The sequence below is a fragment of the Paenibacillus sp. JJ1722 genome (assembly GCF_048282685.1).
GTDB classification, from domain to species: domain Bacteria; phylum Bacillota; class Bacilli; order Paenibacillales; family Paenibacillaceae; genus Paenibacillus; species Paenibacillus polymyxa_B.
Genome location: NZ_CP182500.1, coordinates 397,501 through 628,186, shown reverse-complemented (window position 1 = coordinate 628,186; position 230,686 = coordinate 397,501). Strand labels below are relative to the sequence as shown.

The 230,686-nt window shown below is 45.9% G+C and carries 235 protein-coding genes, 3 tRNA genes, 2 rRNA genes, 1 pseudogene and 3 riboswitches (2 of these 244 running past the window's edge); of the genes and pseudogenes, 74 read left to right on the top strand and 167 right to left on the bottom strand.

The annotated features are described in order from the left end of the window. Positions 1-362: the 5' portion of a helix-turn-helix transcriptional regulator gene (locus ACM1ND_RS02930; protein WP_069079826.1), read on the bottom strand. 592 nt of this gene lie to the left of the window's left edge; 362 of the gene's 954 nt are visible here — the first part of the coding sequence; the start codon lies at positions 360-362; its stop codon lies off the left edge, out of view. Between the two features lie 106 nt (positions 363-468). Here ACM1ND_RS02930 and ACM1ND_RS02925 point away from each other — a divergent pair, with 106 nt between their 5' ends. After that, positions 469-1,008, top strand: coding sequence for a dihydrofolate reductase family protein (locus ACM1ND_RS02925; protein WP_069079825.1), 540 nt, complete (start codon positions 469-471; stop codon positions 1,006-1,008). A gap of 81 nt (positions 1,009-1,089) precedes the next feature. On the opposite strand, the gene ACM1ND_RS02920 is transcribed toward ACM1ND_RS02925, so the two are convergent. From ACM1ND_RS02920 to ACM1ND_RS02910, 3 genes are all read right to left on the bottom strand, one after another. Continuing rightward, complete coding sequence (locus ACM1ND_RS02920) at positions 1,090-2,385, bottom strand: ABC transporter substrate-binding protein (RefSeq protein WP_418027054.1); 1,296 nt, start codon at positions 2,383-2,385, stop codon at positions 1,090-1,092. Between the two features lie 227 nt (positions 2,386-2,612). Next, on the bottom strand, positions 2,613-3,449 hold the full coding sequence (locus tag ACM1ND_RS02915) for a carbohydrate ABC transporter permease (protein ID WP_023986791.1): 837 nt from the start codon (positions 3,447-3,449) through the stop codon (positions 2,613-2,615). Continuing rightward, positions 3,450-4,331: a carbohydrate ABC transporter permease gene (locus ACM1ND_RS02910; protein ID WP_023986790.1), complete on the bottom strand. Its 882-nt coding sequence runs from the start codon at positions 4,329-4,331 to the stop codon at positions 3,450-3,452. A 208-nt stretch (positions 4,332-4,539) separates the two neighbouring features. On the opposite strand from ACM1ND_RS02910, the gene ACM1ND_RS02905 reads away from it, so the two are divergent. Together ACM1ND_RS02905 and ACM1ND_RS02900 are read left to right on the top strand one after the other, a co-directional pair. Next, positions 4,540-6,354, top strand: a complete 1,815-nt coding sequence (locus tag ACM1ND_RS02905) for a sensor histidine kinase (RefSeq protein ID WP_310168958.1) — start codon at positions 4,540-4,542, stop codon at positions 6,352-6,354. A 7-nt stretch (positions 6,355-6,361) separates the two neighbouring features. Then, the gene (locus tag ACM1ND_RS02900) at positions 6,362-8,032 is read left to right on the top strand and encodes a response regulator transcription factor (RefSeq protein ID WP_028541148.1); all 1,671 of its coding nucleotides are present in this window, start codon (positions 6,362-6,364) and stop codon (positions 8,030-8,032) included. Here the strand turns inward: ACM1ND_RS02900 and ACM1ND_RS02895 are convergent. From ACM1ND_RS02895 to ACM1ND_RS02885, 3 genes are all read right to left on the bottom strand, one after another. Beyond that, entirely contained in the window at positions 7,962-8,549 is a 588-nt protein-coding gene (locus tag ACM1ND_RS02895) for a GNAT family N-acetyltransferase (RefSeq protein ID WP_023986787.1), read from the bottom strand. The genes ACM1ND_RS02900 and ACM1ND_RS02895 overlap by 71 nt on opposite strands. Before the next feature lie 112 nt (positions 8,550-8,661). Next, positions 8,662-9,786, bottom strand: coding sequence for an NADH-dependent flavin oxidoreductase (locus tag ACM1ND_RS02890; RefSeq protein ID WP_075153682.1), 1,125 nt, complete (start codon positions 9,784-9,786; stop codon positions 8,662-8,664). Positions 9,787-10,036: 250 nt separating this feature from the next. Next, positions 10,037-10,987: a bile acid:sodium symporter family protein gene (locus ACM1ND_RS02885; RefSeq protein WP_023986785.1), complete on the bottom strand. Its 951-nt coding sequence runs from the start codon at positions 10,985-10,987 to the stop codon at positions 10,037-10,039. Between the two features lie 244 nt (positions 10,988-11,231). Here ACM1ND_RS02885 and ACM1ND_RS02880 point away from each other — a divergent pair, with 244 nt between their 5' ends. Further along, positions 11,232-11,987: a tryptophan-rich sensory protein gene (locus ACM1ND_RS02880; protein ID WP_069079820.1), complete on the top strand. Its 756-nt coding sequence runs from the start codon at positions 11,232-11,234 to the stop codon at positions 11,985-11,987. A 98-nt stretch (positions 11,988-12,085) separates the two neighbouring features. Here the strand turns inward: ACM1ND_RS02880 and ACM1ND_RS02875 are convergent, their stop codons facing one another. After that, a complete protein-coding gene (locus ACM1ND_RS02875; RefSeq protein ID WP_069079819.1) occupies positions 12,086-13,150 on the bottom strand; it encodes an undecaprenyldiphospho-muramoylpentapeptide beta-N-acetylglucosaminyltransferase in 1,065 nt (354 codons plus the stop codon). A 123-nt stretch (positions 13,151-13,273) separates the two neighbouring features. Continuing rightward, positions 13,274-13,654 carry a RidA family protein gene (locus ACM1ND_RS02870; RefSeq protein ID WP_013308546.1) on the bottom strand — a complete coding sequence of 127 codons (381 nt, stop codon included), beginning with the start codon at positions 13,652-13,654 and terminating at the stop codon, positions 13,274-13,276. Positions 13,655-13,915: 261 nt separating this feature from the next. Here ACM1ND_RS02870 and ACM1ND_RS02865 point away from each other — a divergent pair, with 261 nt between their 5' ends. Together ACM1ND_RS02865 and ACM1ND_RS02860 are read left to right on the top strand one after the other, a co-directional pair. After that, positions 13,916-14,443 (top strand): sigma-70 family RNA polymerase sigma factor, encoded by a 528-nt coding sequence (locus tag ACM1ND_RS02865; RefSeq protein ID WP_028541151.1) that lies wholly within the window; start codon positions 13,916-13,918, stop codon positions 14,441-14,443. After that, positions 14,440-15,714 (top strand): DUF4179 domain-containing protein, encoded by a 1,275-nt coding sequence (locus ACM1ND_RS02860; protein ID WP_418027053.1) that lies wholly within the window; start codon positions 14,440-14,442, stop codon positions 15,712-15,714. The genes ACM1ND_RS02865 and ACM1ND_RS02860 overlap by 4 nt, the downstream gene beginning before the upstream one ends. 75 nt (positions 15,715-15,789) lie before the next feature. On the opposite strand, the gene ACM1ND_RS02855 is transcribed toward ACM1ND_RS02860, so the two are convergent. The 8 genes from ACM1ND_RS02855 to ACM1ND_RS02820 form a co-directional block, all read right to left on the bottom strand. Beyond that, the gene (locus ACM1ND_RS02855) at positions 15,790-16,509 is read right to left on the bottom strand and encodes an NAD(P)H-binding protein (RefSeq protein ID WP_418027052.1); all 720 of its coding nucleotides are present in this window, start codon (positions 16,507-16,509) and stop codon (positions 15,790-15,792) included. Positions 16,510-16,555: 46 nt separating this feature from the next. Then, complete coding sequence (locus ACM1ND_RS02850) at positions 16,556-18,001, bottom strand: sensor histidine kinase (RefSeq protein WP_028541154.1); 1,446 nt, start codon at positions 17,999-18,001, stop codon at positions 16,556-16,558. Between the two features lie 172 nt (positions 18,002-18,173). Continuing rightward, positions 18,174-19,676 carry an HD-GYP domain-containing protein gene (locus tag ACM1ND_RS02845; RefSeq protein WP_023986780.1) on the bottom strand — a complete coding sequence of 501 codons (1,503 nt, stop codon included), beginning with the start codon at positions 19,674-19,676 and terminating at the stop codon, positions 18,174-18,176. Positions 19,677-20,461: 785 nt separating this feature from the next. Then, the gene (locus ACM1ND_RS02840; protein WP_023986779.1) at positions 20,462-20,770 is read right to left on the bottom strand and encodes a hypothetical protein; all 309 of its coding nucleotides are present in this window, start codon (positions 20,768-20,770) and stop codon (positions 20,462-20,464) included. 99 nt (positions 20,771-20,869) lie between these two features. Next, positions 20,870-20,992, bottom strand: coding sequence for a hypothetical protein (locus ACM1ND_RS02835; protein WP_023986778.1), 123 nt, complete (start codon positions 20,990-20,992; stop codon positions 20,870-20,872). 339 nt (positions 20,993-21,331) lie between these two features. After that, a complete protein-coding gene (locus tag ACM1ND_RS02830) occupies positions 21,332-21,661 on the bottom strand; it encodes a hypothetical protein (protein WP_023986776.1) in 330 nt (109 codons plus the stop codon). Positions 21,662-21,798: 137 nt separating this feature from the next. After that, positions 21,799-23,451, bottom strand: a complete 1,653-nt coding sequence (locus ACM1ND_RS02825) for a CoA-disulfide reductase (RefSeq protein ID WP_068941217.1) — start codon at positions 23,449-23,451, stop codon at positions 21,799-21,801. A 191-nt stretch (positions 23,452-23,642) separates the two neighbouring features. Beyond that, positions 23,643-24,935, bottom strand: coding sequence for a homocysteine synthase (locus tag ACM1ND_RS02820; RefSeq protein WP_013308539.1), 1,293 nt, complete (start codon positions 24,933-24,935; stop codon positions 23,643-23,645). Between the two features lie 59 nt (positions 24,936-24,994). Here ACM1ND_RS02820 and ACM1ND_RS02815 point away from each other — a divergent pair, with 59 nt between their 5' ends. The 3 genes from ACM1ND_RS02815 (at position 24,995) to ACM1ND_RS02805 (ending at position 26,762) form a co-directional block, all read left to right on the top strand. After that, positions 24,995-25,387 (top strand): hypothetical protein, encoded by a 393-nt coding sequence (locus tag ACM1ND_RS02815; protein ID WP_279835059.1) that lies wholly within the window; start codon positions 24,995-24,997, stop codon positions 25,385-25,387. 106 nt (positions 25,388-25,493) lie between these two features. Beyond that, a complete protein-coding gene (locus tag ACM1ND_RS02810; RefSeq protein ID WP_339201377.1) occupies positions 25,494-25,622 on the top strand; it encodes a hypothetical protein in 129 nt (42 codons plus the stop codon). A gap of 696 nt (positions 25,623-26,318) precedes the next feature. Then, complete coding sequence (locus ACM1ND_RS02805; RefSeq protein WP_049828373.1) at positions 26,319-26,762, top strand: hypothetical protein; 444 nt, start codon at positions 26,319-26,321, stop codon at positions 26,760-26,762. Positions 26,763-26,828: 66 nt separating this feature from the next. Here the strand turns inward: ACM1ND_RS02805 and ACM1ND_RS02800 are convergent, their stop codons facing one another. After that, a complete protein-coding gene (locus ACM1ND_RS02800; protein WP_279835062.1) occupies positions 26,829-27,287 on the bottom strand; it encodes a DUF5301 domain-containing protein in 459 nt (152 codons plus the stop codon). A gap of 262 nt (positions 27,288-27,549) precedes the next feature. Next, positions 27,550-27,915: a hypothetical protein gene (locus ACM1ND_RS02795; RefSeq protein WP_279835063.1), complete on the bottom strand. Its 366-nt coding sequence runs from the start codon at positions 27,913-27,915 to the stop codon at positions 27,550-27,552. A 255-nt stretch (positions 27,916-28,170) separates the two neighbouring features. On the opposite strand from ACM1ND_RS02795, the gene ACM1ND_RS02790 reads away from it, so the two are divergent. From ACM1ND_RS02790 to ACM1ND_RS02780, 3 genes are all read left to right on the top strand, one after another. Continuing rightward, positions 28,171-28,503 (top strand): sigma-70 family RNA polymerase sigma factor, encoded by a 333-nt coding sequence (locus tag ACM1ND_RS02790; RefSeq protein ID WP_279835064.1) that lies wholly within the window; start codon positions 28,171-28,173, stop codon positions 28,501-28,503. Continuing rightward, on the top strand, positions 28,455-28,670 hold the full coding sequence (locus tag ACM1ND_RS02785; protein ID WP_237448909.1) for a helix-turn-helix domain-containing protein: 216 nt from the start codon (positions 28,455-28,457) through the stop codon (positions 28,668-28,670). The genes ACM1ND_RS02790 and ACM1ND_RS02785 overlap by 49 nt, the downstream gene beginning before the upstream one ends. 317 nt (positions 28,671-28,987) lie before the next feature. Beyond that, the gene (locus ACM1ND_RS02780; protein WP_028541163.1) at positions 28,988-29,386 is read left to right on the top strand and encodes a hypothetical protein; all 399 of its coding nucleotides are present in this window, start codon (positions 28,988-28,990) and stop codon (positions 29,384-29,386) included. A 25-nt stretch (positions 29,387-29,411) separates the two neighbouring features. On the opposite strand, the gene ACM1ND_RS02775 is transcribed toward ACM1ND_RS02780, so the two are convergent. The 3 genes from ACM1ND_RS02775 to ACM1ND_RS02765 all read right to left on the bottom strand — a co-directional run bounded on the left by ACM1ND_RS02775 (position 29,412) and on the right by ACM1ND_RS02765 (position 31,767). Then, entirely contained in the window at positions 29,412-29,771 is a 360-nt protein-coding gene (locus ACM1ND_RS02775; protein WP_279835065.1) for a hypothetical protein, read from the bottom strand. Between the two features lie 455 nt (positions 29,772-30,226). Next, positions 30,227-30,487, bottom strand: coding sequence for a recombinase family protein (locus tag ACM1ND_RS02770; protein WP_337194206.1), 261 nt, complete (start codon positions 30,485-30,487; stop codon positions 30,227-30,229). A gap of 650 nt (positions 30,488-31,137) precedes the next feature. Continuing rightward, entirely contained in the window at positions 31,138-31,767 is a 630-nt protein-coding gene (locus ACM1ND_RS02765; RefSeq protein ID WP_418027051.1) for a flavin reductase family protein, read from the bottom strand. A gap of 98 nt (positions 31,768-31,865) precedes the next feature. Here ACM1ND_RS02765 and ACM1ND_RS02760 point away from each other — a divergent pair, with 98 nt between their 5' ends. Next, on the top strand, positions 31,866-32,555 hold the full coding sequence (locus ACM1ND_RS02760; protein WP_023986772.1) for an ArsR/SmtB family transcription factor: 690 nt from the start codon (positions 31,866-31,868) through the stop codon (positions 32,553-32,555). A 23-nt stretch (positions 32,556-32,578) separates the two neighbouring features. Here ACM1ND_RS02760 and ACM1ND_RS02755 read toward each other — a convergent pair whose 3' ends face one another. The 3 genes from ACM1ND_RS02755 to ACM1ND_RS02745 form a co-directional block, all read right to left on the bottom strand. Then, complete coding sequence (locus tag ACM1ND_RS02755; RefSeq protein ID WP_068941412.1) at positions 32,579-33,682, bottom strand: hypothetical protein; 1,104 nt, start codon at positions 33,680-33,682, stop codon at positions 32,579-32,581. Between the two features lie 109 nt (positions 33,683-33,791). Next, positions 33,792-34,385, bottom strand: a complete 594-nt coding sequence (locus ACM1ND_RS02750; protein ID WP_071559396.1) for a dienelactone hydrolase family protein — start codon at positions 34,383-34,385, stop codon at positions 33,792-33,794. Continuing rightward, complete coding sequence (locus tag ACM1ND_RS02745; RefSeq protein WP_418027050.1) at positions 34,369-35,223, bottom strand: aminoglycoside 6-adenylyltransferase; 855 nt, start codon at positions 35,221-35,223, stop codon at positions 34,369-34,371. Before ACM1ND_RS02745 ends, ACM1ND_RS02750 begins: the two co-directional genes overlap by 17 nt. Before the next feature lie 160 nt (positions 35,224-35,383). On the opposite strand from ACM1ND_RS02745, the gene ACM1ND_RS02740 reads away from it, so the two are divergent. From ACM1ND_RS02740 to ACM1ND_RS02730, 3 genes are all read left to right on the top strand, one after another. Continuing rightward, positions 35,384-35,926: a GNAT family N-acetyltransferase gene (locus ACM1ND_RS02740; RefSeq protein ID WP_081365926.1), complete on the top strand. Its 543-nt coding sequence runs from the start codon at positions 35,384-35,386 to the stop codon at positions 35,924-35,926. Between the two features lie 17 nt (positions 35,927-35,943). Then, positions 35,944-36,309, top strand: coding sequence for a cupin domain-containing protein (locus ACM1ND_RS02735; RefSeq protein ID WP_025721907.1), 366 nt, complete (start codon positions 35,944-35,946; stop codon positions 36,307-36,309). Between the two features lie 77 nt (positions 36,310-36,386). Continuing rightward, the gene (locus tag ACM1ND_RS02730) at positions 36,387-37,286 is read left to right on the top strand and encodes an alpha/beta hydrolase family protein (protein ID WP_071559398.1); all 900 of its coding nucleotides are present in this window, start codon (positions 36,387-36,389) and stop codon (positions 37,284-37,286) included. Positions 37,287-37,420: 134 nt separating this feature from the next. Here the strand turns inward: ACM1ND_RS02730 and ACM1ND_RS02725 are convergent, their stop codons facing one another. Both ACM1ND_RS02725 and ACM1ND_RS02720 read right to left on the bottom strand, forming a co-directional pair. Next, on the bottom strand, positions 37,421-38,236 hold the full coding sequence (locus ACM1ND_RS02725) for a DUF2935 domain-containing protein (RefSeq protein WP_023986765.1): 816 nt from the start codon (positions 38,234-38,236) through the stop codon (positions 37,421-37,423). Between the two features lie 196 nt (positions 38,237-38,432). Then, a complete protein-coding gene (locus ACM1ND_RS02720; protein ID WP_081047439.1) occupies positions 38,433-38,726 on the bottom strand; it encodes a hypothetical protein in 294 nt (97 codons plus the stop codon). Between the two features lie 224 nt (positions 38,727-38,950). On the opposite strand from ACM1ND_RS02720, the gene ACM1ND_RS02715 reads away from it, so the two are divergent. Next, the gene (locus tag ACM1ND_RS02715) at positions 38,951-39,913 is read left to right on the top strand and encodes an SPRY domain-containing protein (RefSeq protein ID WP_103744628.1); all 963 of its coding nucleotides are present in this window, start codon (positions 38,951-38,953) and stop codon (positions 39,911-39,913) included. A gap of 129 nt (positions 39,914-40,042) precedes the next feature. Here ACM1ND_RS02715 and ACM1ND_RS02710 read toward each other — a convergent pair whose 3' ends face one another. Then, positions 40,043-41,098 (bottom strand): acyltransferase family protein, encoded by a 1,056-nt coding sequence (locus tag ACM1ND_RS02710; RefSeq protein WP_028541176.1) that lies wholly within the window; start codon positions 41,096-41,098, stop codon positions 40,043-40,045. A 423-nt stretch (positions 41,099-41,521) separates the two neighbouring features. Here ACM1ND_RS02710 and ACM1ND_RS02705 point away from each other — a divergent pair, with 423 nt between their 5' ends. The 3 genes from ACM1ND_RS02705 (at position 41,522) to ACM1ND_RS02695 (ending at position 44,883) form a co-directional block, all read left to right on the top strand. Next, a complete protein-coding gene (locus ACM1ND_RS02705) occupies positions 41,522-42,163 on the top strand; it encodes a hypothetical protein (protein WP_023986760.1) in 642 nt (213 codons plus the stop codon). A 184-nt stretch (positions 42,164-42,347) separates the two neighbouring features. Then, positions 42,348-43,469, top strand: a complete 1,122-nt coding sequence (locus ACM1ND_RS02700) for an SPRY domain-containing protein (protein ID WP_028541177.1) — start codon at positions 42,348-42,350, stop codon at positions 43,467-43,469. A 269-nt stretch (positions 43,470-43,738) separates the two neighbouring features. Next, a protein-coding gene (locus ACM1ND_RS02695; protein WP_418027049.1) for an IS3 family transposase occupies positions 43,739-44,883 on the top strand; the annotation gives its coding sequence in 2 pieces (ribosomal slippage) (positions 43,739-44,012 and positions 44,012-44,883; 1,146 coding nt in all). Positions 44,884-45,034: 151 nt separating this feature from the next. On the opposite strand, the gene ACM1ND_RS02690 is transcribed toward ACM1ND_RS02695, so the two are convergent. The 3 genes from ACM1ND_RS02690 to ACM1ND_RS02680 all read right to left on the bottom strand — a co-directional run bounded on the left by ACM1ND_RS02690 (position 45,035) and on the right by ACM1ND_RS02680 (position 47,274). Then, positions 45,035-45,142 (bottom strand): hypothetical protein, encoded by a 108-nt coding sequence (locus ACM1ND_RS02690; protein ID WP_023986758.1) that lies wholly within the window; start codon positions 45,140-45,142, stop codon positions 45,035-45,037. A 146-nt stretch (positions 45,143-45,288) separates the two neighbouring features. After that, entirely contained in the window at positions 45,289-46,170 is an 882-nt protein-coding gene (locus ACM1ND_RS02685) for a glycosyltransferase family 2 protein (protein ID WP_418027048.1), read from the bottom strand. 453 nt (positions 46,171-46,623) lie between these two features. Further along, on the bottom strand, positions 46,624-47,274 hold the full coding sequence (locus tag ACM1ND_RS02680) for a glycosyltransferase (RefSeq protein WP_209435649.1): 651 nt from the start codon (positions 47,272-47,274) through the stop codon (positions 46,624-46,626). Between the two features lie 291 nt (positions 47,275-47,565). On the opposite strand from ACM1ND_RS02680, the gene ACM1ND_RS02675 reads away from it, so the two are divergent. Then, on the top strand, positions 47,566-48,084 hold the full coding sequence (locus ACM1ND_RS02675; RefSeq protein WP_023986755.1) for a DUF3231 family protein: 519 nt from the start codon (positions 47,566-47,568) through the stop codon (positions 48,082-48,084). A gap of 298 nt (positions 48,085-48,382) precedes the next feature. On the opposite strand, the gene ACM1ND_RS02670 is transcribed toward ACM1ND_RS02675, so the two are convergent. Continuing rightward, a tRNA-Thr gene (locus ACM1ND_RS02670) sits at positions 48,383-48,443 on the bottom strand. A 310-nt stretch (positions 48,444-48,753) separates the two neighbouring features. On the opposite strand from ACM1ND_RS02670, the gene ACM1ND_RS02665 reads away from it, so the two are divergent. Then, positions 48,754-49,572: a MerR family transcriptional regulator gene (locus ACM1ND_RS02665; RefSeq protein WP_076158842.1), complete on the top strand. Its 819-nt coding sequence runs from the start codon at positions 48,754-48,756 to the stop codon at positions 49,570-49,572. A 24-nt stretch (positions 49,573-49,596) separates the two neighbouring features. Continuing rightward, positions 49,597-50,772, top strand: a complete 1,176-nt coding sequence (locus ACM1ND_RS02660; RefSeq protein WP_076158847.1) for an MFS transporter — start codon at positions 49,597-49,599, stop codon at positions 50,770-50,772. Between the two features lie 318 nt (positions 50,773-51,090). Here the strand turns inward: ACM1ND_RS02660 and ACM1ND_RS02655 are convergent, their stop codons facing one another. The 3 genes from ACM1ND_RS02655 to ACM1ND_RS02645 form a co-directional block, all read right to left on the bottom strand. Further along, complete coding sequence (locus ACM1ND_RS02655) at positions 51,091-52,512, bottom strand: transcriptional regulator (RefSeq protein ID WP_071559401.1); 1,422 nt, start codon at positions 52,510-52,512, stop codon at positions 51,091-51,093. Between the two features lie 259 nt (positions 52,513-52,771). Then, a tRNA-Leu gene (locus ACM1ND_RS02650) sits at positions 52,772-52,847 on the bottom strand. A 43-nt stretch (positions 52,848-52,890) separates the two neighbouring features. Beyond that, positions 52,891-53,034, bottom strand: coding sequence for a hypothetical protein (locus ACM1ND_RS02645; protein WP_418027047.1), 144 nt, complete (start codon positions 53,032-53,034; stop codon positions 52,891-52,893). Positions 53,035-53,266: 232 nt separating this feature from the next. Here ACM1ND_RS02645 and ACM1ND_RS02640 point away from each other — a divergent pair, with 232 nt between their 5' ends. Continuing rightward, positions 53,267-54,193, top strand: a complete 927-nt coding sequence (locus tag ACM1ND_RS02640; protein ID WP_418027046.1) for a discoidin domain-containing protein — start codon at positions 53,267-53,269, stop codon at positions 54,191-54,193. A gap of 22 nt (positions 54,194-54,215) precedes the next feature. Here ACM1ND_RS02640 and ACM1ND_RS02635 read toward each other — a convergent pair whose 3' ends face one another. From ACM1ND_RS02635 to ACM1ND_RS02415, 45 genes are all read right to left on the bottom strand, one after another. Further along, complete coding sequence (locus ACM1ND_RS02635) at positions 54,216-54,449, bottom strand: hypothetical protein (protein ID WP_418027045.1); 234 nt, start codon at positions 54,447-54,449, stop codon at positions 54,216-54,218. 178 nt (positions 54,450-54,627) lie between these two features. Beyond that, the gene (locus tag ACM1ND_RS02630) at positions 54,628-56,040 is read right to left on the bottom strand and encodes a tetratricopeptide repeat protein (protein ID WP_418027044.1); all 1,413 of its coding nucleotides are present in this window, start codon (positions 56,038-56,040) and stop codon (positions 54,628-54,630) included. Between the two features lie 207 nt (positions 56,041-56,247). After that, positions 56,248-56,394, bottom strand: a complete 147-nt coding sequence (locus ACM1ND_RS02625; protein ID WP_418027043.1) for a hypothetical protein — start codon at positions 56,392-56,394, stop codon at positions 56,248-56,250. A 189-nt stretch (positions 56,395-56,583) separates the two neighbouring features. Then, the gene (locus tag ACM1ND_RS02620; RefSeq protein WP_418027042.1) at positions 56,584-57,000 is read right to left on the bottom strand and encodes a hypothetical protein; all 417 of its coding nucleotides are present in this window, start codon (positions 56,998-57,000) and stop codon (positions 56,584-56,586) included. Positions 57,001-57,511: 511 nt separating this feature from the next. After that, positions 57,512-57,988 carry an SLATT domain-containing protein gene (locus ACM1ND_RS02615; RefSeq protein WP_418027041.1) on the bottom strand — a complete coding sequence of 159 codons (477 nt, stop codon included), beginning with the start codon at positions 57,986-57,988 and terminating at the stop codon, positions 57,512-57,514. 626 nt (positions 57,989-58,614) lie between these two features. After that, positions 58,615-59,811: a hypothetical protein gene (locus tag ACM1ND_RS02610; protein WP_418027040.1), complete on the bottom strand. Its 1,197-nt coding sequence runs from the start codon at positions 59,809-59,811 to the stop codon at positions 58,615-58,617. A gap of 596 nt (positions 59,812-60,407) precedes the next feature. Next, positions 60,408-61,166: a M15 family metallopeptidase gene (locus tag ACM1ND_RS02605; RefSeq protein WP_418027039.1), complete on the bottom strand. Its 759-nt coding sequence runs from the start codon at positions 61,164-61,166 to the stop codon at positions 60,408-60,410. Next, a complete protein-coding gene (locus ACM1ND_RS02600) occupies positions 61,132-61,599 on the bottom strand; it encodes a phage holin family protein (protein ID WP_418027038.1) in 468 nt (155 codons plus the stop codon). Before ACM1ND_RS02600 ends, ACM1ND_RS02605 begins: the two co-directional genes overlap by 35 nt. 107 nt (positions 61,600-61,706) lie before the next feature. Beyond that, positions 61,707-61,886, bottom strand: coding sequence for a CD1375 family protein (locus tag ACM1ND_RS02595; protein WP_418027037.1), 180 nt, complete (start codon positions 61,884-61,886; stop codon positions 61,707-61,709). Between the two features lie 58 nt (positions 61,887-61,944). Continuing rightward, a complete protein-coding gene (locus ACM1ND_RS02590) occupies positions 61,945-62,331 on the bottom strand; it encodes a hypothetical protein (RefSeq protein WP_418027036.1) in 387 nt (128 codons plus the stop codon). Positions 62,332-62,347: 16 nt separating this feature from the next. Further along, positions 62,348-63,271 (bottom strand): phage tail protein, encoded by a 924-nt coding sequence (locus tag ACM1ND_RS02585; RefSeq protein ID WP_418027035.1) that lies wholly within the window; start codon positions 63,269-63,271, stop codon positions 62,348-62,350. A gap of 14 nt (positions 63,272-63,285) precedes the next feature. Then, positions 63,286-63,675, bottom strand: a complete 390-nt coding sequence (locus ACM1ND_RS02580) for a phage tail protein (RefSeq protein ID WP_418027034.1) — start codon at positions 63,673-63,675, stop codon at positions 63,286-63,288. A 9-nt stretch (positions 63,676-63,684) separates the two neighbouring features. Beyond that, positions 63,685-64,437: a putative phage tail protein gene (locus ACM1ND_RS02575; RefSeq protein WP_418027033.1), complete on the bottom strand. Its 753-nt coding sequence runs from the start codon at positions 64,435-64,437 to the stop codon at positions 63,685-63,687. Next, positions 64,434-65,258, bottom strand: a complete 825-nt coding sequence (locus ACM1ND_RS02570) for a baseplate J/gp47 family protein (RefSeq protein ID WP_418027032.1) — start codon at positions 65,256-65,258, stop codon at positions 64,434-64,436. The genes ACM1ND_RS02575 and ACM1ND_RS02570 overlap by 4 nt, the downstream gene beginning before the upstream one ends. Beyond that, positions 65,255-65,698, bottom strand: coding sequence for a DUF2634 domain-containing protein (locus ACM1ND_RS02565; RefSeq protein ID WP_418027031.1), 444 nt, complete (start codon positions 65,696-65,698; stop codon positions 65,255-65,257). Before ACM1ND_RS02565 ends, ACM1ND_RS02570 begins: the two co-directional genes overlap by 4 nt. Beyond that, complete coding sequence (locus ACM1ND_RS02560; RefSeq protein ID WP_418027030.1) at positions 65,691-66,116, bottom strand: hypothetical protein; 426 nt, start codon at positions 66,114-66,116, stop codon at positions 65,691-65,693. Before ACM1ND_RS02560 ends, ACM1ND_RS02565 begins: the two co-directional genes overlap by 8 nt. A gap of 1 nt (position 66,117) precedes the next feature. After that, positions 66,118-67,095, bottom strand: a complete 978-nt coding sequence (locus ACM1ND_RS02555; protein ID WP_418027029.1) for a hypothetical protein — start codon at positions 67,093-67,095, stop codon at positions 66,118-66,120. A 6-nt stretch (positions 67,096-67,101) separates the two neighbouring features. Beyond that, positions 67,102-67,749: a hypothetical protein gene (locus ACM1ND_RS02550; protein ID WP_418027028.1), complete on the bottom strand. Its 648-nt coding sequence runs from the start codon at positions 67,747-67,749 to the stop codon at positions 67,102-67,104. A gap of 3 nt (positions 67,750-67,752) precedes the next feature. Beyond that, a complete protein-coding gene (locus ACM1ND_RS02545; RefSeq protein ID WP_418027027.1) occupies positions 67,753-71,178 on the bottom strand; it encodes a tail tape measure protein in 3,426 nt (1,141 codons plus the stop codon). A 269-nt stretch (positions 71,179-71,447) separates the two neighbouring features. Next, complete coding sequence (locus ACM1ND_RS02540; protein ID WP_418027026.1) at positions 71,448-71,858, bottom strand: hypothetical protein; 411 nt, start codon at positions 71,856-71,858, stop codon at positions 71,448-71,450. Between the two features lie 144 nt (positions 71,859-72,002). After that, positions 72,003-72,353, bottom strand: a complete 351-nt coding sequence (locus ACM1ND_RS02535) for a hypothetical protein (protein ID WP_418027025.1) — start codon at positions 72,351-72,353, stop codon at positions 72,003-72,005. 218 nt (positions 72,354-72,571) lie between these two features. Further along, positions 72,572-73,015: a phage tail tube protein gene (locus ACM1ND_RS02530; protein ID WP_029517829.1), complete on the bottom strand. Its 444-nt coding sequence runs from the start codon at positions 73,013-73,015 to the stop codon at positions 72,572-72,574. Next, complete coding sequence (locus ACM1ND_RS02525) at positions 73,016-74,371, bottom strand: phage tail sheath subtilisin-like domain-containing protein (protein ID WP_418027024.1); 1,356 nt, start codon at positions 74,369-74,371, stop codon at positions 73,016-73,018. It abuts the gene before it with no gap. Further along, positions 74,352-74,612, bottom strand: a complete 261-nt coding sequence (locus ACM1ND_RS02520) for a hypothetical protein (protein ID WP_418027023.1) — start codon at positions 74,610-74,612, stop codon at positions 74,352-74,354. Before ACM1ND_RS02520 ends, ACM1ND_RS02525 begins: the two co-directional genes overlap by 20 nt. Beyond that, positions 74,609-75,103, bottom strand: a complete 495-nt coding sequence (locus ACM1ND_RS02515) for a hypothetical protein (protein ID WP_418027022.1) — start codon at positions 75,101-75,103, stop codon at positions 74,609-74,611. Before ACM1ND_RS02515 ends, ACM1ND_RS02520 begins: the two co-directional genes overlap by 4 nt. Next, positions 75,103-75,591 (bottom strand): HK97 gp10 family phage protein, encoded by a 489-nt coding sequence (locus ACM1ND_RS02510; RefSeq protein ID WP_418027021.1) that lies wholly within the window; start codon positions 75,589-75,591, stop codon positions 75,103-75,105. Before ACM1ND_RS02510 ends, ACM1ND_RS02515 begins: the two co-directional genes overlap by 1 nt. Next, positions 75,584-75,910, bottom strand: coding sequence for a hypothetical protein (locus ACM1ND_RS02505; RefSeq protein WP_418027020.1), 327 nt, complete (start codon positions 75,908-75,910; stop codon positions 75,584-75,586). Before ACM1ND_RS02505 ends, ACM1ND_RS02510 begins: the two co-directional genes overlap by 8 nt. Next, positions 75,907-76,293, bottom strand: coding sequence for a DUF3199 family protein (locus ACM1ND_RS02500; protein ID WP_254350790.1), 387 nt, complete (start codon positions 76,291-76,293; stop codon positions 75,907-75,909). Before ACM1ND_RS02500 ends, ACM1ND_RS02505 begins: the two co-directional genes overlap by 4 nt. Next, positions 76,262-76,624 carry a Rho termination factor N-terminal domain-containing protein gene (locus ACM1ND_RS02495; RefSeq protein ID WP_254350068.1) on the bottom strand — a complete coding sequence of 121 codons (363 nt, stop codon included), beginning with the start codon at positions 76,622-76,624 and terminating at the stop codon, positions 76,262-76,264. The genes ACM1ND_RS02500 and ACM1ND_RS02495 overlap by 32 nt, the downstream gene beginning before the upstream one ends. Further along, the gene (locus ACM1ND_RS02490) at positions 76,624-77,556 is read right to left on the bottom strand and encodes a major capsid protein (RefSeq protein ID WP_418027019.1); all 933 of its coding nucleotides are present in this window, start codon (positions 77,554-77,556) and stop codon (positions 76,624-76,626) included. Before ACM1ND_RS02490 ends, ACM1ND_RS02495 begins: the two co-directional genes overlap by 1 nt. A 20-nt stretch (positions 77,557-77,576) precedes the next feature. Beyond that, entirely contained in the window at positions 77,577-78,836 is a 1,260-nt protein-coding gene (locus ACM1ND_RS02485; protein ID WP_418027018.1) for an XkdF-like putative serine protease domain-containing protein, read from the bottom strand. Positions 78,837-78,933: 97 nt separating this feature from the next. Beyond that, the gene (locus ACM1ND_RS02480) at positions 78,934-79,500 is read right to left on the bottom strand and encodes a histidine phosphatase family protein (protein ID WP_418027017.1); all 567 of its coding nucleotides are present in this window, start codon (positions 79,498-79,500) and stop codon (positions 78,934-78,936) included. Between the two features lie 4 nt (positions 79,501-79,504). Next, on the bottom strand, positions 79,505-80,563 hold the full coding sequence (locus ACM1ND_RS02475) for a M4 family metallopeptidase (protein WP_418027016.1): 1,059 nt from the start codon (positions 80,561-80,563) through the stop codon (positions 79,505-79,507). Between the two features lie 106 nt (positions 80,564-80,669). Continuing rightward, a complete protein-coding gene (locus ACM1ND_RS02470; RefSeq protein ID WP_418027015.1) occupies positions 80,670-81,542 on the bottom strand; it encodes a phage minor head protein in 873 nt (290 codons plus the stop codon). After that, the gene (locus ACM1ND_RS02465; RefSeq protein ID WP_418027014.1) at positions 81,535-83,028 is read right to left on the bottom strand and encodes a phage portal protein; all 1,494 of its coding nucleotides are present in this window, start codon (positions 83,026-83,028) and stop codon (positions 81,535-81,537) included. Before ACM1ND_RS02465 ends, ACM1ND_RS02470 begins: the two co-directional genes overlap by 8 nt. Then, a complete protein-coding gene (locus ACM1ND_RS02460) occupies positions 83,029-84,717 on the bottom strand; it encodes a DNA packaging protein (RefSeq protein WP_418027013.1) in 1,689 nt (562 codons plus the stop codon). It lies immediately after the preceding gene. Continuing rightward, a complete protein-coding gene (terS, locus tag ACM1ND_RS02455) occupies positions 84,711-85,577 on the bottom strand; it encodes a phage terminase small subunit (protein WP_418027012.1) in 867 nt (288 codons plus the stop codon). The genes ACM1ND_RS02460 and terS overlap by 7 nt, the downstream gene beginning before the upstream one ends. A gap of 93 nt (positions 85,578-85,670) precedes the next feature. Continuing rightward, entirely contained in the window at positions 85,671-86,138 is a 468-nt protein-coding gene (locus ACM1ND_RS02450) for a hypothetical protein (RefSeq protein WP_418027011.1), read from the bottom strand. Positions 86,139-86,229: 91 nt separating this feature from the next. Next, the gene (locus ACM1ND_RS02445) at positions 86,230-86,448 is read right to left on the bottom strand and encodes a hypothetical protein (protein ID WP_418027010.1); all 219 of its coding nucleotides are present in this window, start codon (positions 86,446-86,448) and stop codon (positions 86,230-86,232) included. A 585-nt stretch (positions 86,449-87,033) separates the two neighbouring features. Then, the gene (locus ACM1ND_RS02440) at positions 87,034-88,065 is read right to left on the bottom strand and encodes a DNA cytosine methyltransferase (protein WP_418027009.1); all 1,032 of its coding nucleotides are present in this window, start codon (positions 88,063-88,065) and stop codon (positions 87,034-87,036) included. Beyond that, the gene (locus ACM1ND_RS02435; protein ID WP_418027008.1) at positions 88,062-88,610 is read right to left on the bottom strand and encodes a ParB N-terminal domain-containing protein; all 549 of its coding nucleotides are present in this window, start codon (positions 88,608-88,610) and stop codon (positions 88,062-88,064) included. The genes ACM1ND_RS02440 and ACM1ND_RS02435 overlap by 4 nt, the downstream gene beginning before the upstream one ends. Before the next feature lie 418 nt (positions 88,611-89,028). Further along, complete coding sequence (locus ACM1ND_RS02430) at positions 89,029-89,334, bottom strand: hypothetical protein (RefSeq protein WP_418027007.1); 306 nt, start codon at positions 89,332-89,334, stop codon at positions 89,029-89,031. Positions 89,335-89,878: 544 nt separating this feature from the next. Further along, entirely contained in the window at positions 89,879-90,061 is a 183-nt protein-coding gene (locus ACM1ND_RS02425; protein ID WP_418027006.1) for a hypothetical protein, read from the bottom strand. 106 nt (positions 90,062-90,167) lie between these two features. Then, a complete protein-coding gene (locus ACM1ND_RS02420; RefSeq protein ID WP_418027005.1) occupies positions 90,168-90,797 on the bottom strand; it encodes a DUF4367 domain-containing protein in 630 nt (209 codons plus the stop codon). Between the two features lie 345 nt (positions 90,798-91,142). Continuing rightward, a complete protein-coding gene (locus tag ACM1ND_RS02415) occupies positions 91,143-91,427 on the bottom strand; it encodes a hypothetical protein (protein WP_418027004.1) in 285 nt (94 codons plus the stop codon). A 288-nt stretch (positions 91,428-91,715) separates the two neighbouring features. On the opposite strand from ACM1ND_RS02415, the gene ACM1ND_RS02410 reads away from it, so the two are divergent. Further along, positions 91,716-92,525, top strand: a complete 810-nt coding sequence (locus ACM1ND_RS02410) for a hypothetical protein (RefSeq protein WP_418027003.1) — start codon at positions 91,716-91,718, stop codon at positions 92,523-92,525. Between the two features lie 256 nt (positions 92,526-92,781). On the opposite strand, the gene ACM1ND_RS02405 is transcribed toward ACM1ND_RS02410, so the two are convergent. From ACM1ND_RS02405 to ACM1ND_RS02380, 6 genes are all read right to left on the bottom strand, one after another. Further along, complete coding sequence (locus ACM1ND_RS02405) at positions 92,782-93,264, bottom strand: ArpU family phage packaging/lysis transcriptional regulator (RefSeq protein ID WP_418027002.1); 483 nt, start codon at positions 93,262-93,264, stop codon at positions 92,782-92,784. 92 nt (positions 93,265-93,356) lie between these two features. Continuing rightward, the gene (locus tag ACM1ND_RS02400; RefSeq protein WP_323873213.1) at positions 93,357-93,482 is read right to left on the bottom strand and encodes a hypothetical protein; all 126 of its coding nucleotides are present in this window, start codon (positions 93,480-93,482) and stop codon (positions 93,357-93,359) included. Next, positions 93,479-93,718 (bottom strand): hypothetical protein, encoded by a 240-nt coding sequence (locus tag ACM1ND_RS02395; protein WP_418027001.1) that lies wholly within the window; start codon positions 93,716-93,718, stop codon positions 93,479-93,481. Before ACM1ND_RS02395 ends, ACM1ND_RS02400 begins: the two co-directional genes overlap by 4 nt. Positions 93,719-93,726: 8 nt before the next feature. Continuing rightward, on the bottom strand, positions 93,727-93,927 hold the full coding sequence (locus ACM1ND_RS02390; RefSeq protein ID WP_418027000.1) for a hypothetical protein: 201 nt from the start codon (positions 93,925-93,927) through the stop codon (positions 93,727-93,729). A gap of 5 nt (positions 93,928-93,932) precedes the next feature. Next, entirely contained in the window at positions 93,933-94,223 is a 291-nt protein-coding gene (locus ACM1ND_RS02385; protein WP_418026999.1) for a hypothetical protein, read from the bottom strand. A gap of 36 nt (positions 94,224-94,259) precedes the next feature. After that, positions 94,260-94,496, bottom strand: coding sequence for a hypothetical protein (locus ACM1ND_RS02380; RefSeq protein WP_418026998.1), 237 nt, complete (start codon positions 94,494-94,496; stop codon positions 94,260-94,262). Between the two features lie 185 nt (positions 94,497-94,681). Between ACM1ND_RS02380 and ACM1ND_RS02375 the strand changes: the two genes are divergently transcribed. Beyond that, on the top strand, positions 94,682-94,984 hold the full coding sequence (locus ACM1ND_RS02375; RefSeq protein ID WP_418026997.1) for a hypothetical protein: 303 nt from the start codon (positions 94,682-94,684) through the stop codon (positions 94,982-94,984). Positions 94,985-95,067: 83 nt separating this feature from the next. Here ACM1ND_RS02375 and ACM1ND_RS02370 read toward each other — a convergent pair whose 3' ends face one another. The 16 genes from ACM1ND_RS02370 to ACM1ND_RS02295 all read right to left on the bottom strand — a co-directional run bounded on the left by ACM1ND_RS02370 (position 95,068) and on the right by ACM1ND_RS02295 (position 103,860). After that, the gene (locus ACM1ND_RS02370; RefSeq protein WP_418026996.1) at positions 95,068-96,045 is read right to left on the bottom strand and encodes a hypothetical protein; all 978 of its coding nucleotides are present in this window, start codon (positions 96,043-96,045) and stop codon (positions 95,068-95,070) included. Between the two features lie 3 nt (positions 96,046-96,048). Continuing rightward, complete coding sequence (locus tag ACM1ND_RS02365; RefSeq protein WP_418027973.1) at positions 96,049-96,573, bottom strand: crossover junction endodeoxyribonuclease RuvC; 525 nt, start codon at positions 96,571-96,573, stop codon at positions 96,049-96,051. A gap of 26 nt (positions 96,574-96,599) precedes the next feature. Then, positions 96,600-96,812 (bottom strand): hypothetical protein, encoded by a 213-nt coding sequence (locus ACM1ND_RS02360; protein WP_418026995.1) that lies wholly within the window; start codon positions 96,810-96,812, stop codon positions 96,600-96,602. Then, on the bottom strand, positions 96,812-96,979 hold the full coding sequence (locus ACM1ND_RS02355; protein ID WP_175405276.1) for a DUF6906 family protein: 168 nt from the start codon (positions 96,977-96,979) through the stop codon (positions 96,812-96,814). The genes ACM1ND_RS02360 and ACM1ND_RS02355 overlap by 1 nt, the downstream gene beginning before the upstream one ends. 14 nt (positions 96,980-96,993) lie before the next feature. Continuing rightward, entirely contained in the window at positions 96,994-98,280 is a 1,287-nt protein-coding gene (locus ACM1ND_RS02350) for a replicative DNA helicase (protein ID WP_418026994.1), read from the bottom strand. After that, positions 98,246-99,256, bottom strand: coding sequence for a replication protein (locus ACM1ND_RS02345; protein WP_418026993.1), 1,011 nt, complete (start codon positions 99,254-99,256; stop codon positions 98,246-98,248). The genes ACM1ND_RS02350 and ACM1ND_RS02345 overlap by 35 nt, the downstream gene beginning before the upstream one ends. Positions 99,257-99,327: 71 nt before the next feature. After that, complete coding sequence (locus ACM1ND_RS02340) at positions 99,328-99,531, bottom strand: hypothetical protein (protein WP_341063128.1); 204 nt, start codon at positions 99,529-99,531, stop codon at positions 99,328-99,330. Next, complete coding sequence (recT, locus tag ACM1ND_RS02335; protein WP_418026992.1) at positions 99,528-100,424, bottom strand: recombination protein RecT; 897 nt, start codon at positions 100,422-100,424, stop codon at positions 99,528-99,530. Before recT ends, ACM1ND_RS02340 begins: the two co-directional genes overlap by 4 nt. A gap of 10 nt (positions 100,425-100,434) precedes the next feature. After that, positions 100,435-101,382 carry a YqaJ viral recombinase family protein gene (locus ACM1ND_RS02330; RefSeq protein WP_418026991.1) on the bottom strand — a complete coding sequence of 316 codons (948 nt, stop codon included), beginning with the start codon at positions 101,380-101,382 and terminating at the stop codon, positions 100,435-100,437. 101 nt (positions 101,383-101,483) lie between these two features. Beyond that, positions 101,484-101,729: a hypothetical protein gene (locus ACM1ND_RS02325; RefSeq protein ID WP_075153631.1), complete on the bottom strand. Its 246-nt coding sequence runs from the start codon at positions 101,727-101,729 to the stop codon at positions 101,484-101,486. Further along, the gene (locus tag ACM1ND_RS02320; RefSeq protein ID WP_264216515.1) at positions 101,726-101,977 is read right to left on the bottom strand and encodes a hypothetical protein; all 252 of its coding nucleotides are present in this window, start codon (positions 101,975-101,977) and stop codon (positions 101,726-101,728) included. The genes ACM1ND_RS02325 and ACM1ND_RS02320 overlap by 4 nt, the downstream gene beginning before the upstream one ends. A gap of 230 nt (positions 101,978-102,207) precedes the next feature. After that, a complete protein-coding gene (locus tag ACM1ND_RS02315) occupies positions 102,208-102,459 on the bottom strand; it encodes a hypothetical protein (RefSeq protein WP_414126466.1) in 252 nt (83 codons plus the stop codon). Next, positions 102,456-102,728, bottom strand: a complete 273-nt coding sequence (locus ACM1ND_RS02310) for a hypothetical protein (protein WP_123796696.1) — start codon at positions 102,726-102,728, stop codon at positions 102,456-102,458. Before ACM1ND_RS02310 ends, ACM1ND_RS02315 begins: the two co-directional genes overlap by 4 nt. 9 nt (positions 102,729-102,737) lie before the next feature. Further along, positions 102,738-103,253, bottom strand: coding sequence for a transcriptional regulator (locus ACM1ND_RS02305; protein WP_076159054.1), 516 nt, complete (start codon positions 103,251-103,253; stop codon positions 102,738-102,740). 133 nt (positions 103,254-103,386) lie between these two features. After that, positions 103,387-103,581, bottom strand: coding sequence for a DNA-binding protein (locus ACM1ND_RS02300; RefSeq protein ID WP_418026990.1), 195 nt, complete (start codon positions 103,579-103,581; stop codon positions 103,387-103,389). Continuing rightward, the gene (locus tag ACM1ND_RS02295; protein WP_076159062.1) at positions 103,582-103,860 is read right to left on the bottom strand and encodes a helix-turn-helix domain-containing protein; all 279 of its coding nucleotides are present in this window, start codon (positions 103,858-103,860) and stop codon (positions 103,582-103,584) included. It abuts the gene before it with no gap. A gap of 179 nt (positions 103,861-104,039) precedes the next feature. On the opposite strand from ACM1ND_RS02295, the gene ACM1ND_RS02290 reads away from it, so the two are divergent. Together ACM1ND_RS02290 and ACM1ND_RS02285 are read left to right on the top strand one after the other, a co-directional pair. Then, positions 104,040-104,855 carry a hypothetical protein gene (locus tag ACM1ND_RS02290; RefSeq protein ID WP_418026989.1) on the top strand — a complete coding sequence of 272 codons (816 nt, stop codon included), beginning with the start codon at positions 104,040-104,042 and terminating at the stop codon, positions 104,853-104,855. Between the two features lie 186 nt (positions 104,856-105,041). Beyond that, positions 105,042-105,266 carry a helix-turn-helix transcriptional regulator gene (locus ACM1ND_RS02285; protein WP_418026988.1) on the top strand — a complete coding sequence of 75 codons (225 nt, stop codon included), beginning with the start codon at positions 105,042-105,044 and terminating at the stop codon, positions 105,264-105,266. 231 nt (positions 105,267-105,497) lie between these two features. Here ACM1ND_RS02285 and ACM1ND_RS02280 read toward each other — a convergent pair whose 3' ends face one another. Beyond that, positions 105,498-105,827: a LytTR family transcriptional regulator DNA-binding domain-containing protein gene (locus tag ACM1ND_RS02280; protein WP_418026987.1), complete on the bottom strand. Its 330-nt coding sequence runs from the start codon at positions 105,825-105,827 to the stop codon at positions 105,498-105,500. 153 nt (positions 105,828-105,980) lie between these two features. Here ACM1ND_RS02280 and ACM1ND_RS02275 point away from each other — a divergent pair, with 153 nt between their 5' ends. Together ACM1ND_RS02275 and ACM1ND_RS02270 are read left to right on the top strand one after the other, a co-directional pair. Beyond that, positions 105,981-106,544, top strand: a complete 564-nt coding sequence (locus tag ACM1ND_RS02275; protein ID WP_418026986.1) for a hypothetical protein — start codon at positions 105,981-105,983, stop codon at positions 106,542-106,544. Positions 106,545-106,656: 112 nt separating this feature from the next. Further along, on the top strand, positions 106,657-107,820 hold the full coding sequence (locus ACM1ND_RS02270) for a site-specific integrase (RefSeq protein WP_076317388.1): 1,164 nt from the start codon (positions 106,657-106,659) through the stop codon (positions 107,818-107,820). 93 nt (positions 107,821-107,913) lie between these two features. Here ACM1ND_RS02270 and ACM1ND_RS02265 read toward each other — a convergent pair. Both ACM1ND_RS02265 and ACM1ND_RS02260 read right to left on the bottom strand, forming a co-directional pair. Beyond that, positions 107,914-107,985, bottom strand: a tRNA-Thr gene (locus tag ACM1ND_RS02265). A 73-nt stretch (positions 107,986-108,058) separates the two neighbouring features. After that, positions 108,059-108,406, bottom strand: coding sequence for an MTH1187 family thiamine-binding protein (locus ACM1ND_RS02260; protein ID WP_013308518.1), 348 nt, complete (start codon positions 108,404-108,406; stop codon positions 108,059-108,061). Positions 108,407-108,932: 526 nt separating this feature from the next. On the opposite strand from ACM1ND_RS02260, the gene ACM1ND_RS02255 reads away from it, so the two are divergent. The 3 genes from ACM1ND_RS02255 (at position 108,933) to ACM1ND_RS02245 (ending at position 114,236) form a co-directional block, all read left to right on the top strand. Continuing rightward, positions 108,933-111,266, top strand: coding sequence for a ribonucleoside-diphosphate reductase subunit alpha (locus ACM1ND_RS02255; RefSeq protein ID WP_076159083.1), 2,334 nt, complete (start codon positions 108,933-108,935; stop codon positions 111,264-111,266). A 20-nt stretch (positions 111,267-111,286) separates the two neighbouring features. After that, positions 111,287-112,318 carry a ribonucleotide-diphosphate reductase subunit beta gene (locus ACM1ND_RS02250; RefSeq protein ID WP_023986750.1) on the top strand — a complete coding sequence of 344 codons (1,032 nt, stop codon included), beginning with the start codon at positions 111,287-111,289 and terminating at the stop codon, positions 112,316-112,318. 166 nt (positions 112,319-112,484) lie between these two features. Beyond that, on the top strand, positions 112,485-114,236 hold the full coding sequence (locus ACM1ND_RS02245) for a methyl-accepting chemotaxis protein (RefSeq protein ID WP_053324510.1): 1,752 nt from the start codon (positions 112,485-112,487) through the stop codon (positions 114,234-114,236). Between the two features lie 180 nt (positions 114,237-114,416). On the opposite strand, the gene ACM1ND_RS02240 is transcribed toward ACM1ND_RS02245, so the two are convergent. Both ACM1ND_RS02240 and ACM1ND_RS02235 read right to left on the bottom strand, forming a co-directional pair. Then, positions 114,417-115,223, bottom strand: coding sequence for a patatin-like phospholipase family protein (locus ACM1ND_RS02240; protein WP_053324509.1), 807 nt, complete (start codon positions 115,221-115,223; stop codon positions 114,417-114,419). Positions 115,224-115,338: 115 nt separating this feature from the next. Continuing rightward, entirely contained in the window at positions 115,339-116,019 is a 681-nt protein-coding gene (locus ACM1ND_RS02235) for a DNA-binding protein (protein ID WP_025723692.1), read from the bottom strand. Positions 116,020-116,264: 245 nt separating this feature from the next. Between ACM1ND_RS02235 and ACM1ND_RS02230 the strand changes: the two genes are divergently transcribed. After that, positions 116,265-117,215: a beta-ketoacyl-ACP synthase III gene (locus ACM1ND_RS02230; protein ID WP_025723691.1), complete on the top strand. Its 951-nt coding sequence runs from the start codon at positions 116,265-116,267 to the stop codon at positions 117,213-117,215. 171 nt (positions 117,216-117,386) lie between these two features. On the opposite strand, the gene ACM1ND_RS02225 is transcribed toward ACM1ND_RS02230, so the two are convergent. Then, positions 117,387-118,223, bottom strand: a complete 837-nt coding sequence (locus tag ACM1ND_RS02225) for an HAD hydrolase-like protein (protein ID WP_053324508.1) — start codon at positions 118,221-118,223, stop codon at positions 117,387-117,389. 170 nt (positions 118,224-118,393) lie between these two features. On the opposite strand from ACM1ND_RS02225, the gene ACM1ND_RS02220 reads away from it, so the two are divergent. Next, positions 118,394-118,888, top strand: a complete 495-nt coding sequence (locus ACM1ND_RS02220) for a hypothetical protein (protein WP_023986747.1) — start codon at positions 118,394-118,396, stop codon at positions 118,886-118,888. On the opposite strand, the gene ACM1ND_RS02215 is transcribed toward ACM1ND_RS02220, so the two are convergent. Both ACM1ND_RS02215 and ACM1ND_RS02210 read right to left on the bottom strand, forming a co-directional pair. Then, positions 118,872-120,587, bottom strand: a complete 1,716-nt coding sequence (locus ACM1ND_RS02215) for an NAD(P)H-hydrate dehydratase (RefSeq protein WP_418026985.1) — start codon at positions 120,585-120,587, stop codon at positions 118,872-118,874. The two genes, ACM1ND_RS02220 and ACM1ND_RS02215, sit on opposite strands and share 17 nt — an antisense overlap. Positions 120,588-120,620: 33 nt before the next feature. Beyond that, positions 120,621-121,253 carry an NAD(P)-dependent oxidoreductase gene (locus ACM1ND_RS02210; protein WP_023986745.1) on the bottom strand — a complete coding sequence of 211 codons (633 nt, stop codon included), beginning with the start codon at positions 121,251-121,253 and terminating at the stop codon, positions 120,621-120,623. 273 nt (positions 121,254-121,526) lie between these two features. Here ACM1ND_RS02210 and ACM1ND_RS02205 point away from each other — a divergent pair, with 273 nt between their 5' ends. Beyond that, the gene (locus ACM1ND_RS02205; RefSeq protein ID WP_053324506.1) at positions 121,527-122,492 is read left to right on the top strand and encodes a hypothetical protein; all 966 of its coding nucleotides are present in this window, start codon (positions 121,527-121,529) and stop codon (positions 122,490-122,492) included. A 271-nt stretch (positions 122,493-122,763) separates the two neighbouring features. Further along, positions 122,764-123,720: an ArsR/SmtB family transcription factor gene (locus ACM1ND_RS02200; protein WP_023986743.1), complete on the top strand. Its 957-nt coding sequence runs from the start codon at positions 122,764-122,766 to the stop codon at positions 123,718-123,720. Between the two features lie 119 nt (positions 123,721-123,839). Here the strand turns inward: ACM1ND_RS02200 and ACM1ND_RS02195 are convergent, their stop codons facing one another. The 3 genes from ACM1ND_RS02195 to ACM1ND_RS02185 form a co-directional block, all read right to left on the bottom strand. Beyond that, entirely contained in the window at positions 123,840-124,892 is a 1,053-nt protein-coding gene (locus ACM1ND_RS02195; RefSeq protein WP_053324505.1) for a lactonase family protein, read from the bottom strand. 222 nt (positions 124,893-125,114) lie between these two features. Further along, a complete protein-coding gene (locus tag ACM1ND_RS02190) occupies positions 125,115-126,317 on the bottom strand; it encodes an MFS transporter (protein WP_028541191.1) in 1,203 nt (400 codons plus the stop codon). A gap of 247 nt (positions 126,318-126,564) precedes the next feature. Further along, a complete protein-coding gene (locus ACM1ND_RS02185) occupies positions 126,565-127,326 on the bottom strand; it encodes an AAA family ATPase (RefSeq protein WP_023986740.1) in 762 nt (253 codons plus the stop codon). A gap of 212 nt (positions 127,327-127,538) precedes the next feature. Here ACM1ND_RS02185 and mprF point away from each other — a divergent pair, with 212 nt between their 5' ends. Continuing rightward, positions 127,539-130,181 (top strand): bifunctional lysylphosphatidylglycerol flippase/synthetase MprF, encoded by a 2,643-nt coding sequence (gene mprF / locus ACM1ND_RS02180; protein ID WP_023986739.1) that lies wholly within the window; start codon positions 127,539-127,541, stop codon positions 130,179-130,181. A gap of 106 nt (positions 130,182-130,287) precedes the next feature. Here the strand turns inward: mprF and ACM1ND_RS02175 are convergent, their stop codons facing one another. Further along, positions 130,288-130,914, bottom strand: coding sequence for a nitroreductase family protein (locus ACM1ND_RS02175; RefSeq protein ID WP_023986738.1), 627 nt, complete (start codon positions 130,912-130,914; stop codon positions 130,288-130,290). Between the two features lie 99 nt (positions 130,915-131,013). On the opposite strand from ACM1ND_RS02175, the gene ACM1ND_RS02170 reads away from it, so the two are divergent. From ACM1ND_RS02170 to ACM1ND_RS02160, 3 genes are all read left to right on the top strand, one after another. Further along, entirely contained in the window at positions 131,014-131,166 is a 153-nt protein-coding gene (locus tag ACM1ND_RS02170) for a hypothetical protein (protein ID WP_023986737.1), read from the top strand. Next, a complete protein-coding gene (locus ACM1ND_RS02165; protein WP_053324504.1) occupies positions 131,150-131,626 on the top strand; it encodes a disulfide oxidoreductase in 477 nt (158 codons plus the stop codon). Before ACM1ND_RS02170 ends, ACM1ND_RS02165 begins: the two co-directional genes overlap by 17 nt. A gap of 165 nt (positions 131,627-131,791) precedes the next feature. After that, positions 131,792-132,289: a CcdC family protein gene (locus ACM1ND_RS02160; RefSeq protein WP_023986735.1), complete on the top strand. Its 498-nt coding sequence runs from the start codon at positions 131,792-131,794 to the stop codon at positions 132,287-132,289. A gap of 327 nt (positions 132,290-132,616) precedes the next feature. Here the strand turns inward: ACM1ND_RS02160 and map are convergent, their stop codons facing one another. Continuing rightward, entirely contained in the window at positions 132,617-133,363 is a 747-nt protein-coding gene (map, locus tag ACM1ND_RS02155) for a type I methionyl aminopeptidase (RefSeq protein WP_023986734.1), read from the bottom strand. A 193-nt stretch (positions 133,364-133,556) separates the two neighbouring features. On the opposite strand from map, the gene ACM1ND_RS02150 reads away from it, so the two are divergent. From ACM1ND_RS02150 to ACM1ND_RS02135, 4 genes are all read left to right on the top strand, one after another. Then, complete coding sequence (locus ACM1ND_RS02150) at positions 133,557-134,252, top strand: GntR family transcriptional regulator (RefSeq protein ID WP_071559407.1); 696 nt, start codon at positions 133,557-133,559, stop codon at positions 134,250-134,252. Between the two features lie 132 nt (positions 134,253-134,384). Then, on the top strand, positions 134,385-135,746 hold the full coding sequence (locus tag ACM1ND_RS02145; protein ID WP_023986732.1) for a GntP family permease: 1,362 nt from the start codon (positions 134,385-134,387) through the stop codon (positions 135,744-135,746). Between the two features lie 41 nt (positions 135,747-135,787). After that, complete coding sequence (gntK, locus tag ACM1ND_RS02140; RefSeq protein WP_418026984.1) at positions 135,788-137,335, top strand: gluconokinase; 1,548 nt, start codon at positions 135,788-135,790, stop codon at positions 137,333-137,335. 92 nt (positions 137,336-137,427) lie between these two features. Beyond that, the gene (locus tag ACM1ND_RS02135; protein ID WP_075153617.1) at positions 137,428-137,613 is read left to right on the top strand and encodes a hypothetical protein; all 186 of its coding nucleotides are present in this window, start codon (positions 137,428-137,430) and stop codon (positions 137,611-137,613) included. Between the two features lie 179 nt (positions 137,614-137,792). Here the strand turns inward: ACM1ND_RS02135 and ACM1ND_RS02130 are convergent, their stop codons facing one another. The 3 genes from ACM1ND_RS02130 to ACM1ND_RS02120 form a co-directional block, all read right to left on the bottom strand. Beyond that, a complete protein-coding gene (locus ACM1ND_RS02130) occupies positions 137,793-137,912 on the bottom strand; it encodes a hypothetical protein (protein WP_013369112.1) in 120 nt (39 codons plus the stop codon). Positions 137,913-138,026: 114 nt separating this feature from the next. Then, the gene (locus tag ACM1ND_RS02125) at positions 138,027-138,848 is read right to left on the bottom strand and encodes a serine/threonine protein kinase (protein ID WP_053324501.1); all 822 of its coding nucleotides are present in this window, start codon (positions 138,846-138,848) and stop codon (positions 138,027-138,029) included. Positions 138,849-138,990: 142 nt separating this feature from the next. Beyond that, positions 138,991-139,812: a MerR family transcriptional regulator gene (locus tag ACM1ND_RS02120; protein ID WP_023986729.1), complete on the bottom strand. Its 822-nt coding sequence runs from the start codon at positions 139,810-139,812 to the stop codon at positions 138,991-138,993. A gap of 537 nt (positions 139,813-140,349) precedes the next feature. Here ACM1ND_RS02120 and ACM1ND_RS02115 point away from each other — a divergent pair. Next, complete coding sequence (locus ACM1ND_RS02115) at positions 140,350-141,306, top strand: L-lactate dehydrogenase (protein WP_023986728.1); 957 nt, start codon at positions 140,350-140,352, stop codon at positions 141,304-141,306. Positions 141,307-141,413: 107 nt separating this feature from the next. Here the strand turns inward: ACM1ND_RS02115 and ACM1ND_RS02110 are convergent, their stop codons facing one another. From ACM1ND_RS02110 to ACM1ND_RS02090, 5 genes are read right to left on the bottom strand one after another with little or no spacing between them, the layout of a single operon-like run. After that, positions 141,414-142,142, bottom strand: a complete 729-nt coding sequence (locus ACM1ND_RS02110; protein ID WP_069080457.1) for an ABC transporter permease — start codon at positions 142,140-142,142, stop codon at positions 141,414-141,416. After that, complete coding sequence (locus tag ACM1ND_RS02105) at positions 142,142-142,858, bottom strand: ABC transporter permease (protein WP_023986726.1); 717 nt, start codon at positions 142,856-142,858, stop codon at positions 142,142-142,144. The genes ACM1ND_RS02110 and ACM1ND_RS02105 overlap by 1 nt, the downstream gene beginning before the upstream one ends. Beyond that, a complete protein-coding gene (locus ACM1ND_RS02100) occupies positions 142,855-143,772 on the bottom strand; it encodes an ABC transporter ATP-binding protein (protein WP_023986725.1) in 918 nt (305 codons plus the stop codon). Before ACM1ND_RS02100 ends, ACM1ND_RS02105 begins: the two co-directional genes overlap by 4 nt. Before the next feature lie 59 nt (positions 143,773-143,831). Then, complete coding sequence (locus ACM1ND_RS02095) at positions 143,832-145,262, bottom strand: histidine kinase dimerization/phospho-acceptor domain-containing protein (protein ID WP_418026983.1); 1,431 nt, start codon at positions 145,260-145,262, stop codon at positions 143,832-143,834. Further along, entirely contained in the window at positions 145,262-145,936 is a 675-nt protein-coding gene (locus ACM1ND_RS02090) for a response regulator transcription factor (RefSeq protein ID WP_023986723.1), read from the bottom strand. Before ACM1ND_RS02090 ends, ACM1ND_RS02095 begins: the two co-directional genes overlap by 1 nt. A 151-nt stretch (positions 145,937-146,087) precedes the next feature. On the opposite strand from ACM1ND_RS02090, the gene ACM1ND_RS02085 reads away from it, so the two are divergent. Further along, the gene (locus ACM1ND_RS02085; protein WP_418026982.1) at positions 146,088-147,857 is read left to right on the top strand and encodes an alpha-glycosidase; all 1,770 of its coding nucleotides are present in this window, start codon (positions 146,088-146,090) and stop codon (positions 147,855-147,857) included. A gap of 162 nt (positions 147,858-148,019) precedes the next feature. On the opposite strand, the gene ACM1ND_RS02080 is transcribed toward ACM1ND_RS02085, so the two are convergent. From ACM1ND_RS02080 to ACM1ND_RS02065, 4 genes are all read right to left on the bottom strand, one after another. Next, positions 148,020-148,172 carry a hypothetical protein gene (locus ACM1ND_RS02080; RefSeq protein WP_167348614.1) on the bottom strand — a complete coding sequence of 51 codons (153 nt, stop codon included), beginning with the start codon at positions 148,170-148,172 and terminating at the stop codon, positions 148,020-148,022. A gap of 240 nt (positions 148,173-148,412) precedes the next feature. Then, positions 148,413-149,564 carry a response regulator gene (locus tag ACM1ND_RS02075; protein WP_076159093.1) on the bottom strand — a complete coding sequence of 384 codons (1,152 nt, stop codon included), beginning with the start codon at positions 149,562-149,564 and terminating at the stop codon, positions 148,413-148,415. A 155-nt stretch (positions 149,565-149,719) separates the two neighbouring features. Beyond that, positions 149,720-152,863 (bottom strand): ATP-binding protein, encoded by a 3,144-nt coding sequence (locus tag ACM1ND_RS02070; RefSeq protein WP_068941060.1) that lies wholly within the window; start codon positions 152,861-152,863, stop codon positions 149,720-149,722. 162 nt (positions 152,864-153,025) lie between these two features. Next, positions 153,026-156,388, bottom strand: coding sequence for an S-layer homology domain-containing protein (locus tag ACM1ND_RS02065; RefSeq protein ID WP_418026981.1), 3,363 nt, complete (start codon positions 156,386-156,388; stop codon positions 153,026-153,028). A gap of 275 nt (positions 156,389-156,663) precedes the next feature. Between ACM1ND_RS02065 and ACM1ND_RS02060 the strand changes: the two genes are divergently transcribed. Continuing rightward, positions 156,664-157,644: an aldo/keto reductase gene (locus ACM1ND_RS02060; protein ID WP_023986718.1), complete on the top strand. Its 981-nt coding sequence runs from the start codon at positions 156,664-156,666 to the stop codon at positions 157,642-157,644. Positions 157,645-157,743: 99 nt separating this feature from the next. Continuing rightward, the gene (locus ACM1ND_RS02055) at positions 157,744-158,118 is read left to right on the top strand and encodes a MerR family transcriptional regulator (protein ID WP_023986717.1); all 375 of its coding nucleotides are present in this window, start codon (positions 157,744-157,746) and stop codon (positions 158,116-158,118) included. Here ACM1ND_RS02055 and ACM1ND_RS02050 read toward each other — a convergent pair. Together ACM1ND_RS02050 and ACM1ND_RS02045 are read right to left on the bottom strand one after the other, a co-directional pair. Next, positions 158,115-158,780 (bottom strand): methionine ABC transporter permease, encoded by a 666-nt coding sequence (locus tag ACM1ND_RS02050; RefSeq protein WP_023986716.1) that lies wholly within the window; start codon positions 158,778-158,780, stop codon positions 158,115-158,117. The genes ACM1ND_RS02055 and ACM1ND_RS02050 overlap by 4 nt on opposite strands. Next, positions 158,777-159,799, bottom strand: a complete 1,023-nt coding sequence (locus ACM1ND_RS02045) for a methionine ABC transporter ATP-binding protein (RefSeq protein ID WP_023986715.1) — start codon at positions 159,797-159,799, stop codon at positions 158,777-158,779. The genes ACM1ND_RS02050 and ACM1ND_RS02045 overlap by 4 nt, the downstream gene beginning before the upstream one ends. A 263-nt stretch (positions 159,800-160,062) precedes the next feature. Here ACM1ND_RS02045 and pdaA point away from each other — a divergent pair, with 263 nt between their 5' ends. Together pdaA and ACM1ND_RS02035 are read left to right on the top strand one after the other, a co-directional pair. After that, positions 160,063-160,860, top strand: coding sequence for a delta-lactam-biosynthetic de-N-acetylase (gene pdaA / locus ACM1ND_RS02040; protein WP_023986714.1), 798 nt, complete (start codon positions 160,063-160,065; stop codon positions 160,858-160,860). A 161-nt stretch (positions 160,861-161,021) separates the two neighbouring features. Then, on the top strand, positions 161,022-161,789 hold the full coding sequence (locus ACM1ND_RS02035; RefSeq protein ID WP_075153609.1) for an HAD-IIB family hydrolase: 768 nt from the start codon (positions 161,022-161,024) through the stop codon (positions 161,787-161,789). 71 nt (positions 161,790-161,860) lie between these two features. Here the strand turns inward: ACM1ND_RS02035 and ACM1ND_RS02030 are convergent, their stop codons facing one another. Further along, the gene (locus ACM1ND_RS02030) at positions 161,861-163,558 is read right to left on the bottom strand and encodes a glycoside hydrolase family 13 protein (protein WP_023986712.1); all 1,698 of its coding nucleotides are present in this window, start codon (positions 163,556-163,558) and stop codon (positions 161,861-161,863) included. Positions 163,559-163,830: 272 nt separating this feature from the next. On the opposite strand from ACM1ND_RS02030, the gene ACM1ND_RS02025 reads away from it, so the two are divergent. Further along, complete coding sequence (locus tag ACM1ND_RS02025; RefSeq protein WP_023986711.1) at positions 163,831-164,922, top strand: hypothetical protein; 1,092 nt, start codon at positions 163,831-163,833, stop codon at positions 164,920-164,922. Positions 164,923-165,229: 307 nt separating this feature from the next. Here ACM1ND_RS02025 and ACM1ND_RS02020 read toward each other — a convergent pair whose 3' ends face one another. The 6 genes from ACM1ND_RS02020 to ACM1ND_RS01995 all read right to left on the bottom strand — a co-directional run bounded on the left by ACM1ND_RS02020 (position 165,230) and on the right by ACM1ND_RS01995 (position 172,729). Continuing rightward, positions 165,230-166,018: an SDR family oxidoreductase gene (locus ACM1ND_RS02020; protein ID WP_075153607.1), complete on the bottom strand. Its 789-nt coding sequence runs from the start codon at positions 166,016-166,018 to the stop codon at positions 165,230-165,232. A gap of 18 nt (positions 166,019-166,036) precedes the next feature. Beyond that, entirely contained in the window at positions 166,037-167,194 is a 1,158-nt protein-coding gene (locus tag ACM1ND_RS02015) for an SMP-30/gluconolactonase/LRE family protein (protein ID WP_023986709.1), read from the bottom strand. 31 nt (positions 167,195-167,225) lie between these two features. Further along, positions 167,226-168,239, bottom strand: a complete 1,014-nt coding sequence (locus ACM1ND_RS02010) for a zinc-dependent alcohol dehydrogenase family protein (protein WP_023986708.1) — start codon at positions 168,237-168,239, stop codon at positions 167,226-167,228. 396 nt (positions 168,240-168,635) lie between these two features. Then, the gene (locus ACM1ND_RS02005; RefSeq protein WP_028541210.1) at positions 168,636-169,697 is read right to left on the bottom strand and encodes an EAL domain-containing protein; all 1,062 of its coding nucleotides are present in this window, start codon (positions 169,695-169,697) and stop codon (positions 168,636-168,638) included. Positions 169,698-169,972: 275 nt separating this feature from the next. After that, positions 169,973-172,075, bottom strand: coding sequence for a bifunctional 2',3'-cyclic-nucleotide 2'-phosphodiesterase/3'-nucleotidase (locus tag ACM1ND_RS02000; RefSeq protein WP_418026980.1), 2,103 nt, complete (start codon positions 172,073-172,075; stop codon positions 169,973-169,975). Between the two features lie 219 nt (positions 172,076-172,294). After that, entirely contained in the window at positions 172,295-172,729 is a 435-nt protein-coding gene (locus ACM1ND_RS01995) for a pyridoxamine 5'-phosphate oxidase family protein (protein WP_279835083.1), read from the bottom strand. A 270-nt stretch (positions 172,730-172,999) separates the two neighbouring features. Beyond that, a riboswitch (TPP riboswitch) is annotated at positions 173,000-173,109 on the top strand. Between the two features lie 191 nt (positions 173,110-173,300). Here ACM1ND_RS01995 and ACM1ND_RS01990 point away from each other — a divergent pair. Next, a complete protein-coding gene (locus ACM1ND_RS01990) occupies positions 173,301-174,344 on the top strand; it encodes an ABC transporter substrate-binding protein (protein WP_023986704.1) in 1,044 nt (347 codons plus the stop codon). A 7-nt stretch (positions 174,345-174,351) separates the two neighbouring features. Here the strand turns inward: ACM1ND_RS01990 and ACM1ND_RS01985 are convergent, their stop codons facing one another. Next, a complete protein-coding gene (locus ACM1ND_RS01985) occupies positions 174,352-174,534 on the bottom strand; it encodes a hypothetical protein (RefSeq protein ID WP_144390571.1) in 183 nt (60 codons plus the stop codon). Between the two features lie 242 nt (positions 174,535-174,776). Between ACM1ND_RS01985 and ACM1ND_RS01980 the strand changes: the two genes are divergently transcribed. From ACM1ND_RS01980 to ACM1ND_RS01965, 4 genes are read left to right on the top strand one after another with little or no spacing between them, the layout of a single operon-like run. Further along, on the top strand, positions 174,777-175,070 hold the full coding sequence (locus tag ACM1ND_RS01980) for an MTH1187 family thiamine-binding protein (RefSeq protein ID WP_016818835.1): 294 nt from the start codon (positions 174,777-174,779) through the stop codon (positions 175,068-175,070). Then, positions 175,067-175,843, top strand: coding sequence for an ABC transporter permease (locus ACM1ND_RS01975; protein ID WP_023986702.1), 777 nt, complete (start codon positions 175,067-175,069; stop codon positions 175,841-175,843). The genes ACM1ND_RS01980 and ACM1ND_RS01975 overlap by 4 nt, the downstream gene beginning before the upstream one ends. A 44-nt stretch (positions 175,844-175,887) precedes the next feature. Beyond that, positions 175,888-176,838, top strand: a complete 951-nt coding sequence (locus ACM1ND_RS01970) for an ABC transporter ATP-binding protein (protein ID WP_418026979.1) — start codon at positions 175,888-175,890, stop codon at positions 176,836-176,838. Beyond that, complete coding sequence (locus tag ACM1ND_RS01965) at positions 176,831-177,703, top strand: TatD family hydrolase (protein WP_418026978.1); 873 nt, start codon at positions 176,831-176,833, stop codon at positions 177,701-177,703. The genes ACM1ND_RS01970 and ACM1ND_RS01965 overlap by 8 nt, the downstream gene beginning before the upstream one ends. A gap of 182 nt (positions 177,704-177,885) precedes the next feature. Here ACM1ND_RS01965 and nfsA read toward each other — a convergent pair whose 3' ends face one another. From nfsA to ACM1ND_RS01940, 5 genes are all read right to left on the bottom strand, one after another. Then, positions 177,886-178,629: an oxygen-insensitive NADPH nitroreductase gene (gene nfsA / locus ACM1ND_RS01960; RefSeq protein WP_023986699.1), complete on the bottom strand. Its 744-nt coding sequence runs from the start codon at positions 178,627-178,629 to the stop codon at positions 177,886-177,888. 285 nt (positions 178,630-178,914) lie between these two features. After that, positions 178,915-181,371 (bottom strand): heavy metal translocating P-type ATPase, encoded by a 2,457-nt coding sequence (locus tag ACM1ND_RS01955; RefSeq protein WP_418026977.1) that lies wholly within the window; start codon positions 181,369-181,371, stop codon positions 178,915-178,917. 113 nt (positions 181,372-181,484) lie between these two features. Further along, positions 181,485-181,685 carry a copper ion binding protein gene (locus tag ACM1ND_RS01950; RefSeq protein WP_013308457.1) on the bottom strand — a complete coding sequence of 67 codons (201 nt, stop codon included), beginning with the start codon at positions 181,683-181,685 and terminating at the stop codon, positions 181,485-181,487. Between the two features lie 55 nt (positions 181,686-181,740). Then, positions 181,741-182,091 carry a metal-sensitive transcriptional regulator gene (locus tag ACM1ND_RS01945; protein WP_013308456.1) on the bottom strand — a complete coding sequence of 117 codons (351 nt, stop codon included), beginning with the start codon at positions 182,089-182,091 and terminating at the stop codon, positions 181,741-181,743. A 132-nt stretch (positions 182,092-182,223) separates the two neighbouring features. Next, positions 182,224-183,453 (bottom strand): multidrug effflux MFS transporter, encoded by a 1,230-nt coding sequence (locus ACM1ND_RS01940; RefSeq protein WP_023986696.1) that lies wholly within the window; start codon positions 183,451-183,453, stop codon positions 182,224-182,226. Between the two features lie 202 nt (positions 183,454-183,655). On the opposite strand from ACM1ND_RS01940, the gene ACM1ND_RS01935 reads away from it, so the two are divergent. The 5 genes from ACM1ND_RS01935 to ACM1ND_RS01915 all read left to right on the top strand — a co-directional run bounded on the left by ACM1ND_RS01935 (position 183,656) and on the right by ACM1ND_RS01915 (position 190,615). Continuing rightward, on the top strand, positions 183,656-184,249 hold the full coding sequence (locus ACM1ND_RS01935; protein WP_418026976.1) for a DUF5317 domain-containing protein: 594 nt from the start codon (positions 183,656-183,658) through the stop codon (positions 184,247-184,249). A gap of 282 nt (positions 184,250-184,531) precedes the next feature. Continuing rightward, positions 184,532-186,382 (top strand): diguanylate cyclase, encoded by a 1,851-nt coding sequence (locus tag ACM1ND_RS01930; RefSeq protein WP_418026975.1) that lies wholly within the window; start codon positions 184,532-184,534, stop codon positions 186,380-186,382. Positions 186,383-186,636: 254 nt separating this feature from the next. Further along, positions 186,637-188,355 (top strand): copper resistance CopC/CopD family protein, encoded by a 1,719-nt coding sequence (locus ACM1ND_RS01925; RefSeq protein WP_418026974.1) that lies wholly within the window; start codon positions 186,637-186,639, stop codon positions 188,353-188,355. Between the two features lie 31 nt (positions 188,356-188,386). Beyond that, a complete protein-coding gene (locus tag ACM1ND_RS01920; RefSeq protein ID WP_418026973.1) occupies positions 188,387-189,130 on the top strand; it encodes a YcnI family protein in 744 nt (247 codons plus the stop codon). Between the two features lie 237 nt (positions 189,131-189,367). Next, complete coding sequence (locus ACM1ND_RS01915; protein ID WP_023986691.1) at positions 189,368-190,615, top strand: stalk domain-containing protein; 1,248 nt, start codon at positions 189,368-189,370, stop codon at positions 190,613-190,615. Between the two features lie 98 nt (positions 190,616-190,713). On the opposite strand, the gene ACM1ND_RS01910 is transcribed toward ACM1ND_RS01915, so the two are convergent. Next, a complete protein-coding gene (locus ACM1ND_RS01910; protein ID WP_023986690.1) occupies positions 190,714-191,097 on the bottom strand; it encodes a winged helix-turn-helix transcriptional regulator in 384 nt (127 codons plus the stop codon). A gap of 189 nt (positions 191,098-191,286) precedes the next feature. Between ACM1ND_RS01910 and ACM1ND_RS01905 the strand changes: the two genes are divergently transcribed. Further along, positions 191,287-191,961, top strand: a complete 675-nt coding sequence (locus ACM1ND_RS01905; protein WP_028541224.1) for an NAD(P)H-dependent oxidoreductase — start codon at positions 191,287-191,289, stop codon at positions 191,959-191,961. A gap of 104 nt (positions 191,962-192,065) precedes the next feature. Here the strand turns inward: ACM1ND_RS01905 and ACM1ND_RS01900 are convergent, their stop codons facing one another. Both ACM1ND_RS01900 and ACM1ND_RS01895 read right to left on the bottom strand, forming a co-directional pair. Further along, a complete protein-coding gene (locus tag ACM1ND_RS01900) occupies positions 192,066-192,446 on the bottom strand; it encodes a TIGR02328 family protein (protein ID WP_023986688.1) in 381 nt (126 codons plus the stop codon). Positions 192,447-192,479: 33 nt separating this feature from the next. Further along, positions 192,480-193,736, bottom strand: a complete 1,257-nt coding sequence (locus ACM1ND_RS01895) for a DUF445 domain-containing protein (protein WP_068941032.1) — start codon at positions 193,734-193,736, stop codon at positions 192,480-192,482. A gap of 593 nt (positions 193,737-194,329) precedes the next feature. On the opposite strand from ACM1ND_RS01895, the gene ACM1ND_RS01890 reads away from it, so the two are divergent. The 3 genes from ACM1ND_RS01890 to ACM1ND_RS01880 all read left to right on the top strand — a co-directional run bounded on the left by ACM1ND_RS01890 (position 194,330) and on the right by ACM1ND_RS01880 (position 199,828). After that, positions 194,330-195,211, top strand: a complete 882-nt coding sequence (locus ACM1ND_RS01890) for an AraC family transcriptional regulator (protein WP_028541226.1) — start codon at positions 194,330-194,332, stop codon at positions 195,209-195,211. A 50-nt stretch (positions 195,212-195,261) separates the two neighbouring features. After that, positions 195,262-195,342, top strand: a riboswitch (cyclic di-GMP riboswitch). A 193-nt stretch (positions 195,343-195,535) separates the two neighbouring features. After that, a complete protein-coding gene (locus ACM1ND_RS01885) occupies positions 195,536-199,051 on the top strand; it encodes a collagen binding domain-containing protein (RefSeq protein WP_418026972.1) in 3,516 nt (1,171 codons plus the stop codon). A gap of 111 nt (positions 199,052-199,162) precedes the next feature. Continuing rightward, entirely contained in the window at positions 199,163-199,828 is a 666-nt protein-coding gene (locus tag ACM1ND_RS01880) for a class D sortase (RefSeq protein WP_023986684.1), read from the top strand. Positions 199,829-199,917: 89 nt separating this feature from the next. Here the strand turns inward: ACM1ND_RS01880 and ACM1ND_RS01875 are convergent, their stop codons facing one another. Then, positions 199,918-200,385 (bottom strand): cupin domain-containing protein, encoded by a 468-nt coding sequence (locus ACM1ND_RS01875; RefSeq protein WP_013308442.1) that lies wholly within the window; start codon positions 200,383-200,385, stop codon positions 199,918-199,920. A gap of 327 nt (positions 200,386-200,712) precedes the next feature. Here ACM1ND_RS01875 and ACM1ND_RS01870 point away from each other — a divergent pair, with 327 nt between their 5' ends. The 4 genes from ACM1ND_RS01870 (at position 200,713) to ACM1ND_RS01855 (ending at position 203,718) form a co-directional block, all read left to right on the top strand. Further along, the gene (locus tag ACM1ND_RS01870) at positions 200,713-201,450 is read left to right on the top strand and encodes an amino acid ABC transporter ATP-binding protein (protein WP_418026971.1); all 738 of its coding nucleotides are present in this window, start codon (positions 200,713-200,715) and stop codon (positions 201,448-201,450) included. Between the two features lie 41 nt (positions 201,451-201,491). Beyond that, a complete protein-coding gene (locus ACM1ND_RS01865; protein WP_068941025.1) occupies positions 201,492-202,322 on the top strand; it encodes a transporter substrate-binding domain-containing protein in 831 nt (276 codons plus the stop codon). A 71-nt stretch (positions 202,323-202,393) separates the two neighbouring features. Next, on the top strand, positions 202,394-203,053 hold the full coding sequence (locus tag ACM1ND_RS01860; RefSeq protein ID WP_418026970.1) for an amino acid ABC transporter permease: 660 nt from the start codon (positions 202,394-202,396) through the stop codon (positions 203,051-203,053). A 14-nt stretch (positions 203,054-203,067) separates the two neighbouring features. Beyond that, positions 203,068-203,718: an amino acid ABC transporter permease gene (locus ACM1ND_RS01855; protein WP_071639273.1), complete on the top strand. Its 651-nt coding sequence runs from the start codon at positions 203,068-203,070 to the stop codon at positions 203,716-203,718. 27 nt (positions 203,719-203,745) lie between these two features. Here ACM1ND_RS01855 and ACM1ND_RS01850 read toward each other — a convergent pair whose 3' ends face one another. The 8 genes and pseudogenes from ACM1ND_RS01850 to ACM1ND_RS01815 form a co-directional block, all read right to left on the bottom strand. Continuing rightward, the gene (locus ACM1ND_RS01850; RefSeq protein WP_418026969.1) at positions 203,746-204,501 is read right to left on the bottom strand and encodes a LysR family transcriptional regulator substrate-binding protein; all 756 of its coding nucleotides are present in this window, start codon (positions 204,499-204,501) and stop codon (positions 203,746-203,748) included. Positions 204,502-204,507: 6 nt separating this feature from the next. Then, positions 204,508-204,588 (bottom strand): annotated as a pseudogene (locus ACM1ND_RS01845) (LysR family transcriptional regulator); the annotation flags it as partial. Positions 204,589-204,748: 160 nt separating this feature from the next. Continuing rightward, positions 204,749-206,569 carry an oligopeptide ABC transporter substrate-binding protein gene (opp4A, locus tag ACM1ND_RS01840; protein WP_028541232.1) on the bottom strand — a complete coding sequence of 607 codons (1,821 nt, stop codon included), beginning with the start codon at positions 206,567-206,569 and terminating at the stop codon, positions 204,749-204,751. Between the two features lie 42 nt (positions 206,570-206,611). Then, positions 206,612-207,520 (bottom strand): ABC transporter permease, encoded by a 909-nt coding sequence (locus ACM1ND_RS01835; protein WP_023986676.1) that lies wholly within the window; start codon positions 207,518-207,520, stop codon positions 206,612-206,614. Positions 207,521-207,548: 28 nt separating this feature from the next. After that, complete coding sequence (opp4B, locus tag ACM1ND_RS01830; RefSeq protein ID WP_023986675.1) at positions 207,549-208,517, bottom strand: oligopeptide ABC transporter permease; 969 nt, start codon at positions 208,515-208,517, stop codon at positions 207,549-207,551. A gap of 13 nt (positions 208,518-208,530) precedes the next feature. Next, positions 208,531-209,457, bottom strand: coding sequence for an ABC transporter ATP-binding protein (locus ACM1ND_RS01825; RefSeq protein WP_028541233.1), 927 nt, complete (start codon positions 209,455-209,457; stop codon positions 208,531-208,533). After that, positions 209,435-210,466 (bottom strand): ABC transporter ATP-binding protein, encoded by a 1,032-nt coding sequence (locus tag ACM1ND_RS01820; protein ID WP_028541234.1) that lies wholly within the window; start codon positions 210,464-210,466, stop codon positions 209,435-209,437. The genes ACM1ND_RS01825 and ACM1ND_RS01820 overlap by 23 nt, the downstream gene beginning before the upstream one ends. A 325-nt stretch (positions 210,467-210,791) precedes the next feature. Beyond that, positions 210,792-212,381 (bottom strand): DUF6359 domain-containing protein, encoded by a 1,590-nt coding sequence (locus tag ACM1ND_RS01815; RefSeq protein WP_028541235.1) that lies wholly within the window; start codon positions 212,379-212,381, stop codon positions 210,792-210,794. Between the two features lie 214 nt (positions 212,382-212,595). After that, a riboswitch (glycine riboswitch) is annotated at positions 212,596-212,711 on the top strand. Between the two features lie 211 nt (positions 212,712-212,922). Here ACM1ND_RS01815 and sdaAB point away from each other — a divergent pair. Both sdaAB and sdaAA read left to right on the top strand, forming a co-directional pair. Further along, positions 212,923-213,612: an L-serine ammonia-lyase, iron-sulfur-dependent subunit beta gene (gene sdaAB / locus ACM1ND_RS01810; RefSeq protein WP_013308430.1), complete on the top strand. Its 690-nt coding sequence runs from the start codon at positions 212,923-212,925 to the stop codon at positions 213,610-213,612. Beyond that, positions 213,602-214,501 (top strand): L-serine ammonia-lyase, iron-sulfur-dependent, subunit alpha, encoded by a 900-nt coding sequence (sdaAA, locus tag ACM1ND_RS01805; protein WP_013308429.1) that lies wholly within the window; start codon positions 213,602-213,604, stop codon positions 214,499-214,501. The genes sdaAB and sdaAA overlap by 11 nt, the downstream gene beginning before the upstream one ends. A 70-nt stretch (positions 214,502-214,571) precedes the next feature. On the opposite strand, the gene ACM1ND_RS01800 is transcribed toward sdaAA, so the two are convergent. The 6 genes from ACM1ND_RS01800 to ACM1ND_RS01775 all read right to left on the bottom strand — a co-directional run bounded on the left by ACM1ND_RS01800 (position 214,572) and on the right by ACM1ND_RS01775 (position 221,285). Beyond that, complete coding sequence (locus ACM1ND_RS01800) at positions 214,572-216,908, bottom strand: Ig-like domain-containing protein (RefSeq protein WP_418026968.1); 2,337 nt, start codon at positions 216,906-216,908, stop codon at positions 214,572-214,574. 215 nt (positions 216,909-217,123) lie between these two features. Next, the gene (locus ACM1ND_RS01795) at positions 217,124-218,284 is read right to left on the bottom strand and encodes a serine hydrolase domain-containing protein (protein WP_068941005.1); all 1,161 of its coding nucleotides are present in this window, start codon (positions 218,282-218,284) and stop codon (positions 217,124-217,126) included. A gap of 164 nt (positions 218,285-218,448) precedes the next feature. Then, the gene (locus ACM1ND_RS01790) at positions 218,449-218,910 is read right to left on the bottom strand and encodes a pyridoxamine 5'-phosphate oxidase family protein (protein WP_068941003.1); all 462 of its coding nucleotides are present in this window, start codon (positions 218,908-218,910) and stop codon (positions 218,449-218,451) included. A 71-nt stretch (positions 218,911-218,981) separates the two neighbouring features. Next, positions 218,982-219,206: a non-oxidative hydroxyarylic acid decarboxylases subunit D gene (locus tag ACM1ND_RS01785; protein WP_053324466.1), complete on the bottom strand. Its 225-nt coding sequence runs from the start codon at positions 219,204-219,206 to the stop codon at positions 218,982-218,984. Positions 219,207-219,247: 41 nt separating this feature from the next. Beyond that, complete coding sequence (locus tag ACM1ND_RS01780) at positions 219,248-220,666, bottom strand: non-oxidative hydroxyarylic acid decarboxylases subunit C (RefSeq protein WP_068941001.1); 1,419 nt, start codon at positions 220,664-220,666, stop codon at positions 219,248-219,250. A gap of 28 nt (positions 220,667-220,694) precedes the next feature. After that, positions 220,695-221,285, bottom strand: a complete 591-nt coding sequence (locus ACM1ND_RS01775) for a flavin prenyltransferase UbiX (protein ID WP_023986667.1) — start codon at positions 221,283-221,285, stop codon at positions 220,695-220,697. A gap of 160 nt (positions 221,286-221,445) precedes the next feature. Here ACM1ND_RS01775 and ACM1ND_RS01770 point away from each other — a divergent pair, with 160 nt between their 5' ends. Continuing rightward, complete coding sequence (locus ACM1ND_RS01770) at positions 221,446-222,351, top strand: LysR family transcriptional regulator (protein ID WP_053324464.1); 906 nt, start codon at positions 221,446-221,448, stop codon at positions 222,349-222,351. Between the two features lie 72 nt (positions 222,352-222,423). On the opposite strand, the gene ACM1ND_RS01765 is transcribed toward ACM1ND_RS01770, so the two are convergent. From ACM1ND_RS01765 to ACM1ND_RS01745, 5 genes are all read right to left on the bottom strand, one after another. Continuing rightward, the gene (locus tag ACM1ND_RS01765; RefSeq protein WP_068940999.1) at positions 222,424-223,608 is read right to left on the bottom strand and encodes a response regulator; all 1,185 of its coding nucleotides are present in this window, start codon (positions 223,606-223,608) and stop codon (positions 222,424-222,426) included. Beyond that, positions 223,589-225,385 (bottom strand): histidine kinase, encoded by a 1,797-nt coding sequence (locus tag ACM1ND_RS01760; RefSeq protein WP_418026967.1) that lies wholly within the window; start codon positions 225,383-225,385, stop codon positions 223,589-223,591. Before ACM1ND_RS01760 ends, ACM1ND_RS01765 begins: the two co-directional genes overlap by 20 nt. Before the next feature lie 30 nt (positions 225,386-225,415). Continuing rightward, the gene (locus ACM1ND_RS01755) at positions 225,416-226,249 is read right to left on the bottom strand and encodes a carbohydrate ABC transporter permease (protein ID WP_013308419.1); all 834 of its coding nucleotides are present in this window, start codon (positions 226,247-226,249) and stop codon (positions 225,416-225,418) included. Positions 226,250-226,254: 5 nt separating this feature from the next. After that, positions 226,255-227,145 carry a carbohydrate ABC transporter permease gene (locus ACM1ND_RS01750; RefSeq protein ID WP_418026966.1) on the bottom strand — a complete coding sequence of 297 codons (891 nt, stop codon included), beginning with the start codon at positions 227,143-227,145 and terminating at the stop codon, positions 226,255-226,257. A 228-nt stretch (positions 227,146-227,373) separates the two neighbouring features. Next, the gene (locus ACM1ND_RS01745) at positions 227,374-228,705 is read right to left on the bottom strand and encodes an extracellular solute-binding protein (protein ID WP_418026965.1); all 1,332 of its coding nucleotides are present in this window, start codon (positions 228,703-228,705) and stop codon (positions 227,374-227,376) included. Positions 228,706-228,999: 294 nt separating this feature from the next. Here ACM1ND_RS01745 and ACM1ND_RS01740 point away from each other — a divergent pair, with 294 nt between their 5' ends. Further along, positions 229,000-229,158, top strand: coding sequence for a hypothetical protein (locus ACM1ND_RS01740; RefSeq protein WP_179085475.1), 159 nt, complete (start codon positions 229,000-229,002; stop codon positions 229,156-229,158). A 179-nt stretch (positions 229,159-229,337) separates the two neighbouring features. Here the strand turns inward: ACM1ND_RS01740 and rrf are convergent. Next, positions 229,338-229,454, bottom strand: a 5S ribosomal RNA gene (gene rrf, locus ACM1ND_RS01735). Positions 229,455-229,605: 151 nt separating this feature from the next. Further along, a 23S ribosomal RNA gene (locus ACM1ND_RS01730) occupies positions 229,606-230,686 on the bottom strand (it continues 1,844 nt past the right edge of the window).

The window sequence follows — 230,686 nt, the reverse complement described above, 5'->3', positions numbered from 1 at the left end:
TTTAATTGATCAATACTGTCCTGCACATCCTGTGGAAGCTCGGCATAATAGTGCTCGGATAAATGTCCACGAACCGAGCCAAAAGGGATATCTGGAATGTTCTCCAACAGTTGCAGCATGAGGAAAAGACCCAAGGCCTCGTCACGAGCAAGATGAAGGGGAGGAAGAAGCCGATTGGGAAGTGCCCGATACCCACCATGAGGACCCATTTCGGTATAAAGGGGTAACCCGGTCTGCTGCAAATAGTCGAGATCTCTTTGTATCGTTCTGACGGAGACACCAAAACGTTCAGCCAACTCACGCGCCGTATATTTTTTTCGGGAATCCAGTATCCTCATAAGAGCAATCCTGCGTTCGTTCATAAGGTACCCCTCGATTCAAAAATTAATTTAAAATGAACGTTTAACTACGACATACTATGTCATAAATACATTGTAACATTAGGATATAGAAAGGAGTGAATGAACTATGAAGGATTTGAAATCAAACGCAGTTGTGCTGTATATTGCCATGAGTCTCGATGGGTATATCGCTTTGCCGGACGGTTCGGTGGACTGGCTGTATGATGTTAAAGGGGATGGCGGGGACAATGGATATGCCGACTTTTACGACACCGTTGGTACAGTGCTGATGGGCAGGCTGACGTATGAGGAAGTATTGAAGCTCTCAGATGATTTCCCTTATGCTGGAAAGCCATGCTATGTGTTCACACGAGCATTAACGGAGCAACAGCAGGCGCCACATGTTACATTTACGGACGAAGCTCTGACTGAACTGGTTCCACGTCTACAAGGACAATCGGAAGGTGCGGTATGGCTAGTCGGTGGGGGCCAGTTAGTTCAGGCCTTCTTACAAGCTGGACTGCTGGAGAAAGCTATCATTGCGATCATTCCCAAAGTGCTTGGACAAGGAATACCGTTATTTCCAGAGGGAACGCTACCAAGTACGTTTGAACTCCAAGAAATAGAACGCCGCGGGGATATTGTTCTTCTCCATTACCATATATAATTAATTTTGCAAAAAAGCCTTCATATTTCAGGACCATACAATCTCCCTGAAATAAGAAGGCTTTATCGCGTGCTTTTGTTCTTATTTGGTCTTCAAATTATCCCATGTTTTCTGGAAATCCTCGAATAGCTTCCCGGCATCCGATTTACCTGCCACATAAGCTTGCATCTGACTTCCGAATTCTTGCTGTGCTCCTTCAGGATAGCGGCTAAAGAACCAGCCCAACAGTTTGTTTTCCTTACTGTATTTCACCACTTCCGCACCCAGTTGGCCCATATCAGCCTCTGCCCCTTCGATGCTCTTGAATGCTGGAATAAACTTGAATTCCTTGGTGATATACTTTTTACCCTGCTCGGATGTCACCATCCAGTTTAAGAACTCCTTCGCCTCGGGTTTGACAGTCGAATTTTTATTAACCACCCAGTTGTTGGCGACACCTACAAACAGCTTATCTCCGGCTGTTGCGTCTTCACCAATCGGCATAGGTAAAATACCCAGATTCAGCTTCGGATTAATACCGTCAATTTGGACCTGAGTCCAGTTCCCTTGCTGCATCATGGCAGCCTTTCCAGTGGCAAAGTTCGTTACCTGCGTGTTGTAATCGGTCGTGAGCGGCTTCGAATTGCCATACTTCATTGTCAGATCAAACAGCTTAACCCACTCGGCGAATACAGCGTTGCCCGGCATCTTTGCAGTTCCATCATTCAGTCCCTTAACGAAGGCCGAAGGGTCTGGCTGATTGGCAAATGCCACGTTCAGCAAATGATTGCCTAACACCCAAAACTCCTGATATCCATTAGAAAATGGAGTAATCCCTGCAGCTTGGAGCTTTTGCGCAGCTCCCTCCAGTTCGGACAATGTTTTAGGGGTCTCCGTAATCCCCGCCTTCTTGAACAAATCCTTGTTATAAATAAAGCCGTACCCCTCCAGATTCATCGGCTGGCCATACAGCTTGCCGTCTTTGGTCATCGGCTCTTTGGCGACATCCACCACATCGCCAACCCAAGGCTGGTCAGACAGGTCCTCCAAATATTCCAGCCACGTATCCAGCTCGCGGTAACCTCCTACGTTAAAAATATCCGGCTGCTCCCCGGAGGCGAACTTCGCCTTTAACGCCGCACCATAGTCACTGCCCCCGCCCACGGTCTGAATATCGAGCTTGATGCCTGGATGAGACGCTTCATATTCTGCCTTCATGCGATTCAGCGCTTCTGCAATCTCTACCTTAAACTGAAAAATGTGAATTGTTTTTTCCTTCACTTCCTCTTTGCCTGCGTTTTGTCCGCCACTGCTGTTACAACCTGCCAAAACCAGGGCAAAGGCCGCGAGGAGCAAGATTAGTGCTTGAGCTTTCTTTTTAAAAGTATGCGTTTTCATTTTCATGTTCCTTTCTATTCTAAATTCATATCAGATGAACTCGAAAAATTCATGTAGAAACGGAGCAAACGGAAAACGGAATGGTGCTGAACAAGCGATAGCGCTCGCCTTTGTCTCTAGATTCCCACCTTTATTCGTTTATTCAGGGGAATCTGGAGGCAACAGCGATGGTAAGCACCATCCGTTTGCGGAGTGGCCACCGTGTACATTTTCAGCTCATCCCACACTCAACCTTTGACCGAACCAGCCATAATACCTTGTATAATATATTTTTGCATGGCCAGAAAGAATACGATGACAGGCAAGATGCCCAGCACCAGAGCAGGCAAAGCCAAATCCCACTGCTTCGTGTATTGTCCAAAAAAGGCATAGGTAGCAATCGGAATCGTGCGCAGTTCAGCCTTTTGCAGTACCAGAGAAGGCAGGAGATAATCATTCCAAATCCAGAGCGTATTTAAAATAATAACAGTTACCATCATCGGTAGCATCAACGGATACACAATTCGGAAAAACACTCCGTAAGGCGTACAGCCGTCCACCGTAGCTGCTTCTTCCACCTCGACTGGCACACCTTTGACGAATCCATGAAAGAGAAAGATCGACATTGGAGCTCCGAATCCCAGATAACAGATTACCAGACCACTTATACTGTTCATTAAATCCAGTGTACTTACAACCTTGACCAAAGGAATCATCACCGATTGAAAAGGAATGACCATGGCAGCTACGAACAGGCTGAACAACACCCGATTATAACGCGTCGGACGCCGGACCATTCGGTAAGCAGCCATTGAGCTGATCAGTACGAGCAGTAGATTACTAATTACCGTAACCACGAGTGAATTCCATAAAGCTTCGGGAAAACGCGTGATGCTCCACGCTCTAGCGTAGTTGCTCCATACAAAGGTTTGTGGCCAGGCCGCAGAATCGGTGAGCAGGTCACCAAAGCTTTTGACCGAATTCACGAATAAAAAGTAAAACGGGACGAGGAATAACAATGCGACGAGGATCATCACCATCTCGGTCGCCCATGTTCCAAAGCGGTAGCGCTTGCTTGTTTCCATTTACGCTTCCACCTCCCGACTTTTCGTCAGTCGTACCTGAAGGCTCGTAACCAGAGCAACAATGATAAAGAAAATGAGTGCTTTAGCTGTTCCCAGCCCATAACGATTATTCACAAACGCTTCATTGTAAATATTGAGTGCAACCGACTCTGTGGACCCGAAGGGACCGCCTTTGGTCAGTGACAAATTGAGATCGAACATTTTGAATGACCATGATATCGCCAGGAAAAGACAAACCGTAACGGCAGGCATGATCAAAGGAAGTATAATCGACCGCAAAATTTGCATCCGGCTTGCTCCGTCAATTTCGGCTGCTTCCAGCATATCGCGGGGCACATTGGTCAGGGAAGAGATATAAATAACCATCAAATACCCGGCAGTTTGCCAGATAAACACGATGACAATGCCCCAGAAGGCCGTGATCTCATCTCCCAACCAGGACAGGTTGAAGAAGGACCAGTTCGTGCTCTCTCCGATTGCTGCAAATCCCTTGACGAAAATAAACTGCCAGATAAAGCCCAGCAACAGACCTCCGATCACATTAGGCATAAAAAAGATGGTCCTCAATACATTTTTTGTTTTCAGCGGTTTGGTTAGAAAGTACGCCAGCAGAAAGCCAAAAATATTCGCAGCCACCACTCCTACCACCGTAAAACGGACCGTAAACCAGAACGCTGTCCCAAATTTGTCATCATTCCATAAAATGTGACTGAAATTATCCAGCCCGACCCACTTTGCCTCATTGGCTACCCCATTCCACTCTGTAAAAGAATAGTACATTCCGAGCATAAAAGGGATTACAATAATGATAACGAAAAATAACGTCGACGGCCCTACAAAAATCCATTGCTGGAGCCATTGCGACGACTTGGCGCGATTCAATCCGATCCCCCCCTTTTGTTGTCTGTTGGTGTCTGGAACGCTCCCTTACGGCTTTCTTTCAGCAGCATAATGCTTGGTCCGTACGGATATGCGATTCACATGTTCATTATGTCGAATAAGCGCTCTGGAGAACACGTAGGATCGTGAACCATTAGGGGGGAAAATATTGACCTCTGGCTCGCCTTGAATTGTGAAAGGAGCTCACTGCATGAAATTTCACAGTATTCGTTCCCGCCTGATCTGGTTTTTGCTCATTGCGGTCACTCTGCCGCTGCTGCTGTCGATGACTATGACCTTTGTTCTCACCAAGCAATCCTTGCGGGAGCAGGCCACACAAGAAAATGAACGGCTTATTTTTCAGGGAATTACGAATCTGGATAACTATTTACAGGGACTGAATCGCGCGTCCATCGGAGTCTATAATGACCCTCATTTTCTGCGTAATCTGGCCAAAATCCCGGATGATTACCGGGCCGTCGCTGAAATTTACACCACGCTGCAAACGATGATGAATGCTTCGTCAGGCATTGACCAAGTGTATTTGCATTCTTTTGACGCGGGGCAATCCACGTTGATTACCAGTACAGTCCCGCTACGGGAATTCCGACTGGAGCCCTTTACCGGTTCTATTCATTACGGCCCTTCTGGACTATTCATACAGCCTTCGCACATGAAGCATTTGTACGGCTTTTCGGCGGTCTCCTATGCGGAGCACAGCACAGAGCGGCAGGTATTTACACTTCATCGGGCGATTCGGAACATTCCTGCCTCAGAGACGCTTGGGGTACTCGCTATAGATGTTGATCTGGAGCCGCTGCGCAGTATTTGCCGTCAATTGTATGATGCGGATACAGAGGAGCTGTTTTTGATCGATCGGAACGGAACGATCGTATATAGCGGAAAAGAAGCATCGATTGGAACACACTGGAAGGAATCTGGCCTGCTCAATCGAATTTCTAAAGAAGGCGAGCACGGAGTGATTGAGGATGATACAGCACTGCACGTGTACGGCAAGCTGGATGCCAATCTGTCAGGCTGGACGCTCGTCAAGAAAATTCCACATCGTACGCTGTATTTACGGGCTACCCGCCTGACTCAGATTAATGCGGTCATTACAGGCGCAGCGTTGCTACTTGTCATTGTTGCCACGTTATGGATTTCGATAAAAATCACGGAACCTATTAAGCGACTGACTCGCTACATAAACCAGATTCAGTCCGGTCAACTGGATGTAGACATTCGGGCCATGAGTAACGATGAGATCGGAGTACTGTCGCGCCGTTTCAGACAGATGATGGATACCATCAATAACCTCATTTTGCGGGAATACAAGCTGGAGCTGGCTAACAAGACACATCAATTGAAAGCGCTTCAAGCACAGATTAATCCTCACTTTTTATATAATACGCTACAGTCTATTGGAACCCTGGCCCTACAGCATGAGGTGCCGCGAATTTATTCTCTGCTCTCTTCCCTTGCCAAAATGCTGCGTTATAACATGCGGGACCATACGGTCGTTACACTCAAGGAAGAAGCCGAACATGTAAAACAATATCTTGATTTACAAAAGGAACGCTTCGGTGAGCAATTAGAGGTCACTTACCAGTGGGAAGATGAGGTGCTAAATGATCGGGTGCCAAAAATGATTCTCCAACCGTTGGTGGAAAACTACTTTAAACACGGTGCCGATCCCCGGCTGGGGCCCGGTGAAATTCGCATTACAGGCAGCCGAATCCAGGAAGGCATTGTGAAAATAACAGTGGAAAATAACGGAATTTCCATTCCACAGGCCGATTTGGAGCAGCTCCAGCATATGTTAAAACGTCCGCTGAAAGCCTACGAGGAGCCGGACACTAGCGAGCAGGACTCCATTGGCCTTCGTAATGTTCTATTGCGTATTCAGCTTCACTCGGAGGATGGTTCTAACACCCTGTGTGTAGACAACATTCTGCCTCATGGCGTCCGTTATACACTCGAAATTCGTACTGAAGTCCCTATGGAAATTCATATTAAGGGAGAGTGATCTGTCAATGAAAGTCCTGATTGTAGATGATGAGAAGCATGTACGCCATGCCATACGGATGCTCGTACATTGGGAAGCTTGCGGTGTGAGCGAGGTGATTGAGGCTGAGTCGGGCGATCAGGCGATTGAGGTCATTACCGCCCTTTCCCCACCTGTTGTACTCACGGATATGCGGATGCCCGGCAAGGATGGAGTAGCACTGATGGAGTGGATTCAAGTCAATTCCCCAGCAACCCGAGTCGTGGTGGTCAGTGGCTATGATGATTTTGACTTGGTTCGACAGGTCATCCGCCGGGGAGGCATGGACTATATTCTTAAGCCCGTGGATCCAGTGGAGATTAACGAGGCTCTAAATAAAGCCACTCAAGCCTGGCGGACGGCGGAGCAAGACCGGAACAGGCAAACGATGCAGGCCATGGAGGTCAATCGGATGAGGCCGCACTATGCTGATAAGCTCCTGACTGAAATCGTTTCCGGTATAGCGAATACCCCTCTATCCATTACGCCCTTACGTGAGGAGCTACGTCTTCCTGCAGCTATTCAGATATGTAATGCAGCTGTGATGAGTACCACTCAGCTGGATGCCGATATACTGGACAAATATAAAACGCGCCGTGCGCTTTTGAGCTTTTCCCTCATTAACATCTGTAACGAATTTCTCGGAACTTCTCAAACCGGAGTTGCATTCCGTCATCTGGAGCGTATGGACGAAATTATTCTGCTGTATTGGGGCGAGCCATCTCGTTGGCCGCTGCTCTTGCAGGATATTCACACAGGGATCAAAACGGCTTTGCGGTGTTACATGCACATCGGGGTTGGCTCTTTTGGCTCTTTTGGCGCTTTTCCCATAGCGGCAGCCACTGCCTACCAAGAGGCACGGCAAGCGTTGTGGAAACGGGATGTGTTGCAAACCGCCGACTGGATGCACCAGAGTTCCCAGACACGGCAGAGCATTCGTCTTCCCCAGTTGCCTGAGATGGAAGAGGAACTGCGGCTTAGTGCGCTCAGCTGTAATGCCAATCGTGTGTCGATAGCGGTAGGCCATTGGATAGCAGCCGTAGCCGAGCTGCCTTCGGTGACAGCAGAGCAGCTAGCCAGTTGGAATCAGGAGTTGGACTGGATGCTGGCCCGCTGGCTGAATGACAGACCTGGAGATATCGATGGCGAGGAACTGGCAGATGAGTCCGGCTCCATTCATGCATTGCCGGTCGACAACCGTGGCACGCTTTCCCTGCCCTTATGGCAAAGACAGGTTGAAAACCGACTGCTGGCAGCCGGTCAGGCGCTTACACCAAGCCATAGCCCAAACAACCCGACCATCCGTGATATTGCCCGCTATCTGGATGCACACTATAACGAGGACATTTCTCTACAGGATATGGCGAGCCGCTTTTATCTCAGTCGGGAATATATTTCTCGTAAATTCAAGCAGGAGTACGGGGTTAATCTGTCAGACTATTTGTGTCAGATCAGGATGAGCAAGGCAAAGCTATTGCTGCTAAATGACAAGCTGCGCCTTCATCATATTGCCGGTATGGTCGGGTATCAGGATGAAAAATATTTTGGCAAGGTGTTCAAAAAACTGGAGGGGGTCACGCCTGGCGAATTCAGAAGACGCCATTCTGCAAATCCTCAGCCGTTACCGCATACAGCACGTGATCTTCCCACACACCATTAATCTTCAAATAGTTGAGAGCCAGCCCTTCGCGGCGAAATCCTGCCTTTTCCATCACTCGATTGGAAGGCGTATTTCTTGGCATCACTCCAGCTTGAATACGGTGTAATTCCAACTCGTTCAAGGCGTAGCGTACAATATCCTTCACTGCGGAAGTCGCATAGCCTTGTCCGTGGTATGCAGGATCTACAAAGTAGCCCAGATTGGCATTTTGAAAGGGGCCTCTAGCGACACCCGACAGCTCCATTCTGCCAATCAGCTTATTATTTTCCAGCAAAAAAAGTCCAAACGTATATCCCTGTCCGGCTTGTGCCGCTTCCAAACCGTTGGAAATCAGACGCGCCTGTTCTTCCAGCGTAAAGTAAATTTCAGGTCGTTCTGGTTCGAACGGTTTGAAGAAATCAAAATTTTCACGTCTGATCTCTAATAAACGTTCTGCATCATTTACTTGTAACAGTCGAATCTGTAGCCCCGGATGGGTAGACTTAATCAAAATTACGCCATTAGCTTCATGCAACATTGTCAGTTTCCTTCTTTCTCAGTTATTCCTATATTATTGTGTTCATGGTCATGAGACAGGAAAATACCCCAGGTGCATGAGAGCAGCCTAGGGTATCTCCATCATTCAAAATTTAGTCCGTAACAGGCATCCAGCCTGGAAGGGTCGTCAATACATTCCACAAATAGTCAGGAATGACTAGCTCCTGCTGAGCTTGTTTGGATAATGTCGTGCGAATGGTATCTTCTGTGCCGTTTTGCACCTTCTGAACCCATTGCGGCTCCATCAAAAGCGGACGTCCCAGCGATACAAGCGGTACACCTGTCTCCAGTGCTGCAAGCGCCTCGTCCGGTGTATTCAGCGACCCGACTCCCATAATCGGCACACGGTTACCTACCTTCTCATGGATGAGAACGGTACGTGACCGTTCGTCACTACGGTCACGGAACGAACCACCAAAGAAATGATTTACGGAAATGTGCAGGTAATCCAACCCTTGATCCGCCAGACGGTCTACAAGCACCATCGTATCATCCAGCGTAATGCCTGGCGTGTGTCCTTCCTCAGGAGACAAGCGGTAGCCGAATATGAATGGACGCTTCGCATGCTCTGCGATCACTTTCTTCACTTCGTGAACAATCGCCAGCGGAAAGGCCAAGCGTTTCTCAAGGCTTCCTCCCCATTCATCAGTACGAATGTTGGAATGCGGGGAGAAGAACTGCTGCACCAGGTAACCGTTCGCTCCGTGAAGCTCCACACCATCATAGCCTGCTTCAATCGCGCGGCGAGTCGCTTCGCCATAGGCACGAATGGCGCGGTGGATATCGTCGGATGTCATTTCACGCGGCACAGGCGCGCCTTCTTTTTCCTCGGCTACTGCGCTTGCACTGATCGGCTGTCCATCTGGAATTTGATCCGGTGGACACAGGCGGCCACCATGATAAATTTGCAGGATCGCTTTCGCGCCCTCCTGATGAATCGTATCTGCCAGACGGCGCAGGCTAGGAATCATTTCATCCTTGTCCGCACCAAACTCATTAACAAATCCTTTACCATCTGGAGTTACATACACACAAGCGGTAATAACCGCGCCCACACCACCGGAGCGTTCACGGTAGTATGCCAGTTCCTCGTCACTGACTTCACCATTTTCGTGGGAAGCAAAGTTAGTCATAGGGGCCATGGTAATACGGTTCTTCAACGTAACACCGGATGGCAGGGTAAAAGCTTCAAATAGAGAATTATATTTTGGGTTCATTCGTTCTCTCTCCTTCAGTTTAAATCAGATCAGATAATATAAGGCTGTTAAGCATGAAGCCGAATATGAATTGGATGCAGTTTTCCTTCCATAACGAACTCAAACTACTGTTGCTTACTTAAATACAGTGGTTGTAACAACCACAGTATAATGATCCGCAACTATAAAGTCAAATCTATCCTTTCTGACCTTCCCCAAACTGTTTGAAAAAGCTGAACCGCAGCCACTTGTCACAAGCCACTGACAAAGCTTAATGGTTCCCGGATGTGCTGTTCTTCTCCTCCCGGCGGGAAAACCAGGTCGCGAGCAACGAGCCGGAAATATTATGCCACACGCTAAAAATCGCACTCGGTACAGCAGCAATCGGATTAAAATGAGCTGCTGCCAGCGCAGCGCCCAGTCCGGAATTCTGCATTCCCGTTTCCAGAGTAACAGCTTTACGCTTGGAAAGATTCATACCGAATAGCTTGGCAAACCAATATCCGAGCAGGAACCCGATACCGTTATGCAAAATAACCACACCAAAAATAATCGGACCTGTCTCCAAAATCTTGCCTTTGCTGCCTGCAATCACAATAGCCACGATGAGCATAATCACCAGTGTTGATATGAGCGGCAGCGCCTGGACACTGGCTTCTGCCTGTTTGCGAAATAGCGATTTGACGATAACACCCAACACAATGGGGACAATAACCACGATGAGAATATCCATGATCAGCGACTTCGCATCAATATTCATCCAACGTCCAGCAAGCAGGTTAATCATGGCCGGGGTAGCTAGTGGAGCAATCAGCGTCGATACTGAAGCAATCGACACGCCCAACGCCACATCGCCTTTGGATAAGAGCGTCATTACGTTGGACGCGGTTCCACTCGGGCAACAGCCTACCAAAATGACACCTACCGCAATATCCGGTGGCAGCTGCAATACTAATGCCAATCCAAAGGCCAGAAACGGCATAATCAGATAATGTCCGACCACACCAATAGCCACATCCACTGGACGCCGGAATACTTCACGAAAGTCAGCCGCAGATAAAGTCAGCCCCATCCCGAACATGACAATGCCCAAAAATAACTGTATGTATCCTTTCAACCCTGTAAACGCCGCAGGAAAGAAAAATCCCAAGCATGCAAATAAAAGTACCCAGATGGAAAAGGTTCCTCCTACAAATTTCCCTACTTTCTCCAAGCCATTCATTCTACTTATCTCCTTACTTCTATATAATTTGAATTTGAGGAAATTCAGCTTATATAGTGCTTAAAATTTTCACCATTGTACTACATATGACTGCATATACATACAACTTTTTATGATTTTACCGGGATCAAGAAACTTTTTCCGGTTAGGACATATTCGAAAGCAAAGTGGGTATATTCATAATAGAAGCTTGTGACCAGTCGGTCATTTTTGGATCATCATTCGTTGAGGAGGAGATATCCCTATGTCACGAAGCCATCCGTATAAATGGTGGAATATTATTGCATTTATCGCTGTCGTTCTCGTTAACGTTCTGGCTTCTACACTTCCTATCGGTGGCAGAAGCACTGCTGCTGTATCCAACATGTACCCAACCTTGATCACCCCAGCGGGTTACGCTTTTTCCATCTGGTCGGTCATCTACGTACTGCTCGCCTGCTTTGTCGTGTACCAAGCTACACCTACAGGGCAAGCCAAGACAAGCGTTCAGTCCATCGGTATTTTTTTTATTCTAAGCTGTCTCTTCAATATCATCTGGATTTTCCTCTGGCAGTATGTATACGTAGAGCTGTGCGTCATCGTCATTATTCTATACTTGCTTTCCTTGAGCGTCGTGTATGTACGTACCCGCACGCCGCAGCCAACCCGCGGAGAAATGTGGTTCGTCAAGCTACCGTTCAGCCTGAACCTCGGTTGGGTATCTATTGCTACTATTATCAATATTGCAGTGGCACTGGAAAAGAATGAATGGAGTGGCTGGGGACTCAGCGATACGACATGGGCGATCATTATCCTGCTCATCGGCACCGTATTGGCCATCATGGTCAGCTTCCCTTATCGCGACAGCATTTATCCTCTCGTATTTGTATGGGCCTATGTCGCCATCGCCGTCGAGCATCCGAACAATGAAAATGTACGGCTGGCTGCATTGATCTTGGCGGCAATCATTCTGGTGTACGCGCTATGGCTATTCTTTGCCCGTAATCGAGAACGGGATTAAAGAAAACGAATATGATCTCCTAGCCAGAACAAGCGAGCTTGGGTCTGAATCATCTAGCCCAAGCTCGCTTGCTTTGTTTATTCATTTTAACCATGTGATTAGGTATAGACTTTAATCAAATCTATAAGCTTGCTTGTCGAGTGATCTGCATTCATTTTCTTCATATTGATAATATAATCCGACCTTTTTTCATACAAACCAAGAATCATGTCAACAAATCGTTCAGATTCCAACTCTTCTTCTTCTAAAAACTCACAAAAGCCTTGCGCTTTAAATGATTTGGCATTTAGAATTTGATCTCCCCGGCTGACTGCCTTTGAAAGAGGGATCAATAGCATAGGCTTCCGCAGCGTTAAGAATTCAAAAATGGAATTTGAACCCGCCCTAGAAACAACCATATCTGCCATCGCCATAACATCCGCCAGTTCATCGTTTATGTATTCAAACTGCTTGTAGCCATGCATATGAATGGAATGATTCACTTGGTCTTTACCACAAATATGGACGATTTGAAAATGAACGAGCAAAGCCTCTAAATTCATCCAGACCATCTCATTGATCTTCTTGGAACCTAAACTCCCACCCATGATCAGAATGATCGGCTTATTTCGAGTAAATCCGCAATAGGTCAAACCTTTGGCTGCCTCCCCATCTTTTAGTTCATCTCTCACAATAGCACCTACATACCGGGTATGCTTAGAGCGAAAGTACTGAGTGGCTTCAGGAAAGGTAGTACAAATTTCTGTAGCAAATATGCTGGAAATCTTATTAGCTAATCCAGGGGTAATATCTGATTCATGAATGATTACAGGGACTTTATTCAACCACCCAGCCAATACCACAGGAACCGAAACAAACCCGCCTTTTGAAAAAATAATATCCGGTTTTTCTTTTCTTATAATCCGGTACGCTTGAGAAATCCCCTTCAGCACTTTAAAAGGGTCCTTAAAATTATTCCAATCAAAATATCTGCGCAATTTCCCAGTTGAGATACTGAAATAACACACATCTTCTAGTCCAGAAATCAATTTTCTTTCAATCCCTTGTTCAGAGCCTATGTATTGGACACTCCAATGTTGTTCCAGTAAGTGAGGAATCAAAGCTAGGTTTACTGCTACATGTCCTGAAGAGCCTCCACCAGTGAAAATTATTTTTTTAATCATCTCCACCTCCACTCTATATTCAAAAAAACAAAACACATTAAATTTGAGCAACCGGGTGCCTCTATTTAATAGGGACACCCGGTTGCCATACAAACTTTTTATTTTATGAACGGACCTTTCAGACTATTCGCCCTTCAATGCAATGACTTCAATCTCCACCAGTGCATCCTTAGGCAGACGAGCTACCTCCACCGCACTGCGTGCTGGATAGGGTTGCTCAAAGAAAGAACTGTACACCTCATTGACGCTGACAAAATCGTTCATATCCTTCAGGAATACAGTCGCTTTCACAACCTGGTTCATGTTGCTGCCTGCCGCTTCCAGAATGGCTTGGACGTTGCTCAAGGACAGGCGTGCCTGCTCCTGTACATCCTTACCAAACTCACCTGTTGCCGGATTTAGTCCAAGCTGTCCCGAGGTGTAAATAAACCCGCCTGCCTCTACCGCTTGGCTATAAGGGCCGATAGCACCGGGTGCTTTTTCAGTAGCAATTGTTTTTTTCATATGGGTTGGATTCTCCTTCCTGATACTGGTTCACCGTATTATAGCATGTGAAGTCCAAAGCCACTATTCCGTGCTACGGATTAACGCACTGGGCTTCTTTTAAGCCATCCCTTGCGACGGTGCTATATTTTTTATATCCGCTGTAACCTTTAGCGCCTATGTATCATCTAACTCCTATAACCTGCTACAAAATAAATTCCACAAATCCAGATACAGGTACAATGATCATAGCCAGTATAGACGGGAAAGGAGCACCATCCTTTGAATCTCGAAACAAACTTACACCAAGCAAGGCAGGGGGACCGCAAGGCATTCGTCGCCTTGATGAAACATATGGAATCCGATATGTATGGCATGGCGCGTTCCATTCTTCGCAGCAATGAAGATTGCGCGGACGCGATGCAAGAGGCGATGCTCAAGGCATACCAGTCTCTGGGTGAGCTGCGTGAACCTCGCTATTTTAAAACATGGCTGCTTCGCATCCTCATTAATGAGTGCCATCTCATTATCCGCAAGCAAAAACGGATCGTACCCGTGGCGGAATTTATAAAGGAACCCTCCATTTCGGGCGGATATGAAAAAATCGAACTGCGCGAGGCCATCGACCACTTGGAGGAGTCCATGCGAACTGTGATTTCCCTGCACTATTTGCGGGATATGCCGATCAGAGAAATATCAGAGGTACTGGATGTATCAGAGGGGGCCGTCAAAACACGATTACACCGTGCTCGCAGAACATTAATGGACCTGCTACAAAATCGCGGAGAAAGGAAGGTGACCTTTCAATGAGCCCTTCAGAGTTTGAGAAACAGAATAAAGAGCTGGACCAGAAATTACAATCAGAAAAAGAAAACTTGGAAGCAGACACGGTAATGATTCCCGATTTGGTAAGAGAACGCTTAGATGCATTTTACACACAAATGGAATCGGATGTGGAGCCGTTATCCAAGTCTCCTTCCTCTTCCTTACATGGACCAGTCAAAAGATTTCTTCGGGGAACCGCAATTGTCGCTGCTTCTGCGGCTGCCATTGGCATTATGATCATTGGTAGCGCCTTTGTTTCGCCTACAATGGCAGAATCACTGAAACAGGTTCCCCTTGTAGACAGCGTGTTCAAGCTTGCTGGGGATCTCGGGCTGCAAACCGCTGATCAGAAAGGGTTCGCAACTTCCTCGAATCTCAGTGTTACCCATAGCGGTATTACATTAAAGGTACCACAAATCATATTTGACGGGACACGCTTGGTCGTGGCGTTGGAAAAGAGCGGCGGAGATTCACAACATCAAACCCTATATCCGGCCATCCAAACGCAAGGACAGCCCGAGGAGGACATTCTGGAGAAAGTGGACCTGTTCATCAATGGGACATCGGTCAATAGCAATAATGGTGCCTTTAATTTCATGTATGGCCGCCCAGGCAAAGACAGTAATTCTATGCTGATTGCGTATATGCGTGACCCTGCCAGTGGTAAACCCGCCTTATCGGATCAGTTTGAGCTAGAGGTATATGCAAAGTTAAAAGGTATAGCCGAGCCGTTTCGCATACAAACCACGGTTCACAAAACTAAAATAAATAACAAGATACTTCAGCTGCAAATGAGCAAGTCTAATCCGTATCTTACATTTACGGCAGAAAAGGTAGAAATTACACCCATCACGACCAAGATCACAACGTCGTTCAAAATGCTGACCGATATTGCACATATGCCGGATGATTATACCGTGGAGCGAGAATACAAGTACATCAAAAACGGCCACACGATCCAGTACACCAAAAAGGAATTGGATATGCTTGAGTATGCTATATTCGACGAGCAGGGAAGAGAACTCCAGCTCCTGAGCGGCTCTGGAGTTCCCCTTACCAAAGAACGTGACAGCAAAATGATCACCCTGTTTACTCCTTTTGTAGATACTCCCCAGAAGATCAATTTCAAGCCTTATATATTGCCAACACAACCAGGAGGTAGTGCCCTGCTCGATGCTAATGGCAACTGGACACGCCATTACATTGATGAATTAGAGATTACGATAGATGTGCCGCAACATACAAACCACCAATAAAACACAAATAACGCCGCTGTTGTCCGAATCATTGGGCAACAGCGGCGTTATTGTCATTTTAATCCTGTCGTGGTTTTACACGTTCTCATCAGGAGCTGTTCCTGTAACAGGTTCCTCATCATCGGATGTTAGCTCTGCACCAATGACCCGAATGATGTCGTTCGGATAAATATGTACGCCGCTCGCCTGCGCAAGAGCGATTCGTACCATGGCTCGTGCGATGACCGAAGCCGGGATAGCGCGGTAGGAAGCGAGCTTGCCCGTCATCAGACCGTCCAGCGCTTTCATGACAACAGCGGCAGCGGCTTCGCCCATACGTCGTTCAGGTCTCGCGCCCAAAATCAGCGACGGACGGAACAAATGCAGCGCAGGCAGCCCGATAGCGGCAACCGCCTCTTCAGCCTCACCCTTGGTGCGGTTATAAAACACACGTGAATCTGGATCGGCCCCCATCGCTGAGATAGCTAGCATCTGTACAGCACCAGCCTCTTTGCCCAACTGGGCAGCCAGCACCGGATAGTCCAGATCCACCTGACGAAACTGCTCCTTGGTGCCAGCTTTTTTCATCGTTGTCCCAAGGCAGCAAAAAACATCATCCACCCCTTCGAAGGCGAACGCCGCTTTCTGTGGCTGTTCCCAATCGATGAGCGCCTGTTCCAGCTTGGGATGCTTGATGTCCAACGGACGTCTGCCCATAACCATGACGCGGTTGTATTCCTTTTGCACCAGCAGCTCTCGTACAACATAACCCCCGACAAGCCCTGTTGCACCCACAACGACCGCTTTACGTTCCATGATAGACCTCCTTTGTGCCATAGCGCTCCTGCTCCTACAATAGCGATTAGGTTAATTTAAAGGGTTGTTCGTCCGCCTCCTTGCTTACGGACGGACACATGGGTAGGTACAAGGAAAACGTACTTCCCTTACCCTCCTCACTTTCTAAACGGATAAACCCGCCCAACAAGCGGGAAAAATCACGGCTGATGGACAATCCCAACCCGGTTCCTCCATATTTACGATTAATGGAACCGTTCGCCTGCTGGAATGCCTCAAAAATAACGTGTTGCTGAAGCTTGGAAATACCGATGCCCGTATCTTTTACAGCAAATACAACCCAATCTCCCTCCTGTCCCTTTCGATCCAGATGCTGTGTACTCATTTCTAGCAATACACGTCCTTCATGAGTGAACTTAAAGGCGTTGGATAACAGATTACGCAAAATTTGCTGTACACGTTTAGAATCGGACCGAATTTCATTCGGTATAGGCTCATGCTCCTTTAAGCTGAATTCCAGGTTTTTATCCTTCGCAGTGACTTCAAAATGCATCATCATCACCTGCGCAATCTCACGCACATTGACTGGTTCACTTACGATTTCCATGTGCCCAGCCTCGACCTTGGACAAGTCCAAAATGTCGTTAATCATTTGGAGCAAATCATGCCCCGAGGCATAGATGAGATCGCTGTATTGGTATAACTCGTCCTCATCCAATTCTTTTCCCTGCTCGTTGATAATCTGCGCCAGGTTAATGATGCTGTTAAGAGGTGTACGTAACTCATGCGACATCGTTGCCATAAAATCCGATTTATATTGGGAAGCCATCATCAGTTGCTTGGCACGTTCCTCTAGAATGACCTTTGCCTTCTGCAACTCATCTCGCTGCTCTGATAACAACTCATTCGCCTGCTTAATCTGATGATTCCGCTGTTGTTCCATCTGAAAGTCCCTTAAAATCAGAGCAAATAAAAAACTGAGGACGATGCCGATTGGCAGTGTAAGAGGAACAACCTCCGCTACATAATAGCGCCAGGGAATGACGCCCAGACAGGCAATATTTAACGTATTTACGATATTAACCGCTAAAATGGTCACCGATGCCTTAATAATCAAACGCCAGGTGGAACGGCGCATCCAGTAGTTCAATCCGGCGCACAGGACGCCCAGAATGCTCATATTCAAAAAGCCGACCCACGCCGCCATATGCAGACCGAAGGTAAATCTCGTTAGTCCGATTGCGACCCCAATAATAATAAGCGTATAGGAGCGGGGATACACCAATGCCGCGATAATCAGCGGTACAAAACGCAGATCAAAAATAACCGTTTCACTAAAGTTAAAACCAAAACAAGAGCTGACCCATCCGCCAAATATCACTAGCAGCACCGAGCTGACATATTTGAACCGCGAAGAGGTACGACTCAAACCATATTTATAAATCACGTTCGCCACATAGGCAACGGCAATCAGCATCCCTAAATTCATTAAAAACATCATTGAAAATTGCATGGACTCACACTCCCATAGCGCAAAAAATTGGATGCCAGGCCTATGTTAACCGCGTTTGCCTTTCTTGTACATCATAACATGAAGCCCCATCTTTCGACATAAAAGATGCTTACATTCCTATATAAAAAAGCGAACCTCAATGGCTCGCCCTGTTGTGCTGATATATACAGAGTCAGCTTGTGATGCCTTTGTTCCGGCGCCACTCCTTGACAAATAATTCGGCAAAATAAGGGTCCCATTGGGTTCCCTTTCCCTCTTCCAATATCATAACCGCCTTCTCTTCCTTCATACCTTGCCGATAGGGACGATCAGACGTCATCGCATCATAAGCATCCGCTACAGCAATGATTCGCCCAAATAAGGGGATATCTTCCCCAGCGAGCTGGTCAGGGTATCCCTTGCCATCATAACGTTCATGGTGCGATCGCACACCGGGCAAATAAGGGGCCATAGCATAAGCTGGTTCAACTTGCCGGAGAATACTCTCTCCCATAACCGGGTGCATTTTAATCTGATCAAACTCCTCGTCCGTCAGCTTGCCGTCCTTGAGCAGAACAGCGTCAGCCACGCCGATTTTACCGATATCATGCAGCAAAGCTGTTTTGCGCAGCAAGTCGAGGTCTGTCTCATTCAAACCTCCCTTGCGCCCAATGAGTACGGAGTATTCAGCCACACGCAAAGAATGTCCTGCGGTATAGGCATCTCGCGCATCCAGCGCTGCCGCCAAGGTGGCGAAGTAACTGTCCAATAGCTGACCATTCTTTTCTTCCCGTTCCTTCAGGCCCTCGATCATCATGTTAAAGCCTTCAACCAACTCGGCAAATTCGTCGGAGTACAAGTCGCTGGCATTACTGTTCAGGCGGCCTTCCCTCACTGCATTCATTTTTTCCAGCAGGTGGTGGATCGGCTGTTCGATCTCACGGGTCAACAACCTTCCTCCCAGATAAGCAAAGGCTACACCAAAAATTAAAATCGTACCCGCCCATGCCCAATAGGAACTCGAATCCGTCGCCTCCAAACGTTCCAGGCGAATCTGTGTAGCTAGACAAAATAAAAACAGAGGAAAAGCACCAATGAGCGTCGCGCTTAACTGAAATTTATGCCGAAGCGATAGTAGGACTCGTCCTCGCAGGGACAGGTTTAATCCATATTGCTGATAGGTTCGATCACGGATTTCCTCCAGCAGCGGCTTGATTGCTCTCATTGTCAGGAAAAATTCAACCAGTGCGTGCATCGAAGCAACCAGACAAGCTCCTATACAGGCGATTCCTACATAATACAAGGGAAAGGTAAGTTGTCCAGTATGTATCATCCATAAGGCAATGACGGCTGCCGGGATAGAGAAACCCAACAAATGCGGTCCAACAATACGTAAAACTGACAAATTAGGCAGATGATGAACCCGGATATACACCGCTTCTACATCCTTGAGTGTTTCCTGATTGCCGTAAAAAAAACGATGAACCGGTCTCAAATGCATTCGAAACACTATGGTTTCACAAGCAATCATAATGACGCTGGAAAATGCAATAATTTTAACAAGACCCAGAATTTCATAGTGGGCTACATTTAACGTGGAAAATACAAAAATCATACCTACCAACAATACAGCGATAAACGAACCTATAATATAGTTCAGGATAACATGCTGAATAAAGCGCTTATAGGTCGGCAAATTGCTACCCCTCTTTTCATCCGTACACTCTAAAATATCTTGTGTATTCAATATCGGAGTCCAACCATCAAAAGTTTACCTTCTTGCTCGAGCATTTTACATAAATACGAGGACGGCTTTTAATCTGCAATCTATAGATGGGAAATCATCTTATTCTTAATTAAGAAACTCTCGAGGGAAGAGCATTTTAGCCAACATTTTTTCCAGTCTATAATCAAAAAGCCAAAAATGACTTGTGTTTTATAATCATTCTTGCTATACTATTGGAGTATGTATTAACCCCATAAGATTCCACGCAACAAGCTATTACTCCTAATCACCGTATGGAGCTTCTCCTAATTTTATGTATAACCCTAATGTAGAATTTTGAGCTTTTGCCGAAGATTTTCACATTCACACTGGCGCGGTCATCGGAGCCGCAAGGACGAAAGAGAGGTAGGGCTTTTGTCGTTTGGAAAATGAACAGTGGAATCACACTGCCCCTTATGAACATGCTGACCATATAATGCAAGGTAGCAGGGGTTGAATATATATTTTGCCATCAAACGATGAAGTTTGAGCAGGCCGTGCAGTATATGCAAACTGCACCATCCTCCGGATGATCCCCGGGGGATTTTTCATATACGGAAACCGTATCTATGAACAAAAAAGTGGCCCTGCCGATACATCGGCAGGGCCTATAGCTTGATCAAAAAGGGGTTAATAGGGTCATTATAGTCTCGCTTTCTTAAAACTAAATGATATGCACCTTAAAAACTCATTAATTTTCCAGTTTTATATACCTTCTAATAATTCGTCCAGTATTCTGTACCATCGGGCGGCATCGTTTGCGTAGTGGAACGTCTTGTTTCCGCTTGGGTGCGCCTTTGGGTCGAGGGACGCTCCCACCCTTCCAGTAAAACAACATGCTGGGTACCCGAATTGTTTTCCCAAGTGATGTAGCGCTCCTGTTCCATATGTCGCAAGGCGACTGTAATTTCAGCATCTCGCTTGCCCGTTTTTACGGTCAATTCCGCCATTGTGGGCATGTGGCGATGCTGGGCGAAATAATTATACAAAATACGTAGCAGCTTTCGTTCCAAATCTGGCAACATCGTCTTCCCCCCTACAAAGAACATATGTTCCCATTATAACATATAAAAATGCACCCTCCTACTGGAAGATGCATTCGGGCTTGTATGCCCATGTTGAATTTAGTTTTTTTCCTTCTCCTGACGACCGACAGAGCGCAGCCACCAAGCGATTCCACCCACACTTCCAAGTGCCAGAACCGTTAAGAAAATAATATAGAACAAATGAAATGCACGATCACTCATGGCAATCGCCTCCTTACTTTATGTATACACTTTCCAGCTAAGCCTGTAAACCTCTTTTTAGTCCCACATTCTAAATTTCCCCAAAAACTCGACAATAGATACTTGCTTGAGATCCATCGGTGCATACTAACTAAAAGTGGTTAATACCAAATATGAGACAGACCAAGGAGGTTATCGAATATGAAATTCCTATTGATCGTGATCATCGTCGTGCTGATCGTTGTGTTGCTTATGAGAAGACGCAGATAAGCGGAGACATCCTGCATGGTTAAAAAGGAATACAAAAAGGGCTTTCGGTACATCACCGAAAGCCTTTATCCATCTGAGGTTAAGGCTAAATTACGCCTTGTTCTTCTTGTTATATTTAATAAAAGCAATTACAAGCGCTACAGCAAACAATATTCCGCTGACCACCCATGTTGTCAGAAATGCCATACCCAAACCGACATTAGACCCCATCGTCGGGTGATTCATGGCAGTAAACACTGATCCCTGCATCATAAATATGGTACAGAACAAAACAACGGGCGCTAAAATAATCGTGCTTGCTGTCTTCCGAGTACCAGATACTGCGATCACGCACAGAGCGGAAATCACCAAGATCACCCAATATATAACTGCTTCCCAAATCACTGAAGTGCCCACCTGTTCAACCTCTTTTCTATCCATTCGTATATACCTCTTCTATTGTAACAGACGTCACACAGTGAACCAAGCCATAATTTGATCAGAAAAGGGGTAAACCCTGCGGATAACGTAAATAATGTACAGTAGCGATTCTACATCAAAGACATGAAAGGAAATGTTCACTCACGTTCAGCCATAACCGAATACGTCTTATAGCCACCATCAACGTTCCTCACCCGATAACCGTATTGAGTCAAAATTCGGGCCGCAATATAGCCTCGCAGGCCGACTTGGCAGGATACCGCGATCTCTAGATCACTGGGGATTTCTGCCATTCGCTCTCTAATCTCGGCCAGAGGAATATGAATCGAACCTGGAATGGCCCCTGCCTGTAGCTCCACCGCATCCCTAACATCAATAATAAGACCACCATTGCGGTGAAAATCATCAACTTCATGCCACTGTATCGTTTGGACCAGCCCATCCATGATATTCGAAGCCACGTAACCCGCCATATTCACAGGGTCTTTTGCTGAAGAATAAGGAGGTGCATAAGCAAGTTCAATATCAGCCAGTTCACGGACGTTCAAATGGCCACGAATAGCCGTCGCAATGACATCAATCCTTTTGTCTGCTCCATCAGCTCCAACAGCCTGCGCCCCATAGATCATCCCGTTTTCGGGATTAAAGAGCAGCTTCATAGCAATGGGTGATGCGCCAGGGTAATAGCCGGCATGTGAACCAGGATGAATATGAACAGCCTGATAAGGAACGCCCAGCCGCTGTAATGTTTTTTCATTATTACCTGTAGAAGCTGAAGTCAATGCAAAGGTCTTAATTACGGATGTTCCAAGCGCCCCATCATAAGAAATTGCTTGACCGTTAATATGATCCGCTACCAAACGCCCCTGACGATTGGCTCCCCAGGCTAGCGATACCATCGTTGCAAACCCATGATTGCGGTCTTTGACCTGAATGGCATCCCCCACCGCATAAATGGCCAGATCGCTGGTTTGCAGTTGGGCGTTCACCTGAATAGCGCCGCGAAAACCAAGTTCCAATCCGCTTTGCTTGGCCAACTCATTTTCAGGAACAACACCGATCGCCAGAATAACCATGTCCGTCTGAAGCACACCCCCGGAAGTCAAACGAAGTTGTGTACCCTGCCCTTCAAAAGCCGTGACTCCTTCCTCTAAACGCACCTCCACCCCGTTCAGCCTCATATGCTGTTCTACCCATTTGGCCATTTCAGGGTCCAGCGGATTCAATAATTGTTGCCCCATATCAATAATGGTTACTGCAAGTCCACGCTCCCGCAAATTCTCGGCCATCTCCAGCCCAATAAATCCGGCCCCGATCACCGTGACATGCTTTGGATGCCTTTCATCTACATATGCCTTAATAACGTCCGTGTCATGAATATTTCTTAATGTAAATAAATTCATAGCTTCATGTAATCCAGGAATGTCCGGTATCATCGGTTTGGCTCCCGGCGACAATACCACAATATCGTACGGCTGCTCATCTGTTTCCCCTGTAATCATATCGCGGAAATGGACGAGCTTCTGCTCTCGGTCTATTTGTATCACTTCTTTCAGTACCCGCACATCTATATTAAAACGGTCTCTTATCCCTTGAGGTGTCTGGAGAAACAGCTTCTCCCGCGCATGGATTGCCCCGCCAATATAGTAGGGAAGGCCACAGTTTGCAAAAGAAACATGCTCTCCGCGTTCAAACAGAATAATCTCGTCTTCCTCATTCCATCTACGTAATCTCGCAGCAGCAGAGGCTCCACCTGCTACCCCGCCAATAATAACTATTTTCCTACCCATTTCTTCCCCTCCTCATATACCCTACGGGGTATAATATATACCTATGGGGGTATGTTGTCAATACGAAAAAAAGACGGAGGTTGCCCCCCGCCTGATAAACATTGAACGAATACTGATCTGGGTCGAAAAATCACTTGCGAATGCCACACGAATGCTCTGTCACACTTGGTCTAAGAAGTGTTCGACTACTACTACTGCTGGCTGGCCGCGATCGCCTGCTCCAGATCGTACAATATATCGTCTATCGCTTCTGTCCCGACAGATAGGCGTAACAGCTCTGGTTTGACTCCGGCAGCAACCTGTTCTTCCACATTCAACTGCTGGTGTGTTGTGCTTGCCGGGTGAATAATCAAAGACTTGGAATCACCTACATTCGCCAAATGAGAAAATAGCTTTACATTCGCAATTAGCTTGCTTCCCGCCTGGCTTCCACCTTTAATACCAAAGGTCAGGATTGCTCCTTGTCCTTTCGGCAAATACTTTTGAGCTAATTCATAGGACGGATGGCTCGGCAACCCGGTGTAGCTGACCCACTCCACATCCTTGTGGCCTTCGAGATATTGCGCTACCTTCAAGGCATTTTGACTATGTCTTTCCAACCGCAGATGAAGTGTCTCCAAGCCCTGAAGCAGCAGCCATGAATTAAACGGAGAAATGGCCGCTCCCAAGTCCCGCAGCAATTGGACCCGTGCCTTGATAATATATGCGATAGGTCCCACCGCCTCGGTGTAAACAACTCCGTGGTAGCTCGGGTCCGGCTCAGTCAGTCCTGGGAAACGACCACTCGCTTTCCAGTCAAACTTGCCGCTGTCCACGATCACCCCACCAATAGACGTACCGTGTCCGCCAATAAACTTCGTTGCAGAATGCACGACAATGTCCGCTCCGTATTCAATAGGACGCAACAAGTAAGGACTTGGGAACGTGTTATCCACAATCAGCGGAATACCATATTCGTGCGCAATCGCCGCTACAGCTTCCACATCCAGCACATTGCCCTGTGGGTTGCCAATCGTTTCGGCAAATAATGCCTTCGTCTTATCCGTAATGGCATTACGGAAGTTCTCTGGATCATCCGAATCGACAAAATGTACTTTAATGCCCAATTTCGGCAGTGTTGTAGAAAATAGATTATATGTACCGCCATACAGACTGGAGGCCGACACAATTTCATCCCCAGCTCCCGCAATGTTCAGGATGGAGAAGGAAATCGCCGCCGCTCCCGAAGCCGTTGCCAACGCGCCAGCCCCGCCTTCCAACGCGGCGATCCGTTGCTCGAACACATCCGTGGTCGGATTCATCAGACGCGTATAAATGTTGCCGAATTCTTTCAGCGAGAACAAATCAGCCGCATGCTCCGCATCCCGAAATCCGTATGAAGTGGTCTGATACAACGGAACGGCGCGGGCAAAGGTAGTAGGATCAATTTGTTGTCCGGCATGGACAGCGAGAGTTTCGAATGACAGCTTGCGTTCTTCTGACATGGTTATTTCCTCCCTTGTTATACGTGCTGTATGAATCGTCTCTTCCTGTATGCGTACTCATGGATGATTTTTCAATCATTCTCGCACAAAAAGAACGATTTGGGAAGATAATTCTCATTATTCAGGTAGGATATTATAATTTTATTGAAATATCAGTTTTCTACCAACATACAGCAATTACAGGCAATAAGCTACATATTGATGAATTTGTTTCTGGAATAGATAAAGGATTTTCATATACATGGGGCACCGATCTTCATTTGGTACATGCCAAAGACCGATTTATAAATACAATTGGGTTTGAAGATCATTACAAACGACAAGAATTCAAACTCCTTACCGATTTTGCTCTGGCTGAACTAGCACGTGACTATGAAGAAGCGAAAACTTCTATACTCGAAGTAATTGTTTCCACAAAGGAAAGATACTTCTTACAACCTAATAAAAAATAAATCTTTCCCTATTACCATTTTTGTGGTAAAAGCTGTTATAAAGTATACAAGAGAAATCCTGAATACGATTAGTACAACATTAAAGGCAACATTAAGAAATGATACCGTGAATACCGTGCTATTTACTGGTGGCCGGTCCAATCTAATCGGTCAGAAGGAAGTTAAAGCACATTACAAATTTGCCCGGTTTGTAGAGGATTCGGAAATCGCTAATGTGCTCGGTTTTTACAAATAAGCAAAAGCTATGGTAGCCGCTAGATCAGAGTGAAACAAATGGGCGATAAAGTAAGAATAGAAGTCACTTTCAACACAGACAAACATGCAGACATTTTAGCTGCTATGAAGAAATTTGGAAGCCAGGCTGGTTTCCTTAAATCGCAGCAGTCCACTATTTGAATACAACAGGGGGCAATAATCCCAATGCTATTCTGCCCCCTAACCCAGAGATAAGCAAGACTCCAGCGGAACAATCAGCCAACCGTCTCAAGAAACACGTAGGACTTCCCCCCAGGGATTGGCGGTCAAGCCATTTCCTCAGGACTCGAATAAACAAGGAAAGCCCCTGCAGCTGGCAGGGGCTTTCCTTGTTTGTAAGTTTGGATTTTAGACCAATTGGGCGGTGCCTTTCGGGCTATATTAACACCCATTCCAGCGTCCCCATTAGGCCACAAAAGCTCTGATGGCCTTTTAAGCATCCTTTGAAGCCTTTTCTTTGAAACGATCCCTAGAAGGCCATTCTGTACGTATACATCAAGAAACTTACTACTCTCTGGATGTCCACCCGGCCCAAAATAGAAACCTCCAAATAAAAAGTATTAATGTGTTGTAAAAATGGCTCCTTTTTTTCCCTATATAACGAGAAGCAAATAAAGCGCGCAGCTCTCTAGTCTGATTAGACAAAAAAACTTTAAGTAAAAGGAGCTAATTAATTATGGCATTTACAAAAGAATACACTGCTAATGTTGTTTTGAATTTGGACCAGGTTAGACAACTGCAAAGAGCACAACGAACTGTTTATGATAAGGGCCTTGTAGAGCAGAATACTAATGCTTTGGCCGCTGGGTTGAGTTCTTCGCTTTCTATACTAGGGGCTATATTTTTTAAGTATACTGCACCTAGTTTGGCAGCAGGCATTGCCTCTCTCCTGTTAGGTATGGTCCCTAATGAAAAAGATGCTCTCAAAAGTATGGTTATTAATGGTTACTGGGAGATGGGATATCTTCAAGACTTTTTGGAGGACAATCAAGGGAAATATGATTTGATTGATGTCAAATTTCCATTTATTGAATATGAAACACAGGGGATCAGATTCATTACTGGTAAAGGTGTAGTAACACGAGTGCATTCCACCAGCGGTGGATGGATGCTTATGTAATAGTCAGTTATAGAACAAACGACCGCTTGCCTAGCTAAGACAAGCGGTCGTTTGTTTCTTCAAAATTTATTCGAACAAGTTTTCTATTAGCTTCCCATTATATCCACTGATGATTTCATATGAAACAACATTACTTTTAGGAACGGGCGTGTTGTATTTATAAACCACTAAACTTTTTTCTCCAAAAATGGTTAATCCAACGCTTCTTTCTTGTTTTGATCGTATAGTAATCCAATACAAGCCGGACGAAGGAGCGCTTGAATCAGATTTTTTTAGCTGTACTTTCGAAAGTTCTTCTATGATTTGATGAATTTCTTTAGCATTTGACACAGTTATCTTTTTTTCATTGGCAGAATTGTCCTCTGATTTAATGATTTCAATGGTATCAATTTCTTTCAGATTCACTTGCTCTAAAGCTGCTTCTTTAAAAGAAATAGTCGATTTAGATACAAAAATGCCTCCCACGACGACGATTACTACGAAAAGTATTATGATACTTAGAGCATACTTTTTTTGTATTTTCATAAAGCCCTCCTTATAAATCGAAGTATACATAATGTACCATTAATATAAAAATATTTCCATGGTATTATTGTTGCTGTTTGTAAAAAAGAGAACTGATGATTGTCGAACATCTTTGTATGCAATTTGTCTTCATATATGTCCTATCGACGGTAAAGCCGCCAGACTGTTTTTTAAAAAAATAACAAAAAAACGCTGTGAGCAGGATACTTGGAATAAAATCACTTAGTATAAGCATCGGAACTTCATTAGATTTATGGCCTGCTCACGGAACAGGTTTAAATAATTCGGTGTAATTTGGACCGGATAAAATCCGGCACACTCCCTCAGAATCTTTTCTATTGTCCACGCCTTTCTCGCCCAGTATTAATAATTCTGGCCGCCCTGCTCTTGGGCTTGCCCAAAGCCAGGTATATTGTCTTTTCGCTCCACCGCCGAACCAATAAATGTGTTTACGTATAAAGGCTCGGATCAGGCGCATTTCCTTACGGGCTATTTCCTTCTGTTCCTCTGCTTCTTGTGGGTTGCCTGCACCTTCACCGTTCTTTAAATCATAATTCGCATGACCGACTTCATCAAATGTAGTCAGAGCACATATGGCTTCTTCAATCACAATGGTGAGCGTGAGCACCTACTTTGCTTCCTTTTCCCAGTCGTAAGCAAAAATAGATTCCTTCAGCTCCCCATACGAATTAACAACTCTATACTAGCAGTTGGCTTCGCTATATCGTCTTCTTAAAGGAAATTTCAAATAGTTCCAAAATAATTCAAAATTTTATTATATTCGCTAAAAAAGAAAATTCATTCTATAAATTGGTTGTTATATTAATTTTGAGAACTCCTACCTTATATGTACGTATATGAACATAAGGGAGGAAATTTTTCTATGGATGCTATTGAAGATTACCGACGCGAGTTATATAGAATTGCTTGGAGAATTCAATATCATACAAAACGCAATCGTAAACGTGAAATTTCTTTAGAATTCAAGCCTAATCTCTTTCAATCCTCTTTTTCGGAAGAGTCTGATAACAAAATAATGATACAATCGTATATTAATAGATTAAGGTCTGAGATAGGTAAAAAAGTCATCTATGAAATTTACATAAACGATAAAACAGAAGCCCAAGTTGCCAAGGAACTCCATATTACACAACAGGCGGTGAACAAATGGAAAAAGAAGGCGCTACACGATTTATGTCAGATGATGAGTTTATGAAACTAGTAGAACTTGCCCAAACCAAATCCGATGTAGAGGCAATGAATGCAATTTTTCAATACTTCGATCCAGATATTAAACGATTAAGTGAATTTATCCGTATGCCAAAAGAGGATGCGATCCAGAGTATGAAAACCGAACTTCTTGAGTTTATCATGAAAAAATAAAGAGCCCTTGGCAATAAGCTGCTTCCGGTGCCCTACCGTGAGCAGCTTATTTAGTCTTCTTGATCCAGAAAAAATTTCATATTCAGGTTGTGTAGTTTCAGTCCCTAACTCCTACATAAGTGTAGGGATAATCGAGTAAAGAACATGAATTACAAAAATTCATGACTTCGCAATTTTCACGATTTGGTTGTAATTCACAGCCTTAAATCACCTACATAAGTGAGAGGGAATTGAAGACTGACGTCAAAAAATGTGGAGCCATTTAGATGTCAGCGACTCCATCAATTCTCTCATAAAAATTCGGGAGGTAATAAATTATGGCACAAATTCATTCTCAACACGCAACCTATCTTTCAAAAGATCAATTAAAGGAAATGATCGAACAATATACTGGAAAATCCGCTTCGACATTAGGATATGCAATTGGTGCATTCGGTTATAAACTTTGTTCTAACGCCCTTAAAGCAAAAATCCCACCTGTGATTGTAGCATGGCTGGGGGCAATTACTACTGTTGTAGCTGGTGCAGCCCTTCTTAAGGATATTAGCACCTATACTGAAAGACAGAATTTTGTAGGTTTGTTGCAAAATCTAGTCGATAATCCTAGACAGTACACCCGATTCAAAGTAGTATCGACCATTTGGATGGAATGGCATGAAGGTCCGACAATGGGTTATTACACCTATTATACGACAGTCTCCTATGAAGCAGTCTAAGCAGTAAACATAAAAAAGGGGCGGATCAATTCCGCCCTTTTTTTATAATCTCAGTAAAAGTTACACTACTGTAAATGAGGAAATATAATTCTGCGATTAGAAAAAGCAGCTTATGCATCCATGTTTCTTGTGACAGAAATAAAAACATGATAACTCCGAATGAAATTATAATCATAATCACTTCTACAATTGTATCACTTTTAATCCTGCTTCTCTGATTAGCCTGGTATTTTTCGTACAAAGCTCGACCAATCAAACGAATAGCGTAAGTAGCCATCAACCAATCATAAATAAAATGAGATGGATGATAAACAATACGCAATGTTAAGGTGGCCAAGAAAGCAATCAAAATAAGGACAATTGAATAATAGGGTTTCTTTAGCATAGTTTCAGTTTCTCCCCTTACTTCTTTTACAATTATTATACAGTATGTGTATGAAGATTCCATAAAATAAACATACTTGTAACCACAAGATCGGTTTTATCCGTTTTAATAATTGTATTTCATACTCGGCTACGTATCGGTAGAAGATTCTCTTCGACACGCCCAATTCATTCATGGCCGCGACTCTAGTAAAATCATTGGCTTTCCATTTTTCGTACACCTGAGTAAATATCGAACCCATCTGTTTCTTGGGCCGTACCAAACTCCCCACCTTCCTTTTTAGCAACAGCAATCCCTTCTGCTTGCCTGACACGATTCTTTTTCCGGTCCTCTGTTCGGCTCCCCATGCCAGCATACTAAGAAACTGGTCTTCCAGTAGCTTGCCTATATCACCCAGGGCCTTGAAACGGTGACTATCAAATAAGCTCTCATTCTTATGCATAAAATGTCGGCCTTCAGCTCAGGGGTAATATATTTCCACTCGCACAAAATGCCATTATATCTTGGCCAAGTCGATCAAGTGCATACAGGTATAACAGATCCCCTTCCCGAAGCATCAGCCGCATGGCGTTATATCGTATCCGGTTAAAGTATTTTCCACTTTGCTTGTCTATAAAAGTAAACCGTTCCTCAATGCCCAACTCCCGGAATTTTAGGAGCTGCCGTTCTGGATTTTGGCCTTTGGCCGACACCCGGGCATAAGCCATTTTTACCATGTGATGCATCGTCCTTTCAGTTCCAAAAAAGTGCACCATTAATATAGGAACGTTCCAATAGTGATTTATACACATTTCGGAACATGATGTAGACTGATTTAGAACCGTTCCTAAAAGCATGCTTTTAGGAATCCATTCACAAAGTTTCCGGAAGATATACACGGTTCAAACAAAGTTAATGTAGAAGTATGGGGCGTAGCCGGTTCGTTGCATTCGGACGCGAAATAATGGCTGAACAAATCAAAGAAGCTCCATACCGATGGCGAAGGCTGGAGCTTCTTTAGTTGTTTCTTAGGCTTTTTTATATACAGGCCATGACTATAATATTTTTTTATCTGAGATATTCGGGCTTATACATGCCAAGCCACTCCCCATATTCGCCTTGCTTGGCTCCTTAAAAACGCTTGATAAAGTAGTTGAAGCAGCAGCCGAAGATTGACCGCGCCAATATGCTCCATACCTATTCCCGGTGGTTTTCTCCTGTCTCACGCTCGCTTATAGACGTTTACTATCATACTTATGCCAATAATAATACCAACCAGCTTCCGCACAACGTCCAAAAGCTTCAGATACAAATCAAGAGACACGGCAGCCCCCCCTTTCGGGTAGCTTCGCCGTGTCATTCCCCACCAGTTACCTTGTCCCACTCATTATCGGAAGGTTTTGCCCAAATGCTCACCCAGGCCAAAATAATGACGGAAATTATAGATGAGTGGGCTCCACTTTGTCGGATCAATATGGTTCTCACCGAGGATGATATCCTGATGAACATGCACCTGTATGGCTTGAGTTTCGACGATCGCAAAATAAGAAGAATGGTTAGGGATTCTCACATCCTTCACCTTAGCTTCAATTTGAATAGGGCACTCCCTGATTCGGGCGGGCTCGACCCTATTCGACTCAATCGAAGTTAGTCCGCTGATCTCATACTTATCTTTATGGTACATAAATCCATGTTCCTTCTTTTCCGCTGGAACAGGATTCTTGCCTGTATAAGGGGCTAAACGTTCTACATTTCCCCACATTGAAGGCCCCGGGACGTTGATTACACATTCGGAATGCCGCTCCATATTTTCTAATGCTTTGCCACCTGTTCCAATGCCTAGTACCACACAATCTCCTAATGCCCACGAGGAGGAAATGGGGCTAATATTGGTTGTTCCATCCTCATTCAGCGTATTGAGTAAAATCACAGGGGTTCCGTAATATAAAATGCTAGGATTAATCGTTTTAACGTCTGGGCTATGATTCATCTCATCCATGTGATTTATGTGATTCATTATCTTTTCTCCTTCTATTCAGATCCGCCTCTCTATTGTAAAATATAAATATTTCAACCTTCATCGAAGTATGGATTACAAAGGGGGATAACCGTGCCATGAGCACCAAGTCAAATGTAGCCATGATTGCTTCTCTTGTTAGCGAGCCTTCCCGTGCAGCTATACTCACCGCTTTATTAGACGGCAGGTTCCACACGGCAAGTGAATTGGCCCATATGGCAGGCATCAAACCGCAAACGGCCAGCTTCCATCTGGCTAAAATGACCGAGGCACAAGTCGTTACTGTGGAAAAACAGGGGCGGCACCGTTACTTTGGCATTCAAGACCCCGAAGTTGCCCAGGTGATGGAGTCACTTTTATCCATAGCTCCACCTGTTCCCATTCATTCATTCAAACATGCCTCCGAAAACGAGGCCCTACGGTTGGCAAGAACTTGCTACGATCATGTTGCGGGTCAATTAGGCGTGCAGCTCATGAGTTTTTTCATTCAAAAGGGGATTCTTTCCGAAGATCAGGACGGGCTTCATATCACGGAACAAGGAGAGACTTTCTTCACTGACTTTCAGATTGACCTTACACAAACAAGACACAAGCGCCGCTCCTTCTCACATAAATGCCTGGATTGGAGTGAACGACGCCATCACCTTGCAGGTGCTTTAGGAAATGCTGTTCTGGACAGATTATTCGAATTAAATTGGATCGAGCGTCTGCCTACAACCCGAGCGATACGTGTTACAGCCGATGGTAAAAGAGGTTTTAAAGAGATATTTTCGATAGAGGTCGACTAGATCATCATAGTTCTAATCTTTTCTTAATCCGCGTCGGATTTTATGATTGGAGACAAGGCCAGTTGTTTTCTCGTCATCGGACGGACATAGGCATAATTGTTTTTTGGAGCCTTTCCTTTTGTCACACCTGCTTTATATCTTCCAGCTCCAGCCGGGATGGCGACCAAGGTTCCGTACGTTCTCATCGCACGTTCAATCGGGAAAGATACGGAACGCGTTCCGTCGGTAGATCCGGCAAAATGGACCGCGGCCGCATAATTGTTCAACCGATCATTACTGTCATTCAGCCATACGGAACCTGAATCTCCAGGCCCAGTTCGTCCCTGGGTAAAACGAATGACGGTTTGATCACGGAAAATCTTGATTCCCGAATCGCCTCTCACCCTTTGTTCCACGCCGATAGCCTCCACGACCCCTCTGGCGAAGCCGTTGGTTTTAGCCATTCTTTTAAACGTCATTCCCAGACGGTAGCTCAATAAGTGTCCAGGTACGGTAATGAGGCCACCACTTTGGTTAATCAGATACCTTGGGTTAAGCAGACTGTTTGAATTGGCAATAGCAATGGCGGAGTCCTGAAAGTTAACACCTGTCGTAGTAAGCGGGACAAATTGAAAAGCTCTCCCGATCTGATCCGCCGTTCTGCCCCCATCTGCCGGAGAAGGCTGAATGGTATTGTGAAATTGGTTTGTATTCGTCGGGACTAGAACATGGGCATTACTCAAAATAAACAGTGTATTATTCTTAATGACAATGAGCCCACCGGTCCCTCCCGCAGTGGTGGGAACCGTCGTTCCTACACTGACCGCACCGGGCACAGGGCGCCATCTTTGGCGAGGGTTCGTTTGGGTAGGAGCCGCCGCTTCCCTTTTGAAGGAACCCACACCTAAAATTCGGATAGGTACCGCAGAAGCTCGACTTATATCTTTTGTTACTGCTTGCAATTTGGTTTGCGTCACAGCCGAAAGATTTCTCAAGGTATATAACACAATCGCCGCGCCCTTTGCCGGTCTATTGGGATCAGCATAACCTACGCCAATCCCTGTTACTCCGTTCCGCTTTAGCATCGTTCGCCAAATCCGACTTTTCAATTTGAAGGCTTGATAAAAGGTAGCCAAAGCCACATACATCCCCTTTTCATAGTCAATGATGTATATACATATGACTAATCCGCACATCCTGACTGTGCGTTTCCCCAGAACAATGAAAAAGGTGTGGGCTAGATGAACTGTTCATTGATCAACCTTCCTTGAAGAACTCTACCATTTCTTTAAATGATTGCTGAGCTGAGTGTACGTTATATCGGGGAGAGTACGGGTCACTGAATCCGTGCTGTCCACTGAATTTATGTACCTGGATATTACGGTTGTCTAAAATTGAAATGAGCTCATCCACATTAAATGATGATTCTTCCTGTGGGAAAAAAAGCAATGTTGGACAATGTGGAGCTATTTCTAAATAATTTCGAATACGAGAGCCATAGTATCCTACGATTCCATCAACGTACCTTTCTTTACTACACAGCCAGGCAATCGTTGCCCCTATGCTAAATCCGACGATAAATACCTTTTTATAGCGAGCTCGAATACTTAATAATAAACTTTCGATATGATAGAAAGCGCGGTCAAATCCTATATTATCCATAAAATTGGTGTAGGCAGTTTCCTCTTGCGAATAGTCATAAGGTGTTTCCTTGCCTAGTAAATTTGGACATATGACATCATAACCCTGATCCGATAATAAGCTACAAAAATTTTGTATATGCTGGTTAATCCCATAAATCTCATGCAGCACGACGATTAGGATGTCCGACTTCTTATCTATGCTTATCATATTGCCCCCCTAACCAGGTTTGAATATGGGAAAACAATTCATCCGGATACACATAATTATACTTAGCCGCCACTTCCGAGGATAAACGGTTGAACAACTCCAAGGATACGATCAGTGCTTCCCAACTATGATTGGGTTCGTATTCCCCAAAAGATTTTTTCAAATCAGCAACGACATCTTGATCAGCCCATTCATTTATGAATTTCCCTGCATGCCAAGTATCATATTCCGATCCATGTACAGCTTTTGCATGCCACTCTATCATTTGCAGCAATAATTGTTTACAGTCCGTATCTCTTTGCTTAGCTACCCACAGATCATTGCGCAAAATTTGTTTAGCCACATATAGAGAGGCGAAGCAATACATATTAACAACCTGTAGATAAGCACCTTCAGATATCGGAGGAGTACCCGGGATCGTAGTGGTTTGAGGGATGATTTGGTTTCCATTTCCCGTCTTATCGAGCAGCATCCTAACCCCACGCTGAAATCCTTCAGGAATATGCCCATTTTTGATTATATGATCCAGATCAGAAGTATGACGGAATAGAAAATCAACCTCAGCCCCTTGGTCAAAGAGAACTAGTTTTTCTGGATCTCCTTTTGCCGTTCGAAACATAAAGCTGGTCCAAACCTTGCCAATGTTTAGTAACCATTGATCATTTTGAAGATAGTAATCTGGATTCGTTGAAAAGACGACTACATCCAAGTCAGAAAACTCATCAAAAGGTTTGTCCTCTCTTGCCCGGGACCCAACGATATAAACCGCAATAATTTCCTCATTAGAGATTCCCCATTCGGATATACGCTCCTCAAGCACTTCGTAAGCATTATTCATACGATATATCCTCCTTTTTTAGAAAACATTATATCTAATCCAATAATTACGGTATATATTTTTTAGTTAACATTGATATACACCATTCATCAAATCAATTTCCCAATCTTCAGCCTGTGATATAATTCTTTCAATATTACAGTTTGGAAGGATGGTGCAGATGTCGGAGCAGCGAGTATACATCCGGTTCTCTGAGGAGACGGACGCCGCAGAATTGACAGCAATGTACAAGCGCAATCGGGAATTCTTTGAGGAGTTTTCGCCAAACACCCAAGAGAAGTACTATACGGAGGAGCACCAGCTCCAGACGATTATTAAGAGCAAGGCCGACATGATGGAGGACCGGAAATATTCCTTTGTGGTATGTCACAAGGAGGACGACCAGATTATAGGCAGCATAGACCTATCTTTTGTGGTGAGGGGACCGCTTCAGAGCTGTATGATCGGATACAGCCTAGACCAAGCATATAACGGCAAGGGTTATACGACGGAGGCGGTGAAGCAGGTGGTTCGCTATGCTTTCGATGAGCTAAAGTTTCACCGGATCTTCGGGGAAGCCTCTCCTCGGAATCCAGGATCCATCCGTGTGCTTGAGAAGGCTGGCTTTCACAAAGAAGGCATCTCTCGAAGCAACGTAAAGATCAACGGAAAGTGGGAGGATCACCAGGTTCTGGCGATTATCAATCCATCTGAGGATATCTAGTTTAAAAGGAGGGTATTATGAAGTATCAATCAATCAAACTGAATGAAAAGTTATCTAAGTTTAGTGATCATTGGTCTCCGAAAGTTATTGGTGAAATGAATGACTATCAATTTAAATTGGTGAAAATAGTTGGGGATTTTGTATGGCACGATCATCAAGATACCGACGAGGTCTTTATTGTACTTGAAGGCGAGATGTTCATTGATTTTAGAGATGGACGGGTACAGGTTTCTCAGGGAGAGATGTTTATTGTACCTAAGGGGGTCGAACACAAGCCATTCGCACATCAGGAGTGCCATATCATGCTAGTAGAGCCGAGAGGTGTAGTAAATACTGGAGGAGCAGAGTCAGAATTAACGGCAGTCAATGATATTTGGATTTAAAATGCAATAATGACAAGCATTAATACAGAATAAACATACGTATTTTGTGCTAATTCGAGAAAGGAAAGGTATGGTGGATGATAAGAAACGCAGAATTTAAGAATAGTTATGCAGGATGGCGAGAAGTAGAAATAAAGGATTCCTCCCTAGGCATTACATTTCCCATGATGGTAATGTATCCAGCGGACGAACCCGAACAAATAGAGCGATTGGGTCCATACCAGTTAGAGTTGGCGAGAGAGGCAGATCTATCAGAAGGAAGATTCCCTTTGGTTATCATCTCTCACGGTACTGGCAGTACGCCGCTTGTGTATCGGATTTTGGCGCAGCATTTAGCACGCAATGGTTTTATTGTCGGCATTCCAGAGCATCCATTTAACAATCGAAATGACAATAGTTTGGAAGGAACAGCACAGAATCTTACCTATAGACCTAGACACCTTAATATGGTCACCGACTGGTTTTTCGATAGTATGCTGTTCAAGGACAAATTAATACAGAATGCTGTGTCTCTCATCGGACATTCCATGGGCGGTTACACGGCATTAGCGGCGGCGGGTGGCGTGCCGACTTCTTTGCCTCACGAGACCTCGGACGGAAAGCCCCAGCTTATAGAGGTTACACCAAATTACCGAGTAAAATGTCTCGTTTTACTAGCGCCAGCGTCGGTCTGGTTTCGAGCTGAAGGTAGCTTGCGTGCAGTTAATCTACCTATCTTAATGGTGGATGCAGAGAAGGATCAGTACACTCCTTCTTTACACGCTCGTTTAATATTGGATGGCGTGCCAGATCCTAAGAAGGTACAATACAAAACAGTAAAAAACGCCGGGCATTTCTCCTTTCTGAGTCCTTTCCCGGAATCGATGAGGACTCCGGCCTTTCTCCCATCGCAAGACCCTCCCGGCTTTGATCGCGAACATTTCCATAGGATGCTTAATGCTGACATATTGGATTTTCTATGTACTCATACACGTTAGTTGGATGACAACAGCGGCTGTCTAAGAACTTTATTTTTCAGGTCTTGGTCTGCCGCTGTTTGATTTTTGTTCAGTCTAAAGCTTTATTTCCACTGGATATTTTACAGAAACTGTATTCTTTTTACAGGGCTCTCTCAGTGCATAATTTCTTTCTTATTTACCTTAACACCTGATAAGGATTGATCAAACATATCGAGAATAAAAAGGAACCTCTCCGCTTCACGAAATACATGATCGGCCAATAAAGGATGGATAATGCTTTTTATTCGGCACTCGTCGATTAAATCACGCGCTGTTTTCTTAAAATCACGCAAAGACTTCACAGAGATACGGTTCTCATCAACAAATTGACTCAGGAGTGGAACGGTTTGTGACTGTGGCCGCATATGACTTAGGTCAATCGCTTGAAACATCAGCATATCAAAATCATTACTAAACTCCCTAGCTTGTTCAACCAGTTTACGTTCGGATGGATCAAGTAAATGGCCTATAAATTTTGCATGATCGGCCATAATTTTTAAGAAAAATACATTTTCATCAATAATTGCATCGGGTAATGGTTCGAGCTTTCCTGAATTGAGTTCTCCTAAACGGTTTCTGAAATAATTGGCTTCCCGGCTTATGTGATCTACCAGTAAAGGAAAATTGGTTTGTCCAGGAAGCTTGCATTGTAATATAAGGCCCAATACCATTCTCTTAAATGCCCAAATATTCGTCGCCGCATTCTGAACCTCTGTATTAAACTCTTTGATTGTATAAGGATCTGTCTCGATATTAAATTCATGCGACCTTTTCTCGATATCCTCAAAAATAGTGTAAAACTGATTGGCTTCTGTTTTAAGTTGAGTATCTTCCGCTCTAAAACCTAACCCCAGAAAAAAGGAATGCTCCTTCATGATCCTGGACCAAAATCGTATTTCATCTAATGAGCGTGAAACGAATGCATCCAATCATATCCCTCCTCTATGTGAGCAAAAAAGCACTTACTTAGTCATATGGAATATGCCTTGTCATTATGAATATCGAATCCTACGCCTCATACTAATCTAATTCCGAAGTTGAGCTATTGAGACTCGTAACTCTGTTACCTTATTTATGTACGTGAAATATTTCTCTGTACTAGCTATTGACCGTCGGAGTTATTAATCATTCCGGGCGCTCTCCTGATACTAGGTGTATTCGAAATTCAAGCTGGTCTCGCATAAAAATTTTATCCGCTATCTTAACTGATTCTGGCTTAACCTCCTCTACTACTCCCCCATAATCCTCAAATGCCACACGCAATTCCTCATCAACGGATACAACGTATACATGTGCCTGGACCAAAGCAGCTCCAAACAACTCCATGTCTGTCCTCAATACTTTATATGTGCGTTTCACGATGATCACCTCAAATATTCCATTCGGTGAACCATAATGGATTCCTTCTGCTTTAAACATTTCTGTGTATGTATCCATTGTTTGTTACGAAGCTTAACCGGATGTTTCTTCGAAACCTCCAATCTAATGACTAGTGCCTTTATACTTTCGACGACCTACGTTACCCTAAAAAATTAAATTCCATAATAATACTCATATTTGAATTTATATCATTTAATGTTTGGAAAATTATTCCAATCTAATTCTATAATTCACTTGTTATTACATATATTTAGGAGGAAGTCATGAACAATATTATATTCAAAAAACTAGGAACAATAGTGTTAGCTCTTCTCATTGGAGCTTCGATGTTCTCATTGTTCCCTACCGTTACAAAAGCTGAGACTACAAATGTGACTTGGAAAAACGGGTCTATAGTAACTACTCTTGACGGGGGAGGAACAAGCGATAGAGCGACAGTGGGGAAAACAAATGGGAAATGGTATTGGGAAGTAAAGGTAAACCATGTTGCCTCATTCGTAGGGATAACAGGTGAATCAGACCGACAATATCAAGCTATTTATGGAAATAGTGGTGAAATCATCAATAACATTACCTCACCAGTAAAGATAGGTTACAGTTCTGGTTTTGGAGTTAATACCACTATCGGTATTGCATTGGACTTAGATAACGATAAAATTGTTTGGTACAAGAATGGGGTTTCCCTCGGAGCTAATTCCATTAAACCATCTGAACTTGAGGGGTCCCAGATTTTCCCTGTGATTTTAAGTGGAACTTCTCAGAAAATAGGTTTTGAAGCTAATTTTGGAGCAAGTGATTTTAAATATCCTATTCCTGAAGGATTTTTGCCTTATCAAGAATCGGGTACATCTACAACACCAGACCCGTCTACTACACCAGACCCATCTACAAAGCCTGATCCTTCTACAACACCGGATCCTTCTACAAAGCCTGATCCATCTACTACACCGGATCCGTCGGATACAGATGGGGCCTCCCAACCAACTGGTGACCGCGCTATTCTGACTGTAACCATGGACAATGGATTTGATAAAGAGTTCGATCTGAGTAAAAAAGAACTGAATGCCTTCATCGCGTGGTATGACGCTAAAGATGCTGGTAGAGGTGCTTCTTTCTTTGCCATTGACAAGCACAATAACAACAAAGGTCCATTCAGCAATCGCAAAGACTACGTAATCTTCAACAAAATTCTCACATTTGAAGTAAGCGAATATTCAACTAAATAAACATGACGAAGGACTTCATATCGGCTAATATGCCAATGAAGTCCTTTTTTACCGTTACCCTAATCTCGAAATCACGCCTACATTGCTATACTGGATGATACATTTTTCCTAGACTAAAGCTTTGCAACCCTACACTTGGTCCCCGACCTTGTTTGTACTTAGATCAATATTTTTAGTGTACACTTTGTTATTAATAAGACTAATGATGCTGTTAACTACAATTGAAGTAAGTACCGTTAACAACGTTAGCCACAACAAGATCAAGATAGATACCTTGGGAAAGAAAACAATACTCTGAAAATAATAATAACAAAAAAAGGTGTGAGTTAACCAAATATTCATTGAATTTTTACCTAAGTAAGCGAAAGGTCTGGCTAGTTTTAATTTATTCATTAAATGAATACTAACGAGGATAAGTACAGGAGCTATTATCATATCAATCGTTGTCTTCTCAAATAATTGACTCGTGGTACGAAAGTGAAATAGCACTACAATTATTATAATATCAAAAAGTATGTTATTAAATATGATGGAATTATAAATCTTACTCATCCATGAATACAAATTATATTTAGCAAAGAACAACCCTATCATAAACGGCAACTGCCAATACATAATACTGTAATAATTTCCTTGTGAATATGAATTATAAAAAACAAGACCGGAAATGAGTAGAGTTACCCATGCGTTACGTTGAAAGGCTTGAAAGGTGACCGGAAAAATTAATAGCAGCAGAATATAATCATATAAAAACCACCACTCACCATTATATGAACTGGATAGGGCTATAAAATTCCGCAGAAAATCCATTATTGAATTATTTTGAAATCTATCAGAATTTCCAAAAAAGTATAGACCAGCTGGAATAAAAAGCAAAAAAACAACCCAGTAATTTATCATTATTTTGCTTAATCTTGTAAAGCTCTTCTGCATTAAATGATGTGGATTTTGAACATTGCTCTTATATAAACCATAACCACTTAAAAACAGAAAAATGGATATTGCTATTTGCCCAAAATGTCCTACATAAAATTCCCCTCTTTCATGAAATAAACTAAATAATGAAACATAGTCGTACTTTAATCTGTCAGGAAAAGCAAAAAGATGATGAATCAAAAGGAGTATTACAGCAATACCTTTTGCAATATTTGTTTCTTCAAGTTTTAATTCCTTATCATTGTGCACACAATATCCTCATTTCTAGTTGTACTTGAATAGAGATATATTAGCACAAACAAAAAATATAGAATATTTATTTTTTTTAATACCCTTACACCCTCCATTTTTATACAAAAAAAAGCGGTCTCCAAAAGCCTAGGAACCACGCTGTGCCTGAGTTTGTAAGTTATTGGTGAAGGGATAACCCCCCGCCTTTGCGACATTGCCTAATTTGATAGAATGAGTAATTTATACAATTTTTATCAATTCAGTGCGTCCGATATCACATATTAATGAAAAGCCTCTAGAATAGAAAAAGCCACTGTTTATTATCCTTGTTGTTAAAACTTAAAAGTATTATGTATTCAACATTAATATTCGATAATAAAGGTAACAAGATAAAATGAGCAACTACCTCAACCGATGAGGACACTCACAGGAGAATTCATCATGTTAAAAAAAATTCTATCCATTGCTCTACTTTCTGTAGCTCTAACAGCTTGTGGAAGCAATTTTAAAGAAACAACGACAAGGTCTGGGGCTTCAAGCACGTCCTTTGCTACTGAACAAACAGTAAGCAATGAAAATACTGCTCAGCAAGCTTCTACAAATGAGGTCACAGATAAACAATATTTATTTGCTGAATTCTTGAAAGATGGAACACCCGTGTTAACAGAAGATCAAGCTTCTATGGAACAAACCTCTTATGACTTCATTGCTAAAAACAGTGACTTATTTCCTTCCACAGATAAAAGCAAAGTCATTAATCTAGTAGACAAATCCGTAACAACAAAACACTTAAATAAAAATTTGAACTTATACTTAAACAAATTTGTAAAAATAAGCGGGGATGTAATAGATATAGAAGAAGATAACATTCCTATAGGGACAACGGCTATCGTTTATATTAGTGATGAAAATGATAATACAGTAATGGCAGTTTATCCGGGAGCAAGTGGAGAAATTTTTGAAGGAGACGTTGCTACAGTTATTGGAGTTCCTATCGCTAATTTTTCATATGAAAATGTTTCAGGTGGCTATACGAATACTACACTGTTAGCAGCTTCCTTTCTCGCGAAAGAAAATCAATAAATGTTAATCATGTAAGCCCTTCGGGGCTTTTTCTTTTAAGCAAAAACAGAATTAAACTGTTACGTTTCATTGTTAAAAAGTTATTATTTTACTTATTATTTAATATATGCATTAAAATGTTTAGACGATACATATTGAAACTGCTAAACTCGCATAAATAATACATAAATAAGGAGAGATTATTTTGAAACGAGTTATTTCGTCATTATTGCTACTGGGATTTATTACTCTAATATGTTTTAGTTCCTCGACATACGCTGCTACAAAAAACGTAGTGTGGGAAAAGAGCCAGTCTGTTTCGGCCACCGTAGATTCAAGTGGAACTAAAGCAAGTGTGGGAAAAACCAAAGGAAAATGGTATTGGGAAGTCACAGTAACAGCTCAAGCAAGTACCACAACTGGCATTGGTATCGTCGGTGAAGGTAAGCAATACAATGGACCAGGTGCAGGAGCTCTTCAGAACTGGATGTATTATGCTGCAAACGGAAACACTTTTCCGGGGATCGTTTCTTCTGGAAAGACCTACACATTAAAGGACGTTATTGGTGTGGCTTTGAACATGGATGATGACAAGATAAGCTGGTATAAGAACGGTGTATTCGTTTATACAAGTACCTTTAAACCAAGCGATCTTCCAGGAGAGATTGTGACTCCTTCGATCACAGGTGGTTCAGCTGGCAGCTTTTCGTTTGACACAAATTTTGGTGCGACTCCATTCACGCACAGTATTCCCGAAGGGTTCCTCCCCTACCAACAACCTGAAAATTCATTAACTCTTAATGCAACAGGGAATGAAGAAAATATTCAATTGCAGTGGAATGAAATAACAGGAGTCACTACTTATAAAATTGAAAGAGCACTAGCCCCTGGGGGTCCGTATGAAGAAATTGCCTCAGATATTTCTGGTACTTCTTATACTGATAATAAAGTTGAAGAAAACACTACCTATTATTACGTAGTTTCTGCGAATATCTCCATGGATCAAGTTGTATCCAATGAAGCAAATGCTATTGTAAAGAAATCCACGCCCGATCCGTCTGATCCAACCGAACCAGAACAACCTAGTGGTGACCGTGCCATCTTGATTGTAACGATGGACAATGGATTGGATAAGGAATTCGATCTGAGTAAAAAAGAACTGAATGCCTTTGTCGCTTGGTATGATGCTAAAGATGCCGGTAGAGGTGCTTCTTTCTTTGCCATTGATAAGCATAATAATAACAAAGGTCCATTCAGTATCCGTAAGGACTACGTAATATTCAATAAAATCCTTACATTTGAAGTAAGCGAGTATTCAACGAAATAAACAACAAGAGAGGTAGACTGTCCACTGTGCAGGACTCAAGATGCCTCGCGGCTTAAGTGGATCAGAAACCCACGCAAGGTTGCTTACAATAAGGTGTACAATCGCAGCATGTTTGATATATTTAAAGTGATTAGTGGAATTGTTCAAAAGAAAAAAGCTCTGCCGACCCATAAGGGGACTGACCCCATAACGTGAGACAAATCAAAACACCTTCAAGAGAATCGAACCATGTCGTAAGATATGGAGATAACCTTGGAGGTGTTTTTACGTTGGCAACGAGAGTGAGTTACCCCTTAGAAATAAAGATGAAAGCTATTGAAATGAGATTAGCAAGAGTTCCGGTAAGAGAGGTTATGGAGCAGTTGGGAATACGGAATAAAACACAGCTAAAAACATGGATGAGGTGGTATCGAAAAGGTGAAGTGCATCGTCTGGAGCAGCCTGTGGGTAAACAATACAGCTACGGAAAAGGTCCGGAACACTCTTCGGAGCTCGAAAAAGTAAAAGCGGAGAACCGGTTCCTGAAGCAGCAACTGGACCTGCTAAAAAAGTACAAGGAACTGGAAAGGAGGTGGAACCAGAGGTCGCCGTTGCCTGGATCGAATCCGTTCGAGACGAAGTGACGGTGTCTGAGGCTTGTACATGGCTCGGAATCGCAAGAGCGACCTACTACCGCTGGAAAGCAGCCGTGGAGACAGAGCGTACAGATGCTACGGTGGAGAGAATCCGGCAGCTTTGCATCCGTCATAAATTTCGGTATGGTTACCGAAAAATCACCGCACTCCTTCGGGCAGAGCAAAGAATAAATCACAAACGAGTTCAGCGGATTATGCAGCGTGAGGGGCTACAGTGCCGCGTGAGGATGAAGAAACGAAAGGCCACTGGGCAGCCCGCTCATCCAGCAGAAAATCTGCTGAAGCGGCAATTCCATGCAGAGGCGCCCCTGCAAAAGCTCGTCACGGACATCACCTATTTACCGTTTGGCGGAAAGATGTTGTACTTCTCCAGCATTCTAGACCTGTACAACGGGGAGATTGTGGCTTACAGTATAGCGGACAAGCAAGATACGTCCTTGGTTTTGGATACGCTGAATCAACTTCCAAAACGGACAAGCATGCTGCTCCATAGCGACCAGGGAAGCGTATATACGTCACAAGCTTATCAAGCTGCAGTAAAGGGAAAAGGCATTACCATGAGCATGTCCCGTAAAGGAACGCCCGCTGATAATGCCCCCATCGAATCGTTTCATTCCACACTAAAGTCTGAAACGTTCTACCTTGAAGATCTCATCTGTACAACGACTACAATCGTTGTACAGACCGTTCGAGATTACATCACCTACTATAACTCAATTCGGATTCAAACGAAACTAAATAACCAGTCGCCGGTAGATTTCCGACGACTGGCTGCTTAAACTTGAATGGTGTTTTGATCCCTGTCTCACAAACGGGGGGCAGTCCCTAAGGTTAGCAGAGCTTTTTATCTAATCTAATTTCGGGCAGATTATGAAAGAAAGTCGTTGAACTTGATGGATGGGTCATAATCATATAATTCTATTCACAAAATTAAACCCAACATGATTTAAGGATGATAACCAAGAGGATATAGAGCACCAAAATGGCCGCTGTAGAAGTCCACACACCGCAAACAGCTGCACCTGCACATCCGCTCATAGCTTTAGCCCTCCTTTATTTTGTCGTCATTTTAATATATGTGTAAATATGTTTTATGACCGGGCATTCAGGTAAACATAAAACACCCCATTTACGTATGCCCGCGGAATATTAGGATACTTTCCAATCGCTTGCTGATATCTTTGTTAATATGGGAGATGGGATATACACCGTGAAAAAGCCATGCTTAATAGTTCCTGATTGTAAATCTGATACTTACAGTTTTGATCCAACACCCAATTCGCAAATCCTACAGCTTTAGTGTAGCAATTATAATCATAGGGATTAATTTTAAACTCAAGAATATCCAGCATAATCTGATTCTCTTCATCTGATAATTCCAAACCCAACTGGCTAAACTGTCTTTGTCGAATTCTCCGAGCAGTGGCGTCTTGTATTGCTTTGTGTTGATTGGACACTTGTCCTTTGTGTTGACGATAATACAATAAGTTTATGGGGAGGTTCGCTATTTGTACCTGTGAAGCTAATCGGTTCCACATTTCGTAGTCTTCGGCATGAGGATAATTACTATCATATTGAATGTTTAGCCGATGTATCATGCTATTGCGTATTATTGTGACAGGATGGCAGATACAGCAATGAAATAACAACCATGTTTTAATTTCTTCATGACTGGCCGGATTCACCTTAAGTACTCCTCCACTAGAAGTAGTAAAAGCAGCACCGCATACATCAATTAAAGGATTTTGATCCATAAATGATATTTGCACATCCAATCGATCTGGCGTAGAAATATCATCGCTATCCATACGAACGATATATTCACCAGTTGCCCTATTGAATCCCTCGTTTAAAGTAGCGACCAAACCTTGATTGGTACTATGAAAGATTTTAACCACTCTAGGATCTGTTATCTGTGAAATAAGAAAAGCAGATCCATCTGTTGAGCCATCATCAATAATAATTAATTCAAAATCGGAATAGGTTTGAACTAAAATACTGTGGACTGCTTCCCAAACATAAGCCACAGTATTATAAACTGGCAGTATAACTGAAGCTCGTGGCACAAGAAGTTCCCTCCATTCTACATTTTAAAATAAGAAAATATTATTTTACATAAAAGCGAACTTCCCTATTTTTCTCGAAAACTAGTTCTTCATATATTCATGTTCTAAGTATATGTATTGGAATACGTTTCGAGGCGGCTTCTTGGTAAAAAAGGTCCTAACTAAAAAGAACTTGTAGAACTGACAATATAATTTCCCCTTTTAAAAAGATTATTGAAATAAAATAGGATTATTGTAAATTTTTCATTCATTAACCACCTTACCTCCGGCCTACGCATTACGAGTGCTTCGTAATAGAATCAATAGAACTGGGCTTGTGGGAGAACGTATTTCGGTTCGACATACCGACTGCATTCATAGTTGTATTAACGATTCATTAAACCGATAAAAAAGCTTTTTATACCACCCTTTGGGGTGATTATAGAAAGCTAATCTGCTTTGCAGCTATAGCGCTTAAAATTTTCCAGGGAACTGTTTGACAATGCCTTCTGTCAGGATGTCCGCTAAATGAATCATATGGATCTCGTTTTTGTCGGTTGATGCAATACCCGCTTTCCAATCTCCTTTGATATAGTCAAGAACTAATTCCGTAATCAACTGAAGGTGCGTATACAGCATATCTTGTAGTGTTTTAAACTGCCAGTTCGGATTCGCTGCACTTAAAAATTTGGCGATATCATCGGCGTTTGTACGCCAATCCGCCTCTAGCTTTTTCACATCCGCCTGATTACCCGCTTTAGCAGCCGCTACAATTTTCCCTGCGATTAGAATATGCTCCCTCAGAAGATCAGCCAGCTTATTACCAGCGGCTTCCCCATAATAAGGCTTGATCACATTGCCTATATCTTGCTGGTTCCGTAAAAGCCGGTCCAATACGTCCTTCTGATCTTGAAGATTAGATATGGCGCTGACAATATAGTTCCTCGTCCATATCGTATGGTCGATCCATACCTTCTGCATATCGCCTTTCAGTTGCACCATTTTGGAACTTAGGCAAGTAGAATCCTTCTCCTCCCCTACCTTCGCTTGCGCGACTACTAACGGAGTCATGCTAAAAACGAGCGCCAAGGTTAACGGCAATGCCAACAGCCATTTGTTTTTCAATTCATCTGCTCCTCTGTACTTTTGGAATAAAACAGGCTGTCTTATTATGGTTGAAATATCCGTTTTTAATTCAAAACACAAAAAAAGCCTGCCGGTGATTAGCCAGCAGAGCGACTTTATATACGCTTCAAAACATGAAATCATTAATGCAACAACAACCATTATCTTCATTTTTTCAACATACGTATTTAGCATGCCCAATAGAACTTATTTCATATACACACATTAATTCTTTACTACTGGGAATCATAAATTTGTACATCATTAAAATAAACAAGGAGTGGTTTTATAATGGGTATCCTAAGCGGGAATCCAAAAGACGAGCCCATGCATTACGGAGAAATTTATAGTGTGTGGCAGTTGTCAGCGTTAGCGAAAGGCAGCGTTTCATTTTACCAAGCATGTTTAAACCACGCAGGAGACAAGGAACTCAAAAAAATACTGGATGATCTTATTGATCAAGCTAAACTGGAAATCCAAGAATGCGACGCAATGCTTACTGATAATGGGATTGCCCCAGCTCCTATTTTGCCTGAAAGACCCCCTGTGAAACTTGAGGATATCCCGGTTGGTGCAAGGTTTACTGATCCCGAAATTGCAGCTAAAATCGCATTAGATACCTCTGTGGGATTGACATCTTGCAGCCAAGCTATGGGTCAATCCATTAGAGAAGACATCGGGGCTTTGTTTGCAAAATATCATCTAACTAAGACTGCTTTGGGAGTCCGTATTCTAAAAATGAACAAAGAAAAGGGTTGGCTAATACCTCCTCCTCTTCAATTAAAAAGACCTGAACCAGTTAAAGCCTAAATTTCCTGTACGATTCTTCAACACACCGTTCCTTAGATTGTTTAACAAAAATCCCCGCCGACCAGTTAAGGTTTGCGGGGATTTAATCTTATTTAGAGTATTTACTTAACTTCACCGTTTGATATTTTGAGTAGATGTCTCCTTTGTAAGATATAAGGAGATAACAATCCTAAAGTTAAGGGCGCATGCAATTGTAGTTATAATATGAATTGATTGGGAGAAGAATGCTCCCTCCAACAAAAAAGCACGTCCTCCAAAAAGCTTGGAAGCCATGCTGTGCTTGAGTTTCATTGAATGCTGGTGAAGGGAATTGAACCCCCGGCCTACGCATTACGAGTGCGTTCCGGTACAGTTCAGGATAGATTAATGAATATCTAGAGGATGCCGTGATAAGTGGCATCCTTTTGTTCGCTAAAGGACAGTTAGGCCATAGCTAGTGCTACAATCGGCATGAGAGAAATTTCTCGAATAAATAAAAGCATCTTTTGGAAGTATTTTTCAATAGATAGATTAACTCAATTACTAAGGCTTGAACCAACAAAATCCATAGAGTGGTGACAAGGATGGCAGTCGGTCTTAGCTATAAAAAGGAAAAGCATTCACATCCTTGACTTTCCCCTGCACGGGAAACTGTATACTCACATTATGTTATAGATTGGAGATGATATTTTGTTCAAAATCAGTGCATTTTCCAGGCTAAGCAAGGTCTCCTTAAAAACACTGCGTTATTACGACCAGATTGGCATACTTAAGCCGAGAAAAGTGGATTACGATACGGGCTACCGTTACTATTCCGCAGATCAGCTTCTTGAGCTCAACCGAATCTTAATCTATAAGGAATTGGGTTTTACATTGCCCCAAATTAAACAGCTGCTTCAGGAAGATATTTCATTGGAGAATATTCAAGGCATGTTTAAGCTGAAAAGAAGTGAAATCCAGCATATCATCGATACGGAACAAGCCAAACTCGTCAGGATTGAGGAGCGTATGCAGCTTATAGAAAAAGAGGGGCAATTCGAAACGGGTCAAGAAATCAGAGTCAAGGCAGATGGTGCTCAATCGTTTTTTTATCAGAAAACATGCGGGAAAGAAGAAGACATTCCGGATTTGTTACGTCAATTTGATCAGTTATTAATACCGGAAATTCGTCAATTGATTCAAGGTCCTCAGGTTGTTTTGTGGAAAGAAATCGACGGAAAAGAGGATGAGTTTGAGTTTGAAGTCGGTTATTTTTTAACCTGTGAACTGCGATCATTTCCAGAACCGTTTCGGCTACGGACTCTCCCTCCTGAACCGATGATGGCCACAATGGCTTTTCATTCAAATTCTAATTTTGATTGTGCGGCCTGTGTTCATTTAGCTAAATGGATTGAGAAAAATAACTATAAGATCAAGGAAAACGAATTAGGTAGGGAACTATATTTACCGTTAACTCCAGAACGAGATGCACAATTCATAGAAATACAAATTCCCATTATAAATAGATAACTGAAGAAGGTGGAGTGGGGTAAATTGAAAAATAAACGGATCATCTATGTCCTGGCACTGGCTGTTTTTCTGATTGGAACCATTGAATATATTATTACGGGAGTCATTAAGATGATCGCTGTGGACTTGGGAGTATCTACTTCAGAAGCTGGGTTATTGGTGACTGTGTTTGCTCTCGCCGCGGCCATTGTCGCTCCGATTTTGATTGCATTAACGATCAATGCAGATCGCAAGAAACTACTAATGACCACCCTTGGTGTGTTTATTGCCAGCAACGGACTTATGTTTGTAGATCTTGCTTATGAAACAGTACTATGGATACGAATTATCCAAGGGGCTAGCGGAGGAATCGCTACCGTTGTAGCCATGGCAGTAGCGACACGACTCGTTGAAAAAGAAAAAAGGGGCAATGCCATCGGTATCATTTTGATGGGGCTTAGCAGTTCGCTCGTACTCGGTGTTCCCATGGGCACATTTTTTAGTGAGATGTTTGGATGGAGAGTGCTATTTGTTTTAATCGGATTATTAAGTGTTCTTCCATTACTTATCATCTATAAAAAGGTTCCGGCAATCAAAGAAGAAGAAAAGGTTACCCTCAGAATGCAGCTCTCTATTTTAAGAAATCCAACCATTCTGATGGCCTTGGTTATTACGTTATTTTATGTCGGCGGCTATTCTACACTGTTTACTTATATTACGCCTTTCTTGCAAGCCACGTCCTCTCTTTCCATGACAGAAATTAGCGGTGTTCTGTTCCTGGCGGGCATTTGCAGCTTTGTCGGATCAAGAGTGGGCGGACAATTGGCAGATGCAAAGGGATCGAAATTTACCATTTGTCTCGGGCTCATCTTACAAGGGGCGACTCTTCTTTTATTCGCTCTAGCCGGAGTCAATCTCTTGGTATTAATCTTGGTTTTAATGATTTTTATGTTAGCAACTTGGAGTATTTCCCCGGCCCAGCAACTTTATCTGGTTACTCTGGCGCCTCGAAATCCGGACATTGCTCTTAGCGTAAATACTTCGTTCATCCAATTTGGTTTTGCACTGGGATCTGGATTAGGTGGGCTAGTCATCAGTCGTACATCTGTCCTATATTTGAATTGGCTGGGTTTTGCCGCTGTAAGCATAGCTTTACTTCTTGCCATCTTACTATTTAAAAAAATGAGCAGTAGGACTGGAACCCCTATTGTTACTAAATAAGAAATGGACTGGACACCCACATCCAGTGCAATTTCAAAGATGGTATATATCGTCTTAAAATACAGATCCTAGCTTAATGTAGCTGCAAACAGTTCTATATCCGATTTTGACACTTTATATGTATGATTCATGCTGATCACCTTGATAATTCATTCGGTGAACGATGTAGTAATTCCTTCAACAAAAATCCCCGCCGACCAGTTAAGGTTAGCGGGGATTTGCTTTGCTTACGTTTAAGCACCTCCAATGGTAACGTAAGGCTGAATACTATTGTGGTGGTTAAGGGCTTGATCCGGCACAGTAACAATAAACAAAAAGCTAGCCGCGATGATCAGCAGTACCATTTTTTTTAACATTGGTCATCCACACCTTTTCAATGAAATTTAAAAATGCTGCTTTAGTTTCTGAAACTGCATAATCCCGAAAATGTAAAAACAAACCCATACAGTTTATAAAATTAGTCTCATTATTTAATGTATGATAACTTACCATTGCATACATCAAATGTTTAAAACCATCAATGTAAGAGCCTCGATGTAAATAATAATAAGCTAACTCGTAACCAAACCACGCGATATAATCCGGTATCACCTGTTGGGTATACATATCATCTGATGATGGTTGCTGTTGTGCAAAAGCGTTTATTTCGGCTTCAAATTGTTGAAGTATACCTTCCACATCTATGTTATATTGGTTTGCTGAAATTATAACATTCAACAGTTTTGAGATTTTCTCATTCTCGTTAGTGGCTGATGTCACTGCAATATATTCAACATAATCTTGAAGCACACTTATATCTCCTGACAACAGTTTATATACGTAAGTATTACCTTCTGCCCAACTTTTAAACAAGCTAACCCAGTGTTGAGTGTCGTCGTCAGTCTCTTTGACCCAATCTAGATTAGCGTAGGTGTATGTATAATCTAGAGCTTGTTGATAGTCGCCTTGGGCTTCACAGACACTTGCACACAATAAATCGGCATATGAAATATATACAAACAACGGGCGACTTAGCTTCTTGGCAGACTCATCACGCTCTCGACTCTCTTGTTGATGTTTTAACGAATATTGAGCTTTCGCTTTCTGCTTCATTTTTTTCGCCGCTTCATCTACCTTGTTCCATTTACGCAAAGACCTGTACACATTAGCCAAGTCCTTCAATGCATCAAGCTGGTCTATTTCATCTAGGCGTTCAATAAAAGCTTCAAATATCGTAGCTGCACTGAGATTGCGACTTTGATCGTCTCCAACTTGAATCGTGAATATACGATATTGACAGATGGCTAAACGTTCAGAATGTTGGTACTTCTCCGCTTCAGCTACGCCCTCATAGAGCAGCAATGCAGCCTCATGTCGTCCCTGTGCTAATAGTACTTCTGCTATATCAAATAGTTTAGGCGAATAGAGTACGTTGTCCATAATGCTTCCCACCACTCGACGGATCGCATCCAGCTTGTCCAACTCCGCACAGCGAAACAAAAACGGCTCGATTCGTCTCATATTCGGGGGAGTGTCGATGATGTAGTTTTCTATAAATAAGTCGTAAAAGTAGCCCTCCGGTAAATCCATAGCTTCAGTAATTAGGTCAAGCTGGTTAACAGACATAGACTTATTCCCCGTCACAATAGCACTTACTATTCCCCTATTCATGCCTGCTATATGCCCGAATTGCGTTAGACTCATGCTCTCTTGTTTTAAGTATCTGTCTAATTCTGCTCGTATCGTAGGTGTATGCTTCATGCCATAGCCACCCTTCGCATAAACTTTCCATAATTTTTAAAAACATACTTCATTTTTCACCAAAATTAACCACCTGTCAATATACTATGCAACTAATGTAAGAATTCGATTTTTAGCATGAAACGAAACAAAGAACTAATTATATATAGCATAATAATCCTACTAAAAAGACCTCAGCGTAGAAGATTGTCCAAAATCACAAAAAAGCGCGCCCTCCAAAAGCTTGGAAGCCGCGCTGTGCTTGAGTTTATAGCTATGCTGGTGAAGGGAATTGAACCCCCGGCCTACGCATTACGAGTGCGTTCCGGTACAGTTCCTATAAGTATCAACATACCCCCAAAGTATGTAGTTATCTAATTATGTTCTTCCTAAGGTTCCTCAAATATTTATAAATAATCCGAAGCCGTTAGAAGTTTTGTTAGAAGAAAATAATTGAGGCAACAAGACGGGATAGATGCCTTGCACAGAAAAAATAGCCGCCGGTAAAAATACAACTAATCCTCTCACAAATCCTTTTATCATATGACACCTCCATAGTAAATAAATCTTCTCTATTCTATATGGTGAGGTGTGTCGAAGTATCGCATAGCTTGTCACAAAACAAAAAAAGACCTTTCAGTTCATGGTGTACTTGAGAGAGTAAATTTAAATCTTCTATTAAACTTTATTTTGAATATATAGACATTAATGTTTAGACATCCCTTTTCCTTTTTTGTATGCTTACTAAGCAAATAAAACAAAAAGGGGAATATTCGTGAAAAAACTATTGTCGACCTTGTTTTCTTTATTTTTGCTTCTGAGTTTTGCACAAGTAACACATGCAGCTACTCCAGAATCCATCAGTTTAATACCTGTTATGAAAACTGATACTACCCCTTCAGGTAAAATCAGTTATAGTGCCGCACGCAGTGGTCTGGAAGGATATAGAGCATTTGATGGAAAACCGAACTATAGTACAAATGGAACCTATAGTGCTTGGGGTACAGCGCCTCAAAATGGGTGGCTTGCTTATGAGTTTCCATCTCCGAAAATTGTTACTAAATATGTTCTTTATTACGGAGGCTACACTACTAATAGTCCACCAGATGCTGGCAAGGATATGCCTAATACTTGGACTTTCGAGGGGTCGAATGACGGAAAAAATTGGACCGTTCTTGATAATAAAGCCGAATATATTTTCACCGAAGGAGCTAATGAATTTTCACTTAAAAACAAAGATCAATTTAAAACCTACAGAATAAATATTACTAAAAATAATGGAGCTACTGGCAAGGATGTCAATCTGGCCATTCATGAAATGGAAATGTGGGGTTACGACCCTGCCACTCAAACTCCCGATCCTGTAGATCCAACACCAAACCCAGATCCCACACCAAGTCCTAATCCTGATCCGTCTGAACCTACAGATCCAACTGAACCAACCGAACCATCACAACCAACTGGTGACCGCGCTATTCTGACTGTAACAATGGATAATGGGTTTGACAAAGAATTCGATCTGAGTAAAAAAGAATTGAACGCCTTTATCGCTTGGTACGATGCTAAAGATGCTGGTAGAGGCCCTTCATTCTTTTCCATTGATAAGCACAATAACAACAAAGGACCATTTAGCAGCCGTAAAGACTATGTAATTTTCAATAAAATACTCACATTTGAAGTAAGTGAGTATTCAACTAAATAAACAACAAAGGACTCCATACTGGTTACATACCAGCGGAGTCCTTTTTCACATCTACTCTAAATTCAAACTGATTACGGAAGAAATAAGATCCGTTAATCTTAATCGACTCCGGTGTAATCTTCTCAACCATTCCACCATAGTCCACAATATCTATCAAATCCTCGCCCAACGGCTGTATCACATATACTCTTGCCTGGCTTAATGCAGCAGCAAATAGTTCTAAATCCGATTTTAACACTTTATATGTATGGTTCATGCTGATCACCTCATTTAGCTATTCGGTGGATTGTGTAGAAATCCCTTCAATGTAATAAATCCCCGCCGACCAATTAAGGTTAGCGGGGATTTGTTTTGCATACGTTTAAGCCCCTCCATGCTGTACTTGAGGCTCTATACCATGCGAGTGAATAGGTACAGTAACAATTAACAAAAAACTAGCCGCAACGATCAACAGTGCCATTTTTTTTAACATTGTTCATCCACACCTTTTCAATAAAATTTAAAAAATTTGCTTTGGTTTCAGGAGTCGCATGTTCCCGAAAATGTAAAAACAGCCCCATACAATTTATGAAATAAGTCTCATTATTTAGTGTATGATAACTTACCATTGAATACATCAAATGTTTAAAACCATCATCGTAGAAACTTCGATGTAAATAATAATGAGCCAACTCGTAACCACACCACGCAAAATACTCTGGTACCACTTGTTGAGTATACATATCACTTGATGAGTGTTGCGATAATGATACAATGTCTGTTTCAAATCGTTTAATTATATCACTAACATCGATATCATATCGGTTAGCCGCTATCATAATATTCAGCAGTTGGATGACCCTGTCTTCTTGAGTTGTATCTTCCGCCGTATCAATATATTCAACATAATCTTGTAGCACCTTTGTATCTCCAGATAAAAGCTTATTCACAATAACATTAGCTTTTGCCCAGTGCTTAAACAAGCCAATCCAGTGTTGGGTATCCTCATCGGTCTCCTTAACCCAATCTAAATTAGCGTAGGCATATGTATATTGAAGAGCTTTGTCGTAATCGCCTTGGGCTTCATAGACACTTGCACACAACAGGTCAGCATAGGAAATGTATACAAACAAAGGGCGAGTCAACTTCTTATGCTCGTCACACTCTCGATTTTTCTGTTGATGCTTCAAAGTGTATTGGATTTCCGCTTTAGCTCTCATTTTCCTTGCCATTTCGTCAACCTTGTCCCATTTACGCAAAGACCTGTATACATTCGCCAAATCCTTCAATGCGTCAAGCTGGTCTATTTCATCCAGACGCTCGACAAAAGCTTCAAATACCGCTGCTGCCCTGATGTTACGGCTTTGATCGTCTCCAGTTTTGATCGTGAATATACGATATTGACAGATCGCCAAACGTTCGGAGTGCTGGTATTTCTCCACTTCTGCCACGTTCTCGTAGAGAACTAATGCCGCAGCATGTTGCCCCTGTGTGAATAGGTTTTCCGCAATTTCAAATAGTTTGGGCGAATACAGTAGATTATCCATGATGGCTCCCACCACTCTACGGATCGTATCCAACTTCTCCAATTCCGCACAGCGAAACAAAAATGGCTCGATTCGTCTCATATTCGGGGCAGTGTCGATGATATAGTTTTCTATAAATAAGTCGTAAAAGTGGCCTTCCGGTAACCCCATAGCCTTAGTGATTAGGTCAAGCTGGTTAACAGACATAGGCTTATTTCCTGAAACTATGCTACTTACAATTCCCCGGTTCATGTCTGCCATATGTCCGAATTGCGTTAGACTCAAACCTTCTTGTTGTAGGTATCTGTCTAATTCTGCTCGAATCGTAGGTGTATGCTTCATGCCATAGCCACCCTTCGCATAAATATTCCATAATTTTTAAAAACATACTTCATTTTTCACCAAAATTAACCATCTGTCAATATAATATGCAACTAATGTTTGATATAAACTTTCCGCATAGCTTACACGAATAGAACGATATAAACTAAAAAAGACCCTACCAGCTAAATGCCAGTAGGGTCTTTTTGAAATCTTAAACGTTTAGGATTATTCCTGACTATCAGATCCCGTAGACTTACCGTCCACATAAGCCTCAGCCAGAATGTAAGCAATCACTGCACCGAATGCACCAATAACGCCAGTCACTTGAATAACCGTGTCGTTACTTGTTTCAAATGCAGTAAGCAAACTCATGAGCAGTGCGGCCAGCAAGCCCAAAACTTATGACTGATGTCAAAAGGAAATAAAGTCCTAGACATAAAGTATTAGACTGACGTTGCTTCATTATGCTAACGGGCAGGATGTTTAATGAATAATTAAGTTATATCTTTGGGTTTAATTTATTTTAACATTTACAAAATTCAACCATATGACATTAGTAAGTTATTGATTTTTATGATTTTCTGGCCCAGAGTAAAATTGTTGATATCGCTCCAGAGACATCTTACCATTTTTTTTGATATAGTTTAGTTGCTTCTCAACATTATATCCCACATAATCTCCATAGGTTTTGCCAGAAGGTAAGTGTAGACTTGTAGCATTGTAAGGCATACGGCTTTCAGCTTCTGTAATAATTTCTACACAATCATAAACGCGACTTCTTTTTGCATCTCTAACAGTTGCCTTCCAACCCTGATTGGTTTTAATATCCGCAATTCGCATCCTAGCAACTATTGCTACAATCACTTCTTGGTCATCATTCTCATCTGTTACAAATGCGTCGATAATATGTTTGTTATGAGCAAGATCAAGGACTTGTGTAACGTCTAATTTTTTTGTTTCATTCGATTCGTTCATCATATAATACAACCTTTCATATTCAGATATGAATTGTATCGGAATATTATGGATGTAATGTTAGGATTCCTTAATTATCTCTTCAATGACCTCAATTTTAACTTCATCCAAGGTGTTCGTTTTTTATTCTCACCTATATTCTAATCTAACGCGGGGACATTAGGTGACAAACCAGCGGCAGTCTAGAGATTTATTTTCCTGGCTTAGCCTATGCTTCGTGTTGAAATAAGAGGAAGATTATAACAGAGCTTCATACCTAGGCTACATCCCAGCGGGCCCTTTCTTTATATCTACTCTAAATCCAAACTGCTTACGGAAGAAATAAGATCCGTGGATCCTGATTGAATCCGGTGTGTATTTTTCTATCAATCCACCATAGTCTGCAATCTCGATCATTCCGTCGTTCAGTGGTCTAACAACGCGTACTCGGGACTGTGAAAGAGCTGCTATCAGAAAGTCAGTGTCGGTGGTTAGAACTTTGTATGTATGCTGCATACTTTCGCCTCGAGAAGAATTACTTTTTCTCAGTCTCATCTTCTCCTTCCTTTCCCTTGACTTTTTTATTTCTTGCTTCAGAGTATTCTTCATATATTTGATCGTATGTGTCTTTGAAAGTTTTATAATCACTTAATTGGCAATCACAATTTTCTACCAGATAAAGAGTCATGTCGTTCTCAAGCTTCAAAAGCTTGTTGACATGTACCCTTTCTTGGATACTTCGCTGAAGGTAATCGCTAAACGCATCCCAAGTATTTAAAGCAGTTAACAATGCACTAAGAGCAATTGCTGCATTTTTCCCCCATTCCCCTAAAAAGCTCCAACCCAAAATCACCGTTATCAATGCGGAAACAGTAATTGATATTTTTTTGAATCGCTTAGCATTTTCTTTATGCTTTATTCCTGCATTGGTGCTAGCATCAGTATTCTCTTTTATTAATTCAATTAACTTATCAATTTTGGCCTTTGCTCTCTCGTGTTCTCTCTCTTCCATAATTAATCCACCTAACTATACAAAAACTCTAAGACTGTACTACTTCGTTTATTGACTCTTTCAGAAAAAGGAATATTTCTACTGTTATTTACTCGCACAACATCACTAAGATTGGCAGGAAGCCCCTCCCCCTCACTGTTATCTGAGCGCGAGGGGGATTCTGACTTTAAACTTTTAGAAATTCCTCTCAATGCTTGTAAAGTAGAATTTTTGTCTCGTTTGGGATTAACACTATCACAAGAAGTATCAGAACAGATTGTTAAGGAATCAGGTCTGACCTTGAAATAGACCTTTACAAATTCTGATATATCATCGATTAGATATTCCCTCCCACAGTCATCACATAAAATAGGATCGTCTAATTCATCAGTTGAGTCAAGAACATCATTATCTAGGTAAATTCTATTGCTTATACAGCTTGGATTAAGGCACTCAAAAAAATAAGTTTCTTCTAAAATCCCCTCATCTATAAAACACATAAATACCATAAGAGAATCATCGAGTGAGATATCATTGTCAGAAGAAAATTCGTAAGGACTTAATAAAGATGCTCTTCTCGAATTTTTTTGAAAAGGAATTTATCGAAATTCACCAACAATTCTAGACCTAATTCACGACAATATTCGTTATTTTGGTAGATGCTTGTTAAGTTTTTGTAATACAAATTCTTCCTTCCCCTTTCTGTTATACCTCATCCTGTGATAATAATTTATAATAATGCAATCACTGCGACTCTCAAGCCGCACCAAAACATAGTTGCTACCATCGGGTGGATTAGGCAAAGTATAATGAAGCCCTGCTTCTTGCATTTCCTCCTCCTTAAAAATTAGTTCCTTAAGATGCCAATAAATTTTCGAATTATAAATAGGACTATAATCATCGGTTCTTGATGAAGCTTTTGTCGTAAGTCCTTCTCTAAATGTAAACCTATAAACCCAACCATTTTTAAAATCAGAAATAGTCAAAGCGCTGCTAATCTCTTGATAAATTACAGCCTTGATCTGTTGTATGTAGTCAGATTTGATTTCTGAAAGGCCCATTTGATCCAAAAATTTTGAAATCTTTACGTCTGCTTCAGACGGAGCGTGAGCATTTATTATATCCTCAGCATCTAAACTAAGTTCTTCAAACAACTTAAAAATAGTCTTCTTAGCATCTTTTTCATTAAGAGACGAAAGATTTATATTCAAGGGCTCAAATTTATGCCCAGCCTGAGTTTGTCCATTCAAAATGCGTTTCAGTTCAATTAGAATTTTAGTCGCATTTGAATTTAACAATTCTAACTGTGTAAGATTAAATTTTAATAAAATCATACTGTTAACCAGATCAACTTTAATAGCTACATAAACGTCAACTTCTGGAAAGCGCATTGTACGAATGTCGGCAATTTTCATTAAAAAATTTAAACTTATTAGCTTTCCAGCCTTTTCTTCAATTCTAGTTGTATGTAGGGTGAAATTATCGGTATTAGCTTGTTCAGTAAGTAAGCGGTTGTAACAAAGTTCTGTTCGCTCACTTAAATAGTCCCGTACAGAATCAATAGAAGACTCAGCTGTGAACTTAAAATCATCAAATCTATATACATATTGGTAATTCTTATATGTATAAAAAAGATGTTCAAACAAGAAAGCATCTATTGTTTCATTAGACACACTCCTCTTTTCTGCGTTTATTTCATCTGTAAATAATTTATGTATTGCTATGTATCTTGCATTAATAGTATCGGCTTTTATTTTTTCCTTCCATTCTGGAATAGGATTAGCCTCCAAAAATTTGTTGAAATCCTGTAATTGAATATTTTTAAAAGTAGATACAGTTATCATTATTAAGCCTCCACATTACAACAAATATTACCATAATAATCTACTATTATTGGTTCTTTGGCAACAGGAATATATGTTCCACTGAATCATTAGACCTAAATTACTATAAAATCCACACTTTCTATTAGTATCATCTTGTAATCAGTTCATCATAATCGATTTTGCGTAATCCCTTTAAATGTTGATTTTAGCGATTTGAGAATACAAATACACTAGACCGATATACAGAGTATTTGTATTCTCGAGCACTTAAAACTATACCAACTTAACCTTACCCTGTGTTAAATTCTTTCCAGTCTTTTTGTACTGCGACCTCTACTTCCTCCGATTTAGTGGAGTTCCAACTTAATCAAGCTTGACGGTCAGGTACTTCACGGCCTCGTGAAACTCCTCTGATCCTGCCCCATCGTAATTGCGCTCCACCCATGCGTAAGCATCCCCAGCCAACTGCCTGATTCGGTTGCGCTGTTCCACTGAGAAAGGGGCCTCTTATACTGACTTGAGCTTGCGGTATACTGCTGTGCAAAGAGTCAGCGCCCCGATTGTAACCAAGCCGATAGCGAACAGTATAATGGTTGTAAGATACTGTTCATTGTTCAATCACGCTTTTTATCCCCTTTTCTTTTAAAAATACTGGTTCGATCAAGCAGAGTGACCATTCGGTAAAAGTCATAGCTGCCGTCATTCGCCGTGTCCAGCACTCCTGCAGCCTTGGCATTAATGCAAGCTTGCTCGGCCCACGCTGGAACTTTTGTAAGTTTATTTGCAGATTCCAGTGCAATCACACGTTTCTGTAGCGCATTAAACGCTGCTTTTTCTTCTGCTGTCATCGGTTCATCATCCTCCGCTTTATTAATTTTTGCTATAGCTGCATTAAGTTGCGCCTGACTTGGTCGTCTGCCTGCCCGGAATTGAGCAGTCGTAATTCCAAAGACCATCTGCAGGTGAGGCATATCTTTAAAGCTGCGCCAATCGCCGCCCCATTCAAGGCCAAGCTTTTTAGCTTCTTCAACGACTTCGCTCCAGTCAGGAAGCGAATCCTTATCATCGTCCTTTAAGGTGTCCCAGGACACCGTACGACCGTCACGCAACAGCAGCGCGAAATCAGCCGCAAAACCAAAATTATGATTGCTATATCCGCCCCTTGCTTTGGTGACCACCTGCCCTGGCTTCGTACGCCCTTGAGCATATAAAGCATCCTGCTCCGCATACGTTCGTAATCCTTGCGTAATTAACACCCAGACTCCACGGGCGTAACAGCGGTCTATCAGTTTTTCAAGAGTCATCTTAAAAACCGGATGAAGCCCGCTCAAGCGCTTATCAGATTTTTTCTTTATCTGCTCCAGTGTCATCATTCTTACTATCTCCTCCCTGGTTACCGCCTTTGCTCTTTAGCACCTCAACAGCCTGCCGAATGATCGACGGGACCGGCGCGCCAAGCCTGCCACCATTCTCAACTATCGACAGCAGTTCATTAGCCATATAAAAATAGGCGACTGCATCCCGGAATAGGTGCGAATCGCCTAAGACACCATCAATGAGATGGGATACAGCAACCATTGCAAAGATAAACACTTTTCGTGCGATACCAATAAGACCAATCTTACTTTTTAAACCAGGTCCGGTACCCTTCTTGCCTTCTGCGCCAGCCGCAAATAATCCGGTCACATAATCAATAATGACCAGTGCAAGTAACACCCCCAATACTCCCGACCACCCACCATAAAGATACGTCACCGCACTACTTCCTAAAGCAGTGCTAAACTTAAAAACCTCCCACTTGTCCACTTGCTTCCCCCGTCTCCGTGGTCAGGGCTCCCTGCCTAACCTGTAAAAGTAAAGCCCCCGACCACTCACCGGGGGCAAAGAAATAGCGCATCCGATTGGATACGCCCTTACGCTTCTTGTTCTGTTGTTTGTTCAACTGCTGGAGCCACTTGCGTAGACTCATTAACGCCTAAGTCAGCTTTAACCAAGTCTCGCAATGCTACTGGTACGTCTTCAATTGTACGACGGCCAGCAAGGATAAGATGTACAAGTGTAGTTGCAAAAGCTTTTTTAATCTGTTCATTCATGCTATCACCTCCCCTCATGAGCTCCCATAATACAAAAAAAAGAATCCATTCACGGATTCTACTTAACATCGCCTTGTGACATGACGATCTGGATAAGGCCAGCTATGGCTTCTTTGTTGTCCAAATCAGCCAGTTTAAGCTCTGCTACCTGATCCGTAAGAGGCTTTTCATGTTTTGATCCGCTATTCGATGGATAGGTAAACTCCATTGTCTTAGTATCAGGATTGACTCTATAGCTGGTCGCCTTTTGAAAATCCTCTGTGTACTTATCAAAATCTAGCTTGAGCACATCCACTTGTCCAGGGTCGTAACCTTTCAATTGCGGATAAAACCCCATATCATCTTCTTTGGTCGTTTCGCGTGCTGATTCTGATTCTATCTGTGAGGTCATAAAGATAACTTCGCCGCTTGTTTTTCTCCAGTAAACCTTTGGCCCAATTTTCATACAAACCATCCTCCCTTTATTCAAATGCATACCACTCATAAGCCCAAATCTTAGATGTCGGAGAGCCACCAGCGTAAGCGTCTATTTTGCTACCCTCGACGGTCGCGTTAAACCCTCCGGCTTGTTGACGCAAAGGAGGAACCCATACACTGTTGCCTCTCCAGCCGTAAATGGTGTCTCCGGTCGCGGTGCTGAGATGGGCGAAAGAATCTATGTGCCGGAAGCCGTCCGATTCAGTTAACCTAACTCTTATAAAAACCATAGAAGGCGTGAAAGAAAGACCTCCAACAGAAACCACCATTGATATGGATTGTCCCCAACTACTAGCCTGAGCACTTTGACCGTTGAACGTACCAGACGCAAAGCGTTTTATAGGTGCATTTGTGATTACTGCTGCTATCTGATCGCTACTCATATCAGAACTGGCGCCTCCAAATTTGCCGTTGATCGCGCCTACGATTTTATTTTTAAGATCAACGGCTTGCGTAAAAGCCTGGTCAGCCCGGTTGTATGCTTCATTGGCTCGGTCATTAGCCGTCTTTACCGCAATCGGCGCGGCTGCCTGATCTGTAGCTGTGCTGCTTACCGATGTATTAATCTGCACAATTCCGCGCGCCTGTGTTGATGCGGAAGGCAGATCCGATGCAAGGTGTGTATGTGCCTTGGGAGCCGCGTACTGTTCTGTATACTTCTTGGCATTGCCCTCTGCTGCATTCCATGTCGCTTGCTTGGCGGCTGTAACGTGCAAGTTGGTATCGGCAGCATGTTTGTCCAGTGCTGCCTTGGATGCAATGTCGTTCCCGGCTGGATCGGTTTTGATGCTCTCCAACTGCGCAGCCAAGGCCTGGTCATTTTCATAAAGCGTAGTTATCGGGATGTTGAGTACATCTGCATGACCCTGATCCGTAGTGACAAATCTACGTGGCTGTTTTATGGCCATCTGTCTCACCTCTCTCAGTAGATGTCGTCGATCTCAAAAATAAACTCCATATCCGCATCCTTAATTTTATTGGTCATGGTGCGTATGGCTGTCAATTTGCCCGCTGAATCTACCAGGGCCAACTCATTGATTGTTTTCCCGGCCAATTCAGTTTCAGCCAGTGAACAGATATAGCGGATCGTTGCTGGGGCTATAAATTCGTAACTGGTGATATCTTTTTGGAGCAGCTCCACTTTTAAAGCTTGCTCAGTACCATCCAACGGCAGCGGTTTTCCCTCTGCATCCACGCCACCGCTGCCAAATGCCATCTTAACCACCTTCGTCAGTGTACCACCTTCGGCCCGCGCTCGGGCCATCTGCTCTCTGGTGTAGGCAGTTGTTACCGTTAATACTTGTTCAGCCATTGTTACCTCCTATACAGTTTCTATTTTTTCGGTAGAGCTGAGTAATCGGCTTCCATCGAGTATAACTTTACCATTCAGCAGCCAATAATTTTGCCGGACCTTTACAGTGCCTTCCTGTCGATTCTCTATTGGATGCCGGGTCTTCAGTTCCAACCTATTCTGATATCGTTGGCGCTCACCAGTCCATCCAGACAAGGACGCAGCACCGTTTAATAGCTCCACTCCGTCCAGATACCAAGGACGACCACCAAAGAAACGAACACGAGAACGGAAACGAACGCGGAAATGGATCTGATGCGCATGATGAAAGTCGATATGAATTGAAGGCAAAGCTTTGTTTATGTGGACAGGCCGAATGTATTCGAAGTCTTCCATCAGGCTTTTTACATCAAGTGGGGTATCAATAGCATAGACAAACAGAATAGTCTTTTTTAGAAAGTCCTCTTGTACGTCCAACAGATTACCGTACTTCCTGCCGATTAGCCGCAGCGTGGACAGCGTAAATGGCCGTTTGGCCCAACGTTTACGACGTATAGCTTCACGCCGCTGCTCCAGTGTCCCAATCTGCTCCTGTCGGAAATATATCCACTCCCATATCGGTAGCGCCCAGGTAGCCCGTCGTAAGATAAACTGATTGCCCAGATCGTCAATTGACTTTTCACGCTCATCCACCACCAGCTCCATAACACCAAAATGCCGCTCGGCCATGTCGATCTCATACATGTGCGGCGGCAACATCTGCCTATAACGAAGAGGGATCATGTCAGGGTCACCTCAATTTTCAAAACAGACGTGGTCGGAACCTCAATGTCTTCGGTGGCTCCATTAAGCGTAAGGCTTTCGTAATCCTCCACGCCCTTGATCAGCAAAGCAGCACCAACGTAATTAAATACCAGCTTTGTTCTACCAATGGCGTAGTCGGCTATTCGTTTCCTAATGGGCTCTATCAGTTCCGAAAGCGGAAGAACCGTATTTAGTTTCGCAGCTACTTGCAACGTGAATACTGGAGCAGGATGTACAGCCAGATCATGCCCGGCAATCCGCTTATTTTCCCACATATCCGCCTTAACTTTAGCGGCAAACTCTTCCGTGATCGGCTGTCCTTGAAGGTCAGTGAGATACAGATCGATGCTGTTATCGTGCCGCTCCTTTTCAATGGCAACAGCACCGCCAACGCCCTCCAGCTCCTTTGCCCATGTCTCATAGTCCTTTCGACGCCCGCTGCCTTCCTCAGTAAACGCACGCTCAAGCATTCTCAATCGGTACGTGTCGTCGTCCTCCCCCACCTTCCGAGGCATACCATCCGACCATCCGTGACCATCCAGAAACTCACTATCCGCCCAGACCGGAAATGCCTGAAGGAAGGCGTACGTTAGCAGCTCCTGTTGTTCGGACACTTCCATAGCAATTGGATACCACAGATCATAAAAATACTCTCCCGGATCCGTCGGAGGTGGAGGTAGACCGCGTTCCTGTGCCAGTGTAATTGCCCGGTTAACCCAGCGACGGTAAATATCCTCTGGGGTTTCCTCCAAAATTGCCATCGGTGGCAGTGCCGGCAAATCCGTTAATTTAACATTCACAGTTCAATCGCCTCCTCCAGCTCCGTTTCGCCTGCCAGACCAGTTAATTTAATCCGTAAATGCATGCTCTGGCCGTCTCGCTCCATAGATAGAACCTCTGCTTGAGAGATTTCAGCATGCGCGGTGAGTGCTTCCTCAATATCCCGTTTGATCTCGACATCCTCCCAGTTGGCCCATTCAGACCGTTCCACACCTATTTCCTCATCGTATACAACATACTGAAATCGCTCGGTGTTCAGGACTTTCAGCGCCGTCTGCACCAAGTATTCAGCATACGTGGATGTCTTTTTTGGACGGCCATCATCGGTAGTCGCCATCTGACGTGTGCGATAGTCGATCACATAGGTCCACTTGGTTTCAGATGCTACGGTCTCGGTCAGCTCTACTTCATCCAGCTCGGAAAGGTCCAAATCAGGAAATAGGCTTTCCTCGTCAGCCATTGCCGCCCACATCCTTCCCGTGGACGTAGTACCGCTGTCCGCTCAGCCTGGAGACAATCAGCCGATCTCCGACCTGCAAAGGGCTGGGAATAACCAACTTGCCACGTAATGAGCTGCGTGGGGCCTGTTTGTAAGGCTCCCCTGTCTCGTATACCACCCCGTTAGCCAATACGCCTGTGACACTGCCTTTGACTTCATCGCCCTCCAGATATTCATTAGCTATGAAATCGGCTTTGACTTCCCGGTCTAACAGATAGTCAGCAAAGACTAGCTTGTCCGCTGGATAGGGAGCCGGGTCACCATCCACCTCTATTGACGGGCTTCCGGGCCAACTCAGCAGAGTGGCTCTCTCTGTGTCTCGCGCGTCGATGTGGTCTTTGGTCATTTCCCGCAGCTTCCTGACTGCATCTTGAAGCATACTATTCCCTCCTTTCCAGCTCCAACGTAACTGTGTACGTTCCGTTTTTATAACTACTATCCGCAGTAACGACAATCCATTTAGAGGTATGATCCGTCTTGGTGAGTACGAGCCAGCCAGAGCGCAAGCCGGATAACGTATGGTCCGTGTGCCGAACTGTAATCTTCTTGATCTGTTTGGCAGCAGACAAAACTTTCAGCCGCTGCGTGGCGATGGTCTCCGGCTTTTCGTCCTCACCGACTTCAATGATTTCTTCCATTCGGCCCATCGCCTTCACCGCACCTGCTGCCGTTTTGGTAACAGCGGAAGCGATCTTATCATCCTTCCATTTCTGCGCGGTTACGACTGTATAGGTTTCCTCGATGCTGTATCCTGCTGTGCTGGAGGTCATTTGCTCGGGAACAAAAATAGGGACCTTGGTATTGGTCCCTTCGCGCATCACCTGCAGATAAAAGCTCTTTTCCGTCCTTACAAGGTCTACATAATAACGGTAGCCGCTACGCTCATATGCCTTTTGCAATACGTCGAGGATAATTTCCGAATGGGCCATCGTTCCATAACGCTCGTCCAAATTAAAGCCGAGAGCAGGACAACGGAAGTCAATGCCTGTGCTCTTGATGTATCTTTGCAGCTCCGTTCCAGCTTCACCCTTTAAGTATGGTCGGGTCCCCTTGTTTTTGGACAAGTACCAGCCGATCTCCCGCGCTTCAATTTCCCAGGCGTTTGTGAATTCGTCTTGTTCATATTTGATGATCGGGCCGTGAAAAAATTGGTTCTTGTGATGATATAATGCACCACCAACCTTTTGCGAAAAGCACATCAGCATACCAGCTACCTTAATATTGCTTGCATTGCGAAGCCGCACCGTAGCGCTGCGGGCAATCTCATCGCGGCCAGAGGACCAGGACACTTCCTCTATGCCATCCGTTAGCATCTGCCGGGCGTTCTCCTTGCCATATACAACAGCAAAGCCGTCCATAATGCATCACTTCCCTTTCGCCTTGGAAACCTTGTCTGATATTCGCTTTTTGGAACCGGTATAGTCAAAAGCGCCCCTAGCGTTCGGGTCCTCCTTGGCCTTTTTGCTTTTATCCTTTGCCTTCTTTTTTTTATCATCTTTTTTCTTATCATTTTTTTTGTCCTTTTTGCCCGTAGTATTAGGGCGGCTTTTGGACGATTTGGTAATAACCGTACCTGGCTTGAGAACTTGCTTGGAGTTGGAGTAAGAGACGATTTTAACAGGCTTGTACTCCACAAATGAATAGTTACCGTGAAGATTTCCCTGTCCGTCCTTGTACGTCTGATCCATCCCCTCCAGGAGCATCGTTTGGCTAAACAAATTCTCAAAGTTAAGTACAACTGGTTTACCTTTCCATTGCTCCAGCAGCTTCCACGTTACTTCTGGTGTCTTATACGTGACCGTCTGCTTGCTATCCGTTTCCCAAATTTCTTCCCAATAGCGTGGAAGGATAGCAGAAAAAGAAACCCGTTTCACCTTCGAGATGGGTTTCCCTGTGCGTTCCTGACCAGTTATGACAGTGAAGGTTTCAACTTCATTGCCTCCGGTTATTTGAATCTCTGCCGGTGTGATGGGAAAAGTAAGGCGGATTTTGCCTTGCGATAGTGCCAACATGGCTTACCCTCCAGTCTCCAATACTTTCATCATTTCTTCACCAAACACTTTACGGATCAACGCACGACCTTGAGGGCTGGTGAGCATCTGTGCGAACTCGGCAAAATTACTAATGCCCTTTGCCATCTCTCCGAAATCAATATTGATATTACCTATTGACACAGACTTCGGCGCGGCAGGAGCAGGCTGGGCAAGCGTCTGAGCCATTGGCATCATGCTGGCCGTACCGATCAAACTTGGCCGGCCGACTTGTCCACCGTTAGCATAAGGACGTACACCCATGATTATTCCAGCACGTTCCCAAAGCTCGCGGCCCCGACTGCGGCGGCTGGCTGACAGCGGAATGATCATTTCCGGACCAGCTTCGCCGACCAAGCCGACGTGTGGACGGTTGATATATCCACCTTGAGCATATGGTTTTGGCTTAGGTTTCGGTGTAATTCCACCGCCGCCAGAATTAGCATCTTTTGCTTCCTTCATCTTTTTAAGGACTACTGCAACGGAACTGACGACGGAAGACAACGTGGGGAACTGGCCGCGCATACCAGCAATAAAATGGGACATAAGATCACTTCCCCAGCTATTGCCCTGGCTCGATACGTTTTTAAGTGACAACAGATATTGTGTGGTCTTATCCACGGCCGTTTTTGCAGCAGCGCTGACACTATTAAAACTCTGTTTATTTTTTGTTGCCCCTTTGGCCACCTCATCAGCACTGCTCTTTGTAGCGGTTCCTACAGCCTTGACATCTTTCTGAGCCTTACTACTATCGCCCATCTTCCACACAACGCCCCATGCATTTTTAAGTGCATTAAGGCGTTGCTTGACTTCTGGCTGTTCAGCAACAGTTTTCAGTCCCTCTTTAAGACCCTTATCGACTATACTTTTGCGCACCTCGTCTCCAATTTGCTTGAGATGCTGCTGCTTTTGCGCAGTGAGTCCGTTAATTGTAATCTTGGCTTCCGGCGGTGGACCAGGCTTCTCTTCCTTCTTGTCCCCCGTGAACCAGTTTTTCACGCCAGTCCAGGTATCCTTAGCAGAATTAAAGATTCCAACCGCACCATCCACGACTTTCCGTGTCAATCCACTTTCATCGGCAAATTTCCCGATCTTTTCACCGACGATGTTTCCGATGTATGCACCGGCCATTGTACCGAGTGGTCCAAGGGCAGACCCTAGAGCCCCGCCAATAGCACCACCAGCTACACCACCTACCATAGCACCGCCCTGAGTAGATACGGCCTCGCGCAATCCCTTATCCTTTGATGCTTGGTAGAGGTCATATGCACCGGCTGCTACGCTTGCAACCGTACCAACAATACCACCAACTTTAGCCGCTTTGCCTGCTCCTTTCAGGAAACCTCGCAGACGGCCACCGCCAGATGGCGGACTCGGTGGTGGCGGTGGATTTGGTGGAGCTGGACGACGAATACGATAAGGATTGTCACGCGATCCCCTTGTGCTTGGGTTCGGGTTAGGTGGATTTGGCGGAGTGGGACGGGGGCCATTAATACGTATACGTCGTCTACCGCCACCGCCTCCCGCTCCCCTACGCCCTCCACGACGGTTTCGTCTACGGCGGCGATCTCTGTCTCGGTCGCCACCATCGCCACCACCATCACCTGCCCCGCCGTCTCCGCCATCGGACACAGAACCATTTATATAGACTTTCGTGGCGTTAACAGTCATGGAAGCGACAGAGCGTAAACCGCCAATACGATCATCGACAGGGTTACGGTTTCCACTCAATTGGCGTCTAATACTGCGTCCACCCATCCGCTCCCGTATTCGTGCAGCTCGTTGGGCTGGAGTTTCCTCAGGGGGTGGAGCTGGAGGTTCGGGAGGTTTGCGACGAATCCAATTCCAACCGGCTTTGACTCCTCTGCCTGTGGCATTTGCCCCCGCTTTGCCCTTCTCTCCTACCCATTTTGCTGCGGTGGTTAAGTCATCATTGAATTTCTTAACACCCTGAGCGAAAGACCATAATTTCTTAGCCACCAGTACAGCAGCCAATCCCATCAGAGCAGTGTTTATGGCTCTAAAATGATCTTTATAGAAGCTGGTCGCTCCGGTTATCGCATTGGTTATCCCTGTACCAAGTGCCTGAATATTGTTCTTATTCTGTACCAGCAAGGCGTTAAATTCCTTCATAGCTGGAAGGGCTGCTTGAGCAATATTGGTTCCAATCTCTTGCATCTGCAAGCTCATTTCAGCACGAGTTTGCTTCATTTCCGTCATTGGGTCAGCAGTTTGCTGCTTACGAAGCAAATTATCAGTCGTTCCTCTCATATCTGGAGCCTTTTCAAAAGGCGTTCCATATGTTTTGAGGATCGAATCAGCATTATCTTCTGCTGCGCCAGAACCCAAAGTGACAAGAGACTGCTTTAACTGGTCGCGTGTTTGACTCCTTAAATCTGCTACTAGAGCCATAATGGCTCCCTGTGCTTGCTGCTTGTTCCCTGAACTAATATCGGTAGTAAATGATTGGGCTTGACGTTGTGCCTCATCCTTGCCTGCTCCGCGACTGATAAAGTAATTCGCCATGTCGCCAGTATTCAACGCCTTTACCCCAAACGTCTCTTTGAAAAAGTCCGCAGGCTTATCAAAGTTAAATGCGCCTTCTTTAACTGTCTTAGTAAAGTAGTTTGACATTTGCGCTGAATCGGTGCCGGAACTTGCAAAGTAAGGGCTGTATTCCCAAAACGTATCAAACAGATCCTGCTGCTTGTCACCTACTTCCTTGTAGGCATACATCATGCTATCAGCGACTTGACTATAGGATTCTTTAAAACTGTTCGACGCTTGAGACAACGCCCGCTGTACTTCCTCAGCTCCGGCATCCGGGCGAATGTATTGGATTTTAGCAGACGCACTTACGAAGTCACTCATCTTGGACTTATCCTGAACTAAAGGAGCTGCATCGGCAAGTTGTCGGGTTCCTTCTATACGATCTGGGATAATGGCCTTTCTAACCAAGTCATCTACCGTACTAAGGCTCTGCTGACGAAAGTTTTCTGGCATGTAAGCCGCACTTCGCGCCGCCTCACGGCTGTAGTCGGACACGCCCCCAAACATAGAGTCACTTACACCACTACCGAGCATAATCCCACCTGCCAACGCTGCCAAGGCTGAAATCTTGTCAGATACCTGGTCAACGACTGGACTTATGGAATCCTCAGCACGTAATTTCACATTAGCATCACGAATACTGCGGATATCTGCATCCGCACGATCAGCGGAACGCCGAAGATCATCGGCTCCAGCACGTGCACGACGAAAGATATCGTCCAGGTGGATCTGATTCATACGCCGTACTTCGTCGGACGCACCATTAATCCGTCTGCCTAGATCGTCCGCAGACTCCCTCGCTCGGCGGCTACCGGATACAAAATCATCGAACATACTGCCCGATGCCCGACGAAAATCCATTAAGTCGTCATGCGCTCCTTGAAGCATACGGCGCATATTCCGGACAGCACCGGTTATCATATCTCGTGCCTCAAATGGTACCGTAACTGACGTAGTTGCTATTGTTCCCACCCCCTTCCTGTTTCGACATGGTTATTTCCGATTCAAACGCGCCAGTTCTTCCTCTGCAATCATCGACGCAGCCAGGCAAAAATAATACTGTCGTTCTTGACTTACTTCATAGGGCAAGACGTCAGCAGGTAGCTTCTTTTGGTTAACCCAAAAGTGGGCTACCCAGCTTGCTTCTCCGTCTCGCTTAATGAGTTTTTTGCTTCTTTTAGCAATTCTTCCTTAGTTTCTTGGAAGCTACGTACCGCCTTGCTGAGGATCGCATAATGGTCTGGATTGCTGAACATTCGTGGCGGTAACTCATTCTTGTTTATGCAACTATAAACTTTCAGAAGCTCTATGTTGTTCCAGTCGAAGTCATGCTCCGTCGCCCGCACAATCATAGCGTCGATCTCGTTAAATGTCTCCTTGGGGGAACCATCGTCATTAAATGCCACATCATAACAACGGCGAATATCCATTGTTGTTAGACGACGAACAGACCATTCATCTCCTGCCACTTCCACTTCGATTTGCTCTGGCTTTGCGGTAGCTGTACCAGCAGCCAGGTATTTTTGTAATTTGTCACTCATGTTTAATGCCTCCAGTCATTTGTCTTGTTTAAACAGAAAAATCATGGTTTTCTTTATCAATCAATTCATTTAAAAAGCCTGCAGACCTACTCCTATCGGAGCTTGTCTACAGGCTTAGCAGTAATCTCTTCAATTATTAATCTCTTAGATATTTTTTACATGAATATAGTATTCAATCAGCTCTCCATTTTCAAGTTCAGCTACTACCAAAGCGTCTCCTTTTTTCAATCCAACTACTATACCTCCCGAGCTTAAATAAATTGGATTATTATCCCCCTGATCCCCACTAATCCAAAAATGTTTACCAGATAGAGTTATTTGTTGACCAACTCTAATATCAATATCACTTCTATAAGCACTTGGAGTAATCACATGAGATGCTGTAGATGGGGTAGTTTTGGGACTCGTTGTTACAGCACTATCAGCGAAAGAAGTTGCTCCCAAAGAGAAGCATGCAGCAACAGTTAAGAGTCCAACAAATAGTTTCTTTTTCATCTAACATCATCCTTTCATATTTGGAATACAAACCCATTATATAGAATATATAACCAAATATAAATATCTTTTGAAAAAAATCGTTGGACTTTTGAATATTTTATGAACTACTTCTTGGGTGAAATCAAAAATTGTAAAACTAATATGAGTATTCAAAAATTTTCAAGACTATCTTTTAGAGCTTATTAACCATCTAAAAAAGGAGTTCTAGGCTCCACTTAAGCCATGTAATCCGGAAACTTGTCCACGAAATCAAAATCCGTAGCTGTACCAGACAAGGTAATATCAATACCATTGTTGTCGTCAATTTTCGCGACGAGAATATCTATTTCCTCATGAATATGAATGCCCGTGATTAGGACACGTTCCGTGTTGCCCGTGATACGGTCTTCCAAGGAGCCTGTAATACGAGGAAGGAACATTGTACGACCTGCTTTAAAGTCGTCCAGCAGTCGGTACCGCAATCGCGACTCCAGTTTTGACATGACAATTTTAACTGAAATTTCGTACCCTGTGAGTTGCTTCGTTTTAGCCATGCGCCTTGCTCGAACAATGTCCAAGTTTTCTGGTTTCAGCAGCACTTCCACTTCCTTGACTGTCTGAACATCCTCACCATTATCGTCTTGTAAGGACAAATTACGTCCAATAAGTTCGCGTTCCATCTATTTTTCCACCTCCCAGTCAGTATAGAAAATTTCGATAGCATCAAGCGGTTTGGCGCCGAGCTTGAAATAGGCATAATCGTTCTCGCTTGTCTTATCTGGATTTTCTGAGAAACTGAATTTGTCTGCAATGGCCTTCTGCTGAGCACGAATTTTGAGATATTCCAACACAGCAGCAATAAACATGCTCCGGCCTTCCTTGTCATTATCCAGCTTGGCTTTCCACTTCTTGCCCGCATCATAGATATCATTCATCACCTGGTCAATCGTAGCGGAAACGCGAATTTTCCCGAAATCCTCACGCTCATTTGGCCCGAGCGTGGTCAGTGTGTTGATGGCCTGCTCGATAACGTAGTCGTACCCATCTCGCGTGGCCATAAGCGTACCTTCTGCAAGTCCTTTCAACACTTCGCTATGACTCCAGTCCACTTTTGCCTGCGTCATCGGAACTTTGACCCCTGTAAATGACTTATTGGCAGGCGTACCCGCAACCAATCCAGCCACCCATGCCGCCCATTCGACGGATGTGTAGGTCTTACCGTTGGTGTGTTCACCAGCCAACGAGCAGTTAATGATATAACGGGCATTCATTGCACGGCTACGTGCGTTGTGTGCCTCAATGTCGCCGTCCGTAGCTGCCGGGCCAGCAACAACCAACGTCGCCAGCTTATGACCCTTATCGCGACGATCTAGCAGCCATTGTTTGGCGGCAGCTTGTACAGCCGGATCAGTAGTGGAAAGGTAAATAGTATCAAACGTCAGGCCGTATACCCGGTTAAAGATACGATTCCAGTCGGTAGCTGCCAATGTAGCCGTGCCAGTTGTACCACCATCCAGTTTGGTGTAAGCCACGTCTGCAAGAACAGTTACGCCAGTATCCTTAAAACGGACCATAGCGGACTTTTTAAGAGCTTCCACAGCAGCCGCCTTGTCAGCCACTAGATACGTTTCAGTGTCATACACGCCCTTGGTGTCGCGGATGACGATCTCCTTTTTGGTTTCGTCGATAAGAGCCGGACGCACCATGTATTCGAAATCATTGCCTCGCGTCCCTGGATAACGTGCCTCAATGGTATAGCTGTCAGCAACGGTCACTGATGCAGCCTTCTCTTCCCCGTTGCTAACCCGATAGCCGATAACAGTCGCGCCGCTTTCGGCAGCAAGCTCCAGTACATCAACAAGCTTGCCGGACTCCTTCAAGCGCTCAGAATCATCGGCCATATCTATGGCTTGGTTAGGTGCGCCCCATTCTGCTTGATAAGGAATCAACACACGGCCTGTAGTGGACACGATGCGAGAACGTGCCTTTACTAGCAGTTCTATATAAGCGCTCGCTCTAACCCTCTGAATTGTCATTTAGCGTTTCCTCCTTTGCTTTTTTCACTTGTGGTACTTCTGGTTTAACAGGCGCAGAAGCAGGGGCTTCCTTGACCGGATGCAAATACGCAACCAGTCTTTGCTCCACTTCTGCCCGCGAAAGTAAGACGTCAGCAGCGCAATCAAAAAGAGCGCCCGCAATCTCGTAAGGCTCTGCCTTCAAGACCGCTGCGCTCTCAATCCATTCCTGCTTATTCCGTTTGTTTAAATCCTCAGTCATGCGTCAAATTCCTCCCCGTTGTGACTGATATAAAAATTGTTAATCTTCTGAATTGGGCTGCCATCGTCATTGACCAGTGACTTCGGTACACTGAGCAAATACGAGTACCTAAAGGTAACCTCTACTTGATCGGCCTTTTTCCTAGTTCGTGGCGGTTCGATGACCAGCACAACCCCAAAACGCTTGGATGCTACGTTAAACCGTTGCTGCCGCAAGTAGAGGAACAACGGGTCAAGATCAAGCGGTATAGGCTCCCCCTCGTCCTCTTCAGTAACTCGTTCCTTGTCATAGTGGAATACCAGCCCCACATCCTCAATTATCCTGTCAGCCCCCGGCGTGTGAACCTTGTCCGAAACAATGTCCGTCTCGATGAACACGGCTGGCAATTTAAAGTCACCAGCCAGCCATTTAGACCGATCTCGCAGGATAGACAGATCAGGATACACCCGCCGTACGATCTCAGCCCAGGCTTTTACTCCCACATCTATCATCAGCGCAACATCCTTTCGAGTTCGACTTCCAGGCGGCGCATAATGAGTTGGTTCATCCCGCCTTCCAAATGCTCGACAGCAATATCAAAGTAGTGGCGACCGATGAAACTGCGGGGCTTTGCCATAAACCCGGTTTTGGCAGATGGATCATACACGAAAGAGCCTCCGCCGTTCCAATAGCCTGGAACAAAGTGAGTCTTTTCAATCGTGTAACCATCATTCACAAGTTGGGCATAGGGAAGATTGGAGCCAAGCTCCAACGTGATCGCGTTGCGGTCTACATCCCACTCCCACACGTTGTTATCGTCGCCACGGGAAAAGGACTGCCACATGGCCCCGGTGTCGATCAGATCCTGTCGGTCGATTTCATCGATAATCAGATTGAGCAGCGTTTCCCCGGCTGCCTCTGCGATGTTACGTAAAATGCGTTCCATCCCCTCATCTGCAATGCGCCTAAAACGTCGGGCCAGTCCATCAAAATCATGCACGGTTATTTCCCTTCACCTCACATGTTACAAGCAGTTCACGCCAATAACGGCGCGGAATGGAGTCAATGACCAGGTATCGGCGGCCCAACAGCACCACTTCGTCGCTTAACCGGATGTCGGCTTTCTTCGGCACTCCTATCGTCTTCTTGACGATGTACATAACCGGTTTAGCGTCTGCCTTAGCTTCCGTCTGTGTATTGACGACGAAACATTTCAGATCAGCAACTTTACCGGATTTCCGATCATCGAACAGGTCGTCATCATCCCTTTTGCTCTCTGTCCGATACACAGACAGTGGCGTGTGAAAACGATGGTTCATAACAAATAAGCCGTGATGTTTCCATCATCCGGTCCCGCCTGTTGCTTTTTCACCCACAGAAACAGGATAGCGTCCACATCGGGATTACCCGTTGTCTTGCCTTCTACAGCCTGCCGGGTGTACGTCCAAGCTCCATCACTCTCGGACGCGTAATTACGCGCCACAGATGCAAGATATTCCTCACTGTCTTGTAGGGCTAGTCCCTCAGCCAACTTGACCCAGGCAAGCATAATCTGCTTGTCTACCGGATCGGGGAAGGGAATGGGCAGATAAAGTTCAATACGCACTTGCGCGTCGTCAATGTATTGTTGTAGTAGCTCTGCCGGTGCCTCTTGGATAGGGGTTACTCGACTACGCTGTTGGAGTATTGTTGGCGTCAGCATTTTTACCGTCAGCCCCTTCAGGTTTCGCCGGATCACCTGCAGGTGGCGTATTGTCGGTAGGTTTACCTCCACCGCGTAGCGCAGTGATCAGATCCTGTGTATTCATGTTGCTAAATCCCTTAATCCCAGCAGCCTTAGCCTTATCTTTAAGCTGGATCAACGTAAGGTCTTCCAGCGGAATAACCTTTTCTTCCTTGATATCAAAATCCGAGCGTTCACGAAAATTTTTAATGACAGATTCATTATCAACCAGTACCGGCACCTTTGGTACAAAGCGGATACCATAAAGCATCAAAGAGGTGTTTTCTCCTCGATATGTGATATAGGCCATTAAAATTCCACCCCTTCGACGTATGCAACTGCCCCCGGTTCCTCAAAGATAGAGTCATAATCCGAATGGATAGCGTAGAAACGCTTGTCTGCATAGATGGCCTCTCTGCCCTCGGTAGTTTTACGAATCTGCATGTCATAGGTGTTAACCAACGCAAAGTTATCGTGATAAGTGAACAACACGGCACCCTCTGGCATATGTGCGACTTCGACCACATCGTAAGCATTAATCTTCTTCACACCGCCAGTAATTTGCAACTGAATAGATGCGCTGGTGTCTTTCTCAGCCAGTGCCTGAATACGCTCACTAAATGTGTTTGGGTGCATGAAATATTTGAACACGCCACCTGTACGCAAGCGAGTAGGGATTGCACGCTCGATCTCGAAGAAGACGCCTTTTTTCTTCACATCAGGAAGCGTAGTCCAGTCAATGAAGTTGCCCTTGGTTTTCGCCAACTTGAGCCATCCGTCATTGATGCTGAGGAAAGCATAATCAGGGTCCGTATTCGGCGTAGCAGTATCCCCGTTGAACCCGATATCCTGCATGTTTTCACCGTAATTTCTGGTCATGGCAGCCATGATGATTTCCTCGGCATTCTGACCACGTACACGTTCAGTCTGACGGATAAATTCCTCCGTGATTTCAAACGGCAAGACCACAGGAGCTACAGCGTATGGCACTTGAGGAAAAGTAGGTGCAGCCGTATTGGTAGCCTCCTTATTTTCCACTTTACTGCGCAGGTTACGGCCAGTCACACCGATTTTGTCAAGTGTACCTTTAGAACTGATCTTGTTAACCGTTCGAATCCCCTTTAGAAACTCCGTAGATTCATAAGCCATTTCGGTAAACTTGTCCACCTGCTCATAGTTCAGGGCTGTTTGGTCCAGCGTAGTCGTGATGGTAGACTTAATAATTTGTCCGTTTGTTCTCATATTTGCTTTTCTCCCTTCGATTACAGCAGGCCGCCGAAGCTTACGCCCGCTGACTTCTGAATATCATCTTCTCTAGTACCACCTTGGGCGGAACCACCACGGCTGTTCTTTACGATCTGTACGTCATTCGCCAGCGCCTGCACTTGCTCCGTGATAGGTGCCAGCGCTTTGGTAATAGCGTCAGTCAATGCGTCAGGCTTCGAATCAGCAGGTGGTTCAGTACCAGCAGGCGTATCACTGCCATCCCCTTCTTGTTTCTTCAACTCGGCAATATCTGCGTTCAGTGCTTCCACCTGCTTGGCGATTGGAGCCATGGCAGCTTGCACAGCTTTTGCAATATCTTCTGCGTTCAAATCGTCGTCCTCCTTGGGCTCCGCTTCTTCAGCAGGAGCCGTATTATTTTTAAGTTCAGTAAGTGCAGCAATAGCACTGTCTAAATGCTTCAGGTTGCCGCTTGAAATCTTTTTGCCAGCCTTGGCGATCTGCTCCGGCGGGTTGCCGATGGCTTTAACGATATCCTCCTGAATCAACACGTCTTGGGCAATCTCAACAAAATCTTGTAAAGCCTCTCGGATGATATCCGGGTCCGTTTCCATTCCATCGCCCCAGTGATCCCAACGAAAAAGAACTGAGTTCAAGGCATCCTGCGCTGCCCAAAATTGTCGATCCTTCTTCCGTCGATTAAATGAGTCTGCTACAGCCCCCTTTGCAATCTTCTCACCTGTGAAAAAAGACTTCATGGCATTAAAAAAGCCCGTTGCCTCGTCGTTCGGCTTGGTCGCAGGCTCCTGATGCTTTTTGATTGTTTCAGCGGTACCGGCCATAGAGTAACCAGTCACCTCCCCGTCCTGAATCTTATTCCAAATGTCATCATTGGCCTTGGTCACCAACACCCATGAGCCCTTCTTGATCGTTTCCTCTCCCATTTCAAAATCTACGGGGGCCACATAGCACTCCACAACATCGCCAACGCCTGGATCAAAGTCATGTTGGGTGTCCATGACAGCGCCTTTCGCAATTGCCAGATTGGACATAAAGCCATGAACAGCCTTTTCGATTTCCTCAGCCGTCATAATATCGCCGTGTGTGTCCTCCACATCAGGTTCATACACAACGCCATAAACCAGTTTCTTGGGATCATCGGCCTTGGTGATCAATCGAACTTGCTTCTCGAAATCCGGCTTTTTCGCACTCTTGGTGAAAAAGAACCGCTTTTGATTGGCCCCCTTGTCTACATAGCTAATGTGGGTAATGTTTGCATTTTTTAGTTCTCTCGCCATTTTATTTGTTCACCCCCTCTCAAAAAATTTATTTTGAACAAACAAAAGACCGTTCCAAAATGGAACGATCTCTTTTTTGTTCAAGTAAAAGAAGTGATCAAGTTTGCACTCCCCAAATATGCTCAATTTGAATACTTCCATCCGGCATTATTTTAATGTAGTATACATCTGGGTTTGTCATTGTTAGGAATGTTTCGTAAGCAGATTTATGACCAAATTCTTGTAGCAGTAAAGAAAGTGTCAATCTGTGCGAAACAATGATTTTTACAGACCCATTATTTAAATATGGTTGATCGAGGAATTTTTTGACCCGCAAAGTTACATCAAGATTTGACTCTCCCCCAGGGAATGACATTTCCGGATGCTCAAACTGCTCCTTGATTTTTCTCAAACGTTCCTCATCTGATAAATCACTAGTATCACCGAGATTTCGCTCAACTAATAGTACTTCTTTTTTTATATCTAAATTCAATGTTCTACCTATTTCCTCTGCAGTTTGAAACGCCCTGCAAAAAGGACTAGTTATTAGCTGAATTTCTTGATCAACAATTTTTGTGTTTAAAAAGGAGGCAAGTTGTTTGGCTTGTTGAATACCTTCTTCTGTTAAAGGATCTTTAGCTTCATTCCCCTTTGCTTTACCGTGCCGTACAAAATAAAAAATCATTTTCTTATACCGGTACGAGCGTAGAAACACCAACTTCTTCGAAAGCATTTTTTACAAAAGATACCGTTTCTCGAGGCAATTCACCACGATTTACTAATGTCTCAGCAGATTCTAAAATAGCTTTTAATGCCTCTTTAAAAGTTGCATGTCGATGAATGATTCTTCGGTTATGCCACGCTGTATACCATAAGAAGGCCGCCTTGTCAGTCCCAATCTTCATTGCTGTGAGGTAAAAAGCCTTATTAGGGATACCACTATAATAGTGTACTCCTCCGTCATCATCAGCTAAAGGCAGATTGGGATCAAAATCATTGAAGTGTGCTACTTGTTTATCTCCATTATAAGCTGTTCCTGGTGCCTTCATAGATCGTAGGGCCTTCCCAGGGAAGTTTGGACCAACAATTTCATCGCCAATAAGCCAATCTGCTGTATCTGCGGTCTGGCCCTTTACAAACTGCTGAACAGCAGTACCAATTACATCAGAGAAATGCTCGTTTAATGCTCCTGACTGTCTCTCGTATTTAAGTTGATTAACATGATGTGTTACGGCATGTCCCAATTCATGAGCAACAACATCAATACTTCTGGCAAAATTCTTGAATAAAACACCATCACCATCGCCGAATGCCAATTGCCTAAGTTCGGGAAAGTAAAAAGCGTTATTTAACTCTCCGTCAAAATAATGAACATTAGCTATAACATCCATACCAAGATTATCTATTGAATTCCTTTTTAGCTTACTTTTAAAATATTCAAGAGTCTTACCACAAAAATCATAGGTTATATTTACTACCTCATCATGAACTGGAGGATCTCCTTCTTTACGAATGAGTTTTCGTTTGAATTCATCAGTATTTTCACTATCATATATCAGTCGTTCAGCCACATTTCCGGAGTGTAGCAAATTAGTCACTTGTGTTTTTTTTTTTTCTTTTTCAACCTTTTCCTCAATTTTGATCATCTGAATCAGAGTTTTTTCTGCTTCTTCATTACCTCTTTCTGCCATTTGCTTTAGTACATACCTTGGAATAAAACCTTCTTTATGCTCGCTATGTTCACTCATTCTTTTTCCTCCTTTAGTGAAAATCTGCTTTACAAATTTATATTGTGAGAAAAAAGCCGATTAAAATCAGGTAATTACCTCCAGTTCTATTTATATATCCTTTTATCTATATCTTGGATTCTTCCTTTTTTCTTGAAATAAGAAATTCTTGGTCTATAACAGCCTTCATTGTACAACGACAGTTGACGATCTCCTTCGCTTCACCGTTCGGATCGCCGGGATACATCAGCTTGCTATCACCGACTTTAAAAGGCTCATCCAGCGGTACCACCTGACCATTGGCCTTGCGATGGCTTTTGCGGGTACGTGTGCCGGCAGCAGACCGCCATTTTTTTCCCTTGGCGATCTCTGACTGTTTCCAGCCCTCCAGCTTGCCACCGTTGGCGGCTGCTGTGCTCATGGTTCTGGACACACGTTGCGCCCGTTGCATGCTGAATGGGCCATCTTCCCCGCTGGCCGCTTGAGCACTAACCTCCTGCACAAGCAAAGCCCGCTCCGAAGGTGTAGCTCCTTCCTCAATGGCTTTCCCGAAGCTACGCAGCAACACATCCGTAGAAGCTTTGTTCATGTCTGGTACCAGCTTCTTGAGCTTTTTGGAAAAACGGCCAGCAGCCTTGTTCCCTGTGCTCCATACCTTTTCCTTGTCCAGTGCCATCAGTTCCGTTTCACCGGCCAAATGAAACAGTGGTTCAAAAGCCTCCTGTATGGCTTGCTCGAATAGCTCCGCAAACACATCCGTAGTGTGCAAGGCAATAAGCACCTTACTCAGCTCCCCGATATCGCCAAGGGCATCTTCGCTCAATTCTGATATGGCATCATTAAGCGCCTGTCCCTGTAGCTCAAGGATCTCGGTTATACGATCCTCACCTTGCTTGTACAATTCCTCAAGTACCTTGCGCTCAACGTAGCTCAGCTCAAGACTGTCTAAAAATTCATCGTCGTCAGCTTTGGCAATCAGCGTCCAACAGGACTCACACATGCAAAGCGGCCTCCTTGTCAGCCTGTTTTAACAAGCGTTTGGCAATTGTAGCGATACGATTTTGCATGTCGTCTGTGTCCGTGTCAGGCTCCGACTCAAGCAATGCGGGCTGACTGGATGCAAGTTGTGCAATCGGTGTATCCAGATATTCCTCGCTGTACTTCGTTTCATCGATGGTAGTTCCAAGCACATCTTCAGCGATCGGAATCAGATCCCGCACCAGCATAATGCCCCGGTCAGCGATAAAGTCCAGCATAGCTTTGCGATCAGCCGGGTCTATAATCTTCGGCCCTCTCAACACGGCACGCACTCGGAAAATGTCCATAGCCGGGAACAGGCGCTTATTAAATATCTCTGCCATGATCCACTTACGGTATGGCTCAAAAACTTGTTCTTCTGCAAAGCGTAGAGCTGCATCGGCGGTCGCCCGGTTATAATCTGAACTCTGACCGACCAAGATCGGCGGTAATCGGAAGGCAGACAAGATATCAGTCTTCTTTTCCTTGCCATATTCGAGAAAGAGCGCGTCTTGTTGCAACAGGTCATTGAGCTTGTCCAACTTGATCTGCACCTTTTCAACCTTTTCGTCCATCGGGCCGCCTGTCTCTTCCCCTTTTGCCTCCAAATAGAGAATACCCCCCTGTGAGTCGGAACCTTTCACATTTTTAAGCAACTCCATTGACTGCTTTGTCAGCTTACCGTTGGTAACGGTTAGGAGCATGGAAAGCATACGACCATTGGAGAAGTAGGAAACGTTCAGTTCCTCAGCTTCACGGCTGCCGACCACGCCAGGCGCATTACCAAACCAGCGCGGCTCTCCATAGGGGCCGTCATGACCGATACGAAGCGGGATAATCTGATTTTCCTCCCTACCCTCCTCTGCCTCCGTACCAAATAAGCGAAACCATACGACGGAAGTATTACGTTTCATCGCATATCGCCGGGTGTAAAGCTCCTGTGAAAACTCTTCTACTTGCTTTGTGGAGCTGATACGCCGCTTGCGCTTGATAGTCGCCTTCGTACTTTCCTTCGTACAACGGACATATTTCGGGTTCATCCGGAAAATTGTCGGGAACTCCGAACCTACAGGCCAAGCCACTTCAACATTAGCCATCCCTGTACTTTCCAAGTCTTCGATCAATTGGCTTATGATTTCGTCCGGGGTATCCTCCAGATTGCAAGTTTCGAGAAACTTCTCCGCCTTGTTCCAATCATCCAGAGCGGTTTTATCGTTTTCCCCCGGCAAATACTCCAGGGCAATACCATAACCAGCGATATTGCGTTTGTATGCCTCTATGCATTGCGGTATGATGTTGGAGTTTTTGACCAGCAGCTTGCAGGAAGCAGGGTCATTGCCGAGTGCGAAGGGTAACAGACCGTGAAGATCGTACAGATCGTCAAATAAATCCGGCAATTGAGCGCTGGACGGAATATGACGGTCGTCTGCTTTACTGATCTGAAACCACTGTGCATTTCCCTCACTCATCTATATCCACCCCACTTCCTCGTTGTAATCATCACGGGATTCAGCCCGTTTTTGTTGTTTCTTTGCGTACCAGTCGAACCATCTACCAGCTACCTGCCGTAGTTGCAATGCGATGGCATAGGCCATTATACAGTCATCGTTACAGCCGCTATCGGCTTCGGCTTTGCCGTTGTTATCGATAAAAGTAAGACACTCCTTGTACAACTCCCGACAGTAGATCGGGTAAAGTTGATCCCGTATAGCTTCCTTGAAGTCGCTGACCATCACAGGCCGGGTTACCTTGTTCGTGTTCCACCCCATATCGCCCTTTTTGGCAAAGTAAAGAAGCGGATAATGACACGTATTAAACAACGTATTTAACACTGATTCACCTGTGTTATTGTTCTCCACGCCGAGCAAGGCCATGTTGTAATAACGGCCCAACGTGTCCAGCTTCTTACCGTAAAGGTCGGTATCCCACTTGCCGCGTAGCATGGCGCACATTTCCCCTGTACGTTCTTCCAGAATATACGCAGCGTCATAGTCACCGCCCGTCTTGCCCTTAGCTGTATCAGCACCAATGATGTACCGCTTGCCTTCTTCGGGCGCGACAAAAACGCGCAGCTCGCCTGAGTCTGCACGGATCACTTTCCCTTTTACTTGGTCAACCTCGTATCGCGCTCCCGGTTTGCCCAAAACTTCAAGCAAACTCTGAATGTACTCATTGTCGAATATGCCTTCGCCAGACAAAAGGAAAGCTTCTAACGGCTCGCCTGGGTATTCCTGCCGGAACACGCGCGGATCTCCGTTACAATCGTTTCGGATCGTAAACCGCCGCCATTGGAGCTGTTCGTCGTCCAAATTGTACTTAGCTTTTAGCTCCAATTCTTCGGGAGTAGGCTCAAAGTCCGGCGGTACCGGCTTACGATAGTCTGGCATTTGGAACCAAGCGAAGAACATGGGTGTAAAGTCGTTTTCACCTTCACATGCTGCATCCCACATCTGCTTAAAATCGTCCATGCCGTTGGCGGTAGATTCCACGACGCCCAATGTCCCCGGCTCTTTGGATAAAGCCGCGAATACGGATAACATATGCTTCTTCTTTTTACTCGCTGGCCAGAAAGCCAGCTCCGAAGCATGCAGATAATGAATCGTCTCCGAACGAGCAAGAACCCGGCTCTCTGCTGACTGCACGGTTATCTTGGATTTAAGGCCCGGATTCAGGCGGTGTTCATAGGGTTTCACCGATGGATTTTCAAACGTGAACCTTTTGGTATTGTTCCGTTTACTCATGGGCTTGATAATTTCCGGCACTTTTTCATAGTACAAACGGAACATATCATACAAGTTACCGGATGCGTGCGAGTCCTGAGCGACGATAAAAGCATTCTTAGCCTCTTGCAAAGACGTGAGGTAATAAATAACGGCTTCTGTGACAGTGGAGAATCCCATCTGCCGCGCCTTGAGGATGATGATCCGAACCGCTTTGCCCGCCCTAATCTGCTCGAAAACTTCACGGACAAATTCCCGTTGGGCATCATTGAGCGTGAGCGGCATAATGCGGCCGTCCTTGGTTTTAATTTTGAGCATGCGCCAGCAGAATTGCTCGAAGTCAGCCAGAACTTCTTTCAGTTCAGCCAGCTTTTCAGGGCGCTGCTTTAACCGCCGCTTGGCTCGTTTTCGATGCTCCTTAGCAAGAGTAATTACCATTCGTCGTCATCCCCATCGTCATCATCATCGTTTTCGCCGCCTTCATCGCCTCCTGAACCACCATATCCACGCGTCTTGAATTTCTCCAGTTCCAGCCGTTCACGAGCAATCTCCAGCTTTTCTTCCTCTTGCTGCAAGCTGGCAATAAGGTTAATAACCCGAAGCTTCTTGTCACGGGTTTTAACCAGCGCTTCTTCCTGTTTCAAAATCTTATCCAGCTTGGAAGTAGTGACGGTCGTAATTTCCGTGACCTTCATCCCTTCGGTTACAACGGGAAGATCAATCTGCTTCCCTGTCTTTGGACTAGTGTACGGAACCTTGTCCTTGCGCTGGTGTAACTCCTGTTTGATCTTCTTTTCCTCGTCGGTCAAGCCAGCTTCAAGCTGCTTGACCCGGCGCATGTGTCGCCGTTCTTGGATGGACAGCATAATAAGTTGCTCATTAAGCTGGGCCAAAGGGGAAGTATCAATCTGATCAAACAGTTCCTGTTCGTCTTCCTCCAAGGCATCGAGAAAAATAGTTTCATACATCCCTGTCTTGAGGGCCTTCTTGTTGCGATAGGGACCGCCCGGACCACCACTATTTCCCTTAGCGTTCTGATTTCCAGGGGGAGCACCACCACGATTGCCGACAGCATTTTTGTTCCCTTTAGGCGCTCCTCGTTTGGTAACGTTACTTTTGGATTCATTGGTAACGTTACTATTCAGATCGTCTGCCCATTTGTCCTGTGACTTCCATTTTCGGACCTGAGTCTCGCCAACAGAAAGAGCGACGGCGATGTCTTTTAGCTTCATCGTTCCGTCGCTCTCCAGCCACATCTGTTTTGCCTTGTCCCGCTCGGGACTTCGCTCTCTGGCCATGTTACACAATCACCACCCCCAAGAAAAAAGGATGCCACAATCAAGCAAATTTTTGCTTTCAGGGACATCCTCTTTGTTTAATTTTTATAGTAACTAATTTCCAAGAGCCAAGGCATTAAAGCTCTCCGGGCCAATACGAACTACATCTGTTGGATCGCCTCCTACAGTAATGTTCCTTGCAAAGACTGTATATACTACAAAGCCTGTACCTATTGGAACGTTATAATCCGAAGCAGCAAATGAGTATTCTTGAGGGGTTCCCTCCGTTCCATTAGGAAAAAGAGTTTTAGTACCACTAAAAACCACTGGATCTGTAGGATTAGTTCCTCTAACAATTTTAATTTCTACAAGATTAAAAAGAGCGGTGGGGACTAAATCTAGCCTGAAAGTAATAATCCCATCAAATTGGACACGAATTGGGAAGCTTGCGCTCGCTTGGCTAATATCTAAGCCCACCTGTCCGAATAATTGATAAGCAGCAGATGTAGGAACATTTATGCTGTTAGTAGTACTTGCATTTTGAGATGTCCTTCCATCTAATGTTCGACTGTATAGAGTCATTTAGCTGCCCTCTCCCTTCTAATAAACTAGCAGTAGCTAATTCATTTTATGAGAGGCTTCGCTTAAAAGAAGCGGCTAAAGCAGAAAGATGCTAGAGCTCGTCTCTTTGCAACTTAATATCCAATTCAATCAGACGATCCAAGTCCTGGACCGTCTGCATTTTTATATTTCCAGCCTGTAGGTCTTTGACCCACTGAGCAATGCCAGCCTTAACAATCTTCCGGTATTGCGCCTTGCTTTCAAGGATACCTTCTATGATTTCAATCTCGCGTTGTAATGATGCGTTGTATTGTTCGTCTGCTGTTCCCATTGTCGTATCCCTCGGCTTTCCTATATACTGGAATGCGAGATAGCGGATGATCCGAAAAGCCACGCGTGGCGGGCCGCTATCTCAGCCGGGGGATACCCTGGATGATGAGGGAGACGTTCGAGCGTCTCCCTTTTTAATATTGCCGGTTATAATACGTGTATGGTGTTAGTTGTTCACTGAATGTCACTAGGCCTAACCTCGCTATAGCCTCTTTTACAGTTATATTTTTAAGATCAATCGTAACTTTCTCTTGAGCTAAGGCAACAGGCAACAATATTTGCCTTGGAAATAATCTTTCGAAATAGAATGCTAAATAGTACAAATATTCATCATGTGCTTTAAGACAAATTAGGCTATCTTGATACAAAGGCCTCTTTAACGCACTAAATGAACCCGGACATTCACATTCACAATCAGCAGAACCAGTGGGACCACAAATACAACTATTCCCCTGACAACATGCAGCCCCAGTAGATGCCGAACCACAATCACAACAAGTTAGTTGTCTTGAATACGAAAGCATGAGTTTAAAACCTCCACTTATGATTTTTTATAAACTCATGATATTCACCCAAAAAATTAATGTTACTCAAACCATTGGGAATTGATCTGCTCAGCAATCCGCTGCATCATCAGCGGTGGGACACTCATACCGCAAACGTACTGCGGATCAGCATCCAGAAAATCGTAATCGCTTGGGAAAGTCTGTATACGGATAATGTCAGAAACGGATATCTGCTGTGGCACATCACCCCGAAGGAACACGGACGAACTTGCAATCGTGTTGGCCACTTTCTGATCCTTGAGCAGAATAGTATTAAAGTTGCTCACTTTGCCTTCTTCACGCTCCGTCACATCCCCCATATTAAGATCAGAAGGGCGCTTCTTGTGCCAGCGCTGAAATGTTAGACTGTCCTGGTTGATCAGTCTGCCCTCCCCGCTACGAATATCCTTATACAGCACAGGTGGCTCATTAAACTCCAATCGTAGCGGCGGAAACGGCAGATCCTCCCGGGCCGCGATGAAAAAAACACGCTCCCGCTTTTGAGGGACGCCCATCGTGGCAGAATTGAGAAGGAATAACTGCGGCCTGTAGCCGATCTCACGCAAGCGGGACAGTACCAAGCTGACGAAACCACGCGCTTTGCCGATCAGCATACCCTTTACGTTCTCGGCTACGATAGCCCGTGGCTGAAGCTTGTGCGCTACCTCCAGAAACTCAAAAAACAGGTCGTCAAGTTGCTGTACGGCCTGTCCCTCACGGAAAGCATATTCTCCACCCCATTTATCTTCACGGTCACCTGCAGTTGAAAACACACTGCATGGCGGCGACCCGTCCAACACATCCAGATTAAACAATTCTGCCGACAGCTTACTATCAGGAATAGACTTGAAGTCCTGAATAGGCATTAAGAACGGATACGGTGGGTTATGGTTCTTCCTGTAGATACGCATCATCTGCGGATCGATCTCAACATTGCCCAGCACCTTATAGCCAGCTCGCTTGTATCCCATTGTGGAGCCACCGCCACAGGAGAAGCAAGAAAACACCGTCCGTCCATGCTGCGGCACAGTAGCCAGATCAGACAGCTTCCAATCCCATGCAGGACGGATCATGACTCACTGGCTCCTTTCTCTGTGCGATCAAACACAAAGCCACATCGTGGACACTTGCACTCGAAATTCTCTTCGTCGAACTCGCTCACGTCCAGTTCCTTATTGGTGAAGTCCCCAAGCTGATCTGCTGCAGGTTCAGCAAAGTCTTTCATTAACTGTTCGACCTCATCCTTATCGAAGCCAGAAAGGACCAGATCAGCTCCACTCTGCTCCAGATCGTCAAGCAATCGATAAAGGGCTTCATCATCCCAGTTCCCACTGACCTTGTTAAGCGCCAGATTGAGAAGCTTTTCCTGCTGTTCGTCCAGGTCAACAACACTTACAGTCAACTCCGTATGACCCAGCTCGTTCACCATGATCTTATAGCGTTGATGGCCGCCCACCATGTTCCCGGTGCGTTCGTTCCAGACGATTAGCTCCACATAACCAAATGATTCGATGCTGGCTTTTAGCTTCTCGTATTCTGGATCACCTGGCTGAAGATCAACCCGTGGGTTGTATGCTGCTGCGTTGATTTGTTCGATTGGTAGGACTCTGATTTCCACGATTTGAATCTCCTTTCATTTATCTCCGCACCTTTCTGTTAGTTCATCACGACCAATATAGTGAGAACAAGAGAAGGGAGGAAGCTACATGCTTACGATTCTGTTGAGTGTAACAATACCAGATATCTGTAAGGTCCTAATTGCTTACTACATCTATAAAGCAACTGTAGTAAAAGCCAACAACTCAAGGTAAAACAAAGAGGGCAGACCATGACGGTTTGCCCTGTATTTGTGTTGAGTTGGTTTCTACTATTCCGGTGGGTGGCTAATAGGCTGTCAGAGCGTGTGTATACCCTCTCTCTGCTCTCTGCTGCACTCCTTTCGGCAATCGTCCGTGTGATAGAAAGGAAGCTCAAAACAGCTCACATATTGTCGTATGAGTGCAAAAGAAAAAGCACCGCAATGGGTGCTTTATACTTTATTGTTGGAAAAACACATAATACGGTCTGACCACAAGATTAACTGGCCCGCCACTGTAATTATAAAAGTAGACGTCCCAGCTATTAGAACCATGCACTTCCACCCTTGAGACATGAATCTTGAAAGTTTCCGGGCTATCTGTTTGAAATACATAATTCATTATAACCTGTTCTTCCTTTACTCTAAGTTCCACGATCATCTCATCAATAATTACCCTAGTAACCGGGTCACCTAATTCTGCACCTATTGGTGTTCCAGGAAATCCAAAAATAGCATCATTTTCTGTTTCTGTTTTGTTGGACACAATAACCTTCCTTTCTAGAATCTAACTCACCCATATCTTCTGCTGAATACAATTAATTTATTCAGAAAATCACTGATAATATCACAAAATTCGCTTTACGCACTGTAACTTTGGGCAGTATTGCTTAACTCCATCCCAATTTCCCCAAACACAACCTTTGCATTTCTTCGGCTGTTTTGGTGGTCCTTTCAACGGGAGCAAAATTCCTTTCTTCTGCTTCTTCTTCAAACCAAAAATCCTTTCAAGGCAATAAAAAAAGCCACCCAAATGAGTGACTTGTATCTGCCTATGTATTTAGAGCACCAAATGAACTGATGCGCTTATTTAAAACCCGAAAAAAGAAACAGCGATAGGTTTTATTCCCGCAAGCGGGATGCAAAACGCTGCGCTGTTGCATAAAAGCATTTGTACTTAGTAACTAGAGAGGAGTGATAAGACCATTTTACAAATTGCTAAAAATGGCCGTCAAAGAACAAAAACCGGACAATACTGGAAATTGGGCAATTAAACCATAATAAGCTGGCTATTGCTCACTTTCTCAATACTACTCGTCCCAAACGATTCTTTCACCCAGTTGATCATCATCACCAGACTTCATGATTTCCCAACACACACCACAAAATGAAGCGCCAAGCGTAGTGTGAACTTCTGGATTTGGATTATTGCATATTAAACACTGTCCTTTTACAGGACGCTTTACTTTTCCTGTCTCCACATCATGAAACAAGGACGATCCCTCCTTAACTGATAATGATAGTCTGCGAGGATGAATTGTAAGATGTAACAAAAAAACACAAGCAAATATGCCTGTGCTTTTTTTGTAGCTTATCTTGTTACTCTTGAATTTTTTTTGCAATTTCCATCAATTCGTCAAGGTTTCCGTTAGAAGAAGAAACGGTATAGAAGTGATCTTTCGTAATCAAATGAACAACTTTTCTAGCTTGTCCGTCAACATAAATAGCAGTATGGTCGTTGATTTTAGTCGACTCGACCTTTTCTTCTTTATACGATTCTTTCAAACTATCAATAGTAGCCTGTTCGCCCATTTGGGATTCGGTTTGAATGACCATAATTTCAGTACCATCAGTTCCACGATATGACTGTCTAATGACCAGTCCATTCTCGCCTTTTAAAGCTGTTGTGTTTAATGGTTGCAAACTGTGTTTTTCAGCCGCTGTCGCTTTAAGCGAGGCTTCCTGCGCTAGATTGGGAATATGGATATCTTCTACTGGTACGTCAGATATGTTTATGAGTCCTTCGATATCACCAGAGCTTTCAACTACTGTCTCTGCTGGTGTTTCAGTCGGCGTTTGAACTGTTGAAGTATCAATCGCTTCTGCTTTCGTTTCATCCGGAACCTGTGATGGAACTTCCGCTTCGGCAGCATATGAATTATATACAAATGCACCACTACCTATTACGAGTGCGCCACCTAAAGCCACAGCAACTAATTGTTTTTTCAATTTAAATCCCTCCTAAATTAATATACTCTACCTGAAGTAACGGTGTAAGACTGCTATGTATGTATTTATTGACTAATAAAGCATGTTCAAAAAACAGCTATTATAAATTAGTTAGCTATTTTTTTACATTTGTTTGTCTCCTCTTACATTATAAGTTTTTTATTGTAATATTTCAACAAAACCATGGACAATCCTACCAATATATTAGTGGCACGCTACGGAATTGAACCGCGCAAGGGGTCTGACCAGACTGTTAATGTTTCCGCTGGTTAACTGGTGCCTTGCTGCCTGTACGTGCCGTAAAGCCCCGGAATGATCCGGGGAATGATGCTGAGTGATGCTTAATTACTTGAGCGCCAGAGCTGCTGCCTTAACGTGAGCTGGGATGGTGTATCCGTCCTTTTCCGTCAGGCTGCCATCAGCATGCACGGTTACAGCGAGTTGCTCGTACTCATCGCCACTTGCTGGGATAACCGGATGGCCGTATGCATGTTGGCCTTCAAATTTAATGGCGGTGCCGTACTCGCTCTTGGTCTCTGCTGCTTCCTGCGTGCTTTCGATGTGCAAGATTCTAAACCGATCCAAATATGCGTACCCACCGTTTCTTACTGCGCTTGCTTCTGCAGACATATTCATTTCCTCCTAATATGGTTTTATAGAGAAATCAAAAAAGGCCGGCACATTGGCCGACCTGATCACCGAGGCTCAAAAGCTAAGGTGTGTTCCTTATTTGATTTTCCATGCTATAAATTTACCACATTAAAAGTCCAGTGGCGGGCCACTTCAAGGCCATATTTAGGACAATTATAGGCCACAGAAAACTTTCCCGCGAAAATAGGTTATATTTGTCATTCATGTATGATAGTATTGTATTCAGCTAGCCGGCTACCAATTTTATGTAATCTGGAGGATGAATGAATGAAAAAGCTGTCTGCAACCTTGCTGACACTCATTTTTTTATTGGTATTTTCCATCCCTGTATCCGCAAATCCAGCAGAGTCAGACTCACACGGCTTAGAACCCTTTAAAGATGCTAGTACAAAAAGCGAATCGGAAATTGACAGTTATTTAAAACAAATGGGCTTTACTGACGAAGAATTAGGTTTCACTCCATTGGAATTAAAAAAGGACATTGCGAGTAACGGTGGCACTAAGATAAAAATTGAAGAGTTAGACCCTGAAGTCGTTATTAAAGATGAAAATGGAAAAACAGTTGCACCATCTGATAAAATTTCTACTCAAGATGTCAAAGACGGAATTTTCAAAATGTATGGCTATGCATTTAAACTCGAATCTCCGAACAGTAGAGAAAATGCCTATCATGTTTATGCTTCTTATAACTGGGAAAGAGGTCCTTTGGCTTATTACACTGATACATTGGCAATGGCTTGGCAAAGTAAAGTTACTCCTTATCGTTCTCCATATAGTGTCCATAACTGGAGAAGCGGATCGCACCTTTATCAGTACGAAAACCAACTACAGAAACAACAAATTGAGGGTGACGCCTTCGAGGTAGATGTTTTAGGGTATCCAGATCCGCAAGATGGATTTGCCAGACAAGAAGTAAGAGCTCCTAAATCACTAACTGGCCAAACAGGCGCAGTGGAGATTGCTTATGCTCACAAGACTATTCCTGGTGTGGCATTGGCGATACTTAACTATTTCAGCATAGACTTCTCTGGAGCAGGACAACAAGAGTATCAAGACAGATTCAATTTTACTTACTAAAATAATTCACAAAAAAATAAAGGTACCGGGATAATCTTTGCCCGGTACCTTTAAATAAGTTGGAGGTAATAAAAATGGTCTATCTATATATGCTTGTCAGTCTCATAGTGTTTTATGTCGTGGTTTTCATTCTATCTCTGTTCAATATTCATATAATTAAAGGTGATGAGACTACCTATATTTTACTGGTCCTCATAATCGGAATCCTGCTTCACAACTCTGAAAACAAAAAAAATAGGTAGACGTGCACCAATAATCAGCTATATAACCTCTCTACATATCCCACCTCATATACTTCAACTCTCAAGGCAGCGGCAAGAATATTAAGGGCTTCCGACTTTATACGGCGGAAAGTCCTGTCGCTCAAGCCCAGCTCTCCACAAGCTATAAAATCAAACTCCCCTTCATCATCCAGATAGCTGCGCTGAATAACCTCCCGTTGCATACTGGAAAGCTTACTCATTGCCAGTTCCAGCAGCTTATCCTTTGCATGAAGCTCTGCTTCTTTGTCCACGTTGTAAACAGCGATGTTCTCTGTTTGCTTGCTGATCGCGTTTGTAGATTGATGTTCTCTATATGAATACGCCTGTGTGGTTGCTGCTTCGCGTCGTACAAAACCTATCTGCCGATACTGCCGAACTGTCTCCAGATATTCCTCCACCGCAAGGCGGGTGGCTTTTTCATCGACCGGCAATATGTTAAAAGTCAGTTGTAAGTTATTTTTTCTTCTCTTCCCCATTATCGCATTCCCCTCACCGTGTTATAATTTGGTGAAGGTTTGAAACCACTGACCCCCGCGAGCCCGGCCAAGGTATGCGGGGGTTGTTTGTATTACTCCGGGATGCATGTCCCACAAAACTCCTGCCATTCAGCTTGGCAGTCTTCCAGACTCCATCCGTCTACTAAATCCTCAGGGTAACCATATTCCAACAATAATTGACGATAATCCTTACTCATAGGGTGCTGCTCCTTTCGTAGCTCTTTGGTGCATACTTGCTTGTTGTCGTGTCCTTCAAATCCAATTTCATGAGTTCGTGAATCACACGAGTTTTCGGAATGCCGAGTTGTCTTGCAATACTGGACCGGGTAACCCCTTTGCTGTCCAATTCAAATATCTGTTGGCTTATCTCGTCTGGAAGCAACTTGGATAGTCTCTCGATCAACGCATCTGGCCTTTTTTTTACTTGTGTCATACCTATCATCACTCCCCTAATGCTGATACTTCACCTTTTGCCCACTTTGCAAAGCCTAACAGTGTCATGAGATACCAACCAGAATCGTGTTCTTTCTTGTAGTACAGCTCACCATCTTTACCAACACGATTGCCAATCAAGATTACCGTTCGTTTTTCACCTTTACCGTTGTGGTATGTCTGACCTTCCTTGACTCCGCTTGGACTCATACCATTCACTCTCCTTGGGTAGTAGAATCGATCTGATAGGAATCAGGAAGCTCAACCCTTACAGGCGGTCGATCATATACAGCCAGGGTCAATCCTTTGCGGAAATATTCCAGATAAAAATGAGTTCGTATTATTTGACCTTCGCGTATAAACTCGAACTCTAAATAATCTCCTTTAATGTCAGTTATAGTCCCGTTTACATCTATTTCATCGCCGCCCTCGTCGTTCCCGGAAATACGCGCCCGCATCCAACGTAAATTGGGGTTAAACGCCCACGACTGTACTGCTAATTCCATTTATAATCGTCTCCTTTAGGGCTATGCCCGAATGTTTTAGCATGTCTTACAGAATTTTATAGCCTCCGATACTAACCGCTGTGCATAGTCCACATTCGGCGGCTCTTGATAGAGAACTGCTTGAATGTCTTGTAAATGAAGAAACATGCGCTGCGCCGTCCCAGCCTGCTGGCGCTCCGCTGCTTCAGGATCATGCCCAAGCAACCGAAGGGATTCGTCCAGCTCCACACGTATATCCTTCAACCGTTCTATCGCTGCGTTAACATTTGCCAAGGTTCACACCTCCTTAGTAGCAAAGTCCTCTTAATTTCAAACTTTAGTCATCACTCTTCCAAGATGTTTACCGTAGTCTTAGAGCTTCTTAGTGGTTGTTCCATGTCACTCATCCTTTCAAAATTCTTCTTGAAAAATATGAATCTTTCTATCAAGTCTGCCGTTATTACAAATGAGGTGATATTATGGCGTACAAAAAAATAAAACGCTGGACGAAGATCGTTTTAAAATTACTTTTTATCGTGAATGTAACGGGACTTGTTGTTTTTTTAGGCTATCTAATATTTGATGTGCTTACTGACAAAAAAGCGCTTGTTAGTACTCCCGCTGTTAACTCAATTGCATTAATATTAGGAATGCTTTCACTGCCAGGAATAGTTGTTCAACTAGTATCCCTGCTTAACATCAATGAGAAGAAAACTTTTTCATTGACTACCCAGTGCCCTCATTGCAGACATTTAGTTGAAATGAAAATGAAAGAGGATTAAGATCATACGTTCTGTTTATAGAATGCAGGTGGCCGCCGTAGCCCGTGAGGGTAGGGGCCACCTTGTTTTAATAAAGGAACGGCTTACGCCGCTCCCCCGTTTTTCATTTGCTTGGCAACCATCTTCTTGTAAGCCGTCCATTTGGTAGTGATCTGGCCGCTGGTCAAGCCGATGCTTTTGGCAATCTGCATCCATGTCTTGCCTTCTTTACGACGCTGATGAAGCAATGTAGGGAAATCAAGAGGGATGTCGTCGAAGTTAGGACGGACTTTCAGAATATATTCCTCCAGCTCCTCATTATTGATTACCGGCTCGGAATCTGTGTCAGTATCAGGGTTTGAGTCATCCTCTGGCTTATTGTCGTCCTTAGATTCATCTTCTCCAGCCTGCTCGGACGAATCAGTATTAGCACCTTCTTGCTCTTCCGGCTGATCGTCATTTTGTTGTTCTTCTTGCTGACCGTTTACTGGCTCTTCATCTTCCGGGGGTACCGTATTGACTTGGCCTTTGCGCCATTCATCCCACTTGGCAGCCATTGGCGCGACCCGCTTCCGGTACTCATCCACCATAACCACAAACACGCCCACACCCATACCAATATCAGCAGCTATTTTCAGATAGGTGTCCCCACCGGCCAAGCGCTCTGTAATTTCCAAAAAGTCATACTGCATGTCGTCAAAGCGCGGCGCCAGGCCGCTAAGTATAAAGTCCTGAATAACTTCAAGATCAATTTGCTCTGGATCAGCTTTAACCTCCACTTTCTCAGGAGTAAGCCCAAGATCCATGGAGAGTTGCTCTCCTTCCGGCTTTGCTACGGATACCACACCACCATCATCCACGGTGTATTTCGTGATTGGCTTGCCCGTTCTGGCATTCTTCAAAACTTTGTACGTGACAATCTGTGAATCCAAACCTCCGATAACTTTAAGCTCCAACATGCTTTGAAGCGTATTATATTGGCCGTCCAGCTCAGAAGCTGGGATACTGATTGTAATTTCCGTTTCTTCCGATGATTTGAGATTGATCTTTTTAACCGTACCTTTGAAATTTATATAGCTCATTTTTTAAGCCACTCCCTTAATAAAATTTTGATGATAGGCCCAGCAAAGTGCGATAGCGTCTGACGGATCAAAAAGACGTTCCCTCACGTCCCCGATTTTGTACTTGCCCCGTGGATCATTCTTCTTGTACAGAACAGGAACCGCAATTTCGTCATAGTCGAGGTCGAACAACATCTGCATTTCCATGGCTACTGTTTCTTTATCCGCATTACCTTTGCCAGTTTGCATTTTCAACTCTGAAGGGCGGATGCCCACAATCGGCTTGTCCAAATGCAGGGCAGCCAAGGAAACGGAAGTATACGCCCCGACAAGAGCTAATACACTGTTAGCATTTTTAAAGTGAACTGGACGCTCCAATACAATCAATTCCGGATCTTCCTGCTCGATCAGTCGGAATGTGTCCTGATAGATGGCGTCTAAAACCCCAGGCATTGTAATTGATGAATAGTCCCTTAATCCAAAGTCTATCGGTTCACCATTTCGCATTGTGGCCCAACCAGCAAAATTTGTGCCGTGGTCAATCCCCATAATCTTCAAATTTCTTCCCCCTCATTTCAAGCATCATAGCTGCAAGACGACATACTTCCAGCAATCGGCCAGTTACCAAGAATCAGGCGAAATTCAGCCATTCCTTCGTCCAGCTCGACCTGGTCAATATCAGGCAGTTCCTCGAGTAATTCCGACTCGTCGGGAACTTGTCCAGTGCAAACAAAACGGCGCTTCATGTACTCGTAGACGCTCCACCGCGTCCAGCAAGACGACTGCATCAGGCTCCCCGCCGAATGACACGTTTTTTGATCCCAGACTTGCTGATAAGAACCATTTCCAAATCCGTATCTAGCACCACCAACCAAGTGCTAGGCTTGAGCTTCCAAGCCTTCATTTCTTCTTTCTGGCGGCGGGTCGGCCGCGATGGCCGTGTCTGTTTCCCCATGTCCGTTCCTCCCTTTATGCGATTTGCTGTGTTTCTTTCTCAAATTTGAGTTTCACCACACCAGTAGGACCATTACGTTGTTTTGCGAGGTTGATTTCCAAAATACCTGGGTCCGGTGTGTCAGGATTGTAGTATTCGTCTCTGTACAGCAGCATGATATCGTCAGCAACCGCGCTGATTGCCGCGCTGCCTGATAAGTCCGAAACGAACGGCCTTTTATTCTGTCGGCTCTCCACATCCTGCTTGACCTGTGATAAACCGATCATTGCACAATCGCAATCCTTTGCAGCTTTCCGAAGCTTCTGACATACACGATGCAATCCAGAACCGCTGTTGTCGTTGCGTTCAGCAGGCTCAACCACTTCTTGCAAGTAATCTACGATGACCAAATCAAGTCCTTCTTGCCGCTTCAATCGACGCATTTCGGAACAAATGTACTCCGCAGTCACCCCGCGACTATCGTCGATATGAATTTTTCGTAAAAATTCCATCTGCGTAGAAATGCGCTCAATCTGTTCTAGCTTCAGGTGGCCTGAACGTATCGCCTGCAAGGGAATGCTGCATAGGTTAGCGATCATCCGGTTGTAGATTTGTGCTTTGGACATTTCTAAGCTAAAGTCCGCAACCTTATGTCCCCGCTGGGTAGCCCGCATCTTGATTTCATTTGCCACGGCAGATTTACCCATACTGGTTCGAGCTCCAATGACGATTAGGTTCGTCCGTTGAAATCCCAGCGTCAGCCTATCCAGTGCTGACCAGCCAGTCATAATGCCAAGAGCTCGGGCAGGGTCCTGTGTTTTAAGCACTAAGTCCTCATACCACTGGATGATGTCGTCCACCGTGGTATCTTCCCGCAAAGCTTTCGGCCGGATATCCAGTGAGCGCTGTTCAAATTCATCCAGTAATTCCTCAAAGCCACCTGAAGACAAATCCAAAAATTTATTGCGGTATTCACCAACCAAATCGAGTGCTTTACGACGAGCATCGGTTTCAATGAGCTTCCTGATATTCTGCTCAAGCATCGAAACTGTGACGGCTGAGCTGGCTAATTTAGACAGGTAGGAAACTCCACCTACCTTTTCAAGATGCTTTTCAAACACCGTCACCAATATAGTCATTGATAGTTCCTGTTCAGTCCGGTGTAGTTCTTGTATCATTTTCAGCAGATTGCGATGCCAAGGTTGTGTAAATAAGCTTGGTTCTAGTGTTACGGCGACTTCGTCTACAAGGGAAGGGTCTCGAAAAAAGGAACCTAATATTTCAGCTTCAAGTAACTCCGTATTCAGCAAGTCGTTGCTCATCTGCCTTTCGCATCAAAATCGTAATCGGGTCGTTTTCTTGAATTTCTGCTTCCGCCGGTGAAGCCCGATCCATTCGGCGTTCTACTTCAGGTCCCCCGCGTTTACGGTATCCTTCCAGCGTACCCCGTACATAAGCTAAGCTCTTTTTATTCTGCCGGACTGCTTCGCGCATAGCTTTTAGTAGCCACTCTCCACCGTAATCGTCAAACAAGGCACCAAGGTCCTCGGTTTCAAATTGGGTAACCTTCCCTGCATCCGTAAAGTTGTTTTCGTAAGCACGGTAGATATATCCAAAGGAATAGTCTGAAGGAAGACGACCACCGCCTCCGTTCTCTGAATCTAATTCATGTACAGTATCTAAAGATGTAGTAGTGTTTTTTTTAATAATTGCTTTAAAGATTGTTTTAGAGAGCCGAAATCCCTTGGTATGACAGGAAAAATCACGATTCACAGTTACCTTTTTAGTAACTGGCGAGTTACCTTTTTGGTAACTGAACAGTTGCCTTTTGTGTAACTGAGTTACCTTTTTAGTAACTCGAATCGGTTGCCTTTTAGGTAACTCAGTTACTTTTTTAGTAACTGGTTTGCCGAGATTTGGGGTATGCGTTTCAATGTTAATTTTGATTAAATCGTTCATCGTTTTAGGGTCAAATCGCTCCACCACATCTATAGCCCACATATCATAATGCTTGTTGATCTGGAACACATTCATATGCTCGTCCCAAAACAGCACATGATTTTCAACCAGCTTTTTTAGTTCCTTTTTGATATGTTCCTTACGGACACCACATAGCTCAAAATGTTTAAGCATAGGAATTTTGGCCGATGGCTTCCCGCATCCCCAGCTCAGCGTGAGGACAAAATCAATAATATCCCGCTGCCGCTGAGTAAACTTCCGCCGGATCAGCTCTCGATGTATTTCATGTGATATGCGTATATGTGCGTCCGTAGGCTGAGGATTTACATTGGAATCCACCGGCTTCACCACCTAATCTCTTGCGATTTTTATATAAATACCGTTCGCTTCTTCACACTGCCCAGAATCATTTACACACTCTGCCCCCTGTCATCACGTAAGAATATATAGGGATACTTCGCACGAACCACTGTCCAGCTTGGATAGCCCCGCGCGAAGTATTCTCGCACCTCGCGCTTAAAGGCTACAGGATCGGACTCTTTAATCCGCCAAATGTGTTCACCGATCATGCTGCGTAACAGCGGCTTGCCAGTAATCTCATCTATAGAACTCATTCAAATTCCAGCTCGTCTTGACCCGATCCATCGGCAGGCTGCTTTGGATCAGCGTTATTCGGCTGAGTTGCATCACCCGTCTGAGGTGTTTCATCGTCTTTAGGTTCAGTTGGCATATCAAAAACAAAAGGTTCATCGTTTGGAGTGATATCTTTACGCACCGTTTCATCCTGAGTAACCGCAGAAGCAATCTCCACGCTGATGGGTAGCCACTTCCACCCGGAACGTACAACTGTCTTCTTGCACATTTCGGTATAGTCAGTCACCCAAGGCCCTTTACTGGATGCCTTGGAACGCTTCTTATGTTCCTCAATCTCGCTGATCGGCATGTAATGGATAAAATGACCGCCGTCATTAAACTTGGCAACCATATAAGCGCCAATGATCTTCCCTGACTCGGCAGGTTGAGCGTCCTTACGCAAAAACCAAGGAACGTGCTGCAATTTTTCCTCCAGCCCATATGTCAGCTCAATGAAATCATTTTCATAGACTTCGTGGGCGGCAATAGACTTGATGTTTCCAGACCGTCGTGCTAGATCAATCATGCCCTTGTAGCCAATGATGAATGTGGCTTCTGTACCGTATGGGATGATGTAGCAATGACCGATCAGACCTGGTTCCAGACCAAGCTGCGCGGCTTGCATGACCGCCCCCATGAGTGACGGTATAGAGCATTCCAGTAGCTTCGGATTCGTACGAATCGTCGTCAGGGCAATACGGCTGAGCCGATCAATGCTCATATGCTTCGGCATAGCCTCCGCAATCTGATACTTCATTTTGTCCATATAAGCGGCGATGGTCCGAGAAGGTGTAGGCGCATCGTTTTTTGCCCCAGCCGCCTTGTTTTGAAGCTTTTTCTCAAGTTGTGTTCCGCTAGCTCGTTGTCCTGCCATATTGGCCTCCTTACTTCACCAAGAACCGTCGAGAAGACGTGGTGTTCGCGTATTTTTCAAAGATATGCGGCTGCTCCTGCTTCAAGCGCTTAGTGTCCAGGCGCGTTGTTTGACTGGATTTCCAAGTTACCAAAGGTTCCCCGTTATACGTTGCAACCTCATTTTCACCGATAGCTGCCTTCAGCTCATTTTCCAATCGTTTGACCTGTTCTTCAGCCACTTTCGCGTCTTCTTTGGCAGCAATGAGCTTGTCCACCAGCAATGCCTGATCTTTCCCCAGCGTAATTTCTGTTGCTGGCCGAGAAGCAGGATACAAGCGATTCAGTAGCTCAGTCGAAGCAGCGCTACCGTCTACCATTGGTGGGACCCGCGGAATTACATGCTTGTTCCAAAACTCGTCCTCAATTTGAATAAGGGATTCAATGATACCTTCGTTTCGCTCAACCAGCTTGTATTGAAATTTTTGACCTCCGATCAGAACGGCAAAATACCCGTAATCCACACCAAGTACGGCCATGTAATGTTGGAGCTGAATGGCGTATTCATCAGGAACCTGATCGTCGGCCCATTCGCTCAGCTTATAGGCGCTGGCTGTCTTGCACTCCAGGGTTCCGATACCACGGCCACCCTTATCCATAATGAGCCTATCCACGTTACCAAGCATGAATGGATGATCTGGATGCTGATACATCTTATTGCTGCGTTGCACTCGCAATCCGGTTTGGTTCATAAACTCACGGGCGACTAAATCTTCTAACTGGTTACCCCAGTAAGCTGCTTCGCCTGGTTCGTCTGGTACAATCTGATCGGTTTTCTCCAGAAATACACCAACGGGTGATTTATACCGATTCAACCCGGCCACCGCAGATGCATCAGAACCACCGATACCACGCTTACGCAGTCTCAACCATTCGTCACGTTCAATACCTTTTGTAATAGCAGCTACATTCATAGCCATATACATATCGCTCCCTCTTGTTAGGAACGGTCACCCATGATAAGATGACCGTATTCACATATTTAGTTTTCAAAAGATCAGTGATAGCCCGTTGCCGCGGGCTATTTTTTTATAATGAAAAAGCTAACTCGTTTCGGTACAACTTCGCTATTCGCTATCTTGAGGCCAGTATCAATGATGCTTTTGAACTGCTCTGTGACTTCTCGCTGTCCCACTGTCTTGATTTTCAGCGCAGTATAAAGCCCCACATTTAACGCGATAGCTTCTAAAAACTCATTAACATCCACAGATTCGTCGGTGCTAATTTTTGCAAAAAACTCCACCACTTTTTTATGAGTTGCGTTCATGCCGATTCTCCTTCCATGATTTCATCATGTTCTACGATCTGCCGATACTCGACGATCACTGGTGCATTCTCGATACTGACAATGAGCTCATCATTTTCATCTAAAACATGGAATTCAGAATGGACATTATTTTCATATTCCGTACCGACTTGCTTAATCTCAATGATTTCGCTGCCGCTTAGCTCCGTTCCAATTTCAAAAATCCTTGTTGGATTAGAGACAACGGTCAAACGTTGAATAACTTGCACAAAGTTTCCTCCTTCCGTATGTAATTTCAAGCAGACTGGATTCGAACCAGCAGTCAGGCGCGCTCCGTCGTTTTCCGCCTGATATTCTCACCATCGCGTGTACACGTACCATCGTGTCGCTACTTTGTGATGCGTCAGCCGCATCTTCGGCCCTCGAACGGGAGTAAGGTTATGTTACCGTCCGGTGGCCGAAGACAAGGCCGACATGGCCTGCCCGTTGCCAGCTAGTCCTAAATTGCTGGCAACTGCTCAATCTCACATAGCAATCGTGCAGAATATTCCGAAGGTAGCTCCCTAAGGCTTGCCGCTGCATTGGACCATTGCATATAAACCGCATCGCGTTCGGCCCATATCCGGTTCAGTTGCTCCGGTTCGGGCAATCCCGAAGAAAGAGAAGCAGTTAGCGCGGCTGTATTTTCGCGCAGCGCTCGGGCGGATGTAGCGTAATTCCGAATGATTTTTTCTGCCATTTGCTGCGTCATACGCGCTCACCCTTGCTTTCTGCTTCCATCCGCGCTAAAATAAGCAGCACAAGAGACTTTACACGAGATCTCTTACCGAGTGTCCGCCCTGCCAGGCGGGCATTTTTCTTTTCTGCCTCCGCGAACCGAATCATGCGATTTAAATATTCCACTGCGTTACCCAGCTTTCCAGGAATCATTACATCCGGATTACTTTGAATTAGGCGCAAGTTATGTTTCGAGTTCTTGCCAGCCTGAACAGCTTCAGCAACCAACAAACTTCTGTTCATATACAAACCTCATTTCATATATTTTTTAGCCTTCAAGTCAGCGCGATGTTCTTTCCATGTCGTAAGCCAACTAAAGGAATATTCCTTACATAGCACCGCCGCAAAGTGGGTAAGGGCCGTAATAGCTTCAACCGTCTCCATTAGCAGACGCTTCATATTTTGGCGTTCGGATTCTGTGAGCTGGTCAGCAGTTTTACTAATTGGAACCTCAGCAGATAAAACGAGAACCTCCCGCATTTCCTCTACCGTCTTGAACAGTACACTTGCCCTATGTAGGTCTACATTGTCTAACCAGGGAGCAAAGGCACCGCCTGTAACTTCCCCGGCTGCTGCAATGAAGAGTTGACCGTCGTCGTAATGTTCGGTAGTGCTACGCATCAATTCTTTAGAGGGTTTACGGGAACCATTCGCAATCTTCCCGATCAACGAAGCATCAACGTGAGCCACACGCCCAGCAGCGTTACGCGTCTCACCTTTCTTTTTTAAAAGGTCTTGTAACGCTGGTCCGAATTGTCCGATTGACACGTTCAAATTCTCTCCTTTGTCCGATTTTGATATTTAATGCGGACAGAGGGCTGATGTAGTATTAAGTTGTAAGTTCTTCCCCCATATCCCCTCAACCCGCTGGTGCCGGTACAGCCTGGCGGGTTTCTTCTATTCATATGGATCCTGATTTGTTCTCTCTTAGCCATTCCAAAGGTTCCGGCCAGAGAACTCGTTTGCCGCGAGCACCGCCGATGTTATATACAGGAAAGCCTGGTTCCTCCACCATGTCATAAGCGGCCTGCTTTCGAATTTTCATCCGTCTTGCCATTTCAGGAACCGTGATGATCTCACCAGTGGCTCGGTTCAATTAACCCACCTCTTTCGTTCTATTCAGATGCTCCAAAACTTCTGGAGGAATTTTTTCACTATAAGCCGCTACTTTTAATTCGACAGGTTCAATCCCCAAGACAACTGCAAGAGCATCATTCACTTTATCGCTGGCAGGTGGCTTATCTCCTGAACGAAGTTTTGACAAATAAGAAGCGTCTATCTGTAGGTTAAATGTTTTTTCTATTAAATCCGTAGTTTGACGTAAGCTGAGCCCTTTTTCTTGCATTCCTCTTTTCAAAAGATCTTTGTAAAACACTAAAATCACCTCCATTTACCAAAAAGTGATCCGATCACTTTTTGGTCAACTCTTAACATTGACTATATAGTAAACTAACAGTCACTAAAAAGTCAACGGTATTTTGAATATAGTTCTCATGCTCGTTGAATTTTTAGTCAACGATAAACTATGATTGAATTCAGATAGGAGTTGAATAAATGAGGTATCACGAGTTGCTTTCTAAATATATTGAAGATAGCGGCCTTAGCCTTGGGGAAATTGTATTACGAGCCAAACACTTAGGAGTCAATATAACAAAGTCATATATCAGCAAGTTGAAAAACGGAAATAAGCCACCTGCTTCTGAAGAGGTGACAAGAGTATTGGCTAAAGTAACCAAGGGAAACGAAGAGACATTAATACAAGCTGCATACTATGAAAAGGCTCCTGAAGAACTGAAAAAGGAACTGAAAAAACTTTTCTATTTGGATGCCCTAGCATTTGAAGTATTAAAGACAAAGAAACAGTACGGCGACTTTATTTCAATTGAAGGTGACAAAGAATTCACTAAATTGAAAGAGTATTCTGATCTTTCCTTGCTAATTACAATGATTGCTAATTTATTGCTCGATTTCCGAAAAACAACCCAGTTTAACCTGCAGTGTTATGAAAACGTAAAAGCTTTTATATCTAAAATTGAGCCTAAATATGATCTGGATCTGGATTTGGATATCACGATGTTGCCCAATCATCCCGAAAAAGCCACTTCGATTATTAGTCGTTTGATGTTTGAATATTTCCCCAATATTAAATCATTCGAATCTAACAATGCTGTTTTTGAAATCAATGATAATGGGACCATTGAAATTAATTATGAACCAATTTCATCACCTGATAATGAGCAAGCCGATCTACAGAAAAAGATGAATTTTTTCTATGAACTAGAGAATGATTTAGGACTTGACCTTACTGACCCTGAAGTCCAGAAAAAGCTCAAGCGAGCGGCTAAAATCATCTTCTCCGATGAAGATTGATTCTATTTTTGGCAACAGAACAGCCAAATCTTCTTCTTTAAAATTTAGTTTTTCCTTCAATTTCATTAGTTTGATTTCGTTCATAGATGCCACTTCCGTATCTAATTTTTTTGTCCTTTTTTTAACTAACTAATCGATTAGATAATGACAACCATCTAACCAAAAATAACTCTGCGAGGCAAGATCATGACCATAAAACCTGGTCGTTGCCTGCTGAAGCAAAGATTGCGTGAAATACGAAAAGATCAACAGTGGTTGAGCGAAGTGACTGGGATTACCAAGTCTCAAATCTCCGAGTATGCCAATAATAGGCGGCTGATGTCCCTGACAACCGCTATGACCATTGCAGCGGCAATTGGCTGCCACATTGACGATCTTTATGAGCGTGTCGAATTCAGCAGCACCGAGTGACACTACGTCACTCCGACCAGGTAATAGTTCGCGATATAGCGAACTATTCACATTGATCTTCCCCTACAGGTTCATATAAAGCCACTAATTGTCGAATTATAGGATATTATGTCATACAGCTATTTACAGAATTAACTTTAACATGGTTGGATGTTCGAAGTCTGTCGAAATGTAGAACCAATTGGGCTAAATTAAGGGGAGTTAAACCATGTTTAAGGGGGATTGACAAGCCTATAGTTTTGTTCTTATTCGTACAAAACTACCATCATCGAAGAATACTTTACTGCCATGATTGTCCGTTTCAGTTCGTTTAATTAGATTCTCGTTTACGACGGTTGAGCGATCATATGATTTAAAGCCGTACTTAGCATATGCCTTCGAAATGTCCTTCAGTGTCCTCAAACCTATGTAAGAGCCCGTTGAGGTATGATAGGCAGGACAGTACTCCTTACTCCTAGTTGGCTGCCACAGATCAATATAATTCACATCGTATAGCGAAATTTCGACAAAATCCGAGTCACTCCCGTCACGATCATGAATTTTTACGCACGTTACTATCATGCTGGCTACTCCTGTTGTTTTTAATTTCATGATAGAACAGCATGTAAAAACCTACAAAGTATTGCATGATTAAACCTAAAATTCGATAATAAGTTTTGACAAGATAAAATGAGCAAGTTTCCCAACCGATGGGTCGATAAAAGGAAGATTAAAGTGAAAAGAATTCTATTAACAATTATTATGGCAACAGTAGTTCTCGCAGGGTGTGGCACAGAGGGGGACACGCAAAGTCAAAATAATACAGATGTTAGAGCTGCTTCTGAAGCTGGTTCAAACACATATGTATTCGATATGACAGTAGGAGATTTTACAGAAGCATTCAATGCCGTTGCTAAAAAATATAAATTAGATTACTTACACATATCCGAACTAAAAGAAGATTCTAATATGTTCCAATATAAATTCAATGATAATTTAAGTATGACAGGTACAATTGATTCAACACATAAAATACATGAAGTTATGTTAATAGGTTCTGGAGGTTTCCAAGAGAAAACTGGTGGAAATTTAATGATTGCTATTGTTGCTTTAGTAATGACAACAAACAGTGATTACAGTTATGATGATGCAGAAGATGTCATCAGAGATACAGGCCTTTTAGACAATAATGCAGACCTTCAAGATTTTGAAGGGGCCACTGTTAGAAACAGAGTGAAGTATAGAATTAAGATTAAGAATAATGATATGACTACGTTCGGTATAATAGGAGCGAAGTGAAAATTTCCATACGTATGGAATTTCGGTACAATATAACCTAAAGCCCTTTTCGGGCTTTTCTTTTGGAACAAAAATAGAACATACATTCCCTATTTCAGTTAGGAGGTTCATCATGAGAGGACATATAGCTAAAAAAGGCAAGAAGTATTATATAGTGATCGACTTGGATAAAGACGAAGTGACCAACAAGAGGAAACAGAAGTGGTTATCAGGGTATGATCGAAAAAAAGATGCTGAGAAGGCACTGCCTGGGATTCTAACCGATTTTCAAAAGGGAACCTTTGTAGAGCCCACAAAGAAAACATTCGGCGAGATTATGGAGACTTGGTTGCGCGATAAGAAGACATCAGTAAAGCATGGTACATGGAAATCATATGAATGGCTCGTTAACACTCATATTGTCCCTAATCTAGGAAAAATACAAATGACAAAATTAAAACCACAACATTTTCATGATCTATACCATAGAACTCTGTTACCCAAATTGTCTGTTGGGTCAATAAAGAAAGCCCATGTTTTAATTTTAGATGCATTGAATCGAGCAGTGACTTGGGGGATTATAACTCAAAATGTGGCTTCTTCTGTTGCCCTGCCTCAGGGAAAAAAGAAAAAATTCGAGGTCTGGAATGAACATCAATTAAAAATCTTCCTAGATGCTGCATCTGAAGATCAATACTTTATGGCCTTCGAGCTCGCTGCCTCTACTGGCATGCGTCAAAGTGAGATACTTGCACTACCCCGATCAGAGGTAGATTTACAGAGGAAAACAGCTTCGGTTCGACAAGCATATACCATTTCTGAAATAGGACATGATCTTGATGATACTAAAAATGATAGCAGCGTTCGCTCCATCGCATTGTTTGCTAATACCGCTAAATTTTTGGAAAGTCACTTTAGAAAGCAAGAGCATGAGCAATCCAGAAATAAGCTATATAATGATTCAGGTTTAGTAATTCAAACGAGTGTGGGAACGCCTCTTGGACCCCGCAATCTAATGAGACATTACTATCGTATTTTGGACAGAATTGTAAAGGAACATCCCGATTTCCCTCGGATTCGTTTCCACGATTTGCGACACACTCATGCAACACTACTTCTCAAAGCTGGTATCCATCCAAAGATTGTTCAAGAACGACTTGGACATTCGTCTATCAATGTAACTCTGGATACCTATTCACATGTCCTTCCGAATCTCCAAGAAGCGGTGTTAAAAAACATTGGCGATTCAATAACAGGAGAGAGCATTAGCACTGAAGAACCTACTTTACTAGACTAAAGGTTAGAAGAATGTTAGAAGAATGCTCGCTCCAACAAAAAAGCGCGACCTCCAAAAAGCTTGGAAGCCGCGCTGTGCTTGAGTTTCATAGAATGCTGGTGAAGGGAATTGAACCCCCGGCCTACGCATTACGAGTGCGTTGCTCTACCCCTGAGCTACACCAGCAGGTCAGTGTAACTGACAACAAAAACTATTATACTCTTAGTTACATAAAAATCAATCACTTACATCAACTTTTTCAACTAGGATTTGGATTTAGTTCGGTAACATTTCCTGTCGCGGTGCCCGATAGTTTCTCTGCGACGGAACGGAGCTTTTGGTGGCTGGAGGAAGGCTTGTCACGGCGATCATCAATTTTGACCGAGGTGGAAACACGCTTAGCTCCAGACAGGAATGGCGCTTCGTGCAGCGCAGCAATAGCGGTGAACACATCGTCCAACGAACCTTCAATAATCGTACTCATGGAGGTAAGCTCATAGGTAATTCCTTTTTGCGTCTTCAACACTTTTTGCATCTGGGCAACGTAGTCGCTCAGGCTTGTACTCCCCGTTCCAATCGGGATCACTGTCACTTCTGCAATAGCCATCGCCAAGTTCCTCCTTTTAATTTAAAATCGTCACTTCTTTAAAAATCTAAAACCTCAGTCCGATAGAACGAGCAACCTTATTTCACAAAAAAAGTTCATATGTATGCTGCTTGTTTCTGTAGGAAACATCTTTATCATTCATTGTACCGTTCAAACTGCCTCAATTCAAATACAGCCCGCGACTTCTCTGCATATTTTGATTTTCCATTCCTTTTCCTTTACGTATGGCTTCGAATGTTGCTATAATACTCCTTGCACTTATTTGAAATTTTAAGTTTATACACACAATATGTTGGGTTAAATATTCATAACACGTCTAAATATAGTGATGTAGCCGATAAATCGTACGGGAACCATCTTTTCCCCCTTCATTGGCAGGTGCATCGCTATTTCTATGTTATTGGATTACATACAGCCCCCAAATGCTGTCTGACCATCGCTTTTTTCGCCATTATCTTCTCATCATGATCATTTTCATGCTATTCCCAAGTATGATTCCAAATCAGGAAAGCGAGGAATTAATCCTATGCCACAACTCGTAACCAAACCAAACAATCGCCAGTTGGCTTTTGATGAAATACGCATTTCCGTATATGCCGACCGTGTACTCAGCGGGCTGGACAAGCTGGATAAAGATCGTCTCATTCGCGGTGTAACTAGCAAGCTGCGCCGGGACGAAGTCACGGGGGATGACATCAGCAACGCGTTTGCGATGGCTGCCCTTGAATTGGTTAGTAAGGAAGAACCGGACTGGAAATTTGCCGCTGCACGTGCTTTGCTCACTTCCTTGTATAAAAAAGCTGCTACTCACCGACGTTACAAATCCTATGCGGACGAGCCTTACGGCGCTTTTTATCCGCTGATTACCGATTTGGTCCAAAAAGGAATTTACCGTCAAGAACTGCTCGACTACTATACCAAGGAGCAGATTGATGAGCTGGGCGATTCCATATTGCCGAAAAATGACCTGCTGTTCGATTATATCGGGCTATTAACGCTGTCTGAGCGCTATTTGGCCAATGATTTTGATGGACGCGTAATGGAACTGCCGCAAGAACGCTACATGATCATTGCGATGTACCTGATGCACCAAGAGCCTGCCGACAAGCGTATGGAGCTGGTCAAGGAAGCATACTGGGCGATGAGCAACATGTACATGACGGCAGCTACACCAACCATGTCCAATGCCGGAAAAAAGGTGGCCGGACAGCTCTCCAGCTGCTTTATCGACACCGTAGACGACTCCCTGGAAGGTATTTTCGACTCCAATACGGATGTAGCCCGTCTTAGCAAAATGGGCGGCGGCATCGGCGTGTACCTCGGTAAAGTACGGGCGCGCGGGTCCGATATCCGTGGACATAAAAATACAAGTTCCGGCGTTATTCCGTGGATTCGCCAGTTGAACAATACAGCTGTTAGCGTAGACCAATTGGGTACTCGCAAAGGTGCAATTGCCGTATATCTGGACGTATTCCATAAGGATATCCTCGCGTTCCTTGACCTGAAGCTGAACAACGGTGACGAGCGGATGCGTGCACATGACGTGTTCCACGGCGTATGTCTACCCGATCTGTTCATGGAGCGGGTCGAAGCACGGGGCGAATGGAATCTGTTCTGTCCGCATGAAGTGAAGAAGGTGATGGGCTGGAAAGATGACAAGGGTCGTCCACTGGGCCTGGAAGATTTTTATGATGAAACCTTCGGTTCAGGTACCTTCCGCGAAAAGTATGAGGAGGCGTCACAGCATCCCATTCTCTCTCGTATTACAGTGCCTGCCATCGACATCATGAAGCGCCTGATGAAATCACAACTGGAAACAGGTACACCGTACATGTTCTATCGTGATACGGTAAACCGGGCCAACCCGAACCGCGCCCATGGTATGGTATATTCCTCCAACCTGTGTACGGAAATTATGCAAAACCAATCTGCAACTGTAGTGGAAAAAGAAGAACTGGTCACCAAGGACGGACAAACACGCATTGTTATTTCCAAAATTCCTGGCGACTTTGTTGTTTGCAACCTGAACTCCATCCATCTGGCTCGTGCGGTTCCGGCAGGTGTGCTGGATCGCCTCGTACCGATTCAGGTACGTATGCTGGATAATGTTATTGATATCAACAACATTGAAGTGCTGCAAGCACAATATACGAACAGCCAATATCGCGCTGTCGGTCTGGGTACATTTGGACTGCATCATCTACTCGCACTGGAAGGTATCCGTTGGGAATCCGATGAAGCGGTAACCTATAACGATCATTTGTATGAAAAGATTAACTACCTGGCAGTCAAATCCAGCATGGAGCTAGCGAAAGAAAAAGGCCGTTATGCGAAATTCGAGGGTTCTGACTGGTCTAGCGGGCACTATTTCACTTCCCGTGGCTATACGGACGGTACACGTGAAGGCAAATTTGTCACTACGTCCGAGTGGAGCGGGCTTGCAGAAGAAGTCAAACAAAATGGTGTCCGCAACGCATGGCTGTTCGCCATCGCGCCTAACGGTTCCACGTCTATCATCGCAGGCTCTACCGCCAGCATTGATCCATTGTATGAGTTGCTTTCCTATGAAGAGAAAACAACTTACAAGATCGCTAACCCAGCACCGGACTTGAACGAGAAAACCATCTGGTACTACAAGACAGCTTTCTTGCTGGATCAACACGCTTCGATCAACATGGCTTCTGCACGTCAGCGTCATATTGACCAAGGCCAAAGCTTTAACCTGTATGTACGGCCTGATATTAAAGCAACTGAATTTTTAGAGCTGCACATCCATGCCTGGAAATCAGGTATGAAATCGACCTATTATGTACGCAGCCGCGCACTGACGATTGAAGAATGTGATAGCTGCGCATCCTAAACTAAAGGAGAGAAGCTCTCATGCAGTTACAGAAGATTTTTAACACGGAAGCGCCAAATCGCTCTACCCGTATTATTGAAGGCGAAAGCTCCGGTATTTTGAATTGGAACGATATTCGGATGCCGCATATGTACAAACTGTATAAAGTACTGCTGCTGAACCACTGGATTCCAGATGAAATTCCGATGTCCAAGGACGCGTCCCAGTTCCCTGTGCTGGATGCCGAAGAACAGCGCACCTTCAAAATTAACATCGGCCTGCTGGCTGTGCTGGATTCCATGCAAACGATGTTTGTCGGGGATGTAAAACGCTATTTTACCGATTCCTCGCTGGAAGCTATTTCGGCGATTATCGGGCAGCAGGAAGTGGTGCATAACCAGTCCTACTCCTACGTTCTGTCTTCTTTGGTGTCAGATCAGGAACAGAAGGAAATTTTTGAATACTGGAAAAACGATCCTGTCCTGCTGGAGCGTAACACATTCATCTCGGATATTTACCAGGAGTTCCGCGATGAGCAGAACCCGCAAACCTTTTTCCAAGCGATGGTAGCCGATTTGATTTTGGAGGGCATTTTCTTTTACAGCACATTTGCTTTCTTCTACAATTTGGCCCGTGATCAGAAAATGATGGCAACCAGCCAAATGATCTCGTATATTCAGCGTGATGAAAATCAGCATTGCTACTTCTTTGCCGAAGTGTTCAAGCAGCTATTGTCCGATTTCCCTGAGCTGAACACCAAGGAAAATACGGACTATGTCTATCGTATGATTAACCGCGCTGTGGAGCTGGAAACGAATTGGGCGCATTATACGCTCAAAGAGGTTCGCGGCATCGACTTGAACGAGCTGAGCGATTATATCAAATACATGGCAAATATGCGCCTGAGATTGCTTGGTATGGACAAAGCATACGAAGGCGTAGATGTAAACTGTATGCCTTGGATTAAACCATTCTCAGACGAAGCGCTGAATGCGACAAAAACGGACTTTTTTGAAGCAAAATCACGCAATTATGGCAAGGTCGGAGATGACAACGGATTTGACGATTTGTAAGTCATAAGATACAGCCTTAACTCGGTACTTACCGGGCTAAGGCTTTTTTCATGAGAATTTACGCAAATACGCAAAAAAAATCATGAAACATCTGAATTACTATTCATATTTTCCTATTTGTACACGATATATATGAAGGTGAAAAAAATATAGTAAGGAGCATATTATGAAAAGCAGTGTTAAAAAAAGAATGGGATTACAATCCAAACTCTACTTCATCTTGCTCATTCCTTTAATAGTGATTGGCGTCATTGTTCTGTGGACGACCAATCAATCTATCCAAAATGCTTCTCTATCAACCATGCAGCTAAACAATGAAACGCTGGCAAAGAACACGGCCCAGTTACTGGACAAGTCCGCAGTCAAGAGCTTAAACACTAATTCATCTGAGCAAAGCAGCGAGTATAAGCAGCTTCGGAACGAGTTAAATACGCTCAGGTTGCAAACTGGAATCCTGTACATCTATATGTACAACCGGGTTGGAAATGAGTGGAAAATTACAGTGGATGGAGCCGCATGGGACGACAAAGACTACAGTCCATTCGGAACTCCTGTAAGTTTTACCCTTAAAGAAACGGAAGAGAAATTAAAACAAGGGGAAACGGTAACTACAGATATTACAACGGACCCTGAGTGGGGGACGATGTTTTCCTCCTTTACTCCCATTAAGGATACCGATGGAACCATCATTGGATATTTGGGAATCGACAGATCCCTGTCCTCTGTGACTGAAGTATACGAACATACCTTGCCCGAGGCCTACCGATTAGTTATCCCTGTTATCTCCATCATTCTGATCATCTCAATTGCGGCTATGATGCTGGTAACCCGACGGATACTGCGTCAGGTGAGATTTATTAAAAATACACTGGAGCAAGTAGCCGACGGCAACCTTACGGTTACATCGTCGCAAGTAACATATGATCAGTTAGGCGAAATCAGCAAATTGACGAACAAAATGGTGGAAGCCATGTCGAATATGATTGTGGATATTCAAAGCAGTTCAAGCACACTCCAGCACGCATCGGAGAATATCGTCGTGACAACGGAAGGAACACTCCACCAGACTGAGGAACTGTCCCGTACACTCCAGCAAATTGCCGATGTCTCTATTAACCAAGCGGATCAAGCGGTGGAATCGGTTCAACAATCTGATCGATTAGGACAAACGCTGGATGAAGTCGGAAGCCATGTGCAACAATTTACGGATACGGCCCATCATCTCAATGAGGTTCGTAATCAGGTAGCTAGTGAGCATGAACTGTTATTAGAGAAAGGACGAGAAAGCGCCTTGCGTATCAAGCAGATGCAGCGCATGTCACACGCGTTAACCGAAAAATCCCGCGAGGCGGCTAACATCGGTCAGCAGATACAGGGCATCGTAAAGCAGACGCAGATTTTGTCCTTTAATGCATCTATTGAAGCCTCACGTGCAGGCGAAGCTGGCAAGGGTTTTTCTGTGGTCGCTCATGAAATGGGACAACTTGCCCAGCAATCCGCCATATCGATTCGTGAAATCGATGAAATCTTAAGAAGCTTTGTTGAGCAAATTGAGCAAATGGGTGATCAATTTGATGAAAACATAAAGACCGTCAATGAACAAGAAGTACAAATTTCGGTATGTCTACAGTCTGTTGACAAAGTCACCCAGGTTTCACAGGAAGTTCAGGAGTTAGCTGCACATCTGGCTCAATTGACGGCAGAGATGCAAGAGGTACGTCACAGCGTAGATCAACATTTAAATCACACAGCCAGCGCGGCACAGCAGACTGCCGGAATGACAGAAGATGTATCAGCAAGCGCTCAGAAGCAGGCCCTAACGGTAAAAGAACTATCCGAAGTAGCCCGCAATCTGACCACACTATCAAACAATCTGCAGCGACATGCTGACCAGTTCCGGGTGAAAAACGCTGAATAGTAAAAAAGGGATTACCCATGCATGATGAATTGTGACTCGTAAGATGAACCTTTGAAAAAGCGTTTCTTTTACGGGTCATTTGCGTTTTCAACAGATGAATACAAGATGTGTCTGGAGCGGATCAGTGGCAGATGATCTATGCATGCGTGTCGACTAAGAGGCACTTCTTTTCTTTACATACTAAACATGCATCTGTGCTGATTGCCCATGATTGGCTATTTGCGGCTTCAGTTCATCCATGATGCATTCAGCCGCTTCCTCGCCAGCCTCGACGCATTCAGGCCATTTTGTAAAATCAAACGCCGCAATATGTCCGACTTCAGGGCGAATAACAACGTCTGCTAGCCGGAGACTATTATGCTTTCGTTCGGCGGTCATCAAGCTGTAAGAGCGGTATACAACTTCCACCATATTTCGCGGCGGCTTCTTTTCATGTCCCCGTGCCACATCAACAGCAATTACTAAACAATCTGCTTCCCGACTCATCTCTTCTACAGGCAAATTGTTTAATACCCCTCCGTCGACCAGCATCTTGCCTTCATGCATCACAGGAGCGAATAAGCCAGGAAACGCCATCGTAGCCCGCAGTGCTGTCACCAAATCACCTTGTTCAAAAATGAATTGCTTGCCTTCCAGTAAATCGACAGAAACAGCTTCAAAACGGATAAGAAGATCCTCAATCTTCTGCGTATGCTGTCCATACTGCTGCAGTAGCTCATTCACCACCGTATTCATGCTGTTACCGCCAATTAAACCACGATGGCGTATGCTGATATCCAACAGGCGGTATTTAGGTGTCTTTTTAATACAATCCAATAGAGCATCCGTAGGAACACCCGCCGCATAAAGTCCGCCAACAATGCCGCCCATACTCGTACCGATGATACAATCGACCTGAATCCCGTGTCTTTCGAACGCTCTCAGTACCCCCAAATGAGCAAGTCCTCTGACTGCTCCCCCACCCAAAACCAATCCTACCTTCGGCATATACGCAACCCCTTTACATGTATTTACTGCATGCGTCCAAACACACAAAAGACCCAAAAACTAAACGTAAGGAGGCCAGCTTCCTCTCCTCACAAATGACTCATTCCTGTTATATTCAAAAATGAAAAGCCTCGCTTAGAAAATCGGAAAGCAACCCTTTTTCCTCGTCAGAAAGATCCGAAATGGATTGCAGAAAACGGGAAACCAGCTCCGTAATTTCAAGGCCTAGTTCATCGTTCATCGTTTGTAAGGCCATACCCAACACAGTGCCAACAAACATGGTCATGCCCATTTCCTTGCTTGGCGCTGTAAGGACAATCCGCTGAATCCAGGGACCTCTTTTACCTCCCAGCTTCTTCAAGTACATCAAAAGCAGCCCTATAATATAGGCGCAAAAATTGATTCTGACACTGGCTTCAGGAATTTCAGCCCAAATTTTTCGGACCGCCTCATTGGGACCTGTATTGTTCAAATCCTTGAGCAGTCCCGAGATATTCTCGACGGTTTTTTTCCAATCCACCAGATCCACTAATTCATTCCGGGACTGGTTGAACAAATCCGAAGCTTTATCTGTAGGTACAAATACAACCTGTGAACGTCCGGTTACCTTGGTATTCACCTCATAGCTGCGCGTAATAAACCCGAGCTTTTCAATTTCTTTCAGCATGTCATAGGCCGTCCACTTACTAACCCCTAATGATTTAGCCAAGGCCTCATAATGAATAGGTAGTTTTGTTTTTTGGTACAGTTCCACTAATGTATGCAAAAATTGCAGTCGGCGTTTAGTAAGTGACACGATAGCGTTGTAACCTCCCTGTGTAATTCTCTATGAATTCGTTTTTGGGTTTTTTGTGTCTAAATATTAGCACTGAATACCCATATAAGCAAGCCTCATAATGATTATTGATTCTCACACAGCGGGCTGCTCTTTTACATATTTCCTTTTTAATTGGCTTGTGTTATATTTTTATCCATATCGTTTTTTGGTTTTTTTGGTCTTTACGGTCTTTTGTGTGATTATTTTATTGGAGGGAAACGTTCATGCAATCAGCTCTCAAGCCCAACGGCATTACTATTACGGGTGCAGGATTCTATGTACCGGCATCACTATTCACCAATTTGGAATTAGCCGCATCTCTGGATACATCCGATGAATGGATCACTCAGCGAACAGGTATCCGTCAGCGCTATATCGCAGAAGCATCCGCAGAAACCTCTGATCTTGCCGTCCTGGCTGCAACTCATGCTTTACACCGTGCTCAATTATCATCGGAAGATGTGGATCTTATTGTAGTGGCAACGTCCACCCCTGACTATGCTTTCCCTTCCACGGCCATGTTGGTCAAGCAAAAGCTAGGAAGCCGCGCACCTGCATTCGACTTATCGGCAGCCTGCTCCGGTTTTGTATATGCCCTCTCGATCAGCAGTGACATGATGAAGGCGGGTGCATACCACAACGTCCTGGTGATTGGAGCAGACAAGTTCTCCAAAATCGTAGATTGGCAGGACCGTAATACCGCCGTTTTATTTGGAGATGGAGCAGGTGCTGTTGTCCTTCAATCTCATCCCGGTGCTTTCTCGTCTTTTTCCTTGCTTGGCTCGGAAGAACGTGGAGCAGACATGCTGATCTCCCCCGTCACAGGGCCTATTACAATGCATGGACGAGAGGTTTTCAAGTTTGGGGTGCGCATTCTGGAATCTATGCTGACTAAAGTTATGGAGGAATTAAGATTAAGCATAGATGATATTGCTTTGATCATTCCGCATCAGGCCAATATCCGAATCATTGAACATGCGGCAGTTAAGTTGAAAATTCCACTGGATAAGTTCTTTATAAATATCGAAAAATACGGAAATACGTCAGCTGCTTCTATTCCCATTGCGCTCGCGGAAGCTATGGAACAGCAGCGAATTCAAGCTGGTGATATTGTCGTCCTGGCTGGCTTCGGCGCAGGATTAGCCTGGGGTGTTCAAGTTATTCAGATCGCATAAATTCTTCAGTTCAACAGACAAAAAGGAGTAAACTAAAATGGAGCATTCGCAAACGTAGCGAGTGCTCCATTTTTATGTTTTGAAAGCCAAGCAGAGTTCACCTTTATCCGAGTAGGTGCATACATATAACCTAGAAGTGTGTATTCAAGCACTCCAGACTCATACCTGTTCTTATGATGGAGGTAGCGCGGCTGTTTTCACCTGTTTCGTATAAGAAGGATAGCCTCCCGTATGCTGGAGCATTTCGATTTCACGCAAAATACGCGGCAAGTCAGCGACCGAGTTCATCACGATGTGGGCTCCTGCCCTTTTCAAGCCATATACACTCTGTCTGCGCCGTTCCTCAGCCACTCTGTCGTCCGCTTCATGGCTGGTCGTTTGAGCTGCGGTCGTCACGCTTTCGTTATGGTTCAATACACCAATCGTCCATACACCGGCGTTCCGTCCCTCTTGCATATCGGCTGCTGTATCTCCTACTTTCACAATATCGCTAAGCGGGAATACCTGCAAGCGATGTGCAATTTCATAGATCATCCACGGATAAGGCCTCCCCTGCGAAACTTCACAAGGGGCTACCATACAATCCAACGTATAGGGTGACTGTGCAGGCGTAAACTTGTGACTGAGCATTTCCATCGGACAGGATGCAGTGGCGCCTGACTGAATGCGACGATCCTGCAACTCCTGCAGCGCCCTGTCTATACCGATAGCAGGCTCAGCCCCTTGGATCAAGGAGCGGAGAACAGGGACAAGCTCAAGATAAATATGCTCAATATCCGCTCTGCCAGGATGCGCACCAAAGCACTCCAGCCATTTTTTCCGAACCTCTGAAAGTCCCAGCACATTCGCAATATGATCCCGGATCGGCATTCCTCGCCCATGAGATACCTGTTCTTCAGTTACCTGTATACCTTTCCATCTGAAAATGTCACGCATTCCCTGGGTTAAGCCTCGTCCTCCGGGGTCTAACAATGTACTTTCGAGATTAAAAATAACCGCCTGTATCATGCAATCCCCGCCTTTCCGTACCGCGGCTATCCGCAATCTTTATTTTGCTTAGGAACATGATACACAGTTAACGTAAACTGAAGTGTCGTAAACGGTAAGCGGATTGTAATTGAAAATAAATTCCTTGATTGGTTATGAATACCGAGTGTGATAAGAGGAGGAGTCGCAACATGAGACAGCCTTGGAATGAATTTAATTCCAAAATGCCTTGGCGGATGGAGCTTGGTTGTTATGCGCTGAATAAACTGGCCTGTGGAGGATTGGTTTTTGGTCTCTTATGGGTCTACTGCTATCTGACAGAGGAAATAACAGGAATTCCTCTGACTATAGCAGGCAATAGTGGTGAACTGACCGCGCAGCTGTGGGCCTATGGTTTTGCCCTTCCTGCCGCTCTTGCCGCTGATGCGCTACGCGATCTTTTACCCTGGCTTCGTAAGCCCGAGCAACTCACCCTATACCTCGCTGCAGGATTCAGCGTCTTTCTCCTGCTAGGTTCTTTGATGTCGCCTGCCGGAACGGGCATTTCATGGAGCAACGGCATAGCAGGTGCAGGGATTACACTGCTGTATTATGGAGGAAGGTACTGGCTGAACCGTGAATATGGATTACAGATCATGCTGGCCTTCCTCCTGCCACTGCTGCTATGGCCTATAGGGCTTCAATAATGTCGCCAGCTATCACAGAGGCAGGATGCTGGCGATGACGTGCGGCTGTTTCTCCAGCCGCACCATGCAGATACACGCCAAAGGCTGCTGCCTGCGCAGCATTCAGACCCTGGGCCAGCAAACCTGCGATGATGCCTGTCAGCACATCGCCCGCACCGCCTGTCGCCATCCCAGCATGGCCTGTGGTATTGACGTAGGCTGTTCCGTCAGGACAAGCGATGACGGTACGCGCTCCTTTGAGCACCAGCGTGACCCCACGTGTTCGGGCGTACTCCCGGGCATGGGTGATGCGGTCACGCTGCACCTCTGCTGTCGGTATGCCCAGCAGACGAGCCATTTCACCGGGGTGCGGCGTTAGTACGACCGCCGCACTTCTCGGCTTCCAAGCCTCCAGCTCAGGCCCCGCCGAGGCGAGGATGTTCAAGGCGTCCGCATCAAGCACGAGCGGACCGCCGTATTCTTCCCACAGGCGGCGCAGCCAGCCGGTGTCCCCTGCAAAGCGGCCGAGACCGGGGCCGACGGCCAGCACATCACGTGCCTGCGCGAGCTGTAGCAGCTCGTCTGCGGAGTCGGCATTCCATTCGCCGTCTCCGCCTGCTGCTGCGGCAGCGAGCATCAGTTCCGGCGCGGCGCCAATGACGCGCGGCAACAACGCCTCGGGCACCGCCCACGTGACAAGGCCGCTGCCGATGCGCAGGGCTGCACGTGCGGCCAGCAAGCCCGCGCCGCTCATGCGCAGGCTTCCGGCCGCGACGAGAACATGGCCGTAGGTGCCCTTGTGCCCGTCCGGCACGCGGCTGCGGCTTACATCCACATCCAGTGCAGCGCGCAGCGTGTCACGGGTCAAGAGCCGCAGCTGCACGCCACACTCACGGGCAAGGCCGGGTGGAATACCGATGTAGCGTACCACCACATCGCCTGCAGTCCCGGCGCCCGGATATTGGACGAGCCCACGCTTCAAGTAGGCGAGGCATACGGTGACGCGCGCACGAATGCACGGCTCGTGCAGCGCACCTGTGTCGGCGTCGAGGCCGCTAGGCACGTCTACCGACACGAGCGGCACGCCGCTGGCATTGGCCTCGCGGATCAGCGAGGCGTAGGGTTCGCGCGGCGGGCCTTGCGTGCCCGTGCCCAGCAGGGCATCGACGATGCCGGAGGCGCCGCGCAGATCGAGGGTATCCCGGCCATAGAGGATCACCGGGATACCCAGAGCCGCGATGATGTCGCGCTGCGCAGCCGCTTCACCACGTAGCGTTTCTGGCGGCTCGACGTACACAACGGTGACGCGCAGCCCTGCATCCGTTAGATGGCGGGCTACTACCAGTCCGTCACCACCGTTGTTGCCTTTACCTACGAGGATATACCAGTGTTCTCGTTCCCGTAAGTCATGTCGTCCTTGACTCCACGACTCTGTCCGTATAACACCGCCATGTCCCGGTATATCCCCCGGCCCTGTGTGTGTAACCTCTTCTGCCCACTGCGGCCCTAACACTTCAGCACGCTCAATCCCACGTGTTAAATCAGAAGTGCCTACTGAGAAGCCGCCATTGCTCTTCCCACTTCTCTCGGCACGTAGCTTCAATACCTCGTCAGCTACCGCGCACCCGGCATTTTCCATCAACGTAAGGGCCGGGATACCCAGCCTGTCAATTGTGTACCGATCCAATTGCCGCATTTCTTCGGCGGTCACCATATACATGCTTTTCGCCTCCCATATGGCTATCCCTGCTTATTAATACCCGACTGTAAAACGGGAATTGACAAATTCCCCTTCTACTAACTCATCAATCAGGGCTACCGCATAATCTTCGACCGAGATACGGCTATGGCCTAATTCGTCAACCACCAAATGATCCAAGCCAATACGGAACTGTCCTGTACGTTTTCCCGATTCAATCATTCCGGCAGGACTACAATAGGTCCAGTCTACATCCGCAGCGCGGTACAGCTCCAGTGCATCTGCATGGGCAGCCGCCAGCGGCTTCACTTCCTCCGGAAACTCGGCGGTATCCATGAGGCGTTCACCGTTTTCTGTTTTCAGACTTCCCGCTCCGCCAACGACAAGTATGCGCTCCGCGCCGGAACGCCGGGTTCCTTCCAGCAAAGAACGAGTCGCTTCGAGCAGTTCTTCCTCTTCTCCAAACTTGGGACCGTACGCGCTAATGATAGCATCGTGCCCTTTGGCCACTTCCGTAACGGAATTCGGATTTAGAATATCTGCTTGAACCACCGTCAAGTATTCACTTCGCTCCGTCACACGTTGGGGGTCGCGGACCGCTGCTGTCACTTCATACTTGCGCTTGATTGCTTCCTTTACTAACGCTTGACCAATGGTTCCAGTTGCTCCAAAAATAATAACTTTCATATAAATGTGCCTTCTTCCTGTCTATAATTTACTTACTGTTATTTATCCGTTTTATCTCCAGCTTAAACCCGTGCAAGATATCGATTCGATGTCTCATGATCTTCTGTTGCAATTTTTATATTTTTATCCATACCGAATCTACCCTCCTGCTTGTATCTTGTCTATTTTACCAAAAAATACTTCATATATCCTGGTCAAAGGTATACAAGCCCTTGAAATGCCTGTGTAGTCTGTGCAATAGTGTAGAAAGAACAATGGAAGGAGGGATTGCGGGTGTCCCCGACGGACTTCGCGGCGTTAGCCGCATATATCTCACCCGGTCTGATTGCCTTCCTGCTGGCGTTATCTTTGCTGGTATGGCTGTATATTCACAGTGCAGCCCAGCTTCGAAATTCGCGTCAGCAGCGGCTGGAAGAATTACAGGAATCGCTGCGTATCTATGGACGATTAGCTGGTTGTCTCCAAACCGCTACCCAGAATGGGTTCAATAACAGCGAAAAGCAGTACCAGAACGGACTCATCCACGCTCTTCAGGAAGCCAAAGCTGCTCCCTATTTGACCCCTCACCTTCAAGAGCAGGTTCAAGCATCCCTTCGGGAATGTGATACGTTCCGCAGAGAATTGCTTCTCAAATCACTGGAGCGTGAAATGAACAAACTCATCGAGGAACGGCGTCTGGTTCTGCTGGAATCTCATGCTCCGGGCTGGGGAACAGCATTGTGGAAGCTATTACGTCCAGCAGCTGGTCCGTTGGCGCTGGCAGGAATCGTCTGGTTGGTCTCAAGGCTGGTTGTGGAACTGATAGCCTCCAGCCATGTCGATGTTAGTCTGCCCGACACTGTACAATCTGCCTCATGGCTCATAGGGTGTGCATGGATGAGATTCGTTTCCGGCTTGATCGCCCTACTGTATGTATACCGGCTGATGACCCTGCGCAGGCAAAATGATCTGGACGTGACGGCATCCCATTTTCCAACAAGCCTGTTGTGCATGGTGATCGCCGCTGTCGCTCTGTTTCAATGGATCGGACCGGAAGCGTCTCCCTACATACTGGCTGTGCAGCTTGTGCTGTTCTTGATTGGCTTCCGACTTACCCGAGGCCGCTCGCGCAGTGATCGTCCTTATGTTGGTCACCCCGGCTTGATCAAGGCAGATGCTTCTCAACATCAGGATGTACACGCAGCAGATAAAGATAAAACAGCTGACTCTTCTTTGGCAGAAGAACATATCCGGTCCTAACACCAATGGCACATGACTCTATCCCGTATCCACCCTGCAAATCACATACCATCACAGGACATCCCAACAACAAAGAAAGAGTTCATGGGGTGTCCTGTTTTTTGAACAATTTCCGGCTTTTTGAGGGGTTAGGCTTGTGCCAGTGATCAAGGAAAGGGTATATTGTTTATATAAATGTAAATCATATCGTTTTTTATGTATGATTATTGAAAAAAATCCATATATGTTAAACTACCATCAATTTATGATGTGCGTTAGAATTGGAGGAACTATGCAACTGGACATTTCTGAAAAATCACTTCCCGTATATGAAGCGCTGGCCAGTGAGGTTCGGCTAAACATGATTGTTCTGCTTGCGGAGAAGCCTATGAATATACGTGAGCTGGCGGAAGCGTTGGGGCTCAGCAGTGCGATTATGACGATGCATGTCAAGAAACTGGAGAGAGCGTCCATTATTTCGACCAAAATGCTGCCTGGACGAGGCGGGGTACAGAAAGTGTGCTCACTGGCTACAGACAAAATTGAAATCGCCATGCCACGCTATCAGCAGGATGTACGACAATTCCATCAGACGGAGATTTCTGTCGGACACTTTACAGATTTTGAAATACAGGCGACCTGCGGACTGGCTACCGTCGAAAAGATCATTGGTGAATTCGATGAGCCTCGTTCATTCTTGGACCCTGAGCGCTTCAATTCCAAAATTCTGTGGTTTAGCCAGGGATATATGGATTATAAGGTGCCAAATTTCCTACTGTCCAGCCAAAAAGCTGAGGAACTGGAAATTTCGATGGAACTATCATCCGAGGCCCCTTTTACCAATGATAATTGGCCTTCAGATATCACTTTTTTCCTAAATGATGTGAATTTGGGTACATGGACCAGCCCAGGGGATTTCGGGGATAACCGTGGTAAATACACACCTGCATGGTGGCCTGATTTTATCAATCAATATGGTCTCCTTAAAAGACTTCGCGTTACCTCCGAAGGTACCTTTATGGATGGCAAGCAAATATCCGACGTGACTTTAAGCCAAGTGCTGATTGATCAGAAGCAATGGAAATTCCGCATTGCCATATTGGATGATGCCCAGCATGTTGGAGGGGTTACCCTGTTCGGTACCGGATTCGGTAACTACAATCAGGATATCCTGTTCCGTTTGTACTACAAACATACAGAAAATCATGCCAAAACAGTAGCGGTAGAAGCTGGCGATAGCAGCAAATAGCTTTTAGACCACTTCAAGACCTGAACACGGCGTTTGGCCCATGCCTTTCATGGGAAACAAAGCGCCGTGTTTTATTTTTCATCCACTTATATCGTACTCTTTTGCCACATGCTATCCGATTAGCGAACAGGTTCAATACATACAGGTGAAGGAACCTCCAGCACATATCCCGTTCGGGTCAGCCGTCCATCCTCACTATGGATGGCAAAGGATACGATGTTGTTTCCATCCTGATTCGCTACTACCAGATAACCGGACAAGATGTTGAAGTTACGCGGTGTGCTGCCGAAGGTTTCCACCCATTCAACCACCTTCAGCTTGCCGCTGTCCAGATCGACATGGTATAGCACGATGCTATCATGGCCGCGGTTTGACACATACAAAAAGCGTCCACAGGGCGTAATCCGAATATCGGCTGCTGTATTTTCTACATCTATAATGCCTTCTGGCAGTGTGGACAGGCTTTGCAGCAATGTAAGCTCACCATTACGTTCGTTATAACTAAACACAGCGACTGTATTGTTCAACTCATTGGCGACAAAAGCATATGGACGCGAAGGATGAAAAACCAGATGACGCGGTCCAGAACCGGGTGGCAAATCTGTCTCACGATGGGTCACCAGTTTTCCATCCTCTGTCAAACGGTATACCACAATCTGGTCCAGTCCCAGATCACATACCATGGCATACTGTCCTGAAGGATCTGGAATAATCGAATGCGGATGTGCCGCATCCTGGCGGTCCTGGCGAATACCTGAGCCGGTATGCTGAACTTGCCCCGACATGTCTCCTAATCCTCCTGCTTCCGTCGCAGGGAACACAACGGCATTGCCGCCTGAATAGTTAGAAGCCAGCACATATCGTCCATCGGTTGTTACGGAAACATAGCAAGTATGCGCTCCCTCCGTCCCTTTTCGATCCAAAGGATGTAATTCCCCCGTCTGGGTATTCACCTGATACGCATACAGCTCGCCTCCTTCTGTTTCACTGGCAGCATACAGCTTCGTCCCATCCGGGTGTAGAGCGAGAAAAGAAGGCCTCTCCATTCCTTCCACACCTCCAACAATGCGCAGATCACCATTGGTCACACGCAAAGCACATACATATATTCCTCTTTCCTGACGAGACGCATAAGTTCCTGTATAAAATAACTGCTCATTCCGCTCTTCCATCGGCTCTCATCTCCTTCTAGCTGTTTTTTTACATATTATCTGGCTTTTAGCTCTACTATTTGTCTTGTTGTAAACTCATCATGCATTATTACCCAAGTTTCTGTCGTTTCATTAACGTTTCGCGATGTATGCAAAAAAAATAGCCTCCTTCGGCGCCATCTGCGGTTCACAAGAACGTCACAGTTCACACCAAAAGAGACTAATTTCACGAAAAGAACAACATTAAACCGCTGTGGTTTGCGTATCTCTGCTTTTCCATTTTACAGCCAGACCCAAACTAAGAATGAGAATGGCTGCCCCAAAAATGTATGGCAAATTGATATGCACCTCGAACAATGTACCCGCAAGCGCAGGTCCTAGAATATTACCAATACTCATATAAGCATTGTTCATGCCAGCTGCAACTCCCTGCTCATCCCCCGCCATTTTGGATAAAGCAGTATTAATGGCTGGCCGAAGCAACGACGTAGCGGTAAAGAAGATGAGCGATACCCCGAGTACATAATAAAAGTTGCCAGAGAGCAGCATAAGCACAAGGGAAATCGCCGAAAACAGAAAGGAACCGATGATGACACCTTTTTCGCCAAAACGGTTTAACATCGGACTGATTACCACAGCTTGAATCACGGTTCCGACCAGTGCACCTACGGTAATAATGATAGCAATATCACGCTCATTATAATGAAACTTCCCCGTCACAAAGAAAGGAAACATCGTTTCAAAATGTGTCAGTCCAAAGGTTAACGTGAATATCATAATCAGTAGCATAAAGTAAGGCTTGCGGAAAGAAAGGGCAAACTGTTTAATCACATTGTCCCGTTTGGCCTTGACATTCCGAAACTTCAACTGTTTTTCCAGCGATAAGGTTTCGGGTAGCATAATCAAGGAAATCAGTGCAGCTACGCCCGATACGGCCGCCGAAACATACAAGGGCGTACGAATCGAGATATCTGCCAGCAAACCGCCCACACCAGGACCGATCACAAAGCCAAGAGACATGGCGGCACCCAACAGCCCCATTCCTCTACCGCGATTGTGGACCGTTGTAATGTCAGCAATATAGGCCATCATCGGAGGAATCATAAAGGCTGCCCCTGCACCACCCAGTAAACGGGAGATATACAATGTGGTCAACGATTCCCCAATAGCAAACAATACAGAAGAAGCCGTCATGATTACCAAACCGATAATAATCATTTTTTTACGTCCGTATTTATCGGACCATTCTCCCGCTAGCGGCGAAAACAGGAATTGGGTTAAGCCAAACACAGCAACCAAATAACCACCCGTTTCACCACTGCCTCCCAAGGAGCTCATAAACTTAGGGAGGATCGGAATAATGAGGCCAATTCCCAGCATGGCAATAAACATATTAATCATCAAAATGACCAGCGGTCCCATTTTCAACTGTTGTGAATCTGACATGTTGCGTTTTGTCCTCCTCAGGTTCTTTATTTCGTATACGAAAATCTTATTTTGCAACCATTTCAGCAAAACTCTTCATTATATTAATAGAGCGAGAGACAAATAACAATCATAAAATACTTCCGATAACCCTGAATCTTTCCTTTGACAGGACAGCAAAAAGGAACAACCTGAAATGGCGATGTTGTCCCTCTCATACGAACGACCAGGGTGAATTTCTCGAACGGTCTGGCGGTCCCTACGATCCCTATTGTGGATCTTCGAATAGCTCCTGTATCATCTTTTCCTTGTTATTCAGAAATTGCTTGGTGATGATAAAATGATCGGTTTCCTCCAGTGTCCGGATGTCGATCCCTTCATGTGTCAGATGATACAAGATGGAATCTGGATACGCCATCAAAATGGGGGAATGAGTAGAAATGATAAACTGTGAGCCCTGCTGCACCAGCTCGTGAATCCGTGCAAGCATGGCCATCTGGCGCAAAGGCGATAACGCAGCCTCCGGTTCATCCAAAATATACAATCCTTGTCCTCCAAACCGATGCACAAAGGCAGCAAAAAAAGACTCGCCATGCGACTGCTCATGCAGCGATTTGCCTCCGTAGGAGTTTCGAATAGGTGGGCCTCCACCTTCGCGATCCAGCTCGTCGATATGAGTCGCCACATTATAGTAGCTTTCCGCCCGGAAAAAGAAGCCATCCCTCGGCTTTTCTATCCCTCTCACCAGCCGGATATGCTCATGCAGTGAGGAATGCGTGGCTTGTGTAGAAAAATTAAAATTTTTAGTACCGCCCTCTGGATTAAATCCCCACGCGACCGCGATTGCCTCCATAAGCGTCGATTTACCTACACCGTTTTCTCCAATAATATAGGTAACGGAAGGATGGAATTTAAGTTCATTCCACTGGTGTAAGGCTTTTAAGTTAAACGGATATTGGCTCTTGTCAGCATCTGGAGGCCATATCAGCTCCAGGCGACGTATAAAAAGATTACGATCCCATATACTCATGTCCAGTTCAGCTCCATTGCCAAGCAATTCACTAGGTTTTCCATTATTATATTGGAATTATTTACAGCAATCAAACTGAAACCCCATTTCGTAACCCTTCTGTTGTTATTCAAACGATTATTACAGGTATAATATATAGTAATGTTCATCGGGCATGAAATCTAAGCACTTCATTCCGTGTACATCTCATTCTTTTCCAAGCAGGTGAATCTATGAAATCTAATCACAAACCGATTCAATCCTTTAAAATCGTACAGTTCGTGATGACCGTCTACAGGCAACGATTGACACGTATTCTGCTACCACTGGCTGTACTGGCTTTTATTATATGGGAGGCCGGACGAGAACTAAAAGACTTTAATCTGGCGCGTATGCTTCATGAGCTGCGGCGAATGGATGCCACCTTTCTGATCGAGATTGGCTTGTTCTCACTAGCTGCCGTGGCGGCTATGAGCGCATACGATTACGTAATCAGGCATCATTTCAAGCTTCAGGTCAAGCCTGGAACGACATTTCGCTATGCCTGGATCTCCAATACCTTCAATAATGTCTTTGGTTTTGCAGGCTTTACAGGAGCGGGACTTCGCACAGTGCTGTATAAAAAAAGCGGGGTGCCGTTGGGTGTCATCACCTCTGCGGTCGTATTTCTTTCGCCAGTCGTCATTACCGGACTATCTTTGCTGGCTTGGGGAGCCATTGTCCATCTGTATCCGGTACAGCCTGTACTGGATGCTCATCCGTGGCTTCATTGGGCGCTGTGGGGAATGGCATTGTACCTGCCGCTATTTCTGATCATGCAGCGCTCCAAACGGTACTCCACATGGTTCAACAAGGGAGAAGGACAGCTTTCCTGGTCCACCATCTCCGCTTCCATCAGTGCTTCCCTGCTGGAGTGGCTGTTAGCTGGCCTTACCTTTGCATGGATCGGCTCGCACTTGCTCCATGAACTGCCGATGCATGCTGTGTTCGGCATTTATGTGATAGCCGCGATTGCTGGGTTGATCAGTCTTGCACCCGGAGGGGTCGGGGCATTCGACATCATTGCCCTGCTCGGGCTGCAAATGGCGGGAGCCAACTCAGATCGGGCACTGGCTGTGCTGCTGGTCTTTCGTGTCTTTTATTACATCATCCCGTGGCTCATCGGCTTGGTATTAGCCGCGCTGGAAATGATTCCGCGTAACGAGCGCCTGAATCAGCTAGCTGAGACCGGCTGGGACTACTCCCTTAATGCGTGGCAGAAGGTATGGGGCTGGCCTGGTCAATTCCGGTTTTTGGCAGATCTAGGAGTATGGGCGCTTGGTAAGCTGGTACTCATCTCCGGCGTGGTGCTTCTTTTGTCGGCAGCTACGCCAGGTCTGTTATATCGGCTCCGTTTTGCTGAGCATTTGCTCAGCCTGCCCGTCATGCGCTTGTCGCATGAAATCTCAGTCATCATCGGGATTATGCTTGTCGTCCTGTCCCACGGAATCTCTCTGCGTATTCGCAGAGCATTACGACTGACATTGATACTGCTGCTGGCCGGCGCCATTTTCACCTTCATTAAAGGTCTGGATTTTGAAGAAGCCTTATTCCTACTATTCGTGGCGTTAATGCTATGGATCTCGCGCTCGCGGTTTTATCGGGTCAGTGCACCACTGAATCGGCACAATATTTTAATATGGGGCGGATTATCTCTACTCGTAACTGGGGCTTATTTTATCATTGGGGCAGGCTCCAATACTCCGTTTATGCGCCATTTGCACGCCAAGGTCCATCTGGACTTTTTTATGAACCGCAGCGATTACGGAGTTACTGCCGTGTTTAGTCTGATTTTGGCATGGGTATTCCTGACGGTGTACTTCTTTCTTCGGCCTCAGCGTGGTATCAGCAATCTACCCGACGCGCAGGAGCTGGATAAGCTAAAAGAATTTTTGGAACGACAGGGTGGTAATCTCGTTTCCCACATGCTTTTTCTGGGCGATAAATATCTGTATTGGACCAAAAATGAACAGGTCGTCATTCCCTATGCTCGCAGTCGGGACAAACTGATTGTATTAGGTGACCCACTCGGTCCAAAAGAACGCGTGAGTGAAGCGATTCAGGAATTTCAGCGGTTCGCAGATCGGTATGCGTTAACGGCTGTATTTTATCAGGCATCACCGGAGTATTTGTCCATCTATCACGAGAACGGCTATCGCTTTTTCAAACTGGGCGAGGAAGCACTGGTGCCGCTGGAATCCTTTACACTGACGGGCAAAAGCAATCAAGCGCTACGCAGCGCCAAAAACCGCTTTGACCGCGATGGCTACTCGTTCGAAATCATCCAACCTCCTCTAGAGGCGTCACTGATTGAGGAGATGCGACATGTTTCGAATATTTGGCTGGACGGGCGCAAGGAGAAGGGATATTCACTCGGCTGGTTCAAAGAGCCCTATCTTCAGTTGGCTCCGATTGCATTGCTAAAGGACTCTGAAGGGAAGGTCATCGCTTTCGCTACGATGGCCCCTGCCTATGATCATGGACGGACGGTCTCCATTGACCTGATGCGCCACTTGCCTGACACGCCAAATGGCACGATGGATTATTTATTCACACGGGTCATTGAGTGGGCCAAGGAGAGTGGATATACGACATTTAATCTGGGAATGGCACCGCTGTCCCAGGTAGGGCAAAGTGAAAAGGCATTGCGCGAGGAAAAGCTGGCTCGACTTGTTTTTCAATACGGGGGACATTTTTACGGCTTTCAGGGGCTTCGGCGCTTTAAGGATAAGTTCAAGCCGCAATGGGAGCCGCGTTATCTGGCCTATCCGGCTTCTGTCTTTCTACCGATCCTGACGCTGGAGCTGGTATATCTCGTGTCCAAACGCTCGGACTAAACAAAGGGCTAACCAAAAGGCTTTTGACAGCCTAACACGACGTAAAAAAGGGTGTTCCCCAACCACGAACGGTTGCAGGAACACCCTTTTACATTCACAAATCTTCTTAGAAGCTACCTTTTACAACAACTTCAGACAGTGGAAAACGTCCTGATGGACGTGCTGGTACTTGTGCCTTACCTACGCTAATAAGCAGGGTTGGCAGGTAACGTGCCGGAATATTGAATTGCTCGATCAATTGTGCTGGAATGAAACCGCCCATTGCGCAAGTGTCGTAGCCCAGAGATTTAGCAGCCAGCATAATGTTTTGTGCTGCAAAAGCAGAGTTCAGGATGGCGGCATCGCGAGCTACTTGCGGGTTTTGGTACGCGCCGTTGATTTGACCTACCAATGCGTCACGGATTTCCGCTGGCAGTGCGCCTGCTTCTACCGCTTGATCATAAATGACGGTGTTACGGTTTGCTTCCAAATCACCCAATACAGCAATCGTAACGGAACTTTCCACTACTTGACCCTGATTGTAGGCGATAGGTAGCAATTTTTGCTTGTCCGCTTCGCTTTCGATGACAAGGAATTTCCAATGTTGAAGGTTCCAAGCGGAAGGAGCTTCTATCGCGGCAGTCAAAATAGCCTCCAAATCTTCCTCTGGCAATTTAAAATCCTTAACATAGCTCTTTACCGCGTGTCTTTCACTAATAGTAGATAGAGTTTCATTTTTTGGACTGCTCGACATTCTAGGCACTCTCCTAATTTCTTAATATATATCTAACTTGAATCCTCATTAACTTCCCAAACTACTGCAATTATAAAAATGATAGTGAATGATGTCAATATGTTTAAGTATGACCCTGCACTCAAAATACAGTACAATACGGATAAAGACATGCATATCGGCATATGCCTGCCGATGGGACAAGACACGGGTGAGTTCATTTTGTTCTCATTTGAATTAAAAAAGGAGCGTTACTATGATTGGATCGTTTAAAAAAACGGATATTGCTTTGTTTGCCGCCTGGGTTGTAGCTTGTGTGGCAACTTTGGGCAGTCTGTATCTCAGCGAGATTTTGGGGTATGAGCCTTGTAAGCTGTGCTGGTTTCAGCGCATTCTGATGTATCCCCTGACCCTTCTGCTCGGAATTGCATATTTTCGAGGAGATTCGGGGATACGTCGTTACGTCATGCCGTTGGCTATCATTGGAGGCGCGATTTCGGCCTATCATTTTATCATTCAGCGCATCCATGCAGCCGCCAAAGCAGCTGCGCAAACTTCAACTTCCTGCGGCAGAGTATCCTGTGAACAGGATTACCTGAACTGGTTCGATTTTATCACCATTCCTTTTCTCGCACTGATCGCCTTTATCCTTATTATTGCAGCCATGGGTTATATCATGCGTCAGGAGAAAAAATCAGCTCAAGGAGAGGTACAAGCAAAGGAACTCGCATAAGTATGAAAGAGACCTAATTATAGGACCCGTTACCACCAAGAGGCGTATAATCCGCTTGCCCAAGGAAAGACTGTAACTAAATATATCCATTGCATGTGTGCTATAATGTAAAAGGTTTGCAGTCTGTCCAATAACGCTTATATTCCTTATAGAGGGGGCCAGTCCATGTTTCATATTAGCACCCCATTGCTGCAATATGGCGCAACCTTCGGTATGATCTTAATCGCTATATCGGCTATTTTCATCCGTATGAAGACAGGTCATCGCCCGATTAATGCCAAAAAAATCATCATCCCACCGCTCGGCATGAGCACCGGTTTTATGATGTTTGTGGTGCCGGAAGTACGGGTTCCCTGGCTTTGGGCGCTAGGCGCTTTTCTGGTCGGCTGGTTTATTTTTTCTTACCCGTTGATCCGCAGCACCAAATTTGAATTGCAAGAAGGGCTGGTTTTCGTGCAACGCTCACGTACCTTCTTTTTTATCCTGATCAGCCTGCTGATCATCCGATTGCTGTTGCATGAATTTATTCAGCATTACATTACCATTCCGCAGACAGCAGGGCTATTTTTCATCCTAGCCTTCGGGACCTTGTTACACTGGCGGCTTCGTATGTATTTCCAATATCGTCAGTTCGTTCCGAACGAGGCGGAAGTTCGCATCTGACAAACAGGTTTTTAACATGCATGCTCGCATGTTGCTGTATAGACCAAAAAGACACGTTCTCCTAAAAGGAGCCGTGTCTTTTTGGTCTTTTTGGTCTTTTAGTCTATCAGGTCTACATTATGCATTCCGGGAAAAAGGAGCTACTCGATTGCGTCCCTCTGTCTTCGCAGTGTACAGCATCCGATCTGCCTGAACATGCCTGGGACTGGAACGGACATGCAGCGGATGCTTATAGAAAAAGAGACCGTCCTCTGGACAGCCCCTTTTTCTGTAACATGTCTAGCTCATTCAACCCGTTAGTCTGTATGCTACCGATGGATGCCTGCTTTATTGCTGGGTCAAAATAATCGGACCATCTGCTGTAATGGCCAGCGTATGCTCGTATTGCGCAGACAAGCCGCCGTCCAACGTGCGTGCGGTCCAGCCGTCGGCATCAATTTTACTGCGGTATGTGCCTGTGTTGAGCATCGGCTCAATTGTAATGACCATGCCCTCTTTTAAGCGTGGTCCACGGTGCGGCGGTCCGTAATGTGGAACCTGCGGTTGCTCATGCATCTCTTCCCCGATGCCGTGCCCAATAAATTCGCGTACGACCGAGAAGCCTTCCGCTTCCGCGTAGGTTTGTATCGCATGGGAAATATCTCCGATCCGGTTACCGATAACAGCTTGCTCAATCCCTTTATACAGTGATTCCTTGGTAACATCCAGCAGCTTTTGCGCCTGCTCAGACACATTACCTACCGCATACGACCAAGCGGAATCTGCCAGCCAGCCATTCAGATTCACAACCATGTCGATCGTCACGATGTCCCCGTCCTTCAACGGTGTCTTATTCGGAAAGCCGTGGCAAATCACATCGTTAGGTGAGCCACATGTTGCAAACTGGTAGCCGTTATAGCCCTTTTGCTCCGGTGTTGCGCCATGTTTCTTCATAAAGGATTCTGCGAAAGCGTCGATTTCCAGTGTCGTAATGCCTGGCTTGATCATTTTGGCAATTTCCCGGTGGCAAGCAGCCAAAATGTCTCCAGCTTTTTTCATATTTTCAATTTGTTCTTTGGTTTTAATGATAATCATTAAACGGTCTCCTTCTTTTCCGTGTTCGTTCCACTTTTCACTGCTTCTTTTTTCTGCTTCTATTGTAACGCTAAAAGCAGCGAAATGGAACCGATGTCAACTGACACCGTTTACAAGGATCTTAAACGGGGTATATAATACTCCATAACTTGTATACCAGTATGCAAAATTATTTCCAAGATAGGAGTATCCTATGAAATATCCAACAACCTGGTTACAGGGCGCATCGCTTGGGGAAAGGATTGCTTGTGAACTCCGGCTTCAGATTATACGGGGCATTCAGACGCCAGGTACTGTGCTATCTGAGAATCAGATTGCTGCCGATTTTGGTACCAGTCGTTCTCCGGTGCGTGAAGCCTTGAAGGCACTCTCGGGCGAAGGACTGATCCGTTTGGAGCGCATGGGGGCGGTTGTCGTCGGCATGACACCCGGTGATATGGAGGAGCTATTCGATGTGCGAATGCTGATTGAGCATTTTGTTGTACAAAGGTATGTACATAGTGATAATGCCACATTGGTGACTGTTCTGAATCAGATGATTGACAAAATGGAAGTCGCTCTCAAGTACAGAGATGTTGTTGAATTTTCTCTTCAGGATTTTAATTTTCATGAGGCTCTGGTTCTGGAAGCAGGCCATACCCGTATTCTTCATACCTGGAACGGTATGAGACAGTTAATCCTGACGGTCATGTTAGCTGCGACAGAACAACGATTTGCGTCCAACATCGAAGAATCACAAGTCACGATTCACAAACATCGAACCTTTGCAAACGCTTTAAATCAAGGGAATGCTCAGGAGTTGTCGGGATTTATTGAGGATCATTACCGTGATACCCGCAACGCGGTTAACGACAGCGTCCTGTCTCCCTACAGAAAGACATCGTCCTAGCCGCAACATGCGTGACAAAGAGCCGATGTACCGCGCTTCATGCGTTTCTTGCTGGCGCGGTTCTCTTTTACATTAAAGTTGTCGACAAGTATACATTTAACTACACATATAAGAATAAGGAGGCATACCTTCATGAACACATTATTCGGCTTAAGCCATAACGCGTCCCTGCTCATATGGGCGCTAGTTACCGTCATTCTTTTGATTTTGCTGATTGCCAAATTCAAATGGAATCCCTTCGTTTCACTGCTGCTTTCGTCGGTATTTCTCGGACTGGTTAACGGGATGCCGGGACATGAAGTTACTGCCTCCATTACCAAGGGGCTCGGCAGTACGCTAGGCTCCATCGCCATCGTGATCGGTTTAGGCACCATGCTCGGTAAAATGATGGCAGAATCCGGGGGTGCCGAACGCATCGCGACCACACTGATGGATCGTTTTGGTGAAAAACGCGTTCATTGGGCGATGATGATCGTAGGCTTTATCGTGGGTATTCCAGTATTTTTTGAGGTTGGTATTATTTTATTAATTCCCATCCTGTTCACGGTTGCCCGTAAAATGAATATGTCTCTGCTGAAAATCGGTATTCCAATGCTGGCAGGACTATCGACGGTACACGGCCTTTTACCGCCCCACCCGGCTCCGATGATCGCGATTGAAGCCTTTAACGCCAATATTGGACGCACGATAGGATATGCACTCATCGTGGGCATTCCATCCGCCATTATTGCAGGCCCGGTCTTCGGCGCTTGGATTGGCAAAAGAATCATGGTCAGACCTTCCGAGAGGCTGGACGAGCAGTTCAGAAATACGACGGGACGGTCGTTGCCTCCTTTTTGGATTACTTTGTTCACCATTTTGTTGCCTGTTATTCTAATGCTTAGCGGATCAGTCGCTGAAATCGTAGACCCGGCCAATACACATCCACTCACTATATTTTTTAAATTCATTGGTGATGAGGTTATGGCATTGCTGATTGCGGCTGTGTTCTCTTTTTTCTCGCTAGGCTATGCACGTGGTCTAAAGAAAGAGGACTTGTCCCGTTTTACCAGTGAATGTCTGGCGCCAACAGCATCTATCATCTTAATTATCGGGAGCGGCGGTGCATTTAAAACGGTATTGATCGACAGCGGTGTAGGTCAGGCCATTGCAGCGGTCGCTACAGGAGCCCATATGAATGTGATTGTATTTGCTTTTCTGGTCGCTGCGCTCATTCGTGTAGCCACTGGATCAGCGACAGTCGCGATGACGACAGGCTCCGGTATTGTCGCACCTGTGCTGGCACTTACTCCCGGCGCGAATGTCGAACTGGTCGTCCTTGCTACAGGAGCCGGGTCGCTGATCTTGTCTCATGTGAATGACGCCGGTTTTTGGATGATTAAAGAGTTTTTCAATATGACGGTTCCGCAGACTCTAAAATCATGGACCGTTATGGAAACCATCCTCTCCCTGGTCGCTTTCGGTTTGATTATGCTGCTGAGTGTGTTAATTTAACGATAATGAGCTAATAACGGTAAGTGAAGGGGAGATTGAATATGACAGACACCCGATATATGATCGGCGTCGATATCGGCACAACCAGTACCAAAGCGGTGCTTTTCGAAGAAAACGGCAATATTGCCGCCCAGCACCATGTGGGCTATCCGCTCCATACACCTGAGCCGGATGCGGCAGAACAGGACCCGGAAGATATTTTCAAAGCTGTCGTAACGACGGTGCAAGAGATCATGAAACAAAGCGGAGTGTCAGCCGAGCATGTGCTGTTCGTCTCCTTTAGTTCGGCCATGCACAGTGTACTGGCGGTGGATAAGAACGGCAAACCGCTGACCGCCTCCATCACTTGGGCAGATAACCGTAGCGCCAAATGGGCCGAAGCGCTCAAACATGAATACAACGGACACGACATTTACTTACGTACCGGAACGCCCATTCATCCCATGTCACCGCTAACGAAACTGATGTGGATTACACGGGATTTACCGGATATTGCGGCCCAGACGTATAAATTCATTTCCATTAAGGAGTACGTTTTTGCCCGGTTATTCCACCAATATGTCGTGGACCACTCGATTGCCTCTGCAACCGGACTTATGAATTTGCAGCAGCTGGACTGGGATGAGGAAGCACTGCACCTTGCAGGTGTGACGAAGGAGCAACTATCCGAGCTGGTGCCGACAACTCATGTGCTCAAAGGGCTGGATGAGACCTATGCGCATGACATGGGTCTACTGAAGACGACTCCTTTTGTAATCGGGGCCAGCGACGGTGTCTTGTCCAACCTCGGTGTGAATGCGATCAAACCTGGAGTTGTCGCGGTTACCATCGGCACCAGCGGAGCCATCCGTACCGTAGTTGATAAGCCGCTCACGGATGCCAAAGGGCGCTTTTTCTGTTACGCCTTAACCGAAAAGCTGTGGGTCATCGGAGGCCCGGTGAACAATGGAGGTATAGTCTTCCGCTGGATCCGGGATGAATTTGCAGCCTCCGAGGTGGAAACGGCCAAACGACTGGGACTTGATCCATATCATGTGCTGACCCAAATTGCGGAACAGGTACGTCCTGGCTCCGACGGTCTGCTCTTTCTTCCGTACTTATCCGGTGAACGTGCGCCCCTGTGGGACCCAAATGCTCGCGGCTCCTTCTTCGGTCTGTCCCTGCGTCACAAAAAAGAGCATATGATTCGCGCCGCTCTGGAGGGTGTGCTGTTCAATTTGTATACCGTCATGCTCGCCATGGAAGAAGTCATCGACAGACCGTCAGTCATTCACGCCACTGGTGGATTTGCACGCTCGGAGCTATGGAGACAGCTCATGGCGGATATTTTCGATCAGGAAGTCATTATCCCCGAAAGTCTGGAAAGCTCATGTCTGGGCGCAGCTATTCTGGGCTTGTACGCGCTGGGACGGATTGATTCGCTGGATGCTGTGTCCGGTATGATCGGTACCACTCACCAGCACAAACCTGTAGCAGAACACGTGGATATTTATCGTGATTTACTACCGATTTATATCCGCATTTCACGTAAATTCGAAGAAGAGTTCAAGGATATTGCAGAATTTCAGGCCGAGTCCCTACAATCTTAAATTAGTGGAACCTGTTCTAACGCTGCTGCGTATTACCTTTTTATAAAAACCTGTCTATGTCAGTTGGGCAGGGTAAGAAGGAGGATTAGACGATGCTTAAACAATTACTGCACCGCCTGCTACATTCCACCTCTCATTCTCATAAGCGGCGATACAGCAGCTCAGACCATTATTACGAACGTGAACGTAAACACCATTCTTCTTCAGACGGTTACAAGAATAGCCACAATGGGCACCGATATTACAAAGATAAACGCCGTCATTACTCCAGTTCTTAGCCAATCAACAAGAAGTAGCGACGGAATAGAGCGTACCACAAGAAGCATGCCACAGGCTCCTTCAAACCCTATAAAGCGAAGACCCTTCTCATCTCAAGGGCCTTCGCTTTATTGTTGTGCGCCCTTCGTTATGCAGGGCAACATCTGTGCATTTTACAGGAAATCGGTTATGACCGAAATTACAGAAACAGGGTTTTAGAGATGATCACCAGCAAAATAAACAGAACAAGAATCGCTCCTACAGAGGTCCATGCTCCTACGCCGCAACCCATACCGCCTACTCCACACATATGACTCATTTACAACACTCCCTTCGCTCATTTACAGAATCATTGTATGTAGACCTGGTCAAATGCGTAAGGGGGGCATTCCCCCATTTTTGCGGCGAATGCCTGTTTATTTTTAGGGACTATCTATGGGTTAATCTCAAGCAGCAACAATGCTTCCTCCAGCTCTTGCATAAACTGTCGGCTATTCTCATAACGTGGCCGAATCTGAAAAAGACGCTCCAGCATTTGACGCACAGGTGAACTCAGTTTCAATTCTTCCTGCCAGCTTGCTGGCGGTTGATCCGGCTGAGGCTCGTAACTGCTATACAGCATAAAAAGCATTAAATGTCCGACATCGTACAAATCGCTGTAGACGGCGACATCTTGTCGCTCAGGTGCGCGCTTTTCCAGCGTGGATTCGGTAAATACATCCTCCTGTCGCTCTCCCACCGCCAGAGCAAGACCAAAGTCGATCAGGTAAGGCTTCCCCTCGCGGTGAATCACATTGGGAATGCGGATATCCCGATGGATATAGCCCCGTTCATGCACATGCAGAACTCGCTCCATTAACTCCAAAATGTAGACAACGCATTCCTGTTCTGTAAAGGAACGCTCCTGTTCAAATATAAGCTCCTCCAGCGTCATGCCAGAGATGTATTCCATGACCACAACTATTCCGTTCGAATGCTCGACACTTTCGAGTAGCTTCGGAATATAAGGGTGTTCCATCTGCCGCATAATATGAGCCTCTCGCTGCAATAGCTGAACTGCCTTCGCCCGTTTGCTCGGTCTGGGCAATTTCACCGCCACCTCTTGTCCGCTGTTCCGATCCAAACAGAGATAGGTCAGACCATAGCTCCCCATGCCTAAAAGCGAACAAACATCATAACGTCCGCTCAGCAAGTCACCAGGCTGTTTCGGATAATCCATCCATGATTCATATGCGTTCCGCAACCAAGCAAACATACTTATATCCTTTCCTCTACATGCCGCAGCAACGTTTCTTATGCGGCTTGTTCGTATTCTTGTATTCCGTTATTATACCATCCACGATAAAAGACCATCAGAACCGGGAAGGTCTGATGGTCTTTATCAGAAAAGATGCTGGTTATGCCTCTCTGCGTCTGCGCGGTGTCAGACCAAGCCAGGACAACAACGAACTGCGCGATTTTCGTTGCCTGCCCTGGTAGGTACGCAAATTCGTAATTAACTGCCGGTCCCGTTCCTCATCGATCCTTTCTTTCATCCAGCGTTTTTGGTCCTCCAGTTGGTTAGACAGATTGATATTCTTTTCCACCAAACGGCTGTGCTCTGCTTCCAGCTCCTCCAAACGGCTCCGCATTTCCAACAAAGCGTTTTGCACCATATCCTGCATCTGTGCCAGTTCTTGCGGCTCTACGGACTCCTGCGTTTGTACGGATACAGGTGCTTGTTCCAATCTATACTCAATGGTAGATGCCAAAGTCTGGAACTCCCCCTGCGACTGTAGCTGCATGGGTTCCTCTGACAGTTCCTGAGCATTCATTTCGTCCTGTAACTCTGTCAGTTCAACCGTAGCAGCAGCTTGCGCCTGCATGACCGTCTCTTCCCTGCCCTCAGCCGCCGCCATTATTTCTTCCCAAGTTGCGGTCAGTGACTCAGCATCCGAGATGGGTGGCAAGCGGAATTCTTCATCCTCCATTTGAAAGGGAGCGGTCACTCTCTCAAGCACCACCTGAACCGCCTGCTCCATCGTCATATGCTGTTCACGCAATGCCCTTCGCATCACCTTCAAGCACTCAACATCCTCAGCACTGAACATTCTCGATTGATTCGCGGAACGCTGAAACACATACCCTTGCTCCTCCAGCGCCGCTGCATATTTACGAAGGGTACTCGCCCCGATTCCCAACTGCTTTGCTGCTTCCGTCGTCGATTTGCTTTCTTCCATTTAATCATTACCTCCCCGGATGGTATGGAAAGAAATTAGCTTGTATATGTAGAATTCGCGAAATTCATTGGAAACCCTTTGGCAAAAATGTTCTAATATTGCAGACTGCTAAGAACCTTTGTCATAACGGAATATTTGTAGAAATACAAGAACCGACATTGCAAGAGAATACTTTCGTTTTATGTACCCTTCAGACTCTTTAAAGAGCGTCACATAAATGTCACACTTTCATGATTTCTATGGCACCATTCCTTCCATCAACATGGTCCATGTTATAATTTATACAGCGGTCACCTTAAATATAAATTGAAACGTCCTCTCCTACCTTCCAGTAAAAGTATTGATAATTTACGTTCATTCTACAATTAATCCTAGAAAGACACCTCTATTTACAGTTCATTTTTAATTTTCCAGAATGGAGACAAAAAAATGGATATTTTCAAAAGATCAGCAATATGTTATGTTATGTAACGTAAAATGGATTTCAGGCATAATTTGTAGCATATTAACGTTCGCTGGAACGAGGAGGCAACATAGATGAAGGGGAAGGCAAGGAAAGTAGCTATTGTCGGCGCGGGAATGGTCGGTTCGAGCTGTGCCTACTCAATGGTTAATCAGTCCATTTGTGATGAGATCATGATGATTGACCGCACGTATGATCGGGCTTTGGCCCATGCACTGGATCTGTCCCATTGTATGGATTTTACGTCCACACGTACCAAGGTACGTGCAGGCACGTATGCAGACTGCACGGATATGGACGTTGTGATTATAACGGCTGGAGCCAACCCTAAACCGGGTCAAGACCGCCTATCTGTGCTGGATGACGCAGTGCTTATTACCAGAGAGATTGTAACAGCGATTATGGAGGGTGGTTTCGACGGTATATTCGTCATTGCCGCTAATCCTGTCGACATTGTAACGTATATGGTACAAAGTATATCCGGTCTGCCGCGCAACAAGGTGATCGGCACGGGCACCTCCATTGACTCATCCCGACTCAAGACGTTGCTTTCTGAGGTGTTTTCCATAGATCCGCGCAGCGTACAAGGATATGCGCTTGGCGAGCATGGCGAATCCCAATTCGTTGCCTGGTCACACGTCACGATTGGTGGTAAGCCACTCTTGCACATTTTGCGTCAGCATAAGGAACGATTCAGCCACGTCGATCTGGACGACATTGCCCGTAAAACTCGGGATGCAGGCTGGGAGATCTTCACCCGCAAAGGGGCCACTTATTTTGGTATTGCCAATGCGCTGGCGTACATTACTCGTTCCATTTTAAATGATGATGGTAAAATTATAGCGGTCTCTGCTGTATTGGACGGCGAGTACGGACACACCGATGTCTGCACGGGCGTTCCGGCGATTATCGGCAGCAGAGGAATTCAAGAGGTCATCGAGCTGGAGCTAAGTCCGGAGGAACAAGCGAAGTTCGACGCCTCTTGCCACCTTATCAGCAATAATATTCGTGCCATTTCAGGCCTAGTGTAAACCAATAGAGTAAGCATCTTATTCAGAACACGAACCTGTAGCACAGCAAAAAAAGCTCCTTACCCTAATTTAGGATAAGGAGCTTTTTGCAGTCCTCGTATTCCGCACTATATCTCTTTATAACGAAATACTGTCAGTCCCGCCAACGTAAATACGACAAAGCTACCCATTATAACCATCAACAGTGTGTCAGTTGGCACCATGAACGCCCCAAAGTTGTCTCTTCCACTCGGCATCATCGCCAATAAAGGCTGTGTCCATGGATAGTACGGACCGTAGGTTTGAGAATTGGCGACCAGAATATTTGGCACGGTGAAGACGAAATTCAACGCAAGCGGTGCAGCAAAGCTGGACCACAGGAAGGACACCATCAACTGCAACGCAGCCAGCGGCAGGCAGGCTACCCAGCCGGCGAGCAAACTTTGAGCGATCACGGCCCATGGAATCGGTCCGTTCATACCCTGCACAGCTCCAACACCCAGCAACGCTCCTCCGAACAGTAGCTGGGTCAATCCGACCATAGCCATAATGATGGTCAGCTTGGCCGCATACAGACTCGTGCGGGACAATGGCAATGACATCAGCTGCTTCCAACCGCCGCCCCCATGCTCGAATCGGCAGACCAGAGATGCAAATACGGCGGTCAGCATCGGCATGAACAGCAGCGCATGAACTGTAAGCATGGCAGACAACAACACCTGCCAATTCCCTCCCGGGTTTGCCAGCAAACCAATCAGGACGGCAATCGCCGGGCTGACGAGCGCAAGGAGCCAGACGGGCGATTTCGCCATTTTCATACGTTCAACAGAAAGCAGCCGTACATATCCTCCGAACATTACGCCACATCCTTTCGGCTAAAATGGGCCGCTGTCAGCAGGCTCAGAAGCACACCCGTTCCGCACCCGACGGACGCAAACATCCACGCTTGAGGTGCAACCCATGCGAATTGAGGCCAGGCCAACGGAAACCATTCGGACAGCTGTGAAGCAAACAAGCTGCCGATGCCTAACGTAATGCCCAGTGTTACAGGCAGAGCCTGATTATGGAACGTGACCGTTAACCACAACAATAATACGAGCATAGGCAGCGTGCCGCCTAAAGGCCAAAATCCAAGCCGCAGTAATTCTCCAATCGGCGCCGGCTCTCCTCCGAAGCCGAGTAGCATGCCCAACACCCACGTCCCTACCGTCAGGAGTACACAGGACACACACAGCATCCCGATCGCCAGCGTCAGCTTGGCCATATAGACGCTGAATTTGGAAATCGGCAAGGCCAGTAGCTGCTTCCAGGAATTAGACATATGCTCCACATTCGCCAACATGGAAGCGACCATAGTGGCTCCTAACACCAGCGCAAGGGGGACAAACATAGCGATGTTATCCATCAAGGATTCCCACAAATGGCCCTTGTATCGCGGAATCAGATAGTCATAGCGGAGTCCAAAGTTCAGCGCCTGCATCGCCACCAGCCCAAGGGGACCGAGAAACACCAGGAACCAGATTCCCTTTCTGCGTGCTTTGAGCAGATCCGCCGTGAGCGCCCGCAGCATCATAAGGAAGTTCCTCCTTTGCCCACCACTTGCATGAACATATCCTCCAGCGATTTGCGGCGTTCCTCCACACGGTATACGGCATGCGTATTTTCGACCAATCTTCTGACCAGCAGCGCAACAGCCGCATCATTCATGTTCTCGAAATCCAGCGCCGATCCGTCCTTCACTGAATGGTAGCCCTGCTCACGCGCAATCAACTGGGCTGCTTCCGGTTCCGACACTACGATCCGAATTCCTCCCGCAGATTCCTGACGGAGATTATGAATCGTATTTTGAAAGACCAGCTCTCCTTCACGGATAATACCCACAGTATTCGCCATATGCTCTACCTCGCTCAACAGATGGCTGGATACCAGCACGGTGATCCCCCGTTGCTTGGGCATCGCCTGAATCAATGTGCGCATTTCCTGAATACCCTCCGGGTCCAAACCATTCGTAGGCTCATCCAAAATGAGCACTTCGGGATTCCCAAGCAGGGCTGCTGCAATACCCAGTCTCTGCTTCATGCCCAGGGAGTAGCCTTTGACTGGACGTTTGGCATGCTTGGTCAGTCGGACGACCTCCAACACTTCCGCAATGTTTTGCTTGGGTACATTCAAAATACGGCGAATGGCCTCCAGATTTTCAATTGCGTTCAAATGACCATAATACGAAGGATACTCCACCAACGAGCCGACTTTACGCAAGATATCAAGCTTATGTCTGCGAATATCTTTGCCGAATATACGGATCGTTCCTCGAGTTGGGCGAATAAGTCCAAGCAGCATGCGGATCGTTGTCGTTTTCCCCGCTCCATTGGGACCCAGAAATCCGTAAATATCTCCTCGAGCTATTTTCAGGTCCAGCTGATTAACCGCCGCGCGGCCTTTGTATATTTTGCTGAGACTGTTCGTTTCAATAATGTATTCGTTCAAGTTCCTCACCTCGACACCTATCGTAACGTGCCAAGTTTAAAGCCAAGGGAACTCTGAGTTTAAGTTTTGTTTAAAAAACGAATTCTTGTCCCGGCTGATGAACTGAAAATCTCCCTCTCCAAATTCATTTCGCGAGCCAGCAGTTCTGTAATCGCCAAACCAATCCCTGCCCCTTTTTCACTGGACTGTTGCTCCATACCGGGCCCTTTATCTGTGATAACCAATGCCTCTGTCCCATTATCTTTCTGTACTTGAACACCGATATATCGGCCTGAGGCAGCATGGCGAACTACATTTTGAAAGAGATTGTCCAGCAGACGACGGAAGCCTTGCTCATCGACATTCCACACCATGCTATGTTCGGGCAGGTCGATATCCACTTCAAAGCCCTCCTTTTCCCACACCGGATACCAGCTGGCTACACACTCCCGCACTAGCCGCAGGATATCACGTGGTGTGTTATTCATAGTGTATTTTCCACTAGCTAGCAGATTATAGGTGAGCAGATTGTCGATCAGACTCCCAAGGTCTTTTAGCTTGTTTTCCATCAGTGTAATCGACTGTTTCCCTCTGCTGCTCAGATTTTCACCATCTAGTGTATACAGATGGCTACGCACGACCGTAAGCGGCGTTCGAATATCGTGTGACAGATCCGCGACCAGTCTCTTCCGCAGCTCTTCCTCCTGACGCTCACGTCCCCGACTCTCGGCCAACTGCTCGACCATCTGATTAAATGCTTCCTCCAGCTTGCCGATTTCATCCGGGCGTCCAGTGGTAACAAGAATAGGCAAGCCATCCTCTCCTCGCTGCGACATGGCGGCCTGAAGCTGCAACAGTCTTCGCCGAATGCCTCCAAAAAACAGAAGAGATACGAATATAAAAGTGCCCAGAATCAATACGATAAAAAAGAGATAGTACATCAACATGCTACTATCTGTAGGTGGCTGTTCAAAGAACGAACGAGGCACTTTTAACACCATATAGCCCTGATTCACATCATTCTTGCCCCCGCCAATAAAGGCTACTACCGTAAACGGCCCCTCATAGCTTGCTTGCTTCATAAATTCTATAGCCTGCGCAGCGTTCCATTGTTTTGGCATGTTAGGTTGTGTCGGTAACTCCAACCTTGTTTTACCTGCGGGATCCACCCAAAATATTTGTGAGTTAGGGAACATATCTTGTTGTATTTTGCGCAGATGGGCTGAAATTTTCTCTGGTGTGGCTCCCTTCAAGGCTACAGCTTCGCGATGCCAGCTATTTTCGGTATGGGTAGCAGAGGGATAGTAAGCATTTTTAGGCTTGATATCCGCCCCCCAATTCAAAAACACGCTATATATCAAGGCTGTAGCAGGCAACACAATGGGCAACAGCATCATAGCAACCACAATAATGACCAGATAACGGAACAACAGTGAACTGCGAAACCGACCTCCCTGACCCGGCCTAGAGCTGGGGTGTAGCCTCCTCCAATCCTTGCGCGTCCTGCTCATTATGCTTTCACCCGATATCCTACACCACGGATCGTCTCAATGATGCGGGGTGTCGCAGGATCAATCTCCAGCTTTTCGCGAAGGTGTCGGATGTGGACCATTAAAGTTTTGTCTCCGTCAATATATGGGTCCCCCCACACTGCTTCATACATTTGCTCTTTCGTCATAATCTGGCCCAAATGCCGCAGCAAATAAGCAAAAATGTGATATTGCTTACCTGTCAGAGTAATTTCCTCCCCGGTATCACGGTTCACAATACGGTTATCAGGAGAGAAGACAGAGAGATGCCCCAGTTGTAAGGATTCTTCCGGCACGGTTCCCGATCGGCGCAGCAAAATCTCCATACGTGCTATGAGCTCGTCCGGGTGAAAGGGCTTGGTTACATAATCGTCGGCGAAATCCAGTCCTTGCAGCTTATCGTCAATGGATGTACGGGCAGACAACATGAGAATGGGAAGCTCCGGGTACTCTTTCTTGAGCCGCTTCCCCATGGTGAATCCATCCAGACCGGGTAACATCACATCCAAAATCACGAGTTGGCACGTACGGGCTGCTTCCACAGCCCCCTCCCCGCTGCGAAGCCATACTACAGCGTAATTCCGCTCTTCCAAATACTGATGCGTCCAAGCACCAATATCCTGGTCATCTTCGATGTATAACACATTTGTTTTCATCATGGGCACCTACTTATCGTTTTTCTTTTATGTAATGGGCATTATAGCATTTATGGTACATGACCCACTTAAAAAGGTTAATAACTACCTTATACGACATACGCTTCACATTTTCAAATTTGAATGCTCGTGAAAAAAGGAGGCCTACCCGATGCTGCTGGAAGCGATATACCATCACCCGAAACGCAATTGGGCTTTTGGTTATAATGATGAAACGATATTTCTACGGCTACGTGCGAAGAAAAATGACCTGAATACCGTTCATGCTCTCACCGGAGATAAATACGATTGGGACCGCACCCGACAGCTTGTTCCGATGTCCAAATTCGCTACCGATGGCAGATTTGATTACTATGAATGCAGCGTAAAACCTACTCACCGTCGGCTGAAATATGGATTTTTGCTAGAAGACGGTGAGGAACGTATTTGGATGAACGAGGACGACTTCACCACCCAGGAACCTCAAAACGCAGACAGTCTGTTCCAATATCCGTTTTTGAACCCGATTGATATTCTGAAGCCACCTGCATGGGTGAAGGATGCTGTATTTTATCAGATTTTCCCGGAACGTTTTGCGAACGGTGACCCCTCCATCAGCCCAGAAGGTGCAGAGACATGGGGCGGAACGCCACAAAGAGACAATTTTTTCGGTGGCGATCTACAGGGGATTCTGGATCACCTGGATCACTTGAACGAGCTAGGGATTAACGCCATATATATGACCCCTGTCTTCAAGGCAACGACCAATCATAAATATGATACAGAGAATTATATGGAGGTGGACCCGCATTTCGGGGACAAAAAGACATTAAAAAAACTGGTCGATGCCTGCCACGAACGAGGAATTCGTGTGCTGCTTGATGCGGTATTCAACCATTCAGGGCGTACGTTTAAACCGTTCGTTGACGTGCAGGAAAAAGGCGAAGCCTCGCCTTACAAGGACTGGTTCCATGTACATAGCTTTCCCTTGGAAGTGGTGGATGGCACACCGACGTACGATACATTCGGGCTGGAACCAATGATGCCCAAGCTGAACACCGAACATCCTGAGGTGAAAAAGTACCTGCTGGATGTAGCAAAACATTGGATCGAAGAAATCGGCATCGATGGTTGGCGGTTGGATGTGGCAGACGAGGTGGATCACGCCTTTTGGCGGGAATTCCGTACTACGGTCAAGCAGGCCAATCCGGATGCGTACATTTTGGGTGAAATGTGGAATGAATCATCTGAATGGCTTCAGGGGGACCAATTCGATGCAACGATGAATTATCCGTTCACCTACGCGGTGAATGATTTTTTCGTCAAAAAAGTGACCGATGCCCAAAACTTTGCCTTCGCCATCGGACGACAGCTGGCCCGCTATCCGCAGCAAGCATCCGAGGTTGCCTTCAATCTGCTGGATAGCCACGACACACCACGCCTGCTGACACTGTGCGGGGATGACAAGCGGCTGATGCGACTGGCCGCCCTGTTCCAGTTCACGTACATGGGCGCACCCTGCATCTATTACGGCGATGAGATCGGTCTGGATGGAGATGCCGATCCAGGCTGCCGCAAGTGCATGGAGTGGGACACCGACAAGCAGGACCGCGAGCTGTTCGACTTTTACCGCGAACTGATTGCGCTTCGTAAGGGGCACCCGGTCCTCCGTGATCAGGGAAGCATCACCTTTCTGGAGGCACAGCCAGAGGGCACCTCACTTGCCTACGAGCGCCGCAGCGAGGAAGAGGTGCTGCTCGTGCTGCTCAACCGTTCCGATGAGGAGCACGTTTTTGAACTGGACATTCCTGAGCAGGAATGGCAATTAGCCTTTGGCGAAAGCCAGTGGTCCATAGGAGCGAAGGGGTTGCACGCCAAGCTTCCACCCTACGGATACGCTGTACTGAAGGCAGCACCTGCTCGGTCAGTAAAACCTGCTTAAGAGGACGATGTCAAGACGGGAAGCAAGGCATCCGCCTATATAGGCGGATGCTGATGAAGGTACCTGCCGAATACGGCAAAAAAAGCGAAACCACCGGGAACAAGATGTTTACTTGTTCCTGATGGTCTCTTTACGTCGAATAAGAACTTTTATCCAAGCCGTTTATTTATTTTTAACATCTGTTCTTACTACCCCAACATCCGAAGCATTGATCGAAATGGGGTTACCGCCTTGTCCTGTCTGAGCTGAAGAAGATTGTCTGACGACCACCGAAACTCTTTTATTCTTAAATCCAGTTCGTCTTGTTCTCCCCAATGCAATACCTCCTTAAATATATACGTGAGTTCCTTAAACCTCTCAATTACGACTCAACCGTGAAGAGATATGCTATATGAATATGCCACTGTAGAAAACAGGTAGCGGCGAATATCGGATCATAGAGAAAAGAGGCTCGGTGATTCACACAAAAAAACGAAATTTCCATCCATGCAAAAAACCGCTCCAAGGAGATACCTTGAAGCGGTTTTTTAGCGCTACCTGAGCCAGTACAGCAGTTTACGCAGGTAGCGTCTGTGTTTTCAATTGCACGTACAACTGGTGCGTCACCTGCTGCGGCTCAATACCCAACTCATCTTCCAGTATTCTGACGAAGCTTTCATAATGCTTTTGCGCAGCGATATAATCGCCCAGTTGGGCATAGGCGGTCAGCAGCAGACCGCAGATATCGTCTGAGTACGGCTCCCGTTGCTGGAGGCTGAGTAAGCGCTGAACAGACTGCCGGGTACGACCTGAGCGAAGCTCGTCTCTCGCCAGCTCCGAAGCACATGCCAGATACATACTGCGCAGCTTCTCCCTTTTTGCATACGCCCACGGGTAATCGTACTCCTCCAGATAGTTGCCACGGTATAGAGCCAACAGGCTCTCAATACGCGGCGTACCGCCGCTACCGGATGCAGCCCATTCGGATATTCCCCGCTCGAATAGCTCCACATCTGTAATCCAGCCATTGCGGTTCAAGCGGTAGCGATCCAGATTGTATTCCAGCTTCGTATCTTGCATCCGTTCTTTCAATGCCTTGCGGATTTGGTAAATGGACGTGTGCAGGTGAACAACAGCCTTGTCCAAATGATATTCAGGCCATAGCGCATCCAGCAATTGTTCTTTGCTCACCCATTCCCCTTCATGGTGTAGTAAAAAGGAAAATAGCTCCTGTGACTTTAATGTGCGCCATTTGAAGGGTTTCGCTCCTACGGCTTCCTGTCCATCCTCCAAAATTTCAAGCTTTTGAAAACAACGTACCTTGGGGGATTGCTCTGCTGCAACTCCCAAGCTGGAAGAACGGGGATCAGCCAGCGTGGCTGCAATCCGATCTAACGTTTTGGATAGCCGCCGGGCATGAACGGGCTTTAGCAAATAATCCAGTGCTTGCAGCTCGAACGCTTCAATAGCATATTCCGAGTACGCGGTCACAAAGACGATATGAATATGGGAATCCAGCTGTTGAATCCACTCGGCGGCCTCCAGACCGTTCATCTCTGGCATTCCGATATCTATAAAAACAATATCCGCACGTTCTGCCGCCAGATGATCCAGCCCCGCTTGTGCAGACGTATATTTGCCCATTACCGTTAACCGTCCGTCCGCCTCCAGCAACCGTTCCAAGTAGGTTAATGCCGACCGCTCATCATCAATCAAAATCGCCTTCATTTGTGTCTGTACTCCCTTCCTGCTGCAACCATCCATCATGATGCTCTATTTACATGCTATCTGCTTTATCCTTACAATTTTTAATCCCTTATATTTTATATATCGTATCATCGCGGACGCGACATTAGCTTTTCCGACAAATGTACTGTACTTTTTTATTCATCGGTATTCCGGGGCGAGATCGTTTCCGGCACACGGAAGCTTACCGTCGTCCCTTGCATTGAATTACTTTCAATCCGCAATCCTTCTCCATACATATGGATAAGACGGCGATGGATATTCCGCAGTCCCACGCTGGAAGATACATGATCCTCCGACAACAGCTGTTCCAGTCGCTCGGACGGAATCCCTACGCCGTCATCGGTCACGCTGACTACAAAATCGGTTCCATCCTCCTGCACAACCACTCGCACGGTTCCACCTGTTGCCCGTTGCATCACACCATGTCGTATCGCATTTTCCACGATGGGCTGAATGCTTAATGGCGGGATAAGCGACCGGATGTTCCTTCCTACCTCTACGGTCACCTGCAAACGTTCTTCAAATCGTGCTTTTTCCAGTGCCACATACGATTCTACCAATTCCAGCTCCTTGGATAACGGTACCGTATTCTCCCTGTTCTGAAAATCAAAACTGCCCCGCAAATACTGACTCAGCTCCATGAGCAGCTCCGCTGCTTTATCCGGGTCTACGGCTACGGTCGATACAATAACATTCAATGCATTGTACAGAAAATGCGGCTTGATTTGTGCCTGTAAAAAGGCCATTTCCGAACGCACCGCTTCCTCCGCCGAATGACGCATGTTCAACAGCGTGCGCACACGCGCCTTTAATTCCTCAGCATCAACAGGCTTACGTAGAAAATCATTAGCTCCCGCCATAAAACCCGCGCGGATATCGCCGGGCAGGTCGCGTGCCGTCAGCAGCAACACTGGTAGCTCGGACAGGGAATACCGTTCCCGTATCCGTCGGCACAGCTCAATACCGGACATTTCCGGCATCATCCAATCCGTAATGACTAGGTCAAATCGGGTACGGCCATTCAGCATGTGAAGTGCCTCCTCGGCATGATCCACTGCCACCACGCTACAACCTGTGGTATATAATAGCTCCTCCAGCACCCGAAGATTAACCTCATCATCATCCACAGCCAGCACTTTGTAGGGAACAGTCTGAACTTGCTCTTGGGCATCCTCTTCATGCGGAATCACATTCTGACCCGACGTCACGCCAGGCTGCAATATAACCGCAGACGAAACATCTTTTTGAGCTTCATGTGCCAACGTTCCGGTCTGCGCCAAGGGTAGTGTAAAATAAAAGGTCGAACCCTTGCCCAATCTAGATTCTACCCGGATATGACCACCATGCAACTCCACCAGGCGACGGACTATTCCTAATCCAAGCCCTGTCCCACTGTATCCTTCATCCTCAGCATTCGCCCCTCGGTTAAAAGGTTCAAATATATGCGAAAGATGCTCCTGGGCAATACCGGACCCGGTATCCTTCACACTGATTTCCATTTCGCGGTTCCCCGCTTTGGCAGAGATTACGATTTCGCCTTCCTCCGTAAATTTCACCGCATTACCCAACAAATTGTACAAAATCTGAATCAGCCGATCCTCATCCGCATCCACCTTGGGTAACGAATTGGGCCATTCTTTGACGAATTGCAGCTTTTTCTTACCCACCGTATGACCCAATACCTCCAGCACGGAATTTACAGCTGCCTGTACATTAACAGGCCGGCGATTTAAGGCTAATCTTCCATTTTTCAAATTAGAAAAATCCAGAATATCGTTAATTAAATAAGAAAGTCTGCGTCCTACATTCGCAATCAAGGACAAGTTGTGCTTTTGCGGCTCATTGAATTGTGCCCCGTAACGGTCTAGCATGGATTGAGCGATATTAATAATTCCATGTAGAGGAGTGCGCAACTCATGTGACGTGTTCGCCAGGAATTCGTCCTTTAACCCATCCAGTGTTAGCAACCGTCGTGACAGGTTCTCAACCTCCATAAACGAATGTACAAAACGTTTGGCCAGCAGAAGCGTTTGAGCCAATACGAATATGAGCATTTCATAGGCTGTCACCCCGCGCACATCTCCCCAGCCCAAAATATACACAAAACTAGTCACTACAATCATAAGTATGCTCATAATACTAATGACTAGCAGTGCAGCGTCATCCGTCCGTTGAAGAAGTCCACGAATCAAGATCAGTAATACATATCCCACACTGACTACGCCAAAAAGAAGAATAAACGCTTCAAAGGATGAGAGTATCAGTGTAGGCAACATTAGCCCCATACCTAGCATCAGTGCGGTTGTAATATTATAGAGGCGCAGCACGATCCGATTCATAACAATCTGCGTCGAAAGATGAACATACCGGATCAAAAAATAGTAGAACAGCGTTGAAGAGAACGACTGTATTTTCAGTATCCATTCATAAGGTAAGTCCGGTATTCCCCAGACCAGCAGCTTTTCTCCATGTGTCAGAATGTAAAATAAAGCCGCGATGCAAAAGCATCCTAAGTAAAGCAATGCCTTCTCCTTTTTACGTAAAAGATACAGCATGATAAAAAATACGGTAGGCATAAAAAAACCCGCTATCAGTACGGTGTCCTCTGCCATTGCAACTTCCCGGCTATGCGTAATACTCTCGTAATCCCCAAATAACAATGGGTAAATGATCCCACCGGAGGAATAACTATAATTAGCCACATGCACGGTAATATCTACCGATTGTCCATCTACCGCTGCAAATCCAACATAAGGAGCATTGCCCTGCTTGCCTTTGTCGGCAGAAACAGAGGGAATACCACTAGCTCCTACCTCTGCTCCGTCAATCCATACTCGGCTGGAACTCCGAATGTTTTGCATATAGATGCCGTACAGATTTTCCGCTTTTTCAGGCAACAGGATACGAATATGATAGGTTCCATATCCGGTCGCCTGTCCCTCAGGCATCCACTGATTCCATCTACCAGGCACATCCACAATCTTGGTAGAATATCCCGTTTCCATCCCCAACTCTGAAGAACTCTGATGATTTACCCAATCCTTATCTTGCAATTCATGAAAGGCTGAAGGTTGCACAAGCTGATTGGGGTAAAATTCCCACTCCCCTCCCAGCTGTACAGGGCCTTCCTTTTCGGGGTGCCAATTACGCAAATCAATAACACCGTTGTGAGCTTTCCAATGACTGTTCCCGGATAAAACACCCGACATTAACGGATACACCGGCAACGCAACCGCAAGCAGAAGTATAATAAAAAATAAAACACCCTGTTTTTTCATAAATCCCCCGCTCTTTTCAATATCGTCTATCTTTTAGTATCGGTTATTCTAACCAGCTGTATTAGAAGCCCTGCCCATGCAAAAAGGGACGCCCGCCGCAGACAAAAATCTGTGCGGAATCGTCCCCTTCTATACATCCTTGTACTTCCTGTATTTCCCTTATTAAGGAATCATGCCTTCATCATTACCACCGCCAGGAATCGAGCCTGAATCGTCTCCGTTGCTATCGCTTGGTGGTGTTTCTCGACCGTTGCTGTCACTGCTTCCAGTTCCGCCGCTATCGCTTGGCGGCGTTTCTCCACCACTACTGTCGCCGCTTCCTGTTCCGCTGCTATCGCTTGGCGGCGTTTCTCCACCACTACTGTCGCCGCTTCCTGTTCCGCTGCTATCGCTTGGCGGTGTTGCTCCACCACTACTGTCACTGCTTCCTGTTCCGCTGCTTTGTTGCTGGCTGGCTACAAAATCTTTATACTCCTGAATCGCATCTTCCAGATTCATATAATTTTTCTTAATTTCCGGCATAGGATAATACTGGTCCAGACGATTGAATGCATCCACTACTCTGTGAAAGTAGACCGTCGTAGGATCTGTACCATTTGCTGTGAGCAGATTGTTCGCAATGGTCTTGAGCTCATTGATATCATAATCAGTTACTATCCATTTGGATTGGTAGTTCGCAAACGCTGTAATCAAATCCGTGTTAGCCTGGTCTACCTGCAGCTGTGTGCTATCCGGAGTATTAAGCACAAGGCTTGCCTGATTAATTTGCCCTTGAAGTTCCTCGTTATCTTGTTCGGTATAATGACGGCCGAACGTCTGAACTTCATTATTAGCTAAATTTATGTTGAAACTTAACAACGTAGTATCCACTGCTATTGGTACAGCATACTGGCTCTGTACCTGTTGCAACTCCTCGTATACAGGAACCACGTCTTGCAATTCAAATCTAGGCAGACCTAAGAAAATGGAGGCATGCTCTGATGCAGAAGACAAGGCTTGCTGGGCTTCAGCGCTTAATGCGCCTGAATTTTGCACCAAAATTCCATTGATCGATGCCTGCATTTCAATGATTTCGGCTCTCAATTGTAGTCTTTTCTCGTTATATTTTTCAATATAGGTCCCTTTAGCCTGACTTAATTGATTATAAGAGATCACCAATTGCTCCTCAGGAGTAAACGGCATAATGAGTGCAAAGTTGGCTTGTGCTGTTTGTTGCTCTAAAGACAGCATTTCCGTATTCAAGTAATTACGAGCTACAGGGTTAGACAGCAGTTTTAGATGAATGTCTTGAACCAGCTGCTGCAGTTTTTCCCGAATTGTAGCAGGCACTGGAGCAGTGAATTCCGCAAGTCTTTGACTCAGCTCCATGTTCAAGGTCAATACGTCCTGCTGCGTCATAGCGGTGTGCATCTTCTCTGTATATTCCTGAATGAGGTTGCCCAGTTCAACATTTTGAGAGCCACTCTGATCGTAGATAACCTGCGCTTCTTGTAAAGTATTTTTAAGCACTGAAAAGTCTGCTGCTTGCAATGCCAGAAATGCTTCTGTCGTATCTTTTATTTTTCGTGTCCATTCGTCCAACTGCTCAGTTGTAGCTAATGGGTTCACATATACACTTAATCCTTCCCTCACTAAGGACTTGTAACGCGCTTTGTCAGTTTTCATATTCTCCACACGATCCGTTACATCGAGAAAATGCAGATAGGTATCTCTGAGTTTTACTGATGCATTGTAGACTTCAATTACTCGACGCAAGCTTACTACTTCCCGATCCACAATATTTTGAGGAGCATTCCCTTCCAGCACATTGTTGCCAAATTGAATAGCTTGACTTAGTGATTCATCCCAAAGAGGCGGGAATTCGTCGCCAACCATTCGGTTTTGTTCAAGGGTAGTCGAAGCTACCTGAATCAGTCTAGTTAATTCCTGTGTCCCAATCACTGGTTCTGTGGCTGAGGCTGTGTACACAGAAACATCCTGCTTCAATGTGCTGAGCGCTTGATCTACCTCTGCCTGTGTAGCTGCTGTATTGTTCAGTACCAGCATAGCTTGATTGATTGCTATGGACAGGCTTTCCTTCGCTGCGGCCGTGTAAAGCGCCTGATCTGTTCCACTCTCACCTGCACGCTCCAGTAGTTCTTTGGCTGCATGGACTTCTGTCTCCAGCTGACTGCGGTCTACGCTGATAATGTCACTATCGTGTTTTTTCTTATCTTTGCTATCTGTGTCCGTGACAACCGATCCAGCAGAGGATGAGTTCTTCGTACCATTTACGAGACTAACAGCTTCTTTCATCGCATCATAGTTAATGATAACATCCTGCGGCTGTTTTTGTTCCGGCAGGTTAAGCTGGTTGATTGCAGCTCCCTTAGCCAGCGTAATAAAAGGAACGCCCACATATTGTGATGCATCCAGCAAACCAATACTACCGCTAACCAACAGCTTGCCCAGTCCCTGTTGCAAAGAAACGCGGCTAATCGCGGCATTTCCTTCGGTCACGATCGATGCATCATCTTTCAGCGTCAGGTTGTCAATCTTCGTTGTCCCGGTTGCTGTCAGCTTGGCATCCTTAGAGCCCAGCTCCACACCGGACCATGCCGTATTTTCTAAAATGGCCGATACAGGCTGATTCCCTGTACCTTTGATTTCCAATACCCCTGTGGAGGACATGTTCTTCAAGGTTACCGAGCCATTAACGATCAGGCGCCCCTCAAAAGACACACCCTTGCCGTCAAAAACGCCACCGTCTGCGTTAATTTCCAGCTTATTCACACCTGTCAGTGTACGCAAGTTACGGTTAAGGTTGAATTTCGCCCCTTTTAATACAGCTTTGTTATTTTCACCGAACAAACCTTGCAAAGACCCTTCCAACTGGTAAGGGATATTTCCGATGCGAACGGTATTGCCCTCTGATTTCACTTCTCCTACCGGATGATCCAGCAGGCTGACGAATACTTCTGCACCACTCTCCCGGTTCAATGGATTTTTCAAATCCGTTGCAGAAGCATCCTCTGATAAAAGACCGTAAGAGCGGGCAACCTGAACTGCATTTTGCTGTGCATTCGCTGTGCTGGCATCCTGTAAGTCCATTGCACGTACTAGCGATACGATCAGTTCTTCCTTGGTAATGGCATCCCCCGGACGGAACAGTTCCCCGTTACCTGTCATATACCCGGCTGCACGTACAGCCTCAATATAGGGAGCACCCCATGCATCGGACGATACATCCATAAAAGAAGTTTGCGGCTGATTGTTAACTTCCAACTGGAACAGACTGCACAAAATTTTAGCCGCCTCTGCGCGGGTCAAATTCTTTTGCGCCATAAAATCGCCCTGCTTACCGCCTGTCATCAAACCCAAGGTGCGAGCTTGTGCTACAAATCCAGTTTCGCTTTGCGAATCTGCTGTCGCTGCATAAGCAGTCTGGACGCCGCCCACCCAAGGCAGAGATACGATTGAACCTGAAGCAATACCCAATACCATCGCAGATGCAATCCATTTATTTCGATTTACAAGTTTCAACATTTCCACTCCTAGACGCTATTTATTGGCATATATCCTGTTTTTCCAAAGGCTTTAGTCATGTTTAGTTCTACGATTTATGCAACCAAGGAACTATGCTAAGAAAATTATACGAAACCCCACTGAACCGATTCTGAACAATAAGACCTATATGATGGCATCACGCTACAAAATCGCTTGACTTGGAGTGAACTCCAAATGTAATAATATCCGGTGTAAGTAGCTGGAGTAGACTACATTTGAAGAAAACAATATCTAGGAAAGCGAGGTATAATTAAATGGACTATGTGAAACTTGGAAATACCGGTTTGGATGTATCCCGGCTTTGTCTTGGGTGTATGGGCTTTGGGGTTGCAGAACGGTGGATTCACCCATGGATACTAGATGAAGAGCGCAGTCGTCCAATTATAAAAAATGCCCTGGAGCTAGGTATTAATTTTTTTGATACCGCGAATGTATATTCAGATGGAACTAGCGAAGAAATTGTTGGACGGGCTTTAAAGGATTATGCGAATCGAGATGAAATTGTCCTCGCGACAAAGGTTCATTTCCGTATGCATCAAGGCCCGAATGGTGCGGGACTTTCCCGAAAGGCTATCATGAGTGAAATAGATAAGAGCCTTAAGCGACTGGGGACAGATTATGTGGATCTGTACCAAATCCATCGCTGGGATTACAATACCCCTATTGAAGAGACGATGGAAGCATTACATGATGTTGTGAAGGCCGGGAAGGCAAGATATATTGGTGCTTCTGCCATGTACGCATGGCAGTTTCTGAAGGCGTTACATGTTGCTGAAAAGAATGGATGGACCCGATTTGTATCAATGCAGAATCATTTAAATCTCTTATATCGTGAAGAGGAAAGAGAGATGCTGCCGCTTTGTAAAGAAGAAAAAATCGGTGTGATTCCATACAGCCCGCTTGCAGGTGGAAGATTGACGCGTGATGTGCAGGAAACAACACATCGTTCCGAAACCGATCAGGTTGCGAAATCTAAATACGATGCGACTGCCGATACCGATCGATTGATCGTGGAGCAGGTTGCGGCCATCGCAGAAAAACGTGGAGTTCCTCGCGTTCAAATCGCACTTGCCTGGTTGCTACAGAAAGAACCGGTAACAGCTCCCATTATCGGTGCTACGAAAACGTCTCATCTCGAAGATGCAGTAGCTGCTCTTTCGATTACGTTAACATCTGAAGAAATTGCATTGCTGGAAGAGCCATATGTTCCTCATCCGGTAGTTGGCGCTCAGTAAATATGGATGAAATGAAAGTTTCGAAATAAGAAACAACAAGAACGCCCTATCCATTTACATAGGGCGTTTCTTGATCAGAAATCAGGAGGTGAAGTCTGCATGTTGATCGCAGAAGTAAGCAAAAAATTCGAACTATCTCAGGATACACTCCGCTATTATGAACGCATCGGACTTATTCCGCGTGTGAACCGTAATAAAAGTGGAATCAGGGATTACACGGAAGAAGACTGCAGATGGGTTGAATATATCAAATGCATGCGAGGCGTAGGGCTTCCCATTGAAATTTTGATTGAGTACGTTAGGTTGTTCCAGCAGGGTGATGAAACGATAAATGCTAGAAAAGAACTCCTAATGGAGCAACGTAAGCAGCTCATTGCAAAAATGGCAGATATGAACAACGTATTGGAACGCATGGATTATAAAATTACAAGCTATGAACAGACAATAGGTAAAAAAGAAAAACATCTAATTTAACCCCTACGTGCTTTGCGGGAGAGCAGGTTCCCCAAGGACTGAACACCTTGAACAAACAAGACTAGAATGATGACGGTAATCAGCATAACCAGCGTATCAAAACGTTGATAGCCATACGCGATCGCCAGATCGCCAATTCCGCCTCCACCGACCGCACCAGCCATAGCAGTAGCACCAATCAGACCAATAGATGCTGTCGTTAACGACAAAATCAGAGAACTGAATGCCTCAGGAAGCAAAAAGTATCGAATGACCTGGAATGGAGTCGCCCCCATCGCATCTGCTGCCTCCAGTATCCCCGGATTCACCTCCAACAGCGAGTTTTCGACCAGCCTGCCGATATATGGCGCAATATATACAATCAAGGGGACAATTGCCGCACTGGTCCCAATGGATGTATTCACAATCAGACGGGTTAACGGAATGATCGCAATCAGCAAGATAATAAACGGTAAGGAACGAACAATATTAATGATCGGATTCAAAATATTATGCAGCCATTTGTTCTCCAGAATTCCACCCGGACGAGTGATGACGAGTAAAATACCGATAGGGATACCGATCAGGGCACCAATGAATAATGATATGCTGACCATGAGCACGGATTCATACAAAGCTTCCCACAGTTGATCCCAGGTGATCGTAGTTCCTGTAATCATCATAGACTCTCTACCTCCTGAATATGGACTCCTTTGCTCTTGAGAAAATCAACAGCCTGCTGAACGGCATGCTGTCCGCCGCGCAGTTGGATCGTCATATAGCCAATTGTCGTTTCTTGAATCTCCGTCATGTTGGCAAACAAAATGTTCACGTGGATATCATGCTGCCGAATCAATTCATGAACCACCGGATCAGAAGCAACCTGCCCTATAAATTCCAGCTTGTATATTCGCTGCGATTCTTGCTGTTCGAACGTTTGCAGCACACTCTCGGGTACCGTATCGTGAATGACCGTGCGTACAAAGCTCTGTGTCGTTGGGTGCTGCGGCTGCCCGAATACCTCCAGGACATTGCCCTGCTCGATGATTTCCCCCTTTTCCATTACGGCTACCTTATTGCAAATTCGCTGAATCACCGACATCTCATGGGTGATGATCAAAATGGTGATCTTGTATTCCTTATTGATTTTGCGAAGCAAGTCGAGAATTGACTGTGTGGTCTGCGGATCAAGTGCCGAGGTTGCCTCATCACAGAGCAAAATGGACGGGTTGCTCGCAAGCGCCCGTGCAATCCCTACACGCTGCTTTTGTCCGCCGGAAAGCTCGTTGGGATAGCTATTCGCCTTGTCGGACAATCCTATGAACGCCAAGAGCTCTTTTACACGCCCCTCTATTTCCCGTTTGTTGCGCTTAAGCAGCACCAACGGAATTGCAATGTTGTCGAACACTGTTTTCGATTCCAGCAGATTAAAATGCTGAAAAATCATTCCGATCTTCTTCCTTACCTTCCGAAGCCCAGAGGTCGAGTAGGTATTTAACTGCTCCCCCTCAACAAGAACCTCTCCGCTGGTTACCTTCTCCAGACGATTGACCAAACGGATCAGCGTACTTTTCCCTGCACCACTGAATCCGATAAATCCGAAAATATCTCCTTTATCCACTTTGATATTTATATTTTTTAACGCTTCAATACTTAGACCTTTTCTCACATAGGTTTTGGATACATTCCTAAGTTCAATCATGAGTCCTAACTCCTTCCGTTCTCACAAGTATGTAAGATGTCTCTGAGCTGATTGCTTTTCTTTGGCATGAACGATCGAATTAAATCCGAGTATTCTAGTAAGTTTTATAAAGTATACTACTTCGATTTAATATTCATGTCAATATGTGTTTTGAGTCTGGTTAGTCCATGTCCTTGCATAAATCAGCATGGTATTGCAGATGGTATGAAATATGCCGAAGCATACACACCTTACCCGAACGGGACGGAAGCGGAGGAACATAGATGAAGCGAATATTTACCTTGTGGCTATGCGTTGCAGTTATGGGGATGTTGGCAGTTACGGCGGAACCCGCATGGGCCACTCAGACTGTTGACGGACAGCCTTATCATTTTGGATTTAAAAAAAGTAAGGGAGGGGAGCTGCCTTCTATCGCACAAGAAGGCTTTATGCACCTGATCGAAAGACAAGGTGGCATCTTTCTGGGGGATACGACTAAAAAAGAATTATTTCTCACTTTCGACAACGGCTATGAGAATGGGTATACTCCGAAAGTGCTGGATGTATTGAAGGCCAAAAAGGTCCCAGCCGCCTTCTTTGTGACAGGGCATTTTGTAAAAGACCAGCCTGCTTTGATGCGACGCATGGCAAGTGAGGGTCATATTATCGGAAACCATTCATGGAGCCATCCTGATATGAGCACCATTTCTTCGGCAGAGATCCGGTCTGAGCTGGATCGGGTACGAAATGCATCGGCAGAGCTAACCGGGCAAAAAGAAATGAAATATGTCCGGCCGCCTCGCGGCATTTTTAGTGAAAAAGCATTGGCTTCCTGTCGAGAAGCCGGATATACGAGCGTATTCTGGTCTGTAGCTTACAAGGACTGGGACACAAATATACAGCAAGGAACGGACTATGCCTATCGTCAAGTCATGCGTCAGCTCCATCCTGGTGCGGTTATTCTGCTCCATTCCGTATCCAAGGACAATGCCGAGGCGCTTGCTTCTATCATCGACGAGGCTCGCAAGCAAGGGTATGAGTTTAAAAGTCTAGACGACCTTAAGGTGAAACATTATCACTAAATAGTAATTGAATTTAATGAGTCGATATCATAATGAGCCCGATCCACACCTGCCCATGGTAGCCAGTGTGAATCGGGCTTTTTAGTTTACGACCAAGGAAGGTAATGGATATAATGACTGTAAGAAATGAATTGGAAAGCACTATTTTTTGGAGGTATATCATGCATTTTGTATTTGATCTGGATGGAACGATTTGCTTTAAGGGTCAGTGTGTGTCGGATAAGATCGCAAGCTGTCTGGAACAATTGTCCCGATCGGGACATGAAGTCATTTTTGCCTCGGCACGGCCGATTCGCGACATGTTACCCGTACTTCCTAAACGCTTTCACACCTATGCTCTGATTGGTGGCAACGGCTCTATGATCTCCCAACAAGGCAGTATAACTCACGTGGAATCCTTTTTACCAGATGTGAAGAATGCCTTGCTCGCACTACTGGAGGAACACCAAACCACCTACCTGATTGACAGCGAGTGGGATTATGCATATACGGGTGCAGCTGATCATCCTATACTCAACAATGTGGATATCAGCAAGTTGGCGCAAAAGCTGCCTTTGGCTTCCCTGAAATCCATCGTAAAAATGCTCATTTTAACTGCTGACGATATGGATGAGCTGGCCGCCAAGCTTTCGCCGCTCGGCGTGGTCATCCATCAACACCGTAATGAACAAGTGCTGGACATCAGCCCACAGAATATCCACAAATGGAACGCACTTCAGAAGCTTGGTGTGCAGCCCCGTCAATTTATCGCCTTCGGCAATGATGCGAATGATATACCGATGTTCAGGGAGGCACACCATGCTGTCATGATTCATCACCATGCTGAACTGGCTGCCTTCGCGACTGAATCGATCCCTAATGAGGGGGAAAATCAAGAAGACCTGATTATCGCCAAAATACGTGAGTTGGCTGAAACAGTTACCATTTAGCCAAACGCCAAGAAAGGGAAGGTCTCTCTATGAACCTTCCCTTCCTTTTACCATTCTACAGATAGCAACGCCTATTGCACGCTTAGCTTATACACTCGGGCTTCATAGGGGCGCAGCTTCAAGGCGTGCAGTTGTTCCCCTTGTACCGGCTCGTAGTTGGACAACAGCAACTCCGCCTTAGCGACAGGAAAGTCCTCCTCGGGCCAGTGGTACACCGGATCACGATCAAAGAAATTCAAAATGACCAGCAAACGCTCTTCTCCCAGCAAACGAGTGAATACATACAGCTCCGTATCTAGCGGCAACAGCAGCTTGTATTGGCCATAGACTATGACCTCATGTTGTTTGCGCAGAGCAATCAACTTGCGATAATAGTGGAAAATCGAGTCCGGATTATTTCTTTCTGCCTCTGCATTAATGTGTGTGTAGTTATCATTAATCTTCATCCACGGCTCTCCATCGGTAAATCCGGCTGAAGGTCCAGCATTCCATTGCATGGGAGTACGCGCATTATCCCGACTTTTCCGCCAGATCTCTGCCATAATCTGTTCCTCAGACTCACCGATCTTCCGTTGCTGCTCATAATAATTCAACGTTTCCACATCCCGATAATCATCAATTGACGGGAATGCGATATTCGTCATGCCAATTTCCTCACCTTGATAAATATAAGGCGTACCCTCTAACATATGTGTGAAGGTTGCCAGCATTTTGGCTGACTCTACGCGATATTGTCCATCATTAGCAAATCGCGAGAGGGCCCGCGGCTGATCATGATTGTTCAGATAATTGGCATTCCATCCTTCCTCATGGAGCACTGTCTGCCAGCTGCTCATTATTTTTTTCAGCTCCACCAGTGTCCACGGCTTGGGTTTCCATTTTTCCGTCCCTAGCCCTTGTGCATCAATAAACATGTGTTCAAACTGGAAAACCATATTCAGCTCATGCCGCTGGTCCCCCACATAATCAAGCGCCTGTTCCGGTCCTAAACCAGACGTTTCGCCAACTGTCATTAAGGGATAACGCTCCAGTAATTTTTCATTCAGCATCCGTAGAAGTACATGTACCTGTTCTAGATTGGAAAAGAGCTGATAGGCACGTACCAAGGTTCGTTTGTCAGGATTATCGGCATCCGGTAGCCCTTCGGCTTTGACAATATGGGCAATGGCGTCAAAACGGAAGCCATCCACTCCCTTTTTCAGCCACCATTCCACCATGCGGTAGAGCTCGCCCACCATCTCTTTATTTTCCCAGTTCAGATCTGGCTGATGCTCGGAATATAGATGCATGTAATATTCGTCTGTAAGCTTGTCATATTTCCACACTGAACCGGAAAAATACGATTCCCAGTTGTTTGGATATCCGCCATTTTTGCCTGTTCGCCATATGTAGTAGTCCCGCTTCGGATTATCCTTGGACGAGCGTGACTCCGTAAACCACGGATGCTCATCCGATGTATGGTTTAATACCAAATCCATCATGATTTTGATGCCTCGTTCATGCGCCCGGTGAAGCAGTTCGTCAAAATCCTCCATTGTTCCAAACTCATCCATAATGGCATAATAATCGCTAATATCATATCCGTTATCGTGATTAGGCGATTTATATACCGGACAAATCCAGATTACATCAATACCCAGCTCACACAAATAATCCAGCCTGGACAAAATGCCTCGCAAGTCTCCTTTACCGTCTCCGTCAGAATCCTGAAAACTGATCGGGTAAATCTGATATACAACGGCTTCCTTCCACCATATTTTTCTAGGCATGTTTCCCTCCTGTAGCTTCTCTGTACATCCAATAGCTTATGCTCTTAACATACACGCAATACCTGTCTGCGAATCGTTGGTGTAGGGGAACAAGAGTCTTGTAAGCTTGCTTCGACGCATTAGCAGAGCCTCTATAACCTACGGAGATTTATTTTAAAAAAATATTTTGCAAAACAGGTTGTAAAAGTGGATCTGGCGTTACCTATATTTATGAGCTGCCCATATACATGTACTCAAAGCGGTGCCACTTTTGAATAAAAGGAGGAACTTACATGAACCATCGACCCAAGGAGCCAAAGGATCTGATTGTGGAAACTACTGTGATCCCGCCCAACATCCATGTGGATGTGGAGTCAGCCACTGAGGGGGGAACACGCCGCCTGATGCTTAGCGATAACCCGGAGACGCTTACCCACGTGACGGTACCTACCGAGCAAGCCACCCTGTGGCATGATGTGGTTCGCACGACAACCCGAACAGTCAAACATCGCATTTTCGGCTGGCATTATAACAAACTCGGCAGCGCTGTTAAACTGGGCATCACCGTAGAGAACAGAAGCGCCGCTAAACTAGAAGTACGACATATTGAACGTGCCCTTAAGATTGTGCCTGAGGACGGCAACTGGATTATAGATGTCGGGCAGTCTATTGCCAAAAGCTGTTTGGCGGGTACGATGGAACGTCTGAAGCCAGCAGACCGTCATAAATTCGGCAAAAGCACCGCCCTGCTGGAGGAATTTGAGCTGCCCGAAGGATCGCTGGCCGGATTCATCTATGACCTCACAGTAGAATTTGCTGAAGGCCACGGTACCTTGGATTATGTGATTCGCACCGTGATCAGCAAGGATACGCAGACCGATCTGCGCCAGATTCATACGGATGCGCTTCCTCCCGTACCTCCACCACAGGCGCATCCACGAGGGGTGTGGTCTTTTTCCGAAACGAATGCGCGGATGCCAGAGTACGTGGTCGGGCAAAGCGCCAACTACCGGGCGTGTGCCACCAAAAAGCTGAACGGCGAGACTCCTGCCGATCTGCTGTTTACCGGGGCACGCAGCGAGCTGGGGCCTGCGCTAGATAATCGCGGACAATTCGGAACCATATACAACGCGACGATTCCCATCGTTAATGACAGTGACGAGGTACGTATCGTACGAATCTATGCCAATCCACGTGGGGGCGCGTTCGCCGGGTCTGTGCGTGTGGATGATCGTGTATATGGTATCCCTCTGCTACGAGATAATACCAAGGTATGCCGATTGGCTGATATCAGCGTCCCTCCCGGCAGATCTAGCTATGATCTCAGCTTCATGGTTGCAGGGAGCGCAACCACACCCTTGGGGCTATACGTCATTACACTATAGCTGTGCTCACGATGACTGAATGAGCGAACGTGGAGCCAAAATTTTCACAGAATATGGTCTGCTCTATAGTAAATGGAGCTGTCCCAAAGCTGGTTTTAAACTTTATTGGACAGTCACGCTTCGTCATTAGTATAAAAAAGCGCGAGTGCAAGGGTTATTCCCCCCTGTAGCTCGCGCTTTTTGGTTCATGCTCACCCATTTGAGCAGGTTATGGTCAAGCGAAGGCCTGTAGTCCTCTTCGCCGCCATACCCGGCATCGGCGATGACCATCCCCGGTTACCCGGTTTGTGTCAGAATAAATATCGCTCTATTTGAACCGCTGGACCTGCCTCGAAGGCATAATGGTCAACTCTGGAATATTGACATGCTCCGGTTGCTCTAGTGCATAAAGGGCAGCTTCTGCAACATCATCGGGATGCAGCGGCAAAACGCTCGAAGCAAACGCCCGAATTTCCTGCTCGGGATATCCGGCCACCTGCGAAAATTCCGTCGCCACCGCCCCGGGGTGAATCGCAGTTACACGAATTCCTTGCGTACTGGTCTCCAAACGCAATGCGGAGGCTATGGCACTAACGCCGTACTTGGTAGCGCTGTATAGTCCTCCTCCGGCAACCACTTCCTTCGCTGCAATAGAGGAGACAATGACAACATCCCCCTTGGCCTGTTCCCTCATTGGCTGAAGTCCGTACTTCAGTGTCAGAACAAGACCGTGCACATTCGTCTTGTAAAGCTCCTCCCACCTTTCCAGTTCCACTTCTGCCAGTGGGCTTCGATACCCGAAGCCGGCATTGGCAACGATAATGTCAAGCCGCCCCCAGCGTTCAAGAATGGCGTGGACCGCCTGCTGTACGTCTTCAGCTTTTTGGATATCGGCAGGTATTGCCATGACCTCGTACAACTCCTCTTGGTTCAAGTCGCGAACCAATTCATCCAATCGCTCCTGACGGCGTGCCAATACAGCTACATACGCGCCTCGCTTTGCCAGTTTTTTTGCAATTGATGCCCCAATGCCGCTGCTTGCGCCTGTTACCAAAGCTACTTTCCCGGCCAGGCTTTCCTTCGCTTTCCAGGATAATCTCAATTCATCCAATATCATATTATACCCTCCCCAAGCTTATTTGGTTAAAAGCACACGATGAACACCCTGGCTGCCTCCAGGAGCTGTACCTATATATAAATATCCGTCATGGTTTACAGCCGTGGTTACCCCATAAAGCGAGCCTTCAGGATCATGCCAGCTTCCGATAAGTTTACCCTGCGGATTAAGCTCTATAGCAAGCCCATGCTTCACAGGTGCGCTTGCACCGCTGAGCAGCGATTGAGGCAATTTGGCCATCATTCCAGCCAGCCATGGGCTTCCATGCATCTGATCTACAAAGGGAATACGTGTCGTGAAGAGACCGACCCAGAAATGGCCTTGATCATCACGCGTAATGTTATCCGGAAAACCGGCGAGATTATCCGCAAAAATATCCGAAGTTCCCTTCTTCGGCCCTTTGAGCCAGTATCGGGTCAATTGGTAGTGATACGACTCTGCCACAAGCACAAAATCTTCGTCCGCAGACAAGGCAACCCCGTTCGCAAAATAAAGGCCTTCCAACAGAACTGTCGTCTGCTTGGTCGCCGGATCATATTTCAGCAAACGTCCATGTGGCTTGTTCTCGGCGATTTCTTTGAAGACTACACTGCCATAATTGGAGGTGTCAGAAAAATAAATGGTACCATCTTTGGCAATATCCAGCTCGTTGGCCAAATAGATCGGTGTGCCGTCGACTTGATTGGCCAACACCGTCACGTTTCCGGAAGGATCTACCGACAGCAGCCCCTTCTTAACATCCGTAACGATCAGATTTCCACTTGCGTCAAACATAAGTCCATTGGGCGTTCCTTTGGTATCTGCATATAGCTGGGCCTTTTGCGGATTGCCCTTTGTATCAAAGGCAACCTTATAAATTTTCCCGTCGGAGTCTCCCGTATATAAATTTCCTTCCTTGTCAAAGGTGATAAATTCCGGAAACTTAGGGGCAATTGTAACAAGCTCTGCGGAGCTGAGTTTGTTGTTTTGTTGCCATGGACCCGCTTGTTCAAAAGAGGGGGCCGAAGGTGCAAGCCATTTTGCAGGCTGGACAGGGGAAGGGATGAGCATAAGAATAACCATTCCCAGAAGGATTACCGCCAACAGCGATAATCCGGTTCTGCGTACCCATTTACGCGGTTTCTTAGTCTTTCTTCCTTGAGAATCTTTGACAGATAAATCGGGTTTACTGGGCATTAGAGTGCCTCCTATGTGATGTGAATAATATTTATAATTGAACGACGATTTTACCGAAATACTGTTTTCCTTCAGCCAAAAGTGCGAAGGCTTCGCCGATTCGGCTGAGCGGGAATACCCGGTCAATGACAGGATGTAAACGATGGCGGGAAATGGCACGATTCATGTTTTCGAAATGTTCCCGGTTACCGACTTGGCTGCCGCGAATCGTCGCAGCCTTCTGCAAAATGCTGGTGACATCAAACTCAGGAATAGTCAAGCCCGATAAGAAGCCGACCATGTTCACAGTCCCTCCGGTACGAAGTGCATTGATGGATTGCGCCATTGTTGCCGCTCCCCCTACATCCAGGACATGGTCGACTCCGCCGTCTGTCAGCTCCAGAACCACCTTATCCCACTCGGGAACTTCCGAATAGTTGATTGTCTGCCATGCGCCGAGATCCTTTGCCCGTTCCAGCTTGTCATTGCTGCTCGATGTGATAATTACCCTTGCTCCCGCCATCAGAGAGAATTGAAGCCCAAAGATGGAAACACCGCCTGTTCCTTGCAAGAGCACCGTATCCCCCGCTCGCAGCCCACCGGATTCCATCAGCATGCTCCATGCGGTTAATGCTGCAATCGGCAAGGTGGAAGCCTCCTCCCAAGAAAGGTGATCCGGAATGGCGACGACCCCTTCTTCATGCAGAACGATATATTCAGACGCCACTCCACTGAGCGGGCCTCCCAGACTGTCCTTTAAGACCTCCGCTCTCGTGCTCCCGCCAATGAATTTCTGTTGTAAATTTGCCGCTACCCTTTGTCCAATCTGAAATTTTGTCACCCCTTCGCCCACAGCTACAATTTCACCCGCTCCATCAGATAACGGAATAAAGGGAAATTGAATGCCGATCGGCATTAGCCCGTTGATAATCACCAAATCACGGTAATTCAGGGACGCTGCCCTTATGCGGATCAGAACTTCCAGCCGTCCCGGCACCGGTATGTCAAGTTCCGTCAAGGTTAACTCTTCAAAGCCAAAACCGTCTTTCAGTTGCACTGCTTTCATTTTGGTTGTCCTCCCTGTAATGTTAAACTTTTTACCTAGTATGGATACAGTGTATTGCGAAAGAAACACCGTTTCTTATACAATACACTGTATCCAATTGTCTTCAAGACGTCAATCTTTACTTTAAAAATAAAAACGGTCGTAAACTGCCTCCGGGCTTTTAACGTTCCTTACCAAGTAAAATTGGAGACTAAGTGGCTTCGCTTGTCCAGAACTTACTCAGGTGGGCAAGCAGACCAAAAAACGCGAGTTGCAGGGGTGAAATAACCTCTGCAACTCGCGTTTTTTACATTAATGGTGATAAAGCGCTGTCCAATAGAATTGGAATTTGCTTATGCCACAGCCTTATTTAAGCTCCAATTTTTATAAACTACGTCTACTTAAATTTGTTCCTGACTATATTACGCTACTAAGCATAAAATTGGAGGGCGGACCAGGCTCCGGCTTGCCAAACAAATAACCCTGAGCCAGTGACACACCTGCTTCACGACAAAATTCAAAATCCTCCATCTGCTCTACGCCTTCAGCCAACACTTGGCCTCCAAAACGAAAAGCCGATTCTACAATCCCTGTAATTTGCCGCTTCTGATCACTGTTACTATGACAGCCGTCAATTATACTGCGGTCAATTTTAACATAATCCGGCTGAAGGCAATTCATAAGCTCTGTCGTAGAATAACCTGCCCCCACATCGTCCAGGGCAACCGAAACTCCTCGATTGCGATATTGATCAAAGATATGATGCAAAAAATTAAGGTCGTCTATCTCTTCCGTTTCTACGACCTCAAATACAAAATCCTTCGTACTCATGGATAACCGATCAATCGTCTCAAAGGTGTGATTCAAGCAATAAGCCGGATTATAAATGGTGGAAGGGAGAAAGTTAATAAAACGTTTAATTCCCGCCGGAAGGCATGTTGCACTTTTTTCAATAGCGGAAATACGAGCCGAGCGATCCAGATGAGCATGCAAGCCAGCTTCACGGGCGATTTCAAACAGCCGGAAAGGCTGAAAAGGTCTCTCTGCATGTGACGGACGCAGCAAAAACTCAAACCCGATAATATCCAGCTTGTGATCAACAATAGGCTGCATATGGCTGGAAAAACTTTGATCCTTAATAATACTCACGATATCTGGATGTTGCAGTCTGGCTTGCAATTGACTAAATAAAAGCCAGTCCTCATATCCTTCGATATAATGCAAGCCCGTTACCACAACTTGCATATGGTTCAGGTATTCCTGCGGCAGATGAGCCAGTCCGTTAACCAACTGTTCCAGCTCTGAACGGCTGTCAAAGCGAAACTCTATGCTGCCCTCACGTCCATGTTCCTGCTTCAGTTGTTCCGATAGCATACCCAAACCATCTAATGCTGGAGTAAGCGACACCCTGGAATGCCTAATTCTGAGCAATCCTTGATCCTTAATAGGTAATATGATGCTGCAATTGCTGCATGTCATAATGGTCCTCCTCGGAACAATTTTCCGGTTTTTTCACCATTATATCACAAATAACTAGAACAAAAGCACTATATAATTACGTGTTTTTACAAAAAAGTAGCTTATTCTTAACGACAACTTAGGACTTAAGTACATATTCGACAAAAATCAGAAAACTTTTTGGAATCATGATAAATTCGGGGCTGTTGTTTTTGGCATCAAAAAAAGCAGCAAATCTCTTGGTTAAAGAGACTTGCTGCTTCATTCTGATATTGAGTGGAAACTAAAATCCGAAGTTATTTGGACGCCTTCGGCTTCGTTGTTTTAGCTGGTTTAACAGCTGCAGGTTTGGTCGTTTTAACAGCTGGTTTTGCTGTTGCTTTCGCGGGAGCCACAGCTTCCTTTACAGGAGTGGTTGCTGCACTAGGCTTAGCGCCAGCTTTTAAGCTGTATTTGGCAAAGCCGTCTGCCGCGCTGCTCAAGTATGAAATTTGTTGATTTCCTGCCAGCACGTCTTTGGCATCAGGAGAGGACTCGAAAGTAACCTTTGCCTGACCAAAAGGAGCAATAGACCAATTGCCATCCGCCGATGGATTAATCGTTCCGTTCGTACGGATATAGTCAATAATGACCTGGCGACTTTCATCCGGTGCTGCCATCACAATTCGTTTGCCATCTGGGTTAGCCAGTTTGGATGAGGAAGCACGATAGTTATTGGTGGCTACGATAAATTTCTGCGCAGGATCAATAGCCTTCCCATTGTATTGCAGATCCTTGATACGATGAGCTGAAGAATCAATAATCGTTCCCTTGGCATCATATCGTGCAGGCTGAGTTACATCAATCTGGTAATTCACACCGTCAATGACATCAAAATTGTAGGTTGGGAAATCTTTGTTGATCAGCGATTGCTCCTCAGTTTGCTTTGGATCAATGCGGTTGAACTGACCTGCAGACCACTCCAGCCATTCCTGAATTTCAGCACCGGTCACTTCTACAGCATGAACCGTGTTCGGATACACATACAGGTCGGACACGTTTTTAATCGCTACCGTACCTTCAGGAATGTTTGTGTAATACTCGGCTCCGTTTCGACCACCGGCCTTGAATGGAGCGCCTGCCGACAATACGGGAAGATTTTCGTATTCGGTCCCTTTAAGATGGTTTTGAACATACCATTTCTGTGCATTCGTCACAATTTGAATGGAAGGGTCATCCTGCACTAATGCAAAATAACTGTTAATCGGTGCAGTCGTTGTTCCAACAGGTTGGCGAACATAATCCAGCGTTCCTTGATGCTCTTCCTTGATCGAATCTGTCAGTTTGTAGTCAGGAGTAAACTGCACAGCCTGGTTAGTGGTACTCACAACCGGACGTACTTCAGACTGAGAGTTAGTTACGTTCCACTCGTGGTTTCTCTTTTCCAGACTCAGGTCAATAATACCCAGCTCCTTGCCCCATGAGGAAGCCTCCACAGCCGGTACGCCGTTAATGGTTCCTTTATCTAGATCTACACCCTTCATTTCTTTAAAATCAGGGCCGGGGAAAGATTTATGAGCATGCCCAAACAGAATAGCGTTAATTCCGTCCACCTGGCTTAAATATTTAACGGCATTCTCCATCATTGGCGTTTGCGGCACATCCTCATAACCTGTGTGCGCAAGCACGACAATAATGTCAGCACCTTCCGTCTTCATTTGAGGAATAAACTTTTTCGCCGTTTCCACAATATCCTTCGTAACGACTTTATCCTTCAAATTGGCTTCATCCCACTGCATAATTTGTGGTGTGACCAAACCGATGACGCCCACTCTAAGGATGTGCTCTTGGCCCTTCTCGTCCGTTACCGTTTTATCAAGAATTCGATAAGGGGTAAAATAATTTTTAGTAGCTTGCCCCCCCTTGTCAACATAAACATTCGCATTTACGTAAGGAAAATCGGCTCCCTTGAGCGATTTCTCCAGAAAATCGAGACCGTAGTTGAATTCGTGGTTACCCACTGTCGCCGCATCATAGCCCATCAAGTTCATCATCTTGTAGACTGGATGGACACCGCCTTCTTTTTCATAGGTTTTGTTTCTGGCCATATAATCGCCTAATGGATTGCCCTGTAACAAATCACCGTTATCGAACAGCATGCTGTTTCTTGTTTCACTACGCGCCTGTTGGATCAAACCAGCTGTGCTAATCAAGCCATATTCGTTGGTTTCTTTGTCTGAATAGTAATCATAGTTCATCAGCGACGCATGAATATCCGTTGTTTCCATGATCCGCAAATTCACCGTAGCGCTATCGCGAGAATCGCTAGCTGCCCAGGATGGAGCGGCCGAAAACACCAGCATGCTACAAGCCACAACTGCTGCTGTAAACCCTTTAAACCAATTTTTACGAAATAACAAAATATACCCCTCCTCATTAAGGTGTATGCCTCATATACATACTTTTGCACATATATGTAAGCCTTGAACCCACCATTTCTATTTTAATCCAACGCCAGATAAAAGAGTAGTCATTTACTTAAATTATTTATGAAAAAATAATTAATTTTCTCAAAAATAAAAACCAGCAAACCTCCTAAAAAACTCGGAGATTCACCGGCTTATCCATTTATATTCGTATTACTTCTTCCAAACCTGGCGCTCAGATTGCTGACCCACATACTCAATGCGTGTCGGATTCACGTCCAGAATGACATAATCGGGATCATCCGGTCCGGAAAACCATTCCTTCAAGGAATCGTTCCACACTTGTTTGCGCAGCCCCTCATCAGTTGTGATCTGGACGGTAGCCTCCACTTCTACGACTTCCTTCGTACCGCCAACTTCATAACCCAGCAGCAGATAAGCATTCGGATTGTCCTTTAGCTCCTCTACTTTATGCGTTTTGCGATCTGTCGCCAGATGAATGTTCATTCCATCGTTAAAAAGGGCCATATAGCGTACTTTCGGTTTGCCACCCTCTACCGTACCTAACGAGCAAAATTTGTTGTTATCCAAAGCCTTCACAATGGCTTGTTCCAGTTGGTTGCGATCCAATGTTTCCGTTTTACCCACAGTACAACAACTCCTTTTCACGAATTAGAATTCTCTACGGCCACGCCATTGGGCACCAGCCCATCTGAACCTACTTGCGTAGCTGTTCTGAAAATAACATGACCGGATCGAATCGAATTGATTCATGCTCATTTTCAGATCAAAGCTCACAGTAAAAGTGTACCCTGTGGTTCGGCAAATGAACCGTCACCTCTCCCTTCATGCTGGACAGACCCGCATTCAAGGCATATAATCGTCGTAGTAAACCCGAATAAATGAACCCATTAAACCATACAATGCCAGGGGTGCTGGAATCGGCCGGCTGAGAGTGTGTCCCAAGACACTGACCCTTACAACCTGATCTGGGTAATGCCAGCGTAGGAATGCTTAAGCAAGATGTGCCTTTTTTACATAGGACCATCCCTTACTTTGGTATATACAAGCGCAAGCGTCCCGGAAACTCGGGGCGCTTTTTTTGTTGAAGATTAAGTTGTTGGAAAGATCGCATCCGGCAGATGTTATTTTTAGAAAATGGGGAACTTAAGCTGTCTGATTGGACGGATAACGGGTAATTAAAGGAGAGAACACAACGATGAAGCGCATGAAAATATTAAGCCTGGGACTGATCAGTCTGTGGCTCATGGCCCTGACCCTGACCGCTTGCGGTGGAAGTCCCCCCACATCCCAAGAAGCGGCTCCCGCTACCGACACTCAAACGTCTACTCCGGCAAAGGGGCTCAAAGATGTTAAAGTCGTGCTCGACTGGACACCCAATACGAATCATACGGGACTCTATGTCGCTAAGGACAAAGGATTTTACGAAAAAGCGGGTTTGAATGTCCAAATTGTTCAACCTGGTTCAGGCGGAGCTGATCAAATGGTTGCTTCTAATGCTGCACCTTTTGGTATCAGCTACCAAGAAGGCGTCACACAGGCTCGTACGCAAGGCGTGCCGCTTGTATCCATCGCTGCGGTGATTCAGCATAATACCTCAGGCTTCGCAGCCCCGGTAGATCGTGGAATTAAGAGCCCGAAAGATTTTGAAGGTAAAAAATACGGCGGTTGGGGCTCTCCCGTAGAAGAAGCGGTCATGAAATCCATCATGGATTCAGACAAAGGCGATGTGAGCAAAGTGAAGATCATCAACATGGGCAATGCAGACTATTTTACAGCCGTGAAGCGGGATATCGACTTTGCCTGGATTTTCTACGCATGGACCGGAATCGAGGCCCAGCTTCGAGGTGAGCCATTGGATATGCTGTATGTAAAAGATTATTCCAAAAGCCTCGATTACTATACACCTGTAATTGTGAGCAACGAACAGACAATAAAAAATGATCCCGAGCTGGTCAAAGCGTTCATGGACGCTACCGCACAAGGCTATGAATACACTATCGCTCATCCGGAAGAAGCCGCAGACATCTTAAGCAAAGCTGTACCGGAGCTGGATAAAAAACTGGTACTTGCCAGCCAAAAATGGCTAAGCCCGCGTTATCAGGACGATGCCGCGCAATGGGGTGTGCAAAAACCGGAGGTATGGCAAAACTATTCGGACTGGATGTACGAACGCAAGCTGCTCAGCAAGCCTTTGGAAGTCGATAAAGCCTTCACAAACGGTTTCCTGCCCAAGCGTTGATCATTTGTTAAAACGCTAAATAAGACTGAACTAGAGAAGTGAACGAAGCGCCACTACGCAGTCGGATGGTGCTTCCCATCGCTGCTGTACCCAGATTTCTTTTATAAATATCCAGAGGTTGAAATCTGGGTACAAAGGCGAATGTTAACGCTTGTACAGCACCATTCCGCCCACTTCGTTCTCGTTCCACTTGGTTTATTCTTTAGTTTCTCATATTATCTAAGCGCTAAGTAGGTGCGCTTGTGTGTTAAAAATGCCACACAAACCAGCTTTAAAAATAGGGTGTTTTTAAGGCGGTTGGCAGCGTAGTGGTTCATTTGAATCTGGAGAAGCGCAGCGATCGTAAGATCAAATGAAACGCGAAGCGGTCTCCCCGCCTTAAACCACCATATTTTTTTAATAACACTCCAAATAAAGGACAGGTGAATTTGCATGGCTAACACACTGCTCAGTATTCAAGTAATCCCTAAAACTCCTAATAACGAGGACTCTTACCCGTATGTAGATAAGGCGATCGAGGTCATTCAGCGCTCCGGTGTCAAACATCAGGTGAATCCATTGGATACGACCATGGAGGGCGAGCTCGACGAGTTGCTGAAAGTGGTTAAAGAAATGCACGAGGCTTTGACGGAAGCGGGCAGTCCCAGCGTCATTTCACAGATCAAAATCGCACATAACCCACAAGGCATCAGCATGAACAAGCTGACCGAGAAATATCGCCCATGAATCCGAAAGGCAAGAACGCATCCTGGTGGAAAAGCGTATGGCCGCCCTTTGTGGCGGTCCTCTTCTTTTTAGCGGCCTGGCAGGGGGCGGTTTCCTATTTGCATGTTGAATCCTGGCTGCTGCCTGCTCCATCCCTCATCGTACAAGAGGGCATAGCCCAGACGGCGCTGCTTGGTGCCCATACATGGGCTACGATTCGTCTGACACTTGCCGGATTCGCGATAGGGACAGCAACGGGACTGTTGATCGCCATCGTTCTTCATACGATTCCTTTTCTCAAATCCGCCCTGTATCCGCTGCTTATCCTGAGCCAAAACATTCCAATCATCGCCCTGGGACCGCTGCTCATGGTGTGGTTTGGTTTTGGGGTGCTGCCCAAGCTGATGGTCATTACCCTAGTATGCTTTTTTCCTGTGGCTGTAGCGGCCATGGACGGGCTGACTCGAACAGACCGTACGATGATGAACTATATGCGGATGTCGGGTGCAAGCCGCATGGCTATTTTTATGAAGCTGGAGCTGCCACATTCCCTGCCGCAAGTCTTTTCTGGCGTTAAAATTGCTGCTACCTATAGTGTGATGGGTGCGATCATTGCGGAATGGATCGGAGCTAGTGAAGGAATTGGATATTATATGCTGCTGCAAAAATCGGCCTATCGCACGGACCTCATTTTTGCCGCCATCGGCATTATTGTTGCACTCAGCTTACTCATGTTTGTGGTTATTTTACTACTGGAGAAATGGCTGGTTCGCTGGAAACCCGATCGAGAGTAGCTTCCTCCTTGAATTACATACAGCAAAGAAAGGACGTGGCGCGTATGAGTCTGCATCCGACTGACTTATCATCATACAACGTGGCTAATGAACAACGAACCGGGGAACAGCAGAGTCCTTCAACCGCTCCTCCTGCTTTGGAATTGGACGGGATCAGCCTCGCCTTCCGCGAAAAGCGAAGCCTACTGCCCGTACTGCAGGATGTATCCCTCACAGTCAAGCCAGGAGAATTCGTTTCCCTCATTGGTCCGTCAGGCAGCGGCAAAAGCACGCTGTTTCACATCATCGGCGGGCTACTCAAACCACAGCAGGGACGTATCCGTATGCACGGACGGGACATGACTGGTGAACGTGGGCATATCAGCTATATGCCGCAGCAGCCCGCCCTTTTCCCGTGGCGTACCACGCTGGACAACGTACTGCTTGGGCAGGAAAATGCTCCACGTAAAAATACAGCAGTACCCCCTCAGTACGCCAGTGAACGCGAGCGTCGCAAAGAAGCCTTGCAATGGCTCGAACAGGTTGGACTTGGTAAATTCGCCAAGGCGTATCCACATACGCTGTCTGGTGGAATGCAACAGCGCGCAGCCTTTCTTCGCGCACTGCTCAGCCCACAGGAATTAATGCTGCTGGATGAGCCGTTCAGCGCACTCGATGCGCTGACACGTGCAGACATGCAGCAATGGTTATTACGGATGTGGGAAAAGAACCGCCGTTCTGTGCTGTTTATTACCCACAGCATTGAAGAAGCGTTGCTGCTCTCCGACCGCATCTATGTGCTGTCGGCGCGACCTGCTTCAGTGGTGCATGTCGTAGATGTCTCTTTTCCCCGCCCGCGTAGGGAAGAAATCACCCTCGATCCGCTCTTTATTGAATGGAAGCGGACCATGACCAGCTGGATGCGCGAGGAAAAACATAAACTGGACGGCGACATGGACAATGCTCAGAGCGTCCACAAGAATATCCCAGAAGATGGATTGAATCGACATGAGTGACGTAAAAGTTCGATGTGCATTGAAATGGAACAGCCAAACAAAGCCAGTCTTGGATTTGACCGCAATTGGACCCGCTCCATTGATCGACGCGCATATTCATGTAGACAGCTACCCGCCCGAACAACAGGAATTATTGCTCGCTTCACTTGCCAATAGCAGCGTCCAAGCCGTGATAGCCGTGTCGATGCATCTGGGCTCCAGCCGAGCCAATCTGCAGTTAGCCAAGCGTTACCCCGGGCTGGTACGACCAGCCTTTGGCTTTCATCCCGAACAGGCTCTTCCACCGCAAGCTGAGCTTGAACTCTTGTTCAACTGGATGGACGAACATGTACAGCAGATGGTCGCCGTGGGTGAAGTCGGCTTGCCCTATTACAATCGGCTGGAAGCCTCACAGAGCGGTTCACCTTTTGACCTCGCTCCCTACATAGTGCTACTAGAGCGCTTTATCCAGTTTGCAAGCAAGCATAACAAGCCCATTGTCCTGCACGCCGTTTATGAGGACGCAGACATCGCCTGTGACCTTTTGGAACGTCATGGCATCACACAGGCGCATTTTCACTGGTTCAAGGGCTCTACCGCCACGATCGAACGTATGGCCCGGAACGGCTATTATGTCTCCTTCACACCGGATCTCTTGTACGAAGAAGAGATCCGCAGTTTGGCAAGACAGTATCCGTCTGATCAGATCATGGCAGAGACAGATGGTCCTTGGCCGTTCGAGGGACCTTTTACTGGACAAGAGACACATCCCCGGATGACTGCCGACGTCATTCGTGCGTACAGCAAACTGACCCATCAAGATGAATCTGCCGTCCGTCAATTATTTTATGAAAATACGAGACGCTTTTACTCACTATCTGATTGATAAAGGCATACCAGCTATTTACTGACTGGAAGGTTTACAACCACAACATGCAACCAAAGCAAAGAACCTCCTTATTTACGCGGGACTTCATCATACGTAAATAAGGAGGTTCTTGTATTTTCAAACGTATATAGCTCAAATACTACTTGTATTTTGCAGAGTTTTTTGTCGCCACTCAGCTTTTATTGCTTCAAGAAACCCTTCTGTTCCAAAAATGGCTTCAACTGCAAGCGCGCTGGCTCGGTCAGTCTCGCAGCCATTTGCTCAGACCATGGCGTAGAGCGTTGACCGCCTGTACGTTCCTTCAAATATTCCGCTGATGTGTGATCGTATACCTCTACAGCTTTCATCGTCTGATTTTTGTCGTAACCGTTCATATGCAAAACACCGGACAGTGGAAGACGTGGACGCAAGCCCGTTTCCTGATCCGGTACACCAATACACATACCGAACACTGGATACACCAGCTCTGGCAACCCTAACAACTCAGATACCTCTGCTATTTTAGTACGAATGCCGCCGATGTAGACGATGCCCAGGCCCAGTGATTCAGCGGCTACCGCTGCATTTTGTGCGGCTAACGCGGCATCAATGGTCGCAACCGTATAATTTTCAACGGAACCTTCATAGGAAGGCTGACCTGGCTGATGGTGTAGTGTGACCTGCTTCAGACGGTACAGATCTGCGCACCATACCAGAAACGCGGGGCATTGCTCAACGTAAGCCTGTCCTCCTGCCAACTCGGCCAGTTTTGTTTTTAAAGAAGGCTCGGTAACGGCAATAACGGTATATGCCTGCACATTACTGGACGAGGAAGCCATTTGGCCAGCTGCCACAATAGCTGCGAGCTGCTCGTCGGTAATGGGGTCTGACTTGAATTTTCGCACAGACCGGTGGTTCATCAACAAGGAAATCGTATCATTCATGACTGCTTCACTCCTAATCCATAATATAAGCTCTTTATCTACTTCAAGCTGTGAGTATACGAAGAAGTTCTTGCATGCTTGCTTGGCACTCCTACAAATATTATGGAACTTTCGCGAATGATAAGCAACCTGACGTGATGAAAGTTGAATGGTTTAAAAAAACAAACGCAACAAAAAGCAAGCACGCAGAAAACCAATTGTGCGTACTTGCTCTATACTCTGATAATAACTTTATCTCGCAACAGATGTCCGACAGTACGCTATCCTGCTAATACATCCATACATTTACAGCTTCACCCGTTGGAGACGCAGTGCATTCAGCACGACCGAAACAGAGCTAAATGCCATGGCTGCTCCCGCCAACCATGGGGCAAGGAAGCCCAAAGCGGCAATCGGAATACCGATCACGTTATAACCGAGCGCCCAAAACAGATTTTGCCGTATGTTTGTCATGGTCCGGCGGCTCATTTCGATCGCATCAGGAATGCTGTTCAGGTTGCCGCGCATGAGGGTAATATCCGCCGCCTCCATTGCCACATCCGTTCCCGTGCCCATCGCCATCCCAATATTAGCAGTAGCCAGCGCAGGCGCATCGTTAATACCATCCCCAACCATAGCTACGATCATGCCCTGCTCCTGAAGCCGTTTCACTTCTTCAGCCTTTCCTTCAGGCAGCACCTCCGCCAGCACTCGTTCAATTCCAGCCTCGGCGGCAACAGCCCGCGCAGTCCGTTCATTGTCACCCGTAATCATGATCACTTCAATGTTCATCGCGCGCAGACGGGTAACTGCCTCCCGTGACGTTTCTTTAATCGTATCCGCCACGGCCACCAATCCAGCATAGGCACCATCCACAGCAACAAGCATCGCGGTTTTCCCTGCGCTTTCCAGCTCATTCATATGCTGCTCAGCTGAGTCATCTATCGCGATGCCTTCCCTGCTCATCAATCGGCGTGTACCCGCCAATACCTGCTTACCTTCCACATGCGCTTTCACACCATAACCCGGAATATTTTCAAAATCTGTCGGTCCTACCAGCTCAATGCCTCGATCTGCAATCCCCTTTACAATGGCTTCCGCCAGCGGATGCTCCGAGCTTTTTTCTGCCGCACCGAGCAAACGCAGCAAATCCTTTTCAGCCAAGCCGCTTGCTCCAAGCATAACATCCGTCAGCTCTGGCTTGCCATTCGTAACTGTACCTGTCTTATCCAATACCACTGCGTTGACTGAACGGGTCATCTCCAAATGCTCGCCGCCCTTGAACAGAATACCGTATTCAGCGGCACGTCCCGATCCTGCCATAATAGACGTTGGGGTTGCCAATCCGAGCGCACAAGGGCAAGCAATGACGAGAACTGCAATCATTTTCTCCAGTGAGCCTGCAAAATCAGTCGGCGTCACAAGGAAAAACCAGACGATAAAGGCCAACACAGCGATAGCAACAACAATGGGGACAAAAATACCGGAAATCTGATCCGCAATCCGCTGAATCGGGGCCTTGGAGTTTTGCGCATCTTCCACGACCTTAATAATACGGGCCAACGCCGTATCACCACCCACACGCTCAGCCTGGATACGTAGTACCCCGTTTTTATTGAGCGTCGCCCCTGTAACTGCGGAACCTGCTTCTTTTTCAACCGGAAGACTCTCACCACTTAACATGGATTCGTCCACTGCCGAACGTCCGTCCACGACCACACCATCGACAGGAATTTTCTCGCCAGGTCGTACAATAAAGATATCCTTCACACGTACCTGTTCGATCGGTATATCAAGCTCCTGTTCATCACGTACTACACGTGCCGTCGTCGCCTGTAGACTCATCAGGCTCTTGATCGCCTCGGACGAACGCCCTTTGGCTACCGCTTCAAACCATTTACCAACCAAAATAAGCGTAATTAGCACCGCGCTTGTCTCGTAATACAGCTCTGGCATGGTCATGACAGGCATTCCCGACATTCCCTCCATGACATCAGACGGACGCAGAGTAAGGTACAAGCTGTAAAAATAAGCCGCAGATGTACCCAGTGCAACTAACACATCCATATTCGAACTGCCGTTACGAAGCGCTTTGTACGCGCCCACATAAAACTGCCAACCAATGACGAACTGAATCGGCGTTGTCAGCACTAGTTGGAACCATGGATTCAAGAACAGTTCTGGCACATAAATCCATGATGTAAAGGAAAAATGAGCCACCATTGCCCACAACAACGGAAATGACAGCACTGCGGACACAATCCACTTCCATTTTTTACGATGGATATCCTTACTGCGCACATCCGCAATATTGTCCTCAGCGCTCTGCGGAATCGCTCCGTAGCCTAGCTGTTCAATCTTGCTCACCAGATCACCAACCGCAATACTTCCCGCTGCATATTCCACATGAGCTGTTTCCATCGCCAAATTTACCGTGGCACCTGTTACACCAGGCATCCGATTCAATCCCTTTTCAATCCGGGTTGCACAGGCCGCGCAAGTCATACCCGTCACATTCAGATTGGCTTCTTCACTTACAGTTCCAAACCCAAGAGAAGCAATTTTATCGCGAAACTCAGGGATCTCCACCTGCTTGGGATCATAGGATATCGACGCCTGCTCCAAAGCCAAATTCACATTAGCCTGTGCCACACCGTCTATTCGATTTAAACCTTTCTCAATACGGCTTGCGCAAGCGGCACAAGACATCCCCGTAATATGAAGCGTTGTCTGCTTGTCACCGTCGGTCGCACGGTTTTCCATGGTAATCCTCCTCCTATACCCCAGTGGGGTATATCATATCCAAAAAGAAAAAGCTTCTAATATGGAAGCTTCTCCTTCGAAACAAGTCTGTTCACACATAAAGCATCTTCAGCTTAAACAACATCATAGCCCTGGTCTTCAATGGCTGTTTTCAGAGCCTCAACGTTCAGCTTGGACTCGTCATATTCTACATTCACTTGCTTCGTTTCGAGGCTGACCTTGCCGGTAGCGCCAACTTTCTCCAAAGCCCCTTCTACTGCCTTCACGCAATGATTGCAGCTCATGCCTTCTACGTTCAATGTAACTTGTGCCATTTTCTTTTCCTCCTCAGGGGTACTTCCGTACCCATAATGTGTATGAATACTACTCTTAACGGATTAGCTTCTTGACCGTAACCAGCAGCTCGTCAATCACTTCCTGCTCTCCTGCCTGCATGCGCTCAATGACACAGCTTTTCATATGCCCTTCCAGCAGCAGCTTACCAACACCATTCAGCGCGGACTGGACAGCCGCAATCTGGTTCAGTACATCGTCACAGTAGGTATCCTTCTCAATCAAGCCCTTAATTCCGCGAACCTGACCTTCAATACGGTTCAACCGGGATACGAGGCTGTTCTTGAACTCTGCCGAATGATGACTTTTTCTAACTGTCTTTTCCCCGTCTGTTCCACAGTGATTCTCATGGACTTCAGTGTGGGAAACAGGTTGCTCCTCAGCCATACATCAGCCTCCTGTGTGGTGTATATATGCATTTATGCATTTATGCATTTATGCATTTGTTATATCCCTATCATAATATACCCCCGTGGGGTATGTCAACATTCCAGAAAAATGTCACTTTTTCGCCCTATTTTAAGCCTTCGCGCGTGCTTCCTTAGCAAGTACAACAAAGCTTAATAGCGCTCCAACCTCGGCTATAGCTATAACGACCGCCATCGGTACGGGGGTTGTTCCACTCCCCAAGCCTACTAGCGGTGAAGCGATGGAGCCAAGTAATAGAGGCAACAAACCAAGCATGGCGGACGCACTGCCTGCGGAGCGCTGCTGACTCTGCATTGCCAATGAAGTCGTCGTTGTACTCACAATCCCTACGCAGGAAACGACAAAAAACAGAGGAACTAAAACAGCAAACAATTGGCCTCCGGTAAAGGCTACAGTAAGCAAGCTAATTCCGGCTACAGCCGCAATTACCAGACCCGACAAGAGTAACTGTCGTTCGCTGAAGCGACCCACGAGTCTACCCGTCAACTGCGAAAACAGTACAATCCCCAAACCATTCACTGCAAAAATGATGCTATACGTCTGAGGAGAAACCCCGAAAATATCCTGAAGCACGAATGGTGAGCCAGCGATATACGCGAACATCGCTCCTGTAATCAGCGCCTGTGAGAAGGCATAGCCCATAAAGCGTCGATCGGCAAACAAGTGACCGAGTGTTCCTAGCGTCTGCTTCAAGCCACCGGATGAGCGGCGGTTAGTTGGCAACGTTTCTGGCAAACCCAATACGACGGCAATCAGCATAGCCACGCCGACTACACAAAGCACCATGAATACACCACGCCAGGAAACAAAGTTCAAAATGACACCGCCCAGTACTGGTGCAGCGATAGGGGCCACGCCGTTCACCAGCATAAGTAGTGAGAAAAAACGTGTCAACTCTTTGCCCGAGTATAGATCACGGGCTACAGCTCTGGAAATCACGATCCCCGCCGACCCCGTAAGCCCTTGAATAAAGCGAAGCACAATGAGCATACCGATATTCGGCGCAAACACACATAACAGCGAAGCAGCAGCGTACAGAATGAGCGAGATCACCAGCGGTCCTCTGCGACCCCTTACGTCGCTAAGCGGACCAGCAACGATCTGGCCAACGGCCAGTCCCAACAGACAGGCGGTTAAACTAAGCTGCGCCAGCGAAGTGGTCGTATGCAAATTGTTCGCTAATGTAGGCAGCGACGGCAAATACATATCTATGGACAACGGCCCGAAAGCACTCAATGCACCCAGGACAAAGGCGATCCATAATATTCGCGATTTGGTCATATCTGCGGCAACCATAACAGTATTGGATAACCGGTTCATAATAATAATCATCCTTTTCAAAAAAATATAAATAATTACTTCAATGTATCATGATATCACTCATTTCGTCTGGCTTCGAATAATTACACGCTAATCCGCAATTTTTTTTCAAAACTGCTATATATCAGGCAGGAATTTACCAATTTCAGGTCGAATTATACGGTAACCAAAACAAAAAATTTGTGGAATCTGGAGAATGATAATGGTCTATGATGGAGTGCTACTAGGTCTCATTGTAGGTCTGTTCAGAGGAGGCTGGCGGCAAGGTCTGATCCGTTTCAGTCAAATTCGCCTTATAGCCGGCTGGATGTTCCCCGTGCTGCTGCTGGTACAATTCATTATTTTTTATTTCCAGGAAAAGTGGGCTTGGCTGGCAGCCATTAACGGGTATCTATTTATGGGAGTCTACGTGGTTGGATTGATATTTCTCTGGTTGAACAGACATCATAAGGGATTCAAGCTTATTATAATCGGCGTATTGATGAATTTTATCGTTATGGCGGTGAATGGCGGCAGGATGCCGGTCTCGTTGAGCGCTTCGGAGGTGCTGGGTCCCTATTATACAGATATGCTTAAATCCGGAAGTGTCATCTCGAAACATTACATGATGGATGCGAGCACGCGTCTATCATTGCTTGGTGACATTATTCCTCTCTCCAAGCCCTATCCCCGCACGCAGGTAATTAGTATTGGAGATGTTGTCATGAATTTCGGGATGTTCCTGTTTATCCAAAGCATTATGGTCGTGAAGAGAACTAAGGATAAGCAGCAAGAAAACAATCCCCGCCACGCCTAGTGCACACCTTATTCCAAGGAAGGGAGGGAACCCTATGAAAAACTTGAAATACTCCCGTGTGATTATCAATGCTATTATCGTAGCTTCTGTCATAATTGCTTTGACTTCCGGTTACAAAATCGGGGGCTAGTCACCGATAAGAAAAAAAGGAAGCACAGGCTCAACAAAACAGGCTGGATTCCGGCCTGTTTTTTCATGTGAAATTTCCGATTACAAAATTGTAAATTATCCCATTCACCCCTGGTAGCTTTGACATCAAGATACGACAAGGCAGGAGAAGAAATGATGAGTATAATAAAAAAGCTGCAAGAACGGGTTACCGCGACGGGAATATATGTGTTTTTCATATGTTTGGCAGGCGTGATCGTCCTCCTGTATACGAACCAATGGTCCTTTTTGCACTATACGACAACAGAGTGGGTCACGATCTATTCCCTATTGGGAGCAGTTCTGATTCTGGAGCATTTTACATTCCAGCTACCACCGGCCAGTAACAAGCAGTCCATGGATTCCTCCGTGTATCTGGCTTGTATTTTTGTGCATGGCACCGAAATTGCTATTCTGATTTTGTTGTTAAATGTAATCATTGCCATGTTCCGGCACACAGAGCTGTCCTGGTGGAAGCATACCGTCAATTTTTCCATTTACGCCCTTTCCATTTTCCTGTCTTCAACAGTATTTGAACTAAGCGGCGGAACGCAGGGAGCTTTTAACCAAGATCATTTCGCTTCCTACCTGCTGGCGTTGATTTGCTACTTTGCGGTGAACACCATCACACTGGGCATCTACTTTTATATCGCATACAAAGGGTCCTTCAATGAGCTTAAACAGGCTTTTTTGGCTGAATCCCTGCTCGTATACTTATGTACACTCATTCTGTCTTTGGTATTGACTACACTGATTTATAACAACGGCATTTTAGGACTTTTGCTGTTCCTTGGGCTAAGCATGCTCCTGTCTCACGCATTCAAGCAAATGTTCACGCTGTATCGGGAAATCGAAGAAAAAGCGAACATGGATCGCAGAACAGGGCTATACAATCACAGCTACTTTGAAAATACACTTGAAGCTGAATTGAATATATCCCGATCCGAGAATACTCCTCTCAGTCTGGCGCTGATTGATATTGATGATTTCAAAAAATACAATGATCATTTCGGTCATCTTAAAGGCGATCAGCTACTGGGATTTCTCGGTGAGTTTCTTAAGAAGGAAACCTCCGGCACCCACATCACCGTATCCCGCTACGGTGGAGAAGAATTTACTCTGCTTATGCCCGAGCATACCGCTGAACAAGCATATGAAACAGTCAATGCTATTCGAAAAAGATTAAATGATTCTCGTTATGAGGGTGTTGAAATTTTTCCGCATGGCTGTCTGTCCTTCTCCGCAGGTATTGCACAAAGTCGCATTGACATCTACGACAAGTCACAGCTGGTCGATCTGGCGGATAAAGCCCTGTACTACGCCAAGAAACAGGGCAAAAACATCGTTCATACGCACGGAAGTTTAAATGAAGTGGAGCGCGAGGTCGATCTGGGGCAGGATATTCGCGATCTTGAGCAGCAGCTTAATTTGTTCTTGTACAAGGATATTAACACTTTCAAGCATTCCAAGCGGGTTTTCAGATATGCAGCAGACATGAGCGATGTACTTCAGCTCGGACCGGAGGATAAGCGGCGTTTCATACTAGGTGCCCTCATTCATGACATTGGTAAACTGGAGATTCCCTGGAATATCCTCAATAAAAAAGAGAAACTGTCCGGTGAGGAATGGCAGATGGTGCAAGCGCATGTCATGTGGGGCAAACGTATTGTCGAAGCCAACGAACGATTCATAGATTTGGTTCCTTTTGTGGAGCTGCATCATGAACGTTATGACGGAGGAGGCTATCCGTTTGGCTTTAAGGGCGAGCAAATTCCACGTTTATGTCGGATGCTGACGATCATCGACTCTTTTGACGCGATGACAACCGAGCGCCCCTATCAACCCACCAAAACGTTCGAGGAGGCCATTGAAGAACTACGTGCCTGCTCGGGTAGCCAATTCGATCCCAAACTAACGGCTATTTTTATCCATTATATTCAACATAAGCAATCTGCTTTCACGGATCTCATGGAAACAGGGCTCTAGTTCCTTCATAGGCTCTTCCTCTTTGCCCCTAGCGTGGTTGAAATCGTCCTGAATTCAACCACGCTAGGGGTTTTCATATGATTGGCATTTTGTATAATGCTTATTATTTCAAATTTCATATAAATGTCATAATTCGCTCCATCTATTCATGCTATATGCACTATGATTAAGATAGGAAGGGGTTTGTCCGTATAAAATGTTACAAATGGGGATATCCTCGCTTCAAGTAATCGAGAGAAGGTGACTTCACAGGCATGTTGTACCTGTCCAGACCAGCCCGTGTGGCTTGTCTTTTATTGCTGTGTCTCCCCCTTCTGATCCTGTTTCCTCACTCTTCGTGGGCTCATGCATTTGTCATTGAATCCAGTCCGACCGAAAATCAGGTTTTGGACAAGTCGCCTTCTCAGGTGACCATCACCTTCAATGAAGATTTGCAATCTGCCTTCATGTCGATCAAAGTGACCGACGAAACAGGCAAGCGGGTCGACACAGGAAAAGCACAGCTTGACCCGAATCACAAAGCCACCATGGAAATTCAATTGATTCCAGGGATGAAAAATGGAATTTACTCCGTCAATTGGAGAGCTTTATCCGCAGACGGACATCCGGTTAATGGAGTTATTCCATTCCAAGTGGGCAGTGGTTCCAATGCGCCTACCCATCAAGCTACCGCACCTGAAGGCTCAGGGACATCACGAATCGACTTAATCGCTGTCCGTTGGTTTCTTTACATAGGACTATCGCTGCTTTTTGGAGCGATTTGTTTCCGGCTGTTCATCTTACCGAGCATAAGCCAAGACAAGAATCGAAGTGAACAGCATAAGCAAAATCAGCGGCCCTTTGAAACATTGCCCCGCTGGACTAAGCTGCTATGGAGCGGCTACGGCATAACGTCTGCCGCCATTCTGATCAGCCTGCCACTTCAGGCTTCATGGGATGCCGGGGTTTCCATCAGGGAGGGCTTCTCATTCCCGATTCTGGGAGAAGCTCTCCAGTTTACTGGAGCCGGACAAATTTGGTTTATCCAGATGATTCTCGTGCTACTCCTAAGCGTAACGCTGATTTACGCGCTGGATCACAGCATTTCGAATCGCCAGCGCCGTCTTTGGGGATACAGCTCGGCTCTCCTAACGCTATGCCTCATGCTGTCCAAGGCCTTTGTCGGCCATCCGGCAGCGGCTACGCATCCAGCTCCAGCCATTGCGGCGGACTTCGTCCATCTCGCGGCAGCAGCCTTTTGGATCGGCTCACTTGCCGTCATGGTCGTGTGCCTGCCGGTTGCCGGAGCAGAGTTGCCCGTATCCGAACGGGCAACTCTGCGACAAGCCGCCTTGCGCCGCTTCGCCGGCTGGGGCATTGCGATGGTGGCAGCGTTACTCGCCACCGGTATATATGGAGCCGTGCTGTACATTCCGGCTCCCTCCATGCTGCTGAACACGTCCTATGGACTCGTTCTGCTCGGCAAAGCAGCGCTGCTGCTAGTCATGCTGGTCTTCGCGGCCAGCCAGTTCCGCAGCGCACGGCAAGCGGCGGCGAGTAAGCGAGCCGCTGGGGGATTGCGTGCCGAGTTGTCCGTCGGCCTGCTCGTGATGCTGTTGACCGCGGTGCTCACTCACCTGTCACCCGGCCAGGCACCTGCTGTACCGTTTGAGGAGACTCGCACTACGGGCGAATATAACGTTACACTGGCAGTCAGCCCCAATGCTGTGGGCAGCAATGAATTTAAGGTATCCGTTCAGGATAGCAAGGGTGCTGCCGTTTCGGGAATCCAGCAGGTCACGTTAACGCTCACTCCAGCAGACCCTGACCAAGATCAACAGGAATTTGTTCTGCCCGTAAAGCAACAACAACCATTCCGCAGTCAGGAATTGATGACCTCCGAAGGAACATGGGCGGTAAAAGTACATGCTCTGACGGCATCACTCGATGCGGTTGATGCTGAATTTACCCTGCATGTAGGCGGTAAAAAATAATTATTTTATACTTAAAAGGAGCGAAATGAATATGAATACAACGATTCAAACAGCAAAATCCAGATTTTCCAGGTTTGCAACCTCTGTGGGTCTAATTGCGGCGGGTGCCTTACTTTTTGCAGGCATGGCCAGTGCACATGTGACAGTTAAGCCTTCTATTTCACAACCTAATGCATGGGAAACGTACACATTGAAAGTACCCGTGGAAAAAAACATTCCAACCACCAAAGTCGCCTTGAAAATTCCGAAAGAGGTCGTTTTCAAACAATACGAGCCTGTACCGGACTGGAAGGTAGCCACCGAAAAAGACAGCTCTGGCAAAGTAACCACTGTGACCTGGACGACTGAAAAAGACGGCATTCAAGCGGGTCAGTATCAACGTTTCAGCTTTGTAGCGCAAAATGCAGACCAGAATACCGCAGCAGCCTGGGACGCCTTCCAATATTATAGTGACGGAAGTATTGTGGAATGGACAGGCGACGAAGGAAGTAACAACCCTCATTCCATTACCGAAATCACGGCGGAAGCCACGTCCGCAACCCCTGCCGCAGACAGCGGACACGATTCAGCGGGTACGGCAGCAGGCCACGCGAGCACAGATACGACTAAAGATAGCAGCAGTCCCGCACCTGCTTCGAACAATGCTGTAGAAGCTGCCCCTGCTGCTTCTGCTCCTGCCAGCTCTACTGCACAAACGACAGCACTCGTCCTCTCGATCATTGCAGTCGTTCTTGGTGCCGCAGCTGTCGGCATTACACTCAAGCGCCGCAAGTAATCTGGGTTACGAATGAAGTTAAGATCGTTTTAAAAAGAAAAAGCTGACACCTAGTTAAAGGGGTCAGCTTTTTTTGTATGAAAGAAAACGATTAATATTCAGCTTTAATACATACTCAGATTCATCTCATCCTATTATTTCACATTCACCTTTCTATCATTTTTTTGGTAAAATGGTAGATACCTCACGATTCTAACATGATAGCATTGCAATCTATTGAGCATAGGAGATCATAGGATGAAAATCGTAAATAAGGCTCTGTTATCTAGCGCTATTTTCCTGAGTACCGCAGCGGGCATCTATAGCCCCTTGGCACAAGCCGAGACCGGCAAGATCAGCATTATGCTGGACGGATATCCATTACCGTTCCCCGTACAACCTGCCATGATGAACGGCACGACCATGGTTCCCTTTCGCGCTATTTCTGAGGCTCTCGGCATTACAGTGAAATGGGATCAAGCCAGCCAAAGCATCACTGCTACCAAAGCGCAAGGCTCTGCTACCAAACAGGTGGTTCTAAAGATGGGTAGCCGCAATGCCACAGTGGACGGACAAACGGTTCAACTAACAGCCGCTCCGCAAACCGTGCACGGCAGCACCATGATTCCGCTGGGCTTTTTCGGGCAGCAGTTTGGAGCCACGGTGAACTGGAACCAGGGAACACGGACGGTCTCCATTACATCGCCACGTGAAGCTATGTATACAGTAGGCTTCTATGCGCTGTCTTCCTTTGACCAAAAATCCAAAATACCGGATTTTAACGCAGTTGCCTTCGGCTGGAGTCGAATTGATACGAACGGACAATTTACGACAAACGGCAAAGAATACAAATGGCCTCAAGCCGCTGGAACCGTAACGCCGGAGTCCATTGTGCAGGAGGCAGACAGCCAGGGGACTTCCCCTTACCTGATGGTCTATTCCGGAGATGGCAATCACGAACTGACCAAGGTTTTGGAAAATGCGCAGCTTCAAGAACAAACCATTTCCCAAATCGTCAGTACCGCCACCGACAAACAATTTAAAGGCATTACGCTAGATCTGGAAGGATTGGGCTGGAGCGGCGATAAAGCCAAAGCGCGTTCAGACTACAACGCCTTTATTCAAAAGTTATCGGCCAAAGCGCATCAGGCTGGACTCAAGCTCACCGTCGTTCTACATCCGCTGAACAGCTCTTACTCTGGCTATGACTACAAAACGCTGGGCAATCTGGCGGACGATCTGATCATCATGGCCTATGATTACGGACAAAAGGCTACGCCTGAGCCTTTGGATAAAGTGGACGAAGCCATACAACTGGCCTTGAAGGAAACCTCGCGGGACAAGCTCATTTTGGGGATTTCGATGGGTAGTGAAAAAGATAGCACCGTTAACGCCAAGATCGGTTTAGCCAAACGTTATGACCTCAAAGGAATCGCTATCTGGCGCTTGGGCATCATTGGAGAAACGGCCTGGGCGCAGATGAACGAAGCCATCGAGTTTAAATAAGTGTACATTTTATCTAAATAACCCAGACCTTATTCCGCCCGCTAATGATTTCTTATGCGTCTTCTATGAAATCATTTGGCGGGCTTTCTTTATGCCCTTTAACAAAAGTGCTTGCCTGATTTGGAAGTTGTCGTCACAGGCTCGCAACCCTGTTCTCCATAGAAGATCCCCCAGTCTCTCATAAAATCCAGCAACGGCCTTAACGTATCTCCCAACGGGGTAAGCGAGTATTCGACACGCGGTGGGTTCTCATTATAAATTTCACGGTGCACAATGCCATCTCTCTCCAGTTCACGCAACTGCAAGGTTAGCATCCGCTGTGTAATATTAGGCAAGGTCCGTCGAATTTCGTTATAGCGCCGCGGTCCTGTCGTCAAATGATACAAGATGACTCCCTTCCACTTGCCGCCTATAACCCCGACGGTTTTCGCTACCGGACATCCAAAATTAACGCTAACTGCATGTTCCATCTCCTGTGCCATGTATACCCCTTCTTTCTGTAGAATGTGTAAACCAATAGCCCCAGACGCATGACAAGGAACAAATATGTGCGTACTTGTTCCCTGCAAAAACTTTCTATATGATAACTATATATTCGATATCAGCTCTCATTATAGTAGCAGAAAACCCATAGAGTACCAACTAAACCCATATCAAAAGGAGTACATTTTATGTCTAATACATCAGCTAAAAAACAGGAAATTCTGGACGCCTTTCTGTTCAGGCACGCCACGAAAGAATTCGATCCCAATCGCATCATACCAGAAGAGGATTTTCAGTTCATTCTCGAAACCGGGCGACTTTCTCCAAGCTCCGTTGGTTTTGAACCATGGCAGTTTGTAGTTGTACAAAATCAGGCATTGAGAGAAAAGCTGGCTGCAGTTTCCAGCGGCGGTCAAAAGCAGATTCCTGCGGCTAGCCACGTCGTCCTGATTTTGGCGCGCAAGGATGTTCGTTATGATTCTCCTTACGTAGAGTATATGTATAAAGAGGTTAAAGGTATGTCTGAGGAGGACTTTGCCTCACTGCCAGGCCGCTATAAGATTTTCCAGGGTGAAAATCAACGCTTACTGGAAAACGAACGTACGTTATTTGACTGGGCTTCCAAGCAAACCTACATTGCCTTAGGCAATATGATGACAGCGGCGGCTCAGATCGGTATTGATTCCTGTCCAATTGAGGGCTTTAACTACGATCAGGTGCATGCCATTTTGGAGGAAGAAGGACTGCTAGAAAACGGGCTGCTCGATATTTCAGTCATTGCTGCCTTCGGTTATCGCGCTCATGAACCCAAGCGGGAAAAATCCAGACAACCGCTGGAAAAGGTCACCCGCTGGATTCTGTAATCTAATATCCCGAGTCTCTCCCCCAAGCACTGAACACTGAAGCATCAAAAAAGCGGGCTTGCGGCACTTCATCTGAATGATGAACATACCGCAGCCCGTCTTTTTTAGGTCACTTCAATCTCTATTAAAATACCCTTGGAAGCCAGGTTATCCAGGCACTCCTTCATATACTCATCGTCATGCTCCACATATGCACCCGCGCCTGCCAGTTCCTCACCCAGCTCCGCCTCCCAAGGCTCACACTGCTTACCGCGATACAACGGCTGTTCCCATAGTGGATCAACATTGTACCCTCTGCTTTTCATTTCGTCCATAATGAGCCTATGATAGCGCACCAGCAGCATTGGGTGATAATCGAACACATAATTCACGGTGGCGTGTGGCTTGCCCCACCCATTCCCGCGCAGGGCACAGCACTCACGATGTTGCCCCAGCAGTTGCGGACGGGGTAACCTGTCGATTAAATGTTCATGCCAAAGCCTCATGCTTCCACAACCCTATCTGTAGCTTTTTCTGGTCTATTGGATTAGCATACGGATACCTGTCAGCACAATGCCGATCAGGAAGCCTGTAACTGCGCCGTTAATACGTATCCACTGCAAATCCTGTCCCAGTTTGTCCTCCATCAGTGCAATCAGGGATTTGTTATCCATTTTGTCTACATTTTCGCGTACCAAGTTACCAATTCGACTATGGTTGGCTTCCACCAGTCCAGTAATACCTTCCACAATTCGCACATTGATCTTGTCCAGCAGCTCGGTATTCCCTCTTAAATCAGTCAGCATCCGATCCAATAGCGGTAAAATATAGGTCTGCACATAGCTTCCGTCTTCCATGTAGTCCAATAAGCGTATACGCAGTTCTTCCATTTTGCCCAGCACTGACGCATCGCCTTCCCAGGCTTCAACAAGGCTATCCTTCCAGCCGTTCAACCCTTCCTGAACCGTATCTTTCGTCGCCAATCGGGTCACCTGTGTTCTCAGACCATCCAGCACGGCCTGGCGGCGCGGGTGCTCTTCCCTTTGCAGTTCTGCTACCTGATCCAGCAGGAAATGACGAATCATTTCACCCATACGCTCTTCGTTCAGATAGCCGAGGAATGCGTTCAAGGCAAACTGCATCAGCCCGCTCACCTGCAAACCACTAACAGCCTGCATCCCTAAGGTGCCCAGCGTATAACCCGTTTCGGGTCGCAAAAGCCAGGACTCGGCTTGCTCCAGCGTGTAATCCAGTGCGCGGCGATCATAGCCCTTCTCGCTGGTTTGACGAGCAAGCGCCTCCAGCAGCGGTCCGGTGTCAAAGTCAGTCACCTGCCGCTTGAGCTCTGCCACGATGACCGGAGCCAATTCCGCGAGCGGGAGCGACTGGACGAGACGCTTGGCAAGAACATCTATGGATGCCGCCGCCTCCGGCGTGCGCATTCCTTTTTCCACACCGCCCAGTACCAAATCGGCCAAACGAATATCTGCAATTTTAGACGCAATGCTGTCTTTGTTTAGCAGGTTATTTTCCACGGTACTCACCAATGCATTCGTGAGCTTGTCCCTATTTTTAGGAAGCAGCGCCGTATGTGGTATCGGAATGCCTAGCGGATGACGGAACAAAGCAGTGACAGCGAACCAGTCTGCCAGTCCCCCTACAAGTCCTGCCTCAAAAGCTCCGGCTAATAAACGAGCCCAGCCATATTGCTGGAAGGGCAATGTGGCTGCAAAGCCTGCCCCTAGAATAACGAGCGACCAAGCCGCTGCGGTTTTCGTACTTTTTGGTTTTCCCATCCTGTAATCCTCCAAACTGACTGTCGAGTAAGTAAAGCACTATACCTGTATTACCCATCATATCATTGCCCGTGTCATTTCCAAAGTTGAAAGCACTTTTGATGAAACGCGCAAGGGCACTTTTTGCGTAATTTTTTATGCATATATCTCTCTTTTTTACATTCATGTTTGTGAACAAAATCACAGTACTGGGCCCAAACTCTTATTTTCAATAATAAGCCTTACGAACCATTTTAACAAAACCAAGTCCCAATTTTTTTAAACCGAAAGGAGAAGTGAACAAGAAAGTTGAATGGGCATAAGATACCTTTTTTCAGTACCATTTTGGTATTTGACCTCAGAAAGGATTTGAATCCATGATAACCCCAGATTCTTTCAACAGCATTCGACTTTTTCATATGGATTATCAGATTAAATATCCATAAAAAGCGAGACTCCCATAAAGCTCACACACATAATTTGATATATAGACATATTTGTTGTGATAAAATAAACTTTTATAAATAGGAAATCATGTTTAATCAGCCATTATATATTGGTAAATCAAACCAAGATATGCTAGATAAAATTGCTTTTTTGTAAAGGAATTGAATATGACAACAGACCAAAAAAACAACGTGGGCCTCTGGAATGGCGATCCGGTCGTAATTGTACGCACTCCCTCCGCTTTTGCCAAGCAATCCCTTTTATATATCCAGGAATTAGGCTACTTCCAAAAAACTTCTGCTTTTACGATGGAAAGGAAAGAACTTGCCTCTTTTTTGCTTGTCTTTACGTTGTCTGGTAAGGGAGAATTACTGTACCGGGGCAAGAAATATATCATAAAACCTCAAGATTTGTTCTTTATTAATTGCGAGGAATATGTTCAATACAGCACCTCCGGTCATGAATCCTGGGAGTATATCAGCCTGTACCTGTATGGCAACCTGATCGAAAATTTTTACGAACAATTTGCCAAGCATAATAAACCGGTCATTTCCATGCATAATCCGCATATTATATTGGATAAGCTCCATGCTCTGATTTGCGGGCAGTCTGACAGAAGTCTTTCCGCTGAGCTGCTAACGTCCAGGCTCATTGGTGAAATACTAATGTGCATTTTGCAACATCCCTATGATCATCCGCATGTGAATGCTGAAACCCTCAGCGAAGTACGCCGGGTACAGCAATATTTGGATCAGTCCTACTGTGAGCGAATAACACTGGACTCGCTGGCAGACATGTTTGAATTAAACAAGTTTAATCTGGCTAAAAATTTCAAAAAGCAGATCGGTTTCTCTCCGATTGATTATCTCATTAATGTCCGTATCACAGCCGCTCAAAGCTGGCTTAAAACCAGTGACATGTCCATTGTGGATATCGCAAGGTACGTAGGGATTCCCAATACGAGCCATTTTATTAACCTATTCAAGGAGCATGTAGGAGAAACACCTCATTCCTTCCGCAAAAAATGGGGGAACCGTTCCAAGTTGTAAATGAGAGGTTACATGAAATCAGTTTGATAGATGATAGACGCACAAGCTATTCAAGTTAATGGCAAAACTGTCGAAAGGCAGTGACGCAAAACTATAGGGCCTTCCTATCCGGATGGCAGCCAGCTACCAGATGAACGAGCTTTTTATTATGTCTTTTTTACATAGATCCATCACAAATTGCTATGCCTCTCTCGAAGAAAGCCCTGATCGCTATGATCAGGGCTTTTTTTCTATTGGGATAGTCATGTCTGCCTAACATGCTGAATATACTAATTTCGAACGAAGCATTGCCATATTACGATGAATAGGAGAATCACTTGGAGCATGAGAACAAAAATAAATGTAATGATCATTGCCTTATTGCTCATTGTCCAAAGCTTTTTCAGCGCAACGCTGGCTTACGCAGATGCTCCAGCCCCAGAACTGCCGCAGAGTGCTGTATCTGATCCTACACCTACCGTTACAGATGCTGTATACGTTGTCCCAAACCTTGAACCTCCTGGGGAGATTCCTTCAAACACGGTCCCCTTCGTTCAAGGAGCAGTCAGTTCAAAGTCTCAACATGATGCAGCTCCGCAGAGCATACTAACGAAGTTGAACCTGACCGACGAAACAGGGCGTGTCATTGATGCGGTATATAGTCCCGGCAGCCAATTCGACATCGGATCAGCCATCCAACTAGGATATGAATGGGAGCTTCCTGACAATACCTATAAGTCAGGGGACACCTTCACCTTTCATTTACCAGAACAGTTTGTCATCTACACTGATATCTCATCTCCGTTAGTCACTACCGATGGAACCGTGGGATACTTCACAGTAGATCGTCAGGGCAAGGTTATCATGACCTTTAACCAATATGTAGAGAATCACTCCAATGTCAGCGGCAAACTACAAGTTAAAACCGAGTTTACGAAAGAAACGGTGAAAGGCAGTACAGAGATCATCATTGCGATTCCGATCAAAGGCGGGGTACAAACGGTCATCGTGAATGTAAAACCCCAGTCAGGGCCAACCCTAAGCAAACAAGGGAAAATAGAGGGCACCAATCAGATCGACTGGACCATTGATGTGAACAAACAACTAAACACCGTAAAGCATGCCCTCATCACCGATCCCATTCCTTCAGGGCTGGAACTCAGAAGAGACTCTATCCGGCTCTATCATCTACAAGTCAATATCGACGGCTCGACCGTTGTTCGAGACCTAGTGAATGCAAGTGAATATGCCATTGAAGCAGATCAAGCCGGGACAGGGTTTGTGATTCGTTTTCAAGACGATAGCATTAACACGGCCTATCAGATTCAATATTCCACGCGTATTATTGGCGATAAAACTCGTTTCTCCAACACAGCAACGCTTTCAGGAGATGCGATAGAGAACGTTGTTGCTACCGCTACTGTTCAGGTGGAACGTGGTGAATTTTTGTCCAAAAAGGTTGAAAAATATGATCATGCCACACAAACACTCTCGTGGGCCATAAGATATAACTTCAGCGAGACAAAAATCCCCGAAGCCAAAGCTCTTTTAATTGATCATTTCAATAAAACTCAAGAATTGCTGCCCGGTTCTTTGAAAGTATTTAAGGGAAACACACTGGAGGAGCTCCCATCGTGGGCGTATACTGTCATCCCAGTTGATTATCCGGACCGCAACGGCTTCAAACTTCAATTCAACTTCGACGTAGATTCAGCCTATACCATCCGATACCAGACTCAAGCCAGAGGCCGTGTCTATGATAATGGAAAAGTTATAAACATCATAACCTCGGATGGAACGCAGAAGATTGTATCGACGGAAATCATAAGCGGAGTTATGACTAAAATGTATGACACACCCAATTACAACACCAAAATCATACCTTGGGTGATTACCATCAATACAGACTTGTACATCATGAAAAATATTGTCATTCAGGATGTGTTTCCAAACGGGGGCTTGGCTTTGTTACCGGACACCCTGAAAATTCAAAGTGTTGACGGAACAACGGAGCTACGTGCGCCCACGGATTATGAGCTGGTTCCGCTATCACAGGACTATAAACAAGGATTTACGCTCATTTTTCATAAAGCCATTCAGAAGGCTTATACAATCAAGTATTCAACCACCTATAATAATGACTGGAAAACGGATACGACGAAGCCCGAGTTTCGTAATAAATCCCATATAGAATACCAGTTTGAAGACGGAGAAAGATCATCGCAAGGAGTGGAGTGCCCGATCTGGCCGGACTTTATGACACAACGAAACGGTGCCAAGCAAGGAAGCTATAATGCAACCTCCAAGCTCATTACCTGGGACATTAAAGCTAACTACAATCGCAAGATTCTGAATCACGCGGAAGTGAGAGACCCCTTGTTGCAAGGTCAGAAGTTACTGCCCGCCTCCGTAAAAGTATACGATATGACCTTGCTGGGATGGTGGGATGGCGTACAAAAAGGGGCTGAAATCCCAGCAGATCAATACACCATTATTCCTCCCTCCGAGCAAAATGGTAATGAATTGCGTATCCAGTTCAAGGAGCAGATACAGACTCCCTACTGGATTACCTTTCAAACTTCATTGGAAGGAGAACTGATTGAAAAAGAAATCCACAATCAAGCCCTTCTACTGGATGGACAAAAAACAGTCTCTGAATGGGCAGCGCAAGTCGCGGTACCTCATGGCGGAGAATATGTATCTAAAGTCGGTACACAAAATGGAAATAAGATCGATTGGAGCATCCGCATCAATGAAGGACAGTCCCATGTATCTAACGCTAAAATTATAGATCAGCCTAGCAACAATCAAATCCTAATTGAGGATTCCTTTCATTTGTACTCTACAATCATCGCTGCCAACGGAAATACCACCAAAAGCACCGAGTTGATTAGAAACCAAGATTACAAGCTGTATATCAAGACAGACGCTCAAGGCCAGCAAACTTTTGAAGTTACTTTTGCCAAGGATATTTCCACTGCTTTTATACTTGAATACCAATCGTTCATTCATGCTGAAGACAAAGCCAAGGTGAGTAATAAGGTTGCCTTTGAGGGGGATCGCTTGACGACAGAGATGCGGGAAACCAGCCAGGAAATCATCGTACGAACGTCTTCCGGCTCCGGTTCTGGCGGGGGTGTGACCGAAAGTCTTGAGCTGACCAAGGTAGATCAGGATATGCCTGACAAGGTACTGCCTGGCGCACAGTTTGCGCTCTATGATAAAGGTCAAAAAAGAGCCCCGCTCATTCAGACCACCAATGCGGAAGGCAAAATCATCTTTTCCTCCTTGCTTCATGACGATTATATCTTGGAAGAATTGGCAGCACCGGAGGGCTATAAAGTCACCGAGGGCAAGCTCGAGATCAAAATAGACGCAACACTGCGACAAAGCTCTGGTGTAAAGAGGGTTGTGATCACCAATCGTAAAGAAAAGAAAAACGAACCAGGAACGCCTACTCATCCAGACCCTTCACCCCCGTCCGGAGGCTCAGGTAAAAAACATGACAAAGATCCGGAAATACCCGATACTCCGTCTATAACCGTTCCTCCGTCATTGCCAAAGTCTCCGGAGGACATAGTCCCTCCACAGGAGGAACCTGCGCCTATACCGCCGGAGCCGGAGCCGCCAGCCGTCATGCCTCATCAAGATCCTCCTCCTCCGGTGGATTCGAAAGACGATCCCGAACCTAAGATCCGTCTCAAGGTTCCGGGAAAAGAACCTGAAGATCCGGAGGATACACCTGCGGTACACCAATTGCCCCAAACAGGTGAAGGCAGCCCCGTTCCGTTCTATTTGACAGGCATAGCGATGGTTATATGGGGCGTATTTTTGAAATTCACACGAACAAACAAAAAATAAAACCGATCACCTGCCCTGATCTCCCGACTCATTCCCGATTGGAATGAGTCGGGAATGGGGCATTTTTCAAAAAAATATGTATAATCCGTACTTTGCTTAGGGGAGGCGAGATTGCTGAGTCTGCGTAAACTTTCCTACGTATTTATTGTGTTAGGCTTACTTTTTATTTTGTTTCCTAAAGCGACAGAATGGAATGAGGATCAGGAACAAAGCAAGCTATTAAAAGCAGCAGAGCTACCATCTGGAAAAAGCGACGCGCTATGGCCCCCCAGTCTTACGGACAGCTATGCTCGCTTGTCCACTCGTCTTACAGAAGTTCCGGTTAGTGAAGCACGACAAAATACTTCCCCATCCCCTGCTCCCATGGTAAGCGCTAATGAACAAACTCCCATAGCCACTATTAGTATAAGTCGTATTGCTTTAAAGCTCCCTGTATTGGAAGGCGCAACGAGGATAAATATGAGACACGCGGCTGTACATATGCCGGAAACGGGGACGCTGGGACAAGCAGGGAATGCCGCCATTGCTGCTCATCGAGCCCGTACCTCTGGACGTTTATTTAATCGTCTAAATGAATTGAAGATCGGGGATAAGATTGTTGTTAACGCTCGGGGTAACCAATATGTATATAGCGTTTATAGCCTGAAGGTGGTCGATCCTACGGACGTGTCTGTTCTGAAAAGCTTCAAAAAACAAAAGCTGCTTACACTGATTACATGTGACCCTCTCGTAAACCCCACCCATCGTCTCATTGTTCAGGCGAAACTAAGCACCTAAAGCTATTTTAAAGCCCTATTTCTATGAGTAAACATAAATCAGGCGGGCCATTCCTGTTCATTACAGAAATACACCCGCCAATGCTCACATCATGATTCAGTTGGATTCTTGGCAATCAGCTTGAAATCATCAAAGTGGAATCCTGGTGCAACCACACAGGTTACCAGCACGGGCTCATCCCCAAGCGGACGTGCCGTTTGCCATACTGCTCCTGGAACGAGTGCTTGTGGATGCTGTCCTGCCTCCACATCCGCACCGACGATAATCACAGTTTCTTCACCAGGCTCTTCCCCGCTTCCACCCAATTTCAACTCTACAGGGCTTCCGCTATGATATAACCACAGCTCATCAGAATGGACCACATGCCACTCGGAGAACTCGCCCGGATGCAGCAAGAAATACGTAGACGAAGCTGCAAAGCGCGGACCGGAATACACATCCGGCAGTACAGGCTTCGGAATTTGGAAATGGGCCTTCCACATCTCTTTGTACCAGCCGCCTTCTGGATGGGGCTCCATGCCCAATGCCGTTACTAGCGGTGAAATAGCTTTCGTCATTGTCTAACCTTCCTTTACCCTAAATTCCTTCTTCCCTACTGTAAAACATAGCGTTGCATTTGTCACGTTTCTCCCTTGGCATGTCGAGGATCAATAGTTTATGTCAAATTTAATAACATAAAATTACGGATATTCATTCATTCCCAACATATAAATAACAGTTCACTAGCAAAAAACACACCAAAATACATTAAACGTAAAGTTTAGTGACATAAAATCTTGTTTTTTATTGTAAGCTTATAGTATCATGAGAGAAATTTTTAAATTCTAATAGAGCTTGATCATGTCAATCCGTCTACTAAGCTATGTATCCAAGCCTAAAAAGGGGTGAGCTCTGTGATCCAGTTTCGCAATGTCAACAAGCATTACGGTCACTTCCATGTACTCAAAGACATTAATCTTCAGATTAAGGAGGGCGAGGTCGTCGTAATCATCGGTCCCTCCGGCTCGGGTAAAAGCACCCTGCTTCGCTGCATCAATCGTCTGGAAACGATATCGGATGGGGAGCTGATCGTTAACGAGATCCCTGTACATGACAAAAAGATTGATATCAATGCCTTCCGCCGCAATATCGGGATGGTGTTCCAACATTTCAATCTGTATCCCCACAAAAAGGTGATTGAAAACATTGTACTGGCACCTATGAAGGTACTGGGCATCTCGAAAGAAGAAGCTACTCAAACAGCCATCACCTATCTAAAGCGCGTCGGAATCGAAGAAAAGGCACAGAGCTACCCCGCTCAATTGTCCGGTGGACAGCAGCAGCGGGTCGCGATCGCCCGCGGGCTCGCGATGAATCCAAAAATTATGTTGTTTGACGAGCCTACTTCAGCACTTGATCCCGAAACGATCGGAGAGGTACTGGATGTTATGCGCTCGCTCGCCCATCAGGGCATCACAATGGTCATTGTCACTCATGAAATGGGCTTTGCACGTGAAGTGGCGGACCGCGTGATTTTTATGGACAAAGGACAAATTTTGGAAGACAGCCAACCTGTCGAATTTTTTCAGAATCCGGGTGAAGAACGGGCTCGCCTGTTCCTGAGCCGTCTGATTCATCATTAATAGACTACCAATGTAGCGTAAATCGAAAGGGGAATGTTCTGATGAGAAAAAGATTTCAATGGAGTACTTTGGTGCTGGTAGCTTTATCTTGTCTGCTCGTCTTGGCAGGCTGTGGAGGCAAAGAAGGAGCGGCAACGTCGGGGAATGAGCCGGCAGCAGCCAACGGGCTGGAAGCGATCAAACAGCGTGGCAAACTGGTCGTTGGTGTGAAATACGACACCAAGCTGTTCGGACTGAAAGACCCGGCTAGCGGAAAAGTAGAGGGCTTTGATATCGACATCGCTAAGGCTGTAGCCAAACATATTTTTGGCGATGAAACCAAACTTGAACTAAAAGAAGTCACGTCCAAAACACGAATTACCTTATTGCAAAATGGGGACATCGACGCCATTATCGCGACGATGACCATTTCGGACGAACGTAAAAAGCAGGTTGATTTCAGCGACGTCTATTTTAACGCCGGGCAATCTCTGCTTGTGAAAAAAGGGAGCCCCATCACCGGGCTGGAGTCTCTGACCTCGAATACCAAGGTGCTCGCCGTGAAAGGCTCTACCTCCGCCAAAAATATCCGTGAAAAAGCACCTGAAGCAACGATATTGGAATTCGAAAACTATCAGGATGCTTTCAACGCCCTCAAAGCAGGTAAAGGAGAAGCCTTGACTACGGATAACTCTATTCTGCTCGGCATGCAGCAGCAAGACCCGAATTATACTCTTGTAGGCGGGAACTTCACAGAGGAACCTTACGGCATCGCAGTGAAGAAGGGGCAAACCGAACTGCTACAAGCTATTAATGATACGCTCAAGGAACTGAAAAGCAACGGTGAATACGATAAGCTCCACGAGCAATGGCTTGGGGTTAAACCCGAATAGTATTCTTGTGAAGGAGCCGCGATTGCGAGCTCCTTCCTTTCTTAAGTCTGGATAAGGAGGTAAATTGGCAGATGCTTACTTTTGATATCAACGTACTTTTCGATCATAACGACCGTTTCAGAGAAGGCTTGCTTCATACCGTTCAAGCTAGTGTCATTGCCTTGATCGGAAGCTTTATTCTGGGGGCTATTATTGCCATCCTCCGAATTGCGCCTTTTAAATGGCTGAACTGGATCGGTACCGTCTATGTAGAGGTCATCCGCAATATCCCATTGCTGATCGTCGTACTGTTTTTTTATCTCGGACTTCCTACTTTGGGCATCCCTTTGGACGGATTCGTATCTGGAACGCTCGGATTGACTGTATACACAGCCTCCTTTATTGCTGAAGCCATACGTGCCGGCATTCAATCTGTGCCCAAGGGGCAATTCGAAGCGGCAAGGTCCTCCGGGTTGAGTTACAACCAGACGATGATCAGCATTATTTTACCGCAAGCCATCAAAATTGTACTGCCTGCGATCGGCAACCAATTCATTAATCTGGTCAAAAACTCTTCCGTGCTGGCTATTGTGGCCGGACTGGACCTAATGTATTACTCGGACCTCATTAACTCGGATACCTTCCTGCCCATCACAGTCTACGCCATCACGGCGCTGTTGTATCTTATCTTGACGGTTCCGCTTAGCTTTCTTGTACTATACATGGAACGGCGTCTGTCCAAAACATCCTAAGGAGGGAAGCCCGTATGGATTTCGGTGGATTGTTTGTGTGGCCTAATGTGCGTTTTATACTGGAGGGCTTCCTGCTCACGCTAGAGGTTGCTATTTACTCTATCGTGTTCAGCTTCGCTCTCGGTATCTTATTCGGCATCCTGCGCTATACCCGCTTACCTGTCATTTCACAGGTTGCAGCCTTTATCATTGATCTCATTCGCAATCTTCCATTATTGCTCATTATTTTCTTCATCGGTATGGTTTTACCATCCATCGGAATTTCGATTTCCCTCAAGTGGGCAGCCATTACAGGCCTGTCGATCTTCGAGGGAGCCATGATCGCCGAGATTGTGCGCAGCGGCCTGAATTCGGTCCATAAAGGACAGGTGGAAGCCGCACGTTCCTCCGGTCTAAGCTACTCTCAAACCTTGTGGCATATCATTCTGCCCCAAGCGCTTCGTCGCATGGTGCCTCCGATGGTCAGCCAGTTCATTTCCCTATTCAAGGATACCTCACTGGCTGTCATTATCAGTTTGCCGGAGCTGACGCATAACATTCAGATTGTCGGTGGGCAAAATCAATCCTTTGTCATTCCAGCCCTGCTGTTCGCAGCTTTCCTGTACTTTGCTGTCAATTACAGTATGTCACTGATTGCACGCAGGCTGGAAGTTCGTACACATTAAAGCTCCTGATACTCATTAGGGTTGCCACTAGTTGGAACGCACTGTTAGTACAGCTTGTATCTTTTCAATCAATCGCTTCAACGCTTCTCCCTGATAACGGCCAGACTGATAAATCAACTCTAGTTGACCCTGCAGCACGCCGCACAAAATAGGTACAGTGCAAAATTGTGAGCGATCCAATTCTGCCGCAAGGGACTCCGTCTGTAGGGTTACGGCAAGTCCCTCCTGCACCCAGCGCAGGATTGAAGGTATGGAATTTGTCTCCAAGACGGTTGCAAAGGGATACCCGCGATCACGGAAGCACTTCTCAATCAGCTTCCTGCCGGAATGACACTCTGGCTGCATCGCCCAGGGTACATGCCTCAATTCGTCCAGTGTAATGGAAGAACGGTTGGAAAACACATGCTCTACCGGAACAACAAGACAATAGTTCTCCGTACGAAGAGGAAGCTGGACAAGCCTTTCATCCGTACCCGAATGCAGCGTAATGCCAACATCCACTCGGTTATCCAGCAGCTGTCCTGTTACATCAAATGATGGATGGATGTGCAGGCTGACTTTAGGAAATGACTGATGAAAATGGATAAGCATTTCTTGCAATGGTTCCTCCAGCTCCGGTAATGCAATGCCAATCCGCAAATTCCCGCGCTGCTCGGTGCGTAACTCCTCAATGGAAGCCTTTGCTTGCTGTAAATCCTTGAGCGCATGTGCACTGTGTTGCAGCAACAATTTTCCGGCATCTGTCATTTTAATTTTCTTGCCTGCACGGTCAAAAAGCGTCATGCCCAATTCCTCTTCCAACGCCTTAATTTGCAAGCTAAGCGTGGGTTGGGAGATTCCGATCTTTTCCGAAGCTTTCGTAAAATGCAGTTCCTCGCATACGGCAATGAAGTATTGAAGCTGACGTATTTCCGTCTTCCTTCTCTCCCTTCGAGAATCCCCAGAATGATCGCACTAAAAGGTCAAAAGAAGCGCAAAATCGGATCAATCCGGTTCGCGCTTCTTCTTCAGGTTATTGCGCTTTTTTAGATTATTGGGCTACTTCGGCTTTTTCCGCAGTCAACGTAATATTCGCAAACGTGTCTGCATCATACTCCTTGCCACGGGTAATATCGTAATTGGCTACCCGATTATTCACTGCCTCCAACGAGTAACGGAATAACGTCGGTACAATGGGCGCCTCCTCGCTCATATACGCCTGCCACTGATTGTATATATCTTTACGATAATTGTCGTCAAAGGCTTTCACAGACACCCCTTCCTGCAACAGCTTATCATTCTCTTCACTGGTAAAGCGCGAGTAGTTAAAGCTGGCTCCGCGTCCATACAGCCCACTAGGGTTTACATCTGTACCTGTACTCCATGCGCCGCCAAAAATATCAATGCCGGGGTCATCCTTCTGCACACGATCATAGAAAGAATTGAACTCAAGCAGACGACCGTCCACCAGCTCGACATGAAGTCCGACATCCTTCCAGTTTTGCAAATAAAACTTTGCCAGCGATTCAGCTGTCGCATCTCCGCTCATTGCCGCATAATGGAGAACCAGTTCCTTGCCCTTAGGGTCCTCACGGTATCCATCTCCATTGGTGTCCACATAGCCTGCCTCGTCCAGCAGCTTTTTCGCCTTGTCCGGGTCATACGCGATGCCCTTTGCATTTATATCATGATATCCCTTAAAGGCAGGCGGAATCAGGGATGTTGCTGGAATCCGAAGTCCATGATAGAGCTGCTTGCCGACCTGCTCATTATTCAGCGCATAGCCGAGGGCCTGACGCAATGACTTGTTCGCCAGCTTGGCGTTCGGGTCCATGATATTTAGATTCTTGGCCTGATCGAATTTGCCCATCTTAAAGCCCACATAGCTATAAGATAATTCCTCCTGACCGAGAAACTGTACATTTTTCGGATTGCTGGCCTCATTGTAACGGGTGGTTGGATAGCTGGCCCAATCGACTTCTCCACTTTTCAGCGCCTCGGTAATGACATTCGGGTTCACCACCTTCAGATGAAGACCATCCAACTTGGGCTCACCGTGGAAATAATCTTCATTTTTGACGAATTCCACAGATTCACCTGTGACCATTGATTTAATTTTGAACGGTCCATAGCCAATCGGATTTTTACGGACAGGATCAGATCCGGCCATATCTTTCACGGGGATATTCTGAAATACCTTTTTCTCCAGTGGTGTAGACCAAAGTCCCGATTTCACCGAAGGATTAGGTTCCTTGAAGTGAATGGTAACCTCTTTCTCATTCAGCACCTTGATGCCAGAAATGGTTTTGGCCTTACCCGCGTGATAATCCTCCATGCCCACAATGTTGGTCATAAAGCTATCATAACGCGGACCTTCGTAGTCTTTATGACCGATCACTTCATAGGAAAAAGCATAATCCTCTGCCGTTACGGGATTACCATCCGTCCAGTTCAGTTTGGGATCAATTTTTACAGTCACCGCCTTATTGTCTGGGGAAAAGGAAATCGTCGCCGCTCCTTTATTGTCAATATTTAGATTGGAGTCAATCGAAAACATAGAAGGGTAGAAAAACTGGAAGACTTCAAAATCAGGATTGCCTTCATAAAATACAGGATTCAGAATACCTTCAAAAGGGGTATCAGACACGAGTGCATAATTGATGATGCCACCCTTAATCGGGGCCTTATCGTTCTTGATCGCCTTCTCCAGCGCTGTGGCATTCACCTGCTTGCTGTCGGACCCTGTGCCGCCTGTACCGTCAGACGATTTCCCTCCATTCGAAGCGGAAGGCGAACCGCTGCACGCGGCCAGAGAAAGCACCAAAATTGCAGATAGAACAGGCAGAATTCCTTTTTTCCAGTGTTTAACCATTGTAAATCCCTCCTTGTCATTGTCCTTATCCTTGAACTTCAGTTAACCCAATCGTTGTCTGGCATCCGTGGCGCGTTTGAGCGCCTGGCCAATAAAGTTAATCGCCAGCATTAGCACCAAAATAAGCAGTGAGGCAGGCAACCACATCCACCAGCTATTCTGCAAAACATCCGGGTCATTCGCATAACTCACCAGTGTACCCAAGCTTGGAGTAGATTCCGGTAAGCCAAAGCCGAGATAAGAAAGCCCCGTCTCAATCCCGATATTTCCCGCGAGGCTGAGGGTCAGATTGACGATCACGACTGAGCTAAGATTAGGCAGCACGCCAAACCAGATGATTTTCCAATTGGGTGTGCCAAGGGTTTTGGAAGCCTGCACATAATCCAGTTCGCGCTCCGACAACACCTTGGCCCGGATCAGACGTGCTTTTCCAATCCATAAAAAGGCAGTCATAATGAAAATAAAGGACCCTATGCCGCTTTTGGGTACAATGCTGACAAATACGATGACCAACATCAAAAACGGAAGCACCAGAATAAAATCAATGATCCGCATGATGATGTTATCGACCAGTCCCCCATAAAAACCAGCCAGCAAACCTAACGTTAAGCCAATAGCGGCGGATAACAATGTAATCGTAAAGCCGATGGTGAAGGAATTGCGGGCTCCAATGACCAGCTGGCCAAAAATATCCCTGCCCGCTCGATCTGTGCCCAGCCAATGCACTGAGCCGGGAGCTTCACGGATTGCGCCCAAATCCACCGTCGTGACTACATCCTGATTTACAAACAGGACAGAGGCATATATAAAGATCAAGAACAGAATTACAAAGCCAATGGAAACCAAGGCCATTTTGTCACGCACCAGCTCACGACGCAGTACAGACCAACTGGATGGTGATTTACGAATGATTTCCGGCGTGAAGACCTCCTCCACCTGAATAGACACCATAATCCCTCCCTTTCTCTAGACTTGTTCGCTATTCGATTCGAATGCGGGGATCAACTTTACTTAGGATGACATCAGATAAAAGGGTCCCTAATAGCGCCAAGAAGCCGGAGACCATGACCAGTGCGTTCACGACTGAAAAATCCCGTTGAGTGATGGACTGGAGAAATAATTGGCCTAACCCCGGATAACCGAAAATAGATTCAAGAAAAATATTGCCTGCAATTACTCCCGTTAGGTCATAGCCCAAAAAGGCAGCAATCGGCAATAGAGAGTTTTTGAAAATATGGCGGGAATAAATTTTACCTTCGGGCACCCCTTTGGAACGCGCTGTTTTCACAAAATCCTTCAGTCGTGTGTCAATGACCTCATTGCGCAAATACTGAATCGTAGCCGTTGTACTGAGCAATGCGCCTGTAACCGCCGGTAAAATGAGATGATACGACTTGTTCACGTAATATGACCATGTCCCCGGCTCCACGCCTACATCCACACTGCCGCTGGTTGGAAACCAGCCGAGCCTGAATCCGAATACGTACAGCAGCAACAACGCGAGTATAAATAGAGGTGTCGCAAAGCTGAGATAGGTATAGCCCACTACGGTTTTGTCCAGCAGACTATGCTGATAACGACCGCTGAGTACGCCGAGCGGAATGGCGATCAGATACGTCAGAACCAGAATTACTACGCCCAGAAAGAACGTGTTTCCCAGACGGCTGCCAATCAGATCGGTAACGCTAATTTTATGTACATAAGATTTGCCCAGATCCCCGTGAGCAAGCTGGACGAGCCAGTTCCCATACTGCACCCACACCGGGTCATTCAGTCCCAGTCTTTGTCGCTGTTCTTCCAGTACGGCCGGATTCAGATTGGGTGTCGAAGTAATAAGTCCTGTCAGTGCATCCCCCGGCATAGCCTTAGCCAGGAAAAATATAAGCACGCTCAGTGCAAAAAGTTGAGGGATCATAACCAGCAGCCGACGCAGTGTAAATTTCCACATTTCTGTACCCCCCTTATGGTAGCGCGACTTGATGGGATGGACTTACTGATTTTAGTGCAAACGGCTTTCCACTCACGTCTAGATGTTTGGGCAGCTCTGTTTTGTAGGAGGATAAGAGCATTCGCCTTTTTTGGGCATTTTCCAGCCGTTTTGTAGGATCAATATTGGGAATGGTTGCAATGAGGCGCTGGGTATACAGATGCTGTGGACGCTCATAAATGTCTTGCTCGCTCCCCTGCTCCACTAGACGGCCTCGATACATAATACCGATTTGGTCGCACATATGACGGATAATACCCAAGTCATGACTGATGAACAAATACGTCAAATTAAATTCCCGTTGCACATCCTTCATAAAATTCAGCACCTGTGCCTGCACGGAAACGTCCAGTGCCGACACCGGCTCATCAGCAATGATCAGCTTGGGGTTTAATGTCAGCGCACGCGCGATCCCGATCCGTTGCCGTTGCCCCCCGGAAAATTCATGCGGATATTTGTAGGCTGCATCGGCGTTCAAGCCGACCTTTTCCAGCAACGTCTGTACTTTCCTCCGTTCCTCCTCACTGCTCAGCCTTTCAAAATTTCGCAGCGGTTCAGCAATGACATCCAATACGCGCTTGCGCGGGTTGAGCGAAGAGTAGGGGTCCTGAAAAATCATCTGAATGTCTCTACGCAGCGGATGACGGTTGTTACGGCTCAGAGCCGCAAGGTCCTTTCCCTTAAAAAGAATCCGTCCGCTCGTCAGCTTATTTAGACCGATGATCGTCCTGCCTGTCGTCGTTTTTCCACAGCCGGATTCTCCCACCAGCCCGTATGTCTGGCCTGCCTCAATGCTGATCGACACGCCATCCACTGCTTTCACCTGATCGATAACACGCTGGAAGAAACCACCGCGCACCGGATAGTGGACCCTCAAATCATTTAACTCCAGTAGTGCCATGAGCAGCTTCCCCCTTTGCCTCGTCTTCAAAATGAAAATGCTGGTAACATGTACAACGGACCCAATGTCCAGGGGAAATTTCATTTAGTTGGGGATGGTCTTCATGCACTCCCTGCTGAATCCAGGGAATACGCGGGGCAAAGCGACAGCTATTGCGGGGGATATCTTGTAATGAGGGAACAATGCCGCCGATGACATGCAGTGATTCCCCCTTGGTATGCGATCCCGGCATGGAAGCAAGCAAAGAACGCGTGTACGGATGCTGTGGATGCCTGAATAATTCAAAAACATCAGCGCTCTCCACGATTTCTCCGGCATACATGACCACCACACGGTCGGCTACTTCTGCCACAACACCAAGATCATGCGTAATCAAGATAATTCCGCTCCCACTCTCCTGTTGAAGCTGTTTGAGCAAGTCGAGAATTTGCGATTGGATCGTTACATCGAGCGCAGTAGTTGGTTCATCTGCGATAATAAGAGAAGGTCGGCAAGCTATGGCAATCGCGATCATCACACGCTGACGCATCCCTCCTGACAGTTCATGCGGATACTGCTCATACACACGCACAGGATTCGGTATATCTACGCTTTCCAGCAGCTCCAGCACACGTTCCCTTTTTTGCTTCGTAGATAGTGACGTATGATAATCAAGATTTTCCTCAATCTGCTTACCAATGCTCATTAACGGGTTGAGTGCTGTCAGCGGGTCCTGAAAGATCATGCCAATGCCCGCTCCGCGGATTTTATTCATTTGCCCTGAAGAAAGACGGTTCAGGTCCGTGCCTTTAAAAAGGACCTCTCCCTCTACACGCGTGCGTTCCATGTCATGCAGTTGTGCGATCGAAAGCGCCAGCGCGCTTTTGCCACAGCCGGATTCTCCGACTACAGCCAGCACTTCATTGGGGTTGACCGTCAGATCCAGATGGTCGACTGCGGGGTGATATTGATCATTGATGCGAAAAGATACGGATAATCCTTTAATTTCCAACACAGGTCCGGTATTCAATGCGCGCTTCCTCCATTCTCCATGGTCTTGTCCCGCTTATTCTCACCATGTTTGATGTTTAAAACCTCTCATGAACATTACATACCGTTTTTGTCGGAATAATTTGAATACATCCTATCACCAGTATATGGATATATCAATTAAGATTATGCTATCAACATCATTTAAAAAATCAATGATCCAGCAGTAGCGCGGTCTTTCTGGCACAAAATGTAATGAAATAACCAACCACAGGTTAATTTTCATCACAAAAAAAGTCGCCTGATCCCTCTGCAGGGATCAAACGACTAACTAATACCAGCTCACATTGAGCTTCTGGCGATAATTACGAAGCCGCTCCATAGGAGCCAGACTTGAACGTTCTAGGATCGTACCATTTGTAGCCTGCTGCTGGAGCAGACCAAGGCTCAGGCTGCGGTTCTGTGGAAGCCGCAGGCTCCTCAAATGGCAGAAGCTTCGTTGGCTGATCCAGAGTCAAACCTGCCACATCAGACAATTTCGTGTAGTCCTGCTTCCATGCAAGCCATTGAACCGTCTGCACCAGGAAGGTGGAATCATCCACTTCTTTAAAACCATCATATGTCTTCTTCGACTGTCCGTTTTCCTCACGCACATATTTCGGTGTAGCATCTTCTACAGGGGAAGAATCACCGATGAACGCTGCCTTGCCTTGACCTACCTTGGAGATAGCGGCATAAGGTCCTTCCGCACGGCCCCCGCCGTTATAAACTCCCTGGTCTACCGCATTACCCCATTTTTTCGTGCCTGAAGGGATATAAGCAATGCCTTTAGCCTTGGTAGGATCAATAATAGCCAGCGTAGATCCTGCATGCATTGCAATCGAGCGCACACCCTTGGTAATGCCGAAAGATTGATCTGCGGCTACAATTTCGGTAGCATTCACATCACCCAGCGCATTGTAACGGAAACGAACGCCAAAGTTGGCCGCCAGCCAATCGGAGCTTGTTAATCCTTGCATCGCCGGTGATGCAGCTTCTTCTGCAGTCATGCCCTTGGCCGGATTAGTATAGGCTCCACGACGGTAACCATTCATAACCTCGGAGGAATCCCAACGGTTTTTGTTACGGTCCGCATTATAATGATCGGAGATGAAGAAGACGCTCCCCCCGCTATTCACGTATTGCAGCAGGGCAGCCTGCTCGGATGCCTTAAAGGCAACATTCGCTTCACCAATAATGAACACATCATATTGGCGCAGCTTGTCATATGTTATGGCCTGCTCTCCATAAGTAAAAGGAATGGGACGATTCAATTGGTCTACCGTAAAGCCTACATTACGCAGTCCATTGGCAAAGTCGGAGAAGGCGCCTTCAATGACCCAATCTGCTGCACCAGCGGTCTGTGCGTGCGTATTATCGAACAGCACCTTTTTGCCTTTTCCATCCGGCAGTGTAGTACCGGGTTGACCCGGGTTGCCAGGTTCGCCTGGTTCCCCCGGCTCGCTTCCGCTCACCAGTTCAACAGCACTTGGACTTTTCACTCCACCAAAATTATTGTAGGCGCCGAGTGTACCCGTCACACGAATTTTGCTGCCGATCAGCTCAGGATGGCCTGATAGCCCATATTGCCCTCTGTACGCTGAAGTCAGCTGTACATCCAACAGATTAGACGTATTACGTTCATTTGCCTGATCGGCAATCAGTACGTTAAAATCATTCGCGAACGGGGAAGAAAAGTTAGCCGTTTTCGATCCGGTAGCATGTCCGACGATGTAACCTTCCACCGTCACCGTACCTCCACTGCTTTGGCGCTGAAGTGCTTCGGCTACTGTCAATGCTCCCTCCGCCTTGACCTGACCGAATGGAACGAAGATCCCAATCAGCAGTGATACGATCGCTGCTAGATGCAACATCCCTTTTAAGCGTGAACCTGTGAATCGCAAGCCTTTTACCATACGTCAATATCCCTCCTATGATTTCCATAAATATACTTGTCCTTTATCAGATTAGCCGCCAATCTTCTAATTCCTTCCTGGTTTCATCCATAATTATGTAAATTTTAATCTTTTTTATTGGAAACGCACCTGTTTATGTAAAAATTAAACCTGTGATTGACACCGAGCACGGCATACATTACGCTAAGGAAGACATGTAGAACGGTATACGCGAATGAAGATGACGGGAGAGTCTGTCCAGGGAGCCTACACTCTGGCGGCACCGAAGGAGCAAGACGTCAGCACCCGGCTGACGGATAATCTCTCAGGTCCATGTATCGTCATCTGACGCAACTCTGGAGAGAGCGCAAGCCACCCAAGGGGTAAGGCGGTAAGAACACCGCACGAAACTCTCAGGTAACGAGGACAGAGATAAGGGAAACTTCCTTATCCTGTCCTTTTTTGTGCTCACATTGTGCGTCAGCATTAGGAACCGTCATAACCGCGCAAAGACGCGGAAATACCATATAGTATGGTATTAGAACATACAGGGGGCCACACCATGCGTTTCAAAGATGTATTTTCTATTATCGGTCCGGCCATGACCGGACCTTCCAGTTCACACACCGCAGGCGCGGTGCGGCTCGCACGCGTTGCCCGGCACTGGCTCGGGACGCAGCCTGACCGTGCCCGCATGACGCTGTACGGCTCCTTTGCCGACACGTATAAAGGACACGGTACAGACCTGGCGCTCATCGCAGGGCTGCTTAATTACGATACGGACGATCACCGGATTCCGGATGCCGAGCAATGGGCAGAGCAAGCCGGGATGGCCGTGGAATTCGCCGTCAGCGGACTCCCCGCGCCACATCCGAACACTGTCCGTTTCGAGCTGTGGAAGGGCGAGGATCAGCGCACACTGTTGGGCTCCTCCATCGGCGGCGGCAGCATCCATGTCCAGCAGCTCAACGAATTCCGGGTCAATCTGACCGGGGAGCTGCCTACGCTGGTGCTTCTCCACTCGGATAAGCCCGGTACATTGGGCGCGATAACTTCAGCGCTGGGCGCGGCCCACATTAACATTGCCTATATGCACGTAGATCGCAAAGGCCGGGATGGTGAAGCACTCACCGCCATTGAAACGGACAGTTCTGCTCCAGCTGAACTGATTGCGGAACTGCGTTCTTTACCTCATATGTATGAAATTAAGATGATTAATTTGAAAAAAGGAGCTGAATCCGATGCGGTTTAGCCATCTGCATGAAATCAGCGCTTTATGCGCTGAAGAATCCACCACAATTGGCCGTTTGATGATTCAAGAGCAGGTACAAGAGACGAATACAACGGAGGAAGAAATCTTTCGCCAAATGTCTGATTATTATGAAGTCATGAAGGAAGCCGTTCATCGCGGTCAGACACAAGACACCGTATCCCGCAGTGGATTGACGGGCGGTGACGGCAAGCGCCTAGCCGAGTATCTGCGGTCAGGGGAAACCTGCTCCGGCGATGCCTCCGCGCTGGCCATGGCTTATGCCCTCTCTGTGTCGGAGGTAAATGCATCCATGGGTCGTATTGTCGCCACGCCTACCGCAGGCTCATGTGGGGTTATCCCTGGTGTGTTCATCAGTGCGCAGGAGCGGTTCGGCTGGGATGATGAGCATATGGTGAACGGCCTGTTCGCCGCTGGAGCCATTGGCTACGTGATCGCCAACAACTCCTTCATTTCTGGCGCGGAGGGAGGCTGTCAGGCTGAGATTGGTTCAGCTATCGGGATGGCTGCTGGCGCTATGGTCGAGCTGCGTGGTGGTACGCCTGAACAGGCTGTTCACGCCGTGGGCCTCGCTCTTAAGAACACGCTCGGCCTGATTTGCGATCCCGTCGCCGGACTCGTGGAGATTCCGTGCATCGTGCGCAACGGGCTGGGAGCCGTGACTGCGCTTGCCGCAGCGGATATGGCTTTGGCGGGTGTGCGCAGCGCTATTCCGTCTGACGAAGTCATTGACGTGATGCTTGAAGTCGGCAGTGCGATGCCGTCGAAGCACCGCGAGACCGCCAAAGGCGGCTTGGCCCAGACGCCGACTGGCAAGCGTTTGACTGAATCACTTACACGCAACACACCGACCAAGAAGGATAAGTCATAATTTATAAGCGGTAGCCTCCTTAAAAAAAAGAGCAAGCATGTCGTCCTTGGACGTATGCTTGCTCTCTTTTTTACTGAACGGTTACCTGTATCTTCGTCATTTTACCTGCATATTTCACAGTAATTACTGCTTTGCCCTTGCCCTGTGCCTTAATGTTACCGTCTTTGACGGTCGCAACAACAATTCTGGACGAGGACCAGACAGCCGGTTTGGAAACATCCTTCTCCGACTCATCCTTATACGTGGCTGTAGCCGTAACCTTAGCCAGCTGTCCTGCCTTCAAATTCAAAGCAACTTCGTCTGTTTGCAGATATTTAAGCGTATCAACATCCACGGGTACACTGATTATCTTCCCGCCAAACTTCGCCTGAATGTTAGCTTTACCGTAGCTGACCGCGGTAACCTGACCCTTTTTAACAGTGGCTACCTTATAATTAGACGTTTTCCATTCAGCTTGGGTCGTAACGTCCTTTTCTTTACCATCACTCGATTTAACCACAATCGCGATGGTTTTTTGATCTCCGGATTTAAGTGACAACGCGATTGCATCCGCTTCAATCTTTTGCGCTACGTCCACTTCTACCGTAAACGTAATGTTTTGCTTGCCATATGAAGCAGTCACCGTTGCCTTACCGCTACCATTCGCTTTGATCAAACCTTCGCTAACTTCAACCACTTTTACATTGCTCGTTGTCCAGGTGGCGTCCTTGGTTACATCTGTTTTTGTACCGCCACTCTTAACTCCTGTTACTTTCAGCTGCTTCGTTTCCTGAGCACCAAGCGCAATTACACGCGAGTCTGTTTCCAGACGGTCTACAAGGCCTACTTGTACGTTAATCGTCAGTTTTTTGCCATTATAGGTCGCTGTAATAACCGCTTTACCAGCGGATTTACCCGTAATCGTTCCTTTGGACACAGAAGCAATATCTTCCGCGCTTGAAGCCCATTCTGCATCCTGTGTTACATCTTCCTTACGCCCATCCGCATAAGTAGCCGTCAAAGTTGCAGTATAGTCCTCATCAATATCAATCGTTGCCGTTTTGGAGGACAGAGACAGATCACCGGGTACATTTACGGATACCGTAGCTGTAACTGTTTTGCCACCATAAGAAGCGGTGATCGTAGCCTCACCTGTTTTATAACCCGTGACTTCTCCCGCACTGACAAAAGCGATATCTTCATTGCTGGACTTCCACTCTGCCTTACTTGTGATATCTTCTTCCGTACCTGTTACATACGTTGCGGTCAGCTTGAGCTTTTTGGATTCCTTGGCATTCAGGCTCAGCTTGTCCTCACTCAAATCCAAATATCTGGAGGTTTCGACATCTGTCTTGATCGAAACAGTCTTATCTCCATACTTAGCGGTCACCGTAGCCGAACCCGCTCCAATGGCCATAATCGTTCCCTTATTCACAGTCGCAATTTTTTCATCGCTTGATGTCCAAGTAGCTTTATCTGTGATATCCGTTACCGTCCCATCCGGATAAACGGCAGAAACTTGTATTTTTTTAGATTCATCCAGACGGAGAAAAATATTGGATTCGCTGGCTTTCAGCTTATTCGTTTGATCGACATCTACCGAAATCGTAGCGGACATCGTGCCATATTTACCTGTAATTGTCGCCTTTCCCGCGCTGTAGCCGGTAATGGTGCCTTTCAGTACATCCGCCACAGCTGCATTGCTGGAGCTCCATTCAGCGGACTCTGTTACGTCCTGTACCGATCCATCCGGGAACGTCGCCGTAAGTTTAACCTTCTCAGTATCCTTCAGCAAAAGAGAAACCTCTGATGAACTGACATCGAGACGTTTAACCTGCTCCACCTGCACAGCAATGGTTACGGTCTGTTGACCATATACGGCCTTAATATTGGCTGTACCTGCTCCCTGAGCGGTAACCAATCCGTTAACTACTGTGGCTACCTTTTGATTATCGGAGGTCCAAGTAGCATCACCCGAAACCTGAGCTGTTGTATTATCACTGTATGTCGCTGTCAAATCAACCTGTCCTGTACCGCTTGAACGCAAGTTCAGGCTTTGTACACTGGATGTCAGCGCCTTAACCTTTTTCGTTACATGTACCTGAACCGATTGCACCTTCTCTTTATAGGTCGCAACCACGGTGGCTTCCCCTTCAGCCTTGGCCGAAACTGTACCGTTATACACAGTAGCAATAGCTGTATTATCACTTTTCCAATCCGTGCTTACGGTTACATTCGAGGTTGTCCCATCGCTAAAAACAGCAGTAGCTGTCAACGCAGCCGTATCTCCCTGCTGCAAAGTTACCTCGTTAGAGGAAAGGACAATCTTGGAAAGCACCGCATCCGCAGCAGATGCAAACCCTGCATATGATGTAAAACTTGAAATCAGGATGACCAACGCCAGAAAACCGGACCATCTATTCTTCAAAATCTAATTCCCTCCCATTCCAAAACTTAAATTAAGGATTTCGCAAAATCCTTACACCTACGTTTTATGTCGTCATATGGAAAAGAATAGTTTAGGCTTCGAAGGAAATTTGGTCCTTATTAACTAGATCATTTCTGATAAAGATTAGACATTACAATTTGTGTAGCTTCAGAGCCATAGTGAAGAGTTTACCCAACAGACCCACAACCTCGCATTTACAAACAGCTATAAGCTGCTGCGCGAACTCTCAAATGATGGTATTCTTCCATATTAGGAGCCAGTTGGTGCATATAAACGACGGAGAATTGTTCGCTTGGATCTATAGAAACCCAAGTGCCTGCTACTCCCGTCCAGCCAAATTCTCCAATAGAACTATTTGCATGCCCAGCCGCTTTATCAATTAACGTGCGCACGCCCAGTCCGTAACCATAACCTGTATGATAAGAATTAGTAAAATCCAATAATTGATCTGTATTCAGATGATTGGTGCGCATTAAATCAATAGTTTTTCTCCCTAATAGCCTCACACCATCTACCATACCTCCATTCGACAGCATTTGTGAAAATGTAAGGTACTCCTTAACTGTCGAATACAGACCTGCGCCCCCACTTTCATATATAGCATCGGGCTGATGATATTCATCCAAGAAACCCTCTATTTTTTCTAGCTCTCCGGCGTCTGTTCGTTGGTAAAAGGAGGCCATTCGCGATTCAATATCTCCACGATATCGGTAACCTGTATTGTTCATTCCAAGCGGATCAAATATTTCATCCTTTAGGAATTGCCCTAATGATTTACCTGAAATCACTTCAATAAGACCTGCAACCAGGTCATGTCCATATCCATATAACCAGCGTGTTCCCGGCTCAAATGAAAGTGGAATCTCAGAAAGCGCTTTAATTTCTGTGCGCAGATCATATTTCCCCTGCTTTTCCTTTAACGTTCTAAGGACCTTTTGCATGGCCCGTCCTGTCTCTGAAGACTCGGAAGCATAGGGAAGACCCACACTCATATTGAATATATGCTTAATTAAAATGGGTTTCTCCGCCTTATCCACATAGGTGTATCCGTTAGGAGCGGTTTTGAATACATGCGCATTACGATATTCGGGAAAATATTCATACAAAGGCTCATTCAACAAAAATTGCCCGCGTTCGTACAGCATAAGTGCAGCCGCACAGACAACAACCTTTGTCATGGAAAACAAGCGATACACTGTATCCTCAGTGATTGGTTTTCGGGCTTCCAGATCAGCATATCCATGATACCCTTCATACAACACTTTACCATTCTGGGCAATGGCACAACCGCAACCTGCTGGCCCATTTGCTACGAAATGTTTCAATAGCTGATCTACTTTGTCAAAACGAGACATATTCATCCCTCCTATTTTTCCTTCAAAAGAAACAGGCTTCCCCTCGCGCTCTAATTTCCTGTTCCAACAAGCTCAGCGCGATCCCTTGTAAGCGCTTATTCCCCGCATTTATTTTAACGGTAAACTTGGTAAATACATAGATTATTTGTCATAATCAGATGGCTTTACATTAACAGCTCGGCCACCGTTTCCTTCCAACGATGGATCACCGATTCCGGTTCCTTGAGACGGACCGTGACACCCGTCAAGATATCCGCATATTGGGCCGAATCTTCTCTGGATGCAACAACATGAGCCGCAAATCGCTCACGTACATGCTTGGCTTCGGGCAAAGCAGGCAGATGTTCCAGCGACAACCGCACATAATGCGCCTTCCCCCCGGTAAACACCGCAAGCGTCGCCTTCCCGGTACGAATCATGTTGCCCGTCGTGGTCGTGCCTGGCCATAGTGCCAGACGCAAATTCCCCTCGTCCAGCGCTACAACTTCGCCCACACTAATCATCGCTATGTGCGGCCACTGATCTTCCGTGACCGTCAGCAGCATCATTGCTTCATGCTGCTTGTCCTCCAATACCTTACCGTCCAGTAGCGTGAACAGTTCCTTACCGATCCTTGGTGTCTGCATGAAGTATAATCCCCTTTACATTTGGCCTATAACTTCAAAGTACCATAATTTACGGCTACTTACGAACGACCCTATATCCGCTCTGGAATAGGAGGAACATGAGCAGCATTCGGAATATCTTTGGGGTTTACCTTGAACGCCGATTTATACTTTGCTGGATCAGTAATGCTATCCGGTTCTGAGGTCCGCCATGTGAACAGGCATACAGGGCACAACAAAACCTCCCAGGCGCCTTTAACTGGCGAGCGGGTAACAACCTCCGAACGATTAGATTCACAACGGGGACAAATATGCATCTGTCAGCACTCCTTTAATCTTTTTTTGTTTTTAAAAATATTCAACGAAGCATTTGGCTCAACTTTTTCTCCCATTCTGCTACACCCAACGGGGAATCGAGCGACTGCGAGTAATGTCCTCTAATATCCGGTGCTACAGGTGTCGTCGCATCCAATATCATTTTGTGCGTCATACCTGCCGGATCAGAGCCGGGGTCAAGCGGTAAAATAGACAAGCCAGGAACAATGACAGCATCATGCTTTGGATGAAGCTTGGTGGATAAAGCCCACATGACCTGCGGCAGATTGAACGGATCGACATCCTCATCCACCACAATGACCAGCTTGCAATACCCTAATCCATGCGGAGTCGTTAACGCACGCATTCCCACAGCCTTTGCAAAGCCGCCATACCGGGTTTTCGTGGAAATAATAGCGACCAGCCCATGCGTATACATGGCATTAACGGCTACGATTTCATTAGGAAAAGCATCCTTAAGCTGCTGAAACAACGGTACACTTGTATTCACACCGATCATATAATCCGTTTCCGTCCAAGGCATCCCGATGTACAGATGCTCAAAGATAGGCTGTTTGCGGTGATATACACGATTAATCTGAATGACTGGCATCGCGCGACCGCCGGAATAGTGACCTGTGAATTCACCGAATGGACCTTCATACTCACGTTCACCTGCTAACATTTCGCCTTCCAAAATGACCTCAGCTCCCCAAGGCAGATCCAAATCTGCATCCTTCGCTTTGACCACACGGTAAGGCTCACCCTGAATGGCGCCCGCCATCTCATATTCGGATTGATCGTACAGCAGCGGCGTAGAAGCAGCCGTTGTAATCACAGGCTCACATCCGAGGGCAATAGCGACCTTCAGATTTTCGCCGCGCTCCTCAGCCTGACGGATATGGATCGCAATATCATGCTGTGGTACAGGCTGGATGCCCAAACGGTTCTTGCCTTTTACCTGCATCCGGTACAAACCGACATTTTGCTTACCGTAGGTGTCAGGGTCATCCAGATCGCGTGAAACTAGAATTGCTTTATCCAGATAAAACCCTCCGTCCCCCTGATTCAAACGAAACAACGGCAAAATATCAAACAAATTAATATCCTCTGTAATCTCGACTTCATGAAAAGGAGCGGTTTCTTCCCGCTTCACGAGCACCGGAAATTGTTCATAGCGTCTGGCAAATTCAAAAAACTGCTCCTTGAGCGGCGTGTTTTTGGGCATTCCCATCATGAGGGCATGATTGGGCCAGGAGCCCATCACATTCATTGCAATACGAGCATCCGTATATCCATAGATGTTGTTGAAAAAGAGAGCAGGCGTCTTATCTCCAAGATTGTTTAATGCTCTGTTAGCTGCTGCGAGGTCCGGCTCCGGCTTTACCTTATCGCTGATCGTGAGTAATTGTCCCTCCTTTTCCAAGGTGTGTAGAAAATCGCGAAAGTCTTTATAAGCCATTGTTCATTCTCCTTCGTCTTTCGATTTCTCAATTCTGGTGCAGCCTGGAGTCATTCTGCTTCATTCCATCCCAGCGTTTGGCTGCGGTTGTGACAATACCGAACTGATCCAATGCACGAAAAACAATATGATCCACTAATTCCTCGATACTTGCAGGATGATTATAAAAGGCAGGCATCGGCGGCAGGATCATCACGCCCATACGTGACAGCTCCAGCATATTTTCCAGATGGATACTGCTTAATGGTGTTTCCCTGGTCATGAGCAGCAGCTTCTTTCGCTCCTTCAGCATCACATCCGCTGATCGGGTAAGCAGGTTGTCCGCCATACCTATACGAATAGAGGCAAGGGTCTTCATGCTGCAAGGAGCGACGACCATGCCGTCTACTCGAAAGGAGCCGCTGGAAATACGCGCAGCCTGATCCTTATACGAGTAGACTGCATCCGCCATTGCCTCCACTTCCTTCACCGTGTAGCCTGTCTCATAGGGAATGTTCGCAATAGCCCACGGGGATAGCACCAGATGGCTTTGGACTCCAGCCTCTCGTAATTGTTGTAATATACGGATACCAAAGATCGACCCTGTCGCTCCCGATATTCCTACAATGATTTTCTTCATATGTCCCCTCCTTCCATCCCATCGTTTTATGTTCACCCATGCATTACTGTCAAAAATTATACGCTTGTTCCTTGCACACGAAAAATATATATAATATATGGAATACATACTTTAAAAGTATTCAAGTTGAAGCATTGTTTAGAAATGAGGAGGAATCCCAATGGACATGAAGCATCTGCATTACTTTTGCGTCATCGTGGAGGAAGGGCAAATCACCAAGGCCGCCAGAACGCTCAACATGGCCCAGCCTCCGCTGAGTCAACAACTCAAAAATATGGAGGACGAGCTTGGCGTAAAGCTGATTTACCGTGAAGGAAAGAAGTGGGAGGTAACCGAGGCCGGATATACACTGTATACACGCGCCAAGCGATTATTGGCTGAAATGGAGGACACCTGTAGAGAAATTGGGGAGTTTGAAAACAAAGTAACTGGTACACTTTCCATAGGCACGTCATCCGCCTGTATGTCTCTGATTACTGAACAACTCAGCCGCTTTCATCAGGATTTTCCAGAGGTATACGTTAAAATAGGACACGGAGACACACATCATCTGGAAGAACTGCTGCACCAAAATAAAGTGGATCTGGCCCTGCTGCTGCTTCCGGTAGATGACAAATCGTACCATACGATTGAACTGGAGGGAGTTTCTTTTGTTGCGGTTCTTCCGTGTGAATGGGCAGATCGCCATCCCAGTGGGGAAATTACCTTACAGGAAGCTGCCAGCTATGACCTCTTGTTGGGACGTCGAACAGAAGGACACGGACTATACGAAACCGTCATCCGCAAATTTCAGGAACACCATCTTATTCCGCACGTCGTACTGGACTGTCCAGAAATATCGACCATTCTCTCGCTCGTTTCCACAGGCATGGGAATTACCATTATTCCAGACGCTGGCTTGGGACAAGAATACGGGGACAGATTTCGCACACTCTCCATTAAGGAGCCATTCCCCTTCACACAGCCTGCCGTCGTATGGCGCAAGGATCGTTATTTATCCAATGCAGCTCGCAAATTTGTTGAACTGCTACAAGCTGGAGACACGAAAAAGACTGTTCCCGAGTAGATGCTCCACCGCTCTACTCCTGAAACAGTCTGATGCTTGAAAAACTTCCTTCATTCGGTCGTTGATACCGCCTTATTTGACTCCCTGATGTCGATACTCGGTTGGAGTCATTCCACATTTGCGCCGGAATACCTGTGTAAAATGCCTCATATCCTGATAACCGATCCGCTCTGAAATATCAGCCAGCCGCAGATGAGGATCACTGAGCAGCCGCTTCGCCTCCTCCATACGCAAGCAAATGACGTAATCCTTGTAGCCTTGTCCCGTCTTTTGCTTGAATAACTGGCTGAAATACACCGGATTCAAAAATACGATTGAAGCCACCTTCTCCAGCGACAGCTCCTCTGTAAAGTGAGCCCGAATGTATTGCAATGCCACATCTACCGTATGCATGCCTTTGCGGAGACATTCTCCTGTATCCGCTGCTGCGGCTGCAATCTCCTCTGGCGTACGTCTTAGTCGCGCCACCTCTTCAGGTATGGAGGCAAAATTGTGATGAACACCCGAACGTGTAATTTGTAGGGGCACCTTCACATAACGCTTCAAATGGGATTCGAGCAACGTCTCTAGCCGTGCGGCCTCTGCCTCATCTCTTACCCTTGCAATGCCCAGCAGACTATGGCGGTCTAGACTGACGACAAAGCCGCTGCCTCCTGCCTCAATGAGCTCGGACAGTACATTTTCAATCATAAAATGCTCCAGATGTGTCTGCTTGTGATCAGGTTCCATGCGAACCATGAAGAGATGGAATTCCGGATAATTTTCGACAAAAGGCTGTATATCCAGCTTGCCCGTATCCAGTCCAAGGGCATAGCGTTGGAAAACGGCTTCACGCAAATAAACCATATTGGATTTGAGAAGCCTACCCTCGTTCGCCTGCTGCGAGGCCACAAGCGCTTCGGCTGCCAGTATTTCAATGCATTCCAGCAGCTTTCTTTTACCAATCGGCTTTAACAGGTAGTCTTTGGCACCCAGCTTTACTGCTCTTTGTGCATAATGGAAGTCGGAATGGGCCGAAATGACAACCCACTGCAGATGAGGATGCTTTCGCTTAGAAATACGCATGAATTCCAGACCATCCATACCGGGCATCAGGATATCAGTTAATACAATATCTACAGGATGCTCCGCCAGAATGCCTGCTGCCTCCTCGGTGGAAGCAGCGAGATGAATGCCGCAGGTTGGTAGAGCTTGGCCAATGGTACGCCGAATCCCCTGCCGAATCATATTTTCATCGTCAGCTATCAGAATATTCATGTTTCTCCTCCTTCTGTGGCAGAGGCACACTTACAGTGGCTGTTGTTCCGGCCCCAGGTGCGCTAGAGATCCGTAGGCCGTACTCTTCTCCGAACATGTGCCGTAGCCGTAAATTTAGGTTTTGCAGGCCGATGCCTCCCGCCTGCCCGCTGCCCGCCTGTTTGCCGGGTTCTGCCAAAGCGACCTGGACCACCTCCCATCGTTCGTACTCCATCCCTGCACCGTTGTCGATGATGTGCAGGCTCAATACACCGCCATATTCCTCCGCTCTGACGAGCAGCTTGCCACCTGTATCCGCATGAAGAGGCTCCAGTCCGTGCTTCACTGCATTTTCAATCAATGGCTGTAAGGTCATTTTCGGCAGGCGGATATCCATCCATCGTTCATCAATGCTAATGTCTACAGATACCCTACCCTCCAGCCGAGTTTGAATAATGGTGAGATAGTGCCCAACCTGCTCCACTTCTTCACGAAGGCTTACATCGGCCCCCTCTTCCCAATGGCTGCTGTAACGGAACATATGGGATAAGGAGAGAACCACCTCTCCGAGCTGATCTTGTCCCTTTTCATCCAGCATCCAATAGATCATATCCAGCGTATTATACAGAAAATGTGGATTGACCTGCGTCTGTAGCGCGTGCAGCTCCGCATTTTTTTCACTGACCGATGATATACGCACCAGCTCGATTAGCTCTGCAATCCGTCTTACCATATGGTTAAAAGAGGTAGCTAGTTGATTGATTTCTTCATAGGATTTGGTGTTTACCGTATGACGGAAATTTCCTGTCTCTACCCGCTTCATTTCCCGAATGACTCGCTTGAGTGGAAGGGAAATGCCTCTGGAGACGATAGATGCAATTAACGCCGACACAATAATAAGTATAGGTGCCACGATAAATAAGTACCTTTGATTTTGCACCAACTCCACGTTCAGATCCTCACTAGGTGTCACACTAATCACAGACCAGTCGGCAAACGGCAACTTGGAAGCGATTACAACTTTTTCATTACTTCGATTTACAATAACATCCTCCTCCGGTACCTGCTGCTCTAGATTTTGCAAATCCGGTGGCGGATCAGAGGAAGTGGCCGACACAATTCGATTTTCATGACCTAACAAATATACCTGACTATTGGTGCCCAGCCGCAAATTGTGGAGAGCGGACAAAACAGAACGCGGCTCAGCCTCAAACAGGACAATACCAATCGGCTTGTGCTCATCCAGATCATAGAGCTGCCGTCCAAACGCAAACACGGGTCTGGTTTCCACCTGATCAATGACAGAATGAGGATACACGCCCAGCCATGCAATTTTGCCCGCCGACTTTCGAATTTCCTTATACCATTCCGTATGTTCGTAATGAGTATCAATGACATTCATATAATTGCCATAGTTATATACCTTGCCTGTGTCTGTGATGACATGGATGCCAATCAGATCCTCACGCGAATAATAGATAGCGCCCAGAATATTCGTAATCGTACGTTCGTTGATGTAATTGACAGCAGGTAAATCACTACTATCCGTCGTCAACAGACGAACCAAATCCATATTGTTGCTGATCGATTTGGAGAGACTGTTATAGCTGCCGAGTAGCAATTCGAACAGGCCTGCCGTCTGGGATACATTTTTACGCGCCAGCTCGCTGACCTTATCATGGAACTGCACCGTAGTACGGTTGTAAAATAATAGACTGACCGCCAGCACAATGCCGGACATGCTCAACAGGAACAGAACAAACAAGCGGTATTGAATGGATTGAAAACGGCGCAGCATACCCCCGTGCGCTCCTTTCGCATCGGCCGCCTATCCTTTAACCGCTCCCGCAACCATGCCCTTGGTGATATTTTCGGACAGAACAAAATAAATAATAATGACCGGTAAGGCACCCATGACTAGAAAAGCACCAATATTACCGTAGTTCACAGAATACTGGCTGACGAACGTATATACGCCGAAAGGGAGAGTTTTGAGCTTCTCGGACGAGATAAAGGTGGCAGCCATAATGTATTCATTCCAGATGTTAATGAAAGTTAAAATACATACCGTCATGATAGGCGGAATCGAGATGGGTAAGATTACACTGCGGAAAATACGATAAATGCTTGCTCCGTCAATGTAAGCGGATTCTTCAATTTCGTGGGGAATGGACCGCATAAAGCCGGATAGGATGAAGACCGCAATCGGTGTCTGAAAAGCAATGTAGGGTAAAATCAGTGAGAAATACGTATTCAGAATATGGACGTTTTTAAACATCACCATCAGCGGCAGCAGCGTAGCTTGCATCGGGATCATCATCCCGATCAGAAACAAAGTCAGCACAACAGCCCCGAAGCGCCAACGAAAACGTGTAATCGCATAAGCAGTCATTGAGCTTAACAAAATGACGAAAATCATCGTAACCCCAGTCACCAGTACACTGTTTCCTAAATAACGCAAGTAGCTCCCTGATTCATAGGCTTCCTGATAGTTGTGCCACTGGGGCACTTGAGGGAGTGCAAAGAAGCTTGAGCTCAATATCTCTTCATTCGTCTTCAACGAATAGGTCAGCAGCCAAAAGAGTGGATACAGCTGCGTGACAATTAAGATTGCCAATAAGGAAAAGACTCCCGTTTTTTTTAAGGCATTCAACAGTTCCATCTCCTTTAGCTTACCTTATTTTCGATTCGTTTGAAAACAAAATTTATCACAATTGTAAATGACAAGCAAATCACTACGAGAATTGAAGCTAATGCGCTGCCATATCCGTATTTCATCGATAAAAAGGACATATTGTACATATACGTAGATACTGTATCCGTTGCATGAGCTGGTCCTCCACCCGTCATCACCCAGATCAAATCAAACGATTGCAGGGAGCCGATAAATGCTAATACAATTGATATCTTGAAAATAGGTACAATGAGCGGCAGCGTAATATAGCGGTCTGCTTTGAATCCTTCAGCTCCATCAATTTTGGCTGCTTCGTACAGCTCATTCGGTATATTTTGTACACCGGTAAACTGGATAAGTAAATGATAGCCAAAATACTGCCACAACGATACAAAATAGAGGGCGTACATCGCTATCTGCGGTTCCGTCAGCCATGAGCGCGTCCAGCTTTCCAACCCAATCGCCAGCAAAATACCGTTCAGCATTCCACCCATCGAAGCTGGATTATAGATCGTCTTCCACAGCTGCCCGATAATGACCACCGATAGAATAACCGGCAGAAAATACATCGTAACCAGCGTATTGGCCTTACGCACATAACGATTAAGCAAGATCGCCAGCAACAGACAAAACGGAATTTCCAGCATGGAAAACACAGCGAACATCATAGTCCGTTTCACGGACGGCCAGAACACTGAATCTGCTGTAAAAATCCGTTCAAAATTAGCCAGCCCCACGAACTTTGCCTCGGCGATTCCGTTCCAATCCAGCAATCCGCAATACACCGACACCAGAATCGGAACAAATACCATACTGGTATACAACAACAGGCAGGGTAGCACGAAAACGGCAATGGTACGTGCTGGCACCTTCAGTACATTCATGCTCTAATCTCCTTTGTGTTGATTCTGAACATCTTCTGAGGATGCACAACCTACATGATTTCCAATCAGGGAAGGAGCACTCTGCCCCCTCCCTAGTGTCAGCTACTTCAGGATTTTGCAAAATTCGATTCCAGTCGCTCCAAAGTGCAATATCTAGACGAACTAGGCCATTTCGATCTATATATTGTTCATTGGGAGTCGCTTATTGGATTTTTGCAAAATCCTCACTTATTTATTCGCTTCAAAAGTGTTCTGATGTTCCTTGGCAACTTGTGCAGAGTCTTCCTTTTGCACGAACAGGTTTTGAATGCTACTCAGATGTGCCTGCGCAATAGCCGGATTCATCGTATTATCAAAAGCGAGATCGCCCCCTTTTACATTCTTGAACAGCTCATTAAGACTAATCGCTAACTCGGAGTAGCCCGCTTCCTTCAGATCACCTTTCATTTTCTGACCACTGCCAATCGCATTTTTCAGATCAAACTGAATTTTGGGCATCTCCTTAATAAAATAGTGCAGAAAATCCTTCGTCTCCTGTAAATGTTCACTGTTCGCAGATACCGCAAATGCGCTGCCCGGCGCAATTACATACTCATTCACATCACCCTTGCCATTCACCGTAGGGAATTGAAACGCTCCTACCTTACCTGCTACCGAAGAAGCATCAATTGACCCCGTTTCCCATGTACCCATGATATACATCGCGGCTTTTCCTGTTTTAAAAATATTACCACCTGCATTGTAGTCAATAGATGTAGCTCCATCCGGGAAAGCTCCTGCCTGCACCAATTCCTGAAATGCATCCACCGCTTCCACAAAAGCTGGGTCGTTAAACGTCTTTCTACCGTCCAGTACATCATTGAGAAAATTCGGCCCTTCATTTGTACGCAACAAAATATTCATAAAAAGGAGGGAACCCGTCCATGAATCCTTTTCCCCAATGGCAATCGGAGTAATTCCCTTCGCCTTCAACGTCTTGACCGTCGTAATCAGCTCGTCAAAGGTGGTTGGCAACTTCTGAATTCCCGCCTGCTTGAACAGTTCTTTATTGTAAAACACCACTTCTATATTGTTACCGTCCGGAAAAGCATAGAGCTTATCGTCGAAGCTATAGTAATTAAGAAGTCCATTCTGAAACGTATCTTTTAACCCCTCTTTATCAGCCACATCGTTTAATGGAGCCAGCAGCCCAGCATCTACGAATGGCTTCATCTGTGCAGCCGGGTTTACAATCGTGATATCAGGTACTTCCTTCGCCGCTGCCTGTGTTTTCAGCTTAAGCTTTTGTTGATCTGTATTTAGCGAATCCAATTCAATTTTGACATGAGGATGATCCTGCTCGTATTGACCTACAATTTGCTTAATCATTTTGTACGAAGGGGTGCTCGGATCAGGATTAATGTTCTGAAAGGTAATCGTAACATCTTTCGTTGCGGTGCCTCTGCTCGGTTCTCCTGAATTTCCCGGACTTGCGCTTTGTCCGTTATTACAAGCTGCCAGCGTCAATGCCAAGGCGCTCGCCATCACAATGGCAAACGCTTTCATTTTTGTTCTGCTCATGGTCTTTTTCCTCCTCTTGTTGAAGCATTGCGCAATTTGCCCTCCTTATTGGTGGACACTCAATGCCCGCTTGTTCTTTTCATTATGTTCCATAGAAAAGACGTGAACAATGCGTGAACTTAAGGAGAAGGGTTTGTTTTTTCAAGCCCTCATTTGCGTGCTTCAAAATTCATTCATATCATAACTTGCAATTTATCTAGAACACAGGCATAATATGAATAAGATCATAGTTTGATAATGATTATCATTATTAAATGATAAATACACATAGACTTTAAAGGAGGCAGGACCGCAGTGAAAGAAACTTTTAATAAAACCTCCCTGCATATTGATGATTATTTGGATCTTCTCAATCTTGCCGTACAAGTCGGAGATACAAAGTGGCAAAAAGAAATTACCCGTAAACTTCAAGCCTTGAGTGTCCTTCAGACAGAACAGGTTGAAATAGATTAACTTCCCCAGTTAATACTGTCCTCAGTTAAAAATGCTGACTAGGCACCACTATACAAAGGACAACCAGAATACCATAAAACTTTTGACCGAATCCACGATAATGGTCTTTCATGTGAATGATAAATGAATCGGTTATAGGAAAAAGAGCACAGCCCGTTAAGGCTGTGCTCTTTTATCTTGCTTGGCGACGTCCTACTCTCCCAGGACCCTGCGGTCCAAGTACCATCGGCGCTGGAGGGCTTAACGGTCGTGTTCGGGATGGGTACGTGTGGAACCCCTCCGCTATCGCCACCAAACATGAATTTACATCGTAAATTCTTCCGTATGGTTATTCGGTTCATCACTTATCGTGTGAATGAATAGCCATGCGCTTATCATATGTCACTTGTACATACTTTCAAGGTTACACCCTGAAAACTGGATCCGAAACTTATTTGCGTTTTATTTTAGGATAAGCCCTCGACCGATTAGTATTGGTCAGCTCCATGCATTACTGCACTTCCACCCCCAACCTATCTACCTCGTCGTCTTCAAGGGGTCTTACATACTGGGAAATCTCATCTTGAGGGGGGCTTCACGCTTAGATGCTTTCAGCGCTTATCCCTTCCGTACATAGCTACCCAGCGGTGCTCCTGGCGGAACAACTGGTACACCAGCGGTACGTCCATCCCGGTCCTCTCGTACTAAGGACAGCTCCTCTCAAATTTCCTACGCCCACGACAGATAGGGACCGAACTGTCTCACGACGTTCTGAACCCAGCTCGCGTACCGCTTTAATGGGCGAACAGCCCAACCCTTGGGACCTACTTCAGCCCCAGGATGCGATGAGCCGACATCGAGGTGCCAAACCTCCCCGTCGATGTGGACTCTTGGGGGAGATAAGCCTGTTATCCCCAGGGTAGCTTTTATCCGTTGAGCGATGGCCCTTCCATGCGGTACCACCGGATCACTAAGCCCGACTTTCGTCCCTGCTCGACTTGTAGGTCTCGCAGTCAAGCTCCCTTCTGCCTTTGCACTCTTCGAATGATTTCCAACCATTCTGAGGGAACCTTGGGGCGCCTCCGTTACTCTTTAGGAGGCGACCGCCCCAGTCAAACTGCCCACCTGACACTGTCCTCGCACCGGATCACGGTACCAAGTTAGAACCTAGATACGATCAGGGTGGTATCCCAAGGATGCCTCCCTTCAAGCTGGCGCTCAAAGTTCTACGGCTCCCACCTATCCTGTACAGATCGTACCCAAATTCAATATCAAGCTGCAGTAAAGCTCCATGGGGTCTTTCCGTCTTGTCGCGGGTAACCTGCATCTTCACAGGTATTAAAATTTCACCGGATCTCTCGTTGAGACAGCGCCCAAGTCGTTACGCCATTCGTGCGGGTCAGAATTTACCTGACAAGGAATTTCGCTACCTTAGGACCGTTATAGTTACGGCCGCCGTTTACTGGGGCTTCGGTTCATAGCTTCGCCCGAAGGCTTACCACTCCCCTTAACCTTCCAGCACCGGGCAGGCGTCAGCCCGTATACTTCG

Bases quoted from the DNA above. Each gene is read 5' to 3' on its own strand.
- ACM1ND_RS02745 (WP_418027050.1), bottom strand. From the start codon at position 35,223: ATGAATAATGCTTACGAAGTGCTTGAGGAGCGTATATCCGAATGGGGA.
- ACM1ND_RS02125 (WP_053324501.1), bottom strand. From the start codon at position 138,848: ATGTTTGCTTGGTTGCGGAACGCATATGAATCATGGATGGATTATCCG.
- ACM1ND_RS02190 (WP_028541191.1), bottom strand. From the start codon at position 126,317: ATGTCAGATTCACAACAGTTGAAAATGGGACCGCTGGTCATTTTGATG.
- ACM1ND_RS02405 (WP_418027002.1), bottom strand. From the start codon at position 93,264: ATGGGGAAGAGAAGAAAAAATAACTTACAACTGACTTTTAACATATTG.
- ACM1ND_RS02245 (WP_053324510.1), top strand. From the start codon at position 112,485: ATGAAAAGCAGTGTTAAAAAAAGAATGGGATTACAATCCAAACTCTAC.
- ACM1ND_RS01970 (WP_418026979.1), top strand. From the start codon at position 175,888: ATGAGTCTGCATCCGACTGACTTATCATCATACAACGTGGCTAATGAA.
- ACM1ND_RS01950 (WP_013308457.1), bottom strand. From the start codon at position 181,685: ATGGCACAAGTTACATTGAACGTAGAAGGCATGAGCTGCAATCATTGC.
- ACM1ND_RS02615 (WP_418027041.1), bottom strand. From the start codon at position 57,988: ATGGAAGAGAGAGAACACGAGAGAGCAAAGGCCAAAATTGATAAGTTA.
- ACM1ND_RS02885 (WP_023986785.1), bottom strand. From the start codon at position 10,987: ATGAATGGCTTGGAGAAAGTAGGGAAATTTGTAGGAGGAACCTTTTCC.
- ACM1ND_RS01890 (WP_028541226.1), top strand. From the start codon at position 194,330: ATGACAACAGACCAAAAAAACAACGTGGGCCTCTGGAATGGCGATCCG.
- ACM1ND_RS02065 (WP_418026981.1), bottom strand. From the start codon at position 156,388: ATGTTGAAACTTGTAAATCGAAATAAATGGATTGCATCTGCGATGGTA.
- terS (WP_418027012.1), bottom strand. From the start codon at position 85,577: ATGGCCAGAGAGCGAAGTCCCGAGCGGGACAAGGCAAAACAGATGTGG.
- ACM1ND_RS02160 (WP_023986735.1), top strand. From the start codon at position 131,792: ATGTTTCATATTAGCACCCCATTGCTGCAATATGGCGCAACCTTCGGT.
- ACM1ND_RS02280 (WP_418026987.1), bottom strand. From the start codon at position 105,827: ATGATAGTAACGTGCGTAAAAATTCATGATCGTGACGGGAGTGACTCG.
- ACM1ND_RS02250 (WP_023986750.1), top strand. From the start codon at position 111,287: ATGCAGTTACAGAAGATTTTTAACACGGAAGCGCCAAATCGCTCTACC.
- map (WP_023986734.1), bottom strand. From the start codon at position 133,363: ATGATTATCATTAAAACCAAAGAACAAATTGAAAATATGAAAAAAGCT.
- ACM1ND_RS02580 (WP_418027034.1), bottom strand. From the start codon at position 63,675: ATGGCTGAACAAGTATTAACGGTAACAACTGCCTACACCAGAGAGCAG.
- ACM1ND_RS02540 (WP_418027026.1), bottom strand. From the start codon at position 71,858: ATGAGTGACAAATTACAAAAATACCTGGCTGCTGGTACAGCTACCGCA.
- ACM1ND_RS02150 (WP_071559407.1), top strand. From the start codon at position 133,557: ATGAAATATCCAACAACCTGGTTACAGGGCGCATCGCTTGGGGAAAGG.
- ACM1ND_RS02075 (WP_076159093.1), bottom strand. From the start codon at position 149,564: ATGAAGGCGATTTTGATTGATGATGAGCGGTCGGCATTAACCTACTTG.
- ACM1ND_RS02200 (WP_023986743.1), top strand. From the start codon at position 122,764: ATGCAACTGGACATTTCTGAAAAATCACTTCCCGTATATGAAGCGCTG.
- ACM1ND_RS02525 (WP_418027024.1), bottom strand. From the start codon at position 74,371: ATGACAATTCAGAGGGTTAGAGCGAGCGCTTATATAGAACTGCTAGTA.
- ACM1ND_RS01760 (WP_418026967.1), bottom strand. From the start codon at position 225,385: ATGCTGCGCCGTTTTCAATCCATTCAATACCGCTTGTTTGTTCTGTTC.
- ACM1ND_RS02755 (WP_068941412.1), bottom strand. From the start codon at position 33,682: ATGTATGTGGCTTTGGCTACCTTTTATCAAGCCTTCAAATTGAAAAGT.
- ACM1ND_RS02900 (WP_028541148.1), top strand. From the start codon at position 6,362: ATGAAAGTCCTGATTGTAGATGATGAGAAGCATGTACGCCATGCCATA.
- ACM1ND_RS02365 (WP_418027973.1), bottom strand. From the start codon at position 96,573: ATGGGGATTGACCACGGCACAAATTTTGCTGGTTGGGCCACAATGCGA.
- mprF (WP_023986739.1), top strand. From the start codon at position 127,539: ATGAAATCTAATCACAAACCGATTCAATCCTTTAAAATCGTACAGTTC.
- ACM1ND_RS02775 (WP_279835065.1), bottom strand. From the start codon at position 29,771: ATGCTAAAGAAACCCTATTATTCAATTGTCCTTATTTTGATTGCTTTC.
- ACM1ND_RS02500 (WP_254350790.1), bottom strand. From the start codon at position 76,293: ATGCTGACGCCAACAATACTCCAACAGCGTAGTCGAGTAACCCCTATC.
- ACM1ND_RS01925 (WP_418026974.1), top strand. From the start codon at position 186,637: ATGTTGTACCTGTCCAGACCAGCCCGTGTGGCTTGTCTTTTATTGCTG.
- ACM1ND_RS02765 (WP_418027051.1), bottom strand. From the start codon at position 31,767: ATGAATCACATAAATCACATGGATGAGATGAATCATAGCCCAGACGTT.
- ACM1ND_RS02325 (WP_075153631.1), bottom strand. From the start codon at position 101,729: ATGAACGCAACTCATAAAAAAGTGGTGGAGTTTTTTGCAAAAATTAGC.
- ACM1ND_RS02230 (WP_025723691.1), top strand. From the start codon at position 116,265: ATGCAATCAGCTCTCAAGCCCAACGGCATTACTATTACGGGTGCAGGA.
- ACM1ND_RS02410 (WP_418027003.1), top strand. From the start codon at position 91,716: ATGAAAAAGCTGTCTGCAACCTTGCTGACACTCATTTTTTTATTGGTA.
- ACM1ND_RS02095 (WP_418026983.1), bottom strand. From the start codon at position 145,262: ATGAGCAGGACGCGCAAGGATTGGAGGAGGCTACACCCCAGCTCTAGG.
- ACM1ND_RS02360 (WP_418026995.1), bottom strand. From the start codon at position 96,812: ATGCAGTCGTCTTGCTGGACGCGGTGGAGCGTCTACGAGTACATGAAG.
- ACM1ND_RS02385 (WP_418026999.1), bottom strand. From the start codon at position 94,223: ATGGAATTAGCAGTACAGTCGTGGGCGTTTAACCCCAATTTACGTTGG.
- ACM1ND_RS01940 (WP_023986696.1), bottom strand. From the start codon at position 183,453: ATGAACCGGTTATCCAATACTGTTATGGTTGCCGCAGATATGACCAAA.
- ACM1ND_RS02485 (WP_418027018.1), bottom strand. From the start codon at position 78,836: ATGGCGAGAGAACTAAAAAATGCAAACATTACCCACATTAGCTATGTA.
- ACM1ND_RS02925 (WP_069079825.1), top strand. From the start codon at position 469: ATGAAGGATTTGAAATCAAACGCAGTTGTGCTGTATATTGCCATGAGT.
- ACM1ND_RS02715 (WP_103744628.1), top strand. From the start codon at position 38,951: ATGAACAATATTATATTCAAAAAACTAGGAACAATAGTGTTAGCTCTT.
- ACM1ND_RS02315 (WP_414126466.1), bottom strand. From the start codon at position 102,459: ATGACGCAGCAAATGGCAGAAAAAATCATTCGGAATTACGCTACATCC.
- ACM1ND_RS02120 (WP_023986729.1), bottom strand. From the start codon at position 139,812: ATGGAAGAAAGCAAATCGACGACGGAAGCAGCAAAGCAGTTGGGAATC.
- ACM1ND_RS02625 (WP_418027043.1), bottom strand. From the start codon at position 56,394: ATGAGTTTGCTTACTGCATTTGAAACAAGTAACGACACGGTTATTCAA.
- ACM1ND_RS01915 (WP_023986691.1), top strand. From the start codon at position 189,368: ATGAAAATCGTAAATAAGGCTCTGTTATCTAGCGCTATTTTCCTGAGT.
- ACM1ND_RS01975 (WP_023986702.1), top strand. From the start codon at position 175,067: ATGAATCCGAAAGGCAAGAACGCATCCTGGTGGAAAAGCGTATGGCCG.
- ACM1ND_RS01900 (WP_023986688.1), bottom strand. From the start codon at position 192,446: ATGAGGCTTTGGCATGAACATTTAATCGACAGGTTACCCCGTCCGCAA.
- ACM1ND_RS02515 (WP_418027022.1), bottom strand. From the start codon at position 75,103: ATGATAGATGTGGGAGTAAAAGCCTGGGCTGAGATCGTACGGCGGGTG.
- ACM1ND_RS02645 (WP_418027047.1), bottom strand. From the start codon at position 53,034: ATGATAAAAGGATTTGTGAGAGGATTAGTTGTATTTTTACCGGCGGCT.
- ACM1ND_RS02895 (WP_023986787.1), bottom strand. From the start codon at position 8,549: ATGTTGCATGAAGCTAATGGCGTAATTTTGATTAAGTCTACCCATCCG.
- ACM1ND_RS02550 (WP_418027028.1), bottom strand. From the start codon at position 67,749: ATGTTGGCACTATCGCAAGGCAAAATCCGCCTTACTTTTCCCATCACA.
- ACM1ND_RS01835 (WP_023986676.1), bottom strand. From the start codon at position 207,520: ATGGTGTCTATTCAGGTGGAGGAGGTCTTCACGCCGGAAATCATTCGT.
- ACM1ND_RS02475 (WP_418027016.1), bottom strand. From the start codon at position 80,563: ATGAGTGAACATAGCGAGCATAAAGAAGGTTTTATTCCAAGGTATGTA.
- ACM1ND_RS02530 (WP_029517829.1), bottom strand. From the start codon at position 73,015: ATGGAACGCGAACTTATTGGACGTAATTTGTCCTTACAAGACGATAAT.
- ACM1ND_RS02415 (WP_418027004.1), bottom strand. From the start codon at position 91,427: ATGTCTGCAGAAGCAAGCGCAGTAAGAAACGGTGGGTACGCATATTTG.
- ACM1ND_RS02535 (WP_418027025.1), bottom strand. From the start codon at position 72,353: ATGAAAAAGAAACTATTTGTTGGACTCTTAACTGTTGCTGCATGCTTC.
- ACM1ND_RS02675 (WP_023986755.1), top strand. From the start codon at position 47,566: ATGGGTATCCTAAGCGGGAATCCAAAAGACGAGCCCATGCATTACGGA.
- ACM1ND_RS02790 (WP_279835064.1), top strand. From the start codon at position 28,171: ATGGATGCTATTGAAGATTACCGACGCGAGTTATATAGAATTGCTTGG.
- ACM1ND_RS02255 (WP_076159083.1), top strand. From the start codon at position 108,933: ATGCCACAACTCGTAACCAAACCAAACAATCGCCAGTTGGCTTTTGAT.
- ACM1ND_RS02045 (WP_023986715.1), bottom strand. From the start codon at position 159,799: ATGATTGAACTTAGGAATGTATCCAAAACCTATGTGAGAAAAGGTCTA.
- ACM1ND_RS02355 (WP_175405276.1), bottom strand. From the start codon at position 96,979: ATGGGGAAACAGACACGGCCATCGCGGCCGACCCGCCGCCAGAAAGAA.
- ACM1ND_RS01955 (WP_418026977.1), bottom strand. From the start codon at position 181,371: ATGGAAAACCGTGCGACCGACGGTGACAAGCAGACAACGCTTCATATT.
- nfsA (WP_023986699.1), bottom strand. From the start codon at position 178,629: ATGAATGATACGATTTCCTTGTTGATGAACCACCGGTCTGTGCGAAAA.
- ACM1ND_RS02215 (WP_418026985.1), bottom strand. From the start codon at position 120,587: ATGTATATGGTGACCGCCGAAGAAATGCGGCAATTGGATCGGTACACA.
- ACM1ND_RS02130 (WP_013369112.1), bottom strand. From the start codon at position 137,912: ATGAGTCATATGTGTGGAGTAGGCGGTATGGGTTGCGGCGTAGGAGCA.
- ACM1ND_RS02350 (WP_418026994.1), bottom strand. From the start codon at position 98,280: ATGAGCAACGACTTGCTGAATACGGAGTTACTTGAAGCTGAAATATTA.
- ACM1ND_RS02055 (WP_023986717.1), top strand. From the start codon at position 157,744: ATGTTGATCGCAGAAGTAAGCAAAAAATTCGAACTATCTCAGGATACA.
- ACM1ND_RS02635 (WP_418027045.1), bottom strand. From the start codon at position 54,449: ATGAACCATACATATAAAGTGTTAAAATCGGATTTAGAACTATTTGCT.
- ACM1ND_RS02035 (WP_075153609.1), top strand. From the start codon at position 161,022: ATGCATTTTGTATTTGATCTGGATGGAACGATTTGCTTTAAGGGTCAG.
- ACM1ND_RS02340 (WP_341063128.1), bottom strand. From the start codon at position 99,531: ATGAGTTCTATAGATGAGATTACTGGCAAGCCGCTGTTACGCAGCATG.
- ACM1ND_RS02135 (WP_075153617.1), top strand. From the start codon at position 137,428: ATGCTTAAACAATTACTGCACCGCCTGCTACATTCCACCTCTCATTCT.
- gntK (WP_418026984.1), top strand. From the start codon at position 135,788: ATGACAGACACCCGATATATGATCGGCGTCGATATCGGCACAACCAGT.
- ACM1ND_RS02690 (WP_023986758.1), bottom strand. From the start codon at position 45,142: ATGAGCGGATGTGCAGGTGCAGCTGTTTGCGGTGTGTGGACTTCTACA.
- recT (WP_418026992.1), bottom strand. From the start codon at position 100,424: ATGGCAGGACAACGAGCTAGCGGAACACAACTTGAGAAAAAGCTTCAA.
- ACM1ND_RS01930 (WP_418026975.1), top strand. From the start codon at position 184,532: ATGATGAGTATAATAAAAAAGCTGCAAGAACGGGTTACCGCGACGGGA.
- ACM1ND_RS01895 (WP_068941032.1), bottom strand. From the start codon at position 193,736: ATGGGAAAACCAAAAAGTACGAAAACCGCAGCGGCTTGGTCGCTCGTT.
- ACM1ND_RS02145 (WP_023986732.1), top strand. From the start codon at position 134,385: ATGAACACATTATTCGGCTTAAGCCATAACGCGTCCCTGCTCATATGG.
- ACM1ND_RS01980 (WP_016818835.1), top strand. From the start codon at position 174,777: ATGGCTAACACACTGCTCAGTATTCAAGTAATCCCTAAAACTCCTAAT.
- ACM1ND_RS02165 (WP_053324504.1), top strand. From the start codon at position 131,150: ATGATTGGATCGTTTAAAAAAACGGATATTGCTTTGTTTGCCGCCTGG.
- ACM1ND_RS02655 (WP_071559401.1), bottom strand. From the start codon at position 52,512: ATGAAGCATACACCTACGATACGAGCAGAATTAGACAGATACTTAAAA.
- ACM1ND_RS01965 (WP_418026978.1), top strand. From the start codon at position 176,831: ATGAGTGACGTAAAAGTTCGATGTGCATTGAAATGGAACAGCCAAACA.
- ACM1ND_RS02375 (WP_418026997.1), top strand. From the start codon at position 94,682: ATGGCGTACAAAAAAATAAAACGCTGGACGAAGATCGTTTTAAAATTA.
- ACM1ND_RS02750 (WP_071559396.1), bottom strand. From the start codon at position 34,385: ATGATAAGCATAGATAAGAAGTCGGACATCCTAATCGTCGTGCTGCAT.
- ACM1ND_RS02785 (WP_237448909.1), top strand. From the start codon at position 28,455: ATGGAAAAAGAAGGCGCTACACGATTTATGTCAGATGATGAGTTTATG.
- ACM1ND_RS02630 (WP_418027044.1), bottom strand. From the start codon at position 56,040: ATGAAGCATACACCTACGATTCGAGCAGAATTAGACAGATACCTACAA.
- ACM1ND_RS02555 (WP_418027029.1), bottom strand. From the start codon at position 67,095: ATGGACGGCTTTGCTGTTGTATATGGCAAGGAGAACGCCCGGCAGATG.
- ACM1ND_RS02565 (WP_418027031.1), bottom strand. From the start codon at position 65,698: ATGGCTGACGAGGAAAGCCTATTTCCTGATTTGGACCTTTCCGAGCTG.
- ACM1ND_RS01920 (WP_418026973.1), top strand. From the start codon at position 188,387: ATGAATACAACGATTCAAACAGCAAAATCCAGATTTTCCAGGTTTGCA.
- ACM1ND_RS01775 (WP_023986667.1), bottom strand. From the start codon at position 221,285: ATGAAGAAAATCATTGTAGGAATATCGGGAGCGACAGGGTCGATCTTT.
- ACM1ND_RS02090 (WP_023986723.1), bottom strand. From the start codon at position 145,936: ATGAAAACAAATGTGTTATACATCGAAGATGACCAGGATATTGGTGCT.
- ACM1ND_RS02820 (WP_013308539.1), bottom strand. From the start codon at position 24,935: ATGTCAGAAGAACGCAAGCTGTCATTCGAAACTCTCGCTGTCCATGCC.
- ACM1ND_RS02290 (WP_418026989.1), top strand. From the start codon at position 104,040: ATGAGGTATCACGAGTTGCTTTCTAAATATATTGAAGATAGCGGCCTT.
- ACM1ND_RS02225 (WP_053324508.1), bottom strand. From the start codon at position 118,223: ATGATACAGGCGGTTATTTTTAATCTCGAAAGTACATTGTTAGACCCC.
- ACM1ND_RS02390 (WP_418027000.1), bottom strand. From the start codon at position 93,927: ATGAGTCCAAGCGGAGTCAAGGAAGGTCAGACATACCACAACGGTAAA.
- ACM1ND_RS01825 (WP_028541233.1), bottom strand. From the start codon at position 209,457: ATGGCACTACTGGAGTTAAATGATTTGAGGGTCCACTATCCGGTGCGC.
- ACM1ND_RS01910 (WP_023986690.1), bottom strand. From the start codon at position 191,097: ATGGCACAGGAGATGGAACATGCAGTTAGCGTTAATTTTGGATGTCCG.
- ACM1ND_RS02735 (WP_025721907.1), top strand. From the start codon at position 35,944: ATGAAGTATCAATCAATCAAACTGAATGAAAAGTTATCTAAGTTTAGT.
- ACM1ND_RS02070 (WP_068941060.1), bottom strand. From the start codon at position 152,863: ATGAAAAAACAGGGTGTTTTATTTTTTATTATACTTCTGCTTGCGGTT.
- ACM1ND_RS02915 (WP_023986791.1), bottom strand. From the start codon at position 3,449: ATGGAAACAAGCAAGCGCTACCGCTTTGGAACATGGGCGACCGAGATG.
- ACM1ND_RS02210 (WP_023986745.1), bottom strand. From the start codon at position 121,253: ATGAAAGTTATTATTTTTGGAGCAACTGGAACCATTGGTCAAGCGTTA.
- ACM1ND_RS01860 (WP_418026970.1), top strand. From the start codon at position 202,394: ATGCTTACTTTTGATATCAACGTACTTTTCGATCATAACGACCGTTTC.
- ACM1ND_RS02875 (WP_069079819.1), bottom strand. From the start codon at position 13,150: ATGATTAAAAAAATAATTTTCACTGGTGGAGGCTCTTCAGGACATGTA.
- ACM1ND_RS02850 (WP_028541154.1), bottom strand. From the start codon at position 18,001: ATGCAATTTTCAATGATGTTTTTAATGAATTTAGGGATGCTGATTGCC.
- ACM1ND_RS02730 (WP_071559398.1), top strand. From the start codon at position 36,387: ATGATAAGAAACGCAGAATTTAAGAATAGTTATGCAGGATGGCGAGAA.
- ACM1ND_RS02855 (WP_418027052.1), bottom strand. From the start codon at position 16,509: ATGGAACGTAAAGCGGTCGTTGTGGGTGCAACAGGGCTTGTCGGGGGT.
- ACM1ND_RS02505 (WP_418027020.1), bottom strand. From the start codon at position 75,910: ATGAACCATCGTTTTCACACGCCACTGTCTGTGTATCGGACAGAGAGC.
- ACM1ND_RS01750 (WP_418026966.1), bottom strand. From the start codon at position 227,145: ATGAATGTACTGAAGGTGCCAGCACGTACCATTGCCGTTTTCGTGCTA.
- pdaA (WP_023986714.1), top strand. From the start codon at position 160,063: ATGAAGCGAATATTTACCTTGTGGCTATGCGTTGCAGTTATGGGGATG.
- ACM1ND_RS01795 (WP_068941005.1), bottom strand. From the start codon at position 218,284: ATGTCTCGTTTTGACAAAGTAGATCAGCTATTGAAACATTTCGTAGCA.
- ACM1ND_RS02825 (WP_068941217.1), bottom strand. From the start codon at position 23,451: ATGGGTAGGAAAATAGTTATTATTGGCGGGGTAGCAGGTGGAGCCTCT.
- ACM1ND_RS02770 (WP_337194206.1), bottom strand. From the start codon at position 30,487: ATGGTAAAAATGGCTTATGCCCGGGTGTCGGCCAAAGGCCAAAATCCA.
- ACM1ND_RS02905 (WP_310168958.1), top strand. From the start codon at position 4,540: ATGAAATTTCACAGTATTCGTTCCCGCCTGATCTGGTTTTTGCTCATT.
- ACM1ND_RS02605 (WP_418027039.1), bottom strand. From the start codon at position 61,166: ATGATGACACTGGAGCAGATAAAGAAAAAATCTGATAAGCGCTTGAGC.
- ACM1ND_RS01765 (WP_068940999.1), bottom strand. From the start codon at position 223,608: ATGAATATTCTGATAGCTGACGATGAAAATATGATTCGGCAGGGGATT.
- ACM1ND_RS02490 (WP_418027019.1), bottom strand. From the start codon at position 77,556: ATGAGAACAAACGGACAAATTATTAAGTCTACCATCACGACTACGCTG.
- ACM1ND_RS01850 (WP_418026969.1), bottom strand. From the start codon at position 204,501: ATGACGCTTTTTGACCGTGCAGGCAAGAAAATTAAAATGACAGATGCC.
- ACM1ND_RS02760 (WP_023986772.1), top strand. From the start codon at position 31,866: ATGAGCACCAAGTCAAATGTAGCCATGATTGCTTCTCTTGTTAGCGAG.
- ACM1ND_RS02560 (WP_418027030.1), bottom strand. From the start codon at position 66,116: ATGCTTCAAGATGCAGTCAGGAAGCTGCGGGAAATGACCAAAGACCAC.
- ACM1ND_RS02860 (WP_418027053.1), top strand. From the start codon at position 14,440: ATGAGCCCTTCAGAGTTTGAGAAACAGAATAAAGAGCTGGACCAGAAA.
- ACM1ND_RS02050 (WP_023986716.1), bottom strand. From the start codon at position 158,780: ATGATGATTACAGGAACTACGATCACCTGGGATCAACTGTGGGAAGCT.
- ACM1ND_RS02020 (WP_075153607.1), bottom strand. From the start codon at position 166,018: ATGATATTGGATGAATTGAGATTATCCTGGAAAGCGAAGGAAAGCCTG.
- ACM1ND_RS02195 (WP_053324505.1), bottom strand. From the start codon at position 124,892: ATGGAAGAGCGGAATGAGCAGTTATTTTATACAGGAACTTATGCGTCT.
- ACM1ND_RS02610 (WP_418027040.1), bottom strand. From the start codon at position 59,811: ATGATAACTGTATCTACTTTTAAAAATATTCAATTACAGGATTTCAAC.
- ACM1ND_RS02030 (WP_023986712.1), bottom strand. From the start codon at position 163,558: ATGCCTAGAAAAATATGGTGGAAGGAAGCCGTTGTATATCAGATTTAC.
- ACM1ND_RS02480 (WP_418027017.1), bottom strand. From the start codon at position 79,500: ATGATTTTTTATTTTGTACGGCACGGTAAAGCAAAGGGGAATGAAGCT.
- ACM1ND_RS02585 (WP_418027035.1), bottom strand. From the start codon at position 63,271: ATGGCCATAAAACAGCCACGTAGATTTGTCACTACGGATCAGGGTCAT.
- sdaAA (WP_013308429.1), top strand. From the start codon at position 213,602: ATGCGGTTTAGCCATCTGCATGAAATCAGCGCTTTATGCGCTGAAGAA.
- ACM1ND_RS01780 (WP_068941001.1), bottom strand. From the start codon at position 220,666: ATGGCTTATAAAGACTTTCGCGATTTTCTACACACCTTGGAAAAGGAG.
- ACM1ND_RS02450 (WP_418027011.1), bottom strand. From the start codon at position 86,138: ATGACTCTATACAGTCGAACATTAGATGGAAGGACATCTCAAAATGCA.
- ACM1ND_RS02330 (WP_418026991.1), bottom strand. From the start codon at position 101,382: ATGGCTATGAATGTAGCTGCTATTACAAAAGGTATTGAACGTGACGAA.
- ACM1ND_RS02025 (WP_023986711.1), top strand. From the start codon at position 163,831: ATGAACCATCGACCCAAGGAGCCAAAGGATCTGATTGTGGAAACTACT.
- ACM1ND_RS02175 (WP_023986738.1), bottom strand. From the start codon at position 130,914: ATGTCGAGCAGTCCAAAAAATGAAACTCTATCTACTATTAGTGAAAGA.
- ACM1ND_RS01945 (WP_013308456.1), bottom strand. From the start codon at position 182,091: ATGGCTGAGGAGCAACCTGTTTCCCACACTGAAGTCCATGAGAATCAC.
- ACM1ND_RS02800 (WP_279835062.1), bottom strand. From the start codon at position 27,287: ATGAAAATACAAAAAAAGTATGCTCTAAGTATCATAATACTTTTCGTA.
- ACM1ND_RS02270 (WP_076317388.1), top strand. From the start codon at position 106,657: ATGAGAGGACATATAGCTAAAAAAGGCAAGAAGTATTATATAGTGATC.
- ACM1ND_RS02445 (WP_418027010.1), bottom strand. From the start codon at position 86,448: ATGGGAACAGCAGACGAACAATACAACGCATCATTACAACGCGAGATT.
- ACM1ND_RS01745 (WP_418026965.1), bottom strand. From the start codon at position 228,705: ATGAGCAGAACAAAAATGAAAGCGTTTGCCATTGTGATGGCGAGCGCC.
- opp4B (WP_023986675.1), bottom strand. From the start codon at position 208,517: ATGTGGAAATTTACACTGCGTCGGCTGCTGGTTATGATCCCTCAACTT.
- ACM1ND_RS02780 (WP_028541163.1), top strand. From the start codon at position 28,988: ATGGCACAAATTCATTCTCAACACGCAACCTATCTTTCAAAAGATCAA.
- ACM1ND_RS02830 (WP_023986776.1), bottom strand. From the start codon at position 21,661: ATGGATAGAAAAGAGGTTGAACAGGTGGGCACTTCAGTGATTTGGGAA.
- ACM1ND_RS02370 (WP_418026996.1), bottom strand. From the start codon at position 96,045: ATGAGCTATATAAATTTCAAAGGTACGGTTAAAAAGATCAATCTCAAA.
- ACM1ND_RS01790 (WP_068941003.1), bottom strand. From the start codon at position 218,910: ATGCAGACACCAAGGATCGGTAAGGAACTGTTCACGCTACTGGACGGT.
- ACM1ND_RS02400 (WP_323873213.1), bottom strand. From the start codon at position 93,482: ATGAGTAAGGATTATCGTCAATTATTGTTGGAATATGGTTACCCTGAG.
- ACM1ND_RS02115 (WP_023986728.1), top strand. From the start codon at position 140,350: ATGAAGGGGAAGGCAAGGAAAGTAGCTATTGTCGGCGCGGGAATGGTC.
- ACM1ND_RS01770 (WP_053324464.1), top strand. From the start codon at position 221,446: ATGGACATGAAGCATCTGCATTACTTTTGCGTCATCGTGGAGGAAGGG.
- ACM1ND_RS02460 (WP_418027013.1), bottom strand. From the start codon at position 84,717: ATGGTAATTACTCTTGCTAAGGAGCATCGAAAACGAGCCAAGCGGCGG.
- ACM1ND_RS02590 (WP_418027036.1), bottom strand. From the start codon at position 62,331: ATGAAAATTGGGCCAAAGGTTTACTGGAGAAAAACAAGCGGCGAAGTT.
- ACM1ND_RS02840 (WP_023986779.1), bottom strand. From the start codon at position 20,770: ATGTTGCCAGATTTGGAACGAAAGCTGCTACGTATTTTGTATAATTAT.
- ACM1ND_RS01905 (WP_028541224.1), top strand. From the start codon at position 191,287: ATGTCTAATACATCAGCTAAAAAACAGGAAATTCTGGACGCCTTTCTG.
- ACM1ND_RS02575 (WP_418027033.1), bottom strand. From the start codon at position 64,437: ATGATCCCTCTTCGTTATAGGCAGATGTTGCCGCCGCACATGTATGAG.
- ACM1ND_RS02815 (WP_279835059.1), top strand. From the start codon at position 24,995: ATGGATGATTTTTCAATCATTCTCGCACAAAAAGAACGATTTGGGAAG.
- ACM1ND_RS02260 (WP_013308518.1), bottom strand. From the start codon at position 108,406: ATGGCTATTGCAGAAGTGACAGTGATCCCGATTGGAACGGGGAGTACA.
- ACM1ND_RS02005 (WP_028541210.1), bottom strand. From the start codon at position 169,697: ATGACATGCAGCAATTGCAGCATCATATTACCTATTAAGGATCAAGGA.
- ACM1ND_RS02620 (WP_418027042.1), bottom strand. From the start codon at position 57,000: ATGATGAACGAATCGAATGAAACAAAAAAATTAGACGTTACACAAGTC.
- ACM1ND_RS01990 (WP_023986704.1), top strand. From the start codon at position 173,301: ATGAAGCGCATGAAAATATTAAGCCTGGGACTGATCAGTCTGTGGCTC.
- ACM1ND_RS01935 (WP_418026976.1), top strand. From the start codon at position 183,656: ATGGTCTATGATGGAGTGCTACTAGGTCTCATTGTAGGTCTGTTCAGA.
- ACM1ND_RS02170 (WP_023986737.1), top strand. From the start codon at position 131,014: ATGTTTAAGTATGACCCTGCACTCAAAATACAGTACAATACGGATAAA.
- ACM1ND_RS02720 (WP_081047439.1), bottom strand. From the start codon at position 38,726: ATGTTTAAAGCAGAAGGAATCCATTATGGTTCACCGAATGGAATATTT.
- ACM1ND_RS02890 (WP_075153682.1), bottom strand. From the start codon at position 9,786: ATGAACCCAAAATATAATTCTCTATTTGAAGCTTTTACCCTGCCATCC.
- ACM1ND_RS02240 (WP_053324509.1), bottom strand. From the start codon at position 115,223: ATGCCGAAGGTAGGATTGGTTTTGGGTGGGGGAGCAGTCAGAGGACTT.
- ACM1ND_RS02310 (WP_123796696.1), bottom strand. From the start codon at position 102,728: ATGAACAGAAGTTTGTTGGTTGCTGAAGCTGTTCAGGCTGGCAAGAAC.
- ACM1ND_RS02805 (WP_049828373.1), top strand. From the start codon at position 26,319: ATGGCATTTACAAAAGAATACACTGCTAATGTTGTTTTGAATTTGGAC.
- ACM1ND_RS02285 (WP_418026988.1), top strand. From the start codon at position 105,042: ATGACCATAAAACCTGGTCGTTGCCTGCTGAAGCAAAGATTGCGTGAA.
- ACM1ND_RS02440 (WP_418027009.1), bottom strand. From the start codon at position 88,065: ATGATCCGTCCTGCATGGGATTGGAAGCTGTCTGATCTGGCTACTGTG.
- ACM1ND_RS02495 (WP_254350068.1), bottom strand. From the start codon at position 76,624: ATGGCCTATATCACATATCGAGGAGAAAACACCTCTTTGATGCTTTAT.
- ACM1ND_RS02060 (WP_023986718.1), top strand. From the start codon at position 156,664: ATGGACTATGTGAAACTTGGAAATACCGGTTTGGATGTATCCCGGCTT.
- ACM1ND_RS02920 (WP_418027054.1), bottom strand. From the start codon at position 2,385: ATGAAAACGCATACTTTTAAAAAGAAAGCTCAAGCACTAATCTTGCTC.
- ACM1ND_RS01755 (WP_013308419.1), bottom strand. From the start codon at position 226,249: ATGGAACTGTTGAATGCCTTAAAAAAAACGGGAGTCTTTTCCTTATTG.
- sdaAB (WP_013308430.1), top strand. From the start codon at position 212,923: ATGCGTTTCAAAGATGTATTTTCTATTATCGGTCCGGCCATGACCGGA.
- ACM1ND_RS01815 (WP_028541235.1), bottom strand. From the start codon at position 212,381: ATGGTAAAAGGCTTGCGATTCACAGGTTCACGCTTAAAAGGGATGTTG.
- ACM1ND_RS01855 (WP_071639273.1), top strand. From the start codon at position 203,068: ATGGATTTCGGTGGATTGTTTGTGTGGCCTAATGTGCGTTTTATACTG.
- ACM1ND_RS02010 (WP_023986708.1), bottom strand. From the start codon at position 168,239: ATGAAAGCAGTGCAACTGAAAGACGGTTTTGGCTTTGAAGAGTTAACC.
- ACM1ND_RS02520 (WP_418027023.1), bottom strand. From the start codon at position 74,612: ATGACTGAGGATTTAAACAAACGGAATAAGCAGGAATGGATTGAGAGC.
- ACM1ND_RS02835 (WP_023986778.1), bottom strand. From the start codon at position 20,992: ATGAGTGATCGTGCATTTCATTTGTTCTATATTATTTTCTTAACGGTT.
- ACM1ND_RS02110 (WP_069080457.1), bottom strand. From the start codon at position 142,142: ATGTTCGGAGGATATGTACGGCTGCTTTCTGTTGAACGTATGAAAATG.
- ACM1ND_RS01885 (WP_418026972.1), top strand. From the start codon at position 195,536: ATGAGAACAAAAATAAATGTAATGATCATTGCCTTATTGCTCATTGTC.
- ACM1ND_RS01875 (WP_013308442.1), bottom strand. From the start codon at position 200,385: ATGACGAAAGCTATTTCACCGCTAGTAACGGCATTGGGCATGGAGCCC.
- ACM1ND_RS02545 (WP_418027027.1), bottom strand. From the start codon at position 71,178: ATGGATTTTCGTCGGGCATCGGGCAGTATGTTCGATGATTTTGTATCC.
- ACM1ND_RS02595 (WP_418027037.1), bottom strand. From the start codon at position 61,886: ATGAATGAACAGATTAAAAAAGCTTTTGCAACTACACTTGTACATCTT.
- ACM1ND_RS02220 (WP_023986747.1), top strand. From the start codon at position 118,394: ATGAGACAGCCTTGGAATGAATTTAATTCCAAAATGCCTTGGCGGATG.
- ACM1ND_RS02185 (WP_023986740.1), bottom strand. From the start codon at position 127,326: ATGAGTATATGGGATCGTAATCTTTTTATACGTCGCCTGGAGCTGATA.
- ACM1ND_RS02740 (WP_081365926.1), top strand. From the start codon at position 35,384: ATGTCGGAGCAGCGAGTATACATCCGGTTCTCTGAGGAGACGGACGCC.
- ACM1ND_RS02470 (WP_418027015.1), bottom strand. From the start codon at position 81,542: ATGTGTGAGTCCTGTTGGACGCTGATTGCCAAAGCTGACGACGATGAA.
- opp4A (WP_028541232.1), bottom strand. From the start codon at position 206,569: ATGGTTAAACACTGGAAAAAAGGAATTCTGCCTGTTCTATCTGCAATT.
- ACM1ND_RS02015 (WP_023986709.1), bottom strand. From the start codon at position 167,194: ATGCCCAGTAAACCCGATTTATCTGTCAAAGATTCTCAAGGAAGAAAG.
- ACM1ND_RS02880 (WP_069079820.1), top strand. From the start codon at position 11,232: ATGTCACGAAGCCATCCGTATAAATGGTGGAATATTATTGCATTTATC.
- ACM1ND_RS02105 (WP_023986726.1), bottom strand. From the start codon at position 142,858: ATGATGCTGCGGGCGCTCACGGCGGATCTGCTCAAAGCACGCAGAAAG.
- ACM1ND_RS01785 (WP_053324466.1), bottom strand. From the start codon at position 219,206: ATGCATATTTGTCCCCGTTGTGAATCTAATCGTTCGGAGGTTGTTACC.
- ACM1ND_RS02465 (WP_418027014.1), bottom strand. From the start codon at position 83,028: ATGAGTGAGGGAAATGCACAGTGGTTTCAGATCAGTAAAGCAGACGAC.
- ACM1ND_RS02705 (WP_023986760.1), top strand. From the start codon at position 41,522: ATGTTAAAAAAAATTCTATCCATTGCTCTACTTTCTGTAGCTCTAACA.
- ACM1ND_RS02085 (WP_418026982.1), top strand. From the start codon at position 146,088: ATGCTGCTGGAAGCGATATACCATCACCCGAAACGCAATTGGGCTTTT.
- ACM1ND_RS02870 (WP_013308546.1), bottom strand. From the start codon at position 13,654: ATGAAAAAAACAATTGCTACTGAAAAAGCACCCGGTGCTATCGGCCCT.
- ACM1ND_RS02395 (WP_418027001.1), bottom strand. From the start codon at position 93,718: ATGACACAAGTAAAAAAAAGGCCAGATGCGTTGATCGAGAGACTATCC.
- ACM1ND_RS01865 (WP_068941025.1), top strand. From the start codon at position 201,492: ATGAGAAAAAGATTTCAATGGAGTACTTTGGTGCTGGTAGCTTTATCT.